201 protein-coding genes and 3 pseudogenes (1 of these 204 running past the window's edge) are annotated in these 224546 nt (G+C 66.4%); 104 read left to right on the plus strand and 100 right to left on the minus strand.

Annotated features, from left to right (window positions below; all coding sequences use genetic code 11):
- Both BRO63_RS14270 and BRO63_RS14275 read right to left on the minus strand, forming a co-directional pair.
- Nucleotides 1-1189 (minus strand): efflux RND transporter permease subunit (locus BRO63_RS14270; protein ID WP_179215098.1); only part of this gene is annotated, 1189 nt, incomplete at its 3' end.
- A gap of 6 nt (nucleotides 1190-1195) precedes the next feature.
- Nucleotides 1196-2305: an efflux RND transporter periplasmic adaptor subunit gene (locus tag BRO63_RS14275; RefSeq protein ID WP_179215099.1), complete on the minus strand. Its 1110-nt coding sequence runs from the start codon at nucleotides 2303-2305 to the stop codon at nucleotides 1196-1198.
- Nucleotides 2306-2496: 191 nt separating this feature from the next.
- Here BRO63_RS14275 and BRO63_RS14280 point away from each other — a divergent pair, with 191 nt between their 5' ends.
- The 3 genes from BRO63_RS14280 to BRO63_RS14290 all read left to right on the plus strand — a co-directional run bounded on the left by BRO63_RS14280 (nucleotide 2497) and on the right by BRO63_RS14290 (nucleotide 5723).
- On the plus strand, nucleotides 2497-3123 hold the full coding sequence (locus BRO63_RS14280; RefSeq protein ID WP_088140442.1) for an ABC transporter ATP-binding protein: 627 nt from the start codon (nucleotides 2497-2499) through the stop codon (nucleotides 3121-3123).
- Complete coding sequence (locus BRO63_RS14285) at nucleotides 3114-3911, plus strand: ABC transporter permease (RefSeq protein ID WP_088140443.1); 798 nt, start codon at nucleotides 3114-3116, stop codon at nucleotides 3909-3911. Before BRO63_RS14280 ends, BRO63_RS14285 begins: the two co-directional genes overlap by 10 nt.
- Before the next feature lie 189 nt (nucleotides 3912-4100).
- Nucleotides 4101-5723, plus strand: coding sequence for an ArnT family glycosyltransferase (locus tag BRO63_RS14290; RefSeq protein WP_088140444.1), 1623 nt, complete (start codon nucleotides 4101-4103; stop codon nucleotides 5721-5723).
- 71 nt (nucleotides 5724-5794) lie between these two features.
- On the opposite strand, the gene BRO63_RS14295 is transcribed toward BRO63_RS14290, so the two are convergent.
- Complete coding sequence (locus BRO63_RS14295) at nucleotides 5795-8023, minus strand: NADP-dependent isocitrate dehydrogenase (protein WP_088140445.1); 2229 nt, start codon at nucleotides 8021-8023, stop codon at nucleotides 5795-5797.
- A 769-nt stretch (nucleotides 8024-8792) separates the two neighbouring features.
- Between BRO63_RS14295 and BRO63_RS14300 the strand changes: the two genes are divergently transcribed.
- From BRO63_RS14300 to radC, 3 genes are all read left to right on the plus strand, one after another.
- Entirely contained in the window at nucleotides 8793-9992 is a 1200-nt protein-coding gene (locus BRO63_RS14300) for a tyrosine-type recombinase/integrase (RefSeq protein WP_001062689.1), read from the plus strand.
- Entirely contained in the window at nucleotides 9989-11053 is a 1065-nt protein-coding gene (locus BRO63_RS14305) for a PDDEXK nuclease domain-containing protein (RefSeq protein ID WP_003092331.1), read from the plus strand. The genes BRO63_RS14300 and BRO63_RS14305 overlap by 4 nt, the downstream gene beginning before the upstream one ends.
- A gap of 351 nt (nucleotides 11054-11404) precedes the next feature.
- Nucleotides 11405-11914: a RadC family protein gene (gene radC, locus BRO63_RS14310; protein WP_003092330.1), complete on the plus strand. Its 510-nt coding sequence runs from the start codon at nucleotides 11405-11407 to the stop codon at nucleotides 11912-11914.
- 66 nt (nucleotides 11915-11980) lie between these two features.
- On the opposite strand, the gene BRO63_RS14315 is transcribed toward radC, so the two are convergent.
- Entirely contained in the window at nucleotides 11981-14437 is a 2457-nt protein-coding gene (locus BRO63_RS14315) for an ATP-binding protein (protein ID WP_001223964.1), read from the minus strand.
- Nucleotides 14438-14829: 392 nt separating this feature from the next.
- On the opposite strand from BRO63_RS14315, the gene BRO63_RS14320 reads away from it, so the two are divergent.
- The 4 genes from BRO63_RS14320 (at nucleotide 14830) to BRO63_RS14345 (ending at nucleotide 19168) form a co-directional block, all read left to right on the plus strand.
- Nucleotides 14830-15657, plus strand: coding sequence for a DUF932 domain-containing protein (locus BRO63_RS14320; protein WP_003092327.1), 828 nt, complete (start codon nucleotides 14830-14832; stop codon nucleotides 15655-15657).
- 80 nt (nucleotides 15658-15737) lie between these two features.
- Nucleotides 15738-17807, plus strand: coding sequence for a ParB/RepB/Spo0J family partition protein (locus BRO63_RS14325; RefSeq protein WP_000994919.1), 2070 nt, complete (start codon nucleotides 15738-15740; stop codon nucleotides 17805-17807).
- A 61-nt stretch (nucleotides 17808-17868) separates the two neighbouring features.
- On the plus strand, nucleotides 17869-18078 hold the full coding sequence (locus BRO63_RS14330; protein WP_022580212.1) for a hypothetical protein: 210 nt from the start codon (nucleotides 17869-17871) through the stop codon (nucleotides 18076-18078).
- A 775-nt stretch (nucleotides 18079-18853) separates the two neighbouring features.
- Nucleotides 18854-19168: a DUF736 domain-containing protein gene (locus tag BRO63_RS14345; RefSeq protein ID WP_001273857.1), complete on the plus strand. Its 315-nt coding sequence runs from the start codon at nucleotides 18854-18856 to the stop codon at nucleotides 19166-19168.
- 312 nt (nucleotides 19169-19480) lie between these two features.
- On the opposite strand, the gene BRO63_RS14350 is transcribed toward BRO63_RS14345, so the two are convergent.
- Nucleotides 19481-19774 carry a helix-turn-helix domain-containing protein gene (locus tag BRO63_RS14350; protein WP_006379425.1) on the minus strand — a complete coding sequence of 98 codons (294 nt, stop codon included), beginning with the start codon at nucleotides 19772-19774 and terminating at the stop codon, nucleotides 19481-19483.
- Nucleotides 19775-20061: 287 nt separating this feature from the next.
- Here BRO63_RS14350 and BRO63_RS14355 point away from each other — a divergent pair, with 287 nt between their 5' ends.
- The 9 genes from BRO63_RS14355 to BRO63_RS14405 all read left to right on the plus strand — a co-directional run bounded on the left by BRO63_RS14355 (nucleotide 20062) and on the right by BRO63_RS14405 (nucleotide 27520).
- Nucleotides 20062-20409 carry a DUF2958 domain-containing protein gene (locus tag BRO63_RS14355; protein ID WP_016487838.1) on the plus strand — a complete coding sequence of 116 codons (348 nt, stop codon included), beginning with the start codon at nucleotides 20062-20064 and terminating at the stop codon, nucleotides 20407-20409.
- Nucleotides 20410-20751: 342 nt separating this feature from the next.
- Nucleotides 20752-21522 carry a DUF2285 domain-containing protein gene (locus BRO63_RS14360; RefSeq protein ID WP_088140446.1) on the plus strand — a complete coding sequence of 257 codons (771 nt, stop codon included), beginning with the start codon at nucleotides 20752-20754 and terminating at the stop codon, nucleotides 21520-21522.
- 111 nt (nucleotides 21523-21633) lie between these two features.
- Nucleotides 21634-21918, plus strand: a complete 285-nt coding sequence (locus tag BRO63_RS14365) for a helix-turn-helix transcriptional regulator (RefSeq protein ID WP_001247107.1) — start codon at nucleotides 21634-21636, stop codon at nucleotides 21916-21918.
- 26 nt (nucleotides 21919-21944) lie between these two features.
- Nucleotides 21945-22790, plus strand: coding sequence for a replication initiator protein A (locus BRO63_RS14370; protein ID WP_022652188.1), 846 nt, complete (start codon nucleotides 21945-21947; stop codon nucleotides 22788-22790).
- Nucleotides 22791-23031: 241 nt separating this feature from the next.
- Nucleotides 23032-23670, plus strand: coding sequence for a ParA family partition ATPase (parA, locus tag BRO63_RS14380; RefSeq protein WP_003092312.1), 639 nt, complete (start codon nucleotides 23032-23034; stop codon nucleotides 23668-23670).
- Nucleotides 23667-23930: a hypothetical protein gene (locus tag BRO63_RS14385; protein ID WP_000147048.1), complete on the plus strand. Its 264-nt coding sequence runs from the start codon at nucleotides 23667-23669 to the stop codon at nucleotides 23928-23930. Before parA ends, BRO63_RS14385 begins: the two co-directional genes overlap by 4 nt.
- Nucleotides 23927-24484, plus strand: a complete 558-nt coding sequence (locus BRO63_RS14390; protein WP_023093372.1) for a DUF2840 domain-containing protein — start codon at nucleotides 23927-23929, stop codon at nucleotides 24482-24484. Before BRO63_RS14385 ends, BRO63_RS14390 begins: the two co-directional genes overlap by 4 nt.
- A complete protein-coding gene (locus BRO63_RS14395; protein WP_003092304.1) occupies nucleotides 24481-25068 on the plus strand; it encodes a S26 family signal peptidase in 588 nt (195 codons plus the stop codon). The genes BRO63_RS14390 and BRO63_RS14395 overlap by 4 nt, the downstream gene beginning before the upstream one ends.
- A 448-nt stretch (nucleotides 25069-25516) precedes the next feature.
- The gene (locus tag BRO63_RS14405; RefSeq protein ID WP_000132148.1) at nucleotides 25517-27520 is read left to right on the plus strand and encodes a relaxase/mobilization nuclease domain-containing protein; all 2004 of its coding nucleotides are present in this window, start codon (nucleotides 25517-25519) and stop codon (nucleotides 27518-27520) included.
- Between the two features lie 66 nt (nucleotides 27521-27586).
- Here BRO63_RS14405 and BRO63_RS14410 read toward each other — a convergent pair whose 3' ends face one another.
- From BRO63_RS14410 to BRO63_RS14450, 9 genes are all read right to left on the minus strand, one after another.
- Nucleotides 27587-28186: an ABC-type transport auxiliary lipoprotein family protein gene (locus BRO63_RS14410; RefSeq protein WP_003124411.1), complete on the minus strand. Its 600-nt coding sequence runs from the start codon at nucleotides 28184-28186 to the stop codon at nucleotides 27587-27589.
- A 92-nt stretch (nucleotides 28187-28278) separates the two neighbouring features.
- Nucleotides 28279-29208 carry an MlaD family protein gene (locus BRO63_RS14415; protein WP_000433686.1) on the minus strand — a complete coding sequence of 310 codons (930 nt, stop codon included), beginning with the start codon at nucleotides 29206-29208 and terminating at the stop codon, nucleotides 28279-28281.
- Nucleotides 29209-29299: 91 nt separating this feature from the next.
- Complete coding sequence (locus BRO63_RS14420) at nucleotides 29300-30124, minus strand: ABC transporter ATP-binding protein (RefSeq protein WP_155936418.1); 825 nt, start codon at nucleotides 30122-30124, stop codon at nucleotides 29300-29302.
- Nucleotides 30118-31275 carry an MlaE family ABC transporter permease gene (locus BRO63_RS14425; protein WP_000063629.1) on the minus strand — a complete coding sequence of 386 codons (1158 nt, stop codon included), beginning with the start codon at nucleotides 31273-31275 and terminating at the stop codon, nucleotides 30118-30120. Before BRO63_RS14425 ends, BRO63_RS14420 begins: the two co-directional genes overlap by 7 nt.
- Nucleotides 31272-31892 carry a DUF3313 family protein gene (locus tag BRO63_RS14430; protein ID WP_000837791.1) on the minus strand — a complete coding sequence of 207 codons (621 nt, stop codon included), beginning with the start codon at nucleotides 31890-31892 and terminating at the stop codon, nucleotides 31272-31274. Before BRO63_RS14430 ends, BRO63_RS14425 begins: the two co-directional genes overlap by 4 nt.
- Before the next feature lie 15 nt (nucleotides 31893-31907).
- On the minus strand, nucleotides 31908-32255 hold the full coding sequence (locus BRO63_RS14435; protein ID WP_038421338.1) for a DMT family transporter: 348 nt from the start codon (nucleotides 32253-32255) through the stop codon (nucleotides 31908-31910).
- An 80-nt stretch (nucleotides 32256-32335) separates the two neighbouring features.
- Nucleotides 32336-35440, minus strand: a complete 3105-nt coding sequence (locus BRO63_RS14440; RefSeq protein WP_003092293.1) for an efflux RND transporter permease subunit — start codon at nucleotides 35438-35440, stop codon at nucleotides 32336-32338.
- Between the two features lie 24 nt (nucleotides 35441-35464).
- Nucleotides 35465-36496 (minus strand): efflux RND transporter periplasmic adaptor subunit, encoded by a 1032-nt coding sequence (locus tag BRO63_RS14445; protein ID WP_225984323.1) that lies wholly within the window; start codon nucleotides 36494-36496, stop codon nucleotides 35465-35467.
- A 131-nt stretch (nucleotides 36497-36627) separates the two neighbouring features.
- Complete coding sequence (locus BRO63_RS14450) at nucleotides 36628-37269, minus strand: TetR/AcrR family transcriptional regulator (RefSeq protein WP_023093369.1); 642 nt, start codon at nucleotides 37267-37269, stop codon at nucleotides 36628-36630.
- 100 nt (nucleotides 37270-37369) lie between these two features.
- On the opposite strand from BRO63_RS14450, the gene BRO63_RS14455 reads away from it, so the two are divergent.
- From BRO63_RS14455 to BRO63_RS14470, 4 genes are all read left to right on the plus strand, one after another.
- Entirely contained in the window at nucleotides 37370-38773 is a 1404-nt protein-coding gene (locus BRO63_RS14455; RefSeq protein WP_000078291.1) for an efflux transporter outer membrane subunit, read from the plus strand.
- Nucleotides 38774-38866: 93 nt separating this feature from the next.
- Nucleotides 38867-39772 carry a LysR family transcriptional regulator gene (locus BRO63_RS14460; RefSeq protein ID WP_000405670.1) on the plus strand — a complete coding sequence of 302 codons (906 nt, stop codon included), beginning with the start codon at nucleotides 38867-38869 and terminating at the stop codon, nucleotides 39770-39772.
- Between the two features lie 32 nt (nucleotides 39773-39804).
- A complete protein-coding gene (locus BRO63_RS14465) occupies nucleotides 39805-40068 on the plus strand; it encodes an EexN family lipoprotein (RefSeq protein ID WP_000717310.1) in 264 nt (87 codons plus the stop codon).
- A 58-nt stretch (nucleotides 40069-40126) separates the two neighbouring features.
- Nucleotides 40127-40444 carry a DMT family transporter gene (locus BRO63_RS14470; protein WP_000539741.1) on the plus strand — a complete coding sequence of 106 codons (318 nt, stop codon included), beginning with the start codon at nucleotides 40127-40129 and terminating at the stop codon, nucleotides 40442-40444.
- A gap of 228 nt (nucleotides 40445-40672) precedes the next feature.
- Here BRO63_RS14470 and BRO63_RS14475 read toward each other — a convergent pair.
- From BRO63_RS14475 to BRO63_RS14485, 3 genes and pseudogenes are all read right to left on the minus strand, one after another.
- A pseudogene (locus BRO63_RS14475) lies at nucleotides 40673-40852 on the minus strand (integrase core domain-containing protein); the annotation flags it as partial.
- 101 nt (nucleotides 40853-40953) lie between these two features.
- Nucleotides 40954-41484 carry a hypothetical protein gene (locus BRO63_RS14480; RefSeq protein WP_000043569.1) on the minus strand — a complete coding sequence of 177 codons (531 nt, stop codon included), beginning with the start codon at nucleotides 41482-41484 and terminating at the stop codon, nucleotides 40954-40956.
- A 281-nt stretch (nucleotides 41485-41765) separates the two neighbouring features.
- Nucleotides 41766-42671, minus strand: a complete 906-nt coding sequence (locus BRO63_RS14485; protein WP_023093368.1) for a LysR family transcriptional regulator — start codon at nucleotides 42669-42671, stop codon at nucleotides 41766-41768.
- A 305-nt stretch (nucleotides 42672-42976) separates the two neighbouring features.
- Between BRO63_RS14485 and BRO63_RS14490 the strand changes: the two genes are divergently transcribed.
- The 14 genes from BRO63_RS14490 to ilvA all read left to right on the plus strand — a co-directional run bounded on the left by BRO63_RS14490 (nucleotide 42977) and on the right by ilvA (nucleotide 57230).
- Complete coding sequence (locus tag BRO63_RS14490) at nucleotides 42977-44974, plus strand: conjugal transfer protein TraG (protein ID WP_001163195.1); 1998 nt, start codon at nucleotides 42977-42979, stop codon at nucleotides 44972-44974.
- On the plus strand, nucleotides 44971-45447 hold the full coding sequence (locus tag BRO63_RS14495) for a ribbon-helix-helix protein, CopG family (RefSeq protein ID WP_000085131.1): 477 nt from the start codon (nucleotides 44971-44973) through the stop codon (nucleotides 45445-45447). The genes BRO63_RS14490 and BRO63_RS14495 overlap by 4 nt, the downstream gene beginning before the upstream one ends.
- Nucleotides 45444-46514 carry a P-type conjugative transfer ATPase TrbB gene (gene trbB / locus BRO63_RS14500; protein ID WP_023093367.1) on the plus strand — a complete coding sequence of 357 codons (1071 nt, stop codon included), beginning with the start codon at nucleotides 45444-45446 and terminating at the stop codon, nucleotides 46512-46514. The genes BRO63_RS14495 and trbB overlap by 4 nt, the downstream gene beginning before the upstream one ends.
- Entirely contained in the window at nucleotides 46511-46897 is a 387-nt protein-coding gene (locus tag BRO63_RS14505) for a TrbC/VirB2 family protein (protein ID WP_000150010.1), read from the plus strand. The genes trbB and BRO63_RS14505 overlap by 4 nt, the downstream gene beginning before the upstream one ends.
- Nucleotides 46894-47163 (plus strand): VirB3 family type IV secretion system protein, encoded by a 270-nt coding sequence (locus tag BRO63_RS14510; RefSeq protein WP_003092280.1) that lies wholly within the window; start codon nucleotides 46894-46896, stop codon nucleotides 47161-47163. The genes BRO63_RS14505 and BRO63_RS14510 overlap by 4 nt, the downstream gene beginning before the upstream one ends.
- A gap of 12 nt (nucleotides 47164-47175) precedes the next feature.
- Nucleotides 47176-49626 carry a conjugal transfer protein TrbE gene (gene trbE / locus BRO63_RS14515; protein ID WP_000933135.1) on the plus strand — a complete coding sequence of 817 codons (2451 nt, stop codon included), beginning with the start codon at nucleotides 47176-47178 and terminating at the stop codon, nucleotides 49624-49626.
- On the plus strand, nucleotides 49623-50366 hold the full coding sequence (trbJ, locus tag BRO63_RS14520; protein WP_003092277.1) for a P-type conjugative transfer protein TrbJ: 744 nt from the start codon (nucleotides 49623-49625) through the stop codon (nucleotides 50364-50366). Before trbE ends, trbJ begins: the two co-directional genes overlap by 4 nt.
- A 12-nt stretch (nucleotides 50367-50378) precedes the next feature.
- Nucleotides 50379-50705: a hypothetical protein gene (locus tag BRO63_RS14525; protein ID WP_014603538.1), complete on the plus strand. Its 327-nt coding sequence runs from the start codon at nucleotides 50379-50381 to the stop codon at nucleotides 50703-50705.
- Complete coding sequence (gene trbL / locus BRO63_RS14530; RefSeq protein WP_023093366.1) at nucleotides 50702-52069, plus strand: P-type conjugative transfer protein TrbL; 1368 nt, start codon at nucleotides 50702-50704, stop codon at nucleotides 52067-52069. The genes BRO63_RS14525 and trbL overlap by 4 nt, the downstream gene beginning before the upstream one ends.
- 18 nt (nucleotides 52070-52087) lie before the next feature.
- A complete protein-coding gene (gene trbF / locus BRO63_RS14535; RefSeq protein WP_001211312.1) occupies nucleotides 52088-52792 on the plus strand; it encodes a conjugal transfer protein TrbF in 705 nt (234 codons plus the stop codon).
- The gene (trbG, locus tag BRO63_RS14540; protein ID WP_000776560.1) at nucleotides 52789-53781 is read left to right on the plus strand and encodes a P-type conjugative transfer protein TrbG; all 993 of its coding nucleotides are present in this window, start codon (nucleotides 52789-52791) and stop codon (nucleotides 53779-53781) included. The genes trbF and trbG overlap by 4 nt, the downstream gene beginning before the upstream one ends.
- A 2-nt stretch (nucleotides 53782-53783) precedes the next feature.
- Nucleotides 53784-55064 carry a TrbI/VirB10 family protein gene (locus tag BRO63_RS14545; protein WP_003092274.1) on the plus strand — a complete coding sequence of 427 codons (1281 nt, stop codon included), beginning with the start codon at nucleotides 53784-53786 and terminating at the stop codon, nucleotides 55062-55064.
- On the plus strand, nucleotides 55061-55306 hold the full coding sequence (locus BRO63_RS14550; protein WP_000108283.1) for a DUF2274 domain-containing protein: 246 nt from the start codon (nucleotides 55061-55063) through the stop codon (nucleotides 55304-55306). The genes BRO63_RS14545 and BRO63_RS14550 overlap by 4 nt, the downstream gene beginning before the upstream one ends.
- 337 nt (nucleotides 55307-55643) lie before the next feature.
- On the plus strand, nucleotides 55644-57230 hold the full coding sequence (gene ilvA, locus BRO63_RS14555; RefSeq protein WP_088140447.1) for a threonine ammonia-lyase, biosynthetic: 1587 nt from the start codon (nucleotides 55644-55646) through the stop codon (nucleotides 57228-57230).
- Nucleotides 57231-57240: 10 nt separating this feature from the next.
- Here ilvA and BRO63_RS14560 read toward each other — a convergent pair whose 3' ends face one another.
- A complete protein-coding gene (locus BRO63_RS14560) occupies nucleotides 57241-58176 on the minus strand; it encodes a hypothetical protein (protein ID WP_088140448.1) in 936 nt (311 codons plus the stop codon).
- A gap of 59 nt (nucleotides 58177-58235) precedes the next feature.
- On the minus strand, nucleotides 58236-59150 hold the full coding sequence (gene kdgD, locus BRO63_RS14565; RefSeq protein WP_088140449.1) for a 5-dehydro-4-deoxyglucarate dehydratase: 915 nt from the start codon (nucleotides 59148-59150) through the stop codon (nucleotides 58236-58238).
- A gap of 303 nt (nucleotides 59151-59453) precedes the next feature.
- On the opposite strand from kdgD, the gene BRO63_RS14570 reads away from it, so the two are divergent.
- Nucleotides 59454-60431, plus strand: a complete 978-nt coding sequence (locus BRO63_RS14570; RefSeq protein WP_088140450.1) for a Bug family tripartite tricarboxylate transporter substrate binding protein — start codon at nucleotides 59454-59456, stop codon at nucleotides 60429-60431.
- Nucleotides 60432-60574: 143 nt separating this feature from the next.
- Nucleotides 60575-60931, plus strand: a complete 357-nt coding sequence (locus BRO63_RS33955; RefSeq protein ID WP_143219476.1) for a hypothetical protein — start codon at nucleotides 60575-60577, stop codon at nucleotides 60929-60931.
- A gap of 28 nt (nucleotides 60932-60959) precedes the next feature.
- On the opposite strand, the gene BRO63_RS14575 is transcribed toward BRO63_RS33955, so the two are convergent.
- Nucleotides 60960-61919: a LysR family transcriptional regulator gene (locus tag BRO63_RS14575; protein ID WP_088140451.1), complete on the minus strand. Its 960-nt coding sequence runs from the start codon at nucleotides 61917-61919 to the stop codon at nucleotides 60960-60962.
- 161 nt (nucleotides 61920-62080) lie between these two features.
- Between BRO63_RS14575 and BRO63_RS14580 the strand changes: the two genes are divergently transcribed.
- On the plus strand, nucleotides 62081-63766 hold the full coding sequence (locus tag BRO63_RS14580; protein ID WP_088140452.1) for a thiamine pyrophosphate-dependent enzyme: 1686 nt from the start codon (nucleotides 62081-62083) through the stop codon (nucleotides 63764-63766).
- 8 nt (nucleotides 63767-63774) lie between these two features.
- Here BRO63_RS14580 and BRO63_RS14585 read toward each other — a convergent pair.
- From BRO63_RS14585 to BRO63_RS14665, 17 genes and pseudogenes are all read right to left on the minus strand, one after another.
- Nucleotides 63775-64521, minus strand: a pseudogene (locus BRO63_RS14585) (class II aldolase/adducin family protein); the annotation flags it as partial.
- Between the two features lie 13 nt (nucleotides 64522-64534).
- Entirely contained in the window at nucleotides 64535-65527 is a 993-nt protein-coding gene (locus BRO63_RS14590; RefSeq protein WP_088140454.1) for a Bug family tripartite tricarboxylate transporter substrate binding protein, read from the minus strand.
- Between the two features lie 187 nt (nucleotides 65528-65714).
- On the minus strand, nucleotides 65715-67211 hold the full coding sequence (locus BRO63_RS14595) for an aldehyde dehydrogenase (protein WP_088140455.1): 1497 nt from the start codon (nucleotides 67209-67211) through the stop codon (nucleotides 65715-65717).
- A complete protein-coding gene (locus BRO63_RS14600; protein ID WP_088140456.1) occupies nucleotides 67208-68458 on the minus strand; it encodes a Zn-dependent hydrolase in 1251 nt (416 codons plus the stop codon). The genes BRO63_RS14595 and BRO63_RS14600 overlap by 4 nt, the downstream gene beginning before the upstream one ends.
- Before the next feature lie 17 nt (nucleotides 68459-68475).
- Complete coding sequence (locus BRO63_RS14605) at nucleotides 68476-70188, minus strand: thiamine pyrophosphate-binding protein (protein ID WP_088140457.1); 1713 nt, start codon at nucleotides 70186-70188, stop codon at nucleotides 68476-68478.
- Nucleotides 70185-71114 (minus strand): HpcH/HpaI aldolase/citrate lyase family protein, encoded by a 930-nt coding sequence (locus BRO63_RS14610; protein WP_088140458.1) that lies wholly within the window; start codon nucleotides 71112-71114, stop codon nucleotides 70185-70187. The genes BRO63_RS14605 and BRO63_RS14610 overlap by 4 nt, the downstream gene beginning before the upstream one ends.
- A complete protein-coding gene (locus tag BRO63_RS14615; protein WP_088140459.1) occupies nucleotides 71111-72394 on the minus strand; it encodes a TRAP transporter large permease in 1284 nt (427 codons plus the stop codon). The genes BRO63_RS14610 and BRO63_RS14615 overlap by 4 nt, the downstream gene beginning before the upstream one ends.
- Before the next feature lie 4 nt (nucleotides 72395-72398).
- Nucleotides 72399-72878, minus strand: coding sequence for a TRAP transporter small permease (locus tag BRO63_RS14620; protein WP_088140460.1), 480 nt, complete (start codon nucleotides 72876-72878; stop codon nucleotides 72399-72401).
- On the minus strand, nucleotides 72878-73873 hold the full coding sequence (locus BRO63_RS14625) for a TRAP transporter substrate-binding protein (RefSeq protein WP_088140461.1): 996 nt from the start codon (nucleotides 73871-73873) through the stop codon (nucleotides 72878-72880). The genes BRO63_RS14620 and BRO63_RS14625 overlap by 1 nt, the downstream gene beginning before the upstream one ends.
- A gap of 35 nt (nucleotides 73874-73908) precedes the next feature.
- Nucleotides 73909-75045, minus strand: a complete 1137-nt coding sequence (locus BRO63_RS14630) for a YncE family protein (RefSeq protein WP_088140462.1) — start codon at nucleotides 75043-75045, stop codon at nucleotides 73909-73911.
- Nucleotides 75042-75854: an ATP-binding cassette domain-containing protein gene (locus BRO63_RS14635; RefSeq protein WP_088140463.1), complete on the minus strand. Its 813-nt coding sequence runs from the start codon at nucleotides 75852-75854 to the stop codon at nucleotides 75042-75044. The genes BRO63_RS14630 and BRO63_RS14635 overlap by 4 nt, the downstream gene beginning before the upstream one ends.
- Nucleotides 75851-76849, minus strand: coding sequence for an ABC transporter ATP-binding protein (locus BRO63_RS14640; protein ID WP_088140464.1), 999 nt, complete (start codon nucleotides 76847-76849; stop codon nucleotides 75851-75853). Before BRO63_RS14640 ends, BRO63_RS14635 begins: the two co-directional genes overlap by 4 nt.
- Before the next feature lie 4 nt (nucleotides 76850-76853).
- Entirely contained in the window at nucleotides 76854-77723 is an 870-nt protein-coding gene (locus BRO63_RS14645) for an ABC transporter permease (RefSeq protein ID WP_088140465.1), read from the minus strand.
- Nucleotides 77720-78637, minus strand: a complete 918-nt coding sequence (locus BRO63_RS14650) for an ABC transporter permease (protein ID WP_088140466.1) — start codon at nucleotides 78635-78637, stop codon at nucleotides 77720-77722. Before BRO63_RS14650 ends, BRO63_RS14645 begins: the two co-directional genes overlap by 4 nt.
- A gap of 86 nt (nucleotides 78638-78723) precedes the next feature.
- Entirely contained in the window at nucleotides 78724-80229 is a 1506-nt protein-coding gene (locus BRO63_RS14655) for an ABC transporter substrate-binding protein (RefSeq protein WP_088140467.1), read from the minus strand.
- 179 nt (nucleotides 80230-80408) lie between these two features.
- Nucleotides 80409-81143, minus strand: coding sequence for a FadR/GntR family transcriptional regulator (locus tag BRO63_RS14660; RefSeq protein WP_088140468.1), 735 nt, complete (start codon nucleotides 81141-81143; stop codon nucleotides 80409-80411).
- Between the two features lie 260 nt (nucleotides 81144-81403).
- Nucleotides 81404-82423 carry a histone deacetylase family protein gene (locus tag BRO63_RS14665; protein WP_088140469.1) on the minus strand — a complete coding sequence of 340 codons (1020 nt, stop codon included), beginning with the start codon at nucleotides 82421-82423 and terminating at the stop codon, nucleotides 81404-81406.
- Between the two features lie 295 nt (nucleotides 82424-82718).
- On the opposite strand from BRO63_RS14665, the gene BRO63_RS14670 reads away from it, so the two are divergent.
- Complete coding sequence (locus tag BRO63_RS14670) at nucleotides 82719-83957, plus strand: EAL domain-containing response regulator (RefSeq protein ID WP_088140470.1); 1239 nt, start codon at nucleotides 82719-82721, stop codon at nucleotides 83955-83957.
- Between the two features lie 31 nt (nucleotides 83958-83988).
- On the opposite strand, the gene BRO63_RS14675 is transcribed toward BRO63_RS14670, so the two are convergent.
- Both BRO63_RS14675 and BRO63_RS14680 read right to left on the minus strand, forming a co-directional pair.
- Complete coding sequence (locus tag BRO63_RS14675) at nucleotides 83989-85461, minus strand: hypothetical protein (protein WP_088140471.1); 1473 nt, start codon at nucleotides 85459-85461, stop codon at nucleotides 83989-83991.
- Nucleotides 85462-85649: 188 nt separating this feature from the next.
- A complete protein-coding gene (locus BRO63_RS14680; RefSeq protein ID WP_088140472.1) occupies nucleotides 85650-86576 on the minus strand; it encodes a LysR family transcriptional regulator in 927 nt (308 codons plus the stop codon).
- Nucleotides 86577-86737: 161 nt separating this feature from the next.
- On the opposite strand from BRO63_RS14680, the gene BRO63_RS14685 reads away from it, so the two are divergent.
- The 6 genes from BRO63_RS14685 to BRO63_RS14710 all read left to right on the plus strand — a co-directional run bounded on the left by BRO63_RS14685 (nucleotide 86738) and on the right by BRO63_RS14710 (nucleotide 92537).
- Entirely contained in the window at nucleotides 86738-87268 is a 531-nt protein-coding gene (locus tag BRO63_RS14685; protein ID WP_088140473.1) for a cupin, read from the plus strand.
- A 73-nt stretch (nucleotides 87269-87341) separates the two neighbouring features.
- Nucleotides 87342-88370, plus strand: coding sequence for a tripartite tricarboxylate transporter substrate-binding protein (locus tag BRO63_RS14690; RefSeq protein WP_088140474.1), 1029 nt, complete (start codon nucleotides 87342-87344; stop codon nucleotides 88368-88370).
- A 47-nt stretch (nucleotides 88371-88417) separates the two neighbouring features.
- Nucleotides 88418-89332: a dioxygenase family protein gene (locus BRO63_RS14695; RefSeq protein WP_088140475.1), complete on the plus strand. Its 915-nt coding sequence runs from the start codon at nucleotides 88418-88420 to the stop codon at nucleotides 89330-89332.
- Between the two features lie 90 nt (nucleotides 89333-89422).
- Nucleotides 89423-90412, plus strand: coding sequence for a quinone oxidoreductase family protein (locus BRO63_RS14700; RefSeq protein ID WP_088140476.1), 990 nt, complete (start codon nucleotides 89423-89425; stop codon nucleotides 90410-90412).
- An 89-nt stretch (nucleotides 90413-90501) separates the two neighbouring features.
- Entirely contained in the window at nucleotides 90502-91488 is a 987-nt protein-coding gene (locus BRO63_RS14705; protein WP_088140477.1) for a Bug family tripartite tricarboxylate transporter substrate binding protein, read from the plus strand.
- Nucleotides 91489-91514: 26 nt separating this feature from the next.
- Nucleotides 91515-92537, plus strand: a complete 1023-nt coding sequence (locus BRO63_RS14710) for a porin (protein ID WP_088140478.1) — start codon at nucleotides 91515-91517, stop codon at nucleotides 92535-92537.
- 56 nt (nucleotides 92538-92593) lie between these two features.
- On the opposite strand, the gene BRO63_RS14715 is transcribed toward BRO63_RS14710, so the two are convergent.
- Together BRO63_RS14715 and BRO63_RS14720 are read right to left on the minus strand one after the other, a co-directional pair.
- Nucleotides 92594-94282, minus strand: a complete 1689-nt coding sequence (locus BRO63_RS14715) for an amidohydrolase (protein ID WP_088140479.1) — start codon at nucleotides 94280-94282, stop codon at nucleotides 92594-92596.
- Between the two features lie 26 nt (nucleotides 94283-94308).
- Nucleotides 94309-95700: an alginate export family protein gene (locus BRO63_RS14720; RefSeq protein WP_179215100.1), complete on the minus strand. Its 1392-nt coding sequence runs from the start codon at nucleotides 95698-95700 to the stop codon at nucleotides 94309-94311.
- A gap of 279 nt (nucleotides 95701-95979) precedes the next feature.
- Between BRO63_RS14720 and BRO63_RS14725 the strand changes: the two genes are divergently transcribed.
- From BRO63_RS14725 to BRO63_RS14735, 3 genes are read left to right on the plus strand one after another with little or no spacing between them, the layout of a single operon-like run.
- A complete protein-coding gene (locus BRO63_RS14725; protein WP_088140755.1) occupies nucleotides 95980-97221 on the plus strand; it encodes a CaiB/BaiF CoA transferase family protein in 1242 nt (413 codons plus the stop codon).
- A 50-nt stretch (nucleotides 97222-97271) separates the two neighbouring features.
- The gene (locus BRO63_RS14730) at nucleotides 97272-98285 is read left to right on the plus strand and encodes an HpcH/HpaI aldolase/citrate lyase family protein (protein WP_088140481.1); all 1014 of its coding nucleotides are present in this window, start codon (nucleotides 97272-97274) and stop codon (nucleotides 98283-98285) included.
- Nucleotides 98282-99157, plus strand: coding sequence for an HpcH/HpaI aldolase/citrate lyase family protein (locus BRO63_RS14735; RefSeq protein WP_088140482.1), 876 nt, complete (start codon nucleotides 98282-98284; stop codon nucleotides 99155-99157). Before BRO63_RS14730 ends, BRO63_RS14735 begins: the two co-directional genes overlap by 4 nt.
- 4 nt (nucleotides 99158-99161) lie before the next feature.
- Here BRO63_RS14735 and BRO63_RS14740 read toward each other — a convergent pair whose 3' ends face one another.
- Entirely contained in the window at nucleotides 99162-100088 is a 927-nt protein-coding gene (locus tag BRO63_RS14740; protein ID WP_088140756.1) for a LysR family transcriptional regulator, read from the minus strand.
- A 20-nt stretch (nucleotides 100089-100108) separates the two neighbouring features.
- Nucleotides 100109-100786 carry a GntR family transcriptional regulator gene (locus BRO63_RS14745; protein ID WP_088140483.1) on the minus strand — a complete coding sequence of 226 codons (678 nt, stop codon included), beginning with the start codon at nucleotides 100784-100786 and terminating at the stop codon, nucleotides 100109-100111.
- A gap of 123 nt (nucleotides 100787-100909) precedes the next feature.
- Between BRO63_RS14745 and BRO63_RS14750 the strand changes: the two genes are divergently transcribed.
- Genes BRO63_RS14750 through BRO63_RS14760 form a run of 3 tightly spaced genes read left to right on the plus strand, consistent with a single transcriptional unit; the run spans nucleotide 100910 to nucleotide 104793 of the window.
- Nucleotides 100910-102946: an acetate--CoA ligase family protein gene (locus BRO63_RS14750; protein WP_088140484.1), complete on the plus strand. Its 2037-nt coding sequence runs from the start codon at nucleotides 100910-100912 to the stop codon at nucleotides 102944-102946.
- A gap of 24 nt (nucleotides 102947-102970) precedes the next feature.
- Nucleotides 102971-103948, plus strand: a complete 978-nt coding sequence (locus BRO63_RS14755; RefSeq protein WP_088140485.1) for a Bug family tripartite tricarboxylate transporter substrate binding protein — start codon at nucleotides 102971-102973, stop codon at nucleotides 103946-103948.
- 47 nt (nucleotides 103949-103995) lie between these two features.
- On the plus strand, nucleotides 103996-104793 hold the full coding sequence (locus tag BRO63_RS14760; RefSeq protein WP_088140486.1) for a citryl-CoA lyase: 798 nt from the start codon (nucleotides 103996-103998) through the stop codon (nucleotides 104791-104793).
- Between the two features lie 24 nt (nucleotides 104794-104817).
- Here BRO63_RS14760 and BRO63_RS14765 read toward each other — a convergent pair whose 3' ends face one another.
- The 3 genes from BRO63_RS14765 to leuC are packed head-to-tail and all read right to left on the minus strand — an operon-like array spanning nucleotide 104818 to nucleotide 107892.
- Nucleotides 104818-105858 carry a LacI family DNA-binding transcriptional regulator gene (locus BRO63_RS14765; protein WP_088140487.1) on the minus strand — a complete coding sequence of 347 codons (1041 nt, stop codon included), beginning with the start codon at nucleotides 105856-105858 and terminating at the stop codon, nucleotides 104818-104820.
- Entirely contained in the window at nucleotides 105846-106454 is a 609-nt protein-coding gene (gene leuD / locus BRO63_RS14770; protein WP_088140488.1) for a 3-isopropylmalate dehydratase small subunit, read from the minus strand. The genes BRO63_RS14765 and leuD overlap by 13 nt, the downstream gene beginning before the upstream one ends.
- 1 nt (nucleotide 106455) lies before the next feature.
- The gene (leuC, locus tag BRO63_RS14775) at nucleotides 106456-107892 is read right to left on the minus strand and encodes a 3-isopropylmalate dehydratase large subunit (protein WP_088140489.1); all 1437 of its coding nucleotides are present in this window, start codon (nucleotides 107890-107892) and stop codon (nucleotides 106456-106458) included.
- Nucleotides 107893-108060: 168 nt separating this feature from the next.
- On the opposite strand from leuC, the gene BRO63_RS14780 reads away from it, so the two are divergent.
- The 3 genes from BRO63_RS14780 to BRO63_RS14790 are packed head-to-tail and all read left to right on the plus strand — an operon-like array spanning nucleotide 108061 to nucleotide 111202.
- A complete protein-coding gene (locus BRO63_RS14780; protein ID WP_088140490.1) occupies nucleotides 108061-109053 on the plus strand; it encodes a Bug family tripartite tricarboxylate transporter substrate binding protein in 993 nt (330 codons plus the stop codon).
- Between the two features lie 21 nt (nucleotides 109054-109074).
- Nucleotides 109075-110253, plus strand: coding sequence for a mandelate racemase/muconate lactonizing enzyme family protein (locus tag BRO63_RS14785; protein WP_088140491.1), 1179 nt, complete (start codon nucleotides 109075-109077; stop codon nucleotides 110251-110253).
- A 13-nt stretch (nucleotides 110254-110266) separates the two neighbouring features.
- Complete coding sequence (locus BRO63_RS14790) at nucleotides 110267-111202, plus strand: ketopantoate reductase family protein (RefSeq protein WP_088140757.1); 936 nt, start codon at nucleotides 110267-110269, stop codon at nucleotides 111200-111202.
- A gap of 17 nt (nucleotides 111203-111219) precedes the next feature.
- Here the strand turns inward: BRO63_RS14790 and BRO63_RS14795 are convergent, their stop codons facing one another.
- Both BRO63_RS14795 and BRO63_RS14800 read right to left on the minus strand, forming a co-directional pair.
- Nucleotides 111220-111810: a YceI family protein gene (locus BRO63_RS14795; protein ID WP_088140492.1), complete on the minus strand. Its 591-nt coding sequence runs from the start codon at nucleotides 111808-111810 to the stop codon at nucleotides 111220-111222.
- Between the two features lie 174 nt (nucleotides 111811-111984).
- On the minus strand, nucleotides 111985-112890 hold the full coding sequence (locus BRO63_RS14800) for a LysR family transcriptional regulator (protein WP_088140493.1): 906 nt from the start codon (nucleotides 112888-112890) through the stop codon (nucleotides 111985-111987).
- Between the two features lie 142 nt (nucleotides 112891-113032).
- On the opposite strand from BRO63_RS14800, the gene BRO63_RS14805 reads away from it, so the two are divergent.
- Nucleotides 113033-113710, plus strand: coding sequence for a hydrolase (locus BRO63_RS14805; RefSeq protein WP_088140494.1), 678 nt, complete (start codon nucleotides 113033-113035; stop codon nucleotides 113708-113710).
- 42 nt (nucleotides 113711-113752) lie between these two features.
- On the opposite strand, the gene BRO63_RS14810 is transcribed toward BRO63_RS14805, so the two are convergent.
- A complete protein-coding gene (locus BRO63_RS14810; protein WP_088140495.1) occupies nucleotides 113753-114655 on the minus strand; it encodes a LysR family transcriptional regulator in 903 nt (300 codons plus the stop codon).
- Nucleotides 114656-114828: 173 nt separating this feature from the next.
- Here BRO63_RS14810 and BRO63_RS14815 point away from each other — a divergent pair, with 173 nt between their 5' ends.
- The 4 genes from BRO63_RS14815 to BRO63_RS14830 are packed head-to-tail and all read left to right on the plus strand — an operon-like array spanning nucleotide 114829 to nucleotide 118705.
- Entirely contained in the window at nucleotides 114829-115761 is a 933-nt protein-coding gene (locus tag BRO63_RS14815) for an alpha/beta hydrolase (RefSeq protein WP_179215115.1), read from the plus strand.
- 22 nt (nucleotides 115762-115783) lie between these two features.
- Nucleotides 115784-117115: an MFS transporter gene (locus BRO63_RS14820; RefSeq protein WP_179215116.1), complete on the plus strand. Its 1332-nt coding sequence runs from the start codon at nucleotides 115784-115786 to the stop codon at nucleotides 117113-117115.
- Between the two features lie 22 nt (nucleotides 117116-117137).
- A complete protein-coding gene (locus BRO63_RS14825; protein ID WP_256943312.1) occupies nucleotides 117138-117878 on the plus strand; it encodes an SDR family NAD(P)-dependent oxidoreductase in 741 nt (246 codons plus the stop codon).
- Nucleotides 117875-118705, plus strand: a complete 831-nt coding sequence (locus BRO63_RS14830; protein WP_088140498.1) for an SDR family NAD(P)-dependent oxidoreductase — start codon at nucleotides 117875-117877, stop codon at nucleotides 118703-118705. Before BRO63_RS14825 ends, BRO63_RS14830 begins: the two co-directional genes overlap by 4 nt.
- A 51-nt stretch (nucleotides 118706-118756) precedes the next feature.
- Here BRO63_RS14830 and BRO63_RS14835 read toward each other — a convergent pair whose 3' ends face one another.
- The 7 genes from BRO63_RS14835 to BRO63_RS14865 form a co-directional block, all read right to left on the minus strand.
- Entirely contained in the window at nucleotides 118757-118978 is a 222-nt protein-coding gene (locus BRO63_RS14835) for a YMGG-like glycine zipper-containing protein (RefSeq protein WP_013393765.1), read from the minus strand.
- 9 nt (nucleotides 118979-118987) lie between these two features.
- Nucleotides 118988-119395, minus strand: coding sequence for a hypothetical protein (locus tag BRO63_RS14840; protein ID WP_088140499.1), 408 nt, complete (start codon nucleotides 119393-119395; stop codon nucleotides 118988-118990).
- A 144-nt stretch (nucleotides 119396-119539) separates the two neighbouring features.
- Nucleotides 119540-120259, minus strand: coding sequence for an ABC transporter ATP-binding protein (locus BRO63_RS14845; RefSeq protein ID WP_088140500.1), 720 nt, complete (start codon nucleotides 120257-120259; stop codon nucleotides 119540-119542).
- Nucleotides 120256-120990: an ABC transporter ATP-binding protein gene (locus BRO63_RS14850; protein WP_088140501.1), complete on the minus strand. Its 735-nt coding sequence runs from the start codon at nucleotides 120988-120990 to the stop codon at nucleotides 120256-120258. Before BRO63_RS14850 ends, BRO63_RS14845 begins: the two co-directional genes overlap by 4 nt.
- On the minus strand, nucleotides 120987-121937 hold the full coding sequence (locus tag BRO63_RS14855) for a branched-chain amino acid ABC transporter permease (protein WP_088140502.1): 951 nt from the start codon (nucleotides 121935-121937) through the stop codon (nucleotides 120987-120989). Before BRO63_RS14855 ends, BRO63_RS14850 begins: the two co-directional genes overlap by 4 nt.
- Nucleotides 121934-122797, minus strand: a complete 864-nt coding sequence (locus BRO63_RS14860; RefSeq protein ID WP_088140503.1) for a branched-chain amino acid ABC transporter permease — start codon at nucleotides 122795-122797, stop codon at nucleotides 121934-121936. The genes BRO63_RS14855 and BRO63_RS14860 overlap by 4 nt, the downstream gene beginning before the upstream one ends.
- Nucleotides 122798-122815: 18 nt before the next feature.
- Nucleotides 122816-124024 carry an amino acid ABC transporter substrate-binding protein gene (locus tag BRO63_RS14865; protein WP_088140504.1) on the minus strand — a complete coding sequence of 403 codons (1209 nt, stop codon included), beginning with the start codon at nucleotides 124022-124024 and terminating at the stop codon, nucleotides 122816-122818.
- 251 nt (nucleotides 124025-124275) lie between these two features.
- Between BRO63_RS14865 and BRO63_RS14870 the strand changes: the two genes are divergently transcribed.
- From BRO63_RS14870 to sorU, 11 genes are all read left to right on the plus strand, one after another.
- On the plus strand, nucleotides 124276-126738 hold the full coding sequence (locus BRO63_RS14870; protein WP_088140505.1) for a penicillin acylase family protein: 2463 nt from the start codon (nucleotides 124276-124278) through the stop codon (nucleotides 126736-126738).
- Nucleotides 126739-126959: 221 nt separating this feature from the next.
- A complete protein-coding gene (locus BRO63_RS14875) occupies nucleotides 126960-128144 on the plus strand; it encodes an alpha/beta hydrolase (protein WP_088140759.1) in 1185 nt (394 codons plus the stop codon).
- Nucleotides 128145-128192: 48 nt separating this feature from the next.
- Nucleotides 128193-129896, plus strand: a complete 1704-nt coding sequence (locus tag BRO63_RS14880; protein WP_088140506.1) for an AMP-binding protein — start codon at nucleotides 128193-128195, stop codon at nucleotides 129894-129896.
- A complete protein-coding gene (locus BRO63_RS14885; protein WP_088140507.1) occupies nucleotides 129893-130747 on the plus strand; it encodes a VOC family protein in 855 nt (284 codons plus the stop codon). The genes BRO63_RS14880 and BRO63_RS14885 overlap by 4 nt, the downstream gene beginning before the upstream one ends.
- Nucleotides 130744-131901 carry an FAD-dependent monooxygenase gene (locus BRO63_RS14890; RefSeq protein WP_088140508.1) on the plus strand — a complete coding sequence of 386 codons (1158 nt, stop codon included), beginning with the start codon at nucleotides 130744-130746 and terminating at the stop codon, nucleotides 131899-131901. The genes BRO63_RS14885 and BRO63_RS14890 overlap by 4 nt, the downstream gene beginning before the upstream one ends.
- Nucleotides 131898-132347 (plus strand): thioesterase family protein, encoded by a 450-nt coding sequence (locus BRO63_RS14895; RefSeq protein WP_088140509.1) that lies wholly within the window; start codon nucleotides 131898-131900, stop codon nucleotides 132345-132347. Before BRO63_RS14890 ends, BRO63_RS14895 begins: the two co-directional genes overlap by 4 nt.
- Nucleotides 132348-132431: 84 nt before the next feature.
- On the plus strand, nucleotides 132432-133217 hold the full coding sequence (locus tag BRO63_RS14900) for a TetR/AcrR family transcriptional regulator (protein ID WP_088140510.1): 786 nt from the start codon (nucleotides 132432-132434) through the stop codon (nucleotides 133215-133217).
- Between the two features lie 149 nt (nucleotides 133218-133366).
- Nucleotides 133367-134341, plus strand: coding sequence for a Bug family tripartite tricarboxylate transporter substrate binding protein (locus BRO63_RS14905; protein WP_088140511.1), 975 nt, complete (start codon nucleotides 133367-133369; stop codon nucleotides 134339-134341).
- Nucleotides 134342-134531: 190 nt separating this feature from the next.
- Entirely contained in the window at nucleotides 134532-135164 is a 633-nt protein-coding gene (locus BRO63_RS14910; protein WP_088140512.1) for a class I SAM-dependent methyltransferase, read from the plus strand.
- Nucleotides 135165-135380: 216 nt separating this feature from the next.
- Nucleotides 135381-136628 carry a SorT family sulfite dehydrogenase catalytic subunit gene (gene sorT, locus BRO63_RS14915; protein WP_088140513.1) on the plus strand — a complete coding sequence of 416 codons (1248 nt, stop codon included), beginning with the start codon at nucleotides 135381-135383 and terminating at the stop codon, nucleotides 136626-136628.
- Nucleotides 136625-136969 (plus strand): SorU family sulfite dehydrogenase c-type cytochrome subunit, encoded by a 345-nt coding sequence (gene sorU, locus BRO63_RS14920; RefSeq protein ID WP_088140514.1) that lies wholly within the window; start codon nucleotides 136625-136627, stop codon nucleotides 136967-136969. Before sorT ends, sorU begins: the two co-directional genes overlap by 4 nt.
- Before the next feature lie 27 nt (nucleotides 136970-136996).
- Here the strand turns inward: sorU and BRO63_RS14925 are convergent, their stop codons facing one another.
- Nucleotides 136997-137287 (minus strand): helix-turn-helix transcriptional regulator, encoded by a 291-nt coding sequence (locus BRO63_RS14925; protein ID WP_179215101.1) that lies wholly within the window; start codon nucleotides 137285-137287, stop codon nucleotides 136997-136999.
- Between BRO63_RS14925 and BRO63_RS14930 the strand changes: the two genes are divergently transcribed.
- Nucleotides 137247-137987 carry an aldehyde dehydrogenase family protein gene (locus tag BRO63_RS14930; RefSeq protein ID WP_088140515.1) on the plus strand — a complete coding sequence of 247 codons (741 nt, stop codon included), beginning with the start codon at nucleotides 137247-137249 and terminating at the stop codon, nucleotides 137985-137987. The genes BRO63_RS14925 and BRO63_RS14930 overlap by 41 nt on opposite strands.
- 18 nt (nucleotides 137988-138005) lie before the next feature.
- On the opposite strand, the gene BRO63_RS14935 is transcribed toward BRO63_RS14930, so the two are convergent.
- Entirely contained in the window at nucleotides 138006-138881 is an 876-nt protein-coding gene (locus BRO63_RS14935) for a MurR/RpiR family transcriptional regulator (RefSeq protein WP_088140516.1), read from the minus strand.
- 461 nt (nucleotides 138882-139342) lie between these two features.
- Here BRO63_RS14935 and BRO63_RS14940 point away from each other — a divergent pair, with 461 nt between their 5' ends.
- The 3 genes and pseudogenes from BRO63_RS14940 to BRO63_RS34660 form a co-directional block, all read left to right on the plus strand.
- Nucleotides 139343-140812, plus strand: coding sequence for an MFS transporter (locus BRO63_RS14940; protein WP_179215102.1), 1470 nt, complete (start codon nucleotides 139343-139345; stop codon nucleotides 140810-140812).
- 71 nt (nucleotides 140813-140883) lie between these two features.
- On the plus strand, nucleotides 140884-141492 hold the full coding sequence (locus BRO63_RS14945) for a TetR family transcriptional regulator (protein WP_256943313.1): 609 nt from the start codon (nucleotides 140884-140886) through the stop codon (nucleotides 141490-141492).
- A gap of 127 nt (nucleotides 141493-141619) precedes the next feature.
- Nucleotides 141620-141667: pseudogene (locus BRO63_RS34660) on the plus strand (hypothetical protein); the annotation flags it as partial.
- 52 nt (nucleotides 141668-141719) lie between these two features.
- Here BRO63_RS34660 and BRO63_RS34490 read toward each other — a convergent pair.
- The 4 genes from BRO63_RS34490 to BRO63_RS14965 form a co-directional block, all read right to left on the minus strand.
- Nucleotides 141720-144155: a TonB-dependent receptor gene (locus BRO63_RS34490; RefSeq protein WP_088140518.1), complete on the minus strand. Its 2436-nt coding sequence runs from the start codon at nucleotides 144153-144155 to the stop codon at nucleotides 141720-141722.
- A 98-nt stretch (nucleotides 144156-144253) separates the two neighbouring features.
- The gene (locus BRO63_RS14955; protein WP_088140519.1) at nucleotides 144254-145273 is read right to left on the minus strand and encodes a FecR family protein; all 1020 of its coding nucleotides are present in this window, start codon (nucleotides 145271-145273) and stop codon (nucleotides 144254-144256) included.
- Between the two features lie 4 nt (nucleotides 145274-145277).
- The gene (locus BRO63_RS14960) at nucleotides 145278-145910 is read right to left on the minus strand and encodes an RNA polymerase sigma factor (RefSeq protein WP_088140520.1); all 633 of its coding nucleotides are present in this window, start codon (nucleotides 145908-145910) and stop codon (nucleotides 145278-145280) included.
- Nucleotides 145911-146119: 209 nt separating this feature from the next.
- Nucleotides 146120-146686 (minus strand): TetR/AcrR family transcriptional regulator, encoded by a 567-nt coding sequence (locus BRO63_RS14965; RefSeq protein ID WP_088140521.1) that lies wholly within the window; start codon nucleotides 146684-146686, stop codon nucleotides 146120-146122.
- A gap of 197 nt (nucleotides 146687-146883) precedes the next feature.
- On the opposite strand from BRO63_RS14965, the gene BRO63_RS14970 reads away from it, so the two are divergent.
- The 5 genes from BRO63_RS14970 to BRO63_RS14990 are packed head-to-tail and all read left to right on the plus strand — an operon-like array spanning nucleotide 146884 to nucleotide 154571.
- A complete protein-coding gene (locus tag BRO63_RS14970) occupies nucleotides 146884-148005 on the plus strand; it encodes an efflux RND transporter periplasmic adaptor subunit (RefSeq protein WP_088140762.1) in 1122 nt (373 codons plus the stop codon).
- Between the two features lie 18 nt (nucleotides 148006-148023).
- Nucleotides 148024-151167 carry an efflux RND transporter permease subunit gene (locus tag BRO63_RS14975; RefSeq protein ID WP_088140522.1) on the plus strand — a complete coding sequence of 1048 codons (3144 nt, stop codon included), beginning with the start codon at nucleotides 148024-148026 and terminating at the stop codon, nucleotides 151165-151167.
- A 5-nt stretch (nucleotides 151168-151172) separates the two neighbouring features.
- Complete coding sequence (locus BRO63_RS14980; protein ID WP_088140523.1) at nucleotides 151173-152606, plus strand: efflux transporter outer membrane subunit; 1434 nt, start codon at nucleotides 151173-151175, stop codon at nucleotides 152604-152606.
- Complete coding sequence (locus tag BRO63_RS14985; RefSeq protein WP_088140524.1) at nucleotides 152599-153909, plus strand: NAD(P)/FAD-dependent oxidoreductase; 1311 nt, start codon at nucleotides 152599-152601, stop codon at nucleotides 153907-153909. Before BRO63_RS14980 ends, BRO63_RS14985 begins: the two co-directional genes overlap by 8 nt.
- 44 nt (nucleotides 153910-153953) lie before the next feature.
- Nucleotides 153954-154571, plus strand: a complete 618-nt coding sequence (locus BRO63_RS14990; protein WP_088140525.1) for a hypothetical protein — start codon at nucleotides 153954-153956, stop codon at nucleotides 154569-154571.
- 10 nt (nucleotides 154572-154581) lie between these two features.
- Here the strand turns inward: BRO63_RS14990 and BRO63_RS14995 are convergent, their stop codons facing one another.
- The 7 genes from BRO63_RS14995 to BRO63_RS15025 form a co-directional block, all read right to left on the minus strand.
- On the minus strand, nucleotides 154582-156762 hold the full coding sequence (locus BRO63_RS14995) for a mechanosensitive ion channel family protein (protein ID WP_179215103.1): 2181 nt from the start codon (nucleotides 156760-156762) through the stop codon (nucleotides 154582-154584).
- A 186-nt stretch (nucleotides 156763-156948) separates the two neighbouring features.
- Nucleotides 156949-157389: a ribose 5-phosphate isomerase B gene (gene rpiB, locus BRO63_RS15000; protein WP_218824097.1), complete on the minus strand. Its 441-nt coding sequence runs from the start codon at nucleotides 157387-157389 to the stop codon at nucleotides 156949-156951.
- 100 nt (nucleotides 157390-157489) lie between these two features.
- Complete coding sequence (locus BRO63_RS15005; protein WP_088140528.1) at nucleotides 157490-157918, minus strand: TOBE domain-containing protein; 429 nt, start codon at nucleotides 157916-157918, stop codon at nucleotides 157490-157492.
- A gap of 124 nt (nucleotides 157919-158042) precedes the next feature.
- Nucleotides 158043-158972, minus strand: coding sequence for a Fe-Mn family superoxide dismutase (locus tag BRO63_RS15010; protein ID WP_088140529.1), 930 nt, complete (start codon nucleotides 158970-158972; stop codon nucleotides 158043-158045).
- Between the two features lie 33 nt (nucleotides 158973-159005).
- The gene (locus BRO63_RS15015) at nucleotides 159006-159476 is read right to left on the minus strand and encodes a chromate resistance protein ChrB domain-containing protein (RefSeq protein ID WP_088140530.1); all 471 of its coding nucleotides are present in this window, start codon (nucleotides 159474-159476) and stop codon (nucleotides 159006-159008) included.
- A 9-nt stretch (nucleotides 159477-159485) separates the two neighbouring features.
- Nucleotides 159486-160868: a chromate efflux transporter gene (gene chrA, locus BRO63_RS15020; RefSeq protein WP_088140531.1), complete on the minus strand. Its 1383-nt coding sequence runs from the start codon at nucleotides 160866-160868 to the stop codon at nucleotides 159486-159488.
- Nucleotides 160865-161806 (minus strand): chromate resistance protein ChrB domain-containing protein, encoded by a 942-nt coding sequence (locus BRO63_RS15025; protein ID WP_088140532.1) that lies wholly within the window; start codon nucleotides 161804-161806, stop codon nucleotides 160865-160867. The genes chrA (BRO63_RS15020) and BRO63_RS15025 overlap by 4 nt, the downstream gene beginning before the upstream one ends.
- 224 nt (nucleotides 161807-162030) lie before the next feature.
- On the opposite strand from BRO63_RS15025, the gene BRO63_RS15030 reads away from it, so the two are divergent.
- Entirely contained in the window at nucleotides 162031-162222 is a 192-nt protein-coding gene (locus tag BRO63_RS15030) for a metal-sensing transcriptional repressor (RefSeq protein ID WP_444978603.1), read from the plus strand.
- A gap of 13 nt (nucleotides 162223-162235) precedes the next feature.
- Nucleotides 162236-163381 carry a nickel/cobalt efflux transporter gene (locus tag BRO63_RS15035; protein ID WP_088140533.1) on the plus strand — a complete coding sequence of 382 codons (1146 nt, stop codon included), beginning with the start codon at nucleotides 162236-162238 and terminating at the stop codon, nucleotides 163379-163381.
- Between the two features lie 42 nt (nucleotides 163382-163423).
- On the opposite strand, the gene BRO63_RS15040 is transcribed toward BRO63_RS15035, so the two are convergent.
- From BRO63_RS15040 to BRO63_RS15090, 11 genes are all read right to left on the minus strand, one after another.
- Nucleotides 163424-164356, minus strand: a complete 933-nt coding sequence (locus BRO63_RS15040; RefSeq protein WP_088140534.1) for a CorA family divalent cation transporter — start codon at nucleotides 164354-164356, stop codon at nucleotides 163424-163426.
- Between the two features lie 114 nt (nucleotides 164357-164470).
- A complete protein-coding gene (locus BRO63_RS15045; RefSeq protein ID WP_088140535.1) occupies nucleotides 164471-165595 on the minus strand; it encodes a PepSY-associated TM helix domain-containing protein in 1125 nt (374 codons plus the stop codon).
- Nucleotides 165595-167964, minus strand: a complete 2370-nt coding sequence (locus BRO63_RS15050) for a TonB-dependent siderophore receptor (RefSeq protein WP_088140536.1) — start codon at nucleotides 167962-167964, stop codon at nucleotides 165595-165597. The genes BRO63_RS15045 and BRO63_RS15050 overlap by 1 nt, the downstream gene beginning before the upstream one ends.
- Before the next feature lie 116 nt (nucleotides 167965-168080).
- Entirely contained in the window at nucleotides 168081-169046 is a 966-nt protein-coding gene (locus BRO63_RS15055) for a FecR domain-containing protein (protein ID WP_088140537.1), read from the minus strand.
- A gap of 3 nt (nucleotides 169047-169049) precedes the next feature.
- On the minus strand, nucleotides 169050-169550 hold the full coding sequence (locus BRO63_RS15060) for a sigma-70 family RNA polymerase sigma factor (protein WP_088140538.1): 501 nt from the start codon (nucleotides 169548-169550) through the stop codon (nucleotides 169050-169052).
- A 141-nt stretch (nucleotides 169551-169691) separates the two neighbouring features.
- Nucleotides 169692-170159 (minus strand): papain-like cysteine protease family protein, encoded by a 468-nt coding sequence (locus tag BRO63_RS15065; protein ID WP_179215104.1) that lies wholly within the window; start codon nucleotides 170157-170159, stop codon nucleotides 169692-169694.
- A gap of 293 nt (nucleotides 170160-170452) precedes the next feature.
- A complete protein-coding gene (locus BRO63_RS15070; RefSeq protein ID WP_088140540.1) occupies nucleotides 170453-176995 on the minus strand; it encodes an autotransporter outer membrane beta-barrel domain-containing protein in 6543 nt (2180 codons plus the stop codon).
- 239 nt (nucleotides 176996-177234) lie between these two features.
- Entirely contained in the window at nucleotides 177235-177519 is a 285-nt protein-coding gene (locus BRO63_RS15075) for a hypothetical protein (RefSeq protein ID WP_088140764.1), read from the minus strand.
- A complete protein-coding gene (locus BRO63_RS15080; RefSeq protein WP_256943314.1) occupies nucleotides 177516-178640 on the minus strand; it encodes a BamA/TamA family outer membrane protein in 1125 nt (374 codons plus the stop codon). The genes BRO63_RS15075 and BRO63_RS15080 overlap by 4 nt, the downstream gene beginning before the upstream one ends.
- Before the next feature lie 198 nt (nucleotides 178641-178838).
- Complete coding sequence (locus BRO63_RS15085) at nucleotides 178839-180161, minus strand: MFS transporter (protein ID WP_088140542.1); 1323 nt, start codon at nucleotides 180159-180161, stop codon at nucleotides 178839-178841.
- Nucleotides 180162-180337: 176 nt separating this feature from the next.
- Entirely contained in the window at nucleotides 180338-180997 is a 660-nt protein-coding gene (locus BRO63_RS15090) for a GntR family transcriptional regulator (protein ID WP_088140543.1), read from the minus strand.
- A gap of 125 nt (nucleotides 180998-181122) precedes the next feature.
- On the opposite strand from BRO63_RS15090, the gene BRO63_RS34200 reads away from it, so the two are divergent.
- The 6 genes from BRO63_RS34200 to BRO63_RS15115 are packed head-to-tail and all read left to right on the plus strand — an operon-like array spanning nucleotide 181123 to nucleotide 186930.
- Nucleotides 181123-181287, plus strand: coding sequence for a hypothetical protein (locus tag BRO63_RS34200; RefSeq protein WP_179215105.1), 165 nt, complete (start codon nucleotides 181123-181125; stop codon nucleotides 181285-181287).
- A complete protein-coding gene (locus BRO63_RS15095) occupies nucleotides 181280-182635 on the plus strand; it encodes an amidase (RefSeq protein WP_088140544.1) in 1356 nt (451 codons plus the stop codon). Before BRO63_RS34200 ends, BRO63_RS15095 begins: the two co-directional genes overlap by 8 nt.
- 15 nt (nucleotides 182636-182650) lie before the next feature.
- On the plus strand, nucleotides 182651-183847 hold the full coding sequence (locus BRO63_RS15100; protein WP_088140545.1) for a CaiB/BaiF CoA transferase family protein: 1197 nt from the start codon (nucleotides 182651-182653) through the stop codon (nucleotides 183845-183847).
- Nucleotides 183844-184629, plus strand: coding sequence for an enoyl-CoA hydratase (locus BRO63_RS15105; RefSeq protein WP_088140546.1), 786 nt, complete (start codon nucleotides 183844-183846; stop codon nucleotides 184627-184629). Before BRO63_RS15100 ends, BRO63_RS15105 begins: the two co-directional genes overlap by 4 nt.
- Nucleotides 184630-184657: 28 nt before the next feature.
- The gene (locus tag BRO63_RS15110) at nucleotides 184658-185560 is read left to right on the plus strand and encodes a polysaccharide deacetylase family protein (RefSeq protein WP_088140547.1); all 903 of its coding nucleotides are present in this window, start codon (nucleotides 184658-184660) and stop codon (nucleotides 185558-185560) included.
- Nucleotides 185557-186930 carry an MmgE/PrpD family protein gene (locus BRO63_RS15115; RefSeq protein ID WP_088140548.1) on the plus strand — a complete coding sequence of 458 codons (1374 nt, stop codon included), beginning with the start codon at nucleotides 185557-185559 and terminating at the stop codon, nucleotides 186928-186930. Before BRO63_RS15110 ends, BRO63_RS15115 begins: the two co-directional genes overlap by 4 nt.
- Nucleotides 186931-186954: 24 nt before the next feature.
- On the opposite strand, the gene BRO63_RS15120 is transcribed toward BRO63_RS15115, so the two are convergent.
- Entirely contained in the window at nucleotides 186955-189018 is a 2064-nt protein-coding gene (locus tag BRO63_RS15120) for a TonB-dependent copper receptor (protein WP_088140549.1), read from the minus strand.
- Nucleotides 189019-189261: 243 nt separating this feature from the next.
- Complete coding sequence (locus BRO63_RS15125; RefSeq protein ID WP_088140550.1) at nucleotides 189262-189666, minus strand: DUF2946 family protein; 405 nt, start codon at nucleotides 189664-189666, stop codon at nucleotides 189262-189264.
- A 226-nt stretch (nucleotides 189667-189892) separates the two neighbouring features.
- Here BRO63_RS15125 and BRO63_RS15130 point away from each other — a divergent pair, with 226 nt between their 5' ends.
- Entirely contained in the window at nucleotides 189893-190519 is a 627-nt protein-coding gene (locus tag BRO63_RS15130; RefSeq protein WP_088140765.1) for a glutathione S-transferase family protein, read from the plus strand.
- An 89-nt stretch (nucleotides 190520-190608) separates the two neighbouring features.
- Here BRO63_RS15130 and BRO63_RS15135 read toward each other — a convergent pair whose 3' ends face one another.
- Together BRO63_RS15135 and BRO63_RS15140 are read right to left on the minus strand one after the other, a co-directional pair.
- Entirely contained in the window at nucleotides 190609-191094 is a 486-nt protein-coding gene (locus tag BRO63_RS15135; protein WP_088140551.1) for a DUF6644 family protein, read from the minus strand.
- A 15-nt stretch (nucleotides 191095-191109) separates the two neighbouring features.
- Entirely contained in the window at nucleotides 191110-191496 is a 387-nt protein-coding gene (locus BRO63_RS15140) for a DUF6152 family protein (RefSeq protein ID WP_088140552.1), read from the minus strand.
- Between the two features lie 439 nt (nucleotides 191497-191935).
- Here BRO63_RS15140 and BRO63_RS15145 point away from each other — a divergent pair, with 439 nt between their 5' ends.
- Together BRO63_RS15145 and BRO63_RS15150 are read left to right on the plus strand one after the other, a co-directional pair.
- Entirely contained in the window at nucleotides 191936-193234 is a 1299-nt protein-coding gene (locus tag BRO63_RS15145; protein WP_088140766.1) for an APC family permease, read from the plus strand.
- A gap of 71 nt (nucleotides 193235-193305) precedes the next feature.
- Nucleotides 193306-194172 carry an SAM-dependent methyltransferase gene (locus BRO63_RS15150; RefSeq protein ID WP_256943315.1) on the plus strand — a complete coding sequence of 289 codons (867 nt, stop codon included), beginning with the start codon at nucleotides 193306-193308 and terminating at the stop codon, nucleotides 194170-194172.
- A gap of 19 nt (nucleotides 194173-194191) precedes the next feature.
- Here the strand turns inward: BRO63_RS15150 and BRO63_RS15155 are convergent, their stop codons facing one another.
- The 7 genes from BRO63_RS15155 to BRO63_RS15185 form a co-directional block, all read right to left on the minus strand.
- On the minus strand, nucleotides 194192-195472 hold the full coding sequence (locus tag BRO63_RS15155; protein WP_256943316.1) for a type II toxin-antitoxin system HipA family toxin: 1281 nt from the start codon (nucleotides 195470-195472) through the stop codon (nucleotides 194192-194194).
- Between the two features lie 36 nt (nucleotides 195473-195508).
- Nucleotides 195509-195853 carry a helix-turn-helix transcriptional regulator gene (locus BRO63_RS15160; protein ID WP_088140555.1) on the minus strand — a complete coding sequence of 115 codons (345 nt, stop codon included), beginning with the start codon at nucleotides 195851-195853 and terminating at the stop codon, nucleotides 195509-195511.
- A 118-nt stretch (nucleotides 195854-195971) separates the two neighbouring features.
- Entirely contained in the window at nucleotides 195972-196913 is a 942-nt protein-coding gene (locus tag BRO63_RS15165; RefSeq protein ID WP_088140767.1) for a S66 peptidase family protein, read from the minus strand.
- Nucleotides 196914-197122: 209 nt separating this feature from the next.
- The gene (locus tag BRO63_RS15170) at nucleotides 197123-197848 is read right to left on the minus strand and encodes an RNA pseudouridine synthase (RefSeq protein ID WP_088140556.1); all 726 of its coding nucleotides are present in this window, start codon (nucleotides 197846-197848) and stop codon (nucleotides 197123-197125) included.
- Between the two features lie 210 nt (nucleotides 197849-198058).
- Nucleotides 198059-199189, minus strand: a complete 1131-nt coding sequence (gene ydiK, locus BRO63_RS15175) for an AI-2E family transporter YdiK (protein WP_088140557.1) — start codon at nucleotides 199187-199189, stop codon at nucleotides 198059-198061.
- Between the two features lie 156 nt (nucleotides 199190-199345).
- Complete coding sequence (locus tag BRO63_RS15180) at nucleotides 199346-200794, minus strand: transglycosylase SLT domain-containing protein (RefSeq protein WP_088140558.1); 1449 nt, start codon at nucleotides 200792-200794, stop codon at nucleotides 199346-199348.
- Nucleotides 200795-200942: 148 nt separating this feature from the next.
- Nucleotides 200943-201977, minus strand: a complete 1035-nt coding sequence (locus BRO63_RS15185; RefSeq protein WP_088140559.1) for a DNA-binding protein — start codon at nucleotides 201975-201977, stop codon at nucleotides 200943-200945.
- A gap of 147 nt (nucleotides 201978-202124) precedes the next feature.
- On the opposite strand from BRO63_RS15185, the gene BRO63_RS15190 reads away from it, so the two are divergent.
- Nucleotides 202125-203207: a site-specific integrase gene (locus BRO63_RS15190; RefSeq protein WP_088140560.1), complete on the plus strand. Its 1083-nt coding sequence runs from the start codon at nucleotides 202125-202127 to the stop codon at nucleotides 203205-203207.
- Nucleotides 203208-203254: 47 nt separating this feature from the next.
- Nucleotides 203255-204805, plus strand: a complete 1551-nt coding sequence (locus tag BRO63_RS15195) for a sensor domain-containing diguanylate cyclase (protein ID WP_088140561.1) — start codon at nucleotides 203255-203257, stop codon at nucleotides 204803-204805.
- A 48-nt stretch (nucleotides 204806-204853) separates the two neighbouring features.
- Here the strand turns inward: BRO63_RS15195 and BRO63_RS34205 are convergent, their stop codons facing one another.
- Nucleotides 204854-204991 (minus strand): hypothetical protein, encoded by a 138-nt coding sequence (locus BRO63_RS34205; RefSeq protein WP_179215106.1) that lies wholly within the window; start codon nucleotides 204989-204991, stop codon nucleotides 204854-204856.
- Between the two features lie 391 nt (nucleotides 204992-205382).
- Between BRO63_RS34205 and BRO63_RS15200 the strand changes: the two genes are divergently transcribed.
- The 3 genes from BRO63_RS15200 to BRO63_RS15210 all read left to right on the plus strand — a co-directional run bounded on the left by BRO63_RS15200 (nucleotide 205383) and on the right by BRO63_RS15210 (nucleotide 208146).
- Nucleotides 205383-205895, plus strand: coding sequence for a GFA family protein (locus tag BRO63_RS15200; protein ID WP_179215107.1), 513 nt, complete (start codon nucleotides 205383-205385; stop codon nucleotides 205893-205895).
- Nucleotides 205896-206145: 250 nt separating this feature from the next.
- Nucleotides 206146-206616 carry a tripartite tricarboxylate transporter TctB family protein gene (locus BRO63_RS15205; protein WP_088140563.1) on the plus strand — a complete coding sequence of 157 codons (471 nt, stop codon included), beginning with the start codon at nucleotides 206146-206148 and terminating at the stop codon, nucleotides 206614-206616.
- A gap of 3 nt (nucleotides 206617-206619) precedes the next feature.
- Nucleotides 206620-208146 (plus strand): tripartite tricarboxylate transporter permease, encoded by a 1527-nt coding sequence (locus tag BRO63_RS15210; protein WP_088140564.1) that lies wholly within the window; start codon nucleotides 206620-206622, stop codon nucleotides 208144-208146.
- A gap of 57 nt (nucleotides 208147-208203) precedes the next feature.
- Here the strand turns inward: BRO63_RS15210 and BRO63_RS15215 are convergent, their stop codons facing one another.
- Nucleotides 208204-208524 (minus strand): SelT/SelW/SelH family protein, encoded by a 321-nt coding sequence (locus tag BRO63_RS15215; RefSeq protein ID WP_088140565.1) that lies wholly within the window; start codon nucleotides 208522-208524, stop codon nucleotides 208204-208206.
- A 74-nt stretch (nucleotides 208525-208598) separates the two neighbouring features.
- On the opposite strand from BRO63_RS15215, the gene BRO63_RS15220 reads away from it, so the two are divergent.
- Together BRO63_RS15220 and BRO63_RS15225 are read left to right on the plus strand one after the other, a co-directional pair.
- On the plus strand, nucleotides 208599-209798 hold the full coding sequence (locus BRO63_RS15220; RefSeq protein ID WP_088140566.1) for a multidrug effflux MFS transporter: 1200 nt from the start codon (nucleotides 208599-208601) through the stop codon (nucleotides 209796-209798).
- 53 nt (nucleotides 209799-209851) lie between these two features.
- Nucleotides 209852-210646 (plus strand): enoyl-CoA hydratase, encoded by a 795-nt coding sequence (locus BRO63_RS15225; RefSeq protein WP_088140567.1) that lies wholly within the window; start codon nucleotides 209852-209854, stop codon nucleotides 210644-210646.
- A 26-nt stretch (nucleotides 210647-210672) separates the two neighbouring features.
- On the opposite strand, the gene chrA (BRO63_RS15230) is transcribed toward BRO63_RS15225, so the two are convergent.
- Nucleotides 210673-211923: a chromate efflux transporter gene (gene chrA, locus BRO63_RS15230; RefSeq protein WP_088140568.1), complete on the minus strand. Its 1251-nt coding sequence runs from the start codon at nucleotides 211921-211923 to the stop codon at nucleotides 210673-210675.
- Between the two features lie 231 nt (nucleotides 211924-212154).
- On the opposite strand from chrA (BRO63_RS15230), the gene BRO63_RS15235 reads away from it, so the two are divergent.
- Together BRO63_RS15235 and BRO63_RS15240 are read left to right on the plus strand one after the other, a co-directional pair.
- A complete protein-coding gene (locus BRO63_RS15235) occupies nucleotides 212155-213453 on the plus strand; it encodes an ATP-binding protein (protein ID WP_088140569.1) in 1299 nt (432 codons plus the stop codon).
- Between the two features lie 135 nt (nucleotides 213454-213588).
- Nucleotides 213589-214068, plus strand: coding sequence for a carboxymuconolactone decarboxylase family protein (locus BRO63_RS15240; protein ID WP_088140570.1), 480 nt, complete (start codon nucleotides 213589-213591; stop codon nucleotides 214066-214068).
- On the opposite strand, the gene pdxR is transcribed toward BRO63_RS15240, so the two are convergent.
- A complete protein-coding gene (gene pdxR, locus BRO63_RS15245; protein WP_088140571.1) occupies nucleotides 214065-215495 on the minus strand; it encodes a MocR-like pyridoxine biosynthesis transcription factor PdxR in 1431 nt (476 codons plus the stop codon). The two genes, BRO63_RS15240 and pdxR, sit on opposite strands and share 4 nt — an antisense overlap.
- A 93-nt stretch (nucleotides 215496-215588) precedes the next feature.
- On the opposite strand from pdxR, the gene BRO63_RS15250 reads away from it, so the two are divergent.
- The 3 genes from BRO63_RS15250 (at nucleotide 215589) to BRO63_RS15260 (ending at nucleotide 217323) form a co-directional block, all read left to right on the plus strand.
- Nucleotides 215589-216035, plus strand: coding sequence for a GNAT family N-acetyltransferase (locus tag BRO63_RS15250; RefSeq protein WP_088140572.1), 447 nt, complete (start codon nucleotides 215589-215591; stop codon nucleotides 216033-216035).
- Complete coding sequence (locus BRO63_RS15255) at nucleotides 216032-216670, plus strand: FMN-dependent NADH-azoreductase (protein WP_088140573.1); 639 nt, start codon at nucleotides 216032-216034, stop codon at nucleotides 216668-216670. Before BRO63_RS15250 ends, BRO63_RS15255 begins: the two co-directional genes overlap by 4 nt.
- Before the next feature lie 218 nt (nucleotides 216671-216888).
- Nucleotides 216889-217323: a hypothetical protein gene (locus tag BRO63_RS15260; protein WP_088140574.1), complete on the plus strand. Its 435-nt coding sequence runs from the start codon at nucleotides 216889-216891 to the stop codon at nucleotides 217321-217323.
- Between the two features lie 3 nt (nucleotides 217324-217326).
- Here the strand turns inward: BRO63_RS15260 and BRO63_RS15265 are convergent, their stop codons facing one another.
- From BRO63_RS15265 to BRO63_RS15285, 5 genes are all read right to left on the minus strand, one after another.
- Nucleotides 217327-219879: a fused MFS/spermidine synthase gene (locus BRO63_RS15265; protein ID WP_088140768.1), complete on the minus strand. Its 2553-nt coding sequence runs from the start codon at nucleotides 219877-219879 to the stop codon at nucleotides 217327-217329.
- Between the two features lie 75 nt (nucleotides 219880-219954).
- Complete coding sequence (locus BRO63_RS15270) at nucleotides 219955-221592, minus strand: arylsulfatase (protein ID WP_088140575.1); 1638 nt, start codon at nucleotides 221590-221592, stop codon at nucleotides 219955-219957.
- Between the two features lie 46 nt (nucleotides 221593-221638).
- Nucleotides 221639-222637: an HAD family hydrolase gene (locus BRO63_RS15275; RefSeq protein ID WP_088140576.1), complete on the minus strand. Its 999-nt coding sequence runs from the start codon at nucleotides 222635-222637 to the stop codon at nucleotides 221639-221641.
- Nucleotides 222634-224055, minus strand: coding sequence for a BatD family protein (locus BRO63_RS15280; protein ID WP_088140577.1), 1422 nt, complete (start codon nucleotides 224053-224055; stop codon nucleotides 222634-222636). Before BRO63_RS15280 ends, BRO63_RS15275 begins: the two co-directional genes overlap by 4 nt.
- Nucleotides 224052-224546, minus strand: partial view of a vWA domain-containing protein gene (locus BRO63_RS15285; RefSeq protein WP_088140578.1) — the final stretch only. The gene runs 1101 nt beyond the window's last position; the window shows 495 of its 1596 coding nt (coding positions 1102-1596); the start codon falls outside the window, past its right edge; it ends in the stop codon at nucleotides 224052-224054. The genes BRO63_RS15280 and BRO63_RS15285 overlap by 4 nt, the downstream gene beginning before the upstream one ends.

Below are 224546 nucleotides of genomic sequence, written 5' to 3' on the forward strand. Positions count from 1 at the left end.
CCACCAGGCCGATGGCCAGCACCATGGCCAGCAAGGTCAGCAGGTTCAGGCTGAAACCGAGCGCCAGCATGGCCGCCGCCGCGCCCAGCAGGGACAGCGGGATGCTCAGCACCGGCACGGCCACCGCGCGCAACGAGCCGAGGAACAGGAAGATCACGAGCACCACTTCCAGGCTGGCGATGCCGAACTTGCCGACCACGTTGCCGATCGCGGCATCGATGAAGACCGTGACGTCGTACGGAATCGCCATTCTTGTGCCGTCGGGGAGGTCCAATGCGGCAAGAATCCGGCGGACTTCGCGCGAGATGTCCAATGGGTTGCCGCCAGGTGTCGCCATCACTTCCAGGTACGCGGCGGGCTCGCCATTCATGCCCGCAACCTGGTTGCGGCTTTGTGCGCCGATCTCGACGGTGGCGATGTCTTCCATGCGCACCAGGCTGGGGCCGTGTTTGACGACCAGTTCGCGAAAGCCCTTGACGCTATCCAGGCTGGTGTCGGCGCGTACATTGGTCACGACGAGCGCGTCGCGCAATTGGCCGGGCGCGGCCTGGTAGTTGTTGTCCCGGATCGCGGCCTCGACGTCGGCTGCCGTGATGCCGTGCGCGCCCATGCGCAGCGGGTCGAGCCAGATGCGCATCGACAGCGCCTGTCCGCCCAGCACGTTCACGGCAGCCACGCCGTCCACGGTGCTCAGCATGGGCTTGGCCACGCGCATCAGGTAGTCCGTGATACCGGTTAGGGGCTGGCCCGCCGGCGCGGAGAATCCGGCGTAGACCACGCCGATGGCGCCGGGAGACTGCCGCACGACCACCGGGTCGTAGGCATCTTGCGGCAGCAAATAGCGCACTTCGTTGACCTTGGCCAGGACCTCGGTCAGGGCGGTGTCGGAGTTCGCGTTCAGCCGCAGGTAGGCGTTGATGGTGCTGCGTCCTTGCTCGGACGACGAGGTCAGGTACTCCACGCCTTGCGTGGTGGCGACGGCTTGCGCCAGCGTGGCGGTGACAAAGCCTTGCATCAGGTCCGGGGAAGCGCCGGGATACTCGGTGGTGACGGTGACCACGGCGCTCTCGATGCGCGGATACTGGCGCAGCGGCAGATCCAGCAGCGCGCGCAGGCCGACCAGGGCAATCAGCAGGGCGAACGCCGTGGTGAGGATCGGGCGGCGGATGAAGAAATCGGTGAATGACATGGCGTCTTACTCTCCCGCCAGGCGCGGACGGACGGCGGCGCCGTCGTGCAGGTTGATCTGGCCGGCGACGACCACCAGATCGCCGTCGCGCAGATCCGTGCCCGATAGCGCGACCTTGCCGTCCTGGCTTGCGCCGGTCTGCACGGAAACGAGGCGGACGCGGGCCGGGTCGTCATTGCGCATGGCGTATACCGTTGCGCCAGACAAGGTGCTCTGGACGGCCTCGGCCGGCACGGTGAGCGTGGCGGGGCCGGCGGGCAGCGACACGCTGACCTGGGCGTAGGCGCCGGGCCATACGCGGCCAGCCGCGTCCGGCGCAAGCGTGGCGCGCACCCTCAGCGCGCGGTTGCCGGCGTCGACCTGGGGATCGAGGGCGGACAGCTTGCCCTTCAGTTGCTCCTGTCCGCCGCCCGCGCTGGCGACGGATACGTCGAGTCCCGGCTGCAACACGCCGGCATGCCGGTCCGGCACGGTGAAATCCACATGCAGCAGGCGGGTGTCGGTCAGGGTGGCGATGGGCGTGCCTGCCTCGACGTACTGCCCCAGGTTGACCAGCCGCAACCCCAGCGTGCCCGCGAACGGCGCGCGCACCAGGCGCTGGGCCAGGTCTTCTTCTGCCTGCGCGACCAGGGCTTTGGTTTCGGCGTGCTGCGCCGCGTGCTGTTCGTACTCGGCACGCGACATGGTTTGTCCGAGCAGCCGTTTGGCGCGGTCCAGGTTGGCCTGGGCCAGCGCGGCCGATGCGCGGTGGCGATCGAGCTCGCGGCGCACGGGCCCGTCATTGATCTGCACCAGCGGCAGCCCGGCCGCTACCGATTGGCCGCTGGTGAAATGAATGGCGGTGACGCGCCCCGCGACCTCGGGTGCCACCAGCACTTGCTGTTCGGCCACGACGGTGCCGATGGCTTGCAGCGTGGCGGGCAGCGCTTCAGCCCGGACGGGCGCCACCACGACAGGGACGGGCGCAGCTGCGCCGGCCGGCGCGGCTTGGGCTGTGGCCTTGCGCTGCGTGTCGTAGAGGTAGAGGCCGCCGATGGCGGCAAGCACGAGCGTGGCGGTCAAGGCCAGCTTGCGGCCGGCTGTGCGCCGCGGCGCAGGATTCGGGTTCTGAGACATGAGGCCCATTCGAATGGTCAATGTAGCTGCGCTAAATGCGCAGATGGCGGGATTCGCAATGGTAGGGAGGGGTTTCCCCTTAGGGAAACGATAAGTTCTCTGTCGTGGAGTTAGTTTTTCTTATCTCTAAGAGAGTGCGTGCGCGGCGCTGCACGGCGCGCTCGCGCATTTGCGGTCTAAGATCCGTACCCATGCCGACCACCACCATCGACGCGCACCCGCTGTTCAGGCTGCGTGGCATCTATAGCGAACGTCTCTCTCCCCTCAGCCTGGATCTCGCCGCGGGCGAGTGCGCCGCCATCATGGGGCCTTCGGGCTCGGGCAAGTCGCTGCTGCTGCGCCAGGCGGCCGACCTGGATCCCGGGCATGGCGAGGCCCTGCTGGACGGCCGGCCGCGCTCGGGCATGCGGGGCTACGAATGGCGCCGGCAGGTCATGTATTGCCAGGCCGAGGCCGGCTGGTGGGATGACCTGGTCGCGCCGCATTTCGCGGACCGCGCCCGCGCCGAGCCCATCATGCAGCGCCTGGGGCTGCCCACCGACAAGCTGGACGCGCTGGTGCACGAGCTGTCCACGGGCGAACGCCAGCGCCTGGGCCTGGTGCGCGCCTTGGCGCTGGCGCCGCGCGTGTTGCTGCTGGACGAGCCGACCGCGGCGCTGGACCAGGCGGCCACGGACAAGGTCGAAGAGGAACTGCGGCGCTACCTGGATGGCGGGGCCGCGATCTTGATGGTGACCCACAGCCCGGCCCAGGCCGAACGGCTGGCGCGGCGGTCCTGGCGCATGGCAGAGGGCAGGCTGGAGCCGCTATGGACGTGATCAAGCTGCAGGCCACGGATCTGGCCATCGCTTCCTTGCTGGTGCTGCTCAGCGCCGGCATCTCCTTCGCCTTGCGCTTGAACCTGCAGCGCCAGGTGTTGTGGGCGGCGCTGCGCACGGTGGTGCAGCTGCTGCTGGTCGGGCACATCCTGCGCATCGTGTTCGCGCACGCGGCGCCCTGGCTGACGGCGCTGGTGGTGGCGGTGATGATGGCGCTGGCGGCCAGGGAGGTCGCGGCGCGGCCCAGGGCCAGGCTGACGCAACGCGGCAACGGCTGGGTCGGCGCGATGGCGGTGGCGGGGACCACGGTCATCACGGTGTTGTTCATCCTGAATACGGCGCTGCGCCCGGATCCCTGGTATGACCCGCGCTACACCATTGCGCTGATCGGCATCGTGCTGGGCAGTGTGCTCAACGCCGCCAGCCTGGCGCTGGACGGCGTATTGTCCGGCGCCAGGCGGGAGAAGCTGGCGATCGAGGCCCGGCTGGCGCTGGGCGCGACCGTGCACGAGGCGTTTTCCTCCCTGCTGCGCGAGTCCGTGCGGCGCGGCATCGTGCCCAGCGTCAACCAGATGTCGGCCGCCGGCATCATCACGCTGCCGGGCATCATGACCGGGCAGATCATTGCCGGCATGGATCCCATAGAGGCCGCCAAGTACCAGATCCTGCTGATGTTCCTGCTGTGCGGCGCCAGCGGCATGGCGGCGATGGCCGCGGCCTATGGCGCCATGCGCCGGTTGACGGACGAGCGCGGGCGGCTCAGGCTGGATCGGCTGCATCCGGCCTAGGAAGCGGCTTTTTTTCCGGAAATTTCATGAAAGCTTGACGCGCGCTTGGCGATACTGCGCGCAATCTTGCATTTTCCTGAACCTTTTCCGGATCCTCATGCCACTTGCGTCCCGTTCCGTAGTCCCCCCGCCGCAGCGTGCTTCCTGCGCGTGCCGCCTCCCGGCGCGCGTCTTGCGGGAGCGCCGGGCATGAGCGATACCGTGGCGACTTCCATGAGACTGCCGGCGAGCCGCACTGCCTGGCCCGGCTGGCTGGTGCTGGCCTGCCTGGCGCTATGGCTGGGCGCGCTGGCCTGGGCCCGCTGGCTGACCTTGCCCGACGAGGGCCGTTACGCCGGGGTGGCCTGGGAGATGCTGCGCAGCGGCTCGCCCATGGTGCCGCTGCTGGACGGCATGCCGTATTTCCACAAGCCGCCGCTCTACTACTGGCTGGCCCAGATCAGCTATGCGCTGTTCGGCGTGCATGAATTCAGCGCGCGCTTGCCGTCGGTGCTCGGCGCCTGGAGCGCGGGCGCGGGGCTTTACGCCTTCGTGTCGCGCTACCGCGATGTCGCGCAGGCGCGCTGGGCGGTGGCGATCCTGGGCATGATGCCGCTGTTCTTTGGCGCCGCGCAGTTCGCCAACATGGACATGCTGGTGGCCGGCATGATCACGCTGTGCGTGCTGGCCGCGGCCGATACCGCCTTGCGGCGCGCCGCCGGACGGCCGTTCCGGGCCATGTCGGTGGCCACGGGCGTGCTGGCGGCGCTGGCGGTGCTGGCCAAGGGGCTGATCGGGCTGGCGCTGCCCGGCGCCATCGTGCTGGCCTGGCTGCTGCTGCGGCGTGATTGGCCAGGCGTGCGCGCCTTGCTGTGGGTGCCGGCCTTGCTGGTCTTCGCGGCGGTGGCGGCGCCGTGGTTCTGGCTGATGGAGCTGCGGTACCCCGGTTTTTACCAATACTTCTTCGTCTATCAGCAGTTCGAGCGCTTTTCGCAGAGCGGTTTCAACAACGCGCAGCCGTTCTGGTTCTACCTGCCCATCGTGGCGGGCCTGGCGCTGCCATGGTCGATCTGGGCCGTGTCGATCTTCAAGCCGGCATACTGGCGCGAGACCGACCCGCAGGGCCTGCGGCGCCTGGCGGCGATCTGGATGGCGGTCGTGATCGTGTTCTTTTCGATTCCGCATTCCAAGCTGATCGGGTATGTGCTGCCGGTGTTTCCGCCGCTGGCGTTCCTGGTCAGCGAGCGTATCGCGCCCGCCTGGGCGGCGGGCAAGCGCCGCGGCGTCTGGATCGCCGCCGGGGTGTCGGCGGTGATCTGCCTGGCCGCGGTTGTCGTTGCGGCGTCGAATCCGCGCGGCAGCGCGGGGCCACTGGCGCGGGAACTGCGCCAGGAAATGCAGCCGCAAGACATACATGTGTCGCTGCATGCCTTGCCCTTCGACCTGGGTTTCTATACCCAGGCCCGGGAGCCCGCCTGGATCGTCGACGACTGGCAGAACCCCGATATCCCCAAGCGGGACAACTGGCGCAAGGAGCTGTATGACGCGGCGCAATTCGATCCGGCCACGGGCAAGCGCGTGCTGATAGGCGCCGAGGATCTGCGCCAGCGCATCTGCGAGGCTGCGGACGGAGCACGTTTCTGGATTTGGGGCGAGAAGGATGACGGTGGACGATACCCCGTACTCAATGGGGTGGCCGCGCGGCTTGCAAACGAGAAGCGGACCATTTGGCGCATCGACGTGGACGCGGCGTTCCGTCAGCGTGCGTGCGCCGGCATTCCGTTCACGAACCCCGCGCTGAATCCGCCCCCAGCGCCGCAGCCCAAGCCCTGAACCGCGGCGCATGAAAAAAGGCCGGCTGCCCGAGGGCAGCCGGCCTTTCCTTGCCGCCATGCGGCAGGCGCTTAGCCGATCGAGGCCAGGGCCTGGTTCAGCGTGGCGCTGGGGCGCATGGCCTGGCTGGCGCGCGCTTCGTTGGGCTGGTAGTAGCCGCCGATGTCGACGGGCTTGCCCTGGGCAGCCTTCAGTTCGGCCAGGATCTTGTCCTCGCCGTCAGCCAGCGCGCGGGCAGGCGCCGCGAACAGGGCAGCCAGTTCGCGGTCGTCGGTCTGCGCGGCCACGGCCTGGGCCCAGTACAGGGCCAGGTAGTAGTGGCTGCCGCGGTTGTCCAGGCCGCCGACCTTGCGCTCGGGCGACTTGTTCTCGTCCAGAAACTTGGCGGTCGCCAGGTCCAGCGTCTTGGCCAGGACCTGGGCGCGGGCGTTGCCGTAGCTGCGGCCCAGGTGTTCCAACGACGCGGCCAGGGCCATGAACTCGCCCAGCGAATCCCAGCGCAGGAAGCCTTCTTCCAGGAACTGCTGCACGTGCTTGGGGGCGGAACCGCCCGCGCCCGTTTCAAACAGGCCGCCGCCGGCGACCAGCGGCACGATCGACAGCATCTTGGCGCTGGTGCCCAGTTCCATGATGGGGAACAGGTCGGTCAGGTAGTCGCGCAGCACGTTGCCGGTCACCGAGATGGTGTCCAGGCCTTCGCGGATGCGCTTGAGCGAGAACTTGGTGGCTTCGACCGGGCTCAGGATGCGCAGATCCAGGCCGCTGGTGTCGTGGTCCTTCAGGTAGTGCTTGACCTTGGCGATGATCTGCGCGTCGTGGGCGCGGTTCTCGTCCAGCCAGAACACGGCGGGCGTCTTGGTGGCGCGGGCGCGAGCCACGGCCAGCTTGACCCAGTCCTGCACCGCGGCGTCCTTGGTCTGGCACATGCGCCAGAGGTCGCCGGCTTCGACGGCCTGTTCCAGCAGGACCTTGCCGGAGGCGTCGCTGACGCGCACGGTGCCAGCGGCGGGAATGACGAAGGTCTTGTTGTGCGAGCCGTATTCCTCGGCGGCCTGGGCCATCAGGCCGACGTTGGGCACGCTGCCCATCGTGACCGGATTGAAGGCGCCGTTGCGCTTGCAGTCTTCGATGACGGCCTGGTAGACGCCGGCGTAGCTGCGGTCGGGGATCACGGCCTTGGTGTCTTGCAGGGCGCCTTCGGCGTTCCACATCTTGCCCGAGTCGCGGATCATGGCGGGCATGGACGCGTCGACGATGACGTCGCTGGGCACGTGCAGGTTGGTGATGCCGCGGTCGGAATTGACCATGGCCAGCTGCGGCAGGGTCTTGTAGGCCGCGTCGATGTCGGCGGTGATCTCGGCCTGCTTGTCGGCGGGCAGGGACTGGATCTTGGCGTACAGGTCGCCGATGCCGTTGTTGGGATCGAAGCCCGCTTGCTTGAGCGCGTCGGCGTGCTTGGCCAGCACGTCCTTGTAGAACACGGACACGACATGGCCGAAGATGACCGGGTCGGAGACCTTCATCATCGTGGCCTTCAGGTGCACCGAGAACAGCACGCCGGTGGCGCGGGCGTCGTCGATCTGCGCTTGCAGGAAGGACTTCAGCTTGGCAGCCGACAGCACGGCTGCGTCGATGATCTCGCCGGCCTTGACCGGGGTCTTTTCCTTCAGGACGGTGGTGGAGCCGTCGGCGGCGGTCAGTTCGATCTTGACGTCGCCGGCATCCGAAATCAGCGCCGACTTCTCGGTGCCGTAGAAGTCGCCTTCGCCCATGTGGGCCACGTGCGACTTGGAGTCAGCCGACCAGGCGCCCATCTTGTGCGGGTGCTTGCGGGCGTAGTTCTTGACCGACAGCGGGGCGCGGCGGTCGGAGTTGCCTTCGCGCAGGACCGGGTTCACGGCGCTGCCCTTGACCTTGTCGTAGCGGGCCTTGACGTCGCGCTCGGTGTCGTTGGCGGGGGCGTCCGGGTAGTCGGGCAGCTTGTAGCCCTGGTCCTGGAGTTCCTTGATGGCGGCCTTCAGCTGCGGCATCGAGGCGCTGATGTTGGGCAGCTTGATGATGTTGGCTTCGGGCTGCACGGCGAGGGCGCCGAGTTCCGACAGGGCATCGCCCAGCTTCTGGCTGTCTTCGAGGTAGTCGGGGAAGACCGAGATGATGCGGCCGGCCAGCGAGATGTCGCGGGTCTCGACCGTGATGCCTGCGGGCTTGGCGAAAGCCTGGACGATGGGCAGCAGCGAACGGGTTGCAAGCGCCGGAGCTTCATCGGTGAGGGTATAGATAATCTTCGGAGTAAGAGACATGATCCTTGAATCTGTTCGGCAGGCGCTAGGCGCAAACCCGAACATGCTATGCGGCCGGAAGCCGGTAGATGTTGTCGGAGAGTGGGTTCGTATGGGCAGGCGCGCGACCGGCACTGGACGCGTTCGCTTTGCCGTCCAAGGTCTGAGCAAACGACAAGGTGGGCGGCTAAGCGGACGCGCCCGGAGGAATGGTCGGTAAGCGTCTGCCCAACATGGCTGGCGCCTGCCCCTTTTTATATGGCTGGCCTGGGTGTGCCTGCCAGCGTTGCCGGCAAGATCCTGGGCCGCCTGGGGAAGTGCGACTGCCACGAACCTTCCATTGTAATACCGCGCTACGCCTGCTGGGCAGCAAAAACCCGCGGATTCGGGCGGGATATGGCCATAATGGCGCCAAATTAAACAGGGACGCATTAAATCGGACGCCCCCGGAGCCGATTGCCCGTTTGACAAAGCGCCGCGCAAGGAGGAAGCTACGTCCCCATGAATTCCCGCGCCGTCCGCATTTCGCTGATTATTACCATCATTCCTGGAATGGTGGGTTAGCGCGCGACCGCAACAGTCACAGCCACCCGCCCCACGAGGCGGGTTTTTTGTTTCACGATGACTCCAGCCCGGTAGTTCGCTGGACTGCGACGTAGCCCGATACAGCAGGTTTATCAATAGCTTACGCGCTTCCATCATATGCCGGTGCTTTCTGAAACTTGACCCGGTTCTCCCTCGCGCCGCTCCTATCTGGCTCCTGGAATCCGGGTCGTTCCAAGGAGTCATCATGGCAAAGATCAAGCTCACCAAGACCGCCGTAGAGTCGGCGCAACCCCAGGCGAAGGACATCGAACTACGGGATACCGTCGTGCCCGGCTTCCTTTGCAAGATTACCTCGACGGGACGCCGGGTGTTCATGCTCCAGTACCGCACGAACTCTGGCCAGCCCCGCAAGCCCTCGCTGGGACTCTACGGGGAGCTAACCGTCGAACAGGCGCGGGTCAAAGCGCAGGACTGGCTGGCCGAGGTTCGCCGGGGTGGTGATCCCGGCGGTGCCAAGGCCGAGGCGCGCAAGGCGCCCACGATGGCCGAGTTGTGCAAAAAGTTCATGGAGGACTACTCCAAGAAGCGCAACAAGGTCAGCACGCAGGACGGCTACCAGGGCGTCATCGACCGCAACATCATCCCGCTGCTGGGCCGCAAGAAGGTGCATGACGTGAAGCGGCCCGACATTGCGGGGCTCATGGAAAAGCTGGCCTACAAGCCGACCGAGGCCAACAAGACCTTCGGCGTGCTGCGCAAGATGTTCAACTTGGCCGAAGTCTGGGGCTTCCGCCCGGACGGCACGAATCCGTGCCGCCACGTCCCGATGTACCCGCCGGGCAAGGAAACCCGGCTCATCGTGGACGAGGAAATGGTGCGGATCTTCCGCCAGTTGGAGAAACTGGAGGCGGAGGGGCTGGAGAACTACGTCATCCCGTTGGCGATCCGGCTGCAATTCGAGTTTGCGGCGCGGCGCTCCGAAATCTGCCCGCTCGAATGGAGCTGGCTGGACTTCGAGAACCGGCGCGTGGTGTGGCCCGACAGCAAGGTTGGCGGCATTTCCAAGCCCATGAGCGAGGAAGCCTATCGGCTGCTTTCGACGGCGCCGCGTCTGGAAGGCTGCCCTTACGTCCTGCCGTCGCCGAACGACCCGGCCAAGCACCTGACCTTTGGCGAGCACTATGGCGGCTGGTGCCGGACGCTCAAGGCCGCCAGCGTGCCGCACGTAGGCACGCACGGCATCCGTCATCGCTCGACCACCGACATTGCCAATTCCGGTGTGCCGACCAAAGTGGGAATGAAGCTGACGGGCCACAAGACCGTGGCGATGTTCATGCACTACGTCCACACCGAGGACAAGCCGGTGCGCGAGGCGGCCGAGCTGGTGGCCAGCCGCCGCCAAGCCATCACGGGCGCGCGGCAGCTTGCGGAGGCGGTGGCATGAACGGGCGCCGGCCATCAGCAGCATCGCTCGCAGCGCCCGCGGCGCTGCTGGGCGACATTCGGGCACTGATCGAGGCGGCGCGCTTGCGCGCCGCCTCGACGGTGAATAGCGAGCTTACGATGCTCTACTGGCGCATCGGCCAACGCATCCACACGCAGGTCTTGGACAGGCGCCGGGGCGCCTACGGCAAGGAAGTTCTGCCCACCTTGGCTGCGCAGTTGGTGGAGGAGTACGGCAGCAGCTTTGCAGAGCAGAACTTGCGCCGCATGGTGCAGTTCGCCGCCACCTTCCCCGACGAGCGAATTCTCGTATCACTGATACGAGAATTGAGCTGGACGCACTTCATCGCCCTGATGCCGCTGAAAGACCCGCTCCAGCGGGACTACTACGCACAGATGGCCAGCACCCAACGCTGGAGCGTGCGGACGCTGCGCGAGCGTATCGACTCGATGCTGTACGAGCGCACGGCGCTTTCCCAAAAGCCGGAAGAAACCATAGCGCAGGAGTTGGCGACCCTGCGCGATGCGCAGCGCATGTCGCCGGCCCTGGTCATGCGCGACCCGTACATCCTCGACTTCCTGGGCCTGCGGGACACTTGGCAGGAAGGCGACTTGGAAGCGGCGATCATCCGTGAAATGGAGTCCTTCCTGCTGGAGCTGGGCGCGGGCTTCTCATTCGTCGCCCGGCAGAAGCGCATTCCGATCGACGACGAGGATTTCCACCTTGACCTTCTGTTCTACAACCGCAAGCTGCGGCGGCTGGTTGCGGTGGAGTTGAAGGTAGGTGACTTCAAGGCGGCCTACAAAGGGCAGATGGAGCTTTACCTTCGGTGGCTAGACAAGCACGAACGGGAGCCGGAGGAAGCCTCGCCGCTCGGGATCATCCTTTGCACCGGCAAGAAGCGCGAGCAGATCGAATTGCTGGAGCTGGACAAGTCCGGCATCCACGTTGCCGAGTATCTGACCGCCTTGCCGCCGAGGGGCGTGCTGGTGGAGCGGCTGCAACAGGCAACGCAACGGGCGCAGTTGCAAATCGAGCAGCGCAAGACGGACAACGAGTAGTCCTGTCCCAAGCAGTCGGGCGTCCCGGCGTGCCGCCGTCGCGCTGTCGTGCTGCGCATCGAGCTTCGCTGCGCGAGTCTCGCCCCTGTCGGGCTTCCATCACTGACGCCTCCGTCCCGGCTCGTTGATCCGGGCCTGCGCGCTCCGCTTGCCAAAAATCGACTCTGTGCAGTGGGCGGGTGTGGGCGGTCTTGCTGTTCCCTTCACCGTATCACGGCGTTCTCGCCGTCAAGGGCGGCGCGCGCCATGCGCGCTTGCGTCCTGGCGGCCGTCTGCGACCCCTGACTGCTTGCGCTGCGCCGTGCTGCCGCCGGTTCCGGGCAATTCCGCCCGAGCAACCGGAGCACGATCATGTCGCAACTGTCCTTTCCCTCGTTCGATTCCTGTCTGCTGGTGCGCGACGCGCACGGGCGCTATCTACCGGCATCGGCCGACGACATTCTGGAAGCTGCGCGCCAGGTCATTGACCGGAAAATGCGGCGCGGAGCAGAGTTCACTTCGCCGGCGGCGGTCAAGGAATACTTGCGTACAAAGTTGGCCAGCTTCGAGCATGAGGTGTTCGTAGTGCTGTTCATGGATACGCGCCATCGTCTGATCGAATACAGGGAGATGTTCCACGGCACTATTGACGGTGCGTCGGTGTATCCGCGCGAAGTGGTCAAGGAGGCGCTGCGGCTCAATGCGGCGGCGGTCGTCGTTTCGCACAACCATCCGAGCGGAAACCCCGAGCCGAGCGCGGCTGACCGGGCGCTGACCCAGCGGCTCAAGGAAGCGTTGGGTCTGGTGGACGTGCGCGTGCTCGATCACATCATCGTTGCGGGCAACGAAACGGCATCGTTCGCCGAGCATGGGCTGATCTAGCCCAAGGGGCTTCGGCCCCTTTTTGCTGCGCCTGGTGGCATAGCTATGGCCCTCGCGGCCTGATGCTCAGGCCGTCGCAACCTGAATCATCTCGTCGTAATGTTTCTTGTCCACCTCTTCCAGCCACTGGAAGATGTTCCCGATGACGCTGTGGCTTTCGCCTGCCAAGTTTTCTGCGGATTCCTCTGTTATCTCAATAACGTCGCTATGTGAATACTTATTGATAAAGCGGTAGATTTTTTCTTTAAGCTCTGGTGTCGTGATGGTGCAATCTTTTAGGCCAGCCTCCATCAATTGACTAATGTCGCTTCGACGCCTTGGATATTTGAAGGTGAAAAACGATTCAACAAGCTTTCGGGCGAGGTTGGCGGTCAAGAACGCCTCATCTCGATTGAGTGTTGTGTGCGCCCTATATTCGTAGAGCTTCTTGAAGATATAGTGGTACTCGGAACCGTAGTTCTTGAGTGAGTCGTCGGCATCCACAAGTAGGGAGTGACGAGGGGAGCCAGGTGGCGCATCCAGGCGATAAAAGAAGCAATTCTCGGCGTTGCCTTTTTTGACTCGATTCCTATTGGTGCCAGTGAACCAGTCTCTCACTAGCTTAAAGTAAGTGAAGTTGTGAGTCAGCACAAAAAGTTGCTTGGCTTCAGTGCATTGCGTTCTCAAAAACGAGTAGGCGTGAAACAAGTGATTAGAATCAAAGCTTGAGACCGGATCGTCAACGACGACGATCGTATCCTTGATGTTATTTCCATTTTCTTTGAGCTTCGTGATGAAATAGACAAATGCAATCGCAGTTTTCTCACCTTCGCTCAAATTCCCATCGTGCTCACCAACCCCGTTTCTGATGATCTCATAGCCTTTCTTCTTCTGATTGAAGTTCAGGCAAAGCTCAGAGCGGCCAATGAAGCGATGCAGGATGTCATTGAACTCCTTTGCCCCGACCGTTTCATTCGAGAGCGCCGCTTCTATGGCTCCGACCTCTAGACTAATTTTTTCAATTTCCTTATGGTCGTTCTTTGCTTCTGACTCAAGGTCATTGCACTTCTTCTCACTTCCAGCATAGTCAAACTCTTGCACCTCAGCCGCAGCAAAGTGAAGCTCCAGTGCCACCTTGCTTTTTGAGGTCTCAGATTTGAAATTTGAAGTCTTATTGTTGTGCTTTCCAACGAGAGCAACAATCGATTTCAGGATGTCATTGAAATTGGTGACATCGTCTTCAACCACATCCGAGATCTGAATGTCTGTCTTCCCAGGGTCTGTGATCTTGGCCTTCAGGGCTTCCCGCCAGGCGTCGATTTGCTGGTCGATCTTTTCAGCAGCAGTTGCGTAGTCCTTTTGAAGCTTCTCTGCCTCGGCCGATAGTTCTTTATAAAACTCGGTCGATGCGGGAAACTGATTAGCTGGAGCGCCTTGAGATTCAATCCATGTCGCCGCGTTCTGAAGTCGGCTCTGAAACTCCGTGAACTCCTTGCTGAAGTGGGCAGCAAGCGCCTCGGCACGAAGCTGGGCGAACGGAGAGCCGCAGAACTCGCAGGATTGCGAGTCGTGGTTTTTATGGATTTCCAAGCCTGCTTGAACCCATTCGCGGATTTCCGGGTTATCGGTCAGCCGCTGGATTGCTTGATTGACCGCCGTAGTCCCAATCAAATCTCTGATGCGGCCCGCCGCTTTCTTAAAGTAGTCCGGCTCAATGGCCGTTGAGGCGAAAGCAATGCTTGGAAGCTGATCTGGCTTGGCGGCATTCGTAAGGTCGATAACCCTCTCATCTGGAAGAACCGACTCCGCCTTGATAATTGTCTCGCCGTTATTCTGTATGAAGTTGAAGAGCTTGCGGCGGTCGTAATTCAAGTAATAACTGTCGCTCGTATCAATCGCCTGAAGTCCAAGCTTCATTTTCTTGGCAGCATTGGTCAGGAACTTCTCTAATGCCTCACGCTGCTTCTTGATATCGCTTTGCTTGTCGTCGTGAGCCTTCTTTTTCGACTGAAGCTCGCTCTTCAGCTTCTCCAGCTTCTGCAAGTCATCAATCTTCTCTTTCGCAATAAGAAGGATGCTCTTTACGGATTTGTCCCAATCAATGTTCTCATGCACGAAGCGTTGATTGAAAACATGAATATTCAATTGGGATGAGTGGAGTGTGGATTCCGTGATCGTTGAGCCATCCTCCAGAACTACTGAAAATTGGCCCGTGCTGAAGCGGGGAACCATCGAGCGAAGCTCAAAGCAAGAGAATAGATTCGATAACGTTGACTTGCCTGTTCCATTCCAACCATAGACCAGGTTGTACCGGCCGAACTTTTGGATCTTCGTTCCATTGAAGTCGCTGAAGATTCCGAACTGTTTGAGGCGGTTGATGCAGACAATCATCTCTATATCTCCGTGTTCTTGCTTTCCCATCATTTGCTTGCGAAACAAATGGTAAACGAAGAGTCCTCTTGCGTCTCCGCTTCGCGGATCGCGCTGCTCCAGGTTCGCTAGTCGCTCATCCCTGGCGGGACTGGCTTCGCCAGCCTTCCGCATCGCTGACGCCTACGGCCCGGCTTCCAGCTTCGGGCCTGCGCGCTTCGCTTGCGTGCGGTCAGCACAAAGGGATGGCCGTTGCCTTGTCCAGCCGTCTCCCCTGACTTCATCACCTTACCCGCGACCGTAGCCCGCGACCGTGTGCCGTCAAGGCGCGCAGGGCCGTGTCCTCGGCTGCGCCTGCGGGCCGCACCAACCCTGCGCTTGGCTCCTTGACGGCCCCCGTCCGCGCGCTCCTTTGGGCGCGGGCGATGAACTCAGGAAAGACGGTGGCAACAGGGCCAACCGGGTTCCTCGTGCCGACCGCACCAAACAGCCGAAAGGCTGGGCTCCGAATCTAGAAATCCGGTGTGCGGTGTGAACAGCAAACCTCTTTTGTCAGGAGAAAGACCATGCAACTCGCATCCCGTTTCGCTTTCCGCTCCCCCTCGCTGCGCAGCGATTACCCGCTGTCCGACGACCAGATTCACCGCGTGGCCCCGTCCATCTTCGCGGATGCCCCGCACGAGAGCCGTTCGCAGCGGTACGCCTATATCCCCACCGCCGCCGTGCTGACCGAGCTTCGCAAAGAAGGCTTCCAGCCTTTCATGGTGACGCAAACCCGCGTGCGCGACGAAGGCAAGCGCGAGCACACCAAACACATGATTCGCTTGCGCCATGCCAGCCAGATCAACGGCGCGGAGGCCAACGAAATCGTGCTGCTGAACTCGCACGACGGCACCAGCAGCTATCAGATGCTGGCCGGAATGTTCCGGTTCGTGTGCAGCAATGGCCTTGTCTGCGGCAACACCGTGGCCGATGTGCGAGTGCCCCATAAAGGCGACGTGGCCGGTCTGGTCATTGAGGGGGCTTACGAAGTCTTGAGCGGTTTCGATCGGGTGAAGGAATCGCGCGATGCCATGCGCGGCATCACCTTGGACGATGGCGAATCCGAAGTGTTCGCCCGCGCCGCGCTCGCCCTCAAGTACGACGACCCCGACAAGCCCGCGCCCATCACGGAATCGCAAATCCTGATGCCGCGCCGCTTCGACGACCGCCGCCCCGACCTGTGGAGCGTGTTCAACCGCACCCAAGAAAACCTGACCCAAGGCGGGCTGCGTGGCCGCAGCGCCAACGGGCGCCGACAGCAAACCCGCCCGGTGCAGGGCATCGACCAAAACATCCGACTAAATCGCGCCCTCTGGCTGCTGGCCGATGGCATGCGCCAGTTGAAAGCCTGAATCCCCACGCGGCAGGGGCAGGCAGCAGCCCTTGTCGCTTTCTTCGCTGCTGCATCCCTGAACCGATAGGAGTTATCACCATGAACGCCGTTACCCAAACCGAAGCCCGCGCCATCAACACCGCCGCCGCTATCCCGCTGGAAGCCGCTGATCCGACCAAGAACCTGATTCTGGTTCCGCTGTCGCGGCTGGTGTCGCGTCCCACTGGCCGCAACGTGCGCAAGACCCCGCGCATGTCCATTCCCGAACTCGCCGCCAGCATCCAGCGTGTCGGCCTGCTGCAAAACCTCATCGTGATTGCCGCCGCCGATGGCGAGCATTACGAGGTCGTGGCCGGTGACCGTCGCCTCGCAGCGTTGAAGCTGCTGGCGAAAAAGCACCGCATTAGCAAGGAATGGGAGGTGCCTTGCCTGCTGGTGGCCGATGGCACCGCCCGCACGGCCAGCCTCACCGAGAACGTGCAGCGCGAAGCCATGCACCCCGCCGACCAGTTCGAGGCGTTCGCCGCGCTCGTGGCCGAAGGCCGCAGCATCGAGGACATTGCAGCGGATTTCAGCGTCACGCCGCTGGTGGTGCAGCGCCGTCTGAAACTCGCCAACGTGTCGCCGCGCCTGCTGGCCGACTACCGGGCCGAGGCCGTGAGCCTTGACCAGTTGATGGCCCTCGCCATCACCGACGACCATGCTGCGCAGGAAGCCGCGTTCTACGATGCGCCCACATGGCAGCGCGGCCCGCACAACCTGCGCGACCGCCTGACCGAACGCGAAATCGACGCCTACCGGCATCCGCTGGTGCGCTTTGTCGGGCTGGACGGCTACGAGCAGGAAGGCGGTGGCATCCGCCGCGACCTGTTCGCGGAGGGCGACAAAGGCGTGTATCTGACCGATGCCGCACTGCTGGAACGGCTGGCGCAGGACAAGCTGGCAGGTATCGCCGCCAAGGTGCAGGCCGAGGGCTGGGCGTGGGTGGATGCCACGCCGGGCATGACCCATGCCGATCTGCAAGCCTTCCAGCGTGCGCCAAGGGAACGCCGCAGTCCGAACAAGCGCGACGCGCAGCGCATCGAGAAGCTGCAAACCAAGCTGCACGAACTGGCCGAGGCGGTGGATGCCGCGCTGGACGACGAGGACGAGGAAAAGGCCGATGCCTTGCAGGAAGAAGGCGAACGCCTGGGCGAGCAGTTGCAGGCGCTGGAAGATGGCTTGCTGGACTATGCGGCCAACGTGAAGGCCGCAGCCGGTGCCATTGTCACCATCGACCGCGACGGGCAGGCCGCGATTCATCGCGGGCTGCTGCGCGAAGCGGAGGCCAAGGCACTGCGCACGCTGGAGCGGCTGCGGCAGGGTTTCGGCAGCGAAGGCGAAGCCGCGAACGAGGACGCAGGCGAGGACGACGAGCAGCCCAAGACCGCCGCCATGTCTGACCGACTGGCGCAGCGGTTGAGCGCGCACCGTACCGCTGCGCTGCAAATCGAAGTTGCACGGCATCCGCAAGCAGCGCTGGCCGCCGTGGTGCATGGCATGGTGCAGACCGTCTTGCAGGAAAGGCACTACGGGCACGACCTGCCGCTGGGTGTGCGCCTCACGGTGCAAGACCGGCTGGAAGGCATGGCCCCGGACTGGCCGGAATCACCCGCCGCCGTGGCGCTGCGCGAACTGCAACAGGTGGCAGGCGAAACCTTGCCGGAGGACAGCGCCGAACTGTTCGCCGCGCTGCTGGCGAAATCACAGGATGAACTGGTGCGGCTGTTGGCCGTGTGCTTAGCTTCCACGGTGGACGTGGTGACGCCTCGCGCCACGCCGCACCAGCCCGGCGCGGAACTGGCGCAGGCCGTGGGGCTGGATATGGCCGCGTGGTGGCAGCCCACCAATGAGGGTTACTTCCGGCATGTGCCGAAGGCCGCGATTCTGGAAGCCGTTGGCGGGTTCGCGCCCTCGCACGTCACCCGACTGGCGAAGTTGAAGAAGGGCGACATTGCCAGCGAAGCCGAACGGCTGGCCGCTGGCACCGGCTGGATGCCCGCCATCTTCCGCTCCGAAGGCCCGCAGCAGACCGGGCAGGACGCGCCGGCGGATGGCGAAGCCGAAGCACAGGAAGAAGTGGCCGCCGTGGCGGATGACCAGCCGCAGGCCGAGGCTTTGGCCGCGTGACTTCGCACCGTAGATAGCGCCCCGGTTCCGGCCGGGGCGCTTCATGTTGAGGATGCCTGCCATGACCCACCAACCCGCAAACCGCCCCCGCATAGCTGCGACCTATGCCTCCGGCACGGTGCGCGCCCGCCGCTGGCACGGCGACGGCGACGTGCGCGGCTACCGTCCGCCGCGTGGCTGGACGGCCCGCGCCGACCTGACCGATCTGCATCCCCTCACGGGCCGCGCCTTGCCGCGCGCCGTGTGGTGGATCATCGAAACCAAGGAATAACGAGCCGCACCGGCCCCAAGCCGTGCCGCCTTGGGGCCGGTGGTCGAAAACTCCGGGCGCGGCGGTGGCCGCGCCCGGTTTCACTGCTCAAAGCCAAAACGCCCCATCGCCGCCTTCGGACAGGCGGCGATGGGGCCACGCACAAGGGCGCTCGTGCGCGAAATCCACGAAGCCAGCAAGTGTGGCGGCGCATCGCGCCGCCAACGATTCGACCGAGCCCCGCCGCAATGGGCGGGGCTGGTGTGGCTACGCCCCGGCTTGCTGCGGCAGGTTGCACGAAAGCGTGCCGTCCCCGACGCTGGCGGTTCGTTGTCTGTACGTCACGAAAGACGGTTCACCGACACGCCGCCCAGCCTCGCTTCTATGGAGCTTCCACACCACGCCTCAGTATGTGGCCGTGAGCTGCGGCAGGGGCGCTCTGGCCTTGTCGTCGGGGCATTGACCTGGCCCGCGTCAGGGCGCAAGCCGGTGCAGCCGTCACGCGGGGATGTCGAGTTGGCCACGTCTCCATTCGGGAGCGGGCGGCCTGTGCGTCCTTGTCTTGTTGTGAATCCTGGCGGTGGCGCGGCTGCGCCTTGTGCTTGATGGCCGCAACCTTGCAGCGAAAACAATTTCCCCTGCGCTGCGCGCATTCCTCGCGGGACAAATTCTTTTCGCTTCCAGGTTCTCCACGTTGTTGCGACCGCTGTGCGGTGCGACCAGCCCATCCCCCGCCGGCCGGATCACAACAAGGACGCACTGGCGCGACCTTGTTCAACCCGAAAGGAGAAACATCATGGCTAACATCGGCACCTTCACCGCAGAGAAAGACGGCTTCACCGGCACGCTTCGCACCCTGACGCTCAACGTCAAGGTCAAGCTGGTTCCCAACGACAAGGGCGACACCGAGAACGCCCCCGACTTCCACCTGCAAGCGGCTGGCCACGAAGTCGGCGCAGCGTGGAAGAAGACCAGCGAGGCCGGGCGGGAATACCTGTCCGTATCCATCGACGACCCTTCGTTCCCGGCGACGGTCTATGCCCGCCTGATCGAGAACGAGGACGGCACGCACGACCTGATCTGGTCGCGCAACAAGCCGAAGGCGGCCTGACAGCCGCTTACCGCGTCCCGCCCACTGCGGCGGGGCGCGATGCTGCTGATCGCAGCACCGCACGCGCAGGATTTCTGCTGCTGCCGCGTGCTGGATACGCCCGTCACGGCGGGCCTGCATGCGTGCCTTGTGGCTCGCAATCCGTGTCAACGAGCGGTGTGTGGCGTGTCGGCGCTGTAAGCGCCGCCGGGCTTTCGGGCTTCGCCCCGTGCCGGCAAGCCGTCACGGCCATCCGGCTTCAATCCCTCACGCCTTCGCGCCTGCGGCGCTGCGCGCTCCGCTTGCTGCAATTCAGTACCACACGCCAACGCGCTAAGGCGTGTCGGGCTCTTCCAATATCGCCCTGAGTTCCTGGCGCACCTGTGCCAGCAATTCATCAGCTTCGCGGGTGCTGTCACCGGCATAAGCCAATGTGAGCAGCGTGAGCGGATGCACTTCCATGACCTCGCACAGATCGGCCAGCTTCTGGATGGTTGGGCTTTTCAGGTCGCGCTCCAGCGTGCTCATGTAGGTGCGACTGGACACGTTGGAGAACGCTTCCTGGCTCAAACCACGCGCCTTCCTTACCGTCCGAATCGCCGCTGCCAATGAGTTCTTCGCTGCCACCTATGGTTTCCCCAAAAAACCAAGATGACAGCCCATTGCGCCCTATAGGACTACAATCTATAGTGTTCATTTGGTGGTGATGTTTTCCTTTTCCGTGCTTTTACGGAGATCCGCATCTGCGGATTTCCTCAGACCCAGGGAACCGCATCCGTGTCTTTCCTGACTTCCACCAATACGCCTTCGTGCCTCTCCGCTTTTGCGGCTTCGTGCGCTTGCGCATACGTGCATCCGTCCGCAGGCACAGATGCGCCTCGGCGATTGCGTGTGTTCGTGGAAGGGGCGCGGCCTTGACCACGCTTGTCACCGAGGAAGACCGGGTGCACCTACTGGCCCACGGCCTCACCCGCGCCGCAGGCCAGGAATGTGACCCGCTGCCCGTGGTGCGCCTGTTCACACCGGACGCACATGCGACCTGGCTATTGGCCGCGCTCGATCCGACCGATGGCGATACGGCCTACGGCCTGATCGACCTCGGGATCGGGATGCCTGCCCTGGCGACGGTGAAGCTGTCCGATCTGGCGTCCATCGTCGGGCCGCTCAAGCAGCCCGTGATACGAGATCGGTATTTCCAGCCGACGCGGCCGCTGTCGGAATACGTTCGACTGGCTCAGGAAAACGGTTCGATCACCGATTGACGCATTCCAGCGCGACCAGGCAAAAAGTATCGCATTGTGACTATTTCGGTCTTAGCCAAGACCTGGCAAGTCTTGATCCGCATGCTTGCACCAGGGTGGTGCGCTCCTGACCAAAACAGTCATGATGCCAGGCGCGAGATTCGGCACGGTGTTCAATGCTGCACCCCATTTCCGGGCGGTGCAGTCGTCGCATTTAGACGATTTCGGCAATGCACTGGAGCGAATCTGTCTTGACACCAGCAGTTAAAGCGTAACCCGAGTTTGATGACCACTTGATGGCGATTCGATAGCTCCCGCACAGCGGAATTGTGGCGACGTTCCCAGAAACAGGGAGGTTTCGCCATGACTGACCGCAGCAGCCAACACTGGTATCCCACGGCCGCGTATCTCTACACGCTGCACCTCGATGGCCCAGCGCTGGCTTGGGAGTATTTGCGCAGGAATCCAAGCTACCGGCGCGACTGGCTACGCCGGCGTCGCAAGCCTGATGCGGCGCAGGCCTGGGGCCTGCGCCTGCTGGAAGATCCCGGCCTGGATGCGCGCGACGCACATCCTGCTTGGTTCCCCGATCACGATGCCGTGGTGCAGCTATACCCCGACGCCGACCCACCACCCGATGCGCATACCTTCGAGTTCTGGCGCATTCCTGGGCGCAAGCAACTGACCCACGACGGCAAGCGCATGGTGCTCGTATCGCATTGGCCAGGCTGCTGCGTTCGGCTGGCACTCGCACCCGACCTGGAAGATGGTTCGGCCTATCTCTACGCCACACGCGCCTGCGCCACGCCCTGTGCGCGCTACCGCACGCTCGCTGCGAAGCTGGATGCGCTATCTGCCGCAACCGTGGCCACGCCTGTGGCAACAGCCCGCTCCCGCCCCACGCCCGCCGCGCTGCTGGAACTGCATACCTTGCAAGCGCTCGACGCGACCCTCGCGGGAGCCTCCTTGCGCGAGGTGGGCGAAGGTCTGTTCGGCGCGGATGCCGTCGCGGCCGACTGGCACAAAGACAGTGCATTGCGTGCCCGCGTACGGCGGCTGGTACGCCGCGGCGATGAGCTGATGCACGGCGGCTACCGCCGACTAGCGCAGCTTCCAATGTTCCCGTCGCATTAGGGGGGACGTTTCTCGACCCGTGCGAATCGTCCCTTAGCAAGAAGCCTTGCTTTCTTGAGAGTGCCTCTATCCGGCCGCGTGGTGTGGCCGGGCTTGATGGAGGTACATCCCATGCGACCTGCTCCCTCGCGGCCTGCCGCCGCTGCCGTCACTGCGACCTCGCAGCCTCAACGCTACCTGACAAACGACGAAGCCGCCGACTACCTGCGGCTGTCGCCGCGCACGCTGGAGAAGCAGCGGGTGATCGGCGGCGGCCCCAAGTTCCGCAAGTTCGGCCGCCGCGTCATGTACGCGGTGTCCGACCTCGATGCCTGGGCCGACCAGCGCAGCTACGAGGCCACGTCCGATCCCGAATACGCCGAGCGCCACGCGGGCGACTACCGTGATGGCCGCTGATCGTCGGCGCGTGGGTGGCCTTCGCCATGTCCAGCCCGCCAGGGCAAGCCTTGCCGCAGCGCGAACAGCTCGATCTGTTCCGCGCGCTGCCGGGCGACATGGCGCCACGCGATTCCCAGGACTTGATGGCCTTTCCGTTCTTCTCGCTTGCCAAGTCGCGGCGCACGGCGCCGATCGACTTCCGCAGCGGGAACGTCACCATTCGCGTGGAAGGCACGCAGGAGCACGGCATCGCAACGATATGGGATGCCGACGTGCTGATATGGGCCGCCTCGCAGATCGTGGAGGCGCGCGACGCGGGCCTGCGCCCGTCGCGCTGGATACGCGCCACGCCTTACGAGATTTTGCGCTTCATCGGGCGCGGCACGTCCCTCAACGACTACCAGCGCCTGAAGGCCGCCCTCGACCGGCTGCAATCGACCACGGTGGCCACGTCCATCCGCGAAACCACGGGAAGGCGCTTGCATCGCTTCTCGTGGATCAACGAGTGGAAGGAACTCGCCGACGCCAGCGGCACCCCGCTGGGCATCGAGCTGATCTTGCCGGACTGGTTCTATGCCGGCGTGCTCGACGCCGCCCTGGTGCTGACCATCGACCCGGCCTATTTCCGCTTGAAGGGCGGTATCGAACGCTGGCTGTACCGCCTGGTGCGCAAGCATGGCGGGCGGCAGGAGCACGGCTGGCAATTCGACTTCCGACACCTGTACCGCAAATCCGGCAGCGCGGCCCGCTTCTCGGACTTCGCCTACGACGTGCGCGCCCTGGTGGCGCGGCAGTCGTTGCCCGGCTACGTCCTCGGCATCGAGCGGATGCCGGACGACAACACCGAGCTGCTGACCTTCCGGCCCGTGCCGCACGCGGCACGGGGATAACTGCGGGAGAACCTGTGGACGGCCTCGTGCTATCAGGAGTACCGGGTATCGTGCTATCAGGAGTACGACCCTCGTGCTATCAGGAGTACGAAAACGCCGGAAAGCCAACAACGGCGCGGGTTTGCGTTCCCTCTAACTTACCTAACAAGAAATACATAACTTTTAGTAGAAGCGCGCCGTTTCGGTGGACAACCACGAAACGGCACGGCCAGGCCGGCTTTCCAGCTCGGAGGGCCGCGCCATGATCTTCGCGTTTCTCAACCAGAAAGGCGGCGTCGGCAAGACCACGCTCGCCACGCACATCGCCGGCGAACTGGCGATGCGCGGCCTGCATGTCATCCTGCTGGATGCCGACCCGCAGGGGTCATCGCTCGACTGGACGCAGCGGCGTAGCCAGCAGGGCCTGCCCCGTCTGTTCAGCGCCGTGGGCCTTGCCCGCGAAACGCTGCATCAGGAAGCGCCAGAACTCGCCAGGCGGGCCGATCACATCATCATCGACGGCCCGCCGCGCATCGCCGCCCTCGCGCGTTCCGCGCTGCTGGCGGCCGAGCGCGTGCTGATCCCCGTGCAGCCCAGCCCCTACGACGTATGGGCTTCTGCCGAGATGGTCGCACTGATCCGCGAAGCACAGGTGTTCCGGCCAGCGCTGCGCGCGGCCTTCGTCATCAACCGGCGCGTCAGCACCACCATCATCGGCAGGGAGGCACGGCAATCGCTGGCCGAACAGCCGCTGCCCGCGCTGCGCTCGGAGATCCACCAGCGCATCGTCTTTGCCGACAGCGTAGCCGCTGGCCGGCTCGCCCGCGAAACCGCGCCCGACAGCGCCGCTGCCCGCGAGATCGCCGCGCTCACCGACGAACTGCTGCGGTGGCCGACATGACTGGGAAGCCACCACCACGCAGCAAGCGCGTCGGCATCGGTGCGCGTCCCCCAGCGAATCCGCACGCCGAAGCGTGGATTCGCCAGGGCGACGCAGATGCCGTGCAGAAAGGCGACCTCTACACCGCTCGACTGACGCTCGACATCACGCCCGCCATGCGGGCGCGCATCAAGGTGTCGGCCTTCACGCGAGGCGTGACCGTAGCCGAACTGCTGCGCGACCTGCTGGAGCGGGAGTTTCCCCCGGAGGGCACGCCGTGAACGCATCCGCTTCGACCGCCCACACCCCCAAAGCAAGTGCGCCCACGGCTGCGCCGCCGCCGGCGCCTTCGACACTCGCCGGCCAGGCCGGCAACGTGCCGCTGACGCGCGTGGCGCTGGCCTACATCGAACCGCGCTTCAAGCTCTACCTGCGCTTCGGCGAACCGGCGCGCACGCTCCAGCTCGACCGCTGGCGGCGCTGCGCCGTGTTCCTGCCGAACGCGGTTCTGTGCCGCATCCGTTGGCAGGCCAACGACTACGGCACGATCCGCTGGCAGCTCATGGTGATGCAGACCGCCACGCCGCTGGACGCCGTGCAGCGCATCCCCGGCGTGCAGCCGGGCGCGCGTCTGCTGCTGCACGCCGAAGGCGATGCCAACGTGCGCGCCGTGCTGGAACGCATCGACGGCATCGAGGCGCTGGGCATCGCAGCCGCAGACACATCGCCCGCGTACTGGCGCACGCTCGCGAACCGGCTCGCAGCGCGCTCGGCGCTACCCACATACACCGCAGAACGGCACGCCGCCTGGCTGGCCGGGAGGGCATTGCCATGACCACGATTTCCACGACCGGCCCCGTGCCGCATCCTCGCTCGCGCCTGCGCGCTCGCCTCGTGCTGGCAGGCTTCGCCACCGTCGGCCTCGCTGCGCTGGCCTGGGCGGCGTTCGTGCAGCCCCTGCCGCGAATGGCCTACAACCCGTCCGACAGCGTGGCGGTCGGTTGGTATCGCATCGAACCGTTCGACCCGCGCACCGCCTCGCGGCCACGTCCGCTGTCCGTGGACAGCATCGTGCTGATGCCGCTGCCCGACAGGGCCGCCATGCTGGCTGCGCAGCGCGGCTACCTGCCGACCCGCGTTCCGCTGCTCAAACGTGTGGGCGCAGTCGCGCCACAACACGTTTGCATCGTCGCCGGCCAGGTTCGCATCGACGGCGTGCCGGTGGCCGCCGCCCTGCCTGCCGACCGGCTGGGCCGGCCGCTGCCATCCTTGCAGCTTTGCCGCCGTCTCCAACCGGGCGAACTGTTCCTGTTGAGCGCGACCAACCCGGCGTCGTTCGACAGCCGCTATTTCGGGCCGGTCAGCGCGTTCGCCGTGATCGGCGTTGCGCATCCGATCTGGCTGGAGACACGTCCATGATGGCCGCCGATTCGCTGCACTTTGCCGCGCCTCTCATCGTGCCATCGGGCATGTCGTTCTACTGTTCGTCGCCGTGTCGTCGCGCGTGCAGTGCGGGTGCATTCGCACCGCACTTCGCGCTGCCTTCGGCGCAGCCGCCCAACGTGCAGGCGTCTTGCCTCGAACGCGCCTGGCCTGCGGCCATTGGCGTGTTCGCCGGCGGGCTGGCTGCTCGTGCAGCAGCGCCGCCGGGCCGCCGATGCCCGGAGCGGGAGCGAGGGGCAAAGGCGGAAGGCAAGACAAAAGGGTTCGGCACTCTGCCGCCCGCAAAGCCAGTCTGCACGTGGGGGTGGCGCGGCACGGCGCGGCTTCGCCGCCGTGCCGCGTGGGGCGCGAGGCACGCGCCGATGCAGGCATGTCCGCGTGCTTCGCACGCTCGGACACGCCGGAGCTTGCAGGGAGCACAGCCATGACCGACCGCGGCGACCATGATTTCTGGGTGCGCCCTGGCGCGCCGAAGAACCGAGGCAAAGGCCAGGGCCAGAGCTTCGTTTCCAAGGTGCTCAAGCAGGCTGGCAAGGCCAGCGGCGGCAAGTCGGCGGTGCGCCGTCCTACCGCTGGCGGGAGCGGCCAGCACGCCGGCCAGCGGCCCGGCTCACGGCTTGGACGCGGCCATACGGCGGCGCGCTTCGCAGGCGCAAAGCTGACCCCTATGTCACGGCGCGTGACCATCAAGACGCTGCTGGTCAACCAGCGCAACGCCAGTCCGCAGTCGCTCGCCAAGCACCTGCGCTACATCGAGCGCGACGGTGCCGGCCGGAACGGCGAGCCGGGCCGTGCCTACGGGCCGCAGACCGACGAAGCCGACCTCGATGCCTTCAAGGAACGCTGCCAGGACGACCGACATCATTTCCGCTTCATCGTCTCACCTGAAGACAGTGCGGAGCTGGACGACCTGCGCACCTACACCCGGCACCTGATGAACCGGATGGAGGCCGACCTGGGGACGCGGCTGGATTGGGTGGCGGTCGATCACTGGAACACCGACAACCCGCACACGCACCTGATCGTGCGCGGACGCGACGATACCGGCAAAGACCTCATCATCGCGGGCGACTACATCGCCCACGGCTTCCGCCATCGCGCCGCCGAGCTGGCGACGGAATGGCTGGGGCCGCGCACCGAACTGGAGATCCAGCAGACCTTGCAGCGCGAGGTGGAGCAAGAGCGGTGGACGAGCCTCGACCGCACGTTGCAGCGCGAGGCCGGCGAGGATGGCCGGGTGCAGATCGAACGCTTCAACGAACCCCGGCTGCAACGCCAGCGCCTGCTGCTGATCGGCCGCCTGCAACACTTGCAGCGCCTGGGCCTGGCCGACGAGGTGCAGCCCGGCACCTGGGCCGTCCATGCGGACGCGGAGAAGACCTTGCGTGCCCTGGGCGAGCGTGGCGACATCATCCGAACGATGCAGCGGGCCATGAGCGGCAAGCCTCGCGAGCTGGCGGTGTTCGAGCCGGGCGACGACGGCCGCACTATCGTCGGTCGCGTGGCTGCTAAGGGTCTGGCCGACGAGCTGCACGACCGCGGCTATCTGGTCATCGACGGGTTGGACGGCAAAGCCCACTACGTCGCGTTGGACGCCCGCGACGAGCTGGCGAACTATCCCATCGGCGCGGTGGTGGAGGTACGCGGTTCCGCCGAGGTGCGGGCGGCCGACAAGAACATCGCCACGCTGGCGAGCAATGGCCTGTACCGCACCGATCACCACCTGGCGATCGAGCAAGGCCGAGCCAAGCCCGGCCGCGACCCGCAAGAGGCTGTGGCGGCCCATATCCGCCGGCTGGAAGCCCTACGGCGGGCCGGCATCGTGGAGCGCGTGGCCGAGGGGTTATGGAAGGTGCCGGACGACTTGGCCGAGCGTGGCCGCCAGTACGACGCGCAGCGGCTGGGCGGCGTGGCGGTCGAACTGAAATCGCATCTGCCGATTGAACGGCAGGCCCGCGTCATCGGCGCGACCTGGCTGGATCAGCAGTTGATCGGCGGCGGCAAGGGACTGGGCGACCTGGGCTTTGGCGGCGATGCTAGGCAAGCCTTGCAGCAGCGCGCCGACTTCCTCGAAGAACAGGGGCTGGCCCAGCGGCGCGGGCAGCGGCTGATTCTCTCCCGGAATCTGCTGGAAACGCTGCGCAATCGGGAGCTGGCGCAGGCCGCCCAGCACATTGCCGCCGATAGCGGATTGGAGCATCGGCACGTCACAGACGGGCAGCGCGTAGCCGGCATCTACCGGCGCTCGGTCATGCTCGCCAGCGGTCGCTATGCGCTGCTCGATGACGGCATGGGATTCAGTCTGGTGCCTTGGCGGCCGATAATCGAGCCACGACTGGGGCAGCAGATCGCCGCGACTGTACGCGGCGGCGGTGTGTCATGGGAGGTTGGACGGCAAAGAGGTCCTGGGATTGGATCGGGGCCGTAGGCTGTCGTACCGAGTTAAGGTGTCGAGCAGCGTTTTGGCCCTAGCTTCTGTGCTCCGTTAAGACGACTAGTCTGTGCTTATCGACGACGCTGTGGGTGCATGGTTGCTTGCCAATTCCGGTGCAACTCGCAAACGCGCTGCCCCGACCTGAACTGCCCATTCAACGATCTGCCCGGCCAATATATCCGTGGCGACACCGAACGCGCTCACCACATCGGCCTCTCGCTTGCTGCCTGTGGCTTGGATTGCTTCGAAGCGTCTACTGGCAATAGCAGTCCGTTTGGCCGGATCGACCAGTTGCACATCGAGCCGAACCGCGGCGATCGCTTCAGTGCCGCGGTATTCGAGCTGGAACGCCCGCAGCGTACTGCGCAACTCCATATCGGCGCTCATTGGGGTGCTATCGGTAATCACGGAAGTCGACCGCCCATCGCGCATGAAGGCTTCGACGATTCGGTCACGCAGCAGCACCGGTGCGGGGTCGGCCCAACGCACTCCTTGCCAAGCCGACAAGCGACCATCGGGCTGCGCAATGAACAGCCGCTCCGAATCCAGGACGCGACTACTCTCAGGGGCGTAGACGCGCAGCGCCCCGGGTCCCGGAACGGCGCGCGGCGTACTCTCCGCCTGGGCGATGTGATAGTCGGGCAATTTGTAGGTGACCATTGGAGCTGCTTTGGGAAGCACACTGCACGCGGACAAGCCGAGTACTAGCGTCATAGTCACGGCAGCGACGGGAATCATCCTGGCGGAAGTGTTCACGGCTTGGTTTCCTCAATGTTCTCTCCACCGAGCAGGTATTGCGCCGGATTGCGATCCAGTCGGCGCAGCACGGTGTTTAGATTGGCCAGCGCCTGCTGGAGTTCGTGCATGGCAGGACCTGTGGCGGCCAAGCCCTGGTTCAGCGATTCCTGATTGTTTTGCAGTAGCGTCTCAACCCTGAAAGCGGCGCGTTCGAGGGATGCCGTTGCATCACGCGTGTTCACCATGATTTGCTTACCATCGTTATTTAGTAGCAGGTTGGCATCGCGAAGAGTGCTATTTGCTTGGCGCACGGCAGCTGTCGATTCTCTGCTTGCTTCGGTCAGATTGCTGATTAACGTCGCGATCTCGGCCCTCTGGTCAGCGACCGCGCCCGTGGTCTGTTCAAGATTCACCAGACTGCGGTGCACAAGAGCCAAATTCTCCTTCGACAGTAACTCCTGCGTGCGCAGCAAGATGCCGTTGAGTGTCGTCATGCTGTTCCCCTCACCGGAGACCAGGGATGCCATCGCCGAACGTGGTGCGAGGATCAACGGTTCCTCGTCCTCTCTCCGATCCAGCAATGGCACGTTTGGCCCACCGTCGCTCAACTCGATCACCGCGTTGCCGGTAATTCCCGTGATGACCAATTCAGCGCGGGTATCCTGCCGGACCGGGATGGTGGCATTGATGCGTACGCGCGCTATCGCCCGCCTTGGGTCTCGCGGTGAAAGAGAAAGTGCAACGACTTCGCCAATCGTGATTCCGCTGTACTGAACCTGGCTGCCGGGCGTAAGCCCGGTCACTGGCTCATCGAACATAATCCGGTAATACTGGTAATCGTGGTCGGAACGTGTGTCGCTGAGCCAAAGCGCGAAGCCAATACCAATCGCACCGAGCAGCACGACGAACAGACCAATGAATACATGATGGGCACGTGGTTCCATGATCAGACCACCTCGTTCTCAGAGTTTAAATATTGCGTGCGCCCAGCCCAATGCGTGCGCGACGGAAGAATGATGCAGATGCGGAGGGGTTTCATGGCTGCGTCTCTTGGCTGGAAGCACCAGTGGCCTGTGCGGCCGCACGGCCACGGGGGCCGTGAAAGTATTCCTGTATCCACGGGTGCTTGAAGCGCTCGACTGCCTCGATGCCGTCGTTGATGAGTACCTTCTGGTTCGCCAGGACCGCGACACGGTCGCATATGGTGTACAGCGTATCGAGGTCGTGGGTTACCAGAAACACCGTGAGGCCCAGTGCATTGCGCAGGGTCAGAATCAATTGGTCGAAAGATGCAGCCCCGATTGGATCCAGTCCTGCGGTGGGTTCGTCAAGAAACAGGATGTTCGCATCAAGCGCCAAGGCTCTCGCCAGTGCTGCTCGTTTCACCATGCCTCCGGACAACGAGGCCGGATACTTGTCTCCCGCTCCGGCAGGCAACCCCACCAAGCCCAGCTTGCTTCTTGCCAAACGCTCGGCAAGAGGCCGCGCCAGACCGACATGCTCGATCAAAGGAAGAGCGACGTTCTCCAAGACGGTCAGCGATGAATACAACGCGCCCTTCTGGAACAGAATGCCGAACCTTCGCTCCATACGCGCGCGCGCAAGCCATTGGGCTCGCAGTAGGTCGCGCCCCCCGATACGGACCACGCCCGAATGCGGCTTCTGCAGCCCGACGACGCTACGCAAGAGCACGGATTTCCCGGTGCCTGACCCTCCCACCACGCCAAGGATTTCCCCGCGCCGCACGTCCAGGTCTAGGTCCTGATGGACCTGCTGGGTTCCAAACCTGTTGTCCAGGCCGCGCACTTCAATAGCGTGTCGCACACCGTTGTCGGTGTCTTGCTTCACCGCGCTCACCAGCCCATCTCCATGAAGAACAGTGCAGCGATGGCGTCTATCAGGATCACCATGAAGATTGATTGCACGACACTAGACGTCGTGTGGTCGCCTACCGACTCAGCGCTACCGGCGACCTTGAACCCTTCATGGCAGCCGATAGCGGCGATCATCACCGCGAAGAGCGGGGACTTGCTCATTCCGACAAGAAAATGGCGCACCTCGATTTTTTCCTGCACGATGGCAAGGAACTGTGCGGGAGGAATTTCCAAGCTCAGTGCGCATACGGTGGCGCCGCCCGCAATGCCAGCCAAGATGCCTACTAAGGTGAGCAGTGGCAAGGACACAAGAAGCGCCAGCACGCGTGGCAGCACCAGTAACTCGATGGGGTCGAGCGCGTTGGAGCGAAGCGCATCGATCTCTTCATTTGCCTTCATCGAACCGATTTGGGCGGTGTACGCGCTTGCGGTACGGCCTGCAATCAATATGGCCGGGAGCAGCACTCCGAACTCGCGCATGAACGAGAAGGCGACCAGATGCACCGAGAAGATGCTCGCACCGAAGTTGGCCAGCACCGTTGCTCCCAGGAACGCCACCACCATTCCTACCATGAAGCTCAGTAGCGCCACGATGGGAATGGCGTCCACCGCTGATCGCTGGATTTGAGCGATCACCGAGGTCGCGCGCCAGCGACGCGGGTGACGAACGGTACGGCTCCATGTTTCGATGATCTGGCCCACGAACCCGGCCAGACCAAGACACGCACGACAGCCCTGTTCCAAGGTCAGGCCTATGCGTCCCAGACCGCGGAGCAGAGGATTCCCGCTCACCGCTGCTTTCTCCGTCTTCTGCTGATCGGTAGCAGCGGCGGCCAGCGCTCTCATTAGGGCGAGGCGATCCGAGGACAGATTTGGAGCTGCCTCCGGCCGGTCGAGTATCGAGTCTGGCCCGAGAATTTCCACCAGCAGAGCCGCGCCGGCGGTGTCCAGTCTCTGGACTTGCGTCCAGTCGAGTAAGGGAGTGGCGTACCCCTCGGCATGACTGATGCGGGCGGCGGACACGGATTTTGCCAGACTGGCGTAGTGCTCTATCGTCCAGTCGCCACCCGCCAGCCATTTGTGATCACCGCCGACCATGGCATCCTGCCGGAGCCAAGCCTGTGAAGCGTTGCTCATGGCTGCGTGTCCCGCCAAGCGCTGTCGATGCGCTCGATGCAGTTCGTGATCGCCGCTTTGGCATGACCCAGCAATGTGTACGAACCGGCGAACTCTTTAATGACGTTGCCGCGCTCGAAGCAACTGGCGGCAGCAACCCGGCGTCCCGTCCTTAAATCGACTGCTTCGAACTCTAGGCTGGCACCACCCGTCGTCACGGGTCCAACCAGCAGGGTCGTCATTGCATTGACTGCCCGATTCGGTGTCTGCAGTTCGGTGACCGCTACACGCACCCGAACCTGTCCCGCGCCACCTGGGGGGGCGGGACTTTTGCCTTCCTGGCGTTTCAGTTCGCTCGTCACATGGTCTAGCACTTCGCGCTGCTGCGCGTCATCGAGCCCATCGATGCGACCCGAGGCGGTCTTGATCTGCGCTTCTTCCACCACGACAGCGGCATAACGCTTGGGCTCGAATCCCGCTGCGCGGTACATCAGTACGTTCTCGTATCGTGTCGGCGATAACTTCTCGTAGTCGCCGAGAAATCCGGAGCGCGTCATGCTGTTGGTCGCGCATCCAGAGAGCGCGCCTGCTACGCAAAAAAAGATGCCGCCGCGGATCAATGCAGTTTTGCTCTTCATAATGGGTCTCCTTGATCAAACGAAACTAAGACAGGCAATGCCTGCTGCGATGAGGGCGGTGCCAGACCAGCGCGTTACCGATGCGACATCGCCTAGTAGGAGGGCGCCGACGCCCAAGTTTCCAAGTAGCCCGATTCCTGCCCAGGCTGCAGAGGCCGCGCTGATCGGAATCCGCTTGAGCGCGAACCACAAAAGTGCGCCGCTGGCCGCCATGCACGTCACTGCCACACAGAGGCCGACCCAGCGCATCGGACCGCCCGCCGTGATGGCCCGCAGGCCCAGTGGATAGCCCGCTCCTAGAACCCCTGCGGCAATGACAATCGACCAGGATTTCCAGATCAGCGGATGGGTGCTGAATCGCATAAGCCTAGCGAGACATACGCATGAAGCGTGGGTGCATACGAATTCTGAGAATGCGCAGCACGCGGCGGCTCGCAAGAGACTCATGAGCGATCTCCATGCGCGGTGGCGACACTCAGGTTCCACGGCCCAATTCGCTTGATTCCAAACAGGACTTCGTAAAGCAGCGGAATCAAGCCCAACGTCACCAGCGTTCCGAGTGCCAGCCCACCGATCATCGCGATCGCCATCCCTTTCCATAATGGTCCGGAGAAGAGCATGAGTGGCACCAGTCCCGAAATGCAGGTGACCTTGGTCATCACGATTGGACGAAGCCGTTGTATCGCGGCCCCAACCAAGGCTTCATGGCGTGGCAGGCCTTCCGCTAGCCCCTGGTCGATGCGTTCCAGCAAGAGCACGGCGTTGTTGACAATGATCCCGAACAGGGCCAGTACGCCGAAGGTCGCCATGAAGCTGAAAGGTGTGCCGGTCAGCTTCAGAGCCAATACCACGCCGATAAGCGTGAAAGGGATCGTCGCGAGGATCACACCGAGCTTGCGGAAAGAATTGAACTGCCATACGAACAGCATCAGCATCGCCAGAAATGCGAGGGGCATGTAGGTCGACAGCGCGGCGTTCGATTCGGCGGCTTCCTCGATCTCGCCGCCAAGTTCAACCGAGTAGCCCGCGGGCAGGTCCAGGGCAGCGACGCTAGGCGCCAGGCGGTTGATGATCTCCTGGGCGGTGTAAGAGGTGTTCTGTCCTTGCACGGTGATCGTGCGGATGAGATTGCGCCGTTGGATGACCGAGGGCTCGCTCGCGAGCGATACGTCTGCGACCTGAGCCAGCGTCACCGCTGGACCGCCGTTGGTGGGATAGATGAGCGTCGCGCCTACGTCTGCCGTGCTGCGACGCTCGCTTACGATACTGCGCAGGACGATCGGGACGGAGGTGTCACCGTCGCGAATAACCGAGATCGATCTGCCGCTGTAGCGGACATCCAGCCCGCCAGCGATGTCTTCAGTCGTCACGCCCGCCCGACGCGCGCGGTCCTGGTCGACCCGTACGTCGATGCGGCCAACGCGCGTATCCCAATCGTTCTTGACGTTGATGGTGCCGGGCAGCTTGCGCAGCGCTGCTTCGATTTTGGACGCGGCCCCCAACAATACCTCCTCATCCGGACCGCTGACGCGATAAATGGCAGTCCCTGACTCGGTCGCACCGAGCGAGAAACGCTTGGGCTCGGCGCGCACGTCGCCATGTGCTTGCGCAAAGTAGCTGCGGGTGCGGGCGAGGACGGCGTCGATGTCGCTCTTCGGCTTCAATGTGACAACGAAGTACGCGATGTTCGATGCCGGCAGTGGTGGATTCAGGCTAAGGATGAAGCGCGGGCCACCATCGGCGACGTAGCCGATGTGATCGGAGACTTCTGGATTGATGTTCGTGTCGCCCAGCCAACCACTGATCTGCTTCACGCGGGCGAGCGTTTCGCGCGAGTCGGTACCGGGGGCGAGCTGCACCGGAATCTGGAACTGAAGCCGGTCGGACTTGGGCATGAAATCGTACGGCAGGGTGGTGAAGCCATACAGCGCAATGGCAAGCGCCGCGATCATCGACGCTACATAGACCGCCTTATGGTGGAGCACCCACTCCAGTACGCGCCGGTAGCCACGGTAGAAGCGGGTGTCATAGGCGTCGCCCTGCTCCTGCTTGTGATGGGGTTTGGCGAAGTGGTAGCACAATAGGGGCGTGACAGTCAGGCACAGCAGCCACGAAGCGAACAACGTCAGTGCCAGCACGACCACGAGATTGTGCAGATACTCGCTCGTGGCGTTCTGGCCAAAAAAGAACGGCGAGAACACGATCACGATCACGAGCGAGGACGTGAGCAGCGGAATGGCGAGCGTGCGGCCCGCCTCGAGGCAGGCATGCTTACGATCTTCGCCACCGGCCAGGCGGCGTTCGATGTCTTCGGCAATCACAATGCCGTTGTCCACCAACAAGCCGAGCGCAATGATGATGGCGCCCATCGAGACGTTCTGAAGCTCGATGTTCATCGCGCGCATGACGATGAGTGCACTGAGGATCGTCAACGGCACGATCATGCCCACGATGATCCCGGTGCGCCAACCGAGAAATAGCACGACGACACCGAGGACGACGATGATCGTCTCCATCATGACGTGGTTCATTTTGCCCATCTCGTGCTTGACGACATCGGCCTGGAAAGTGACGTATGACAGATCGAAACCCGCCGGCAGCAGCTTCTCCTGGTCTGCAACCCGTGCTTTGAGCGCTTTTCCGAACTGCTCCACGTTCTGACCGGAGGCCATCGAAACCGCCATGACGACAGCGGGCTGGCCTTTGTAGATGGCAGCAGATTCCGGCGGATCGGCTGGCCGCACACTCACCTGCGCCAGTTCACCCAATGCGATCGTCGGCACGGGCGCCGTACTACTTTGCGGTCGTGGCAGCGCGATCGGCATTGCTCGCAGGGAGGGAGCGTCACGCACTTCGCCACTGACCGCCAAGGTTGCATTGATGCCGCCGACAACAATTTGTCCACCCGAAGCGACGACGTTCTGTTTGACGAGTTGGTCGATCACCCCCTGTGGTGTCAGCTCCAATCGCGCGAGCCTAGGCCGATCGAATTCGAGATAGACGCGCTCTTCCTGCAGGCCGTAGAAAGTGATGCGCTCAATACCAGGCACGGTGTACAGGCGGTCGCGCATCTGCTTGAGCGCGACGCGCATCTCGCTCATGGAGTAACCTGGTGCAGTGACCGCAATCGAGGCAACCGCGACGCGGCCGAAGTCTTCGTCGACGAAAGGCCCCATCGTGCTCTGTGGTAAGGCATCCTTCGAATCGGCGACCTTGGCCCGGACGCGCTGCCAGATCGGTGCCAAGTCGGTGTAGCGGTCCCAGATCGTGACCTGGATCATGGCGCTGCCTGCGCGCACGGTGCTCGTCACGCGCTTGACCTCTGCCAGTTCGCGCAAGCGCTCCTCGATCGGCCGGGCAATGAGTTGCTCAACGCGTTCGGCGGGCAGCCCCGGGTTCAACGCCGTGACCATCGCATCGCGGACCGTGACAGTCGGCTCCTCCTGAGAAGGAAAATTCAGGAAGGTCGCGATGCCGGCGACGAAAATGATGAGCGCTACAAAGTAGGTAAGTCGACTGGCGCGCAGCGCCATCTCGGTGATCTTCATGATGAAGTAACCTGGTGGATCGCGTTAGCGCTTGGTCAATTGAGTGGTGGCTTCCAGTGGTGTCACTGGCTGTCCATCGGTGAGCCATCCTCCTCCGGCGGCAACCACCGTCTCGCCGGGCTTGAGTCCAGCGAGGACGCGCGCGCTGTCTCCTTCCTGTACCGGCGTGAAGCGCACCGCGCGACGGTGCACCTTCTTATCTTCAGGGGTGTAGACGAAGACGGAAGCCTCGCCCGGCTTCGTGCCGAGCACCAGCGAGGCATAAGGTATGGATACAGTCTCGGGCCGAGAGGTCTTGGAGGTTGCCGCAGGTGCGTCGAGCACGACCTGTACGGGAATACCTGGCCGAAGTGCGCGCGCTTGCGCGTTATCTTCAGGCACTAGCACCACGGGTAGGAGCGAGCCATTTTCGGCGCGCAGACCGACACGACGTACCACCGCTCGGATTGGTTGTTCGGCTCCGCTCCAGCTCAGTTCTGCGCGTTGGCCGACATCTATGTGAGGTGCCTGTGTAGTAGACGCGTTCGCGATGATCTCAGTGCCACTGCGCACGCCGTCGACCTGAAATACCGGCGCACCAGCAGCAATGTCGGTGAACGCCAAAGCCAGCTTTTCCGCCACGACACCATCGAAAGGAGCGACGATCATCGTGCCACGTTGTGCTCGTTCGGCCAGGCCAAGCGCCGCCTTGGCAGTGCGCGCTTGACCCTCTGCGACCGCTAGCTGCGCCTTCGCGCTCTCGAACGCAGCAGGGGAGATGACTTCGCTTTCGAGCAACCGGCGCTGTTGATCTGTCTGTACACGTCGATCCATCAGGCCGGCTTCGGCGGCCGCCAGGGATGCTTGCGCTTGTGTCACGCGAAGCCGGTCAGGTTGCGCATCAAGTTCTGCCAGGACTTGGCCGCGGGAGAACCGTTCACCCACGTCGACGTTCAACTTGGCGATCCGTCCTCCTGTTTCAAATCCTAGGATGCTGCGCTCGGTTGCTCGCGCCGAGCCAGTCAATTCGATGCGAGAGCTATGCGGGAGATCCGACTGCGCGGCGGCGAGCTTCACTGCGCGCGGAGGCTCGGATACGGTGGATTGCGAGTTTCCGCACCCTGAGAGCAGAGTCGAAATGGATAGTGTGCAAGCAACCGCCAAGGAGCGCGGTGCGCACGCGGTCATGACACCGCTACGGACGCGACTCATGTGCGTCCTTTTGCCGGGACAAGTTCGAGATGGCCCGAGGCGAGATCCTGGAGCGCCCGAAAGAAATGCCGCCGCTCTGCGGGTGCGAGTATTGGCAAACCCAGAAGATCGGCGAACAGGGCGCCATCCAATGCCAGCATGATGAGTGCCGCGGTCTCGGTGCCACGCGGGGATCGACGCACGCGTTCGTACTGCACGCGGTACCACTCGCGCAGTGGGTCGAGAAGTGTTGGATCTTCCGCAGCTGCCGCGAGCAGCGCTGCGCCCATCTTCTGCATCTCGTCGTCGGGCATCGCTTCCACCTGGCTCGACAGCCAGGGGTCCGGATCTCCGGCAAACCTGCGCTCGTGATTGGCTTGTACCGCGTCGAACGCCCGGATCATCTCGTCGATCAGTGTCACGAACAAATCGCGTTTGGTCTTGAAGTGATAGAGAAACGCCCCTTTGCTCAACCCGGCCCGCACAACGACGGCGTCCAGTGTCAAGCGACTGGCACCTTCCTCCAGCACCAGTTCGCGGGCGGCCTGCAGGATGCGGTCGCGAGTTCGCTGGGCTCCTTGCTGGAGGCCGGGCTGCGCATCGGCGCTGCTATGGGCAGTGGACGGGGGGGGCAACTTTGTTTTCGCGCGGGGCGGCATGGTCGTGCTCCAAAAAAGCTTGAGTCATATACAGTCCAGACGGTATAGTAGAAGCCATACAACAGTCCGTCAAGACTTTTTCGGAGCGCAAGGAGCTGCCATGTCTCAAATTCTTGAACGCTATCGCCTCATTGCCATGATTTCTCCGCTACTGCTTCTTGCGGCCTGCAGCCATGCCCCGCACTCTGCCGATCCACCTCGCCTGGATGTACCGGCCCATTTCTCAAATGAAGAGGGAGGTGAAGGCATCTTGGACAAATCGTCCCGCCGTACTCTTCCCGTCGATTGGTGGACGGCCTACGGCGATCCGCACCTCAATGCCTTGGTCCGGGCGGCGCTGGAGCGCAATACCGAACTGACGATTGCGCGAGCGCGCGTGGACGAGGCATCGGCCGCCACGCGGCGAGCACGGGCCTCCCTGCTCCCCTCGTTGTCCGCGGGCACGCAGGCAACTCGAGGACGCGACTATTCAGAGAACGTTGCAATCGGCAATGATGGCCGCGCCACGTTGTCCGCATCGTGGGAGGCAGACCTGTCGGGACGGCTTTCGCAGGCAGCAGAAGGTGCGCGCCTGGATGCGGTGGCAGCCGAACAAGCGTGGGTTGCCACGCGGTGGCAGGTCGCGTTTGAAACAGTGTCGGCGGCTGTGCAGCAGCGCCAAGCCAGTGAGCTCGAAGCGCTAGCCGCGGCGCGGCTGGCATCCGCAGAACGACTCGTCTTGCTGATGCAACGGAAGTTCGAGGCCGGACAAGCTACCGGCTTCGACATCGAGCGTACCCGCGCCGGCGTCGTCGCACTGCGCGTGGAGCAAGAGCAACTGCGGCGTGCGCGCGGCGAGGCGACGCATGCACTCGATGTACTAGTGGGACAAACGCCCGGAGCGCCTGCAGCTTCCCCAACTCTTGCGTCGCTCGCCGTCCCGGACTGGACACCGACACGCATACCTGCGGACCTGCTGAGTGAGCGGCCCGACGTGCGCGCCGCCGAAGCGAAGTTCGCCGCCGAAACCGCGCGCTGGAACGCAGCCGAAGGCGAACGCTTCCCCAGGCTGGTGTTGGACCTGAGCGGCGGACGGCAGCGCGTAGAGAGTGTGGGAACCCGCATCACTGGAAACATTTTTTCACTTGGGGCCGGGGTGTCGTTGCCGATCTTCGATGGTGGCGCGATCCGTGCCGGCATCGAGACCGGAGAGGCGCGCAGCCGAGCTGCCCGTGCGGAGTTCGAGCGCACTTTGTTGAGTGCTTTGCAGGACGTAGAGAACGCATATCTCGGTTGGCATACGCAGCACGCAGCACTGGAGCATCAGGCCGAGGGTGTCGCAGTCGCGGAGCGTCAGCTCGATCGCAGCCGACGTCTGTTCGAGGCGGGACAAGTGGACGCCACGGTGGTGGCCGAGGCTGAGGCCGGGGTGCTGTCAGCGCAGGCTTCGCTGATCCGCACGCGGGCCGAGACAGCCATGCAATGGGGCGTCCTGGCAAAAGCATTATCCGGCTCTCCTGTTTGATCGCAGAAACATGCTGGAGCAGCTTGCGAAGGCTAGCTAAATAGCGTGACGCAAGGCGAAGGTGGTGAGGCCTGAGTGATGAGGAATGCGAACATGGAAATTCGACACCTGCGCTACTTTCTGGCGGTGGCAGAGGAGCTGCACTTTGCCCGAGCCGCAGAGCGCCTCCACATAGAGACATCGCCGCTGTCGCGCGCCATCAAGGAACTTGAGGAAGAGTTGGGCGTAGCGCTATTTGCGAGAACCACTCGGAGCACCCGCTTGACTCGTGCGGGCAGGCTCTTCTTTGAGAGCGTGCCGCGTGTCTTCGCAGCTTTGCAGCAGGCGCGCGACAGTGTGAACGCCGCAGCCAATGGCTTTCATTGCCAGCTCCGTATTGCATTGTCTGATGGAATCACGCCATCGCGCCTGCCTGCGTTGTTGGCGCTCTGCCGGCAGGAAGAGCCGGAAGTGGAAGTTCGCTTCTTCGAGGTGCCTTTGGCACAGCAAATCAAGGGATTGTGTGGCGAACTGTACGATCTCGGCTTCGCTCAATCGGATGAAGTCGGCGAAGGCATCATCGCCGTGCCGGTGTGGAGTGACCCTCTGATGGTAGCTGTGCCCGCACGGCACCCCTTGCTATCCCACAAACAGATTCCCCTAGAAGAGCTGTTGCGGTATCCGCTGGTGCTCTGCGACGCGGTGGCGTGTGAGGGCCATGCTCGGCAAGTTGAACGGGTGCTACGTCGCGTGGACATAGAGCCACTGATTGCCGAACGCGTGACTTCCAGCGATCTAATGATGGTCCTGGTTTCGGCGGGACTTGCACTAGGCCTCACAGGAGGCGCGCATATCACAGCCAGCAGGGAACAGGGGGTGGTCGCACGGCCGCTGACTGGACGTTCGCCAATGCTCACGACCTATCTACTACGGCCGGCCAGCGAGCCGTCAGAAATGCTGACTCGCTTCATGGAACGCGTTCATTCGATCAAATCTCCAGATGCCAAAGGTCGGCGGTAAACCATCACACAATCTCCCAAAGAAAATTAACCATGAAGAAGATTGCTCTCATATTGCTTTCCTCGACATTGGCAGCCTGCAGCCCATCTGGGAAACCAGATAAAGCCAACCTTCCGACAGTCGATGAATTAGCGCTCAATCCTGAGCGTCTGAAAGAGTTGCGCAAGCAATGCAAGTTGGATCGACCAATGCTGGGCGACCAACTATGTAACCGGGTTGCCGAGGCTACGCGAAAGCGCTTTTACGAAGATGGCGATGTGCCCCACACCACGCCTAAAGAGCCGCCGAAGTTCTAAGCTGGTGGTCATGCCGGAGTATGTATGCCGGATATGAAAAATTTGAAGGAGAATCGCAATGGGTTGGATCTATCTTGTTTTGGCTGGATTGTTTGAAATCGGATGGCCGGTCGGGCTGAAAATGGCGCAAGAGCCAACATCGCGTTGGAGTGGGGTCGCAGTAGCCGTCTCTTTCATGACAATTAGCGGCGCCTTCCTATGGCTTGCTCAGCGTCAGATACCGATTGGGACTGCTTATGCGGTGTGGACGGGTATCGGAGCGGCGGGAACTTTCTTAGTCGGAATTCATTTCTATGGCGACCCAACCTCCCTGATGCGATACCTTGGCGTGGCGTTGATCATCCTGGGCGTTATCACGCTCAAGTTATCGAGTTGATCGCTAGCTCCATTGGTAGCGTAGTCGCTAGGCGACCCAGCTCCCAGAGTGGATCGGGCGCTGGGAACTCGTACGGTCACCTCCTCTCTCTAGTCGCTATGTGACGAGCTTGCCGGCGCCTCGGGAGAGTTCGAGCCAGTGCGCGTAAGGCGGTGGGAGCACCCATTCCGGGTGGCTCCACCTTCAGTGCCTGCGCCAAGGTGACCTGAGTACGAACTTTGTAGCCAGTCAGGCAGTGAGTTCGGAGGGGATGCTATCGGATTGGATCCAGTTGCGCCGGATCGTCGCCGGCGGTTTGTAAGCATGCGCGCTATGCGGCCGCTGCTCGTTGTAGAACTGTCGCCAACGTTCGATCAGCACCTTCGCTTCGGTCCGACTGCGGAACCATTCGCGGTTGAGCAGTTCGTCGCCCATCGTTGCCTGCGAAGTCAGGACCAGCAGAATCCTGAGGGGAGTTCTCATCATGGTTTTCTCCGTTCAGACGCTTGGGATCAAGCGGCCGGAGACCACTACGCCTGCTTGGCTTTGCGCGCTGCCTCGACCAAGCTGTCGAGCCAGTCCTGATGGCCGTTGATCATCGGGTTGGGTTTGGCGTTGTGCAGCTCCTCGGCCGGTTTGCCCTTCTGAGTTTCCTGCGTGAGGATGCGCACGCGCCTGCCGTCCAGGTTCTCAACCAGCCAGGCGTGATGCACATCCAGGCGCGTATCTGTGCCTTCCTCGCCGGACCAGCCGTGCCAGGCCACGCGGCCGGGTTGCCCATCCGCAGGTGGCACGTATTCGTTGCACTGCCCCTCTACCGGGAAGCCGAAGGTCTCGAAGTAAAACCGATCGCCGTCGGCCAGTACCGGGCCTTTGCCGTCATGAAAGCACACGTTAGCCGAGTTGGCGTAGTAGCTTGGCCACAGCGATGGTGTGACGAGTAGAGGCCATACGTCGGCCGCGCTCAAGCCGGCGGCGATGATCTCATTGGAGGCGAAATTCTCAGTAAAGCCCGGCGTGTAGCCTTCGGGCCAGAGGATGGCGTTCTGTTGCTTGCTCATATCGAAGCTCCTTCACAAAATGTCGATGACGCAACAGGGGTGGCTGCGTCATTCAAGTGGTCATGGAGCAAATCATGAGCCTCCATCTGCAATAAGTGAAATCCTAAGTTTCTATTTTTGATATCATAAAATATGATATCAAGGCCTAGGTTCTGCCATCCACCGACTAGGCTATCTCGCAGCGGCGCTACGAAAGGGCGCGTCTCCAATTGAGCCGACTGATTGCTTATTTGTAGTGCGAGGTAGAGTTGTGCTGAGCATGACGATAGGAGCGATCTTGCCTACTTGTTGTTAGCACAGGAAGTGAACAGCAGTGCTCGTATCCAGCGATGTGCTGGATCGTGATGGGTGCGTTCGTGCCAAGCAGCCGTCTTGGTGAACCCCGGTATCTTCACCGGCGGCAGGGAGATAGCCAGCTTGTCCATACCGGCGACCAAGCGGCTCGGCAAGATCGCAACCATGTCACTGGCACGCAGGATGTCTGGCAAGATCAGAAAGCTCTTGACCGACAGTGTGACGCTGCGTCGTTTGCCCAACTGTTCTAGCGCATCGTCGGTGACGCCGCGGAAACCTCCACCATCGTAGGAAACAAGCGCATGGTCGAGAGCACAGAACTGTTTAACGGTCAGCTTGCGCCCCATAGCCGCAGGATGGTCTTCCCGCAGGACACACACATAGTGTTCCTTGAACAGCTCTCGGGCATGCAGATTTGGCGGAGTGATCTCTGGCGTCAGGAGGGCTAAATCGATCTGACCGCGCTCAAGCTGGTTCTGTAGCTGCCCGCTCTCGACTGGCACTAATGAGACTCGTACACGCGGTGCGTGCCGTTTAAGTGCCGATAGAAATGGGACAGCAACGGCACGCAGCGCATAGTCCGTCGCGGCGATGGAGAAGGTCAGTTGTGCGGTGGCCGGATTGAAGGAAGGTGGCTGGAGCAGCGCGTCGATTTCGGCGAGCACCTGCTTGACAGGCATCCCTAGATCCAGCGCCCGCTGCGTTGGAACGATACCCCGCTGCGAGCGCGCGAAAAGCGGGTCACCGAAGCTCTCGCGCAACCGCGTCAGCATGCCACTCAAGGCCGGCTGGGTTAGTCCCAGACGGGCCGCCGCCCGTGTCACATTGCGTTCGTCTAACAATGCGTCCAGCGCCTTGAGCAAGTTGAGATCCATACTCTTGATATTTTTCATTTTTATTCCAATCTTAAATATCATCGTTTTTCATGATATCTAAATATTGCCTATGAGTGGAAGCAAGGCCCATTGACGGCTTTTTTTGGGTAACTTGCTTGGAACTCTGTATGCGCCGCAGTGCGCTTTCGCTTGCGGCGCTTTTCTTTGACTCGCCACCGCGCTCATTCTTTCTTTTCCCTCGACCATTGTGCTGCGAACGGTCTTTGACCGGCACTAGCCCAGAACCGATCCTGACGCCTGCGACACCCCCTGTGCAACGCTTTCAATGAGACACCAGCGCAGGAGAAATCGGAGGACAGGTCATGCAAGGGACGAACGTTCTGTTCGGCCAGATCGCTGTGGTAATCGGCATCGTGATCGCCGGCGTCTGGGGCGCCACACAATGGACAGCAGCGACCCTTGGCTATCAAGTACGCCTCGGATCGCCCTGGTTCGATCTTCTAGGTGTACCGGTTTATCACCCGTGGCGCTTGTTCGAATGGTGGTTCTTCTTTGATGCCTACGCGCCGCACGTCTTCGACACAGGCGGTGCGATTGCGGGTGGTAGCGGTTTGTTCGCTTTACTCGTCGCCATCGCCATGTCGGTATGGCGTTCTCGGCAGTCGCGGCTGGTTACGACTTATGGTTCGGCACGCTGGGCCGATGCCGTCGACATCCGCAAAGCTGGACTGACCCTCCCGGCGGGCGTCTTCCTCGGCCAACACGACGACCAATACCTCCGACATGAGGGGCCGGAACATGTCCTGAGCTTCGCACCCACGCGCTCGGGCAAGGGCGTGGGCTTGGTGGTGCCTACGTTGCTTTCGTGGCCGGCGTCCGCCGTCATTCACGACATTAAGGGAGAGAACTGGAAGATCACGGCGGGCTGGCGTTCGCGCTTTTCGCACTGCCTGCTTTTCAACCCCACCGATAGGCAGTCGGCCGCCTACAACCCGCTGCTTGAAGTCCGGCGCGGCGCACATGAAGTGCGCGACGTGCAGAACATCGCCGACATTCTGGTTGACCCTGAAGGTGCGTTAGAGAAGCGCAATCATTGGGAGAAGACCAGCCACGCGCTACTGGTCGGTGCAATCTTGCATGTTCTGTACGCAGGCGAGGACAAGACGCTGCGCGGCGTCGCCAACTTCCTCAGCGACCCGGCGTGTCCGTTCGAGCTGACGCTGCACCGGATGATGACGACGAAGCACCTGGGCGATGCGCCTCACCCGGTTGTCGCATCCGCTGCCCGCGAAGTGCTCAACAAGTCGGACAACGAGCGATCGGGCGTGCTCTCCACCGCCATGTCGTTTCTCGGCCTGTACCGCGACCCGACCGTGGCCGAAGTCACATCGCGCTGCGATTGGCGCATCGCCGACCTGATTTCCGCCGAGCACCCGGTATCGCTCTATCTGGTGGTGCCGCCCTCCGACATAAGCCGCACCAAGCCGCTGATCCGGCTCATCTTGAACCAGATCGGGCGGCGGCTGACCGAATCGCTCGACGGCAGCGATGGCATCGCGCGCCGGCACAAGCTGCTGCTGATGCTGGACGAGTTTCCGGCGCTGGGTCGCCTCGATTTTTTCGAGTCCGCGCTTGCCTTCATGGCCGGCTACGGCATCCGCAGCTTTCTCATCGCTCAAAGCCTGAACCAGATCGACAAGGCGTATGGGCAGAACCATTCCATCCTCGACAACTGCCATGTCCGGGTGACTTTCGCCACCAACGACGAAAGGACGGCGAAAAGGATTTCCGAAACCCTCGGCACCGCCACCGAGCTTCGCGCGCAGCGCAACTACGCGGGCCACCGCCTCGCTCCGTGGCTGGGGCACCTGATGGTGTCGCGTCAGGAAACTGCACGTCCGCTGCTGACGCCCGGCGAGGTGATGCAGCTTCCACCTGAGGACGCCGTAGTCATGGTGTCCAGCGTTGCCCCGATCCGCGCGAAGAAGCTGCGTTACTACGTCGACGCCAATTTCAAGGATCGCGTCCTGCCACCGCCCGTGCTCGCAGTCGGGAGGTACGCCGACGCGCCGCCAGCCCGCCCCGACGACTGGAGCGGCTTGGCGATCCCGGCCGTACCTACGGCGCCGACCTCGGTATCCGCCGATGGTCCGGGCGGCACCGATGACGGCGGCCCGCGCCGCCAGCTCGAACTCTCCGAAACCGTCGCCTACGAGCCCGAGTTGGACGCGTGTGCGAACGACCTGGAGCTGCTCGATGACGACGACCTGGCGCTCCCGCTTCCCGGCCAGCTCGACCCGGCCATGCAGCGCACGGCCCGGCTGGCTTCTCTCGACCCCAACGACGGAATCGACCTATGAGCCAATACCGCCTCAATCTTTTCATCCAGCCCGAGCACGCCAAGCGCCTGGATGAACTTGCCGCCAAGAAAGGCGTGTCCAAGTCCTCCATCGTCGCAGCGGCCTTGGCGTCCTGGCTGTCACCCGATGCGGGCGACCAGCGTGAGGCCGCCATTGCCAAGCGGCTGGATCGACTGTCGCGGCAGACCGAACGCATGGAGCGCGACCAGAACATCCAGATCGAAACGCTGGCGCTGTTCATCCGCTATTTCTTGACCATCAGCACGCCGGTGCCAGAAGCCCACAAGGACGCGGCCCGCGCCCAGGGCAAAGCGCGCTTCGAGCAGTTCGTCGAGCAGTTGGGTCGCCACCTGCTGCGTGGCCGCAGTCTGGTGCGCGACGTGGTGGAGGAACTGCACCCCGATCCGATGCGGATGGATGACGCAGCAGCGATGGCGTCCGCCGATGAGCGAGCTGCAGAGCGTGCGTCATGAGTGCCGTTCCGCAGATTCCGCCTGAATCTCGCTCATCCGCCGCGGCGTCCCAGGATCGCCGCATCCAGATGCTGCGCACGGCGATGGGGCCGCTGATCGCCGCTGCGCTCGAAGATCCGGATGTTGTGGAAATCATGCTCAACCCCGATCGCACCCTGTGGGTGGATCGGCTGTCGTCGGGTCGCTCGCCGCTGGGCGTGGAGATGCCCGAGGCCGATGGTGAACGCATCATCCGCCTGGTCGCCGCGCATGTCGGCGCGGAGGTGCATCGCGGCCAGCCGCTCTTGACCGCCGAGTTGCCGGAAACCGGCGAGCGTTTCGAGGGCATCCTGCCTCCGGCCGCCCCGGGGCCAGCCTTCGCGCTACGCAAGCGGGCCGTGAGCATCATCGGCCTGGATCGCTACGTGGCCGACGGCATCCTGACCGCCGGGCAGGCCGAGTTCCTGCGCCGCGCCGTGCGCGAGCGGCAGAACATCCTGATCGCCGGCGGCACCAGCACCGGCAAGACCACGCTGGCGAACGCGCTGCTGGCCGAGATCGCCGCCACAGGCGACCGCGTGCTGGTGCTCGAAGACACCATCGAGCTGCAATGCGCGGCCCGCGACCATGTGCCGCTGCGCACCCGCGCCGGCGTCGTCACAATGACCGAGCTGGTGCGGGCCACGATGCGCCTGCGGCCTGACCGCGTGATCGTCGGCGAAGTGCGTGGCGGCGAAGCCCTGGACTTGGTGAAGGTCTGGGGCACCGGCCACCCCGGCGGCATTGCCACCATCCATGCCGGCTCCGCCTTGGGCGCACTGCTGCGTCTGGAGCAACTGATCCTCGAAGTGGCAGTGAATCCGCCCCGCGCCCTGATCGCCGAGGCGGTCAACGTGGTGATTCACATCGCAGGCCGTGGCCGCAAACGTCACGTCGAAACCATCTCCCGTGTCGTCGGCTTCGACGGTGCGGGCTATCGCCTGACAGATGCGCTGGAAACGCCGTTTCCCGAGCTGCCGCCGGTTCCTCTTGCAGCCGCTGCCGCTGCGCCTTCCTCGACCCCTGACCAACCTGGAGAACTGCCATGACGCACGTTGATGCTTTCCGTCTTTCCGTAAATCCTATTTCTCGCCTGTCCAGCATGGCGCGGCTGCGCCACCTGGCCCGTCCCGCAGGGCAAGGGCTGCTGCTGGCCGCGCTGATGCTGTTGCTGGCGGGCACGGCGCAGGCCGCCGGTTCCTCGATGCCGTGGGAAGGGCCGCTGACCTCCATCCTCGAATCCATCCAAGGGCCAGTCGCCCGGATCGTGGCGGTGATCATCATCATCTCGACGGGGCTTGCGCTGGCGTTCGGTGATACCAGCGGCGGCTTTCGCAAGCTGATCCAGATCGTGTTCGGCCTGTCCATCGCGTTCGCCGCGTCCTCGTTCTTCCTGTCGTTCTTCAGCTTCTCCGGAGGGGCCGTCGTATGAGTAAGGCCACCGATCTTCCGGGCTTTGAAGTGCCGCTGCATCGCTCGCTGACCGAGCCGATCCTGCTGGGCGGTGCGCCGCGCACCGTGGCGATTGCCAACGGCACGCTAGCCGCCGCCGTCGGGCTGGGCCTGCAACTGTGGATTCCCGGCGTGGTGCTCTGGATCGTCGGCCACTCGCTGGCCGTATGGGGTGCGCGCGTCGATCCGCAGTTCATGCAGGTCTTCGCGCGGCATATCAAACACCGCCCGCTTCTGGACGTGTGAGGGGAGGACGCCATGCTGAACCTTGCCGAATATCGTCAGCGCCCGGCCTTGCTTGCCGACTGGCTGCCCTGGGCCGGGCTGGTCGCGCCGGGCGTTGTGCTGAACAAAGATGGTTCGTTTCAACGCACGTTCCAGTTTCGCGGCCCCGACTTGGACAGTGCGACACAGGGCGAGCTGATTGCCACGTCGGCGCGGCAGAACAACGCGCTTCGCCGTACCGGGTCTGGCTGGGCCTTCTATATCGAGGCCGAGCGGATGCGGGCATCGAGCTATCCGCAATCCTCCTTTCCCGAACCACTGTCCTGGCTGGTGGATGAGGAGCGACGCGCGGCGTTCGAGGAGTCGGATGGCCATTTCGAGAGCGTCTATCACTTCACGTTGCAACACCTACCGCCGCAAGAGTCTCGCGCCCGTGCGGCTGGGATGCTGTACGAGAACCGGCCCACTGAGGGTGTGGACTGGCGTGGTCGGCTTGATTCCTTCGTGGCAGAGACCGATCGCGTGTTCGACCTGCTCGATGGTGTGATGCCGGAGATTGCCTGGCTGGACGATAGCCAGACGCTGACCTACCTGCATGCCACAGTCTCCACGCGGCGCTATCGCGTCGGCGTGCCCGACGTGCCGTTCCATATCGACGCACTGCTGGCCGATGCCGCGCTGGTCGGCGGCCTGGCGCCCATGCTGGGCGATCAGCACCTGCGCGTGGTGTCGGTACGAGGCTTCCCGACCTCGACCTGGCCGGGGATCTTGGACGACCTCAACCGCCTGGGCTTTGCGTATCGCTGGAGTACGCGCTTCCTGTGCCTGGACAAAGCCGAGGCGGAACGGGAATTGGGGCGCTTGCGGCGCCAATGGTTCGCCAAGCGCAAGAACGTCATCGCGCTGCTGCGCGAAACGATCTTTCAGCAGGAAAGCCCGCTGGTCGATACCGATGCCAGCAACAAGGCCGCCGACGCCGATGCCGCCTTGCAGGAGCTGGGCAGCGATCAAGTCGCCTTCGGCTACCTCACCGCCACGGTGACGGTGCTCGACGCCGACCCGGCCGTGGCCGACGAGAAGCTGCGCATGGTGGAGCGCGTCATCCAGGGCCGGGGTTTCGTGACCATCCCCGAAACCCTCAACGCAGTCGATGCCTGGCTGTCGTCCGTCCCCGGCAACGCATACGCGAACGTGCGTCAGCCCATCGTTTCGACGCTGAACCTGGCGCACATGATGCCGATGTCAGCGGTATGGGCTGGGCCGGAGAAGAACGAACACCTCGATGGCCCGCCGCTGATCGTCACCCGCACCGATGGCGCGACGCCGTTCCGGCTGGTGACGCACATCGGCGACGTGGGGCACACCCTTGTCGCCGGGCCGACCGGCATGGGCAAGTCGGTGCTGCTCGCCATATTGGCCATGCAGTTCCGGCGCTACTTCGGCTCGCGGATCTTCGCCTTCGACATGGGGCGCTCGATGCGCGCCACCATCCTCGGCCTTGGCGGTGAGCACTACGACCTCGGTGCCGATGGCGGCATCGCCTTCCAGCCACTCGCGCGAATAGCCCACGAGGGCTACCGCACCTGGGCCGCCGAATGGGTGGAGGGCCGGCTGCTGCACGAAGGCGTGACGGTCGGCCCGGACGAGAAGGCTGCCATTTGGTCGGCGCTGCGAAGCCTTGCCGGTGCGCCAGTGGAGCAGCGCACCATGACCGGCTTGTCGGTGTTATTGCAGTCCAACGCGCTGCGCCAAGCGCTCGCGCCCTATGTGTTGGGCGGCGCCCACGGCAAGCTGCTGGACGCTGACCACGACCGGCTGGGCATGGCCGACGTGCAGGGCTTTGAGATGGAAGAACTGATGCACAGCCCCGCCGCCGTGCAAGCAGTGCTGCGCTACCTGTTCGCCCGCTTCGACGAACGTTTTGACGGCGCGCCCACGCTGCTGATCCTCGATGAAGCGTGGCTGTTCCTCGATGAGCCGTCCTTCGCGGCCCGCATCCGGCAATGGCTCAAGACGCTCAGAAAAAAGAACGTCAGCGTCATCTTTGCCACGCAGTCGCTGGCCGACATCAAGGACTCGACCATCGCGCCAGCCATCATCGAAAGCTGCGCGAGCAGGATCTTCTTACCTAACCCGCAGGCCACCGAGCCGCAGATTCGCACGATCTACGAAGGCTTCGGCTTGAACAGCCGCCAGATTGAGATCGTGGCGACCGCACAGCCCAAGCGCGATTACTACTACCAGTCGCGCCTCGGCAATCGCCTGTTCGACCTCGACCTGGGGCCTGTCGCGCTCGCATTCGCGGGCGCATCCACCCCTCAAGACCAACGCGATATTGACCGCGTGCTGACGCAGGCCGGCGCTCCCGGCTTCGCCGGCGCGTGGCTGCGCCATCGCGGCCTCGGCTGGGCCGCCGACCTGCTGCCGTCCGCTCCGGCGGCAGCTTCCTTTCTCGCTTCTCAACCGCTGGAGGTTTCACCATGAAGACCAAGCCCCGTTTGCTCTCTGTCTCACTCGCTGCCGTGCTGTCGGTATCGCTGCTGGCCGTGCAGCCCGCATCCGCGCTGACGGTGTTCGACCCGTCCAACTTCGTGCAGAACACGCTGACCGCCGTGCGCACGCTGGAACAGATCAACAACCAGATCAACCAGCTTCAGAACGAGGCGCAGATGTTGATGAACCAGGCCAGGAACCTGGCAAATCTCGACTTCAACATCGTCAACCGCCTGCGCTCGACGCTCGCCACCACCGAGCGCCTGATCGCCGAGGCGCGCGGCTTGGCCTACGACGTGCAGAGCATGGATGCCACGTTCGCCCGCCTGTACCCGGAACAGTACGCCGCCACCATCAGCGGCGACCGCATGGCACAGGACGCCCGCGAACGCTGGCAGAACACCTTGAACGGCTTGCACACCGCGATGCGGATGCAGGCGCAGGTGTCGCAGAACCTCGCCCAAGACGAAAGCGCGCTGGCCGATCTCGTGAGCCAGAGCCAGTCGGCCACCGGCGCGCTGCAAGCGATGCAGGCGACGAACCAGCTCCTGGCTTTGCAGGCCAAGCAGTCGATCCAGGCGCAGCAGCTCCAGATCACGCAAGACCGGGCCGCTTCACTGGAACTGGCGCGGCAAGCGGCGGCTATGGAGCGCGCCCGCGAAGTGCGGCGGCGCTTTCTGGGCACCGGCACGCCGTACACGCCGCAGTCCGTCAACTTCTATAACAACTGACCGGAGGCGGCCATGCGATGCGCTTCCGTCCTGATGGCCGTGCTGCTGACCGCGTGCGGCCAGCAGCCGGCCGAGAACCTGGCCGACGCCCTGGCCGCAGATCCGGTGCGGCTCAAGGCGTTGCGCGGGCAATGCGCGGCCGACCGGCAGGCCGTGGGCGAGGATGCCTGCCGCGCCGCCGCTGAAGCCTTCCGGCGGCGCTTCTTCGCCGGCCATACCGGGCCGGATGAATACAACTCGCTGGCTGAACTCCCGCCGATTCCGCCGAGCTTCGATACGCCCGCAGATGAATTGCCAGAGGGCGCCGTTCCGCTCACTCCGCCCGAGGATTCGCCATGAACGACGTGACCATCATCGACCGTTTCCTCGATACGTTCTCGCGCTACATCGACTCGGGCTTCGGCTTATTGCAGGGCGAAGTGGCATTTCTCACCGCCACGCTCATCGTCATCGACATGACGATCGCTGGCCTGTATTGGGCCATGAGCCACGCCACCGGCCAGGGCGACGACGTGATCGCCAAGCTGCTGCGCAAGGTGCTCTGTGTCGGCGCGTTCGCCTACATCATCGGCAACTTCAACTGGCTGGCGAGCATCGTGTTCCGCTCGTTCGCCGGCTTGGGAATTACCGCTACCGGCTCGGCCATCACGATGGAGAACTTCCTTCAGCCGGGCCGGCTGGCGAAGACCGGCATCGACGCAGCCGCGCCGATTCTGGAACAGATCGGGGACATGGCTGGGTTCCCCGAGGTGTTCGTGAACATCGACCCTATCGTGGTTCTGTTCATCGCCTGGCTGGTGGTGATCCTCTGCTTCTTCGTGCTGGCCGTACAGCTTTTCATCACGCTGATCGAGTTCAAACTGACTACGCTCGCCGGCTTCGTCTTGATCCCGTTTGCACTCTGGAACAAGACCTCGTTCCTCGCGGAAAAGGTGCTAGGCAACGTGGTGTCGTCAGGCATCAAGGTCTTGGTGCTGGCCGTCATCGTCGGCATCGGTTCAGGCCTGTTCGCCGAGTTCCAGGTGCATCCCGACGAACCATCCATCGACCACGCGCTGGTCGTGATGCTGGCCTCGCTCGCGCTGCTGGCGCTGGGCATTTTCGGCCCCGGTATCGCCACCGGCCTGGTGTCCGGTGCGCCACAGCTTGGTGCGGGCGCGATGGCTGGTGCTGCGGTCGGGGCTGTCGGCACCGGCGTTGCCATCGGCGCCGCCGTAACGGGCGTGGGCGGCGCCGTCATGGCCGGGGCACGAATGGCCCCGGCGGCCGCAAAGCTGGCCGGTGCCGGTGCGCGTGCCGCGACTTCGGCGGCCGGCAGTGCCCGATCGGCGTTCCAGGCCGGTTCCGCTGCGGCCGGCGGCGGTGCCAAGGGCGCGGCGGCTGGCCTCGGCAATGTCGCCAAGACTGGCGCACAAGCCGCAGGCCGCAGCGTCACCTCTGGTGCTTCCGCTGTTGGGCAGAAGGTGGCCGACTCCTTCCGCGCTGGCTGGAACGGCACAGAAGCCGGCAGCGACGGTGCTGGCCCCGGCCAGACCGCAGACGGCACCGCAGGCTCGCAGAAGCAACAGCAACCGGCCTGGGCCAAGCGGATGCACCGCCGCCAGCAGGCTACCCATGCCGCGACCACTGCCGCCCACACGCTGCGCGGCGGCGACGGCGGCGGCTCCGGGCAAGGCCCGAGCCTGCGGGATTCCGATACCTAACCTTCAAGGAGAACACCCATGCGATTCAAACGACCGCAGGTGCGCTACGCCGATACGCCGCAGCCTGCCACCCCGTATCAAGCCGCCGCCCAGGTGTGGGACGACCGTATCGGCTCCGCCCGCGTGCAGGCGAAGAATTGGCGCCTGATGGCCTTCGGCTGCCTAGTGCTCGCGCTGTTGATGGCCGGCGGCCTGGTGTGGCGCTCGGCGCAGTCCATCGTGACGCCCTATGTCATCGAGGTCGATCAAGCCGGGCAGGTGCGCGCCGTGGGAGAGGCCGCCACGCCGTACCGGCCCGGCGACGCGCAGATCGCGCACCACCTGGCGCGCTTCGTGACGCTGGTTCGCTCGCTGTCCATCGACCCCATCGTGGTGCGGCAGAACTGGCTCGATGCCTACGACTACACCACCGACAAGGGCGCGGCGGTGCTCAACGACTACGCCCGCACCAATGACCCATTCGCCCGCATCGGCAAGGAATCGGTAACGGTGCAAATCACCAGCGTGGTTCGCGCGAGCGACACGTCTTTCAACGTGCGCTGGACAGAGCAGCGCTATGTCAACGGTGCGCCCGCCGGCACCGAACGCTGGAACGCCGTGCTTTCGACCGTCCTGCAAACCCCGCGTACTGAACAGCGCCTGCTCAAGAACCCATTGGGTATCTACGTCAACGGCCTGTCATGGAGCCGCGAACTGGATTCTTCCGAAGGAGCCAAACCATGAAACTTCGTTTCCGCCTTTACGTTGTTCCTTTGACGCTGCTGGCCCTCGCGGGCTGCGCCTCGCAGGGGAAGCCGCCGCCATCCATCTCGCTCGACGAGACGGTGCTGGCCCAGCCGTTGCCCGAACCGCCCAAGCCCGTCGAAGTCGTCGCCGTCCCTGAACCGCTGGCGCTGCCGGCGCAGTTGAAGCCCCTGCCGGAACTCGATGAGGCCCCCGTTGCGCCGGAGCCGGCCGACGAAAAGGTGCGCGTTTCCCGTGCCAATGCAGAAGCGCGTATCGCGCCTACCCGTGAGGGCTACGTCAACGCGATTCAGGTGTGGCCGTTCACCGATGGCGCGCTTTATCAGGTCTATGCGTCGCCGGGGCGCGTGACGGTGGTTTCGCTTCAACCGGGCGAGGAACTGGTAACGGTCGCCGCCGGCGATACCGTGCGCTGGATCGTGGGCGACACGTCCAGCGGCGGCGGGGCCGATCTGCGCGTCAATGTGCTGGTCAAGCCTATCCGCTCCGGTCTGAAAACCAATCTCGTCATCACCACCAGTCGGCGCACCTACCTGCTGGAGCTGACCTCGACCGAGAGGGCATGGATGGCGTCGGTGTCCTGGGACTATCCGAAAGACCGAATGCTCGCGTTGCAGCGCCAGGCGCAGGCAGCGCAGGCAACAACGCCTGTCGATACGGGCCTGTCGCTGGACAAGATCCGCTTCCGCTACGCGGTATCGGGCAGCAACCCGCCGTGGAAGCCTCTGCGCGCCTTCGATGATGGAGAGAAGGTCTATATCCAGTTCCCGCCGGGCATCGCCCAGGGCGAGCTGCCGCCGCTGTTTGTCATCGGCGCGCAGGGCGACGGGCAACTGGTGAACTACCGTTTTCGCTCGCCGTACTACGTCGTGGATCGCCTGTTCGGCGCGGCCGAACTGCGGCTGGGCGGCGATGGCGGCGACGTGGTGCGGATCGAGCGCACCGATGGTGTTGCACGGAGGAACTGACCATGAGCCAGGATGACACTCCCGACCTTGCCGCGCCGCAGGCGGACAAGGTGGCGCCGGAGGCAGTGGCGCTGCGCGCCCAGCCGCGTCCAGTCACACGCCTGAACCGGCGCTCGCTGGCCATCCTTGCCGGCGTCCTAGCGGTCGCCGTGCTCGGCGCGCTGATGTGGTCGCTGCAACCTCATCGACGCAGCACAGGCGAGCAGACCGAGCTTTACAACGTCGATCGCGTGTCAAAGTCGGAAGGACTGGATGCGCTGCCGACGGACTATTCCAAGCTGCCGCCGGCGTTGCTGCCTGCCGTTCCCGAACTAGGGCCACCGCTGCCGGGCGATCTTGGCCCGGCTATCGTGAAGTCGCAGCAACCGGCGACGGCTGCCTACGCGGCCCCCGGTCACGACCCGAACGATGCCCTGCGAAAAGAAGCCGAGGCGGCCGCGGCCTCGTCCGTGTTCTTCCGCTCGGGTGGGCAGAATGCGGCGCCGGTAGCGCAGACACAGGTGGCCGCTGCGCCGGGCTTCGCCGCCAATGCGGCGTTTGACCCGCTGGCGGCCGGGCCGGCCTCCACGGCGGCCCAACCTGCTGACCCGACAGCGGTGCAAAACCGGCAAGACCAGAAAGAGGCTTTCATGAAAGCTGGCCCCACTGAAACCCGTAATTCCGGCAATCTGACTCTGCCAATTTCGCCGTATCAGGTTATGGCCGGAACAGTGGTCGCAGGTGCCTTGGTGACGGGCATCAAGTCGGACTTGCCCGGCGACGTGATCGCCACGGTGACGGAGCCGGTCTATGACACAGCCACCGGGCGCTTCCTGCTGATTCCGCAGGGTTCGCGCATCCTGGGCAAATACAACAGCCAGGTCAGCTACGGGCAGAGCCGCGTTCAAGTCGTCTGGAACCGGATCATCCTGCCGGACACGTCTTCGCTCACGCTCGACAACCTGGCCGGCACCGACCCAGCCGGCTATGCCGGGCTGGAGGACGATGTGGACTACCACTGGGGCCGCATCTTTGCCGGTGCGGCACTCACCACGCTGCTGGGCGTCGGTGCCGAGCTGGCCGCGCCGGAGAACCGGCAGGATGGTGATCGCGTCATCATCGCTGGGCGCGACAGCGCGCAGGACAGCATCAATCAGGTCGGCCAGGAGATGACCCGGCGCAACCTCAACATCCAGCCGACCTTAACGCAACGGCCGGGCCTGCCGGTTCGCATCATCGTCAACCGGGATCTGGTGCTGCGGCCGTACCAGCCGCTGTTCTTCAACCGGGGGACTTCACGATGAGCACGACCAAGAAGCTGCGGCTCGGCCCGCTGCCGAAGACCGAGAGCACCAAGCTGACTTTCGTTTGCCCGACCAGCTTGAAAGTCGACCTCGACCGCTACGCCGCGCTACACGCGCAGGCGTATGGCGAGGCCGTTGATGCGGCGACGCTGATCCCGCATATGCTGGAAGCGTTCATGGCGGGGGATCGAGGATTCAGGAAGGGCACGGCGACCCGCAGCACACCACCGAAGCCGCCATGATTGCACCGCATGCTATTCAACGGCATCCATCGAACGCGCAGCCCAGGCTGCGCGTTCTTCATTCTGGATGCCGCCGAGCCTGTTGGGCTATGATGATGCGACAGGCCCGCCGTTCCTCGGCAATCCAGCACTACACAGTGCGATGCGGCTTTCTCTCCCAACGCTCCTATGTCGCTCCTAGCCGACAACGCCGCTCTTCTTCTAAGCGGCCCCGAAAGGAGCTAACCTACTGTCCCATATACGGTTTCAAGTCCTTCTTGATTTGCGCGAAAGAATTGACACCGGCACTTTTTTGTGGCCGCCTCTGCCGGGCAAGCACACCGAAGCAGAGAGCCAGATGCACCACACCCCCCAAGCCAGCCAGCAAACCGCCACGCCGACCGCGTTCCAGGACGGCCGGGCCTCGCCGATGGAATACCTGAGGCAGATCCTGACCGCCCGCATCTACGATATCGCCCGCGAAACCGAGCTGGACCGCGCCCGCGGCCTGTCCGCGCGGCTGGGCAACCCGGTCTATTTCAAGCGCGAGGACAATCAGGCGGTCTTCTCCTTCAAGGTGCGCGGCGCCTACAACAAGATGCGCAACACGCCGCAGGCGGCGCTGGAGCGGGGCGTGATCACGGCGTCCGCCGGCAACCACGCGCAAGGCGTGGCGATTTCGGCCGCCAGGATGGGCGTGCGCGCCATCATCGTGGTGCCGCAGACCACGCCGCAGGTGAAGGTGGATGCGGTCAAGGCGCACGGCGGCCCCACCGTGACGGTGGTGCAGGCGGGCGATTCCTATAGCGATGCCTACGGCCATGCGCAGAAGCTGGCGAGCGCGCAGGACCTGACCTTCATCCCGGCCTTCGACGACCCCTACGTGATCGCCGGCCAGGGCACGGTGGGCATGGAGATCCTGCGCCAGCATGCGGGCCCCTTGCATGCCGTCTTCGTGCCGATCGGCGGCGGCGGGCTGGCCGCGGGGGTGGCGACCTACATCAAGGCGGTGGATCCCAGCGTCAAGGTCATCGGCGTGCAGACCGAGGATTCCTGCGCCATGTCGCTGTCCATGCAGGTGGGCGAGCGGGTCAACCTGCCCGAGGTGGGCCTGTTCTCGGATGGCACGGCGGTCAAGCTGGTGGGCGAGGAGACCTTCCGCCTGTGCCGCGCATACCTGGACGAGATCATCCTGGTGGATACGGACGCGGTCTGCGCGGCGATCAAGGACGTGTTCCTGGATACCCGCAGCGTGCTGGAACCGGCCGGTGCGCTGGCGGTGGCCGGGCTGAAGAAGTACGTGGAACGCGAGGGCGTGCAAGGCCTGCCCATGGTGGCGGTGACCTCGGGCGCCAACATGAACTTCGACCGCTTGCGCTTCGTCGCGGACCGCGCCGAGGTCGGCGAGGCGCGCGAGGCGGTCTTCGCCGTCACGGTGCCCGAGGAACGCGGCAGCTTCCGCCGCTTCTGCGGCGTGATCGGCCAGCGCAGCGTGACGGAATTCAACTACCGCATCGCCGACGCCCGCACCGCCCACATCTTCGTCAGCATGCAGATTTCGCGGCGCGGCGATGCGGCCGAAATCATGGCGGCGCTGCAGGAGCAGGGTTTCTCCGTCGGCGACCTGAGCAACAACGAAGTGTCGAAACAGCACATCCGCTACATGGTGGGCGGCCGTTCGCCGCTGGCTGCCGGCGAGCGCCTGTTCCGCTTCGAGTTTCCGGAGCGTCCCGGCGCGCTGATGAAGTTCCTGTCCGAGATGGCGCCCAACTGGAACATCAGCCTGTTCCACTACCGCAACCAGGGCACGGAATTCAGCTCGGCGCTGGTCGGCATCCAGGCTCCCTTGGCGGACAGCGCGGCGCTGGACGCGTTCCTGCGCCAGCTGGGCTACGCCCATACCGAGGAAACCGCCAACGAGGCCTACCGCCAGTTCCTGATCTGAGCGGGCGAGATCAACCCGGCGCGCAGCCGGGCTTGCGCGGCAGGGCCACGCCCGGCTGCAGGCGCAGCGCGGCGCGTCCCTGCGCCGCCTGCGTCAGCTGCAAGGTGGCGGCGCGCCAGGCCGGCACCTCGTCGAAGGCCACGTCGGGCGCGGCCGAGGACTTGGACTGCGCGTCCGGCCTGTCGAACTGGATCGCGGGCAGGCGCAGGCAGAGGTCCTTGAAATCCAGGCGGGCCAGTTCGCGCCCGTCGCTCATGCGCACCGCGCGGAAGGCCATCGGCGTGTCCACGAACTTGGTGATGGCCGGCACGATCTGCAGATAGCCGTCGGCGTCCTTGACCCGCTTGGTGGGCTCGATCTCGATTGCGTCCCTGCCTGGAGGCACGGCCAGGTAGGCCACGCCGTCGGCCACGTCCAGCAGTTTGCCCGGCCCCAGGTTCAGGGCGGCGAGCGGCGCGTGGCGGATCATCACGGTTTCGTTCCAGGAGGTCTGGACGCGCGTCCAGCCGGGCAGGCGCGCATCCTCGAAACGGGTGGTGGAGATGCGGTCACGCTCGGGCTGGGCGGACAAGGCCAGGCGTTCGACCCGCAGCGCGCCGTTGGCGACGCGCAATTGCGCCAGCACGGTGTCGGCGCTGGAACTGGTGAAGTAGGCCAGCACGGCGTCCGTTTCCAAGGCCTTGGCGGTGGACGCGCAGAAGAAGGCGCGGGCCTCGATGCGCTGGCCATCTGGATAGAGCAGGGCGCCGACGTCCTTGCCGCACAGCGGCTTGCCCTGGTAGGTAATGGTGGTGGCGCGGGTGGCCTGCCGCTGGCCGGTGTTCCAGTCGTTGCGGCTGCCGGTGGCGGCTTCGACCACCAGGCCGTGGTTGTCGTAGACGACGGCCGCGCCCGCGGGCGCGGCCAGCAGGCAAAGCAGAAACGCGAGGCTGCGTCGACGCGCCATGGTCGGACTCCCTGGTGTGGCTGGACGGGTCCATATATACCACTGCCGGGGAAAGTACCTTACTGCGGGCCGAGCTTGCGGATCAGGGCGTCCAGCATTTCCAGTTCGTCGGCCCGCAGATCCGTCAAGGGCGCGCGCACTGGACCCGCGTCGTGGCCCACCAGTTTGGCGCCGGCCTTGACGATGCTGACGGCATATCCGGGCACGCGGTTGCGGATATCGAGATAGGGCAGGAAGAAATCGTCGAGCAGGCGGTTGCTGGTTTCGTGGTCGCCCGCGGCGATGGCGCGGTAGAACTCCATGGCGGTACGCGGCACGAAATTGAACACCGCCGACGAATAGACCGGCACGCCCAGCGCGCGGTAGGCGGCGGCATAGACCTCGGCCGTGGGCAGGCCGCCCAGATAGGAAAAGCGGTCGCCCAGCTTGCGGCGGATGCGCACCATGGCCTCGATGTCGCCCACGCCGTCCTTGAAGCCGACCAGGTTGGGGCAGCGCTCGGCCAATTGCGCCAGGCTGTCGGCCGACAGGCGCGACTGCGCGCGGTTGTAGACGATGACGCCGATATCCACGGCCTTGCAGACCTGTTCGACGTGCGCGGCGATGCCTTGTTGCGAGGCTTCGGTCAGGTAGTGGGGCAGCAGCAGTATGCCCTTGGCGCCCAGGCGCTCGGCCTCTTGCGCGTAGGCGATGGCCGTGCGGGTCGGACCGCCCGCGCCAGCCAGGATGGGGACCTTGCCCGCGCAGGTCTGCACCGCGGTGCGGATGACGTCGGCGTATTCCTCTGGCGCCAGCGAAAAGAATTCACCAGTGCCGCCGGCGGCGAACAGGGCGGTCGCGCCGTAGGGCGCCAGCCACTCGAGGCGCCGGGCGTAGCTCCTGGCGTTGAAGTCGCCGTTCTGGTCGAAATCGGTGACGGGAAAAGACAGCAAGCCGTCCGAAACGATGTGCTTGAGTTCCTGCGGGGTGGTCATGTTGCGGTGATCCGTATGGGGTGCCATCGAAGGCGGAAGTGGGCCGATATGTCGGTTGATGGTCAAGTCATCGTACAACATGGAATGGCGGACTTCAACACCGATTTAGCGGAAATATAAGGTGAAATACGGACATACCCGATACCAGAACATTCTGCTTTCCAAGAATATTTATGAAGTTGTACGATGACATCCGCAAAGCCAGAGCGGGTTGGAGGCGACAGGGTCCAGCAGGCGGTCCCAAGAGGCTGCCGCAGCGCCGCCGGCCGCAACTGTCCGCAAGACAATTCCAGAGGAGACTTCATGAACCCGAGCAAGAGACAGTTCCTGGGCGGCGCCGCGGCGCTTTGCCTGTCGCCGTGGCTGCCGGCATGGGCGCAGTCGGGCGACTGGCCTACGCGCGCGGTCCGCATCATCGTGCCTTACCCGCCCGGCGGCTCGTCGGACATCATCGCGCGCATTGTGGCGCCGCGCCTGGCCGAGGCCCTGAAGCAGACCGTGGTGGTCGAGAACAAGCCCGGGGCCAATGGCAACCTGGGCGCCGGCCTGGTGGTGCAGGCGGCGCAGGAAGGCCATACCGTGCTGCTGTGCGACGTGGGGGCGCTGGCGATCAGCCCGTCGGTGTACACCAAGCTGTCCTTCGATCCCTCCACGGACCTGCGGGCGGTCGGCATGCTGGCCTATTCGCCGCACGTGCTGGCCGTGCATCCCGACGTGCCGGCCAAGACGGTGCCCGAGCTGGTGGCCTTGTCGAAGAAGCAGCGCCTGAATTTCGCCGTGACCGCGATCGGCAGCGCGCCGCACCTGGCCGCGGTCGCCGTGCAGCAGGCCACGGGCGCGCAATGGGAATACGTGCCCTACAAGGGTGGTTCGCAGGCGGTGACCGACACCATAGGCGGGCAGACCCAGGTCATCATGAACGGGTTGCTGGCCACGCTGCCTCACATCAAGGCCGGCAAGCTGCGCCCGATCGCGATCTCCAAGCGCGAACGGATGCAGCTCGTGCCGGACATTCCCACCATCTCCGAACAGGGCGTGGCCGGCTTCGAGTCCGGCACCTGGCAGGGGGTGATGGCGCCGGTGACCACGACCGATCCCGTCGCCATCCGCTTGTCGGAGCTGATGGCGCGGATCGTCAACCAGCCGGACGTGAAGGCGCAGCTGAACGAACAAGGCGCCGAAATCGTCACCCGCAATCCCGCCGAGCTGGCGCAGTTCTTCAACAGCGAACGCGCGCGCTGGGCCTCGGTGGTGAAAAGCGCGGATATCCGGCTGGATTGAGGCCGGGCCTGCCTGGACAGGCCGTCAGGCGCGGGAGCACACTGGAATCATCCCGCGCCCGTCCAGGCCCCGGCGCGACGCGGGTCTGGGCTGCGCACGCAACACCGCGCATGGCCGCGGACCAGGGGCAGGGGCATGCAGCCATGAAAATCCTCTACGCCGCCGCGCTGCTGGCGGCGGCTTGCGGGCAAGCCGTCGCGCAAGGCGCCGGGCCCGCCGTTCCCCCGGCCCCGCCTTCGGCCCGCGTCATACCCGATGCCTGCGTCGGCGCTTCATGCCCCAGACTGGTCAATCCGGGCGCAGCCCAGGAACCCTGCCTGGGCACCGGTTGCGCCACCGCCGGCAGGCCGCCCGGCCCGCCCGCGCCGCCCTCCAGCGGGCCGAGCCGGCAGCCCGGCTGGATGAGCCCGGCGCCATCTCGCCTGCCGCCGATGCCGGCGCAGCGCGGCGTGCCGACGGGGCCGCTGACGCCTGCGCCGCCGTTGCCGGTGCCGAGGTGATGCGGGGGGGATGGAAGGCGGCAAAACCTCATGGCGGTGCCGACCGCGCATCCGCCATCCGCATGTACGACCGGTAAGGCTCCGCCTCAACCATCTCCCGCAGCAACTCCCGCAGGATGTCCTGCACGATCCTCACCGCCTGCGTCAGCGGGCGGTTCGATGCGGTGGCCAGCATTAGGCGCGTGGACAAGGCGGGGTTGACGATCCGGCGGGCGACCAGTTGGCCGTTGTTCAATTCACCCACCACCGCGGGCAGGGCCAGCACCGTGTGGGCCAGTCCGTTCAATACGATTTCCTTCATCAGTTCCAGCGCGTCCATTTCGAACACGACGTTCAGGGGCGTATCCGCCTGCGCCGCCGCCTGTTCCAGCGTGCGGCGCAGGCCGTGGCTGCGGGTGGGCAGCGCCAGGGGCAGATCCGCCAGCTGAGCGAAGTCGATGGAGGGCAAGGCCCGCGCGGCGGGTGACAGGTTCTGCGCGGGCGATACCAGCGCCAGGTCCAGCTCGGCCAGGGGATCGACCGCCACGTGCTGGGAACGGCGCGCGTCATGCAGCACCGCGATGTCGACGCGGGCGTTGGCCAGCCATTCATGCACGTAGCCGCTGTAGCCGGTGATGACGTTGAGCTGGATGCGCGGATGGCGCTTCCAGACTGCCGCCACCAGCGGCATGCCGACCATGTGGGAGAGCGTGGGCGTCAGGCCCAGCGTGACCTGGCCGGAGGGCGATTTCTGCTCGTCGTGGAATTCGGTCACGACCCGCGCCATTTGGGCCAGCAGGGGACGCAGGCTATCCAGCAGCTTCTCGCCTTCCGGGGTCAAGGACACGCCGCGGCCGTTGCGGTAAAGCAGGGCGCAGCCGCATTCGTCTTCCAGCTTCCTGACCTGGCGGCCCAGCGCCGATTGCGCGATGCCCAGCACCGAGGCGGCCTTGGAGAAGCTGCCCGAGTCGGCCACGTGGATCAGGTTTTCGATCTTGCGCAGGTCCATCGCGATGTCTCGCCGCCGGCGCTTGCGGGCGGCTCCTCCTTGTGTGCGTTTTCTGTATATCTGATAGGCACAGTATGCCTACATGGCTTGCCGCCAGCCACCCTAGAATTCCTGCGTATCAGACCCGCGCCCGCGCGCTTGCCCTTGGTTTCTTGCCATCCATGACACCTGCTTCCGAACTGAACACCTCTGCCCACGCCTTGCTCGGGGTCTTCGCCCGCAACGGCGTCGACCGCGTCTTCCTGGTTCCCGGCGAAAGCTATCTGGGCGTGCTCGACGCCCTGCATGATTTCCCGGGCATCGATGTGGTGACCTGCAGGCACGAAGGGGGCGCGAGCTTCATGGCGTGCGCCGACGGCCGGCTGACGGGCCGCCCGGGGGTGGTCATGGTGTCGAGGGGCCCGGGGGCGGCGAACGCGGCCATCGGCGTGCATGCCGCGCAGCAGGACGGCGTGCCGCTGGTCCTGCTGATCGGACAGGTGCCGCGCAAGGACCTGCGCAAGGAGGCTTTCCAGGAGATCGACTACCAGAAGATGTTCGGTTCCGTCGCCAAATGGGTGCACGAGGTGGCGGCGCCCGAGGACGTGGCCTGGGCCGCTTTCAAGGCCCTGCGCGTCGCCACTTCGGGTACGCCAGGGCCGGTGGTGCTGGTGGTGCCGGAAGACGTGCAGCAGGCGTGCGTGCCGCAGCCGGACTGGGTGGCCGAGCCGGCCAGCGCCGCGCAGCCGGCGCCCGCCGCGCTGGCGCGGCTGCAAGCCTTGCTGGACGCCGCCCGCAAGCCGCTGATCATTGCCGGGGGCGCCTTCAACGCGCCGGGCGGCCGCGAGGCGCTGCGGCAGCTGGCGGAACGGCACGGCATACCGGTGGCAGTATCGTTCCGCCAGCATGACCTGTTCCCCAACACGCATCCGCTGTACGCCGGCGACCTGGACCTGGCGACGCAGCCCGCGCAGGTGGCGGCCTTCGATTCCAGCGACCTGATCCTGGCGCTGGGTACGCGCCTGGGCGACATCACCACGCAGGGCTACACGTTTCCGGCCTATCCCAGACCGTCGCAGACGCTGGTGCATTGCCATGCCGACGCGCATTTCGTGAACCAGCACTTTGCGGCGGACGCGGGCATCATCGCGGACCCGGTGGCCACGGCGCAGGCGCTGGCCGCGCTGCCGGCGGCGGACCGTGGCGGGCGCGAGGACTGGGCGGCATCCCTGCGCGCGATCCGTGAGCGCACCGCCGCCTGGCCCGCTCCAGAAGCCGACGACGGCGTGCCCTTCGTGTCGGTGGTGCGAGCGCTGGCCGAACTGGCGCCACCGGACCTCATGGTGTGCCTGGACGCGGGCACCTTCGCCGCGCCGGTGTACCGCCATTTTCCCTTTGTTTATCCGCAACGGCTGATGGCCTCGCAGTCCGGCGCCATGGGCTATGGCACGCCGGCGGCAATCGCCTCGCAGTTGCGCCAGCCTGGCAGCAAGGTCGTGTGCCTGGTTGGCGACGGCGGCTTCATGATGACCGGCAATGAAATGATGGCCGCGGCCGAACGCGGGCTGCCGGTGTTCTTCATCGTCTCCAATAACCACTGCTACGGTTCCATCCGCCTGCATCAGGCGCGCACCTATCCCGGCCGCCACGCGGGCACCAACCTGGCGAGCCCCGATTTCACGATGATGGCGCGCGCCTTCGGCATGCAGGCCGAGTACGTCACCCATCCAGACCAGGTGGCCGCGGCCATCGCGCGCGGACTGGCCTCGGCCGCGCCGTACTTCCTGGAGGTCAAGACCAGCCTCGCCGCGATCCTGCCGGACGGCGCGGACAGCGCGGCCGGCATCGACCTGCTGGGGCGGGGCTAGCCTGGGACTCAGTCGCGGTAGCCGGGATCCTTCCTGTCCATCAGGCGCAGCATCGCCGGCCATTCCAGCTCGCCGAAGGGGCGCCGCGTGGTCGGCTGGTACAGGTGCCAGGTTTTCTCGATGACCTCTGGCGGCGGGACGCAGAGTTCGCGGTTGGCGGCCAGGGCGTCGACCTGCGCCTTGCAGGCCATCTCCAGCCAGTACAGCGTGTTGAATGCCTGCGCGATGCTCGGACCCGCGGCGAGCAAGCCGTGGTTGCGTAGGATCATCGCCTCGGACTGGCCCAGGTCCGCCACCAGCCGTGCGCGCTCGTCCAGGTCGATGGCCACGCTCTCATAGTCGTGGTACGGGATCTTGGCGAAGCGCATGGCGGTCTGGGTCAGCGGCAGCAAGCCGCATTGCAGCGCCGACACCGCCATGCCGGCTCGCGTGTGCGTATGGATGACGCATTGCACGTCGTGGCGGGCGCCGTGCACGGCGCTATGGATGACGTAGCCGGCGGCGTTGATGCCATACTCGCCGGGGTTGTCCAGCACGTTTCCGTCCAGGTCTATCTTGACCAGGCTGGACGCGGTGATTTCGTCGTACATCATGCCGTAGGGATTGATCAGCAAATGGCCCTCCGGGCCAGGTATGCGCGCGGTGATGTGGTTGTAGATGAGATCGCTCATGCCGAAGTGGGACACCAGCCGGTAGCAGGCGGCCAGTTGTATGCGGGTATCGCGTTCCGCGGGGCTCATGGCGCTATGCATGGTTCGGGTCTCCGGTTCAGTCGCTGGCTTTGACGTTGAAGTCGCGCACCACCTGGCCCCACGACTCGTATTCGGATTTCATCAGCGCGCCGAACTCGGCGGGCGTGGCGGTGGTGCGGACCTGGGCGCCCAGGTCCGCCAGCTTGTCGCGCACGGCTGGATCGGCCAGCACGGCATTGACCTCGGCGGCCAGCTTCTGCTGGATGTCGGGCGGGATGCCGGCGGGCGCGATCAGGCCCAGCCAGGCGCCCATGTCGAAGCCGGGGTAGCCCTGTTCGGCGACGGTGGGCACGTCGGGCAGGCTGGCGACCCGCTCAGGGGTGCTGACGGCGATCGCCTTCAGGCGCCCGGCTTTCACCAGCGCCAGCGAGGACACCATGGTGTCGAAGGTGGCGTAGGTCCGCCCGCCGACGATATCGGTCTGCGCCTGGCTGCTGCCTTTGTAGGGCACGTGGATCATGCTGGCGCCGGCCTTGGCCAGCAGCACCGAGGTCACCAGATGGCTGGTGGTGCCCACGCCGGTGGTGGCGTAGGTGTACTGGTTCGGTTTGGCCTTCACGGCCGCGAGGAAGTCCTGCAGGTTGTTGGCCGGATTGTCGGGGCTGACGACGAACAGGTAGGGCAGCCAGGTCAGCAGGCCGATGGGCGCGAAGTCCTTGCGCGCGTCGTAGTTCAGGTTCGGATAGACGTGCGGGTTGATGGCCTGCGGCGCCGATGCGCCGATCATGAGCGTATAGCCGTCGGGCTTGGCCCGCGCACCCAGGCCGGCGGCGATGGAGCCGCCCGCGCCGGGCTTGTTCTCGACGATGAACTGCTGGCCCAGACGCTGCGCCAGGCGGTCGCCGACCATGCGGGCGACGGTGTCGGTCGCCGTGCCGGGCGGGAATCCGACCAGGATGGTGACGGGTTTGGAGGGATAGGGGGCTTGCGCCCAAGCCGGCCCGGCCGCGGCCCAGGCTGTGGCGGCCAGCATGGCGGCCAGCGCGGCTCGCCTTGTCGCATTGCGCATCGTAGTCTCCAGTCATTGTTCTGATGGCGGGAGAGCGCCTGCGCCTGCCCGCAACGGAACCGCGATGGGCAGCCCGTCGCCGTTCAAGGTCGCACAAGGGCCCACCGTCTTCAATGGCGCTGGCGGCCAAGCAGATAACGCGAAATGGCAAGGATGGCGGACGCCGCGAGGGCGTCCGCCCGGGGGATCAGGCCGTCAGGCTGATCCAGGTGGTCTTCAGGTCGCTGTACTTATCCAGCGCGTGCAGCGACTTGTCGCGGCCGAAGCCCGATTGCTTGACGCCGCCGAAAGGCACGGTGATGTCGCCGTCGGCGTAGCAGTTGACCCACACCAGGCCCGAGCGCAGGCGGCGCGAGAGACGATGAGCGCGCGACAGGTTGGCGGTCCAGAGCCCGGCGCCCAGGCCGTAGATCGAGTCGTTGGCCAGCCGCACCGCGTCGTCCTCGGTGGCGAAGCGCTGCGCGGCCAGCACCGGGCCGAAGATTTCCTCGCGCACCAGGCTGTTGTCCTGGCCTGCGCAATCGAAGATGGTCGGTTCGATGTAGTAGCCGCCGGTGGCGCCTAGGGCCTGGCGGCCGCCCATGCGCAGCTGTGCGCCTTCGGCGGCGCCCGCTTCGATGCGGGCCAGCACGCCGCGCATCTGGCGTTCATCGACCATGGCGCCCATGGCGGTGGCCGGATCCAGCGGATCGCCTGGCTGCAGCGCGGCGGCATGGTCCGCGACCTTGGCCATGAAGGCGTCGTAGATGCCATCCTGCACGTACAGGCGCGAGCCCGCGATGCAGACTTCGCCCTGGTTGGAGAAGATGGCGAGCGCCGCGGCCTGGGCGGCGCGGTCCAGGTCGGGGCAGTCCTCGAACACGATGTGGGGCGACTTGCCGCCGCACTCCAGCCACACGCGCTTCAGGTTCGATTGTCCCGAATACTCCATGAAGCGCTTGCCGGTGGCGGTCGACCCGGTGAAGGCGATGCAGTCCACGTCGGGATGCAGGCCCAACGCCTGGCCGGCCTTTGCGCCCAGGCCAGGCACCACGCTGAAGACGCCGGCGGGGATGCCGGCTTCCTCGGCCAGCGCCGCCAGCCGGATGGCCGACAGCGAGGCCTGCTCGGCCGGCTTGAGGATGACGCTGTTGCCGGCGGCCAGGGCCGGCGCGACCTTCCAGGCGGCCATCATCAGCGGGTAATTCCACGGCACCACCGCCGCGACCACGCCCAGCGCTTCGCGCGTGATGGTCGCGAGCGCGTCCGGGCCGGTGGGGGCGATCTCGTCGTAGATCTTGTCGATGGCTTCGGCGTACCAGGCGTAGCAGCGCGCCGTCTCCGGCACGTCGAAGGCGAGCGCGTCGCGGATCGGCTTGCCCATGTCCAGCGTTTCCAGCAGCGCGAGTTCCTCGCGGTGCGTCTCGATCAGCGCGGCCAGGCGCAGCAGATGCTGCTTGCGCTGGCGCGGCGCCAGGCTGCTCCAGACGCCGGCCTCGAAGGCGCGGCGGGCGGCCAGCACGGCGCGGTCCACGTCGGCCTGGCCGCAAGACGCCACGTCGGCCAGTTTGCGCCCGTCTATCGGGCTGGTGGCGGGGAAGGTGGCGCCATCGGCCGCGTCGCAATAGGCGCCGTCGATGTAGGCCTGGCCGTTGAAAGTGAGCGCGGCGGCGCGGGCGCGCCAGTAGGCGGCGTCCTGGGTCATGACCGGGCTCCCTGGCTGTTGGCGCGCGCCACCATGGCGTCGAGCAGCACGTTGCAGCCCGCTTCCAGATCAGCGGGCTTGGCGTCCTCGATCTCGTTGTGGCTGACGCCGTCCTTGCAGGGCACGAAGATCATGGCGGTGGGGGTGACGGCGGCCATGTAGACCGCGTCGTGGCCGGCGCCGGTGACGATGTCCATGGCGGCCAGGCCGCGGCGGGCAGCGCCGTCGCGCACCTTGCCGACCAGGTCCGGGTCGAATGGCGTGGGCGGGAAGTACTGCACGTGCTTCACGTCCACCGCCACGTTGTGGCGCTGGGCGATTTCGGCGCAGACTTCGTGCCAGCGCTGGTCCATGCGAGTGAGCGTGGCTTCGTCCTCGTGGCGCAGGTCCGCCGTGAAGCGCACCTGGCCCGGAATGACGTTGCGCGAACCGGGATGCGCGTGGATCTCGCCCACGGTGCCGCGGCCATGCGGCTGGTTATCGTTGGCGATGTCCACCACCGCCTGCAGCAGGAAGCTGGCGGCGTACAGCGCGTCGCGCCGGATCGGCATGGGGGTGGGGCCGGCATGCATTTCCATGCCGGTCACGGTCACGTCGTACCAGCGCAGGCCGAGCGATCCGGTCACCACGCCGACCACTTTTTCTTCATGCTCCAGGATCGGGCCTTGCTCGATATGGGCCTCGAAGTAAGCGCCCACCGGGCGGCCGCCCACGGGGTCCGCGCCGGCATAGCCGATGGCGGCCAGCTCGTCGGCCACCGACTTGCCGTCGCGGTCGGTCGCGGTCAGCGCCACTTCCAGCGGGAACTTGCCGGCGAACACGCCCGAACCCATCATCACGGGCACGAAGCGCGAGCCTTCCTCATTGGTCCATATGGCCACTTCCAGCGGCGCTTCCGTGACCACGCCGTGGTCGTTCAGGCTGCGCATGACCTCCAGGCCCGCCAGCACGCCGTAGCAGCCGTCGAACTTGCCGCCGGTGGGCTGGGTGTCGATATGGCTGCCGGTCATGACCGGCGGCAGGTCATTGTTGCGGCCGGCGCGGCGGGCGAAGATGTTGCCCACCTGGTCCACGCGCAGCGTCATGCCGGCATCGCGCATCCAGCCGGTGACCAGGTCGCGGCCCTGGCCGTCCAGCGCGGTCAGCGCCAGGCGGCAGTTGCCGCCCTTGGGCGTGGCGCCGATCTGCGCCAGGTCCATCAGCGACTGCCACAGCCGCTGTCCGTTGATCGAGATAGTCGTCGTCATGTTGGAGTCCCTCTGTGTCAGTGGCTGGCGGCGGCATTGCGGGCCAGCGCGGCCTCGCGGATGCCCATCAGGGTTTCGCCCGGCGAAATGCCGTTGGCGTCGTAGCGGATTTCCAGCAGGGCCGGCAGGTTCTCGCGTTCGGCAAACGCCAGCGCGCGCTCGAAGGCGGGGCCGAAGCTGGCGGTGTCTTCCACGGCTTCGCCATAGCCGCCGTAGCCGCGGATGATCTGCGTGAAGTCCGGATTCTCGAAGGACAGGGCGATGGTGCGGGCCGGGAACTCGCGTTCCTGGTGCGCGCGGATGGTGCCCCAGATGCCGTTGTTGAACACCAGCACGACCACGCCCAGGCGGTATTGCAGCGCCACGCCCAGTTCCTGCATGTTCATCTGGAAGCAGCCGTCGCCGGCATAGCAGACCACCGTGCGCTTGCGGTCTTCCAGCTTGGCCGAAATCGCCGCCGGCAGGCCGTAGCCCATGGAGCCGACCGTGGGAGTCAGGCTGGTGCCCGGCCCGGCGTAACGGCGATAGCGGTGGGGGTATAGCGCGTAGTTGCCCGCGCCCACGGTGATGCAGGCGTCGGCGGGCACATGCGCGTCGACATAGGCGGCGGCCTGGTCCAGGCTCATCGGCCCGGGCGAGGGCAGCGGCTGCAGGCTGTCGACCAGTTCCTGGTGCGCGGCGCGCACCGCCTCGCCGCGCGCCGTCTTGTGGCCGGGGACCAGGTCCGCCACGCTGGCGGCGAAGCTGGCCACGTCCGCCACGATGGCCTGGGTGGGCGAGAACACCCGGCCCAGTTCGGCGGCGTCCGGATACACATGGATCAGCCGCTGGCGCGGCAACGGGCTTTCGATGACGGTATAGCCTTCGGTGGTGGCCTCGCCCATGCGCGTGCCCACGGCCAGCACCAGATCGGCGTCGCGCAGGCGTTGGCGCAGCTCAGGCGTCATGGCCCAGCCGACGTGGCCGGCGGCGTTGGGGTGGCGCTGGTCGAAGCACTCCAGGCGGCGCCAGGCGGTGCCTACCGGCAGCTCGAAACGCTCGGCGAAGCCAGCGATCTGGTCGATGGCGGTCTGGTGCCAGCCATTGCCGCCCAGCAGCAGGAAGGGACGTTCGGCGGCGTCCAGCAATTGGGTCATGCGGGCCAGGTCGGCGGCGCCGGGGTGGCTGTGCACGCGCGGGTAGCGCGGCAGGTCGGCCACGCGGGCGCGGCCCCACAGCGTGTCCTCGGGCAGCGCCAGCACCACGGGGCCGGGACGGCCGCTGGTCGCGATCGCGAAGGCGCGCGAGATGTACTCGGGAATGCGGTCGGTGCGGTCGATCTGCGCCACCCATTTGGCCATCTGGCCGAACATGCGGCGGTAGTCGATCTCCTGGAAGGCTTCGCGCTCCATGAAGTCGTTGCCCACTTGGCCCACGAACAGGATCATCGGGGTGGAGTCCTGGAAGGCGGTATGCACGCCGATGCTGGCGTTGGTGGCGCCCGGGCCGCGCGTGACGAAGCAGATGCCGGGCTCGCCGGTCAGCTTGCCATAGGCCTCGGCCATGTAGGCCGCGCCGCTTTCCTGGCGGCAGACGATGGCCTCGATGGCATCGGTGTGGTCATTCAGCGCGTCGATGCAGGGCAGATAGCTTTCGCCGGGGATCATGAACACGCGGCGCGCGCCATGGATGCGCAGCTGCTGCATCAGGATCTGACCGCCATTGCGTTCGGGAATTGCTGCTGACGTCATGCGGAGTCTCCTTGTTGCGGGACGGCCTGCGCGCGGCGCTCGGCGGCCCATCGTTCGAATTGGTGATGGCGCGCCAACAGGCGGCGCGCGGTGTTGTAGACAGGCGGATCGATGCGTTCGGCGTCGTGGCGGCCGGCGCGCTGGGCTTCATAGCGGGCGACGCAATCATGGGCCGCCATGACTTCGTCCGGGGCGGGCGTGAACACCGTGTGGATCAGCTTGACCTGGTCGGCCACGGTGGCGCACTTGGACTTCAGGCCCATGCGGCGGGCCCAGCGCACATCGGCTTCCAGCGCGGGCATGTCGCGATAGTTGAACGGGCAGTCGATGGGCAGGCAGCCTGCGGCGGTGCAATCCAGCAGGAAGCGGGCGCGCAGGTGATGCAGTTCGATGCCGTCCTTGCCGCGCTCGGCGCCCAGGCTGGCGGTCAGGTCCTCGGCGGCCAGCAGGCAGGCGGACACGCGCGGGCTGGCGGTCAGGATGTCATAGGCGCGGTGCACGCCCAGCGCGGACTCCAGCGTGGGCACGATCTCGGTGCTGCCGGCGGGCAGGCCGAGTTCGGCTTCCAGCGCGCTGATGGCCTGGTCCAGCGCGGCGATCTGCGCCGCGCTTTCGGCATGGGGCAGGAACACCGCGTCCGGCGCGCCCGGCATCACGCCGCGCAGGTCCGCCAGGCCGTCGTCTTCAAGCTTGTTGATGCGCACCGCGGCCACCACGCCCAGGGCGCGGCAGCGGCCGAACAGTTCGGCGATGATGGGGCGCGCGGCCGGCCGGTCCGCCGGGGCGGTGAACTCTTCCAGGTCCGCGACCAGCGCATCGGCGCCGCTGGCCAGGCCGTCGGCCTGGGCGTTGGCGTCGAATCCGGGCACGAACATCCAGCTGCGGCGCAGGAAGGGGGGACGGCGGGAGGGGGTGATAGGGGTCATTGCACGTGCCTCGGCAGGAACAGCACCAATTCAGGTACGAAAGTCAGCAGCAGCATGACCGCGGTCATGGCCAGCATCATCCAGGACAGCGGGCGCAGGGTCTGCATCATGTTGATGCCGCCGATCTTGCACGCGGCCATCAGGTCGACGCCGACCGGCGGCGTGTTGGCGCCGATGGCCATGTTGATCGACAGCAGGATGCCGAAGTGCACCGGGTCGATGTTGTAGTGCGCCAGCACCGGCATCACCACGGGAGCGACGATGATGATGACCGGAATGGCTTCCATGAAAGTGCCCAGGAGCAGCAGCACCACCGTCAGCACCAGCAGCACGGCAGTCTTGCTGTCGGTCCATTCGACCAGCAGCGTGGACAGCGCCTGCGGCACCTGTTCGGCCACCAGCACCCAGGCGAACAGGCCCGACGCGCCGATGATGAGCAGGATGGAGGCGCTGCTTTCGCCGGTGGACTTGAGGTTGTCCCACAGCGACTTCAGGCTCAGCGTGCGGTACCAGAAGAAGCCGATCAGCAGGGCGTAGATGATGGCGCTGGAGGCGGCCTCGGTGGCGGTGAATATGCCGAAGCGGATGCCGCCGATGATCAGCACCGGCACCATCAGGGCGGGCAGCGCGTCGACGGCGGCGGCGCGCAGCTCGGACCAGCTGAACGGCTGGCCGCCGGCCCAGTTGTGCTTGCGCGATTGCCAGATGGCCACGCCGATCAGCGACAGCCCCAGCAGGATCCCAGGGATGATGCCGGCCACGAACAGCTTGCCCACCGAGGTGTCGGTGATGGTGCCGTAGACGATCAGCACGATGCTGGGCGGAATGATGGTGGACGTCGCGCCGGCGCTGCCGACCAGGGCGCAGGAAAAGCCCTTGTCGTAGCCGCTGCGGGCCATGGCGGGCAGCAGCAGGCTGCCGATGGCGACCACGTCGGCCACGCCGGAACCGGACAGCGCGCCGAACATCAGGCAGGCAAGCACGGCCACCACCGCCAGGCCGCCCTTGATGTCGCCGACGATCGCGGCGCACAGGCGCACGATGCGCTGGGTCAGACCCGCGCCGTTCATCAGCTGCGCGGCCAGGATGAAGAGCGGAATCGCCAGCAGCGTGAAGCTGTCCAGCCCCACCACGTACTGCTGCGCCGCCACCATCATGGGCGCGGAGTCGAAGACCGCCAGATAGGCCAGGCAGGACAGCACCAGGCCGAAAGCGATGGGCATGTCGATCAGCACCGTGATCGTGAACACGCCCATCAGGAAGAGAGCACCCGTAGACATCTTGTTAATCCTTTGCAGCGGCGGGAGCGGGCGAGAACAGCTGCGCCAGGTGCACCACGATGGTGATGGCGCAGGCGAAGGGCAGCGCCAGGTAGACGGTGCCGGCGGACACGTCCAGCGCGGGCAGGGTCTGGTCCATGGTCAGCTCGGCCAGCTGCCAGCCGGCGTAGCCCAGCGCCGCCAGGCCGACGATGATGAGCGCCTGGTTGATGCGTTCGAAGGCGTTGAGGATCCGGGGATTGCGCACCACGAACGGCAGCAGCCCGGCCATCAGGTGCGAACGCTCATAGCTGCAGACGACGCCGCCGATGAAGGCCGACCACACCAGCACCAGGCGCGGCAGTTCCTCGGCCCAGTGCGGCGTGGTGTGGGTGACGAAGCGGGCGAACACCACGTAGGAGATCAGGATCGCCAGCAAGGCCACCGCCAGGGCGGCGAAGGCCTTGCTGATGCCCGACAGGATCGCGGACAGTCGGTTGAGCATTACTTGGCCTCGCGGTACTTCTGCACCAGTGCCATCAGCTCGGGGCCATAGGTGACCGAGTAGGTCTTCCAGACGGGTTCCACGGCGGCGGCGAAGGCGGCCTTGTCGACCTCGTTGACCTGCATGCCCTTGTCCTTCAGCTGGGCGATGTACTGCTGGTCGCCGTCGGTAATCATCTGGCGTTGGGTGTCACGCCACTTGTCGGCGGCCGCCTGCACGATCTTCTTGTCCTCGGCCGAGAGGCGGTTCCAGACCGGCTTGGAGATGATCAGGTTGGCGGGACCCCAGACGTGGCCGGTCAGCGACAGGTACTTCTGCACTTCGAAGAAGGACGAGGTGTAGATGATGGACAGCGGATTTTCCTGGGCGTCGAACACCTTCTGCTGCAGGGCCGAATACAGTTCGCCGAAGGCCAGCGGCGCGGGGTTCGCGCCCAGCGCGGTAAAGGTGTCCAGGCGCATTTTGTCGGGCGTGACGCGGGTCTTCAGGCCGGCCAGGTCGGCGGGCTTGGCCACCGCGCCGCGGTTGTTGGTGACGTGGCGAAAGCCGTTTTCCCACCACGAGATGATGGTCAGGTTCTTCTTGTCGGCCAGCTTGGCCAGGGCCTCGCCCAGTTCGCCGTCGAACGCCTTGTAGGCCTGCTGCGAGGTGGACCAGGTGTAAGGCAGCTCGACCACGCCGAACTTGGGTTCGATGGGTTGCAGCGAACCCGAGCCGATGATGGCCGCGCCCTGGCTGCCGATCTGCAGGCCTTCCAGCATGGTCTTTTCATTGCCCAGCTGGCCGCTGGGGAACAGCACGAAATTGACGCGGCCGGCGGTCTTTTCCTTGACCTCTGCGGCGAAGCCTTCGGCGGCCTTGTTCCAGCTGTGGCTGGGCGCCAGCACGTGGCCGAGCTTGATGTCCAGGGCGTGGGCCGACAGCGGCGCCAGGCCGGCGAGGGCGAGCAGGGCGGCGGCCAGCAGGGCCGGTTTCTTTTGAGGAGCGGTGGTCATGGCGGAACTCCAGGAGCAGGGTGGGATGGTTGGGGTCAGTAGGATTGGGCGCGCATCGAGGCGGGCCGTCCGGGCAGGGCGATGCGGGTGCCGGTGTCGCTCAGGCCGTGGTCGCCCACGGCGAGGACCTGCATTTCGGCATCCAGGAAATTGCCGACGTAGAGGTAGCGGCTGTCGGGGCTGAAGGCCACGCCCTCGGGCAGCGCGCCGACCTCGATGGTGCCGGCGCGGGTCACGCACTGGCCGTCGATGCGCAGCAGCACGATCTGGCCGCGCGGGTGGTGGAACCAGGCGCTGGAGGGGTTGTTCGAACCTTGCACGATGGCGACCGCGGCATGGCGGCCGTCGGGGCTGATGGCGATGCCTTCGGGGCCGTCCTCGACCATGAGGCGGTCGATCACGCGCGGCGGATCGGCGCGCAGGTCCACCACGCTGACCGAATCCGCATGGCCGTCCGACGCGGTCGGGCTGCCCATGTCCACCACCAGCGCCAACGCGCCGTCTGGCGACACCACCAGGTTGAACGGCACGAGACCCGTGGTCAGGTCTTCGGCGGGATCGTGGGTCACCACGGGCTGCGCGCCGCTTTCGTCGATACGCAGCACACCCAGGCGGTGCGTGTCGGTCTTGACCACGAAGGCGCGGCGGCCGTCGGCGGCAAAGGACACGGCCACGACAGGGGTGCCTACGTCCACTTCGCCGCAGACCTCGGCGCGCTTGCCTGCGATGCGCAGCACCGACACCGAGCGGCCGGTTTTGTTTGCCACCAGCGCCAGCGTGCCGGCGCGGTTGATGGACAGGCCAGAAGGTTGCAGGCCCAGCTCCAGCCGCTGCACGATGGCGGGCGGATTGGCTTCCAGGTCGATCACGTACAGGCCGCGCCCGGGCTCGGGCTGCCAGCCGGCGCCGTCGGCGCGCGCGCGCCAGTCCATGGAATCCGCGATCAGGCCCAGGCGCTGGTCCGGCGTGACCGCCAGGTTGACCGGCGGGCCGAACAGCGAGTTGGGCAGGGACAAGGTGGCGACCAGTTCCGGCGCGGCGGGATTCGCGCCGGCGTCGTAGACGCACAGGCTGTCGTTGCCGGGGGCCAGGAAGCGGATCTGGCCGTCGTCCCAGGTGACCTTCTGGTCGTTGCCGACCAGCAGCAGGTGGCGGGTGGCGGGCGCGGTCATGCCGCGAGCTCCTGCGCCTGCGGCACCGCCAGGGTGGCGCCGATGAGCTGCCGCGTGTACGGGTGGACCGGCTCGAAATACACCTGGCTGGCGGGGCCGCGCTCGACCACGCGGCCGCCTTGCAGCACCACGATCTCGTCGGCGATGTGCTGCACCACGGCCAGGTTGTGGCTGATGAACAGATAGCCCAGGCCGCGTTCGCGCTGCAGCTCCATCAAGAGGTTCAGGATTTGCGCCTGCACCGACACGTCCAGCGCGGAAGTGGGTTCGTCGCAGATCAGCAGCTGCGGCTCCAGCATCAGGGCGCGCGCGATGGCCACGCGCTGGCGCTGGCCGCCGGACAGCTCGCGCGGATAGCGCGCGGCGAAGGCCGGCACCAGGCCCACGGCATCCATCATGCGGCGCACCGACGCTGCCTGCGAGGCCGCGTTGCCGATGCCATGCGTGCGCAGCGGCGCGGTCAGGATCTCGCTGATGCTGCGGCGCGGGTTGAGCGAGGAATACGGATCCTGGAACACCATCTGGATGCGGCGGGCGCGGGCGCGCGCCGGCATGGCCGCCAGCGGCTTGCCGTCCAGCAACGCCTGGCCTTGCGTGGGCGCCAGCAGGCCCAGCATCAGCTTGGCGATGGTGGACTTGCCGCTGCCCGACTCGCCAACGAGGCCGATGGTCTGGCCGGCGGGCACGTGCAGGTCGATGTCATGCAGGATGCGCGGCGCCGGCCGGCGCGAGAACAGGCCGGCGCGGCCGTACTGGAAGCACAGCGCGTTCAGGCTGATGCTGGCGGAAGTGGCGGACGGGCTGCTCATGCCGTGGCTCCTAGGCGCAGGGCGCCGGGTTTGATGCACAGGCAGCGGTGTCCGCCCTGCACGCGCGCGGGAAAGGGCTGGGCGCAGCGGGCTTCCGCGGCCGGGCAGCGCTCGCGGAAGGCGCAGCCACGGATGGCGGTGTCCAGCGAGGGCACGGCGCCCGCAATGGTCGGCAGGTCGGCGCGCGGCGCGGTTCGTCCGGGCTGGGGAATGCAGTTCAGCAGCATGGCGGTGTAGGGGTGGCTGGGTTGCTCCAGCACCTCGCGCACGCTGCCGCCTTCGACGATGTCGCCCGCGTACATGACGATGACATGGTCGGCGATGCGCGCCACCAGGCCCATGTCATGGGAGATGAACACCATCCCCAGGCCGAACTCGGCCTGGATGTCGCGCAACAGGTCCAGCAGCTCGGCCTGCACGGTGACGTCCAGCGCGGTGGTGGGTTCGTCGGCGATCAGCAGCTCGGGACCGCACATGAGCGCCATCGCGATCATGACGCGCTGGCGCAGTCCGCCCGAGAGTTCAAAGGGATACTGCCGCATGCGGTCGCGGGGATTGGCGATGCCGACGCGCCGCAGCAGGTATTCGGCGCGCTCCTCGGCCGCGCGGCGGCTGACGCGCTTGTGCCGGCGCAGCACGTCGACCAGCTGGGTGCCGATGGGGAACACCGGGTTCAGCGAGGTCATCGGGTCCTGGAAGATCATGGCGATGCGGGCGCCGCGCAGTTGCGCCAGGGCGGCCGGTGTCAGCGTGGCCAAATCCTGGCCGGCAAACTCCAGCTTGGCCACGCGGCGGCGCGCGGCCGCCGGCAGCAGGTCCAGCAGCGCCAGCGCGGTCAGCGACTTGCCGCAGCCCGATTCGCCGACGATGCACAGCGTCTTGCCGCGCTCCAGGCTGAAGTCCACCGCGCGCACCACGTGCTTGACGTGGGTGGGCGTCTGGATGTCGATGTGCAGGTCCTGGACCCGCAGCAGGGGATGGCTGGTGTCGGTCATGGGATCAGCCTTTCTTCATTTGCACGGCGCGCAGCGATTCGCCGGCACGGTTCACGCACAGCACCAGCACGAACAGCACCACGCTGGGGATCACCACCAGCGAGGGCTGGAACAGCATGTTTTCCTTGCCCTCGGCGATCATCAGGCCCAGCGACGGCATCGGCGCCGGCACGCCCAGGCCCAGGAACGACAGCGAGGCCTCCAGCGTGATCGCCATGGCGGCGTCCACGGTGCCGATGATGAGCAGGTTGCCCACCAGATTGGGCAGGATGTCGCGCCAGATGATCTGCAGGTGGGTGCAGCCCTGCAAGCGCGAGGCCGTGACGAACTCGGCGTTGCGCAGGCCGGCCGCCATGGTGCGGGCCACCAGCGCATAGCGTTCCCACAGCAGCAGGCCCAGCACCAGCACCACCACGGTGAGCGAGGCGCCCACCACCGACACCACCGCCAGCGCCACCAGGATGATGGGCAGCGCCAGGCGCGCGGTGATCAGGAAGGACACGGCGCGGTCCACCGCGCCGCCGAAGTAGCCGGCGGCCACGCCCAGCGTGGTGCCGATCAGTCCGCCCATCAGCGCGACCGACAGGCCGATCAGCGCCGACACCCGCACGCCGTACAGCGCGCGCGCCAGCACGTCGCGGCCCAGCTGGTCGGTGCCGAGTATGTGGTTCCAGCTGCCGTCTTCGCCCCAGACGGGCTCCTGCAGCCGTGCCAGCAGGTCCTGCGTGTACGGGTCGTGCGGCACCAGGTAGGGGCCCAGCAGGCCGGCCAGCACCAGCAGCGCCAGCATGGCCAGGCCCAGGTTGCGGCCCAGGCGGGCCGCTCGTGCGCCGCGCGAGCGGACGGGAAAGGAGGAGGCGATGACGCTGCTCATGAGGAAACTCGCACGCGGGGGTCGAGCCAACCGTTGATCAGGTCGGCGACCAGGGTCAGGACGATGTAGATCAGGGCGAAGATCAGGATCAGCGCCTGCATCGTGGGAAAGTCGCCGCGCAGGATCGAGGTCCAGGCCAGCAGGCCCGCGCCGTTGATGGCGAACACGGTCTCGATGACGACGGAGCCTGCCAGCAGCGTGCCCATCTGGGCCGCGGCCAGCGACACCAGCGGCCGCAGGGCGTTGCGCAGCGCGTACTTGAGCACCACGCTTGCGCCGCCCAGGCCCATGGCGCGCGCGGTGCGGATGTAGTCGGTGGCCAGCACGGTTTCCATCTCGGACTTCATCAGCCGCAGCATCGCCGGCATGGCGAACAACCCCAGCGCGGTGACCGGCATCACGTAGTGCTTCCAGCTGTCGAAGCCCGAGGCCGGCAGCCATTGGTTGCGCACGCTGAAGAGGATGATGAGCAGGAAGGCCAGGCAGAAGGGCGGCATGGCCTGGGCGCAGGCCGACAGCAGCATGGTGGCGCGGTCGATCAGCGAGCCGCGGCGCAATCCGGCCAGCACGCCCAGCGGAATCGCCAGCAGCAGCGCGAACAGCATGGCGGCCAGGCCCAGCTTGGCGGTGGCGGGGAAATGCTGGGTCAGCAGTTCGGCCACCGGGCGGCTGAAGTACAGGCTGTCGCCGAAGTCGCCGCGGGCGACGCCGCCCAGCCAGCGGCCGTACTGGACCAGGATCGGGTCGTTGAAGCCGTGCAGCTGGGCCAGGCGGGCCGCGTCGGCGGCGCTGCCTTCACCGGCCAGGCGCGCCGCCGGGTTGCCGGAGGCGAACACCAGCGAGAAGCTGATCAGCGAGACGAACACCACCAGCAGCGCGGACACCACCAGGCGGCGAAACAGGAATGCAATCATGGGACTTACCTATGACGGAGTGCGCCGCAGCGGCCGGCGTTCCCGCCCGCATGGGCAGGGACGCGCGGCCATGCCGGCGGGGCCGGTCAGTTCCAGCGGGCCTTGTAGAAACGCGGGAACTCGTCGCCGTCGACCGAGAAATTCAGGTCCTTGGACTGCACGGCGTTGAGCGAGTGGTTCCACAGCGGCACCCAGTAGGCCTGGTCGGCCACGATCTTCTGGGCGGCGGCGTAGTTCTTGGCGCGCAGCTCGCGGTCCACGGAGGTGTCGGCGGTTTCCAGGTACTTGATGACTTCCGGATTGCGCGCCTGATCGTCCGGGCCGCCGCGGAAGAAGTTGCTGGTCGACAGCGCCGCGTCGGCGATGCCGTAGGAGCCCCAGTTGGACGACAGCATGGCGATCTTGCCTTCGCGCCAGTTGGTCATGGCGGTGCCGTACTGCTGTTCGACCAGGTTGAGCTTGATGCCGGCCTGCGCCATCTGCGCGGCGGCGGCGTCCAGAATGGCGCGCGGCGGGGCCGAGATCACCAGGTCCAGCGTCACGCCGTTGGGGTAGCCGGCCTGGGCCAGCAGCTGCTTGGCGCGGGCCGGGTCGAACTTGTAGGACTGCACGTCGGCGGCGCAGCCGAACTGGGCCGGGTTGCAGGCCGCGTTGATCACCTTGGAGGCGCCGCCCACCAGGGCTTTGCGGATGGCTTCGCGGTCGATGGCGTAGTTGATGGCCTGGCGCACTTCCTGCTTGGCCAGCGGCGACTTGCCGTCGTCCGCGCGGGGGTTCAGCGAGATATAGCTGATACGCATGATGCTGCTGCTCTTGACCGTGACGGCCGGCTGCTTTTCCATGCGCTTGGCTACGTCGGGCGGCACGCGCCAGATCCAGTCCAGGCCGCCGGACAGCATCTCGGCGTACTGGGTGTTGGCGTCCGGCAGCACGCGCACCACCAGCTTCTGCACGGCCGGCTTGGGGCCGAAGTAGTCCTCGAAGCGTTCGTACACGTAGCGGCTGCCGGGCTGGCTTTCGACCAGGCGGTAGGGGCCGGTGCCGATGGGCTTGGCGCCCATGTCGGACTGGTTGGCCTCGTAGTACTTGCGCGGATAGATCGGCAGGTTTTCCGACAGCATCTCCAGCGCCAGCGGGTACGGCGTCTTCATCTTGATGCGCACCGTGTCGTCGGAAGCCTTTTCAGCCTTGGCGATCCAGGCTACCTGGTTCTGGAAGCGCGCCTTGTAGCCTTCCGAGGACACCAGGTTCAAGGTGTACAGCACGTCGTCCATGGTCAGGAGCGACCCGTCGTGGAACTTCACATCCTTGCGGATCGGCAGTTCGATGGTGGTGTCGTCCACGAACTTGTAGCCGGTGGCGATGGCCGGGCCGAACTCTCCCGTGTCCTGGTTCTTCTGCAGCAGCCCCGAGAACACCATGCGCGCCAGCGCCAGGCCCGGACGGTCCGATTCCTTGTACGCGTCCAGCGTGGCGGGCGCCGCGTCGAAGGCGATGTTGAGGGAGTTGTCAGCCTTGTTGGCCTGGGCGGCATGGGCGCCAAGCGCCAATAGCGCCGCGCTCAAAAGCTTCACGGTACGGGTCAGCTGCATGTTTTCACCTTGATGTGTTTTAGGTATGGGACTTACGGGCACTGCGGAACTGCTGTTTGCGTATCGGCGGGCAAGCCGCTCCCCTTGCCGCAGGCGGCGCGTTTTGCGCCGGCGGTGCTTGCACGGGTCGGTAGGGAAAGGGGCCTGGGCGTCAGGCCAGGATTCAGGCGTTCATCAAATCATCGGATCCCAGCGCTGCCGAAGTCTTCCCGCAGGCGGGCCAGGATGCCGACCAGGTGGTCGTGCATGGCATGGCGCGCGCGGATGGGATCGCGGTCGGAAATGGCCGCGAGGATGCGTTCGTGTTCCTGCTGGGCTTCGCTCCACACCTTGGTGGTCACGAAGTGCTCTTCAAGACGGTTGAATACCGGGCTGAGCGTGCTCAGGTGCCAGATATGGGAAATCGCCGCCGCCAACGCCGCGTTGCCGCAGGCCGCGCCGATCGCGCTGTGGAAGGCGCGGTCGTGCACGCTGGGCGATTCGGTCAGGGACATGCCTTCGTGCGCCGCGCGGATCGCCGCGATCTGGGCGGGCGATGCCTTCTGCGCCGCCAGGGCCGCGCACTCGGGTTCCAGCAGCAAGCGGGTTTCCAGCAGGTCGAAGGGGCCGATGTCGGTGGCTTCGACGCCGTTGGCGGCAAGCGGCGCCTGTTGCGGCGACTGGTACTGGCCGTCTTCGCGCGCCTGGTTCACGAACACGCCCGTGCCCACGCGGACCTCGACATAGCCTTCGATTTCCAGCGCGATCAGCGCTTCGCGCACCGAGGCGCGGCTGACCTGCAACTGCTCGGCCAGCTCGCGCTCGGCCGGCAGCCGCCCGCCCGCGGGGAAGTCGCCCGCCTTGATGCGCGCGGCGATCTGGTCGGCAATCATGCGGTAGAGGCGGGTGGAGGCGACGGCCTGGAGAGAGGTCATTGTTGCGGTCGGGTGGATGATCGGGATGTAGAGGGTAATGGGTCTGTCGGGGCTTGTCTTGCCAGATTCCCTGGGAGGGTCCCAAGGAGTGTCTGGATATCTGGTGGCCCAGTGGTCAGGCCACTGGACGAAATGTACCGGAGGCAATCCGGCTTGTGAACCGGGCTTTTCCATTTTTAGGGAAAACCACTAGCGCCGCGTTTGCCTGCGGCGCTGGCTTGCGGCCGGCGTCCGCGGCGGGACGCCGGCCGCGCGTGGGGTCAGGCCGAAGCCAGTCCGCCGAAGAAGCGCGAGGCGTTCGATTCCAGGCCTTCGATGTAGTAGCCGCCTTCCTGCACGATCAGGGTCGGCAGTTTCAGGCCGCCGACTTCCTGGCCCAGGCGTTCGAAGCCGTTTTCGCTGACGGCGACCATGGCCTGCGGATCCTTTTCGAAGATGTCGAAGCCCAGCGACAGCACCAGGGCGTCGGGCTGGAACAGCTCGATGGCGCGGCGCGCCTCTCCCAGCTTGTCGAAGAACACCGATTCCGGCGAACCATGCGGCATGGGCAGGTTGATGTTGTAGCCGTAGCCGGCGCCCGCGCCGCGTTCGTCTTCATAGCCGGCGACCACGGGGTAGAAGTTCTCGGGGTCGCCATGGATGGACACGTACAGCACATCGCTGCGCTCGTAGAAGATCTCCTGGATGCCCTGGCCGTGATGCATGTCGGTGTCCAGGATTGCCACGCGCGGAAAGCGCGAGGTCAGGCGCTGGGCGGCGATGGCGGCATTGTTCAGGTAGCAGAAGCCGCCGGCCGCGTCGCGTCGCGCATGGTGGCCGGGCGGGCGGCAGATGGCGTAGGCGTGGCGTTCGCCCGCCAGCAGCGCGTCGGCCCCGGCAATGGCGCATTGCGCCGACCAGTAGGCCGAGTGCCAGGTATGCTGGCCGACCGGGCAACTGCCGTCGGCCAGGTAGCGCGCGGCCTGGGCCAGCACGCCGCGCAGGGCGTTGGGTTCGCGCACGAAGACATTGGAGACGACTTCGTCGCCCCAATCGTCGGGCAGCTGCTTCCAGGCGGCGTGCGCCCCTTGCAGGAAACGCAGGTAGTCGAGCGTGTGGACCGCCGAAATCGCGCCGGCGCCCTGGTCGGACGGCGGCTGCACGTCAAAGCCCAGCTTGCGCGCGGCCTCTGCCAACGCGTCCAGGCGCGAGGGCACTTCCTGCGGGGTGCGCATCTTGCCGCGCGAGAAATAGGTCTGCGGATGGTGCAGTTTCTGGTCGTCGTGGAAGTATGCCTTCATGCGGAATGACACCTGGTTGTGGGTTGACGCAGGGCCTGCCAGCCGGGTGGTCCTGGGCAGGCGGCCAAGACGACGTTATACGTCGGCCGCAGCGGAAACGAAAGCAGTATGGCGTTGCCTGCAACGGAATGGCCGGCCGCGTCGCCTGCGCTTGTGTTCAGCAAAATAGGACTGGGCTGATTTCGGTTCATGGCGGCCGGTGGAACAATGAATTCGTCGGCAGTCAGCCGTCCTTGTCGCCAGCTTTCAGCGTTGGACGGCAGAGCCCCAGGCCCCTACGCTCATCGGGAGCACCATGCTCAAATCCGCCCTGATTGTCGATCAAGACGTACTCCAACGCTGCGCGCTGGTGAGAATACTGGCGCAGATCGGCGTGGCCGAGGTGGACGCGGCGCACGACGGCGCGTCGGCGGTGGCGGCGATCCGGCAACGACAGTGGGATCTGGTCATCGTCGACCTCGACATGGCGGACCGCACCGGACTGCAGATGATAGACGCGCTGGCCGACGCCGGCGGCTGCGGCGGCATCGCGATCGCCAGCAGCCATCCTTCGCGCATCCTGCAGGCTGCGGCGACCTACGCCCGCAACCGCGGCGTGCCCATCATCGCCGCGCTGGGCAAACCCCTGGAAGCCGATTGTGTGGTTTCGATGATCGAATCGCTGGCGCGGTCGGCGCTGGCGGACGGGGCGGCCACGCTGCGCGCGGCAGCAGCGAGCAGCGGCGCGGTGCTGGCCGGCCTGGACCGCGAACGCCTGCTGCGCGCCCTGGCGCTGCGCGAGATCACCGCGCATTTCCAGCCGCAGCACTGCGCCGTGACCGGTGAACTGCGCGGCGCCGAAACGCTGGCCCGCTGGGCCGGGGAAGATGGAGCGATGGTGCCTCCGGCGGCGTTCCTGCCGGCCTTCGAGGCCGCCGGCCTGCTCGAGCCCCTGACCGACTACATGCTGGCGCGCGCCTTCGAGGCGCAACGCGAACTGGGCGGCCGCCCGGATTGCGTCATCGGCATCAACGTGCCGGCGGTGGTCGCCAGCTCCATCAGCTGGGCCCAGGACGTCGCCGACCGCGCCGAGCGCGCGGGCGTGGATCCAGGCCGCATCGTCATCGAGATCACCGAGGACGGCGGCGCGCGCTCCAACGGCGCGCTGGCCGGCGCCATCACCCAATTGCGCCTGCGCGGCTTCAGCTGCGCGATCGATGACTTCGGCACCGGCGACTCGTCGCTGGACCGTCTGCTGTGCGCGCCCTTCGACGAACTGAAGATCGACCGAGACCTGGTCGCCCGCGCCGGCCGGCAGGGCCACGCCCAGCGGATCCTGGCCTGCACCATCGAGATGGCAAGGTCGCTGGACATGACGGTGGTGGCCGAGGGTATCGAAACCCACGAAGAGCACGAGATGGTGCGCGTCTTGGGCGTGCAGGTGACCCAGGGCTACTTCCATGGCCGGCCGACGCCGCTGGACGCGTTTCACCAATACGCGCTGAGCCAGGGCGTGATCGGGCACGGCATCCTGCGGATGTACGCGAACGCCTGAGGCCCAGAGGCCGGCAGCACACCGGCGCGGCTCAGGATCCCGACAGCACCACCAGCACCGCCAGGCACAGCAGCACGCCGAACGCGGCCAGGGCATAGGGCATTAGCTGCGCATACACGCCGCGTTCTTCGCCGCGGCCATGGGCCAGCCCGGCCGCGATCGACATCCGCACCGGCGAGAATATCCCCATCGACGTGCCCGACACATGCAGCAGCGCCGCCGCGGCCGGGACGCTCAGGCCGGCATTCAGCGCGAGCGACAGCTGCGCGGGCATGAACAGGCTGTTGGGCGCGTTGCCGCTATTGGCCAGGATGCCGAAGATTCCGGCCAGCACCGGCGTGATCAGGATGGTCCAGTCCTGCAGGCTTGCGAACAGGCCGTCGGCGTAGGCTTGCGAGATACCGGCGCCCGCCAGGACTTCGGCCATCATGGCGAACAGGAATACCGAGTACACGGCGTGGCGTCCCGTGGTCCAGGCTGCGCGCGCCTGCGCCGCGAGCAAGCCGCGCTGGCGGCGCAGGGCAGCCATCAGCACGGCGCCGATGAGGAGCCAGCTGCCGGCATGCAGCAAGGGCATCCAGCCGGGCAGGTCCGGAAATGGCCTGAATGCCGCCAATCCGGCCAAGCCGCTGCTCAGCCCCGGCAGCAAGCGTGTGGCCACCAGCCAGGCGATCATCAGGATGTAGGGCAGGGCCTTGCGCGCCGCCGCCTTCATCGTGGACCGGTCAGGCCGGCGGTCCAGTAGAAAGCGCAGGACGATGAGCGGGCCGTAGGCCGACAGCAGCGCGGTTTCCGGCCCCAGCAGCGCCGTCGCGGCGCTCAGCGCGGCCAGGCTCGCGATCATCCAGATGGCTTCGCGCACATGTTCGGCCGGCTCGGTCCGCAGGCCCGCGCGCCTTGCCGTGCGCCAGTACAGCAGCATCCACAGCACCGTCAGCAAGGCCACCGGCGCCATGCCGTACAGCGCCAGCTCCGTTGCCGGGACCCGCGCGTAGGCCGATGCCAGCAGGGTGCCGCTGCCCATCGCGCCCCAGGGTATCAGGGTCTGGCTCAGCAGCGCGAACACCATGGTGTCGCGCGGCTTCAGGTGCAGCGGCCGGATCAGCAGCACCGTTCCCAGCATGCCCACGCCAAAGCCCGTGGCGGACTCGGCGAACGGGCCTACCAGGAAACAGGCAAAGAACAGCAGCCGGCGGCGCGCCAGGGGGGTGGACAACGCCGTCTTGCCGCCGTCCGCCGCCTGGTGGGGCGCGCGGCCTTGCGCCGCCATGTTCCAGAACAGCAAGCCGCCCAGGATGTATGGCGTGATGATCCCGCCTATCCAGAGACCCCGTTCCAAAGCCAACCCGAGCTGGCCGGCGCTGAAAGATGCGGGCGCCGTGTACAGGGCGATGGGCACGGCGGCCAGCAGGCCCAGCACGGCGGCGGCCGTGGTGTTCAGGCGCCCGCTGGCGATGGCGCCGATGACGGCCAGGGCGGGTAACGACCACAGGAGGTACATCATGGATTGAACGTCTGCATGGCGGGGTCCGGGACGGGCGTAGCGCGTAGCAGTGTATGCCGAGAGCCGCGCCGCGGCGGTTCATGCCTGCCCGATCGCGGGGTCTTTTGGAAGGCGCGGCAACCGTACGCTGCGTCCTGCGTCTGGAACGCGGGACGATGATAAAAATGCCGCAACCTGCGGGGGCGGGTTCAGAAGTCCAGCGTGGCGTGCGGCCAGCGCTTCGTCGCCACCAGCTCGTGCGCCACCTGGCGCAGGATCTCGACCGCCGCCTTGGTGGCGCGCGAGGCCGGCCGATCCGAAGGGTGGGCCAGGATGCGGCGCAGGCTGAGACCCTCGATCGGCTGGGCGGACAGGCGGCCTGCCTCGATGTCTTCCAGCACGGTTGCGGCGAAGTGCACGGTCACGCCGACCTTTTCCTTTATGAGGCGCTTGGCGACTTCCATGGTTTCGACTTCCACCACCGGATTCAGATGCACCCCGGCGTGCGCCGCCTGGGCCTCGAGCTCGAGCCGCACGCCGGACTTGGCCAGGCCGGTCATCACCAGCGGCAGTTCGGCCAGGTCGCGCACGCCGATCCGCGCGGGCCGGGGCTTGCGGTGCGCGGGCGGTCCGATGAGGCACATGCCTTCGGTCAGGAAGGGATAGGTGAGCAGGTTGGCGACGGGTACCGGACCATTGAGCACGGCCAGGTCGACCTGGCCCTTGAGCAGCATTTCGTGCAGCGTGGGAGAGAAGGCTTGAACGAAGCGCAGCCGGACTTCAGGGAGCTGTTCCCGCACGGCGCGCGTCAGGGGCACGGCCAGCGTCATGGCGAGTCCCGGAGACAGGCCGATGACGACGGGGCCGCTGGGATGGCGTTGCAGGGCCGACATGTCCTGCTTGAGTTGTTCGGCGTAGCGCAGCAGGAAGGAGGCGCGCTCCAGCAGGAAGGCGGCTTCTTCGGTGGGCGACGCGCCGCGCGAGTGGCGCACGAAGAGCTGGACGCCGAGCTCCTCTTCCAGCAACTGGATCTGGCGCGTGAGCGCGGGCTGCGCCACATGCAGGACGCTCGCGGCGCGGCCGAAGTGCCCTTGGTTGGCCAGGACAACAAAGTAGCGGAGTTGCCGCAGATCCATTTCGGTAGCTGCCCTATGTGGCGGATTGATTCATAACAAAATTATATGAGAGCGGTAAGAAAATGGTAGTGGACGCTGTGTGGCGGCGAGCTTTAACTTGCATCAGCCGCGAGAAATACGCAGCAATTCTCCGTTTAAAGCTCATCAAAAAAAGGAATGACATGGATATCAATCCCCAGGAAATGGAAGCCACCCGCATCGCGCGCTGGGGCAAGGTCGAACCCTACCGCGAGACCTTCATCGAGAGCCGCCTGCCGGGCATGAAGAAGAACATCTACAAGATCATGAACCGCGGCGTGCTGGAGAACAAAGGCGTGGAGCCGGCCATCCCCGGCAACCACCGCTTTGGCGTGACCTTCATTGAAATTCCCGTGGGACAGGGCGCCAGCCTGCATGCCCACAAGACCGAGGAAGTCTTCTGCCCGCTGAACGGCCAGATGGAGGTGATCTGGGGCGAGAAGGGCGAGCACTCGGTGATGCTGAACCAGTGGGACGTGATTTCCTGCCCCATCGGCGTGATGCGCGGATTCCGCAATCCCAACCCGCATGCCCTGGTCGTCTATTCCGTGGTCGGCGGCACCGACGAGGAATGCGGCCGCATCGCCTGGCATCCGGACGTGGTGCGCGCCGCCGAGAACACCGGCCTGGTCTATGGCACGGACGGCTTCCTGAAGGAAAAAGCGGACAGCTGATGCCGCATGGTGGCCTGCGCTGGTCACGGCGCGGCGCCATCGATAACGAAGAAATCGATAGAGGAGACATGGAATGAGCGATGCCAAGGGCGTATCCCGGCTGATTGCAAGAAGACGCGTGCTGCGGGCCGTCGCCTGTACGGGCGCGCTTTGCGCGGTTCCTGCGATGGGCCAGGCCAAGCAGCTCGTTCCGTTCTTCGGCAGGAGTTCGCGCACGCCGGTGCGTCTGGTGGTGCCGTTCGCCCCCGGGGGCTCCACGGACATCGTCGCGCGCCTGTTGGCCGCGCAGCTGCCCGCCTATCTGGGGCAGAGCGTGATCGTGGAGAACCGCCCGGGCGCAGGCGGCAATATCGGCGTGGCCTCGGTCGCGAAGGCGCAGGCGGACGGCGGCACGCTGCTGCTGGTGTCGTCCTCGTTCGTCACGAATCCCGCCATCGCCGCGGAACGGCCCGCCTACGATCCGGTGCGCGACTTCGCGCCGGTGAGCCTGGTGGTCAGTTCTCCGGACGTCATCGTGGTCCGCGCCGAAAGCCGCCTGGCCACGCTCAAGGATCTGCAGGACGCCGCCGCCCGGGATCCCGGCACGCTCACATACGCGACGCCGGGCAATGGCAACAGCGTGCATCTGGCGGCCGAACTGCTATGGCGGCGCGCGGGTGTCAAGGCTTTGCACGTCCCGTATTCGGGCGCCGCGCCCGCGGTGCTGGCGGCGCTGGGCGGCCAGGTCGACTGCGCTTTTGCCGCGCTGCCCGCGGCGCAGGCGTTTCTCGCCGACGGCCGGCTCAGGGCCTTGGCCGTGGGCGGGGAAGAACGCTGGCCAGCGCTTTCGGGCGTGCCGACGATCGCGCAAGCCGGCTTCGCCGATTTCCGCTCGGAAACCATCCAGGCGCTGTTCGCGCCGGCGGGCACGCCCGCGGCCATGGTCGAGCGCGTCAACCAGGCAGTGGCTGAAGCGCTGGGCAAGGAGCCGGTGCGCAAGCAGCTCGACGGGCTCGGTTTCCGCGCCATCGCCAGTTCTTCAGCGGCGCTGAAGGCCAGGGTGGCGCAGGAGGTCCCGCAATGGGCCGCGGTCGCGGCCGAGGCGGGAATAACGGCCGACTGAAGCGCGGCACGCAAATTTCATTAGTCAGACTACAGGGTTGAATGTTTATGAGTCATGCCAATTCCTGCGCGGATACGCGCGCCGCCGGCGTACAGCGCGCCATACCCGCCACGCCGCAAGCGTTGCTGGAAGCGGTTCTTGCGGTCAATCAGGCTGCGGATCCGCGCGCTCGCGAAGTTCTTGATTCCCTGATCCGGCACCTGCACGCGTTCGCTGCGGACGTAAAGCTGAGCTACGAGGAGCTGCACCAGGGCCTGGACTTCATGGCGCGGGTGGGCCAGGCCACCAATCCGCTGCGCCACGAAGGCATCCTGCTGGCCGACATCCTGGGCGTGGCCACGCTGGTGCTGCTGATGGACGCCGAGGGCGTGCTGCAGGCGGGCGGCACGGAGCCCGCGCTGATCGGGCCGTTCTGGCGCGCCAACCAGCCCGTGCTCGAAAACGGCGCCAGGATCGCCTCCGAGGATACGACGGGCGATCGGCTGCTGGTGACGGGCCGCATCTGCACGCTGGACGGCCAGCCGCTGGCGGGCGCGCGCCTGGAAACCTGGCAGGCCGCGCCCAGCGGCCTGTACGAGAACCAGGATCCGGAACAGGAAGACATGAACCTGCGGGCCGTCTTCATGACCGACGCGGACGGCCGCTTCTGGTTCGACAGCGTCAAGCCCGCCGGCTACGGCGTGCCTATCGATGGTCCTTGCGGCGACTTGCTGGCGCTGCAGCAGCGCGATCACATGCGGCCCGCGCACCTGCACTTCATCGCCTCGGCGCCCGGGCACAAGGTCCTGACCACCCAGATCTTCGACGCCAACGACGCCTACGCCTACAGCGACGCGGCATTCGGCGCGGTGGGGTCGTTGCTCAGGAAGTTCGAGCCGGCGGGCGACGGCACCTACCGCCTGGACGTGGAACTCAAGCTCGAGCCGGGTGAAACGCGCATGCCCAAGCCGCCGCTTTCCTGAGTCCGCCTTTCCACATTCGCCCTCTATCCGGCGCGGCCTGCCGCGCCCCGGGCAGCCTTTGCCCGCAACAACCAGAATCCAGAGACAGACATGAGCAAGAAAACCCAAGCCCTGCGCGTGACCGAACGCGTTTCCGCCGTCGCCGACCTGCAGCCGGCCCTGGTCGATATCTCCGTGCCGCAGCCGCCAGAAGGCCATGCCGTGGTCGAAGTCAGCGCCGCCGGCATCAATCCCAGCGACGTCAAGGCGGCCATGGGCATGATGCCTTACGCAATCTGGCCGCGTACCCCAGGGCGCGACTACGCCGGCAAGGTGATTGCCGGGCCGGGCGAATGGATAGGGCAGGAAGTCTGGGGCACCGGCGGCGACCTGGGCATCACGCGCGACGGCACCCATGCGCGCTACTTGCTGCTGCCCGTCGCAGCGCTGGTGCGCAGGCCCGCGCACATCGCGGCCGCCAGCGCGGCCATGGCGGGCGTGCCTTTCGTCACAGCATATGAAGGCTTGCGCCGCGCCGGCCTGGCGGGCGCTGGCCAGACCGTGGTGGTGTTCGGCTCGAACGGCAAGGTCGGCCAGGCCGCCATCCAGCTGGCCAGCCGCGCCGGCGCCCGGGTGATCGGCGTGGAGCGCGGCGGTGAGGGCTATGTGGGCCATGCGGTTTCGGGCGTATCGGTCATCGATGGCAGCCGCGACGGGATCGCCCAGCGTGTCATGGAGCTGACCAGCCAGGCGGGCGCCGACATTGCCTACAACACGGTGGGCTCGCCGTACTTCGCCGCGGCGCTGGAATCGCTCAAGGTGGGCGGGCGGCAGATCGTCATTTCCACGCCCGACCGCAATGTGCCCTTCGACATCCAGGCCTTCTACCGCCGTGACCTCCAACTGATCGGCGTGGACAGCCTGAAGCTGGACTCGACCCGCTGCGCCGCGGTGTTCCGCGAGTTGCTGCCCGGCTTCGAGGACGGCAGCCTGCAGTCCTTCCCGGTAAGTCCCGGCGCCGTGGTGCCGCTGGCGCAAGCCCGCGAAGCCTACATCAAGGTGCTGGAAGGCGCGCAGGACCGGCCCGTCCTCGCGCCCTGATCCGCAACACGCTTTATGCGGCCGATCGCCTGTCCGTCATGGGCGATCGGCTTTTTTTCGCGCAGCAGAAGCATAAAAGGAGACAAACCATGACACTGCACCGCAGACATTTCCTTCAATACGCGACGGCCCTGGCTGGCGTCGTGGGGCTTTCCTCCACCTTGCAGGCCCAGCCGGATTATCCGGCGCGCCCCATCAGGATGGTGGTGCCGTTCACGGCGGGATCGACCACCGACGTCATCGGCCGGACGGTGGCCGAACAGCTGGAGAAGAAACTCGGCCAGCCGGTGGTGGTCGAGAACCGGCCGGGCGCCGGCGGCGTGCTGGGCGCAACCATGGTGGCAGGCGCGGCGGCCGATGGCTACACCTTGCTGGTGCACTCCGCCGCCCATGTGGCCAACCAGTCGCTCTACGCCAACCTCAAGTACGACACCCTCAAGGACTTCACGCCCGTGACCATGCTGGCGTCGATGCCGAACGTGATCGTGGCGTCGAACTCGCGCAACTTCAAGTCGCTGAAGGATCTGGTGGAGCGCGCCCGCGCTGAACCCGACCAGTACACCTACGGCTCGTCCGGCAGCGGCAGCGGCGCGCACATCGCGGGCGAAAAGTTCAGGGCGGCGACCGGCATCCAGGCAATCCACGTGCCATACCGCGGCACGCCGGAGGCGGTCAACGACGTGATCGCCGGCCGGGTCGACTGGTTCTTCCTGCCGCTGCCCCTGGCCTTGCCCATGGTCAAGGCCGGCAAGCTGACCGCGCTGGCGATCAGCGCCGACCACCGCTCGCCCGCGCTGCCGGACGTGCCCACGACGGAAGAGGCCGGTTACCGCGGCGTGGACCAGCAGTTCTGGGTGGCCATGTTCGTGCCTGCCGCGACGCCGCCGGCGGTCCTGGCCAAGCTGCATGCCGGCACCGAACAGGCGCTGCGCTCGGACGCCACGCGCGAGCGCTTCGAGAACCTGGGGGCCGAGCCCGCGCCCATGCCGCAGCAGCAATTCGCCGAGCTGATCGGCCGGGAAATGGAAAGCACCGGCAGCCTGATCCGCGGCGCCGGCATACGTGTCGGCAACTGAGCTGCGAGTTTTTTTTGGGGGGGAATATGTCCATAGTCAGAAGAATCGGCCTGTTGGGAGCCTGTGCGCTGGCGGGTCCGGCGCTGGCGCAATCGTCGTCGCTGACCTTGTTCGGCCACATCGACTTGAACGTGACCAGCGCCACGGCGGGCAGCACGTCCAAGATCGGCATGGACCAGGGCGGCTACATGCTGCCCAGCCGCATCGGCATGCGCGGCACCGAGAACCTGGGCAACGGCAATTCGGTGGGGTTCTGGCTGGAGGCGCCGATCCTGCCGAACACCGGCGGGCCGCAGGGACTGAACTGGACCCGGCGCTCGACCATCAGCCTGAGCAACGAGCGCTATGGTGAACTGCGGCTGGGCCGGGATTACACGGCGGCCTTCTGGAACGTGTCTTCGTTCTCGCCCTTCGGCACCGTGGGCGTGGGCGGCAGCAGCAACATCATCAAGGGCTGGCCCTTGGGGATGGAAGGCGCCACCACGCTCTCGCGCGCCAGCAACATGGTGGCGTACTTCCTGCCCAAGAACCTGGGCGGGGTATACGGCCATCTGAACTATGCGCGCGAGGAAGACCTGCGCGGCGCCGACTACGCCGGCGGGCGGCTGGGCTACCAGTCCGGTCCGCTCAACGTTGCGGCCGCCTATGGCAGGACCTCGATGGGCGGCGGCGATCACTACGAGACGGCGACCGTGGGCGCGAGCTACGACTTCCGCGTGGTGAAGCTGTTTGCCAACTACCTGCAGCAGAAGATCGGTTCGGACAAGCAGCACGTGGCCCTGGCGGGCGCGTCGGTGCCCGTGGGCGGCGGCCATGTGAAGCTGTCGTACTCCCGTTCCACCCAGAGCGGGCAGTACGAAGGCGACGACGCCCAGCAGTTCGCGTTGGGCTATACCTATGCGCTCAGCAAGCGCACGGTGCTGTACACGGCCGCATCGTTCATCAAGAACGAGGGCAATGCCGCCTTCGTGACCGGGGACGTCGCGCCGGAAGGCGTGCCGGGCGCGAACTCGAAGGGCTTCCAGGTCGGGATCAGCCATTCGTTCTGAGCGCGGCGCCGCGCTTGCGGGCCAGCGGCCCCGCTCTCGGGGCGGGGCCGCTACTTTTATCGGACCGCCTTGGCAGGCGCGGCCGGCAGCACGCCCGCGTCATGGACCGGCTTGCCGCCCAGCAGCGTGAGTACCGAATTGATGGCGTGGATCTGGTCGGCCGGCATCGTCAGGTAGGGCTGGTCCAGCACTGCCAGGTCGGCCAGCTTGCCGGCGTTTAGTTGGCCGCGGTCGTCTTCGTCGAACGCCAGCCATGCGGCCTGGCGCGTATAGAGCGCCAACGCTTCTTCCCGCGTGAGCAAGGCCTCGGGTTGGCGCTGCGCCGTGGCGCCGATGGCTTGTCCCAGGACGTGATACTCGACCGCCTGCCAGACCCCGGCCACGCCGATGCGGGTGGAATCCGTGCCGCCCGCGACCGGCAGGCCCAGGTCCAGCGCCGTGCGCAGCGGCGGCGAATCCAGCTCCGCCGCCTTGGGATTGGCCTCGCGTATCGCCTCGCCCTCGAAGTACGGACCCATCTGCACCGTGTAGGCCAGCCCCAGGCGCGCCATGCGCTCCAGCGTTCGGCGCGAGCCGGTGTTCAGGTGCGCGATCGACCAGCGCAGCGGACGCAGGTCGTGGTCGCGGCCGACTTCCTCGAACACGTCGAGGATGGCGCTGGCCGCGTCGTCGGTGTAGGCGTGGATCTCCAGCGGGATGCGGCGTTCGGCCGCGTACCTGGCGATGCGGGCGAGTTCCTGGCGCGCTTCCGCCGGCGGGTTGAAGCCCGGTCCCATGCGCACGCCGTCGTTCATGGCGGACACCAGGTTTTCGCCCAAGCCCAGGAAGGCGAGCTTGCCATCGTCATGGCGCGGCGGGCGGAATGCCATGATGTCGCGGAACCATTGCGCCTCGCCGCCCGCGCGCATGGCCGAGATCCGGTAGCCCGCGCGCACGGTGAGTTCGCCGCGGTCGCGCAGCGCGTAGAGCGGCTCGTAGGCTTCGGCGGCGCCGGCCGAGGGATCGATGAAGCCGGTCAGGCCGCGCGCGTTCATGGCGCGCAGAAAGGCTTGCAGTCCGGCGGCGCGGTCGGCGGTATGGCTCAGGCGCGCGAACAGCGCGTTGAACGGGCCGATGCCGCCCAGCAGCCTGCCGGTGGCGCGGCCCTGCGCGTCGCGCTCGACCGTGATGCCGTGCAGTTGCGGCGGTTGCGGGTTGTCCAGGCCCAGCGCTTCGATGCCGCGGCTGTTGAGCAGGGCGTAGTCGTACAGGTATTGCACGTAGGCCGGATGCGCGGGCGCTGCCCGGTCCAGGTCGGCGCGCGTGGGCGCGCGGCGCTCGCGGAATTGGCGCGGATGCCACGATCCGACCACCGCGACCCAATGATCCTGCGGACGTTGTGCGGCGTCCCGCGTCAGCCGGTCCAGCGCGTCCGCCAGGCTGGGCGCGTCGTACCAGTAGGTTTCGAACGTATAGGTCTGGCCGCCGCGGATGGCGTGGATGTGCGTGTCGATGAGGCCAGGTATCACCGTGCGGCCCTGCAGGTCCAGCTGGCGCGTGGCCGGACCGACGTGCGGCGCCATTTCGCCGTCCCCGCCCACCGCCACGATGCGCTCGCCCTGGATCGCCAGCGCCGTGGCGCGCGGCGCCGCGGGATCCATGGTGATGATCTGGCCGTTGCGCAGCACCAGGTCGGCGTCGCGGCTGTGGGCGGCGCAGGGCAACGCCGCTGCCAACGCGAGGACGAGCGTTGTGGCTATTTTCATGTGTAGTCTCCGGTCATCGAGGGGGTTCAGTAGCGCCATAGCGCTTCCAGGCCAAAAAAATGGACGGTCTCGGCGCGGCCCGTATCGCGGATGAAGCCGCCGGGCCGGAACACCGAGTAGGCGGCTTCGAAACTCAGGTGGCGCGACACTTCCCAGCCCAGCACCACGTCGGCCTGCGTGCCGATATAGCGCGAACGGCTGGCGCCGGCCGGCCGCAGCAGATTGCCGGCCACGCCGTAGACCCCGTCCTGCAGGCTCTGGCGCCAATAGAAGACCGCCGCGGTTCCCAGCGTCCAGCCGGAACCCAGGTCCAGCGTGAGCGAGGGATGCAGGTTGATCAGGTTGGAGGGGCCGATCAGGCCCGCTTCGCCGAAGTACTTGCCCTTGGGGAAGAAGACGGCGAAGGTCTGGAGCTTGGGATCGTCCGGATTGCGGTCGCCGCTGATGATGTTGGCCTTCAGGCCCACGCGTGGCTGCAGCGGCGCGCCGCGAAACGTGTAGCTCACGTCGCTGGCGAGCGACCAGGCCCGCGCTGGCGCGCCGGCGAAGCTGCCGTACTGATAGACCGCCTCCAGGTCCCAGCGCCAGCCCGCGCGCTTGCCGAAGTAGCGCGTGCCCAGCGCGTTGCGGGTTTCGGGGCCGCTGCCCTGGTTGTAGCGGGCCGAGTCGCTGGACAACGACAGCAGGTAGGCATCCAGGCCGGTGTCGGCCAGGCCGCCGGGCGCCGACCAGGTGCCATAGAGGCCGCCGAGCCTGCGCTGCGGGTCGGCGCGGTCGCTGAAATCGTCCGGGTCGTTGCGCACCGGTCGCACCAGGAAGCCGTCCACGCGCAGATCGCCGCCCAGCCAGCCCAGGGCGCCGCCATCGAACGAGCGCAGCACGTTGGGACCATAGCGCGCCGAGATCAGCCGTTCGCTGCCGTAGGCCATGACCTGGCGGCCGGCGCGCGCGGTCCAGGTGCCCGCATCGCCCGGAAAGGAGACGTCGACGAAAGCCTGCAGCACGTCGCGGCCGGTGTCGTCGGGAGGTCCGATGGTGCCGGCGTCGCGCTCGGCATGGGTCAGGTTCAACTGGCCGAAGGCGCGCACCTGCCGGCCCAGCCGCAGGTCGGCATAGGGCAGGAAACGGTAGAGCTGGTAGCCCTCGTCGGGCACGGCCGCGTCGCCGAATTCGTTGTTGCGGTAGCGCTCATAGCGCGCGCGCAGCTCGGCGCCCAGGGTCAGCGTCGCGGACTCGCCCAGCCGGATCCACTTACCGGCCTCGCCCCAGGCGCCGGTGCGCCTGGCGGGGTCGTCGAGGTAGCTGTAGTCCTCGGAATAGCGCCAGGGGTCGATGGGCGGCAGCGCGGGTTCGGCGGCCTGCGCCGCCGAGAGCGCCAGCGCGGCCAGGGGGAGGATTGCGATACGGATGAGGTTCAAGTTGCCTGGGCTGCGCCGGAAGTATCCGGACGCGGAGCGTAATGACGGGGCCAGGCGGGGAAGATAGGGTAAGCGCGGGGGTGGCGGTAGTCGCCGTCAACCGCCTGATGCGTCCTATAAAAAGAACGCTGATCCAGATGTCGCAGGATGGCTGCGCTGAAGAAAATACGATCAATCGACGCGAAAATCGCGCTCGCCGCGGCTATGGCGGCCCGATAGAGTGGCCTGGTGGCGAGATCCTTCGCCGCGTGCTTTCAACCCTTGCATAAGGCCGCCACCGTGTCTCAAGCGCAGCAATCCACCTCTTCATCCACCGACCGCGCCGGGGCGCGCCCAGGGCCCTTGGCAGGCGTGCGCGTGCTCGATATCGCGACATTCATCGCCGCGCCGTTCTGCGGCACCATCCTGGCGGATTTTGGCGCCGAGGTCATCAAGATAGAGCAGCCAGGCGAAGGCGATTCGCTGCGCCAGTTCGGCACCGTGACGGAATGCGGCGACAGCCTGATTTGGCTGAGCGAAGCCCGCAACAAACAGACCGCGACGCTGGACCTGCGCCAGCCGGAAGGTGCGGAATTGTTCCGGCAGCTGGTCGCGGAATCCGACGTGGTGCTGGAAAACTTCCGTCCCGGCACACTCGAGAAGTGGGGAATCGGATACGAAGACCTGCGCAGGATCAATCCGCGGCTGGTGATGCTGCGGATTTCCGCCTATGGGCAGACCGGTCCCAAGAGCCAGGAACCCGGGTTTGCGCGGATCGCGCATGCGTTTTCGGGTCTGGCCAACCTTGCGGGCGAAGCGGGCGGCCCGCCGGTGGTGCCCGGATCCACTTCGATGGCGGATTACACCTCGGGCATGTGGGGCGCCATAGGCGTGCTGCTGGCCCTGCGCGTGGTGGAGTCGGGCGGAGCAGGGCAGTTCATCGATATCGGGCTGTACGAATCCGTGTTCCGGCTGCTGGACGAAATGGCGCCCGCCTATGCGCGCTATGGCGTGGTGCGCGAGCGGCTGGGCGCCGATGTCGTGAACGTGGTCCCGCACAGCCACTATCGCTGCGCGGGCGGCGAATGGGTCGCGCTGGCGTGTTCCAACCACCGCATGTTCGAGCGGCTGGCGGGAGCGATGGGCCAGCCTGACCTGGCGCTGGCCTATCCGAACGGCACGGTGCGCGTGGCCAACCGCGAAGCGATCAACCAGCGCGTGGCCGATTGGATCGCAGGGCTGTCGCTTGCGGACGTGCTGCGCCAGACGCAGGAGGCGGGAGTGCCTTGCGCCCAGATCTACACCATCGAAGACATATTCAAGGATCCGCAATACGCCGCGCGCGCCAACATGCTGACCGTGCAGGATGCGCGTGCCGGCGAGCTGGTGCTGCCCGCGGCCGTGCCGCGCCTGTCGGCCACGCCGGCCAGCTTCCGCCACAGCGGACGAGGCTTGGCGGCCGACAACGAGGCCGTCTACCAGGGCCTGCTGGGCCTGACGGCCGAGCGCATGCAGGCGCTGCGGCAAGCGCGCGTCATCTAGAGCCCGCCCATACCAAAACTAGAGCCCGCCCATACCAAAAGGAGACATCCATGAGTGCAACCCTGATTGCGCCGGCCACGGCGCGCCTGCAACGGTCGCAGCTGGCCGTGCCGGCCTCCAACACCGCCTTGTTCGAGAAGGCGGCGCGTTCGCAAGCGGACGTGATCTTCCTGGACTGCGAGGACGCGGTCGCGCCCGGCGAAAAAGCGGCCGCGCGCCGCAACGTCATCGCCGCCCTCAACGAGATCGACTGGGGCGCCAAGACGATGCAGGTGCGCATCAATGGCCTGGATACCGAATACATGTACCGCGACGTGGTCGATATCGTGGAGGCCTGCCCGCGCCTGGACATGCTGCTGATTCCCAAGGCGGGCGTGGCCGCTGACGTGTATGCGCTGGATATGCTGGTCAGCCAGATCGAGCTGGCGCACCCGCGGGCCAGGCGCATCGGCTTCGATGTGCTGATAGAGACCGCGCTGGGGCTGGCGAATGTGGACCAGATCGCGCAGAGTTCGCGCCGCATCGAGGCCCTGTCGTTCGGCGTGGGCGACTACGCCGCCTCGGTGCGGGCCCGGTCCACGGTCATCGGCGGCGGCCATCCGGACTACGGCGTCCTGTCGGAGGGCGCGGCGCAGACGCGCGCTTTCCATCCGGCAGACCTCTGGCATTACGCGCAATCCCGCGTGCTGGTGGCGTGCCGCGCGTATGGCTTGCGGCCGATAGATGGGCCCTTCGGCGACTACTCCGACGCGCAGGGCTATGCCGCGGCGGCGCGCCGGGCGGCCGCGCTGGGCTACGAGGGCAAGTGGGCCATCCATCCGTCGCAGATCGCGCTGGCCAACGACGCGTTCACGCCAGCCGAGGCCGAGCTGGCCCAGGCGCGCAGGATCCTGGCCGCCATGGAGCAGGCGCAAGCGGACGGCCGCGGCGCCGCCAGCCTGGACGGCCGCCTCATAGACATCGCCAGCATCAAGATGGCGGAGAACCTGCTGCGGCTGGCGCCCAAGCCCGCCAGCCCGCAGGCCGCGGGGGGCGACGCGCCGGCGCAGCGGAGCCGCAAATGAGCGCGGCGCGCGAACAGGCCGGGCGGCCTTTCCGGTCGGTGCTGTACATGCCGGGCGCCAATCCGCGCGCGTTGGCGCGCGCCAGGGAACTGGACGCGGACGCGCTGATCCTGGATCTGGAGGATGCCGTTGCGGTCTCCGCCAAGGATGAGGCGCGTGAATTGGTGGCGCAAGCGCTGCGGCAAGGCGGCTTCGGGCGCCGCAGCGTGGTGGTGCGGATCAATGCGCTGGACTCGCCCTGGGGCCTGGCCGACGTGCAGGCGCTGGCGCCGCTGCGGCCTGACGCCTTGCTGGTGCCCAAGGTGGAACGTGTGGAACAATTGGCCGAGGTGTCGGGGCTGGCCGGCCAGTGCGGCGCCCGGGATCTGCCGCTTTGGGCCATGGTGGAGACGCCGCCCGCGATCCTGAACCTGGCCGCCATCGCCGCGGCCGGGCCGGCCTTGCGTGCGCTGGTGGCGGGCACCTCGGATCTGGTCAAGGACTTGCACGCCCGGCATACGGCGGCGCGCACGGAAGTGCTGGCGGCTTTGTCCTTGACGGTGCTGGCGGCGCGGGCGCATGGGCTGCTGGCGCTGGACGGCGTGCATCTGGACCTGGATGATGCGGCGGGCTTGCAGGCGGCGTGTCTCCAGGGCCGCGATCTGGGATTCGACGGCAAGACGCTGATCCATCCGCGGCAGATCGAGGCGGCCAATGCCGCCTTCGGCATGTCGGATGCCGAGATTGAACGGGCGCAGGCGGTGATCGCGGCTTGGGGCGAGGCCCAGGCGCGTGGCAGCGGCGTAGCCGTGGTCGACGGCAGGCTGGTCGAGGCCCTGCACGTGGACGAAGCGCACCGTGTGCTGGCGCTGGCCCGCGCGATCGAGGCCTAGGGCGTCAGGCCGCCCCGGCGATCATGCGTTGGGCCAGGTCGGCCAGCCGGGCGGCCGCTGGCGACAGTTCGCTGCCGCGCAGGGTGCAGATGGCCAGTTGCCGGGTCAGCGATGGGCGCGCGATGCGCAGCGCCGTCAGGCCCGCGCCGCGCGTATCCGGCAGCGCGATCTTCGGCAGGATGGCGCAGCCCAGGCCGGCGCGCGCCATTTCTATCAGGGTCTGGACCTGGGTGAACTGGTAGCGGCATTGCCACTGCAGCCCGGCCGTGCGCAGCGCGTCCTCGATGATGGCGCGCAGGCCGGTGGCGTGGTCCAGCAGCAGCAAGGGCATGCGCGCCACCGCTTGCAGCGAGATGGTGGCCGCGGACGTGGGCAGGCTGAACTGCTTGGGTGTGACCGCGTACAGCGGGTCGTCGCAAATATGTCGGAAGTCGAAATCCGCGCTGTCGGCCGCCGGGCCGACGGCGAAGTCGACCAATTCGCCGCGCACGCTGTCGAACATGGCTTGCGCCGATTGCTCGAATACCTGGACATGCACGCCGGGATAGTCGCGCTCGAAGACGGCAAGTATGCCGGCCAGTTGCGAACCGGCCACGGTAGGCGCGCATGCCAGCGCGACGCGGCCGCGCCTGACCTCGACGGACTCGCGCAGGCCGCGCAGCCCCTCGTCGATCTCCTGGACGGCGCGGCGCGCATGCGCCAGCAGCTGTTCGCCCTCCTGGGTCAGCCGCACGTTGCGGGTGGTGCGGCGGAACAGTTCCACGCCCAGCTGGGTTTCCAGCTGGCGCACCTGGGCGCTGACGGCGGATTGGGAACGGTTGGCGCGGCGGGCCGCTTCGCGGAAACTGCCCACTTCGCCGACCAGCGCGAAGATCTGCAGCAGCTTCAGATTGATGTTCGGCGTCGAGGGCACGGAGCGATCGGTAGGCATGGCGCTGGCCGGGTCCGGCATCAGGAACGGAAGATCGAGGCAGGCATGCTCTCGACCATTTCACAGGCGCGCTTGAGGTGAGCCTTGACCTCGGCTGCCGCCTTGCGGCCATCGCCGTCGATGATGGCTTGCGCGATCCGGCGATGCTCATTGATGGACGCCTGGATGGACTGGGGGCTGATGGCGCCGCCCAGCTGGAACATGATCAGCGGCAATTGCAGCTTCTTGATCAGGTCGGCCAGCTGGGTGTTGCCGGACAGGTCGGCGATCGCCTGGTGGAAGCGCCGGTTCTCGTCGAAGTAGGGGGTGGCGGCCAGGGGATGGCTTTCCCAGATGGGGCCGATGGCCGCCAGAAAGCTGGCTTTGGCTGCGGCATCCTGCATGCACTGTGCCGCTCGCCTGGCCGCAAGCGCTTCAAGTTCGGCGCGTATCTCGAAGAGTTCCAGCATTTCCGCCTTGGAATAGCGGCGCACCATGGTGGTCTGGTTGGGGATGCTCTCGACCAATCCTTCGGCCGACAGGCGGCGGAAGGACTCGCGTACCGGGCCGCGGCTGACGCCCAGTTGGCGGGTGAGGTCGGCTTCGACCAGGCGCTGGCCTGGCACCAGCCGGCCGCTGAGTATGCCTTGGCGCAGCGTGTCGACGACGTATTCGAGCGTGCTTCCAGCGGTGGCGGTGGGCTTGTTGGTTTCTGTCATGAGGTCCGGTCTGCTACGCGATTACCCTGATTGTACGGCACATGGCCGTACATTATTGTCCTACAAAAACGTAGTTCAATAATGGCAAGCCAGCAGGCAAAGCCTCCTAGGAGACACAGTGACATGAACGCCGTAGAACGCATCGACAAGCTGTTGAACCCCCGCAGCATCGCCATCGTTGGCGCCTCCCAGGCGCCCAACAAGTTGGCGGGGCAGTTGATTCCCGCCCTGCGCGAAGGGGGCTACCAGGGCGCCATCTATCCGGTCAATCCGCGCTACCAGGAGGTCGCGGGACTCGCGTGCTACGGCTCGGTCGCGCAGATACCGGGCGAGGTCGATCATTGCGTGATCGTGGTCGGCAAGGAGCGCGTGCCGCAGGTGTTGGAAGAGTGCCGGGCCAAGCGCGTGCCTGGGGCCAGCATCTATACCTCCGGCTATGCCGAGGCCAGCGCGGGCGGGCAGGAGGCCCAGCAAACGCTGGAGGACCTGGCGCGGGGCATGACCTTTATCGGCCCCAACTGCATGGGGTTCTCGAACCTGGCGGCGCGGGTGATGGCGGCGCCGTCGGCGGTGCTCAAGCGCGCGCAGGGAGCGGGCGACGTGGCCCTGGTGTCGCAAAGCGGGGGCCTGGCCTACGCCACCATCGCCTATTTCGCGCAACGCGCCGGGATGGGGTTCAGTCACATCGTCAATACCGGGAACTCGGCCGGCGTTTCATACGGCGACCTGCTGGAATACATGTTCCAGGATCCCGCCACGCGCGTCGTGCTCGCGATCACCGAAGCCGAACGGGCCGCCTGCGAGGTGATCGACGCGGTGCGCAGGCTGGGCCTGCGCAAACCGGTGGTTTTGCTGAAGCTGGGGCGCGGCCAGACCGGCACGCGCATGGCGCTGTCGCATACAGGATCGCTGGCGGGCGATTACCGGCTGGTGCGGGACGTGGCGGAGCAGCATGGCATCGTGTGCGCCAGCGACGCGGACGACGCGCTGGGCCTGTGCGAACTGCTGCGTCATGGCTTTGACGCCGGGCATGCGCAGGGCATCGCTTCTCTGTGCATCTCGGGCGGCAATATCACCTTGTTCGCGGATCAGGCCGACGCGCATGGCTTGCGTTTCGCCGAGTTGGCGCCAGCCACCGAAGCCCGGCTGGCCGAGGTGCTGCCCGATTACATTTCCGTGCACAACCCGATCGACATCACCGCCCTGGGCTACGAAAACCCGGGTTTGCACGCCGATGTGCTGAACGTCCTGCTGACGGATCCCGCGGTGCGCACGGTGGTGCCGATCCTGACCACGCTGGACGACTACACGGAAGTCTGCGAGATCCTGGCAGGTGTGCGTAAGCAAACCGGGTGCGGCATGGCCGTGCTGTGGAGCGGCGGTTCCTACGAAACGCAGTCGCGCGAAGTATTGCGCGAGGCTGGCATTCCCGTATTCCATTCGGCCACGCTGCTGGCGGGCTGCCTGGACCGCCTGCGCCGCGCCGCCGGCCGCCGGCCTGCCGGCGATGCGCCCGCGGCAGGCCGGCCCGGCGCCGCCGCGCAAGCGATGAGCGAAGGCGCTGCCCTGCAATGGCTGGGCCAGCGTGGCGTGGCGGTGCCCGCCATGCGCGCCTGCACGCGCGACGGCCTGGCCAGTGCTGCGCGGGAACTGGGCTACCCGCTGGTGATCAAGGCGGACTCGACCGAGACCCATATCTCCGACCAGGACAGCGTCATCCTCAACATCCGCAACGACGAAGAACTGGCCCAGGCGCTGGCGCGCGTGGCGCAGTGGCCGAGCGATCAGGTGCTGGCGCTGCGCTACCTGCCGGGCCACGAGCTGGTCGCGGGCACGTTTGCGCATCCGCAGCTGGGCCTGGTGCTGATGGTGGGATCGGGCGGACAGTGGGTGGAACTGTTGAAAGACGTGCGCTTCGTGGCCTTGCCGGCCAGCGCCGGCGAACTGGCTGCCGCGCTGGGATCGACGCTGGTGGGGCGCGCCTTGCAGGAAGGGCACCGTGGCGCCAGCGGCTTCGAGCCGGCGGTTCAACTGCTTGCCGCCTTGGCCGACGCGGCGTTGCAGGCGGCGCCCGCGGTGGCGCAGATCGAACTGAACCCGGTCACGGTAGGAAAGCATGGCGCCGCCGCAGTGGATGCGGCGATCTATCTGCAGGCGTAGGCCAACAGGCACAAGGAGATTGTGATGAGCAAATTCGCTGCAATATTGACTGCCCTGGCGCTGGCCGGTTCCACCGCGCCGCTCTGGGCGCAGGCGGCCGGGTACCCGGAGAAGCCCGTGAAAGTCGTGGTGCCGTATTCCGCCGGCGGGCCTGCCGACGCGCTGATGCGCGCGGTCGGCCAGAAGCTGAGTGAAAAGTGGGGCCAGCCGGTCATCGTGGAGAACCGGCCCGGCGCCAATGAAATCATCGGCGCAGATCTGGTGGCCAAGTCCGCGCCCGACGGCTACACCTTGCTGCTTGGATCGGAAGCCGCGTTCTCCCTGAACCCGCAGCTGTACGCGAAACTGCCTTACAAGGCCGAAACCGATCTGGCGCCGGTATGCCGCGTCGTCACCGCGCAGCTGATGCTGGTGACGCGGCCAGACTTTCCCGCCAACGATGTGGCAGGGACCATCGCCTATCTGAAGGCGAGCCCAGGCAAGCATACCTTCGCCATTACCGGCATAGGAGGGGTGCTGCATCTGGCGGCGGCGTGGTTCAACAAGCTCTACGGCGTGCAGACCAGCGAGGTGCCTTACAAGGGGCTGCCGCTGGCGCTGCAGGACGTCATGGCGGGACGCGTCGACATGTTGTTCGCCATCAGCGGCGGCCCCATGCCCTATGTCGCCACGGGAAAACTCAAGGCCATCGCACTGGCCGGCCCCCATCGCGTGGCGATCGCGCCCGACGTGCCGACCTTCGCCCAGGCGGGCTATCCGGAATTCGATGCGTCGGTGTACTTCGCGCTGGCCGCGCCAGCGGGCACGCCTCAGGCCATACGCGGCAAGATCGCCGCCGACGTGGCCGAGATCGTGGGGGCGGCCGATTTCGTCGACAAGAACCTGAAGGCGATCGGCTTTGAGCCTGTCAGCGAAACGCCTGAAGCGTTTGCCGGTTTCTTGACCAAGGATCGCGCCGTCGCGGCGCAACGCGTGCAGACGGCCGGCGTGAAGCTGGACTAGGCCGGACACAGACTACAGAGACTACACAGACGACACGGAGCACAACCATGACTACCCTGACTTCCGACATGGGATGGAGCAATGCCACGAAGATCGTGGTGCGAGGCCACGACCTCAATCGCGACATCATCGGCCACTTGAATCTTGGCGATTTCGCCTTTCTGGAAATTACCGGCCGTACCCCCGACCCGCAGGAGTCGACTCTGTTCAATGCGCTGCTGGCGGTGCTGGTGGAGCACGGCATGACGCCGACGGCGATGGTGGCGCGCCTGACGTATCTCGGCGCCCCCGAATCGATGCAGGCCGCCATCGCCGCCGGTTTGTGCGGCATGGGGACCAAGTTCGTCGGCACGGCGGAGGGCGCGGCGCGGCTGCTGCAGCAGGCATTGCCGCTGGGCAGCGCGGAAGCGCTGGACATCGACGCGGCCGCGCGCGCCATCGTCGCCGAGCATCGCGCCTCGAAGCAACTGGTGCCGGGCCTGGGGCATCCGGTACATAAACCCGTGGACCCGCGCGCGACGGCGCTGTTCGCCGTCGCCGAGCGCACAGGGTTCAAGGGCCGTTACGTGGCGTTGATGCAGGCCTTGTCGGCGCAGGCGGAGCTGGCCTTGAACAAGCCGGGCGTGCTGCCGGTGAACGCGACCGGGGCGCTGGCGGCCCTGGCGAGCGAACTGGGCATACCCTGGCAACTGTGCCGCGGCATCGCCGTGATCGGGCGCGCGGTGGGGTTGGTCGGCCATATTGCGGAGGAATTGCGCAATCCCATCGCCGAACGTCTGTGGGTGCGCACGGATGCGGAAGTGTCGGCGCATCTGCACGCGGCGGCGCGGGAGGCGGGCGCATGAAACTGCCCGGGCATGTCCGCGGCCTCAGGCGGTGTACGGCCGTGTCGAACTGCGGATGGTGAGCGTGGCCGGAAATCGCGAGGGCAGGGGATGGCCGGGGTCTGCCGGAACGGGTTCGGTCTCGCCGTGGATGCGCGCCAACAGCAGATTGATGGCGTAGGCGCCCATGGGGTAGACGGGCGGCGCCACCGTGGTCAGCCCGTCGCCGACCAGCTCGAACCAATCGGGATCGCCGTAGCCCACGACCGACACGTCGGCCGGGCAAGCCAGGCCCAGGCCGCGCAAGGCTTTGAGCGCGCCGACGGTCAGCCGCGAACTGCCCACGATCAGGGCGGTCGGGGGCTGGGCGCCGCCCATCATGCCGTGCACGGCGCGATGGGCGAACTCGACCCGGGGCGGTCCGACCGCGGTCATGCTGGCGTCCAGTCCGGCATGCCGCATCGCGCCGTAGAAGCCGGCCAGCCTGTCCTCGCCGCAACTCAGGTCGGTGGTGGTGCCGACATAGGCGATGCGCCGGTGGCCGTAGTGGATCAGGTGTTCGGCGGCAGCGCGGGTCGCGGCCTGTTCGTCGATCACCACTGCTTCGGCCGCCATCGAGGCATGTTGGCGGATCAGCTGGATGGCGTGCACGCCCTTGAGCAAGGCGATGGTCTCGGGTTTGGGCGTGACGGTGGGCGTGATGATCACGCCGGCAGCGCGCGACACGACGAAAGCGCGCAGGTCGTTGAGTTCGCGCTCCGGATTGTCCTCGGTGATGCTCAGGGCCAGCTGGAAGCCGCGGGCCACGGCGGCATCCGCCACGATCTTGGCGACCGAGGCGTAGAAGTCGTTCTGGATGTCCGGCACGATCAGGCCGATCACCGGGCTGCGCGCGGAACGCATGTTCTGGGCGGTGCCGTTGGGCACGTAGCCCATCTTGCTGGCGGCCTCGCGCACGTTGGCCTTGGTGGCGACGCTGATCTTGGGGTGGTCGGCCAAGGCGCGCGACACGGTCGCGTGCGACAGGTCCAGCGCGGTCGCGATGTCCTTGATCGTGACGTTGGTGCGGGCGGCTATGTCAGCCATGGCTGGGTCCGTTGCTGGCGCTGCTGGAAGGCGTCGATCTCGGCCGCGCGCTGCAGCGCCAGGTCGATGTCGTCCGTGCCGTCGAGCAGCAATTGACGCCGTCCGGCATCGATCTCGAAGGCATGGGCCTGGCCGTCCGGCCCGATGACGCGCTGGCTTGCCAGATCGACGGTGCAGCTGCTGCCGGGACGGTCCAAGGCCTGCGCCATCAGCGCGTCGATGACAGCGACGGGCAGCGTGACGGGCAGCAGGCCGTTCTTGAGGCAGTTTTCGTGGAAGATCGGCCCGTAGCTGGCGGCCACGATGGCGCGGATGCCATATTCCTGATGCGCCCACACGGCATGTTCGCGCGACGAGCCGCAGCCGTAGTTTTCGCGCGCCAGCACGATGGCGGCGCCTTGATAGCCAGCCTGGTTCAGGACGCAGTCCGGGCGCGGCTGGCCGTGCTCGTCATAGCGCAAGCCTCCCATGAAGCCATCTGCCAGGCCGTTGCGCTCGACAGTGACCAGCCAGCGCTGGGGCACGATCGCGTCGGTGTCCAGGTGGTCTTGATTCATGGGCAGGATGATGCCGTGGGCTTGAATAAAGGGCTTCATATTAGACCAGATCCCTATGATCGATGATGGCGCCGGCAATGGCCGCGGCAGCCGCGCTGGCGGGGCTGGCGAGATGGGTGCGGGCGCCGGGTCCCTGGCGTCCTTCGAAGTTGCGATTCGAGGTCGACACGCAGCGCTCGCCTGGCGGCACCTTGTCCGCATTCATGCCGACGCACATGGAGCAGCCCGGTTCGCGCCATTCGAATCCTGCCGCCAGGAAAATGCGGTCCAGGCCCAGTTGTTCGGCCGCCCGCTTGACCCGCTGCGACCCCGGGACCACCAGCGCGCGCACGCCCGCGGCGACCCGGCGGCCTTGCACGACGCGCGCCGCCGCCAGCAGGTCGGACAGCCGCCCGTTGGTGCAGGATCCGATGAACACCCATTGCACCGGCACGCCCGCCAGGACTCCGCCCGGCGTCAGGCCCATGTAGCGATAAGCCTGGCGCAGTGCGGTGCGTTCGCCGGCCTCGGCCGCGTCATCGGGGTCGGGCAGGACTTCATGCACTCCCGCGACCTGCGACGGAATGGTGCCCCAGGTCAGCTGCGGGGCGTCCAGCGCCAGAGTCAGGTCCAGCTCGGTGTCGTAGCGGGCCCCGGCATCGCTGCGCAGGGCGCGGAAGGCCTGTTGCGCGGCGTCGTCCAGGCGCGCGGCGGGCGCATGGCGCCGCAGATAGTCGATGGTGACCGCGTCGGGTGCGATCACGGCGGCGCGCGCGCCGGCTTCGATCGCCATATTGCAAAGCGTGAGGCGCTCTTCCATCGACAACGCCGCCACCGGCGCGCCGGCCAGTTCCAGGAAACCGGCGGCCGCGCCGCGCACGCCTATGCGGCGCAGTACGTGCAGGGTCAGGTCCTTGGCGCTCAAGCCGGCGGGCAGGGCGCCGGCCAGTGTCAGGCGCATCGCGCGCGGGCGCCGCATCGCGAGTGTCTGGGTGGCCAGCACATGCTCGGCTTCCGAGGTGCCGATGCCCCAGGCCCAGGCGCCGAGCGCTCCCAGGGTGGAGGTATGGCTGTCGCCGCAGGCCACGGTCATGCCCGGCAGCACCAGGCCCAATTCGGGCGCGATGACATGCACGATGCCCTGGTCGGGGTCGTCGACGCCATAGTGGCGTATGCCCGTGCGGGCGGCGTTGCTTTCCAGCGCGGCGATCATGGCCTCGCTGCCCGGCACATGTTCGGTGCGGCGGCCCGGCGCGGTGGACACGATGTGGTCGGCGATCGCCACATTCCGGCGCGGGCTATGCACGCGGCGGCCTTGGGCCTGCAGCGACGCGAAGGCCTGCGGGCTGGAGAGGTCATGCAGCAGATGACGGTCGATGTGGATCAGGCTGCGCCCGTCGGCCAGGTCGGCGACGTAATGGGCATCCCACAGTTTGTCGAACAGGGTTTGCGGCGCGCCGCCAGCGGGCTGGGGCGGTGCGGCGTTGGGGCTCTGCATGGCGACTCCCTAGTGCACACGTATGAATTTCGTGAATCAGGATGAAACCCGGGTAAACGAGCATCAGAAAGAATATTGACGCGGAAATTTCGGCTCATTATATTGCGATCAGTGCAAACGTGTGCATTATCAGAAGTCGCTTCCCAAAAAAATAACGAGGAGACATCCATGAAGTGCGTAAAGCAGGTTCGCAACAGGGCGGCCGCGATGCTGGCCGCGTTGGGCATGTGCGCGGCGCTGGCGCCCGCCGCCGCCACGGCGGCCTATCCGGAGAAACCCATCAGGCTGATCGTGCCGTTCGGCGCGGGCGGCACCACCGACATCCTGGGCAGGGTGTTGGGGCAAAAGCTGGGCGATGCGTTGGGGCAGAGCGTGATCGTTGAAAACCGGCCTGGCGCCAACGGCAACATCGGCAGCGACGCGGTGGCCAAGGCTGCGGCGGATGGCTACACGCTGTTGTTCGCCGCCGACGCCACCCTGGTCATCAACCCCTCGCTGTATCGCCAGTTGCCGTTTCAGCCTGAACGCGATTTCGCGCCGATCTCACGCATTGCGGTGGTGCCGCTGGTGCTGGTCGCCAATCCCGGCGTCAAGGCCGACACGTTGCCCGAACTGGTCAAGCTGGGGCGCAATGGCGACTCGCGGCTGGATTTCGGCAGCGCCGGCGCAGGCAGCATGGGCCATCTGGTCGGCGAACGCCTGAACCGCGCGACCAGCATGAAGATGACCCATATTCCATACAAGAGCGGAGCGCAGGCGATTGCGGACGTGGTGTCAGGCCAGATTCCGCTGCTGATCACAGGACTGGCGGTGGCGGATCCGTTCCTCAAGAATGGCAAGCTCAAGGCGATTGCCGTCACTTCCGGCCAGCGCTTCCCAGGCGCGCCGACAGTGCCCACGATTGCCGAAGGCGGGGTGAAGGACTTCGACTCCCCCAGCTGGTACGGCCTGCTGGCGCCAGCAGGCACGCCTGCCCCGGTACTGGAGAAAATCCATGGCGCCTTGGCGACCGCTTTGCAGACCGAGGAGATGAAGGCACGCATGGTCGAACTGGGCGCGTGGCCGGTGGTCGACAGCCAGGCGGCGTTCGCGGAACTCATCAAGCAAGACACCGTCCGCTGGTCGCAGATCATCCAGGCCGCCGGCATCACCGTCCAATAACCTCACATTGACGACCCATCCATGCGCATTACCGCCATACGAGAAATCGCCGTCCCCCTGCAAGGCAACATATCGAACTCGCTGGTCAACTTCGCCGAACATACGGTGTCGCTGGTGGCGCTGGTCAGCGACGCGGTGCGCGATGGCCGTCCGGTCATCGGCTACGCCTTCGATTCCATCGGCCGCTATGCCCAGCCTGGGCTGCTGCGCGAACGCTTCATTCCGCGCCTGCTGGCGGCGCGACCCGAAGCGCTGCTCAATGAGGAAGGCACGGGGTTCGACCCCGCGCGCGCCAGCGCCGTCATGATGCGCAATGAGAAACCCGGCGGCCACGGCGACCGGGCCGCTGCGGTCGGCGCGCTGGAACTGGCGTTTTGGGACTTGAACGCCAAGCTGGCGGACGAGCCGGCCTATCGCGGCATCGCGCGGCACGCGGGGCGCGCGGCCGGCAGCGGCTCGGCGCAGGTGTACGCGGCTGGCGGCTATTACTACGACAGCGGCGATCCGGTGCGGCGCCTGAAGGATGAGTTCCAGGCCTATCGCGACCAGGGATTCGTCAAGTTCAAGATGAAGATCGGCGGCGCCTCGCTGCACGAAGACCTGGCCCGCATCGAGGCCGCGCTGGCGGTGGCGGGCGAGGGCGCCAATCTGGCGGTGGACGCCAACGGCCGCTTCGACCTGCCTACCGCCCTGGCCTATGCGCGCGCCATGGAGCCCTACGGCTTGCGCTGGTACGAGGAAATCGGCGATCCGCTGGACTATGCGCTCAATAGCCAGGTGGCTCAGGCATATGGCGGGCCGATCGCCACCGGCGAGAACCTGTTCTCGCTGCCGGACGTCAACAATCTGCTGCGCTTTGGCGGCATGCGCCCGGCAAGCGATATCCTGCAGATGGACGCGGGCCTGGCCTATGGCCTGACCGAGTACCTGCGCATGATTGCGGCCGCGGAAAGGGCTGGCTTTTCGCGCCGCTGCCTGCACCCGCATGGGGGGCACTTGATCAATCTGCACATCGCCGCCGGTCTGGAACTGGGCGGGTGCGAAGCCTATCCGGGCGTATTCCAGCCGTTTGGCGGCTATCCCGCGCAGTGCGCTCTCGGGGCCGGGCAAGTCCGGCCGACCGACGCGCCAGGATTCGGGCTGGAACAGAAACAGGAATTGGCGCCGTATATTGCGGCCCTGGCTACAGGCAGTGCTTGAGGAAGCTGACATCATGAAGATAGCGATTATGGGGTGTGGGGCCATGGGCTCCGTGTATGCCGGCCTGCTGGCCGCTGGCGGGCACGATGTGCTGGCCATCGACCATTGGGCAGAGCACGTGGAGGCCATGGCCGCCCGCGGCCTGCGCGTGGAAGGCGCCAGCGGCGACCGCGTGGCGCGGGTACGCGCATTCCGCCAGGCGCCGGCCGAACCGGTCGATCTGATCATCATTGCGGTCAAGGCCGCGCAAGCCGGCAGCGCGGCACAGCAGGCGCGAGCGATGCTCGGACCGCGCACGCGGGTGCTGACGATACAGAACGGCCTGGGCAGCGCGGACAGCGTGGCCGAAGCCATAGGCGCGGACAGGTTGGCGGTCGGCATCGCAGCCGCGTTTGGCGCGTCGCTGCCCGCGCCAGGGCATGTCCACCACAACGGCATGTCGGCGGTGCGCATGGGCGCCTATGCAGGGATGCCGCAGGATGAGCTCGAGGGCATCGCCGCCGTGTGGAGCAATGCCGGCTTCAACGCCCAGGCGGTGGACAACCTGGCTGCGATGCAATGGGAGAAGCTGATCTGCAATGTGGCCTATAGCGCGCCTTGCGCGCTCACCGGCCTGACCATAGGCGCGGTCATGGATGATCCCCATATAGGCGCGGTCAGCCAGGCGGCGGCTACCGAGGCATGGGCAGTGGCCCGCGCCCTGGGGGTGCCGATCCAGGTCGCCGACCCGGTCGCGCACGTCCGCGCGTTCGGTGAGCGCATCCGCGGCGCCAAGCCCTCGGTGCTGTTGGACCACGAACGCAAGCGCACGAGCGAGATCGACTACATCAATGGCGCGATTCCCGTCCAGGCCAGGAAGGCCGGTCTATCCGCGCCAGTGAATGAAACCCTTACCAGGCTGGTCAAGCAGCGCGAGGATGGCTTCAGCAGCGGGCGTGCCAAGCATTGAGCAGTTTTGCCTGGATTTCAACGGGTGGCGCTGGCGACTGCCTCCACCGTGATGCGCAACTGCACCTCGTCGCTCACGCCGGGGGCAAACGCGTCCACGCCGAAGTCGCTGCGCTTGAGTACCGTCGTGGCGTCAAAGCCGATGGCCGGCCGTTGCGCCATCGGATGGACGCCTTCCTGGTTCTTGCGGGCTTGCAGCACCACGGGCTTTTCGATGCCCTTGATACGCAGGATGCCGCTGACGCTCAGTTTGCCGTCGCCCTGGTCAGCGACCGAGGTGCTCCTGAACTGGATGTCGGGATACTTGGCCGCCTGGAAGAACTCGGCGCCTTGCAGCATTTCATCCAGCTTGGGCACGTGCGACGTCAGGCGCGGCACGGGCACGCTAAGGTCCACGGACGATTTCGAAGGCTGCGCCGCGTCGTAGCGGATCACGCCCGTCACGGCTCCGGCATGGGCGGTGGGCTTGGAATAGCCCAGGTGGTCCCAGGTGACCACGATTTCCGTATGTTCTGGGTCGATCTGGTAGTCCACGGGGGCGGCCTGCGCTGGCAGGCTGCCCAGGGCCAGGACGGCGGTTGCCAGGAATGCGGCGTAGGTGTGCTTCATGGGGTTTTCTCTCTTGGTACGGCGCCGCCGGATCGGGCGGCCTGGATCACAGGGTTCAATGACGTCCGATAAGCTTAGAGATCGGGGTATTGCAGCGCTAGTGGTTGATAATTGATCTGACTGTCCTGATTTTGTTTGCAATTGGCAGCACTTCCTGATTGACCCGGGCGCCGACTAGTCCTCCTGCAGCTTGCTGAAGCGCTCCGCCAGGTAATCCACCAGCGCCCGCACCGACGACAGCAGGCCGCGCCGGGACGGGAACACCGCATGTATCAGTTCGCGGCGCGGCGCCCAGTCCGGCAGCAGGCGGACCAGCTGTCCCGCCTGCAGTTGTTCCCGCACCATCATGGTGGGCAGCTGCACCACGCCCACGCCGGCCACGGCCGCATTGCGCAGCGCGATCATGTCGGTGGTGATCATCCTGGGGGCGAGCGATACCGTGGCCAGCTGGCCGTCCTGGTTGTACAGCTCCAGGCGATAGGCCTGATTGGGCGTGCCCAGCGCCAGGCTGGGCCAGGCGCCCAGGTCGTCCGGCGTTGTTGGCTGCCCGCATTCGGCCGCCAGGGCGGGGCTGGCCACCAGGCTCTGGCCGCGATCCGACAGCACGCGCATGACCAGCTCGCTGTCTTCCAGCGGAGGCGGGCGCACGCGGATCGCCACGTCCACGGCTTCTCCCAGCACGTCGACCCGGCGGTTGGTGGCTTCGAGCTGGATGACGACGCGCGGGTACTTCAGCATGAAGTCCGCGAGCATGCCGCCGACATGGGTGTGCAGCAGGGCGATGGGGCAGGTCAGCTTGACCACGCCGCGCGGTTCGACCTGGGCCGCGTCGATCACTTCCTGGGCGGCCTCGGCTTCGGCCAGCATGGCCTTGCAGCGCTCGTAATAGGTCTGGCCGATGTCGGTCACCATGAAGTGCCGGGTAGAACGCTGGATGAGCCGCACGCCCAGGCGTTCTTCCAGCAGGGCCAGCCGACGGCTGAGGCGGGACTTGGGCATGCCCAGCGCGCGTCCGGCGGGCGCAAAGCCCTGGTGCTCGACGGTCTGCACGAAATAGAAAAGGTCGTTGAGATCCTGCATGGCATCCCTTTGGTTCTAAAAATAGAACGCTGATAGCAAAAAATCGGTCTTCCGCTAATTTTGTTCTATTTTTAATATTTGTGCAGCCATAAGGCTTCTGATTCGGCCACAAGCCGTCGACCTTTCAAATTAGGAGTACACCATGTCCGCACCCGCCAACTTCAACGGCCAACGTCCTGTCATCGACGCCAACGACGCCGTCATGCTGCTGATCGACCACCAGAGCGGCCTGTTCCAGACCGTGGGCGACATGCCCATGCCGGAACTGCGCGCCCGCGCTGGCGCCCTGGCGTCGATGGCCACGCTGGCCAAGATGCCCGTCATCACTACGGCTTCCGTGCCGCAAGGCCCGAACGGTCCGCTGATTCCCGAGATTCACGCCAACGCCCCGCATGCGCAATACATTGCGCGCAAGGGCGAGATCAACGCCTGGGACAATCCCGAGTTCGTCGCCGCCGTAAAGGCCACCGGCCGCAAGACGCTCATCATCGCCGGCACCATCACCAGCGTGTGCATGGCGTTCCCGGCCATCAGCGCGGTCGCCGACGGCTACAAGGTGTTCGCGGTGATCGACGCGTCGGGCACGTACACCAAGATGGCGCAGGAAATCACGCTGGCGCGCGTGGTGCAGGCCGGAGTGGTGCCGATGGACACCGCCGCCGTGGCCTCGGAATTGCAGAAGACCTGGAACCGCGAAGACGCCATGCAGTGGGCCGAGGTCTACACCAAGGTGTTCCCGGCCTACCAGTTGCTGATCGAAAGCTACGCCAAGGCGCAGGAAGTGGTGAAGAACAACGAAGTGCTGGATTCGCAGCGCTGATCCGCTTCGATGCAAGTGGCGGTCCGGGCCTTGCGGCCCGGATCAGGCCGCCACGCCATGCCGCTCGGCAATGCGCAGCAGCAAGGCTTCCAGTTCCTGGAGGATGGGCCGGTGGTCGTCCACCCGCCTGACCAGGGCCGAAGGCATGGCGGGCAGGTCTATTTCCACGAATGCGATCTCGGGCGTCGCGTAATAGCTGGCGGCGCGCTTGGTCAGCATCAGCAGGCCCTCGCGCGTGTTCACGGCCGCGATGCCCTCGCGGATCGTGCGCACCACCGGGCCGTCGCCGATGGGCTTGCCCTTGGGCGTGTGGCGCGGAAAGTGGTAGTCCTGCCATTCCTGGTTGACCGATCCCGGCACCATGCGCACCAGCCGTTCCTCGGCCAGCAGCTCGGGGTCCAGCAGGGTCGCCCCGGCAAACGGGTGATCCAGCGGGACGCACAGCATGCGCTGGTCCCGCAATACGATGGGCCCATGGCACAGGCCGTCCGCGCCCAGCGGCAAACGGCAGAACGCGATGTCGACCGAGCCGTCGGCCACCGCCGCGTAGTGGGTGACGTAGGTCAGTTCCACGAACCCCAGTTCCACGTTGGGATGCGCCGCCTTGAATTCCGAGACCAGCGGGCGGTATAGCTCGTAGAAACCGCCGCCCAGGAAGCCGATGCGCAGATGGCGCGGCTTGCCCGCGGCCTGGCGCTTGCAGTCGTCCAGCGCGGCTTTCAGCATGACCACGGCCGGCCCCGCGCCCAGCTTCAGGGTTACGCCCAGCGGCGTCAGCGCGACGCGGCGGCTGCTGCGCTCGAACAAGGGGGCGCCCAGCGTCTTTTCCAGCGCCTTGACCGCTTCCGATACGGAGGATTGGCTCATGTGCAGCGCTTCCGCCGCGCGGCCGAAATGCAGCTTGTCCGCAACGGCCAGAAAACAATCGAATTGGCGTAGATCCATGGCTCCGGGGCACGTTCCGTGCGCGTAGTCGTCATTCTTATATCAATCGGGATTAACGATTGATGGCGTGAATAATAGCGCTTGTTCGCGTCAGGCCCGATGGGCAGAATTCGACCTGTTCACACAAGCTTAGCTCATTGATGAGCGATAAGGAGACAGGCATGAGTTCATCTATGCCAGAACGATCAGGCCTAAAAGGATCGGCAGAGCCGATTGAATTCCTGGTCGAAGGGGATCTGGTGCGCGGTACCTTCTACCGGCCCGAGCAGGCTAGCGGCCCGGTGGGCGCGGTCGCGCTCGCACATGGCTGGTCCATGGTCGCCGGCGGCGACCTGGAAGAGTACGCCGCCGCGGTGGTGGCACGGGGCTTGGCCGCGCTGACCTTCGACTTCCGCAATCTCGGCCGCAGCGAGGGCATGCCGCGCCAGGAGATCGATCCGCAGCGGCAGATCCAGGATTTCCGCTCGGCCATTTCCTATCTGCGCCGGCGTCCGGAAGTGGACCGCGAGCGCATCGGCATCTGGGGCAGCAGCTATAGCGGCGGTCATGCGCTGACGGTTGCGGCCATCGACCGGCGCGTCAAGTGCGTGGTCAGCCAGGTGCCGACCACCAGCGGTTTCTCGGCGGCGCAACGGCGCGTGCGCTACGACAAGGCGCAGGCGCTGCAGGCCGCATTCGAAGCCGACCGCGAGGCGCGCGACGCGGGCCAGCCTGCGGCGACATTGCGCATGGTCGACGCCGATCCCGATGCGGCGGTCGCGTATCCGGGCCCGGATTCCTACCACTACATGACGGGCGAAGCGCGCCGCTGCCCGAGCTGGGTCAATGAAGTCACGTTGCGGTCACTGGAACTGGCCCGCGCCTACGAGCCCGGCATGTACGTGCGCCGCATCGCGCCCACGCCGCTCCTGATGATCGTCGCCACGGGCGACGGCCTGACGCCTGCCGACCTGCAGCAGGACGCATTCAACGCGGCGCACCAGCCCAAGGAATTGCTGCTGCTGCCCGGTGGCCATTACTCGGTCTACACGGAACATTTCGAACGCACCAGCAGCGCCGCGGCCAATTGGTTCGCGCGGCACCTCGGCCAAGACCAGCACGGATAAAAAAATGACGACGACAATAATGATGGAGACACAGGACCGCCAACGCCGTCACGCTTCGCTGCGCGCGGCGGCCGTGGGCAATGCCCTGGAATGGTTCGACTGGACCTTGTACGGCACGTTCTCGGCCTACCTGGCCATGAACCTGTTCGACCCGTCCGACCGCGGTTCGGCGCTGCTGGCCACGCTGGCGGTGTTCGCGGGCGGATTCCTGGCTCGGCCGATCGGCGGCTGGCTGTTCGGGCGCATCGGCGACCGCTACGGCCGCAAGTTCACGCTGGTCCTGACCATGTGCCTGCTGGCCCTGACCAGCCTGGCGATCGCGCTGCTGCCCACCTATGAGCAGGCCGGTGTGCTGGCCTCGGTGCTGCTGTTCGTCTGCCGTCTGATGCAGGGGCTGGCGCATGGCGGCGAGTCTGGCGTGGCCTATACCTATGTTGCCGAAATCGCGCCGCCGGCCAAACGCGGACTGTGGTCCAGCTCGGTGTTCGTCAGCGTCACCATCGGCGTCATGGCCGCGACCGCGCTGGCGGCCTTGCTGACGTCCTGGCTGGGCAAGCCGGCGATGGAGGCCTGGGGCTGGCGCGTGGGTTTCGGCGTGGGGGCGCTGCTGGGCGTCTACGCGCTGTTCCTGCGCCGCAGCGCAAGCGAAAGCGAGGTCTTCGAGCACAGCGCGGAGCAGGGCGGCGCGCAGAAGGTGTCGGCGCGCCAGGCCTTGAAGATCGCCCGCAACATCGTGATGATCGCAGCGGCGTCCAACGCCACCTACTACACCTGGGTCACCTTCGCGCCAGCCACGGCCATCGCGACCAAGGGCATGGATCCGGCGGGCGCCTACACGGCCAGCCTGATCGCGCAGCTGCTGTGCCTGTTGTGGCTGCCGGTCTGCGGCTGGCTGGCGGACCGCTATGGCCGCAAGCCCATGGTGATGGCCTTCGGCCTGGGCGTGGCGCTGGCGGTGTTCCCGGTATCGCACATCGTCACCGACCAGCCCTGGACACTATTCGTGGGTCAACTGATCGGGCTGCTGGTCTGGGCGCTGCTGGCGGCGATCTTCCCGGCCGTGGTGGCCGAACAGGTGCCGACCGGCGCGCGCGCCATGGGCGTGGGCTTCATCTCATCGCTGTCGGTCGCGATCTTCGGCGGCACCGCGCCCTACATCAATGCCTGGCTGGGCGCCCAAGGGCTGGACTGGGTCTACACGGCCTATGTGGGGGCGCTGGGGCTGATGGCCTTTGCCGGCGCCTTCCTCATCAAGGAAACGGCGGGCATGGACCTGAACGACATCCGCCTGCCGGGCGAGGAAGCCGGCAACGCCGTAGCCAACAAGGCCGCCAAGCGCGCGGCATTCAACTGAACTCCAATCTTTCCATCATCACATGAGCAAAATGAACTATCCGGATCTGGCAGGGAAAATCGCGGTCGTCACGGGCGCCGGGGGCGGTATCGGACGCGCCATGGCGGCGGCGTTCCGCCAGCAGGGCGCGACCGTGGTCGCCACCGACCTGGACCTCGAGGCGCTGTCCGGCGTGGACGCGGATTGCCGCCAACTGGACGTCACGCAAGCGCAGGCGGTGCGCGAACTGGCCGACGCGGTGGCCGCGCAGTACGGCGCGCTGGACGTGTGGGTCAACAATGCCGGCTTCATGGCCCGCATGCCCGCCCTGGACCTGGACGAAGCCGCATGGCAACGCACCATGGACATCAACCTGAAGGGCACGTTCTTCGGCGCCCAGGCGGCCGCGCGCCACATGATTGCGCAAGGCAGCGGCGCCATCATCAACCTGTCCAGCTATGCCGGCGTCAAACCGCGCCCGAACTGCGCCGACTACGCGGCCGCCAAGGCCGGCGTGGCCCATCTGACCCAGTGCCTGGCGCTGGAATGGAGCCCCAAGGGGCTGCGCGTCAACGCCATCGCGCCGGGATTCATCGAAACGCCGATGAGCAGCTGGATGCACGCCGACGCCGCCACCTATGCCGAGTACGTCGAACGCCTGCCGGCGCGGCGCGTCGGCCAGCCGTCCGAGATCGCCGACGCGGCGCTGTACCTGGCCTCGCAGGCATCCGCCTATGTCACCGGCCACGTCTTGATGGTCGACGGCGGAGTGTCCAAGACATGAGCGGCGGCAAGGACGCGGCATCCTGGTGGAACGGCAAGGCGGCCGTCGTGACGGGCGCGGCCAGGGGGCAGGGCGCGGCCGAGGCGCTGCGTTTGCTGCAGGCGGGCGCAACCGTCTACGCGCTGGACGTCCTGCCTGAAGGCGACGCCGCCTGGGCGGACCTGGGCAACGCGGCGGGCGCCCATGCCGAACGCTTGCGCGTCCGCGTGGCGGACGTGGCCCGCGAATCCGATTGGGTGGCGTTGGCCGACGAGATTACGCAGGCGGGCGTGCCGCTCTACGGCCTGGTCAATAACGCGGGCGTGACGCTGCGCAAGACCGTGACCGAGACCACGCACGCGGAATGGCGGCGTTTGCTGGACATCAATCTGGACGGGCCGTTCCTCGCCATCCGCCACCTCGCCGCACTGATGCCGCAGGGCGCGGCCATCGTCAATACGTCCTCGACGGCGGGCCTTACCGGGTACTTCAGCGCGGCCTACACCGCCAGCAAATGGGCCTTGCGCGGCCTGACGCGGGCGGCTGCGCTGGAACTGGCCGGCCGCGGCATACGTGTCAACACGGTATGTCCGGGCCTGGTCGAAACGCCCATGATCATGCAACCGAATGCGGTGCATGATGCCGGACGGGCGCGCCTGTTCTATGAAGGCAACCGCGATGCGACGCCCTTGTCGCGCGGCGCGGACGCCGACGAGATCGCGGCGGCAGTGATGTTCCTGCTGGGGCCGGATGCGTCATTCATTACCGGCGCGGACCTGCCGGTAGACGGCGGCATGACGGGCGGGGGCGTTTATTGGCGGATCGGCAAGTCCACCGGCAATCTGTAGCCGCAGTCCCGGGCCTGGGCCCGGGACTGGTCTCTGCGCGCAGGCAGAGGCTTAGTGCTTGTCGCCGTAGATATTGCCGGCAATGCCGCCTGCGGCGGCGCCGATGGCGGCCCCGGTCCAGCCGCTGCCGCCCGCGATGGCGGCAATGCCCGCGCCGGCCGCGGCGCCGATGGCCGCGCCCGACAGCGTGCCTTGCTGCTTGGAACTCATGTTGGTGCAGGCAACCAGGGACCCCATCATGAGGCCTATGGCGATCGATCGGATGACTTTCATGGTTGACTCCTAGCGGGCGCGCTTGGCGGGAGCGGCCGGCGTGGCCGGCGCCGCGGGCGCGACGATTTCGAACCAGAGCGTTTCGACCACGGGCCGGTCCATTCGGGTCGGATTGGCCGCGTACCAGCTATCCAGCCGTTCGCGCACGGAATCGAGCGTATGGCTTTGCAAGCCCTTGGCGAAACGCGGAATCAGCGTCTGGTTGTCCGCCGGCGCGCGGCGCTGCTGATAGGCTTGCTCCACCTGGATGAGGTTCGCCATGCCCAGCAGGTAGGCCTTCTTCAGATTCGCGTCGGAATCCGTCCATTGCTTCCCGGTGATGATGGGCGCCGGATCGGTAGGCGCCGCCACCACCGGCGCGGCGACCAGCAGTGACAGCGCGAGGGCTGCCGGGCCTAACAGGTGTTTCACTTTCATCGCATCGCTCCTTGGAGGAACAAAAGACAGAAAAACAACCCAGTGACGCCATGCGCGCCGCGCGCTTGCAAGGGCCTGGCGGCGGGCGACAACAACCAATGTAGGCTCGAAAGCAGGCCGGCGCAAGAGCGGCCGCCGGCGTATTCAGATTCCCAGATAGGCCTGGCGCACCTTGGTGTCGGACAGCAGCGATTGCGCCGGACCGGAAAGCGCAATGCGGCCGGTTTCCATCACATAGCCGCGGTCGGCGCCCGTCAGCGCCAGGTGGATGTCCTGCTCCACCAGCAGCACCGTGACGCCTTCCTGGCGGATACCGGCCAGCACCTCCATCAACTGCTCGACCACCACCGGCGCCAGGCCCAGGCTCATCTCGTCGATCATCATGAGTACGGGCGCCGCCATCAGCGCGCGCGCCATGGCGCACATCTGCTGTTCGCCGCCGGACATGCTGCCGGCGAGCTGGCGGCGGCGTTCCGACAGCCGCGGGAAGTAGGCGTAGACGCGGTCCAGGTCGCGCGCGACGGCCGCCTTGTCCCGCCGGCGGTAGGCGCCCATGAGCAGGTTGTCCTGCACCGTCATGCGGTCGAACAGCTGGCGTCCTTCGGGCACCTGCACCAGGCCGCTGGCGAAGGCCTGGTCCGGCGTGGCGCGCGACAACTGGCGGCCGTCCATCACGATGCTGCCGGTGCAGGGCAGCACCCGCGACAGCGCCCGCAGCAGGGTGGTCTTGCCCGCGCCATTGCTGCCCACCAGCGCCACGATCTCGGCGCGGCGGACCTCGAGCGCAATGTCCTGTAGCACCGGCAGTTCGCCATAGCCGGCGCTCAGCCCTTCCACCTTCAGCAGCGGGGCGGCGTCGTTCATGCGCGTCTCTTGCCCAGGTAGGCCTGCACCACCTCGGGATCGGCCAGCACCGCGTCGGGCGCGCCGTCCGCGATCTTTTCGCCGTGATGCAGCACCAGCAGCCGGTCCGACAGGCTCTTGATCGCCTTGATGACGTGTTCGATCACCAGCACGCTGATGCCGCTGGCGCGGACCTTGCGGATGACCTCGATGACCTCGTCGATCTCCACCAGGTTGAGCCCGGCCATGACCTCGTCGCACAGCAGCACCTTGGGCTGCATGGCCAGCGCCTTGGCCAGTTCCAGCCGCTTGCGGCCCGGGCCGCCCAGTTCGTCGGCGCGCTGACCGGCCGCGTGGCCCAGTCCGACGAAATCCAGGCAGGCGCGGGCCTGCTCGCGCGCCAGCGCCAGCTTGGGCTGGCCGCCGCCGTGGCCGAACAGGGCGCCCACCGCCACATTGTCCAGCACCGACAGGCCGGGGAAGGGCCGCATGATCTGGAAGGTGCGCCCTATGCCCAGGCGCGCGCGGCGGTAGGCCGGCAATCCGCCTATCGGCTTGTCCTGGAACAGGATCTCGCCCGCGGTCGGCGCAAGTGTGCCGCTGATCAGGCTGACCAGCGTGGTCTTGCCGGCGCCGTTGGGGCCGATCAGGCCAAGGATTTCGCCTTCGGCCAGCGTGAAGCTGACCTGGTTCACGGCCACCAGCCCGGCAAAGCGCCGGGTCACGTTGCGCACGTCCAGGATCGCGCTCATAGCCTGTGCGCCCGTATGTTGTCGACGAAATAGCGCCAGCCCGACTTGCGCGCGCGCCGCAGCAGGTCGGCCAGCCCGCGCGGCATCAGCACCACCGCCGCGACGATCACCGCGCCGTAGAACAGCCCCGCCACGCTGGTGACTTCGCTGGACAGCAGCTCCGAAATGGCCGACAGCGAGAACGCGCCCACCACCGGGCCGAGCACGGTGCCCGCGCCGCCGAACACGGCCATGATGATCATCTTGACGTTCAGGCTGATGTCGAAGGCGCTCTCCGGATCAAGGAAGGTGATCCAGTAGGCGTGTATGCCACCGGCCAGGGCGCTGAACACGCCCGAGATCGTGAATGCCGCCACCTTGTACAGCGTGGTGTTCACGCCCATGACGGCCGCGCCTTCTTCGTTCTCGCGGATCGCGATCAACCCGAAGCCGAAGCGGCTGCGCGTGAGCCAGGCGACCGTAAGCGTGGCCAGCGCCAGCAGGCCCAGGGCCAGTTCGTAGAACAGCGTATCGTTGTTCAGCGGCGGCAGCACCAGGCCGATGTTCTGCCCGGCCAGCCCGATATTGGAGACGATCGCCGTCATGACCTGCGCCAGCGCCAGGGTGGCGATGGCGAAGTAGTGGCCGCGCAGCCGCAACACGGGTAGCCCCAGCACCACGGCGAAAATCGCGGCCAGCGCGGCGCCCAGCGCCAGCCCGGCGGCGAAGGGCAGTTCCCATTGCGCCATGGCGATGGCCACGCCGTAGCTGCCCAGGCCGTAGAAGACCGAATTGCCGAAGGACGCGTAGCCGGCGTATCCGCCGATGATGTTCCAGCCCTGGGCCAGCACCGCCAGCAACAGCGTGTTGATGCCGAACTGCACCAGCACGTCCGAGCCATACCAGGGCACGCCCGCCAGCACGGCCAGCGCCAGCAATGCCAGCAGCGCGGCGCGCGGCATCTTCATGCCGCTCTGCCCAACAGGCCGCTGGGTTTGACCAGCAGCACCAGCACCAGGATGCCGAAGCTGGCCACGTCGGCGTAGGTCGGCCCCACGTACAGCGTGGTCAGCGATTCCACGATGCCCAGGAACAGGCCGCCCACCATCACGCCCAGCGGATTGTCCAGCCCACCGATGATGGAGATGGCGAAGCATTTCGCGGTCAGCGTGGCGCCGATGTAGGGATTGATCTGCGAGACCGTGCCGTACAGGCCGCCCGCGGCGCCCGCCAACGCCAGGCCCAGGCCGAACGTCACCGCGTACAGGTGGCGCGGCTCCACGCCATAGAGCCTGGCGGCCACCAGATTCTGCGCGGTGGCGCGGATCGCGCGCCCCAGGCGGCTATGCAGCAGGAACAGCCACATGCCCAGCGTGATGGCCAGCGCCACGCCAAAGGCGGCCAGCCGCGCCATGGGCAGCGTGACGGGACCTAGCGCATAACTGTCGCCGGCATACGGCGGATTGATGGTGCGGAAATCGGCCGAGAACGCCAGCTGCGCCAGATAGGTCAGCACGACCTCCAGGCCGAAAGTGATGAGCAGCGTATTGAACATGGGCGCGCGCACCACCAGGTTGAGCAGCCCGCGCTGCACGGCGTAGCCCAGCAGGAACATGGCGGCGGCGGTCAAGGGCAAGCCCAGGAATGGATCGATGCCGGCGTCGTTGTACAGATACCAGGACGCGTATGCCCCCAGCATGATGAACGCGCCGTGCGCCAGGTTGACGATGTTCAGCACCCCCCAGACCAGCGCCAGGCCTTGCGCCATCACGGCATACAGCCCGCCCAGCAGGATGCCGTTGACGAGGATTTGCGCGAGCAGATCCATCGTGCGCTCCCCAAGCCCCTAGCGCGCGTTCCAGGCCGGCATGGGGTACTTGGGCTGCGTGATGTAGCCCTTGGCGCCGTAGATCTCGGCCAGGCCGCCATCCTGCACCTGGATCACCACTTGAGGCAGGTCGATCTGCCCTTGGGCATTGAAGGCGACGGGACCGTACAGGTTGTCGAACTTGATCTTGGCCAGGGCATCGCGCACCTTCTGCGGGTTGGCGCTGCCGGCGCTTTCCATGGCGTAGACCAGCGCTTCGACGTCGGCCACGCCGGATGCGGCGTGGTAGTCCGGGTCATAGCCGAACTTGGCCTTGTAGGCGCGGGCGAACTGTTCCGCGTCGCCGAACCAGCGGTCCTTCAACGCCGCCGATGGCAGCCAGGCGGTCATGCCAAAGGCGTAATCCGCGTCGCGGCCCAACGCTTTGCGGAAGTCCTCCGACGGCACGCCAACGGTGAAGGAATACATCTTGGGCGCGACGGCCAGGCTCTTGGCCTGGCGCACGAAATTGAGGATCTCGGTTTCGTGTCCCGCCACCAGCACCGCATCCACGCTCTTGCTCTTGATCTGCGACAGCAGCGAGTTGAAGTCGGTGGCGTTGGTGCTGTAGCGCTCGTCCATCGCGATGGGCAGGCCCGCGGATTTCAGCAGCGGACGGGTGCCCTGGGCCACCGATACATCGAAGGCGTCATCCGCGTAAAGCAAGGCCACGCTGGCCGGCGCGGGCTTGAGCGTCTTCAGCATTTCCACGGTGCTGCCGAAGTAGTTGCTGGCGGGCGCCAGCGTGCCGAAGATGTACTTGAATTTGCGCGAGAAGATCTGATCCGAGGCGCCGCCGCCCTGGACCATGGGCACCTTGTACTTTTCCGATACCGCCGAGTCGGCCAGCGCGAAATTGCTGGCGAAGGGACCCAGCAGCAGGTTGGCCTTGTCCTGCGTCACAAGCTGCGTGTACTGCCGCACGCTCAGATTGACGTCAGACTGGTTGTCGTAGATCTTGAGCGCCAGCTTGCGCGTTTCGGCGCCGATCTTCACGCCGCCGGCGGCGTTGATCTGGTCCACCGCCATCTGGTAGGCATCGCGGTAATAGCGCCCGGTATTGGCGACGGGGCCGGTGAGTTGCACGGACGCGCCCAGCAGGATGTCGGGCGGCGGCGCGGCCGCCGCGGCGGCGCTGTACAAGGCCAGCGCCAGGACGGGCAGGGCAAGCAATAGTCTGCGAGACATGATGTTGTCTCCTGCAAGTTCTTATGCAGTCCATTTTCTGCCCATGCGTTTACGTCTACCTGAACCTCGGCATGGTCCGTCGCTGGTTACATATTCTGACTAAGCTGATCAAATGAAACAGCGTTCCACGGCGAGCCGATTTGGTTGTACATATGGCAAGGGCCTGGAGCGGCCCTGACTGTCGCATTGGGCGGCATGACCCTCGATGTCCGGCAGGCAGCTAGAAGACAAATAAACCCGAGGAGGAGTCAATGCGTACGTTCAATCGCAGGGCCGCGGCATTCCTGGCGAGCGGGCTGATTGCAGTGCTGGCAGGCTGCGCGTCGCCCGGTGGCAAGAAAGAAACCGTCGATATGAAGGGGCTGTCCCAGCCCGTGGAGATCGTGCGCGACCGCCACGGGGTGTCCCACATCTACGCGCAGAACCAGGACGACCTGTTCTTCGCCCAAGGCTTCAACGCGGCGCGCGACCGCCTCTGGCAGCTCGACCTCTGGCGCCGCCAGGGCGAGGGCAAGATGGCCGAACAGTTCGGTCCGCGCTTCGTCGAACAGGACCGCGCCGCGCGCCTGTTCCTGTACCGCGGCGATATGCAGGCAGAGTTCGCCAGCTACCATCCGCAGGGCAAGGCGATCCTCACGTCCTTCGCGGCGGGCATCAATGCCTACATCGATTGGGTCAAGGCGAATCCTGAACAGATGCCGCCGGAATTCAAGCTGACCGGCACCGAGCCCGGCTATTGGAGTCCCGAGACCTCGCTCATCCGCATCTACGGCCTGACCCGCAACCTCAGCGAAGAGGTCCGCATGGCGCAACGGGTCGCGGCGCTGGGCCTGAACACCGTGCAAGGACTCAGTACCTTCGAGCCGCCCCTGGCGCTGCAGGTGCCTGCCGGACTGGACGTGCGCGACGTCGACAGCAAGGTCCTGGGCGACTACAACCTGGCGCGCAACGGCCAGAAATTCGTCGCCGCCGACTTCCCGCGTAGTCCGCTCGCGGCCGCCGAGCGCGAAAAACTCGCGCAGGAGTTGTCCGCGAATCTGCTGGCGTCGCTGGATCCGGCGTTCGACCCCATGGCGACCCGCTACGAGAGCAACAACTGGACCATAGCCGGCCAGCACACGGCCAGCGGCAAGCCCATTCTCGCCGGCGATCCGCACCGGTCCATCACCATGCCGTCGCTGCGCTACATGGTGCATCTGAACGCGCCGGGCTGGAACGTGATCGGCGCGGGCGAGCCGGCGCTGCCCGGCGTGTCCATGGGGCACAACGACCGCATCGCCTTCGGGCTGACGATTTTCGCCTTCGGCGACGAGGAAGACCTGTACGTCTACGATACCAACCCGGCCAAGCCCGACGAGTACCGCTACAACGGCCGCTGGGAGAAGATGCGGCAGGTGGATGAATCGATTCCGGTGCGCGGGCAGGCCGCGGCGGTGCGGCAGCTGAAGTTCACCCGGCATGGCCCGGTGATCCACGTGGACCCGGTGAAGCGCAAGGCCTACGCCTTGCGCGCGGCCTACCTGGAATTCCCGGGAACCGCCGCCTATCTGGCCAGCCTGCGGCTGAACCAGGCGCAGGACTGGAACGAGTTCGTCGCCGGCATGGAAAAACACTATACGCCCAGCGAGAACATGGTGTACGCCGACGTGGACGGCAACATCGGCTGGTTCGGCGGCAGCATCGCGCCGATACGTCCGCGCGCCGACTGGTCCGGCATGCTGCCCGTGCCGGGCAATGGCGAGTTCGAATGGCGCGGCGTGCTGCCGGGCAGCGCGCTGCCCCGCGCCTACAACCCGCCCGAAGGTTATTTCGCCACCGCCAACGAGTACAACCTGCCCGCCGACTATCGCTACAAGGACATGTCCGCCCGCACCTGGGCCGAGCCCTATCGCGTGCAGCGCATACGCGAGGTGTTGGCCGACAGCAAAGGCCAGACGGTGCAGAACTCGCAGGCGCTGCAGTACGACAACCTGTCGATTCCGGCGCGCACGCTGGCGGGCTACGCCAAGTCGCTGAACTCGGCCGATCCCGCGACGTCGCAGGCCCTGAGCATGCTCAAGGACTGGGACGCCCGCGTGGAAACGGAGTCGCGCACCGCCACCGTTTACGAGTTCTGGCTGCCCGAGGTGGTCAAGCGCGTGACCGAACTCTATGTCCCGGCCAACGGCCGCGCCGCCTTCGGCAATCTGTCCACGGCGAAGACGCTGGAGAAGCTGGCCTCCCCGGACAGCGCTTTCGGTCCGCAACCGCAGCAGGGCCGCGACGCACTGCTGTTGCAGGCGCTGAACGACGGCTTGCAGAAGCTGCGCGCCAAGCTCGGGCCGGATTCCTCGCAATGGCAGTGGGGCAAGCTGCACCACATCCAGTTCGAGCACAGCCTGGCCGGCCTGTTGCCCGAAGCCACCGCCAATGCTTACGGCACGCCCCGCTATCCGGTCAGCGGCGACAACGACACCGTCCACCGCGCCACCTTCCGCGCCAGCGACTTCCGCCAGACCAGCGGCGCCTCATACCGCCAGGTGATAGACGTGGCCAACTGGGACAACTCGCGCATGCAGAACGTGCCGGGACAGTCCGCCGACCCGCGCAGCCCGTACTACCAGAACCTGCTCAAGGGCTGGGCAACGGGCGAGTACTTCCCCATGGCGTTCAGCCGCGCCAAGGTGGATAGCGAGAAGGCGGGTACCTTGAATCTGCGTCCGGCGCCGCGCTGACGGGGAGAGCAGGGAAGACCACGCCGGCAAGCGCCAGGGATTGGCGTCCGCCGGCGTTTTTCAATGCGCCGCGCTGGCTTCGCCTAGAATTAATTGACACCCAGATAAATACCTCATAAATTAATTGCCTAGGTGTTAATTAATTGGAGAGGCTCGTGGCGGAGAAAGAGATTGCCGCAGTGACGGCAGGCATGCGGGGTGCGTCCTGGGATGCCGAGTTGATGCAACGGCCCTATAAGGTTGTGCCCTACGCCTTGGGCACGGCCGATGGCCAGCGGACCCTGGGCTTCCTGTTCACGGCGACGGGCAAGGAGCGCACGGTCGTATCCCTGATGCATCCGCGCGAGATGTCCGTTACGCACTATATGGTGCCGGCGGTGCTGGATGCGGGCTGCGCCTGCTGGGTGCAGGGGCCGCGCTCGATCGGCAACGACCTCAGGCTGGAGCATGAGATTGCCTTGTTCGATGTGGCGGCGGGCATGCAGCACTTACGGGATCTTGGCTACGAGCGCATCGTCCTTCTGGGCAATTCGGGCGGGGCCGGGCTGTATGCGCTGTACAACCAGCAATCCCTTTTGGCGCCGGATTCCCGTATCGCCAAAACGCCAGCCGGCCGGCCCACCAGGCTGAACGAACTCACCATGCCGGTGGTGGACGGCCTGGTGTTGCTGTCGCCGCATCCGGGGCAAGGCAGGCTGCTCATGTCGGGCCTGGATCCCTCGGTCGTTGACGAAGCCGATCCGATGCGCACCGATCCCGCGCTGGATCCGTTCAGCACCGCGAACGGCTATGACGCGCAGGCAGGGCAGGCGCGGTACGACCCGGCGTTTCTCGATAAGTATCGTGCCGCGCAGGTCGAGCGCGTGCGGCGCATCGACCAGCACGCGCGCGCCTTGCTCGCCGGCAAGCAGGATGCCCGCGCCAAGGTCAAGGCCGGTTCGTGGCAGCCGCTGGACCGCCAGCAGGCGGCATTCGCGCCGATCTTTCACGTCTGGCGCACGGACGCGGACCCCAGGGCTTGGGATATCACGCTGGATCCTTCGGACCGCAAGACCGGCTCGCTTTGGGGCAAGGATCCCTTCGTGTCCAACTGGGGCAGCGTGGGCTTTGCCCGGATCGTTACGCCGGAGTCCTGGCTGTCGACCTGGTCGGGGCTCTCGTCCAACGCCGCGCTTGAGCAGACCCTGCCGGCCGTGCGCCAGCCGACGCTGTTGATCGAGTACACCGGAGACCAATGCACGTTCCCGGCCGACATCGCTGCCATCCACGGCCAGATCGGCACGCAGGCCAAGACCCATGTGCGGGTGCGCGGCAACCACCATGGCATGGCGCTGGCCAAGGACGAGCCCGCGGGCAGGACGGTAGCGGCCCAGCACCTGGAAGCGTGGCTGCGCGCGCATTTCTGAGCGGGCAAGCAGGAGACTCGCCCATTAGGGGCGCAAGAGGAAAGTTCAATGACGAGTTTGGAAAGCATCTTGCCGGCCGAGCGCCTGCAAGGCGTGCGCTACCCGGATGAAGCGCGGCTGCGCGCGTATGTGCGCCAGGGCGTGCTCGGCCGGGAAACGCTGGCGGGCGGCCTGCGCGACGCCTTTGCCGCCCATGCCGACAGGCTGGCGCTGGTGGGGCCGGACGGCCACTACACCTATCGTGAACTGGACCAGCGCAGCGACCGGCTGGGCGCCGCGCTGCTGGAACTGGGCCTGCGGCCGCTGGACCGCGCAATCTTCCAGTGCGGCAACAGCCATGAACTGCTGGTGGCGTTCTGCGCCTGCCTGAAGGCGGGGATCATCCCCATCTGCTCCTTGCAGGCCTTCCGCAAGCTGGAGATCGAATATCTGGGAAACCTGGCGCAAGCGCGGCTGCACCTGGTCCAGGGCGACGATCCGAAGTTCGACGACGTGGCTTTCGCAGAAGAGATGCAGCAGCATGTGCCGACGTTGACGCATGTCGTACAGGCGCGCGGGTCCGCCCGAGGATGTGCCGTCACGATAGCCGGCCTGATCGCGGCCACGCCGCTGGCAGCCGCCCGCGCGCGCCTGGCGCAAGTGCGGACGCATCCGTTCCAGGTGGCGGTATTCCAACTGTCGGGCGGTACCACGGGGGTGCCCAAGATCATCCCGCGCTTTCATTCCGAGTACCTCTACAACATGCGGGCGGTGGCGGCCTGGAACCGCTACGCCAGCGATGACGTGCTGTTCTTTCCCACGCCCTACATGCACAACCTGAATATGGGCTGCTTCTTCGGTCCATTCCTGTTGAGCGGCGCTCAGATCACCGTGTGCCGCAGCCTGGACGAAGCCACCTTGCAGGGCTTGGTGCGGACGTACCGCCCCACCTGGTTCGGCGTGGCGGGCCCGATCCTGACCCGCATCCTGCCCGAGCTGGACCGCGCCGCCGCCAGCGAAAAGGCGCGCCGCCGCTTCGTCACGCCGCGCAACGCCGCGGGCCTGGCCAGAACCACCGGATCTCCCGCTTTCCATATCTTCGGCATGACCGAGGGCGTCATCATGTTCGCCAAGGAGGGCGACAGCGCGGACGTGCTCGAGAGTTCCGTCGGCCGGCCGGTTTCGGACCACGACGAGGTCCGGATCGTGACGCCCGGCACCGACGCCGAGGTGCCTGCAGGAGAAACCGGCGAAGCGCTCTTCAGGGGGCCCTACACCATACGCGGGTACTACAAGTCGGAGGCGGAGGACGTCGGCCGTTTCACGGCCGACGGCTTCTACCGCTCGGGCGACCTGATGCGCTGCGAGGTGCACGACGGCCGGCGCTATTACTACTTCTGCGGGCGGATCAAGGACGTGGTGGACCGCGGGGGCGAGAAGATCAACGCCGAGGAAGTCGAGAACGTGCTCAACGCGCATCCGGCCATCCTGACCTCGGCCGTGGTGGCCATGCCGGATCCGGTCTACGGCGAGCGCGTCTGTGCCTTCGTGATAGCCCGCCACCCTGGCGCGGCGCTCACGCTGCCCATGGTCTGCGGTTATCTGCAAGAGATCGGGCTGGCCAAGTTCAAGTGGCCCGAACGCCTGGAAGTCGTGGACGAATTTCCCCTTTCCGCATCCGGAAAATTGAGCAAAAAGGCGTTGCGCGGCCAGATCGCCGCCACGCTCGAGGCCGAACGCGGCCAGCAAACGAATGGAGAACACGCCAAATGAGCCCGTCCTTGCTTGAACTTTCTTCCATCCCTGCGGTGCGGCTGCACGGCGTGCACCACACGGCCAGGCCGACCTGGAAGCTGGCGCAAACCGTGCGCTTCTATCGCGACTTGCTGGGCTTGCCGCTGGTGCATGCCATTTCCGCCAAGGGATGGGGCCCGCAGAACCATCCGGATTTCCTGCACTTCTTCTTCGACAGCGGCAACGGCAGCACGATCGCCTTCTTCTACTACATCGGCACGCAGCGTCCCGAGCGCCTGGCGCCCACGGATCACTACCAGGACCGAGCCACCCACACCGCCTGGCGGGTCGAAAGCGAGGCCGAGCTGCTGCAATGGCGCGCCCGCGTGGAGGCGGTCGGGATTCCCTTGCGCTACCAGATCCGCCACGAGGTGATCGAATCCATCTACTTCAACGATCCCAACGGCTATCCCATAGAAATCACCTGGCAGGTGCGGCCCTTCAGCGCGGAAGACGCGCAGGACGCCCAGAACACGCTCGAAGCCGCGATGGCGCTGGAGGAGGGCGGCTTCGACTCCATCGAGCCGGTATGGCAGGCCAAGGGCGCCGCGCTGGGCGGGTACGCGCAGGACAAGGCGGCCATCTACGTCCTGGATGTGCCCGAATTCAAGGCCTTGCTGGACGCCGCCCGCGACAGCGCGGGCTACGCCACGCAGCCCGCTGGCAACGGCTATGTACGCATCTCGGGCAATCCAGGACTGCGGTTCGAGCGCAAGGAACTGGGCTTCAAGCCGGCCGTCTGGTATGGCGCCCTGACCGGCGGGTTGAGCGGCCGGATCGAGCAGTTCGACATGGACGTCCTGTCCATTGCACCTCTGGAGCTTGCATGAAAGCCGCCATCATCGGGGGCGGGCCCGCGGGCCTGTTTCTCGCCATCCTGTTGAAACAGCGACAGCCGGCCGCGGCCGTCACCGTGTATGAACAGAACCCGGCCGATGCCACCTTCGGCTTCGGCGTCGTCATGGCCGACAAGGGGCTGGACCGATTGCGGGACGCTTCCCCCGGGGTATTCGACGCGCTCGCCGGCGCCATGCGCTTCAGTGACCGGCAGGTCATCGTGTCGAACGAGACGCCGATCACGGTGCAGCGTCCCGGCAGCGGCGGCGCCATTGCGCGCATCGAACTGCTGCGCATCCTGGGTGTACACGCCAGGCGGTTGGGAGTGGATGTGCGCTACCAGGACAGGATCGAGGACTTCCAGGCGCTGGATGCCGATGTGGTGGTCGGCGCCGACGGCATCAACTCGCGGGTGCGTGACAGCGACGAACGGGGGTTCGACGTGCACCGCTACGGCCTCACAAACCATTTTGCCTGGTACGGCGTCGCAAAGGCCTTCCCATCTCCAAGCCTGGTGTTCCGCAAGCACGGCGCGGGCTACTTCGTGGCGCACTACTACCCCTATTCGGCATCCATGAGTACCTTCGTCGCGGAATGCGATCACCGCACTTGGCAGGAACTGGGCATGGAGGCGATGAGCGCCGAGGCGCGGCAGGACCTGTTCGAACAGGTGTTCGCGCCTGAACTGGACGGGCACGCATTGGTCTCGAACCATTCCAGCTGGCGCCAGTTCCCAGTCATACGCGCGCGCAATTGGTGCGTGGGCAACCGGGTGCTGATAGGTGATGCGCTCAGCAGCGCACATTTCTCGATCGGGTCGGGCACGCGTATCGCCATGGAGGACGCCATTGCGCTGGCCGATGCCTTGAACGGGTCGCCCGGCGATATTCCTCGTGCGCTGGCCTCCTATTGCGAGACGCGCCAGCCGCAGAAGCAGAAGCTGATAGGCGCGTCGGAAGCCTCCTTCAACTGGTACGAGCGCATGCGGGACTGGATGGACCAGTATGGACCGCAGGAGTTCGTATTGCGTTTCATGACGCGCACCGGGCGCGTCGATGTGGGCCGGCTGCGCGAGCAATATCCGGCCCTGGTGCGGGAATTCGAAGCCGCCGGACTGATTCCTGCCGAATTCGAGGGACATCCATGAAAGCCACCGAGATGGTCCTGAGCCTTGACCCCTTTGTGGTTCGGCGCGAGGTGCGATGGGGGGATTGCGATCCGGCGGGCGTGGTCTATACGGGTCGCTTCACCGATTACCTGCTGGGCGCGGTCGCGCTCTATACAGAGCACCTGGGGGAAGGGCGGCGCTTGGGCGAGGCGCATGAGGTCGGTACGCCGTGCCGGGGCATGTCCTTCGACTTTACCGGCACGCTCTGGCCGGGCGACGTAGTCCATATCGCATGCAGCCTGGGAGCGTTGCGCACACGCTCATTCGATATCCAGGCGCGGGCCGCCCGGCCCGACGGCAGCCCGGTGTTTTCGGCGGTGTTTTCGCCCATCTGCGTGCGGCAGGATGCGCGGGTCGGCACGCCGATTCCCGCCTCCTTGCGCGTGGTGCTGTTGCGGCACGGCGCCAAGGCGCATCAAGGCTGAAGCGGCTACGAGTGGGGTATTTGCCAGGGGGGCAATAAAACCTTAGGATGCCCCGGTCATCCGGATTTTCCAGAGTGTGCCGATATGCCCGCCACAAAAAAGCCCGCCAGCGATGCCGCACCGCGCAAGCGGGGCCGTCCGCCCCGGGTCGAATCGCCGATCAATGGCGAAGCCACGCTCAGCCGGGCGACCATCATCGAGCGCGCGATCGCGCTGGCGCGCGAAACCTCGCTGGAGCAGATATCCATGGTGCAGCTGGCGCGCGACTTCGGCGTCGCGCCCGGCCTGATCCATTACTACCTGGGCGGGCGCGACAAATTGATATCGGGCGTGCTCAACAACTACTACCGGGAGCGGTTGGCGCGGATGCCGGCGCTGACCGGCGATTGGCGCGCCGACATCGAAACCATCGCGCGGCTCAGCCTGGCCTTTGCGGTGGAGAATCCCGGCGTCAGCACCTATGTCGCGTCCCACAACCGCTTCCGCCTGTTCCAGGACGTGGATTCAGGCGAAACCGATTTTGGCGCGGTGTTCTTCAACCACGTGACCACGGCCTTCATGCAGGGCGGCTTTTCGGCTGAGCAGGTGGCCCTGGCCTACCACCTGCTGGCGCAATTCCTGGTCGCAAGCAGCCGCGCCGAAGCCTCCAAGCAGTTGCCTGTCTACCATCGCGATTTCATCCGCGGACGGCTGGATGCCATGCCGGCGGACCGCTACCCCGGAGCCCGCTACGTCGCAGAGGCGTTCTCGGGGCTGAATACCGAATTGGCATTTGAAGCCGGCCTGCGGATCCTGCTTGACGGCATCGCGCAATGGGCCCGGGAGCCTGGCGCGCCAGCCAAGCCCAAGCGCAAGACGACCATCCGATAGTCCTCCCATAGCCTGGCGTACAAGTGCTTGAACGCGTGGTGTAAACCCTTATTTAACACTATATCAATTAAATCTATATTTAATTGATATAGTGGCAATTAATAAGCGGCCGCGTCCCTTTCTCCGGCGCGCGCCCATAAGGAGACATCATGAAGGCACCACGCTGGCTGACGGGATTGGCCATGGTTCTGGGTTGCGCGGCTTACGGCGCCGCAGGCGCGCAGCAGTACCCCGACAAGCCAGTGAGGATCATCGCGCCTACGGCCGCCGGCAGCGCGCCGGACATCATCACGCGGCTGGTCGCCGACAGGCTGGGCCGCCAATGGGGACATCAGGTCATCGTCGAAAACCGCCCTGGGGGCAACGGCATCATCGGCATGAACGCGCTGACCCGCGCCGATCCGGACGGCTACACGCTGGCCATGTTCCACGCAGCCGCGGCCGTCACCACGCCGTTCCTGTACCAGGCCGCCAAGTTCGACATCGAACGCGATACCGAAGTCGTGGCGACGCTGGCCTATACGCCGATGATGCTGGTTACGACTCCTGGCACGCCTTACCGTTCGGTTGCCGATCTGATCGCCGCCGCCACAGGGGGAGAGGCTTCGGACTTGGTGATAGGCAGTCCGACCCGCGGTTCGATACCCAACCTGTCGGTCTATCTGATCGGCCAACTGGGCGGCCGCGAATTCCGGCAGGTCAGCTTCAGCGGCACCTCGCAAGCCCTGCAAGCCCTGATCAAGGGCGACATACCCGTCTACATAGACGGCGTCGCGCCGCTTGTGCCCCTGGTGCGCGCGGGCAAGCTGGTGCCGGTTGCGATGAGCGCGGATCGGACGTTGCCGGGCTTCGAAGGCATTCCCTTGGTCAAGGACACCTTGCCCGGCATGGTGACCTTGGGCTGGTTCGCGGTCTTCGCGCCGAAGGGGACGCCGGCGCCGGTTCTGGACACCCTGAACGCGGCCATCAACAAGGCCCTGCAGGAACCGGAGGTGCAGAGCCGTCTGGCGGACCTGGGAACCTTCGTCATGCCACAAGGCCGAACCCAGGCCAGCGCGTTCGTGCATGACGAAAAGGCGAAATGGGGCGGCGTCATCGCCACCGCGCAGGTCAAGGCGGAGTAGGGGGAAGCCGGCGGGAGACGCAAGGGCGGGGAGCGTTATGCAACTTAAGCTGTCGGCAGCACGCAGGGGATGTGTGGCCTTGCATAGCCGAATTGACAAGGGTGCTTACCGACAGTTGCGAGCGCGAACGGCCAGGCGCAGTTAAGGTTTCGGAGTCGCACGGAATTTCCGATCAGGAGACTGAAGCCCCATGCATTCCACGCAACCCTACAAGACCGCCATTCCACGCCATCCCGCGAACCGCTCGCCCATGGGCTGGCTGCAGGAGCGCGCGCAGTTCGTCCGGGCGCTGCTGTCCAACCCCACGGCCATAGGCGCGGTGGCGCCGTCCGGCGCGGCGTTGGCGGCGGCCATTACCGCCAGCATTCCGCCCGGCGCGGGAAAAGTCCTGGAGCTGGGCTGCGGCACGGGTGTTTTTACCCGCGAAATGCTGCGCCGGGGCGTGGATCCGGCCGGCTTGGTGCTGGTCGAACAGGATTCGGCCATGAGTTCCAGCCTGCGCACGCAGTTTCCCGAAGCCACAGTGTTGCAGGTGCCGGCGCAGGAACTTTGCCGCAAGCGCCATCCGGAAATGAATGGGATAGGCGCCGCCATTTGCGGCTTGCCGCTGCGCAACATGAGCCCGGCGCATCATCAGCAGCTGCTGGCCGCCGTGTTCGACGCGCTGCCCGCGGAGGGATCGATGGCGCTTTTCACCTATGGGGTGCGGTGCCCCATCTCCACAAGCGTGCTCGAGGCCTGCGGCCTGCGGGCGCGCAAGGTCGGGTTCGTGCCGCTGAACCTGCCACCGGCCTCGGTGTACAGCCTGGTCCGGCAGGCCTAGGCCGATCCGGCGGGCATGGACAGACTCGGCATATCCAAATGGGCTAGGGCAGGGTATTGCAAATAACTAATTGACACCAAAAGATCGCTCAACCAACATCGCAGTCATAACTATTGGCGGCCTGGGACGCGTGCGTGCGGGGTAGACAGCCACGTCGTAGCAGGCCGGCAGGGTTCAGGAACACCCACGATTCCGGACCCCAACGAGGAGACTGCAATGCGTTCATCCCTGATCGAGAGCGCGGCGCGACGGCGCCTGTTGGCTGGCGGCGCCAGCGCCTTGGCCGCAGCCGGCCTGGGACGCGCGGCCTTGGCCGCGGAGCAGAAAGCGGCGCCAGCCGCGGCTGCGCCAGCGGCCCCAGCCTCCGCCGCCAAGCCGCTGCCGGCCTATGCGGCCTGGAAGCAGCCCGACGCGATGATCGTGCACAGCGCCAACACCATAGAAACGCGGCGCGAGGCATTCGGCAGCGGGGTGGTCACGCCGCTGCGCCAACTCTATGTGCGCAACAACCTGCCGCCGCCCGACGAGTCCATCGTGGCCGACCGGGACGCGTGGGTCATCGAAATCGGCGGGGTGGCCAAGCCCATGACGCTGAGCGTGGGGCAGCTCAAGAGCATGGGCCTGCAGACGCTGGCGATGGTGTTGCAGTGCTCGGGCAACGGCCGCGGTTACTTCCCGAACAAGCCCAGCGGCACGCCCTGGCAGGTCGGCGCGGCTGGCTGCGTGATCTGGAGCGGCTTGCCGGTCAGCGTCCTGGTCGAACACTGCGGCGGATTGAGCGCCGGCGCCGTCTACATGACCGGCACCGGCGGCGAGAAGCTGCCCGACGGCCTGGATCCCAACATGGTCATGGTCGAGCGCTCGGTGCCCAAGGAAGCGTTGCGGGATGCGCTTTTGGCGTGGGAGCTGAACGGCGAGCCGATCCCGCTGGCCCATGGCGGTCCCTTGCGCCTGATCGTGCCGGGCTACACGGGCGTGAACAGCGTCAAGTACGTCAAGCGGCTGGCGTTCACCGAAAAGGAAAGCCCGGCCGCGATCCAGCAGACCGGCTACCGCCTGGCGCCGCCAGGGCAGAAGGGCGATCCGACCCAGCCCTCGGTGTGGGCCATGGGCGTGAAGTCGTGGATCAATACGCCCAATCCGGCCGCGTCCACCTTTAAGGCGGGGCGCGTGGTGGTGCAGGGGGTGGCGTTTGGCGGCACCAACGGCATCAAGCAGGTCGAGGTTTCGACCGACGGCGGCAAGAACTGGCGGAAAGCGGAACTGGTCGGCCCGGACCTCGGGCGCTATGCTTGGCGCCAGTTCGCCTTGCCGGTGGAGCTGGCAGCGGGCGAACACGTGCTGGTCAGCCGGGCCACGGATACCGAGGGCCGGGTGCAGGACGAAGAGCGGCCGCAGAATTCCGGCGGCTACATCAACAGCAGTTGGCGTGACCATGCCGTGGCGGTGGTGGTCCAGGCATGAGGGAAGCCGCGTCGGCATTGCCTAGGAAGCGCGCCATTTTTGCCGGATTGCTGGTAGCCGGCCTGCACGCCGGCGCGCTGGCGGCTGAACCCGACATGGAGGCGGGCCGCGCCTTGTTCGTCGGCGCGACGCCAGCCTGCGCGCTTTGCCACACCCTGAACGACGCGCAGTCCAGCGGCGCCATCGGCCCCAAGCTCGATGAAATCAAGCCCGATGCGGCGCGCGTGGAGACGGCCATCCGCAATGGCATTGGCCAGATGCCGGCCTACACGACGTTGTCGGACAAGGAAATCGAGACGCTGGCGGCCTATGTGGCCAAGGCCACCGGGGCGCAGCCTTGAGCGGACGCCGGTGCCGCGCGCCAAACCCTAAGCGCGGCGGCGAGCGTCAAGCGCGCGTCTGGCGCGGGCCAGGGTAGCCGCCGGCAATTCGCCGAACGCGGCCTTGTACTGCGCACTGAAGCGCCCCAGGTGCAAGAATCCAAATTGAAGCGCGACATCGGTGACGGTGCCGCCCGTGCGCAGCCGCTGGTCCCGCGCCTGTTCCAGCCGGATCTGACGCAGCCGCTTCATCGGCGATTCGGCCCCAGCCTCGCGAAAGCCGGCTTGGAGGCTTCGAATGCTGATGTCGATTGCCGAGGCAATGTCGGCGACTGACATCGTGTTTCCAGACATAGACGATATCGACGCGGTCGTGGACAACGCGCTGTTTGCCGCGCTTTATTGCAACGGGCAGTCATGCCTGGCCGGGACACGCTTGTTCCTGCACGCCGATATCTACGGCGCATTCATGGAAAAACTGGTGCAGGCAGCCCAGCGCCTGCGTATCGGCGACCCTCTGGACGAAAACGTGCATTTGAGTTGTCTGATCAACAAGCAGCAGGGCGAGAGGGTGCTTGATTACATACGGATCGGCAAAGACGAGGGCTCCAAGCTGCTGGCTGGCGGGTCGCGGATCAAGGTCGGCGGGCATGAGCACGGCTACTTCATTGAACCCACCATCCTGGAAGCGCGCAATGCAATGCGGGTCGCGCAGGAAGAGATTTTCGGGCCAGTGCTTTCCGTGATCCGCTGGAGCGACGTCGATACGATGATCGCCGAAGCCAACGATGTCCCGTACGGCCTGGCTTCAGGCATCTGCACGTCGAATCTCAAGCATGCGCTGGAAACGGCGGACCGGCTGCAAGCCGGGAACGTTTGGATCAACCGGTACTTCAACCTCAGCAGCGGTTCGCCGTTCGGAGGCATGAAGGAAAGCGGGATAGGTCGCGAGCACTGCCGCGAAACGCTGCATATGTACTCGCAGCTGAAGGCGATCACGCTGCAGAACGCGGTGCCGGCGGCGTGGTTCGCGAGGTAATTTTGGAATATGCCGGGATCATCGTTTACCTGCTCCATGGATGAGCCCCGGCATCACGGGCTGGGTCAGCTCGGCGGCGGCCGCAGGGGAATCCTTGGCCCGATAAGCCACCGCTGCCGACAAGGCCTCGATCAGGCCCAGCGCGGCGGTTTCGGAACTGGGGATCAACTGGCGCGTGGATACCGCGTACAGCACTACCGACGCCGTCGGCGCAAGCGGCGAGGTGGGTTTGTCGGTCAGCGCCAGCACAGGCACGCCGGCTCGCTGGGCGGAGCTCGCCAGGGTCACGGTGTCGGCCAGGTACCGTGGAAAGCCGATGGCGATCACTAAGTCCGTGCTGGTCATGCGCGACAACTGGCGGGCGGCGTGCGACACGCCGCCGGGGCCGGCCAGCGACTCGACCGAATGCAGGTGCATGCACAGGCAGCGCTGCAGCATGCCCGCCAGGAAACCGCTGGCGCCGAAACCAATGATGAAGACACGGTCGGCGGCCAGGATAGCCTCGACCGCCCGCTCGCAGGCGGCGGCATCCAGGCTTTGCTGGTTGCGCTGGGCGTTGCGGATGTCTTCGTCGAGCGTGGCGGCAAAGATCTGCACGGCGCTGGCCGAGTGCGCCAGCTCGGTGCGTAGCTTTTCGACCGGCTCCAGCGCGGCTTCGAAGCCGCGCGCCAGTTCGGCTCGGAACTGTGGATAGCCCGGCAGGTCCAGGGCTCGCGCAAAGCGGTTGGCGGTTGCCACCGACACATTCACCGCCGCCGCGAATTCATCGATGGTCATGGTGGCGACGCGGAACTGGTGCGCCAGGACGTACTCGGCCATCTTGTGCTGCTTGGGGCTCAGCGCGGGTTGGATCCGGGCGATCCGATCAGCGATCGTGAATACGGCCTTTGTCATCGAATTCGTCGATTTTCTTGGTTCAAGAGGGTAGGCGGACCAGGGCACCTGTGAACCGCATCTGCCCGTGACCGCGAAATTTACGGGAGTACGGAGGAGGCGACAATTCGCGTTGTTGTTCGCGTTTGCCCGAAGCGAGGCCTATCGAACAGATGCATGCGTATGGGAGCTTTCAGCACATTTTCACGTGCATGTAATTTTCCCAAGGCTCCGAACTATTCATGTTTAGCGTCAAGAGCGGCAGTAGTGTAGCCATGAGAGTCTGGCTCGGAAACTATCGAAAATGCTGCTGCCACGTGCTAAGGTGTCTCTTCTCGCGCGGGCGTTCAGCCCTACGCGCCGTAAGCGTTCACGTCATCCAACGCGCCTAGAACCGCCTTCGTTGCGGTCAGGCGTGGCTGCGTGTACGCATGGGCCAAGTCGGATCGTGGCGTAGGCGTTTCCCATCGGAACCGCTATTCATGGCTCAAGATTCCACTCAAACCATTCCTGTGCCCGCGCCTGTGGCCAGCTATGCAGGCAGACGCCGCAATACGCTTACCGCCTTGCTGGTGGCCACAGCGTTCTTCATGGAGAACCTGGACGGCACAGTGATAACGACGGCCATGCCTGCAATGGCCAGGGACTTTGGTGTCATCCCCACCGACCTTGGCCTCGGAATAAGCGCCTACCTTTTGACCCTGGCTGTGTTCATTCCCATCAGCGGATGGATGGGCGAGCGCTTTGGTAGCCGTAGGGTGTTTTGCTCTGCGCTGATTCTCTTTACCTTGGCGTCCCTGGCCTGCGGTCTGGTGAACAACCTATGGGCGTTCCTCGCTTTGCGCGTGGTGCAAGGCATCGGCGGCGCCATGATGGTACCCGTTGGGCGACTGGTCCTGCTGCGCAGCACACCCAAGCACGATCTGATGCGAGTCATGTCCATCCTGATCTGGCCGGGGCTGTTCGCGCCGGTTCTGGGGCCTGCGTTGGGAGGATTCATTACCGAGTACACATCTTGGCGATGGATCTTCTATCTCAATATTCCAGTCGGTGTTATTGCGCTGGTCGCGGCTTGGCTGTTGATCCCTACCGAACTCGGCGACACCAAGCGTCCTTTCGATTGGAAGGGTTTCTTCTGGATCGGCATTGGACTGGCCAGTGTGTTGTGGGCAGTGGAACTGTGCGGACGCACGGTGCCGCCATGGGAAGAGATGATGTTTTGCCTGGGCGTGGGTACTGCACTTCTCTACACTGGGATTAGGCATTTGAACCGTCATCCTCATCCCATGCTATCGCTTGCACCGATCAAGCGACATAGCTATGCGGTAAACATCCGGGGTGGTTCGCTGTTCCGCATGTCGGTGGGCGCCGTGCCATTCCTGCTGCCGCTGATGTTCCAAGTTGGTTACGGCATGGACGCTTTTCATGCCGGCCAGCTGGTGCTGGCCGTATTCGCGGGCAATCTTGCGATGAAGATGTTCACGACGCCCGTGATGAAGCGATTCGGCTTTCGGCGGATTTTGTTGTGCAATGGGGTGTTCAACACGCTGGCCCTGGCGGCTTGCGCTCTGATCGGACCGGAGATGAGCTTCCTGACGACCGCCGTGATTTTGTTCATTGGCGGGTTGTCGCGTTCCATGCAGTTCACCGCGCTGAACACCTTGGCATTTGCGGAAATGCCGCAGGAGGACCTTGGCGCGGCCAGTTCGCTTTTTTCCACGATGTCGCAGTTGGCCTTGGGGATGGGCATTGCGCTCGGTGCGATCGCCATTCGGATTGGCGAGTGGGCGGCGCCCGTGGTGGGGTTGGACCACGCGCCGGGCGCCGCGTACCGTCTGGCATTCCTGGTGGTTGCCGCGGTCTCCTTCGCTGGCATGTTGGATCTGCTCGGTTTGAAGCGTGAGGCCGGCAGCGCCGTCACCGGCGTACACGCCGAGGGAAAGGCGAAGTGACCATGGCAAGCCGACGAGCACCCCAGCTAACCAGTCGCAGGCAGCCGCAACAGGTCCGATCCGCGGATTTGGTGGCCGCAATCCTGCAAGCCGCGAGCCAGGTGCTGGCCAGTGCCGATGCGCCACGATTCACCACGGCCCGCGTTGCCGAGCGGGCGGGAGTCAGCGTCGGCTCCGTCTACCAGTACTTTCCGAACAAGGCCGCAATTCTCTTTCGGCTGCAAAGCGATGAGTGGGCGCGGACGGCCGAAACGCTGAGCGCCATCCTCACCGATTCAGCGCAATCGTCCGACGCGCGCCTGCAGGCTTGGGTGCATGCCTTCATTGCTTCGGAGTGCGACGAAGCGGCGGTTCGGGCAGCGCTGAGCGCTGCGGCGCCCCGTTATCGCGAGACACCGGGGTCCGGGCAGTCGCGGGAATCCATAGGTCACGCCCTGGAAACGTTCATGGCCGACGTTCTGCCGCAGGCCGCCGCCGATACGCGTACTCGTACCGGCGAGCTGTTACGGTCAACCCTCAATGCTGCCGGCAAGCAGTTTTCGATGACCCCGCGCACACCCGCCCAGATTCGCGACTATGCCGACTCCCTGTCCGAGATGTTCTGCGCCTATCTGCACGCCATGAGGGCGCGGGACGCCGGGGCGCGGATGCAAGGGACGCTTGGCTGGGCGGCGCGGTAGGACGGAACGGCGAGGGCGTCTAGCCCTTCCTCGTGCTTCAATCGGCTCGACATCGGTGGCCTGCTGCCGCGCCAACATCAGGATTTGCCGTGGCGGAACGCCCTTTGCAGCCGGTTGGCAGACGGTGATGACCTTCGACACGGAAGACGAGGCGGTGCGGATCGCCAGCGATTCGCCGTTTGGGCTGGCCGCCGCCGTCTTCACGCGCGACGCGGCCCGTTCATGGCCTAGAAATCGATGGATGCCGACAGCAGCACCGACCTGGGCGAACCCAGGCGCAGATAGCCTTCGGAAGCCGATGACCAGTAATCCTTGCCGAACACGTTGTTGACCGTTGCGCGCAGCGTGACGGGGTGGTCGAAGGCGCGGGTGGCGTAGCGCATGCCCAGGTCCCAGCGCGTCCAGCCCGGGATGCGGCGGCTGTTTTCCAGGTTCTGGTACTGCCAACTGGTCGACAGGGCGCGTGCGCTCAAGGTGAGCCCGGGCGCAAACGACGGATCCCACTCCATGCCGATGTTGGCCATCCAGCGCGGCACGCCCACGGCGCTGTTGCCATCGGTTTCGGGCTTGGTGGTGCGGATCATCGTCGGCTGGATGTAGGTGACGCCGCCCAACAGGCGCACGCCGCGCGCCAGTTCGCCATAGGCGTTGAATTCCACGCCGCGGTTGCGCTGTTCGCCGCTCATGTCGTAGCGGGTGACGCCGTTATCGACAGTCGTCAGGCCGGAAGGTTGCTTGATCTGAAACAGGCCGAGGGTGGTCGTAACCGAGCCGAAATCGACCTTGACTCCAGCCTCTATCTGCTTGGTCTTGATGGGCGCGAAGATCTCGCCGGCGTTTGAGGTGCCCGCCGGCGCAATGGGGCCCGCGGTCAAGCCTTCTATGTAGTTGGCGTACAGCGAGACATCGGTCCATGGCTTGACCACCAGGCCGAAGGCCGGCGTGAGAGCCGATTTGTCGTAGCTGGACGTCTCCCGGCCGGTGGTGTAGCTGTAGTTGGTCGCCTTCACCGTCTGGTAGCGCACGCCAGCCGTGAACTGGATGCGGTCGTCGGCGAAGGAAAGCGTGTCCGCCAACGCGATGGTCGGCAGTTTCAGGAGCGAAGTGCGCGGCGGCGAGCTGGACAGTCCATCGATCGAGGGTTCGGGGATCTGCGCGGGATCGTAGAGGTTGGACGGCGACATGCCGAAGATGTAGTAGTCGTAATAGCCGGCGCGCTGCTCGAAGGTGGAATAGCTCAGGCTGACTTTGTGCCTGACGGAACCCGTGTTGAAGTCGCCGCGCGCGCCCCATGCCGTGGAAACGTTCTGTTCATAGCTGGGCCAGTAGTACGGGCGCATCAGCAGTTCGCCGTTCTGGCCGACCACGATGGGGTCTGCGTACAGGTAGCGGTTGTTGCTGCGGCGATAGCCCACGCCGCCGAACACGGTCAGGTGCGGGGTGATATCGTATTCGGCGCGCAGCACGCCGTAGTTGTCGCGCGACTTGGCATAGCCCCAGTCCGGGGAATAACCCTGGGACGCATCCGGCGCGCGCGGCACGGGCAGGCTGTCGCCGAAGATCAGCACGCCGGAATCGCCTGGCGCATCGATGTTATTGGTCTGGTGGCCGGCGTCCAGTGAAACCCGCAGCCGTTCGCCGCGGTAATCCAGCCCGACCACCGCCACACCCAGCTGGTTCGACTGATTCTGGACCGCGGTATCGCCGTCCCGGTACGAACCATTGAAGCGGACGCCGAATTCCTTGTTGTCGCCAAAACGCCGTCCGATGTCCACCATGCCGCCAAAACGGGAGTCGGATTGGTAGGTCGCGGTCAGGCGCGTGAGCGGATCGTCGCCCGCGCGCTTGGCGACGACATTGATGCCGCCGCCCACGCTGCCCCGCGGGCTCATGCCGTTGAGGAGCGCGGTCGGACCCTTGAGCACTTCCACGCGCTCGACGCCATCCAGCGCGATGGTGCGCAGCGGCAGCATGCCGTACAAGCCGTTGAAGGACACGTCCTGGTTGCGCACCGGGAAGCCGCGGATCTGGAATTCGTCGCCGGTGCCGGCGACCGAACCCTGGCCGTCGTTGACCGTGCGCACCGACGCGTCGTTCGCCAGTACATCGGCGATGGAGATGGCCTGTTGATTCTGGATCAGTTCAGAGGTGTAGCTGGCGATATTGAACGGCGTGTCCATCACATCGCGTTCGCCCAGCAGGCCGACACGGCCGCCGCGGGCGACTTGGCCGCCGGCGTAGGGTTCGGGCAGCTGCGCACTTCCCATCACCTGCACCGGCGCCAATGTGGTCACCGCCGGAGTTTGCGCGGCGCCGGTCACCGCGTACCCGCCGCCGGGCGTGGACGCGGCGGACAAGCCGGATCCCAGCAACAGCCGGGACAACGCTTCCCGGACCGTCATGCGGCCAGATACTGCCGGCGCCTGGTGCGCGGCAATCCGTGCGCCACCGGCCATGATGGGCGTGCCGGTCTGGCGAGACAGCATGGTGAGCGCCGTGTTCAGCGGCTGCGCAGGCAGGTCGATGGCATGGACCTGGTCGGACGGCGCCTGGGCCTGGGCCAAGGCGGGTATGGCAGCCAGCGGCAGACCCATGACGCCCGACAGCGCCAGGCCCAGCGCCCAACGGCCCAGGAATGGCCGGCAAATTCCGGATTGGTGCATTTCAACTCCGTCTATCGAGAAACTCGCCGCCCGGTGGCGGCCCTATCGATACAGAAGACGGATGAGGCGCGAAAACGGAGACACCCCGCCGCAAAAAATCAGCGCAACCGCAATACGACATCGCCGTCCGAGTGCGATTCGGCGCGCACCGGCAGTATCGCTTCAAGCAGACTCGCCGCATTGTCGGCGTCGGCGCTGCGAAAGCGCCCAGTCAGGCGCAGCGCGTTGACCTTCGGATCGGAAGTCTTGAGCGGGCGCTGGCGGAAGGCGTTAATGGCAGGCAGGGCCTCGTCCAGGCGTTGGTTATCGAACCATAGCCAGCCATTGCGCCAGGCGGCGATGCTGTCAGGATCGATGCGTCGGACCGCATCCACTTCGCCATTGCGCCAACTGACGGCGGTGTCGGCGTGCAGATCCAGGGGAGGGCCGCTGCGCGCCAGGCTGTACCACCGGACATCGGGCACAGCAGGGCGGAAGCGCACATGGCCTTCTTCCACGGCCACGGAGACGGCGCCGCCGCGGTCGCTGACGCTGAACACCGTGCCGACGACCTCTACCTCGCCGCCGCGGGTGCGGACGCGGAACGGGCGGCTGGCGTCGGCGGCGACCGTGAAGAGCGCCTCGCCCTGGGTCAGTTCCACCAGGCGTTCGTGCCGGTAGAGACTGACCGCCAGACGCGTGCCCGGACTCAGGTCGATGCGGGTGGCCGGACCGACATCATCGCGTTGATCGGGCACCTGCGCCTGCGATAGTTGGCGGGATCCTGTTTCGTGGGATGCCTGGTACAGCGGCTGCCGCCAGTACCAGCCCGCGCCGAACAAGGCGGTACAGGCGCCTGCGGCGGTCCAGCCCAGCAGCGCACGGCGAGACAACCGGCGATTCGAGGCGACGATGAGGTCTTCCTGGTCGAACTGCGTGCGCATTTCCGGCGCCATGGCGGCAAGCAATTGCCAGCGCCGGAAGGCTTCGAGGTACGCGGCTTCGTGCTGCGGTGTACGTGCGCGCCAAGTGGTCAGCCGGGAAGCTGCCTGGCGCGCGGCGCGCTCGGTTGCGACTTCCGCAGTGGCGATCAGGCTCAGGGCCTGGTCGATGAGCGCCTCGTCGAGGATCTGCGGCATGATGTCAGTCGTTCGGGCCCGTGACGCGAGTGCTCCCGCGTTCCCGGCCGCCGCCGCGGGCTTCGGATTCCAGGTACAGATTGCGCAAAGCGTGCGAACAATCCAGGGTTGCGCGCACCAGATGCTTGGCAACCGCCGCTTCCGTGATACCCAGCTTTTCCGAAATTTCGGCGCGGCTGTAGCCGTAGGCGCGGAACAACAGAAAGACCTGCATCCGCCGGGCGGGCAGGGACGCCAGCACAGCGGCGACGCGCTCGACCATCTGGCGCTGCGACACGACTTGTTCGGCGGAAGGCGCCATCGCTTCGGCTTCCAGCGGTCCATGCAGGGCCAGCCAGTTCTGCGAGACCTTGCGGCGGCGCGCCTCATCGATGCAGAGATTGTGGGCGACGCGAAACAGCAGGCCGCGCAAGGATTCGATCCCAGGGCCATTCTTGCGGGCGTTGCTCAGGCCGTTGGCGTAAACGCGCTCGAAGCTCGCCTGGGCGATATCGGCGGCGTCGTCCGGGTTGCGCAATTGGTAGCTGAGATGCCGCTGCAGGTCGCGGTAATGGGCAAGCAACTCGTCGACGAATCCGCGTACCGTCGAGGGGGCTGCGGGCTGCTTGGGGGAGCGAGTTGGAGAGGATGCGGACATCGGAACGGGAGAAAAAGCGGCTTCGGCCCGGTACGCACAGCCGTGGCCATTCTCAATAATGATTCCTATTATTGTTAATAAGGTCCTGGGCCGCAAGCAATCGTTTACCCGGCGGGTCATACGCATGCTTGGCGCCTTGAGCGAGAAGGCGCACACGATGTGCCAAGACCGGGTTCGGACATTGACGTCGCATGCGCGTTTTGCGTGGTTCAGGAGGCCGGGTTGGCCGCCCCTTCCAGAAAGAGCTTCTGCACCATCGACGCCATCCCGAGCGGCGCAATTTCCCCGCGCTGGGCGGCATCCATCGCCGCATACAGCAAGTAGTCGTACGCCCTGACCAGCCACAGGGATGGCACGTCTATGCGGAACACGCCTGCCTTCTGGCCATTCAGGAAGAAGGTCTCCAGCGCTTCTCCGTAAAACGAGGGTATCGGTACGTTGGCGTCCTCGGTCCTCGCATCGATCACGCGGATCCACTCGGCGTGGTTCCAGAACAGGTAGTACTCCCGGCCCTGGACCACCGCCTCGGTCAGGCGCTGCAGCGCCGCCGCATGGGGCGGCGTCTCCAGGTCCGCCCGGGCCAGCGCATCCTGCAAGTGTTGGGTGGCCCGCTCCATGAGCAGGTCGATGACCCCCTCGCGGGTAGGCGATATCCGGTACAGCGTGGCCTTGCTGATCCCGGCGGCGCGCGCCAACTGTTGCAGGTTCGCCCTGGGCTGTTGCGACACGGACAGGGCCAATGCGCGAGCGAGTTTGTCGTCGAGGCCTTCAGACATGGGGTTCTCCTGGCGACCGATGTTGATGAGTCTTTTTGAATTCAGGTGTGGTGAAAAACACACGCATAAAGTCTACTACGAATCTTAAGAATCTAATAAATATCTAATGAATCAATATTGACTCATTTAAATCCAATAAGTACTATCGGGTCCTCGATCGCCTCAGCCTGAGGCGGCAATGGATGTCAGAGGACTACATGACCCGATTCAGAGCCAGCGCCATGGCGCTATGCCTACTCGCCGTTCTCGCCGGGTGCGGCAAGCAAGACCCGCAAGCGGCGCAGGTGCCGCCCGTCGAAGTGCAGCCGCTGGTCATTGCCCCCCGGGCCCAGGCGATCATGGTCGACTTGCCCGGGCGCATTTCACCTGTGCGCGTGGCCGAAGTGCGCGCCCGGGTGGCGGGCATCGTGCAGAAGCGCCATTTCGAGGAAGGGGCCACGGTCAAGGAGGGCGATCTGCTGTTCACGATCGAGCCGGCGCCATTGGACGCCGCGCTGGGACGCGCACGAGGTGCGCTGGCGCGCGCTCAGGCTCAGGTCAAGCAGGCCCAGGCGCTGGTCGGCCGCTACCAGCCGCTGGTGAAGATCGAGGCCGTCAGCAAGCAGGAATTTGACGACGCCGTGGCCGCGCTGCAGACCGCGCGGGCCAATCAGCAATCCGCCGAGGCGGACGTCAAGACCGCGCAGCTGGACCTGGGCTACGCCAGCGTGCGCGCGCCCATCTCGGGCCGCATCGGCCGCGGCCTGGTGACCGAAGGCAGCCTGGTCGGCCAGGGCGAATCGACGCCCATGGCGCTGATCCAGCAGATCGATCCCATCTATGCGGACTTCCGGCAGCCCGTCAATGCGGTGCTCAAGCTGCGCGAGGCGGCCGCGGGCGGCCAGATGCAGGCGGGCGGCCAGGCCGAATCGGCGGTGAGCGTGCGTGTCGACGGCACGAACTACACGGCCCAGGGCAAGCTGCTGTTCGCCGACGTCTCGGTGGATCCGGGCACGGGCCAGGTGTTGCTGCGCGGCGAGTTCAGCAATCCCGACGGATTGCTGCTGCCGGGCATGTACGTGCGCGTCAGCTCGGAGCAGGGCAGGGACCAGAACGCGATCTTCGTGCCCCAGCGCGCCGTGATGCGCGGCGCCGACGGGCAGGCCAAGCTGTTGTTGGTGTCGGCCGAGGGCCAGGCAGAGGAGCGCGCGGTGCAGACCGGCGCGATGCAGGGTACGGAGTGGCAGATCACGCAGGGCCTGGCGGCGGGCGACAAGGTCATCGTCGACGGCGCCGCCAAGATCCCCGCCGGCACGCCCGTGACCGTCAAACAACCTTGAGTCCGGACGGATCACATCATGCCGAACTTCTTCATCCAGCGGCCCAACTTCGCGTTGGTCATCGCGATCTTCATTTCCCTGGCGGGCCTGCTCGCCATCTTCGCGCTGCCCGTGGCGCAGTACCCCAGCGTTGCGCCGCCGCAGGTCATCATCAAGGCGACCTATCCGGGCGCATCCGCCGAAGTCATCAACAACACCGTCATCAGCCTGATCGAGGAAGAACTCAACGGCGCCAAGGGCCTGCTGTACTACGAGTCGCAGAGCAACAGCTCGGGCGTGGCGGAAACCACGGTGACGTTCGAGCCGGGCACCAATCCGGACCTGGCGCAGGTGGACGTGCAGAACCGCATCAAGCGCGTGGAATCGCGCCTGCCCCAGGCGGTCATCCAGCAGGGCCTGCAGCTCGAGCAAGCCAGTTCCAGCTTCTTGCTGATCTACGCGCTGACATACAAGGATGCGGGCAAGGACCAGGTCGGCCTCGCGGACTACGCAGCCCGCAACATCAACAACGAAATCCGGCGCGTGCCGGGCGTGGGCCGGGTGCAGATGTTCGCGGCCGAACGGGCGCTGCGCATCTGGATCGATCCGGCCAAGCTGGTCGGCTACGGCTTGTCGGTAGACGAGGTCAACAAGGCCATCGCCGCGCAGAACGTCCAGGTCTCGGGCGGCTCCACGGGTGAACAGCCCAGTCCGGCGACGCAGGAAATCACCGCCAGCATCATGGTCCAGGGCCAGCTCACGAGCATCCCGGAGTTCGAAGGCATCGTGCTGCGCGCCAATCCGGACGGTTCCACGGTGCGCCTGGGCGACGTCGCCCGCATCGAGCTGGGACGCCAGGACTACCGCCTGTCCAGCCGCCTGAACGGCCAGCCGGCGGCGGCCATGGGCGTGCAGCTTGCGCCAGGCGCCAACGCGCTGGAAACCGCCAAGGGCATCAAGGCGCGCCTGGCCGAACTGTCCAAGAACTTCCCCGGCGACATCGAGTACAGCGTGCCGTTCGACACCTCGATCTTCGTCGAGGTGGCCATCTCCAAGGTGTTGATGACGCTGGCCGAGGCCGTCGTGCTGGTGTTCCTGGTGATGCTGCTGTTCCTGCAGAATTTCCGCTACACCCTGATCCCGACCATCGTCGTGCCCATCTGCCTGCTGGGTACGCTGGCGGTGATGCTGCCGCTGGGGTTCTCCGTCAACATGATGACCATGTTCGGCATGGTGCTGGCGATCGGCATCCTGGTGGACGACGCGATCGTGGTGGTCGAGAACGTGGAACGTTTGATGGCCGACGAGGGCTTGTCGCCCAAGGAAGCGACCATCAAGGCCATGGGGCAGATCAGCGGCGCGATCGTGGGCATCACGCTGGTGCTGGCGGCGGTGTTCCTGCCGCTGGCCTTCATGACGGGCTCCGTTGGCGTGATCTACCGCCAATTCTCGGTGTCGCTGGCCGTGTCCATCCTGTTCTCGGGCTTCCTGGCGCTGACCCTGACGCCGGCGCTCAGCATCCTGTTGCTCAAGCCGATCGAGAAAGGGCACCACGAGAAGAAGGGCTTCTTCGGCTGGTTCAACCGGGTATTCGCGCGCATGACCGAGCGCTATTCGGCCACCAATGCCCGCCTGCTTGCCCGCACCGGCCGCATGATGGTGCTGTACGCCGCCCTGGTAGGCGCGTTGGGCTACGTCTATGCGAGCCTGCCGTCGGCCTTCCTGCCGACCGAGGACCAGGGCTATATGAATACGGACGTGCAGTTGCCGCCAGGCGCGACGCTGTCGCGCACGCTGGAAACGACCCAGCAGCTGGAAGACTACCTGGGCACGCGCCCGGCGGTCTCGGACGTGCTGACGCTGCAAGGCTTCAGCTTTTCCGGGCAGGGCCAGAACGCGGGCCTGGGCTTCGTGATGTTCAAGGATTGGGCCCAGCGCGCCAAGGGCGAGTCGGCCATGGCCGAGGCGGACCAGGCCAATCAGGCCCTCGCGGGAGTTCCCGACGGCGTGCTGTTCTCGGTGGTGCCGCCTTCGGTCGAAGGCATGGGCAATTCCTCGGGCTTCGCGCTGCGCTTGCAGGACCGCGCGGGCCTGGGCCGGGACGCCTTGCTGTCGGCCACCGAAACCCTGATGAAGAAGGTGTACGAGAATCCCCAGGTCTTCTCCTACATCCTGATCGAGGGGCTATCCGATGCGCCCGAGCTGGACCTGCGCATCGACCGCAACAAGGCCGAGGCCCTGGGCGTATCGTTCGACGCCATCAATTCGGCGCTATCCACCGCGTTCGGCTCGGCGCTGGTCAACGAGTTTCCGAACCAGGGCCGCATGCAGCGCGTCATCGTGCAGGCCCAGCCCGAAAGCCGCGATACGCCGGAATCGCTGGCCAAGCTCAACGTCCTCAATCGAGCAGGCGAGCTGGTGCCGCTGGAGTCCTTCAGCGAAATCGGCTGGAAGCATGGTCCAGTCCAGTTGATCCGCTACAACGGCTATCCCAGCATCAAGCTGATCGGCGATGCCGCGGCCGGAGGCAGCACGGGCGACGCGATGAAGGAAATCGAACGCCTGATCTCGGGATTGCCTGCCGGCATCGGCTTCGAGTGGACCGGCTTGTCGTTCCAGGAAAAGGCCACGGGTTCGCAAGCCCCCATGCTGCTGGCGTTGGCGCTGCTGGTGGTGTTCCTGGTGCTGGTCGCGCTGTACGAAAGCTGGAAGATCCCCGCGTCGGTGCTGTTGATCGTGCCGGTGGGCGCGCTGGGCGCGGTGGCCGCGGTGATCGTGGCCGGCTTGCCCAACGACGTGTATTTCAAGGTGGGGCTGGTAACCATCATCGGCCTGGCGGCCAAGAACGCGATCCTGATCATCGAGTTCGCCAAGGACCTGCATGAGCAAGGCCGCTCGTTGAAGGAGGCCGCGATCGAAGCCGCGCGGCTGCGGTTCCGTCCCATCGTGATGACCTCGGTGGCCTTCATCCTGGGCGTGGTGCCGCTGGTGATCGCAACGGGCGCGGGCGCCACCAGCCAGCGCGCCATCGGCACGGGCGTGCTGGGCGGCATGCTCAGCGCCACCATCCTGGGCGTGCTGTTCGTGCCCGTGTTCTTCGTCTGGACGCTATCCGTGTTCAAGCGCCGCAAGGCGCAGCCCGCGCCCAGCCAATTGGCGACCCATCAAGCAGGTGAAAAGTGAAAGCGATGAACCTTACCCTCATGCGGCTCAAGCCGCTGGCCGCGGCCGCCGCTGTCGTGGCAATGCTGACGGGTTGCGCGCTGGCGCCGACCTATGAGCGCCCCGCGTCCCCCGTCGCCCAGCAGTGGGGCGCCGAAGGCCAGGCGGACTTCGCGTCCGAACCGGGCTCGGCCGCGGCCACGCTGGACTGGCGCGGCTTCGTGACCGACCCGTCGCTGCGCGGGCTGATCGAAACCGCGCTGGCCAATAACCGGGACTTGCGCCGCGCCTTGCTCAACGTCGAGGCGGCGCGCGCGATGTACCGCGTGCAGCGGTCCGAACAGCTGCCGTCCATAGGCGCCCAGGCCAGCGGCTCGCGCCAGCATAATCCGGCGGATCTGAATGCCAACGGCACCTCCGGCGTGCAGAGCGAGTGGCGCGCCGGCGTGGGCGTCACGGCTTTCGAGCTGGACCTGTTCGGCCGCGTGCGCAGCCTGTCGGAGGCGGCGCTGCAAGAGTATCTGGCCACCGAGAACGGCGCGCGCAGCGTCCGCATCAGCCTGGTCGCGGAAGTAATAGACGCCTACCTCACACGCGAAGGCGCGCGCCAACGCGGCCTGCATACCGAGCGCACGCTGGCATCGCGCGAGCAGTCGTTGCAACTGATCGCGCGGCGCCGCGCAGAAGGCATCGGGAGCGCCTTGGACTACGAGCAGGCGAAGGGCCTGGCGGACCATGCGCGCGCCGATCTGGCGCGCATGGAGCGACAGTACCGGCAGTCGACCAATGCGCTGACGCTGCTGGCTGGGGTCAGCGACATGAGTCCGTACCTGGCGCCCAATGACGGCGCCGCGCCCATGCTGGTGCAGCAACTGCGTGCAGGCACGCCGTCCGAGCTGCTGAGCAACCGGCCGGACATCCTGGCCGCCGAGCATCGCTTGCGGGCGCGCAACGCCGACATAGGCGCTGCGCGCGCGGCATTTTTCCCGCGGATTTCGTTGACCGGCATGTTCGGCAGCGCCAGCGCGGACCTGTCGGACCTGTTCTCGGGCGGCCAACGCGCCTGGTCCTTCGCGCCGCAGATCACGCTGCCCATCTTCGACGGCGGCCGCAACCAGGCCAACCTGGATCTGGCCCGGGTCCGCAAGGACGCGGCGGTGGCCGAGTACGAACAGTCCATCCAGACCGCGTTCCGCGAGGTCATGGACGGGCTGGCCGCAGCCGACACCTTGCGCAGGCAGGAGGACGCGCTGCGCGCGCAGACCGACAGCAGCCAGATCGCGCTGCGCCTGTCCGAGGCGCGCTATCGCGGCGGTGTGGACAACTATCTGCGCTACCTGGATGCGCAGCGCAGCGACTTCGCCAACCAGATCGCGTTGATCGAAGTGCGTACCGAGCGCCAGATCGCCTTGGCCTCGTTGTATCGCGCCTTGGGCGGAGGGTGGCGCGGCGATGAGTAGGAACACGCATCGAATCGTCATCGTCGGCGGCGGGGTGGCCGGCCTGGATCTGGCGTCTACGCTGGGCCGGCATTGGAAGTCCCCGAGCCATGAGCCGCCTGCCGTGACGGTGACGCTGGTGGATCGTGGCTACAGCCACATATGGAAGCCGATGCTGCACACCATTGCGGCGGGAACGCGCGATGTTTCGCAGCAGCAGACATCATTCATCGCTCATGCGGCAAGCGCTGGCTTCATGTTCCAGCCTGGCGAAATGCAGGGATTGGACCGGGGCGCACGCGAAGTGTTGCTGGGCCCTGTCTCAGGTCACGATGGCCGTGTACTGGTTCCAGCGCTCGCCGTCCCGTACGACACGCTGGTACTTGCTGTGGGCAGTCAGGCGCGGGATTTTGGCACGCCTGGGGTTGCGGAGCACTGCTGGAAGATCGACTCCCTGGATCAAGCGAACGCGTTCAATCGTGAATTGGGCTGCTGCATGCTGGAGTGCCTGGCGCAGGATAAGAGGCTCGATATCGCCATCGTGGGCGGCGGCGCGACGGGAGTGGAGCTGGCGGCGGAACTGGTGCAGCTTGCACGGATCGCGGAAAGTTACGGCGCGCGGGGAATGGTCAAGCGCATTTCGATCACGCTGGTCGATAGCGGCCCGCGTTTGCTGCCCGCCTTTCCGCAGGATATTTCAGCGATGGCCGCCGAACGGCTGGCGTCGTTGGGCGTAACCGTGTTGCAGAACGCGCGGGTGAGGGCGGCGCACGCCGGCGGCTTCAGCCTGGACGATGGCAGGGAAGTCCCGGCCTCCCTGAAAGTATGGGCTGCCGGCGTGAAGGCGGCAGACTTTCTGCAGGGAATCGCCGGGCTTGAAACCGATATGGCCAACCGCTTGCGGGTGATATCCACGCTGCAGACCACGCTGGATGAACGCATCTACGCCATGGGAGATTGCGCCAGCCATACGTCCGGCGAGTCGGGCCTCCCGTTGCCCCCCACCGCGCAGGTAGCGAGCCAGCAGGCGCGATACCTGGCCCGGCATTTGCCGCGCGCGCTGTCCAAGCGCGGGGAGGCCAGGCCATTCGAGTATCAGAACTTCGGGGCCCTGGTCTCGCTGGCCGACTACGACGCCTACGGGTCGTTGGGAAAATTCGGGTTCTTCAAAGGCGCTACGTTCCGCGGCAGGCTGGCGCAAATCAGCCATGCGATGCTCTACCGGCAGCATCAGGCGCGCGTGCACGGCTTCTGGCGGGGCGGCTTGCTTTGGATGGTCGATGCGCTGAATCGAGGGCTGCGGTCTCGCATGCACATGGACTAGGGCCGCGATGATGAAAGAGGGTTGCGTGATTTTCTGTGACGACGATGCTGTTTCTGGCCGCTAGCTACTTGCTGATCTACGCGAACCTTGCCACGGCCCTGCGTTGGGCGACCGAACCGCTTGATCGCCGCTCGGCGCTTTTGGGAAGCGGCCACGCGGCGGCGGGTTGCGCGGCTATGCTTGGCCTGCTGCTCGGCACCGAGGTGGTCGGCCCGGTTGCTTGGACCGAGCCGTATACGGAGACGCAGAACTGGTCGCCTGCGGCATACTTCGCGTCCGGGCTGTTGAGCATGATGCTCCTGATCGCTTCGAATCCCTTGCGGAAACTGCCCGACCGATCGCGCGGCGCCACCGCTTTCAGGACCGGGGCGTTGTGGGTGACGGCGATTGCCGGCCTGTATGTTTGCCTGGCTGTTTTGGACCACGCGTATTTTTTCCGTGATTCCGCGATGGCGCGCAATGTCCGGCCCGAATTGGCCGACGAAGGACTGGAGTGCGTGGGCGATACCTTGCTGGTCCGGCTGGAAGAGGGCGCGGCAGAATACAGGTGTCCGACCTCGGTGCTATTCGGCCAGCATTATCGCGAGGCTTTCGCCCCGTGGCCGGGCTATGAAACCGGAGCTAGCGTCCGGCTCAAGCAGCGCCTGGACGCAGGAGGGTAAGGGAAGGGCGTCATGCGCTCTGGTCCGAAGCCGCGGCCGGGCCCTTGGGCGGACGCGCCCTGGACAGTTGCACGTTCATGCGCGGCATGGAAGGTTCCAGTCCGGCCTGGTCCAGCCGGCGCCGCAGGCGCAGGTTGAAGGCGCGCTGGACTTCCCATTGCCGCAGCGGCGCGGTCTTGAAGCGGAAACGCAGGATGGCCTGGCCGTTGTCGAAGCTTTCGACTCCTTGCTGTTCGATGGGGGACCACAGGAAGGGATAGATCGCCGGATCGGTGCGCAGCTCCATGGCTACCTCGCGGACCAGCGCCACGGCGTCGTCGATCGGCATGGTGGCCGGCACCGGCCAGCGGAACATGGCGTAGCCGAACTCGCGCGAGTAATTCTTGATGGTCTTGATCTCGCTGAACGGAATCGTGTGCACCACGCCATCCAGGTCCCGCAGGCGCACGGTGCGTATGGTCAGGCCCTCGACAAACCCAAGGTGATTGCCCACGTCCACATAGTCGTCGATGGAAAGGGAGTTCTCGATGATGATGAACAAGCCCGTGATCAGGTCGGCCACCAGAGATTGCGCGCCGAAGCCGATGGCCAGGCCGATGACGCCGGCGCCGGCCAGCAGCGGGGTGACGTTCATGCCCATGTTGGCCAGCGCGACGATCACGGCAATCACGAAAATAGTGGCGAGCAGGACGTTGCGGATCAGCGGCAGCATGGTCAGCGCGCGGACGTTGGCCCGGTTCTTGCCGCTGGTGCCCAGGGCGTGCTGCAGCGCGGTGTCCGTGAGTATCCATATCAGCCAGGCCACCAGCAGGGTGCCGACGAAGCTCGCCACCTTGGGACCGATCGCCGATCCGCTGCTTTCCATGAGCTCGATCAGGGACATGCCCAGCACGCGCAGGCCGATTTCCAGGAACACCAGCAGGTTGGCAACCCAGAGCAAGGTGTAGCCGAAGTATCTGAGCTGTCCCAGGTAGGCCGTGCGCCGATTGGCGGCACGGCTGGAACTCAGGTAGGCGCGGCGGATGATGCCGCTGACGGTCATGCCCGCGATTGCCACCAGCGCGCAGAGCAGGGCGCGGCGTATCACCTGATCGCTGTCGTCGGCGGTGAAGAGGGTGGTGAACAGCGAGATCCCCACCAGGATGAGGAATGGGATGAACCACAGCGGCCCGATCAGCCGCAACAGCTTGTGCAGTCCTTGGCGCTTGGCGCGGCGCTCTCTGGGCTGGTTGCGGATCAGGTGCGTGACGGGGCGGCGGAACCGCAGGATGAACAGCGCGCTCAGCGTCGCGGCGGCCACGTTGGCGAGCAGGCCGGCGAATTGCGCGATGCCGAGTCCGAACACGCTGGTTATCTCGGGATCGTGCAAGGCGTCGCCCAGGGCGGCCAGGCTGCCTATCAGCCAGAGCGGCAAGGCCGCGCGCCGCTGCAGGATGTCCAGCGCCCGGCCGCGGTGCGGGCCGTCCAGCAGGGTCAGGGCGATCAGACAGAGCGAAGAGAACAAGGCGCCTGCAAGCAACACGTAGGCCAGCACCAGGGCCCCGAGCCGGCCCACGGAGTCCGGCGTCAGGACGGAAAGGGAGAGCATGATCACGAAGGCGATGGCCCAGGGCGCCAACTGCCGCGCCGCCAGCCAGAGCAGCTGGCGGGTCTTCGGACGGCCGGGCGCCGTGTCCGCCGGCGCCCGACGGCGCTCGAGGCGCCGGCCTATCCAGCGCAGCGCCAGGGCCAGGCCGGCCCAGATCGCCAGAACGACCAGGAAATCGGCTATCAGCGTGGGCCACTCGCGCCATGCGGGCAAGCCGGTGGCGAGTTCGGCGCGCGCCTGCCGGTACAGCATGCTCCAGCGGGTCAAGGCGCCTTCGGGGCCGTCCAGGCGTCTTTCCAGGCTTTCAGCGGTGTCGCGGATGAGGGCGAGGATGCCGTCCTTTTCGTTCTCCGCGCCTGGCTTGGTGGCATCGCGCAGTTGCTTCAACTGGCCCAGGAGGTCGGCGCGTTGCTTGTCGTTTTCCAGCGTCTGGATGACCTGATCCAGCGACTGGTTCAGCTGTGCGCGGTCGACGGGTTTGGCGGCAGTCGATCCGGTCAGGCTGGGTAGCGCCGCGGATGAGGCCGGAGGGAAACCCAGCATCAATACGAGGAGTATCAGCGGCAGGTACAGGCGGATATGGCGCAGGGTTGAAACTCGCAAGATCGTTTCCCTGATGATGATACGGCTACGTTTTAGAGGAGTCCCGGGCGGGACGCAAGGTTTAGTCTCTCGGTCGGCAGCGGCGTGATCAGCGTCTATGGGGTGACCTGGCTTGGCCTACTTAATATACGCATAATGTGTATTATGTAAAGTGAAAGATTGGCCCCTAAAGAGGAAACCGTCCCCTCATGCGGATAGCACTTTCAGCTTGCCGAGGCAGTCAACCCGTCGTTGATGACGCCCGCCTTCAAACTGCGTGTTCAGGAATGCCCTGACGCAGTCGCATGCCACCTCGAATCCCACGATTCTGCTGCCGAGCGCCAGCACATTCGCGTCGTTGTGCTGGCGTCCGAGACGCGCCATGGTGGCGTTGGCGCAGAGCGCGGCTCTGACGGCTGGGAATCTATTGGCGGCCATTGAGATGCCTATGCCCGACCCGCAAATCACGATTCCTTGCCGCGCTGCTCCTGTCGTGATCACCTCGCCCATCGCAAAGCCGAAATCGGGATAGTCCACTGAGTCTTCGCTATTCGTACCCAGATCGAGCCAATCCACAGCGTCAAACGCCTTCTTCAACTTTTCCTTCAGTTCGTATCCCGCGTGGTCGGATGCAATGGCAATTTGCATTGTTCTATCTCGCATGCGTGCTGATTCTTATCGGGTGAAGCAGTAATCGTATGGCGGAGAGTCCGGTCCAGGCGCCCCGGACGGGATGGCTCGTCTGGCTTCAGGCGCCTACCGCGATGATGACGCTAGATGCCTTGAATACCGCGCTGGCTGGCTTGCCGACGGTCAAATTGAGTCGTTCCACGCTGGCGTTGGTGATGATGGACGCGATCTCGGCGCCGCCGCCGGCCTGCACGATGACTTCGCTGTTGACCGCGCCTTTCTCAATGGCCTTGACCACGCCTGTGATGCAATTGCGGGCGGATACTTGCGTCGCCGAGACATCGACCATGAGAAGGACCGACGATGCCTTGACCAGCGCCGTGGCTGTCTTGCCCTTGGAGAGCTCCAGGGAGAGCGAGCTGTTATGGGTGATGATCGCTACGATCTCCAGGCCGCCGGTGGTGCGCAGCACGACTTCGTCGTTGACCGAGCCTCGCGTGACGGTTGTGACTTCGCCAGAAAACTGATTGCGGGCGCTGGTTTTCATGAGGGACTTCCTTCAATTGGTTGCCTTGTATTGGCGGTCGGTTTGGCTAACGCAGGGGCGACGGCCAACGGTTCGGACATGGTACCTATTCAAGCGATTGTGTCCAATGGGCCATAGCCATGCTTCATGGGAACGCACCTTGCGCCTTGCCTGCCAGCGGCAGGCCTGCTTCCCGCCAGGCCTCGATTCCGCCGATGAGAAACTGCGCGCCCACCCCGTTGGCCCTCAGGGTCAGCGCCAGCCCCTGACTGACTTCATGTCCTTTGGCGCAGTAAACAACTACTGGCCGGGCTTCTTCGAGCTCATGTTGCCAAGTGGAGGCCAGGGCGGGATCCCGCCAGTCCGATCCGGGGATCTGTTCATGCGCTAGCTCGAAGACTGGACGGCGGCGAACGTCCAGCATCACCGCCCTGCTCTCGCTGGCCGCTTCGCGGGGGTGGATTCCCAATCCCGCGCTGGCCGCGCCTATTGCGCAGGCATAGGCCGAAGCGACGACTTCCCAGTGGATTTGAGTCATGAAGGCGTCGACGTAGGCGGATGCCTTCGCGCCGAAGTCCATGTGATAGGCGTGCTCATACATATCAAGCGCGAGCAGCATGGAGGCCCCTGCAAGCAATTGGGTGTGATCACCCGCCCAGTGATTGAGCAATCTGGCTTCCCGCGCGGACCACGCCAGAATTGCCCAGCCCGAGCCGCCGCCCATGGCCTTCGCCAGCGAAGTGAACTCGGCAAGCCAGTTTTCGAATGAACCGAAGTCGCGTTCAATCGCTACCGACAGTCCTCCGGCCGGGAGCGATCCATCGCCGCCCAGCGCGTCAAAATAGGCTTCATGGAGGAACACCGAATTCGCCGCGAGCAACTCTTCTCGCTTTGCGCCGACCAGCGCAAATCCTGGCGTATTCGCGCGATCCCCGTTCTCCAGGGCCCGTCTGATGGTGTTCAGGCGCGATAGAGCGCCGAGATAGTTGTTTTGGTAGTGGCTGCGTATGAGATTGCTGCTGAGCCCGGCAATCTGGCCGGGATCCACGGGTAGCGGTTTTGGCGTCAATTCCATGGCGGGGCTCCCTTTCGACGTACGAGGCGACCGCTAGGCGATCAGCCTGCCTGGCGATGCATAGTTCCACGCGTGCGTTTCGCCGCGAACGTGACGGCACCAGGCATAGAGCGCGTCATAGATCACCAAGCCATGCTTGAGCATTTCCTGGTCGTCGGGAAAGTTCCGCGACAGGCCCAGCGATACGGCCAGGAGTCCGGCGCATTGCGGCGCAAGATCCAGCCTGTTGGTGTCGGCGCCGCGCACAATCACGGCCAAACTCCTCAGACTGGGATCCTGCAGCGCATATTGGTCAAGGAAAGCATCGAAGCTGCATCTCTCCCCGACATGTGTCAGCGCGACGCCCGGCACGTCGTAAGGAATGGCTCCCGTCGCGCCGGCTTCGCTCAGCACGCGGTCGGCCTCGACAAACAGGAACTCGGGGTCTTTATCGATGTGCCGGCTGATCAGCCACGGACACGCGATACGGTCGATCTTTGGGTGTTCCCTCGTGATCCACTTCATGGCGCCACCTCATAGGGTGAGTTTCACGATAAGGCCAATGACGGCGCAGGCCGCAATGACCTCGATGACACCGCGCTTGAATCTGAACAATGCGATGGCAGCTCCCAGCGCGATCAGCGCCGAGCCCAGGTCGAACCGCCCTGCCAGGCCTGCCGGCCACAGGACGTGATAGCCAAAAAATACCGCCAGGTTGAGGATGACGCCGACCACCGCCGCGGTGATGGCGGTGAGCGGCGCGGTGAATTTCAGGTCTTCCTTGGTGGCTTCAACCAGCGGGCCGCCTGCCAGGATGAACAGAAACGACGGCAGGAAGGTGAACCAGGTGACGACGGCGGCCGCCAGCGCTCCTGCCACGAACAGGTGCTCCGGGCCAAGCAGGCCATGCGCATATCCGCCTACGAATCCGACGAAAGCCACCACCATGATCAAGGGGCCCGGCGTGGTCTCACCGAGAGCCAGGCCATCGATCATCTGTATGGGCGTCAACCATCCGTAATGATCGACGGCACCTTGGTAGATGTATGGCAGCACCGCATATGCGCCGCCGAATGTCAGGTAGGCGGCCTTGGTGAAGAACCACCCCATCTGGGTGTACGCGCCCTGCCATCCATAAACTGCCGAGAGTATTGCCATTGGCGCGGCCCAGAGCGCCACGCCGGCAGCAACGATCCAGATCAAGCGGCTCCAGCGAAAGCGGGCGTGGGTTGGCGAGGGGGTGTCGTCGTCAATCAATGCCGGGCCGTAGCCTTGCGAATTCGACCCGTGGCGCGAGCCAACCTGGAAGCACTCGGGCCATCTCTTGCCTCCAAGGAAGCCGATCAATGCCGCGCTTGCGACAATCAGAGGGAACGGCAATTCCATCGCGAAGATTGCAACGAACGCCGCGGCTGCAATGCTCCAGAGAACAGGGTTCTTCAGCGCGCGCGACCCTATGCGATGGGCGGCGTGCAGGACGATGGCGGTCACTGCCGGTTTGATGCCATAGAACAGGCCGGCGATTACGGGCACATCGCCCCAGGCGACGTAGACCCAAGACAGGCCGATCAGGATGAACAGCGACGGCAGGACAAACAGCCCGCCGGCGACTACCCCGCCCCACGTCCGATGCAGCAGCCATCCGATGTAGGTTGCGAGTTGCTGCGCCTCTGGCCCGGGCAGCAGCATGCAGTAGTTGAGGGCATGCAGGAAGCGTCGTTCACTGATCCACCGTCGGCGCTCCACCAGTTCAGTGTGCATGATGGCAATTTGCCCTGCCGGGCCACCGAAACTGATGAACCCCAGTTTGAACCAGAACCAAAACGCCTGCCGGAAGGTGACCAGTTGAGGTCGCCCGAGCGGCTTGTCATCGGGCTCGCCGGTCGGGATGGCAGTGTCCCGGATTTGCGTGCTCATGACTTGCCCTCCTTCTCGAAGCTGGCCAGGAGCCCATCGAAGACGCCGCTGGCGAGCGCCAGGAGCTGGTCGTCGTCGGCAATCGTTGCCCGCAGGCCAGCCAGGACCTGTTCCACCCCCGCGGCCTCTGGAGGCTGCACGCCGCCGACGTCCAGGAAGTGAACGATGGCACCGAGCCGGTCCATGCCTCTGCTTTGCAGACCGAAGGCGGTGGCCAGGTTTTCGAACGTTACCTTTGCCCCAACATGGGAAAACCTCGCGCCATCGAAGTCGAACCCCAGAGCGTTGTCCGGGCATTCTCCAGGCGAAGCGAGCCACAGGATGCGAGCATTCTCGTCGATGCGGCGCCGAATCAGCCAGGCGCTCGCTAGCCGGTCCACCCAAGGACGTGCGCGTGTCGCCCAGGTTCGACCCTGGTAGTCGTCGACAAGGAGTTGGACGATGGCTCCATCGACGGCATGGGGTTCGTCCGGGGAGAGCGCGCGATTAGCGCCCTCCTCGAGTTCAAGCAACGCCGCATCGGCCTGGCGCTGCGCTTCTCCTGGAAAGAAGTCGATGTCGACCAGTTGCGCGTAGGTCTTTCGGAGCTTGCGCAACTGCTTCAACGTATCCATGACGGTATCAGGGGACAGAGCTGCCTGAACTGGCTCGATGCTTTTCATCAGTTCGCCGTAGTCTGCCGAGCGGTCGAAAAGCTCTTTGAGCCGTATGGAGTCGTCACCCGCAAACTCGGTGTCGGCCAGGTAGGCCGTGCCCCCGCTCTCTTGCACATCGTGCGCGATCGCACTCAGGGTTTCCCGGGTGCGGTCCAGTGACGGCAAGAGATAGACGCCATCGCGCAACACGGCGGCGCCACTTGATTTCAGCGCGCGCCAGGCACGCATGCGTGCCGTCGCGTTCTCGGTGGGCATTGAAAGAATCAGGGCCAACCAGCTCATCTGTAGATCCAGTAATAAAAATGTAGAGATATCTACTTTTATGTAGCGTACTCTTCAATTTTCAGAAACTCAATAGATCCCGGGCTGCTCGCGTGGCATTCACCTCCATATCCTCCCAGGGGGGATATGATGTGCGCATGATGAAACCTGATCCGCACCACCATCACGATGCCGTCGCCAAGCGTCTCAAACGAGCGGAAGGCCACCTGCGCAGCATTCTTCAAATGATGGAGGAGCACCGCTCCTGCCTTGAACTGGCCCAGCAGCTGCATGCCGTCGAGAAGGCGATATCGCAGGCCAAGAAGGTCCTTATCCAGGACCACATCGATCATTGCCTGCAAGACGCTGTAGGCGATCTGGACGCGGACAAGCAGCGCACCATCGACGAATTCAAAGAAATCACCAAGTACCTGTAAGGGCTTTTCTTCCATGCTGTCGTTTTCCGAGCTGATAGCTCAGGGCGCTTCGCACGCCTGGCTGTTCATTCCCAGCGCCATCCTGCTGGGCGCCCTGCACGGCCTCGAGCCAGGTCACTCCAAAACAATGATGGCGGCCTTTATCGTCGCGATCCGAGGGACGGTATGGCAGGCGGTCCTGTTGGGGGTTACCGCGACCATTTCGCACACATTGATCGTGTGGGGCATCGGTCTGGGCGGCATGTACCTATGGCGAGGCGTGGCGGCCGAGGAGTTGGAACCCTACTTCCAGCTGGCTTCCGGCGCGATCATCGTGCTGATCGCGGCCTGGATGTTCTGGAGAACCTGGCGCGAACAGCATGGCGAGGCGCACGGCCATTCCCATCACCATCATGAACATGAGGGGCACAGCCATGGCCTGGAGCGGCACGAGATCGACACCGGGCATGGCCGCGTCGCACTCGAAGTGTTCGAGGACGGCGTACCTCCTCGGTGGCGTCTGACCAACCTGCGAGGGAGCCACTGGCGGGCAGAGGATGCCACGCTGACAACCGAACGAACCGATGGCCGTCAGCAAGTGTTCCAGTTCGCGCAGAAGGATGGCTACCTGGAGTCGCTGGAACAGATACCGGAACCTCATGAGTTCATGGCGCGCCTGGCGTTGACTCACGGTGGCCACGTCCATAGCTATGACGTCGCGTTCCTGGAGCCAGATAGCCGCCAGCACGATCACATTCACGAAGAACTGCGCGGATTGGACGTCGCCGGCGAGGGTTATCAGGACGCCCACCAGTTGGCGCACGCCAACGACATCCGGCGGCGATTCGCGAACCGGAACGTGACCAACTGGCAGATCGCCCTGTTCGGGCTTACGGGAGGCCTTATCCCCTGCCCGGCGGCCATCACCGTGCTGCTCCTGTGTTTGCAGTTGAAGGAGTTCACCCTGGGGGCTGTGCTGGTGTTGTGCTTCTCGATCGGGCTGGCCCTTACCCTGGTTACGGTTGGGGCGGTTGCGGCGCTGAGCGTGCGGCACGTTACTCGGCGCGCTCCCTGGTTCAGCGCAGTCGCCCGGCGGGCTCCCTACCTATCGAGTCTGCTGATCATTGCCGTCGGCATTTACGTGGGAATCCATGGATGGTCTGGATTGCCCGTCAACTAGGCTGCTGAACCGCCGATTTCCTCGCGATACATGATGCGCGGCTCAGAGCATTTTTTTCCAGCGCAAGAATGCCATGAGCAGTCCGGCCAGGATTGCGCAGACTGCCGCCAGCACCCAAAAGCCGAGCGTATCCGTGGCCATGGGGATTCCTGCGAGATTGACCCCGAACAGTCCGGTCAGGAAGCCGAGCGGCAGGAATATCGTCGCCACGGCGACCAGGGTGTGGGACGATTTGCTCAATCGCCGGTCCTGGATGCGGGTGACCTGGGTGTTCAGTATGTCGATCCGTTCGCGCAGACTCTGTAGCGTCTCGAGGAAGCGCAGAAGCCGGTCGAGCGAGTCGTCCAAACGCATGCGGTCGCGGTCATCCAGAACGGTATCTCCTTGTGCGCACAGCGTTTCGAGTACCGCTCGCTGCGGCCCGAGATGGCGCAGAAAGCCGCTGATCCGCATGGTGGTTTCGGCCATGGGGTTGCAGACGGCTTCCAGCTTGTGTGCGGCGGCCAATGCTGCGATCCGGTCGGTATCGTCTTCCAACCGCTCGATCTGCTGCTCGATCTGGTTCAAATGAACGTCAACCAGGTCGGCCAGGAATGTGCCGGGCGTAGCCGGTCCTGAGCCGGCATCCAGGCGCGCGGCGATCTCCATGATCGGATCGACGTCGGCCTCGCGTGTACTGACGATGGTATTGGCGGTAATCCACAGGCGTATCGAAACCATGTCTTCGGGTCTCGCGGCGCCGTCGCCTTGGGGCCGCATGACCTTCAGGAGCACCATGATCCCGCCGTCCCGCGCCCTCATGCGCGAACGCGTATCTTCTTTGACCAGCGCCTCCACGACCAGGTCTTCCAGCGCGACCTCGTCCATCAGATAGCTGGCCGTCTCGCGGTGCCTGATGCACATGTGCAGCCATGCGCTACCGCTTTTCAGACGCTTGAGAAAAAGGAATCCGGGAGAATTTTGTGCTGTTTCCATCTTGCCAACCTTCAAGCGGGGCACGTGGAAGGTGCCGCCGCTAGGATAAGCCTGGGTATGCGCAGTGGCAATTGGAGAAATGGCTATCGGCCCGCCGCCCGAATGGGGCCGAGGCTATGGCTTGGGTGCGGCCGGTAACGCTTGTTTGACGGCTTGCCGTCGTCTCAATGAGCGCCGGCTCCACCAGAGCCAGATGCCGCTGATGCCCAAGGCGCCCAAGCCCAGGCCCAGCAGCGCCACCACGATTTCTCCCGCAGCGCCGCCCAGCTCTCCTGTGTGCAGCGGATACAGCACGGAGTTGATCCGCGCGCCGGGATCGAGTTCGTTCCAGCGCTGCGCCGCCAGCACTTTGCCGTCGCGCGGGTCCAGCCAGACGGTGGATCTGCCGTTGGGGTGGGGATCGTCGGGCACGCGCATGCGGATGGCCAAGGGGCGATCCGTGCGCGGCGTGTATAGCAGGTAGCCGATCGCGCCGTCCGGAAATGCAGCCAGTGCGGTTGCGGCCAGGTCGTCCAGGGAACGTGGCGGGATGGCGCCCGCGGGCCGCGCCGGCAGCTTGGGCGCCACGACCGGGGTCTGGCCGCTGGCCAGCGTGATCCAGCCGCCTATCGGACGCCATGCCAGATAGGCGCCGCTGGCCATGCACACCGCCAGCAGCAGCGCCAGGATGGCGCCGCCGTTGCGGTGCACGTCGAACAAGGCGCGCAACGCGCCCTTGTTGAACACCATGCGCAAGGACGGCGGCCATCTGCGCGGCCACCATGCGATCAGTCCTGACACCGTCAGGACCAGATAGGCCAACGCGGCCCAGGCCAGCACGGCCTTGCCCGTGCGATCCAGCATCAGGGCGCTGTGCAGCTTGTAGACCAGGGCGACGATGCCATCGTCCTCCCCTCTTCTGCCCTGCTCCCGGCCGCTGGCCGGATCGAGATAGATCGTGCCGTCCCAGGCGCCCGGCGCCCTCACCCTGACCTGCATGGTTTCGCCGGATTCGCGCGGCGGGCGGAAGGTGTACGAGGCTTGCGGGCCGAACTCGGCGGCCAGATTGTGGCGCATGGATTCGAACGATGCGGGCGGGCCGACGCCTGCGCTGTCGGCCAGGAAGAACTCCGGATGCAGCAGCTTGTCCAGGGGCCGCGCGGCCACAAGGAACGCGCCTGTCAGCCCGGACAGGATCAGGATCCCGCCCAGGCCCAGCGCCACCCAGCGGTGGCACAGCAGCCAGATGCGCCTGGGCATCAGTAGGCCAGGCGCGCCTGCACGTAGACCATGCGCGGCGCGCCGACCATGCGGCCGCCGTTGGTGTCGACGTTGCGGGTGTAGTAGCGGCGGTCAAACAGGTTGTTCACGCCCACGGCCAATTCGCTGCCCTTCCATTGCGGCAGCTTGTAGCTGAGCTGCGTGTTCCAGACGCTGAAGCCGGGCACGCGGCCGTTGCTGGCGGCGGCGTTTTCCTCTTCGGTGTTGGCCGTGTCCGAGTACTGGCCGCTCTGCGCCGTGGTGTACAGGTTGAAGGTCCAGTTGTTGCGGATGTAGCGTCCGCCCAGCGTGCCGGTCTGGCGAGAATAGAACGGCACGTCCTTGCCTTCGAATTCGCCGGATTTCTGGATGGCGCGCACGTAGGTGTAGTTGGCGTAGAGGTTCAGTCCGGCGAGCGGCCCGGATTTGTCGAAGTCGTAGTCGATGGCGAATTCAACGCCGTTGTGGGTGGTGGCGCCCAGGTTGCGGAAGACGGCCGGGTTGGTGCCGGGTATCGACAGGATCTGGTTGTCGAACTTCAGGTTGAAGACGGTGAATTCGGTATGGGTCTGCTCGCCCGAGTAGCGCAGGCCGGCTTCGATGGTCTTGGCGACTTCGGGGCTGAGGGGGTTGGACGCCGACATCGAGTTCAGCTGCGTGTACTGCACCGCGCCGAACGAGGTGTTGTAGTTGGTATAGAGCGTCAAGGCGTCGTCGACCAGATAGGCGACGTTCAGCGACGGCAGGCCGCGGCTGTTGCGCAGGTCGAACGGCGTGTCGTTGGCGGTGCCGCTGGGCTGGCGATTGGTGCGGATGTGTTCATAGCGCACGCCGGGCGTCACGCGCCATTTGCCGTAGGCGATGCGGTCGTCCAGGTAGATGGAGTGCGCCTCGGTTTCGTTGTCGAAGACCTGGGCCGCGCCGATGCGTTGGCCCGTGGCCAGGGATTCGGAATAGCGCCGGTCCTGGCCGGTTTCGTGGATGTAGCGGTAGCCGATGGTCACGTCGTGCGTGGTCGGGCCCCATTCCAGGCGCTGCGTGTAGCGCGGCTCTATGCCCAGCACCTGGTTGTTGCGCGGCTGATAGTCGTTGCGGCCGGTTGCGGTATTGATGAGCGAACTCTGGCGCGAGCTGTCGTAGTGATAGACCCGGGCCTCGAACTCCTGGGTGTCCGAGATCGAGTTCAGGTACCCGATGTCGACCTGATCGCGCTGCCCTTTCCAGTAATCGGTGGGATGGGTGTTCTGGAACGGGTCGTCGCGGTACTGCGCCACCGTCAGGCCTCCGGGCGTCATCGATTTGACGTCGTAGTGGGCGAACTTGCCGTAGATCTCCGAAGTCGGGGTCAGCTCGAAGCGCCACTTCAGCGCCACGTCGTTATAGCGGTCATGGCTGGCGTCGCGCCATTGCTCGCCGTCCATGCCGGAATACATCAGCGCCACGCCCAGTCCGTTTTCGAACTGCGTGCCCATGAAACCGGTGTACTGGGTGTTGGTGCCGCCCTGGCTGAAAATGTTGTAGCGGGCGGAGGCCTCGGCGGTGAGTCCGCTGGTGGTGGGAATCGAGCGGGTCTTGAAGTTGATCACGCCGCCCACGTTTTGCGGGCCGTAGCGCACCGCGCCGCCGCCGCGCACCACGTCGATGGCCTCGATGTTGCCCAGGCTGGTCGGCGACATCACCAGGTTCGGCTGGCCGTAAGGGGCCATGGCCATGGGGATGCCGTCCAGCAGCATGGTGGTGCGGAACGAGTTGCGCGGATTCAGGCCGCGGATGCCGACGTGCAGGCCGACCGAGCTGCCGCTGGCGCTGGTGCTGCCGCTGATCTGCACGCCCGGCACGCGGCGCAGCACGTCGGCCACGCTGGTGGCGCCGCTGTTCTGGATTTCGTCGCGCTTGACCAGCGTGCGTGCGCCGCCGAAGGTCTGCACGCTGTTTTCCAGACCAGTGCCCAGCCAGTCGCCGCTGACCTGAATTGATTCCAGCGTGTTGGCGTTGCCGGCCGGCGCGGCCTTGGCCGCGGGAGCGGGCGCGCGCACCACATAACCCTGACCGCCCTGCTCCACCGCCACCAGGCCGGTGCCGGACAGCAGTTGGGCCAGGCCGGACGCCACGCCGTAGCTGCCATCCAGGCCCTGGGTTCGCAGCCCGCCCGTGTCCTCGGGCCGGAACGAAACCGTGATGCCGCCCGCCCTGGCGAAGGCGGAGAGCGCCTGGTCCAGCGGTCCCGCCGGAATGTGATAGTCATGCACGGCAGCGGGCGCCGCGCTTTGGGCTGCCGCAGGCGGCGCGGCGGCAAACACAGCCGCCAGGCTCAGCGTCAATCCAGCCAATCGCAGGACACGGGGTTGGGTATAGTCTTCGGCTGCCACTTGGTCACATCCCTACAGGTCGTCAATTCGCGGTATGCCGAATGAGCGCTGGCAAAAGGGACAGGCGTGGGATGGCAGAGTTGTAAGCAGGTGAAACTTCATGGCCTGGCGCGGTTTCAGCGCGTCAGCGTGACCCAGTACGAGGTGCGCGCCACGACACGCAGATCCAGCGTCCGGGCGACGATGGCAAGCAACGCGTCGGTGTCTTGCAGGCGGAACACGCCGGATACGCGCAGGCCGCCCACCGCGGGATCGCAGCGCACCACGCCGCGCCGGTAACGCGAGACCTCGGCCAGCAGCGAGTCCAGGCGCATGTTGTCGGCTTCGATCACGCCGCGCGTCCATCCGGGCGTGTCCGACTTCGCGGGCGCACCGGGCAGGAAGGCGCGGGACGTGAAGCGCACGGATTCTCCGGCGCTGAAGATCCGCTCCGGCTCCCCGGCCCCCAATCTGACCGCCACGCGGTGTTCCAGCACGACGAGTTCGGTCAAGGCATCGCCGTCATCCCATTGCCGGACCACGAAACGGGTGCCCAGCGCGCGCATGCGGCCCTGGGGAGTTTCGACGATGAAGGGCCGCGCCGTGCCTGCCCGGTCGGCGGCCGTGCGCACATAGATTTCGCCGCCGCGCAGTTGCAGCAGACGCGCCGCGTCGGAGTAGCGCACATCCATCGCGGTATCGGTGTTCAGGTGGACCTGGCTGCCATCGGCCAGGCGCAGGTCCTGGTTTTCGCCCACCGCCGTGTGATAGGCGCCCGCCGGCTGGCCATACATGCGATAGGCCAGCAAGGCGGCGGGCGCGGCAAGTCCCAGCGCCGCCAGCGTGCGCAGCACCGTGCGCCGGCTGACCTGCGGCGGGCGCGTCAGGAGCGGCACGCCCAGCGAGGCCGGGACCGTGTCGAATTGCTGCATCAGGCGCTGGGCGCGCTGCCAGGCGAGTTCGCGCTCGGGATGGCCGTGGCGCCAGCGTTCGAAGGCGGCATGGTCCGCCGGTCCGGCCTCGCCGGAGTGCAGGCGCACAAGCCAGCGCGCGGCCTCCCGGATGACCGAGGCGTCCAGCGGCGTGGAGTCGGCGGCGGCCATGGATCAGGACTCCAGCATGGTCAGGCAGATTTCGAAGCCTTGGGCCATGTAGCGCTTTACCGTGCGGTCGCTCAAGCCGGTACGGGCGGCGATCTCGACGTAGGTGAGCCCTTCCAGTTGCGACAGGACGAATACCTCGCGCGCCTGCGGCGCCAGATTGCCGAGCATGCGGTCCAGCTGTTGCAGCGCCTGCTGTACGCCCAGCAGCATTTCGGGCGAGGCTGCCAATTCAGGCGGCAGCGCGGCCATGGCCTCCAGCCAGGCGCGTTCCAGCGAGCGGCGGCGCCAGTGATCATTGAGCAGCCCGCGGGCGATGGTCGTCAGATAGGCCCTGGGCTGGCGCAGCGTGCTGGCTTCCTCGGGATGGCGCAGCACGCGCAGAAAGGTGTCGTGCGCGAAGTCCGCTGCCTCATCGCCATGGCCGAGGCGATGCCGCCACCATTGGCAGAGCCAGTCGTAATGGGTTTCGCAGAGTAGCTGGAGCGGCTGTAGGGGGTTGGGCATGCTCGAACGCCCCGATAGGCAGCGCGATGACACGAAATAGCGGTCCGCCCAGACCAAGCAATGGCGGCCAATTGGGCTAAATGATACCAAGAACCGTTCGCAGTATCGAGCTGGCGGCGCCGCCGCTGCGACGCTTGGGCCTCAGGCGTACATCAACTGCGGAATGCCAGCCAAAGCCGCTCCTTCGTAGAAGGCCACGAGATTCTTGAAGGACGTGGTGTAGGCCTTGCCGCCATTCGGGTCGACAACCCGCGCGCTCAGGCCCTGGAAGTCCGCCGTGTCACCCTTGAGTCCCGACAGGACGATGGCATGGCCCATCTGGGCGTTGCTTGAATAGCCCAAAAGCAAGATCGGCCCCGGACTGAGCAAACTGCTCCATGCATCGGCCGTCATGGACTTCAGGCCATCCGTGCGGACCTTCAAGGCGGCGGCGAAAGGAACCACGCGATCGGCGGTGATGGCGGATTTCGTGTCGTACATGGGCTTCCACATGCCGCCGAGTTCGCCGGCGAGTTGCGCCATCGTGACGGGCACTCCCCGCGTTGCCGACATCAGCATGGCCGCGGACGCGAGCCAGCACAGATTCGACAGGCCCTGGTCTACTGGCACGATTCTGCTCGTATGGTCTATATCGACAGACGCGGCAAGCGCCGGGCGGGATATGCATGCCGCGGTGGCCGCGATGATGAGCTGACGCCTTTGCACCATTGCCTGCTCCCTTCGAAGTACGTGCGATCCGCAAGGCGGGTTCCGCCCGCAGGGCGCGCCTTGGACGCGCCCGACGGAACAGGGTCCGATTTCAGCGGCTGCGCGCCCTGCCGTCCATACTCAAAACGGAGTATTGGAAATCCCGGCGGGGAACCGGGATTGCGCGCCACCCCGAGCCAAGGCGCCTGCGGCGCTCAGAACGGCACCATCACCTTCAAGGTGCCGCGATGGCTTTGTATGTGGGACGAAAAGTCCCCGTCGTACTGTAGCCGGAAGTCCAGGCCGCCCGCGTTCGATACCTGCAGGCCCGCGCCGACGCGGCCGATGACATCGTCCATGGGCACCGAGGTCTCGAAGGCGCCGGAGCCTGCCGGCGCGCCCTGCAAGCGCGCCTTGACCGTGTATTCGTCCTTGGACAGGAACGACACGCCGCCATACATGTAGGGGCGCAGGGTCGCGCCGTTCTTCAGCGCCACCTTGCCGCCCAGCTCCAGCGTCGGCGACAGGGCCATGACGAACTGGTTGCTGCTTTCCACGTCCAGATGCAGGGCGTTGCGGGATTCGCCGTAGCCAGGCATGTGGGTGTAGGACGCGTCCAGGTCCACATAGGGTTTCAGATAGACGCGTTCCGCGGCGTAGGTGCGGGCGATGCGCAGGCGCAAGGCCGCGCCATAGACGTCCAGGTCCGAGTCGGCCGTGCTCTGCATCCCGGGGATGCGGATGCTGCGGTTGATGTCGTACTGGCCGTAGCCGCCGCCCAGGGCCGCTGACAGGGTCCAGGGTCCGGTTTCGCGCTTCACCACCACGCCGGCATAGCCGCTGTCGCCCTTGCCGCTGACCCGTCCGTCGTCGCCGCTCAGGTGGCTGTTCTGGTAGGCGACGGATCCGCCCAGGAACCAGCCCGGGCTGACCTGGCGCTGGCCGCCGAACTGGTACGTGACGCCATCGAACGAAAAACCGGAGACCCCGCCCTCGCCATCCTGGTTGGTATTGATGCCGGACACCTGGCCCCAGAGGCAATCCTGCTCGCCGGTCAGCGCGTCGCCGCCCTGGAACGCCGGGCATGACATCATGGCGCCGGTAAAGCGCGCCATGCTGGCCTGCATCTGCGCGGCGGGCGCCACGCTGACGCCAGCCGACAGGTCGGAAAGCCGGTTCGAATAGGTAGCCGCGCTATCCCTGGAGGCCATGTCCAGCGCCGCGAACAAGGACGCCATGTCGGCATTGCCGCCCAGGTTCCAGGCGCCTTGCAGATGCCTTGCGACCGAGCGCTGGTTGGCGGCCAATTGCATGGAAGGCGCGGCGAAGTCGGCCTGCGCGGCGCGCACGCGCACGTTCTTGCCGTCCAGTCTGGCTTCGTAGTCGATCACCGGGCTGTCCTTGGCGGCGGGGGCGCCCTGCATATCGCCTTGCAGCGTCGCCACGGTGACTTCGTGGTCGGGCAGCAAGGTGATGGGCTGGACATACACCTGGCCGTTCAGGCGGGTATCGCCCTGCACCACCATGCTCGGCGATTTGAGGTTGGCGAAGTCCACGTCCGCCTGCAGCAGGCCGCCTGCCCGCAGGTTGAAGTTCCCCGCGACCGTGAGCGTGTCGAAGGCGCCGGACCTGCCTATGGCGACCACGCCCGCGTTGTCGACGTTCGCCTGGTAGAGCGTGGCGTCGCCCAGGGTGCCGCTGGCGGCGTTCCAGACATTGCAGGCGATGCCGCCCGCGCCGCCGCCGCATTCGATGTTGCCCAGCACAGTCCCCGCATTGTGGATGGACAGGCTGGCGCCGGGCGCGCTGGCCAGTAAGCTCACGGTCTTGGCTTGCTGCAGGGCGGCGCCGTCGTAGCGCACCGCGCTGCCGCCCGCGCCGGCCGTGATCGTGCCCGCCGTACCCACGGTCAGCGTGTTCTGCTGGTCGCCCGCGATCCAGACGCCATAGGCGCCCGCGCCGGTGCCGCCGCCGACCGAACCGTCGACGGTGACCGCGACCTGGCCAGACCCCTGGGGACCGGCGCTTTGCGCAAAGATGCCGGTGGCGCCGGCGCCGGTGGCGGCGATGGTGCCGCTCTGCGCCACCGTGACGTTCCCGCCGGATCCCGTGCTGCCCGCGCCTGCCGTGCTGCCGGCGTAGCCCCCTGCCGCGCTGCCGCCCAGCCCGCCCCCGCCGCCGATCGATTGGGCGATCACACCGAAGGCGTAGGCGCCCTGGGTCGTGATGTTGCTGGCGACATTGAGGTTGACCGCGCCGCCGTTGCCGTTGCCGCCCGTCTGGCCGCTGCCTGGGGTCCAGCCGCCCGAGCCCAGCTGCAAGCCCTTGCTGGTGTCGCCCGCGATGCCGCCGCCGCCGCCGATGGACTGGGCGATCAGGCCATGCGAGCCGGCGCCGCTGGTGCTGATGTGGCCGCCCGCATTCAAGGTCAGGGTCACGGTTCCGCCGTCGCCGGCGGCGCCGCCGCGCCCGCCCAGCGACACGCCGGCCAGGTTGCTGGCATCGCCCGCGCCGCCCAGGCCGCCGCCTCCGCCTATCGATTGCGCCAGCACGCCGTAGGCGCGCGCGCCTTGCGTGGTGGCGGCGATGCCGGTGGCGACGTCGATGGCGCCGCCCGAGCCGGACAAGCCGCCGCTGCCGCCCACCGCGACGCTCATGGAATGGCTGTCCTGCTGCAGCTTGGAGCTGCTGTTGCCCGCGCCGGCCGTGCCGCCGCCGCCGCCGATCGACTGCATCGCCAGCGCTGGAGAGTCGTCGCCCGTGGTCTGGACGTTTAGCCAGCTTCCGCCGCCAGAGGTCAGGATGTTGCCGCCGTTGCCGGCCACGCCGCCCGTGCCGCCAAACGAGGCGCCGACGGTGATGGTGCCCTGGGCCTGGTCGGAACCGTCGCCGCCCTGCCCGCCGCCGCCGCCGATCGATTGCAGCAGCACGCCATAGGCGTTGTAGCCGGCCGTGGCGATGCTGTTGCCATGGTCGTCGTCGAAGAAGAAGCTGAGGACGCCGCCGTTGCCGCCCGCGCCGCCGCTGCCGCCCACGCCGATGGTGGCGTTGGCCTTGATCTTGCTGCCCGAGGCGCTGGACGATCCGCCCACGCCGCCGCCTCCGCCTATCGACTGGGCGACCAGGCCGTCGGCCCAGTCGCCAGCGGTGGCGATCTTGCCAGCGTAGTTCACGGTGACGTTGCCGCCATGGCCGCCCGTGCCGCCGGTGCCGCCCACGTCCACGCCGAACTGGTAGGTGCTGTTTTCGTCGTCGAGCCGTTCCTTGTTGTCGCTGTGGTTGCCGATGCGGTCCAGGATGGGATAGGACGAGGCGTCGGCGCCCAGCGATCCGCCCAGCCCGCCGCCGCCGCCGATCGATTGCAGCAGCACGCCGTCGGCATCGCCGCCTTCGGTGCGGATGGCGCCTTGCAATGTCGCATTGATGTTGCCGCCAGTGGCGCCGGAACCACCAGTCGCGCCCAGGCCCACCTGCAGGCGGGCGGATGGTCGCTCCTCGGCGCTGCCGGCCACGTTCAGCGTGCCACCTTGCGAGGCCCCGCCGCCGCCGCCGATGGATTGCGCCACGATGCCGCGCGAACCGGAACCCAGCGTGCGGATGGCGAAGTTGGGGTTGAGCGTCACGTCCACGTTGCCGCCGGTGCCGCCCGTGCCGCCGGTGCCGCCCAAGGCCAGGGTCAGCTTGACGTTGGTGGGTCCGCCGTGGGTATAGGCATTGCTGCTGCCGACCCCGCCGTTGCCGCCGCCTCCGCCTATGGATTGGGCCAGCACGCCGTTGGCGTAATCGCCATAGGTCACGATGGTGGACGCCGGCGGCACGCGCACGCCGGGCGGGGTCAGTAACGACGGCGGCATGCCGACATAGGCGCCGTTGGCGTCGCCCAGGCTTACGCCCACCGCGCCGCCGTTGCCGCCCGCCGAGCCGGAACCGCCCAGGGTCATGCCGGCCGACAGCGAGATCGTGGTCGCATCGCCCAGCACGGTGGACAGCACGGACGAATCGCCGCCATTGCCGCCGCCGCCGCCGATGGACTGGGCCATCACGGCATGGGAACCGTCGCCCAAGGTGGCGACCGTGGAGCCGTTGCTGAGGTTGACCTGGGTGACGCACGCGGCGTCTCCCGGCGGGCAGGCGCTACCGCCCGCCCCGCCGCTGCCGCCCACGGCGGCTTCGAAATTGAACGCCAGGGACGCGCCCTCGCCGGTGGGCACCGCCACCACCAGGTCGCTGGCGCTAGAGCTGCCGCCATTGCCGCCGCCCCCGCCTATGGTCTGCGCCAGGATGCCGAAGGAATCGTTGGGCGCATAGGTGGCGGGATCGATGTTCGGACTGGCGTAGTCCATGCCCGTGGCGATGTGGGAACCGCTCAGGTTCACGATCGAGGAATAGCCGTCGCCGCCCGAGCCGCCGCTGCCGCCCAGTTGCAAGGCCGCGAAGGACGCCACGCTGGCGTTCTTGACGCTGCCGCCCGTGCCGCCGCCGCCGCCGATGCTCTGCGCGATGATGCCGGGCGCGTAGTTGCCGTGGGTGGCGAGGTTGGACGTGGAGTACGTCAGCGTGCCGTCGCAGCCGCCCTGGTTGCTCATGCAGACCGAACCGCCGTTGCCGCCGCCGCTGGCGCTGCCGCCGATCGCCACCGACACGCCTACCGATGCGGTGAAGGTATCGCCGCCGTTGCCGCCGCCGCCGCCCACGGATTGGGCCAGCACGCCCGCGCCGAACTGGCCGGCGGTCTGGATCGAGCCCAGGTCCTGGATGATGACATTGCCGCCCGCGCCACCCCCGGCGCCGCCCCCGCCCACGCCCAGCACGCCGATGCTGTCGCCGCCGCTGCCGCCGCCGCCGCCGATGGACTGGGCCACCATGCCGATGGCGGCGTTGCCGGCCGTCGTGATGGAGCCGGTGTTGCCGATGACTACCGTGCTGCCCGAGGATCCGGTGGCCCCGGCCGAGCTGCCGCCCACGCTGAGCAGGCCGGTGGCGCTGCCGGAAGCCCCGCCGCCGCCGCCGATCGATTGGCCGATCATGCCGTGCGAGTTGTAGCCCGAGGTGGCGATGGACCCCGTGTTGCTCAGGGTGACCTGGCCGGCCGCGCCGCCGCCCGCGCCGTCCCCGCCCAGGGACACCAGTTCGGCTGTGTCCGCGCCGCCCGCGCCGCCGCTGCCGGCAATGGACTGGGCCAGCACGCCGTAGGCGTGGTCGCCGCTGGTCGTGACCGTGCCGGCGGTCGCCACAGTGACCGCCCCGGCGTTGCCGCCATTGCCGCCGTTGCCGCCCTGGCCCCCCAGCACCGACACGAAGTCGCTGCCCGTGCCGCCGCCGCCGCCGACCGACTGCGCCACGATGCCGGTGGAAAATTTGCCCGTCGTGCCAATGGCGCTGCCGCTGGCCGTGGAAACGTTGACGGCGCTGGCGTTGCCGCCGAACCCGCCGCCGCCGCCCTGCCCGGCCAGCTTGGTGCTGTCGGTGCCGTCGCCGCCCTGCCCGCCCAGGCTTTGCGCCGCCAGGCCGGGCAGGTTGTCGCCGCGCGTCGCGACGCTGCCGCCCTGGTATAGATTGATCGCCACGGCGCCGCCCGCGCCGCCATTGCCGCCGGCATGGTCCTTGTCCGGGCCCTTGCCGCCCTTGCCGCCGATGGCGCGGGCGGCGACGCCGGCGCCCTGCACCGTGGCGCCCGCGGCCGAACCGGCCACGTCCAGCAGCACCGAGCCATTCACGTCGACCGTGACCTTCTGGGTCCAGCTGTCCGACGTGCCGCCGCCATTGCCGCCGTTGTCGCTGTTGTCGGTCGAGGCCGTGCCGTCGCCGCCAATGCTTTGCGCGTAGATGCCAAAGACCGTGGCGCTGTCGAAAACCTGCCAGTAGCTGTTGGCCTGGCCCTGGTGCGTCACTTGCACGGTGCCGCCCGTGCCGGCATTGCCGTTGTTGTAGCCGCCCATGCCGCCCACGGAATTCGCGTAGATGGCGGCTCCGTTGCCATAGGTGCGCAGGCGCGCCGCGCTGCTGCCCAGGTTGATGGCGCCGGTGTTGCCGACCGTGACCGTGCTGGCATTGCCGCCATTGCCGCCCACCTGGTCGCCGTATTCCAGCGTGGGATCGTTCTGGTCGCCGCCCGCTCCGCCCAGGGCCCGCGCATTGATGCCGTACAGCCCTTGGCGCGGGGTGGGCAAGGAGCCGGACATCGTCAGGTTGCCGGAGTTGGTCACGGTCACGGTCTGGCCCAGACCGCCGTGTCCGCCGTTCGAGTCGTTGTTGTCGTTGGCGGGGTCGCCGATGCCGCCGGACGAAACCGCCATGATGAGGCTGTTGAAGTTGCTGAGCGCCGTGCCGTTGAGCGCGACGTCGCCGCTGCTGGTCACGGTGATGTTGCCGCCGTCGCCCGCCGTGCCTTCGTCCACGCCGTCGCCGCCGCGCGAGATCGCCGTGACCACGCCCAACGGGTTCAGCCGGGTCTGGTTGGCGTTGGCGTTGTAGTTGCCGGTGGACGTGACGGACACGTCAGGCCCGTTCTGTCCGTCTTTCTCGTCGTTATGGTCCACCCCGCTATCGCCTTCGCAGATGGCCTGGGCGCTCGGGTAGCTGCCCGACGGGACATTCAGGGAGGGGCCGCCGGCGCACGCATAGCCCGCCTGCGCATTGCCCGCCGCGCCCCAGGCGCAGGCGCCCAGCGCCGACACGACGGCGAGCCGCAAGGTGTTCTGCCGCAGCAGGGGAAAAGGCCGGCCGGGGTGGCGCGCGGGAAGAGAAATGGGCTTCATGGATTCGCGGATTCTGGTGGCGCGAGCGCCAAGACCGCCCGGCGGCCCGGGCATGCGCTCGGTAGTAACTGGCAATGTTTCGCCACTAGAATCCGCAGGCTGCGCGGAGGGTGCAACTTTTTTTCGATGAATCAGTGGATTTTTTCGACGAAATCCGCAAAAAAAACCACATGGTTACATCGAGCCCGGGATGGGTGTAAGCAAAGATTGACGCGGCCGGAGGCGGCCGGCCCTTGGACTCAAGGGCGCGCAGGCTCGCCGGCCGACGCCAGCAGCGCGCGCCCCTTTTGCGTCAGGACGACGACCGGGCCAGCCTGCGCATCGTCGTGCTCCCGGGCCATGTCCACCAGCCCGTTGGCGGTCGCGTCCTCCCAGGCGGACAGACGCGGGCACGAACTGCGCCAGGCGTCCATGGTCTGCGCATAGGTGCGCGGCCGCTCGGCGATCCAGGCCAGGAATTGCAGCAGGTTGCCGAGCTGGGACGTGCCGGCCTGCAGTACGGAACTGTCGTCATCTGTCTTCATCGCCATGCGCTCCCGACTTGAATGTAGAAGGCGTTCTGGTCCTTGCTGTGGGCGATGTCGATGCCCACGGCCAACCCCAGTTTGGCCGCGATCAGGTACCGGAAGCCGGTCCCCACGCTGACGACGGTGGAGGCCTCGGAGAACGACCTCCAGTTGCCATATGCCTTGCCCACGCCGCTGAACCCCAGTATGGACCAGCGCGGCGTGGCGTCCCAGCGCAATTCGGCTTCGAACGCCAGCGCGTCGCGGTCCTGGTAACGGCCCCGCGCCACGCCGCGCAGATCGACGTAGGGCTGGGCGTAGAACGGCACCGTGCCGCGCGTGAACTGGCCGTCGCCGCGCAGGCCCAAGGTCCAGCGCGGCGCCAGCGGCTGCCAGGTGTAGCCGCGCGTGCGGTAACTTTCGAATGACTGGTCGCTGCCGAGCCAGCTGCGCGAGAACTGGGCTTCCAGCTCGGCATAGCTGCCCCGGTTGGGATAGAAGATATTGTCGCGCGTGTCGTAGTCCACGACCAGGCCGGCCTTGCCGATGTGGCCGGCCATTTCGGCCTTGGACAGCTCGCCGGCCGTCTCGCCGGTGAATCGCGTATTCGAGCGGAAATAGGTGTAGCGCGGGCCGACATACCAGGGCGTGTCCCCTACCCTGGCGAGGATCTGCTGCATCAGGAACGTGCCCTTCACCTCATAGCTGCGACCGTGGCTGGAAGCGCCGTAGTACTCGAGGTTCGCCCGTCCCTGGGCCAGCGCGCCCAGGTAGCGGTAGCGGTCCGCGTCCCAGCTGCGGAAGTGGAATAGCGCACCGCCGCGGGTGCCGTTTTCGGTGGCCATGGCGCCCACGCCGGTGACGTTGGGCGGCGCCTTGTGTGTGTTGTCAGCCTGGCCATCCGGCCCGGGCTGCGCCGCGGGTTCCGAAAAATAAAGCAGCATCAATCCGCCCCCGTACCCGACGGCGGGTTCTGTGATGATGACGGGCACCGGAAGCGCGCCGTTCTGGCGCAGCAGGAAGTTGCCCATGTCCGGGCCGTCGCTGTCGCTGTCGCCGTTCGTCTCGGCCCGTGCCGCGCCCGCAAGAGCCTGGCCGGCGCACAGCAGGATCAGGAGCCGCAAGGTCAGCGCGGCCAAAGCCCTTCGGGTAAATCTGCAATCCTGGCGCACGGAATCATTCCCACGCTGTCGGTGCCGCAGTCCGGCGATAACGGACGCGGCTCGCAGCCATGAGACTGGAGCCGCGCGTTCAGTCATGCACCGCCGATGATGACACGGCGCGGGATCTTGCGCACGACTTTGCGCCATGCCGCGCGGGCATGCGCAAGCCGGCGCCTACGCCGCCAGCTTGCGCATCGTGAGCGCGACGACCGCCGTGGCGACGAGCTGCATGCCGGCCACCACGTACAAGCCGGCGGCGACGCCGCCCGTCCATTCCTTCAGCCAGCCCATCATGAAGGGCGTGGCGAAGCCAGCCAGGTTGCCGACCGAATTGATGAAGGCGATGCCGCCCGCGGCCGCGGTGCCAGTCAGGAAGGCCGCCGGAATCGCCCAGAAGACCGGGAAGGCGCCCAGCACGCCGATGGCGGCAATGCTGAGGGCAGCCATCGCCAGCACGGGACTGCCGATGTAGGCGCCGGTCAAGGACAGGCCGACCGCGCCGACCAGGGTGGCGCCGGCGCAATGCAGGCGGCGTTCACGGGTGGAATCGGAATGCGCGCCGTTGATCACCATCGCGGCCGTGCCCAGGATGAACGGGATGGCCGACAGCAGGCCGATGTTCAAGGTCCCCTGCACGCCCAGTTCGCGCACGATGGAAGGCATCCAGAAAGCCAGCGTCGCGTTGCCCCCGACGATGCAGAAATAGGCCGCGGTACACAGCCACAAGGCGGGCAGGCGCAAGGCCTGGGCGAAGCTGGCGTGCTTGGCCGGGTCCAGCCGTTCGCTGTCCAGCTCAGCCGTCAGCGCGGCCTTTTCCGCCGCGCTCAGCCAGCGCGCCTGCTGGGGCCGGTCCGGCAGATACGCCAGCACCACCAGTCCGGCGATCACGGAAGGAATGCCTTCCAGCACGAACAGCCATTGCCAGTTGCGCAGCGGGGCCACGCCATCCATGCCGCTCATGATGAGGCCGGCTATCGGCCCGCCCACGATGCCGGCGATGCCGAACGACGTCATGAACCAGCCGTTGATGCGCCCTCGCCTGCTCGCGGGTATCCAGTAGGTCAGATAGAGCATGACGCCAGGGAAAAAGCCTGCTTCGAAGGCGCCGAGCAGAAAGCGCAGGACGTAGAACGAAGTCGGCGTGGTGACGAATGCCATCGCCATTGACGTCAGGCCCCACAGGATGGTGATGCGGGCCAGCGTCTTGCGCGCGCCGATGCGTTGCAGCAGCAGGTTGCTGGGCACTTCGAAGATGAAGTAGCCAATGAAGAAAATCCCCGCCCCCAGGCCGTACACGGCTTCGCTGAAACGCAGGTCCTGCAGCATCTGCAGCTTGGCGAAGCCGACGTTGACGCGGTCGATCCACGCCAGCAGGAACAGGAAAATCAGGAAAGGAATGAGGCGCCAGGCGACCTTGCGGTGCATCAGGCCTGGATCGGCCGTGGGCGCGGCGCCATGTGCCGGCGCGGAAAGGGGTTGAGGTGAAACGGCATCCATAGCGGGTTCCTCGGTGGAGCGGATCAGGGGGAGCGCCCTAGCCCGCCGATACCGGGGCAAGGTCACGCGAGCAGATGTTTTTGGCTGCTATAAATATATTTTGCCATTTTAAAAAAATACAATAATAGGGAGTTACCCGCGGTGACCACCGCGGGCAGCGCATTTTTGGCGCCTCTTCAGGCCAGCAGGTTCTTGGGCAGCGCGGCGACAAACGAAGCGAAGCTGGTGGCTCCCTGCCCGGGGCTCATGTGCTGCGTCATGACCGCGGCGGCGCGCGCCGGATCCTGCGCCTGGATGGCTTCGAGCAGCTGGCCGTGCTGTTCCCACGACGCGGCCAGGCGGCCGAAGGCCGAAAAGGCGTGCAGCCGGTAGGCACCGGTGCGCGACCGCATGCGCAGGATCTCCTGGCGCAGATAGGGATTGCGGGCGCCCTGGTACAGGGCATCGTGGAAGCGCCGGTTGTGTTCCTGCCAGGCATCGGTGTCTTCGCGCCGCACCACGGCTGCCGCGCGTTCGTGGATGGCCGCCAGCTCGTCGCGCTCGGGCGGCGTCATGCGTTCGCAGGCCAGGCGCGCGCCTATGCCCTCCAGTTCCGCCAGCAGCTCCCACATGGCCAGCAGCTGGGCCACGTCCATCTTGGCCACCACCATGCCGCCGCGCGGCAGGCTGGCCACCAAGCCCTGCGCCTGCAACTGCAGCAGCGCCTCGCGCACCGGCGTGCGCGAGACGTCGTAGGTCTGCATCAGCATCTGTTCGTCGACGGGATCTCCCGGCAACAGGCTGCCATCGCGGATGGACTCTTCGACGGACAGGCGGATGCGCTCAGCGGCTTTCATGGCGGACTCCGGTCAAGGGGTGAAGAAAATTCACGCAGGGCATAGTATTTTCTTGACTTATATAAATATATTTATGAGACTAGACTTTTATTTTACCGAGCAAAGCGCGGCAGGAGGTAGTGAGCATGGAAGACTCGCCCAAACAGGAATGGCAGGCCTGGGTCGCCCTGGTCTGCAAGACGCATGGCCTGGCCGTGCCCGCCGAGACGCAATCGGCGGTCGCGCGCACGCTGCTGCGCCTTGCCGCCGTGGAGACCGAGATCGCAGCCTGCGGGGATGCCGATGTCTGAGCCCCTGTTGCATCTGGGCGTGGCCGACATGCGCCGCAACTACGTCCGGGCCACGCCTGGCGAACGCGCCACGCTGGTCGCGGCCCAGGCCGCGGCGTTCCAGCGCCGCGCGGCCGAGCTGCACTGCGCCACGCGCACCTATCTGCCCTCTTGCGCCTTCGTGCGGCACGGCGGCCTGCTTGAAGGCGTGGCGCTGGCGCACAAGGATGCCTTCCAGACCGGCAAGCACGCACCTGGCCGCGGGCGGCCTTTGCGCGACGCTGCTCCGGGTCCGATGGCCACGGCGCTGCGCCGCTTGCAGGACCATGGAGCGCTCAACCTGGGCGCCCTGGCGATGGCCGAACACGCTTGCGGCGCGACGGCCGAGAATCCGCATGGCCCGGCGCTGGCCAATCCGCTGGATGCCGCGGCTGCGGTGGGCGGATCGTCCAGCGGCTGCGCGGTCGCGGTGGCGGCGGGCCTGGTTCCCGCAACGCTGGGCACCGATACGGCCGGCTCGGTGCGCATGCCGGCCGCGACCTGCGGCCTGGTGGGACTCAAGCCGACGCCGGGGCTGGTGCCGGCGGACGGCGTCGCAGCCCTGGCGCCGACCTTGGACACGGTGGGCGTGATAGGCCGCAGCGCGCTGGATGCCGCCTGTGTCTATGCCGCGTTGCTGCCTGCGCAGGCCGCCGCGCCCGCCCTGCCTGCGGACGCGGCGGCGATCGAACAGGAACTTTCCCGGCCGCGCCGCTGGCGGCTGGCTTCGACGCTGGCGACCGCCGGGGCGCGCGCCGACGTGGCGGCCGTGATGTCGGGATTCGAACGGGGCCTGCCCGATCCGCAGCGCATCGATTCCCGCCCCGCGCCCGACCTGGACCGCCTGAACCGCCTGGCCCAGATCGTGTTGCACGCCGAAGCCGCCGCCACGCTGGCGGGCAGCGTACGCCATGAGCTGGCGTCGCTGGCGCCGGCCACCCAGTCCATCGCGCTGCCGGGCTGGGCCATGCCGGCGATCTGGTATCGCCACGCCCTGTCGCAGATCGCGCCATTGCGCGCCGCCTTCCTCGCCACCTATCTGGCCGACGCGGACCTGCTGCTCATGCCCTGCCTGCCGCAAGGCGTGCCGGACCGCGCCGCGGTCACCACCAGCAGCCCGGCTTTCGATCCGCGCGCGCTCGCGGCGCTGCACCGGCACCACGCCTACCTGAACCATCTGGGCCTGCCGGCGCTGGTCTTGCCCATCGGCATCGATGCGCAGGGCCGTCCCGTCAGTGTGCAAGCGGTCGGCGCGCCGGGCAGCGAAGCCCTGCTGCTGGCCTTTGCGCATCAGTTCGCCCTGCCCTTTTCCGCCATTCTGCAACGCTAACCCCACGGACTCATCATGGCCAGAATCAACGCCTCCCCCACCCTCGCGCGCTTTCGCGTGCTGGACCTTTCGCGCGTGCGCGCCGGCCCGACCTGCGTACGCATCCTGGCGGACTTCGGCGCGGACGTGATCCGCATCGAACCGCCGGCCGGGATCGATCCCAACGAAGCCATGTTCGCCGCCGACCGCACTGGCGGCGATTTCCAGAACCTGAACCGCAACAAGCGGTCGATGACGCTGAACCTGAAGAAGCCCGAAGGCCTGGCCGTGTTCAAGCAACTGGTCGCCACCGCCGACGTGGTGGTGGAAAACTGGCGCCCCGACGTCAAGGCGCGGCTGGGGGTGGATTATGAAGCCCTGCGCGCCATCAATCCCCGCATCATCCTGGCCAGCATCTCCGGCTTTGGCCAGGACGGCCCCTATGCGGACCGGCCAGGCTTCGACCAGATCATCCAGGGCATGGGCGGCCTCATGTCGGTGACAGGCTTTGCCGGCGGCGGTCCGCTACGCGCGGGGCTCGCGGTCGCCGATTGCGGCACGGGCATCTACGCCGCGGTCGGCGTCCTGCTGGCCTTGCTGGAGCGCGAACGGTCCGGCGTGGGCCAATGGGTCCACAGTTCCCTGCTGCACACGCAGATCGCGCTGATGGACTTCCAGGCGGCGCGCTACCTGAACGACGGCGACACGCCGGTGCAGGCGGGCAACGATCATCCGACCAGCAGTCCGATGGGGCTGTTCGAGGCCAGCGACGGCGCCTTCAACCTGGGCGCGTCCGGCGAAGGCAATTGGCGCCGCCTGTGCGAGTGCCTGGACGCGCCGCAATGGCTGGAGGACCCGCGCTATGCCACCGAGAAGCTGCGCGTGGCGAACCGGGCCGCGCTCAATGAATCGCTGGCGCAGCGCTTCCGTCAGCAAAGCGTCGCGCATTGGGTCGGGCTGCTGAACCGCGCCGGCGTGCCGGCAGGCCCGGTCTACAGCATTCCGCAGGTGTTCGAGGATGAGCAGGTGCGTCACCTGGGCGTGGCGCAGCAGGTTGCGGACGAGACCGGACACGAATACCGCTTGATCTCACAGCCCGTGACCTTGACGCGCACGCCCGCCCATATTGCGCGGCCCGCGCCCGGCTGGGGTGAACACACCCGCGAGATGCTGGCCGAGATGGGCTATGCCGCGGGCGACGTCGAGCGCCTGTATGACGCGGGGGTGGTATGAGCGGCGGCCGGATCCAGGTGGATTTCCAGGACGGCATCGCGGCCCTGACGGTCTGCCATCCGGAAAAGCGCAATGCGATGACGCTGTCCATGTGGCAGCAACTGGCTGCGGCGCTGCTTGAACTGGCAGGCGCTGGGGTCCGGGTGCTGACGCTGGCCGGCGCCGGCGCCCGGGCCTTCGTGTCCGGGGCCGACATCAGCGAGTTCGACCAGGCCCGTGACGGCGCGGCGGCGGTCGCCCGGTACAACCAGGCGGTGGCGGATGCGCAGCGGCTGCTGGCGGAGTTCGAGGCGCCTACCATCGCGCTGATACAAGGCGCGTGCATGGGCGGCGGCATCGGCCTGGCCTTGGCCTGCGACCTGCGCTATGCCAGCGCCAGCGCCCGCTTCCGCATGCCGGCCGCAAGGCTGGGGCTGGGCTATTCCCATGCCGACATGCGCAGGCTGGCGGGCGTGGTGGGCGCGGCGTCCGCCTTCGATCTGTTCTATACCGCCCGCACCCTGGACGCCGAGCAGGCCGAGCGCCGCGGCCTGATCCATGAACGTTACGCCGACGACGACTTCGCCCGCCAGACCCAGGCGCGGGTGCGGACCATTGCCGCCAATGCCCCCCTCTCCCTGCGCGCGGCAAAGGCGGCCATACTGGCGACCATGAATCCGCCGACAGCCGCCGAACTTGACGCGATCGATGCCCAGGTGGCCCAGTGCTACGCCAGCGAGGACTACGCCGAAGGCCGGCGTGCTTTCGCCGAAAAGCGCGATCCGGTCTTTCTCGGCCGCTGAGCCGTCCTTGAACCATGAGCAAGATGCCATGAACAATCCACGCATTCCCTTCATGCTTTCCAGCCAGCGCCCGCCCCTGGCGGCGCTGGACGGCCGGCCCATCCTGGTGCACCTGGTCGTCAATGTGGAGCACTGGCCCTTCGACCAGCCCATGCCCCGCACCCTGCTGACCGCGCCGCACGGGCGCGAGACGGTGCCGGATGTTCCCAACTACAGCTGGGCCGAGTACGGCCTGCGCTGCGGGCTGCCCCGGATCATCGACGCCATCCGCGGCCGCGGCCTGCCGGCCTCGGCCAGCCTGAACGCCTCCGTCATCGATGCCTATCCCGCTGCCGCGCAGGCGCTGCTGGAGGCCGGCTGGGAATTCATCGGCCACGGCATCCACCAGCGGGCGCTTTCGCAAGAGGACGGCGACGGCCAGGCCCGCACCATCGCGGCGGCGCTGGACCGGATCGAACGCTTCAGCGGCCGCCGGCCGCGCGGCTGGCTCTCGCCGGGACTGCGCGAAACGCAGGACACGCCGGACCTTCTGGCCCTGGCCGGCATCGACTACCTGTTCGACTGGTGCCTGGACGATCTGCCCAACTGGATGCAGACCGCCGGGAAGCCCCTGCTGGCGCTGCCGTATGCGCTGGAGCTGAACGATTCGGTGATCCATGCCGTGGAAAAGCACGCCACCGGGGAGTTCAGCCGGCGCCTGGAACGGACGCTGGACCTGTATGCCGAAGAAGCCCGGACCGCCGGCCGTCCGCGCGTCCTGACGCTGGGATTGCATCCGCATCTGATGGGCGTGCCGCATCGCTACGCCGACCTGCTGGCCATGCTGGACCTGCTGCAAGGGCATCCCATGACCACCTTCGTCACCGGCGCCGCGATGCATGACTGGTACGCCGGCCAAGTGCCCGCCAAGTCCGCTGGAGCCGCCGCATGAATGCAATCGATACCCTGGTCGCGCATGTATTGCGCACCCGTTACGAGGATCTGCCGGCAGCGGCGGTCGACGCGGCCAAGACCTTCGTGCTCGATGCGGTCGGCGTCGGGCTGTCCGGTTCGCGCCATCCGCGCATGGCGCCGCTGCGCCAGGCCGCGTCGGCGCTGGGAAGCGGCGCAGAGGCCACCGTCTGGGGCAGCGGCGAACGGCTGCCGCTGGCCAGCGCCGTCATGCTCAATGCCTACCAGGTCTTCAACCAGGAGTTCGACGCCATCCACGACCGGGCCGTGGTGCATGCGTTTGCCTGCATCGTGCCGGCGGCGCTGGGCTACGCGGAGCGCGAAGGCGGCGTGGACGGCCGCCGGCTGATCACCGCGATTGCGACCGGGCTGGACTTCGCCATCTACGTTGCGCTGGCCCAGCGCGCGCCCATGCGCTTTTTCCGGCCGGCCATGTGCGGCGGCCTGGGCGCCACGGCCACGCTGTGCAAGCTCGCGGGTTTGGATGAAACCGCCACGCGCGATGCCCTGGGACTGGCGTACAGCCACCTTTCCGGCACCATGCAGGCGCATATCGAAGGCTCGCCCGCCGTCGGCCTGCAGGTCGGCCTGAACGCCAGGGCCGCCGTCACGGCTTTTGAACTGGCGCGCGCGGGCTTCCCCGGCCCGCGCGACATCCTGGAAGGCCCTTACGGCTACTTCGCGCTTTATGACGCCGGCCAGGCCGACTGGGAGGCGGTGCGCGTGGACGTGGGCCGGGTGTTCCAGATCACCCGCATGAGCCACAAGCCCTACCCGACCGGCCGCGCCACGCACAGCGGCATCGGCGCCGTGCTGGACCTGATGCGCCAGCATGCGCTGCAGCCCCAGGACGTGGACAGCATCACGGTCCGGGCGTCCTCGTTGATCGTGCGCCTGGTTGGGCGGCGGGCCCATCCGGGCATGGATTCCGCGACCGCCAGGCTCTGCATGGGCTACGCCATGGCCACGGCCATGCTGCGCGGCCGGGTCGGCATACCCGATTTCGACCCGGACGCGCTGGCGCAGGCAAGCACCTTTGAACTGGCCGCCCGCATCCAGGTGATGGATGACGGCAATCCAGATCCCAACGCCATGAGCCCTCAGCGCGTCGAATTGCGGTTGAAGGACGGCCGGGAGTTCGCGGTCGATATGCCGGCCTTTCCCGGCAGCCCCGAACGCCCCCTGGGCGTGGCGGAACAGGACGCCAAGTTCGACGCCTGCTGCGCGTCCGCGCAGCCGCCCCTGTCTGCGAACCAGACAAGGGAGCTGGCGTGCAGGCTGCGCGGGCTGGAGGCCGAACAGGACGTGCGCGGAATCGTCCGCCTGCTGGCGGCCGCGCGCGGCGCCTGACCGCGTACCCCCGGACTGGGCGCGTCAGTACTTGAAGCTCAAGCGCGCCCAGACCGTGCGGCCCGGCTCGTTGACCGCGGTGTTGGCGGCATAGCCGAAGCCGGCGTTGCCCGCCAGGTTCAGATGCTCGCTGTAGGTCTTGTTGAACAGATTGTCCACGCCCAGCGACAGGCGGACCTGCTTGTTGAGCGCATAGCCGCCATTGACGGAGAACACCCCGAAGCCCGCGCTTGGGCCGAAGTCCTTGCCCACGACATTGCCTTCGTTCAGGGCATAGCGTTTCTGCGCGGCCACGATGCGCCACAGGGCTCCGGCCGACCAGGTGCCGTCGTCGTAGGCAGCGCTGAGCTTGGCCTCCAACGGCGGCATCTGCGGCAGCGCCTTGCCATCGCTGCGGTTCTCGCCCCAGGCATATGCGAGCGTGGCGCCCAGCTTCCATGAGGGCGCGGGCTTGTATGAGAGGCCGAGTTCGCCGCCCGCGATGTGCGCGTTGACATTGGTGGCCTGCGACGTCGGACCCATCATGCCGCCCGAGGCGTAGCTGAACAGGATGAAGTCGTCGACGTACCCCGCGTAGCCCGAGAACCAGGCGTCTAGCGCTTCCGTCTTGTACTGCGCGCCGAAGTCCAGCTGGGTGGTCTTTTCGGGCTTCACGCCCTGGAAGGCGTTGACGGAGCCGGCAGGCCCCCGGTCCGGAGAGAACAGCTCCCAGTAGTCCGGGAAGCGCTCGACGTGGCCCAGCCCCACATAGACCGTGGCCGGCAGCGAGGCCAGATCCTGCTCGTAGCGCAGGAAGCCGCTGGGCAGCGTGTCCTTGCGGCGCTCATCCGCGGTGGGATTGGGCATGGGCATCATCATCGAGCCCGTGTCCTGGCGGAAATCCTTGGCCGCAGCCCAGTCGATCCGCGCGCCGCCGATGACGCGGCTGTCCTGCGCGGCGCGCCAGGTCAGCTCGCCGAACAGGCCGGTGTTGGAAAAGTCCGCGTCCTTGACCCAGCTCTGGTTGCTGTAGGGCACCGTGTCGGTACCGTTGCGGGAACGATGGCGGCTCTGCTGGAAATCCAGTCCGGTGACCAGGCTGACATCCGGCGACAGTTCCCAGGTGCCGGCGTAACGGCCGCCCCAGGTCGCGCGGTCCACGTCGGCCGCCATGGCCATGGGCATGGCGCTCATGGGGTCCGGCGCGCGCAGCGTGTAGTTGTCCATCACATGGTCGGCATAGTTGTAGTACAGCTGCGCTTCGACCTTGCTCAGCACGGGACCCAGGTTGCGCTTCTCGAAACGCAGGCCGAAGCTCTCGCGCTTGAACTGGGAGCCGTCCATGCCGCGGCCGGCGTAGCGCGCTTCGCCATCGCCGGTGCCCGCCGTCAGTTCGTAGAGCGTGTCGGCGTCGGGCGTGAAGCCCAGGGTCAGGTCGGCGTTCCACTTGTCCCAGCGCGAAGGCACGGTGTTGCCGTCGCCGTCCTTGTAGTCCTGGGAGTGGGAATGGTTGGCGGTGATGCGCGTGTAGACGCGGTCGTTGCCCACGGCCAGATCGGCGGCCTGATCGTTGCGGCCGAACGAGCCGCCCGTCAGGCTGCCGTCGAATCGCACGCCGGCTGCCTCGAAACGGGGCGTGTCGCGGTCGAACTTGACCGTGCCGGCGGACGCGCCGGGTCCCCACAGCACGGTCTGCGGGCCCTTGATGACCGTGAGCTGGTCGAAGTTCTCGGGCGAAATATAGGAGCTGGGCGCGTCCATGCGCGCCGGGCACGCGCCGGGCATGGAGGTGCCGTTGGTCAGCAGATTCAGGCGCGAACCGAACATGCCCCGCAGCACGGGATCGCCGTTGGTGCCGCCGTTGCGGATGGCCGAGAAGCCGGGAATCGTCTTCAGATAGTCGGTCCCGTCGCTGGCCGGCAGCGGCTGGCGCGGGATCTTGGGGTCCGTGGTGAAGGTCAACGGCGCGCTGGGTTCCACGCCCGTGATGATCACGGGTTCGGTGGTGTAGACGGTGTTCGTCTCGGCGGCGTGGGCCCAGGCGGGGAACGAGGCGGCCAGGGCGGCGGCCAGGCAACTCATCCGCAGCAGTTCTTGTCTAGTGGTCATATCTGGTGTCTGTCGATCGGGAACGTGCGATGGCAGGCGCCGACAGGCAGTGATCCTGCCTCCCCCTGATGGGAGGCACGGCAGGACCGCGCTGTCCGCGCGCATGGACGGGACGTGGACGCGCCCTCCCCGCGGCGCGCAAGGCCCATGGCCCGCTGCGCGCCGATGACGCTGGCGCAGCCGCTCAGGTCCGCGGATTGGCGGGCTGCGCGGATGGCATGTCGATGAAGTCTGGAGAGGGGGTCAGGCCGACAGGGGCGGCGCGCGCGACCGCTGCGGCAGCCGGGCCAAGGCGCTCGCGAATTGCGGTACGGCGGCCGGGGGATGGACGGCGGGCGCAGCCGCCGGCAGGAACCAGGCAAGCAGGACGATTTCGGGCGGCAGCGTGTCGCTCAGCATGGCGCAGCCCGCGCTGCAGCAGTGCGGCAAGGCGCCGCTGTGCTGCTGCGCGCCCTGCTCTTGCCCATCGGCATCCAGCGTGACCACGCGCGGGCCGCTGGCCGTGCAGATGATGGTGGTGACGCCGGCCTTGCCCGCTCCCATGCCCGGGCCCGCCAGCGCGGAGGATGCGATCAGCGCCTGAAAGACGAACAGGGCCATCGCGACCAGCGCGACCCAACGTCCACGAGCATGGGCAGATGCGTGCATTCAGGGGTTCCTTATCGGCGCAGATGCTATCACGCGATGCGCAGCAGATGCCGTGGATGCAGGGTGCAGCGCAGGCAATTCGGGTTGCCGTCTGATGTAGATCAGATATTGCCGCGGCTTCGCGCGCGTCGCGGCCAAGCTTGGCTGCGGCAGGTGATCGGGCTACCCTGTAGCGCAGCCCGTTGCGGCGACTTGGCTTTTCAACCATTGAATGAAGAGGATGCAGATGTCCCGTTGGACTTTTTATTCCGCCCCCGGCACTTGTGCGCTGGCGACGCATATCGCGTTGCGCGAAGCGGGCGCCGATTTCGATCTGGTCAAACTCGACATGGGCGCCGCGCAGCAGCAGAGCCCCGAATACCTGCGCGTCAATCCCAAGGGGCGCGTGCCGGCGCTGGCGACCGAACACGGCGTGCTGACCGAGACGCCCGCCCTGCTCGCCTTCGTGGCGCAGAGTTTTCCTGCCGCGCAACTGGCGCCGCTGGACGATCCGTTTGCGTTCGCGCGCATGCAGGAATTGGCGAGCTATCTGGCTTCCACCGCCCACGTGGCGCACGCGCACAAGCGCCGCGGCGCGCGCTGGGCGGACGACCCCGCCGCGCATGCCGCCATGCAGGCCAAGGTGCCGCAGACCATGACGGCCTGCGCCGCGTATCTGGACTCGCAGATCGCCGGCCCCTGGGCGGCGGGCGAACGCTATAGCGTGGTCGACGGCTACCTCTACACCATCGGCAGCTGGCTGGAGGGCGACGGCGTCGACCTGACGCAGTTTCCCAAGCTGGCAGCCTACCTGGCCCGGGTGGCTGCCCGGCCGGCCGTGCAGCGCGCGCTGGCCGAAGCGCAGCCGGCTTGACGTATTGCTGCCCCAGCGCATGAAGGGTTGGCCGACGCGCGAGCGTGCTTGAGCGCCGGCCTGATGCGCCAAAGCCTGGGCGCCGGCCCCTAAAGAAACCCGATCCAGCGCCCTGCCACCAGCACGCCCAGCCATAGAAAGAGCGACGCGCCCGCCCGCAAGCGCATGGAGCCCGAAGCCCTGCCCTGATCCAGCACCGTGGCCCAGGCCTTGCTGTACCGCGCGAGCACCGCGTTGAGTGCGCCCGCGGCCAAGAGGCCCATCTTGATCCCGAAGGCGGGATTGGCCAGATACTCCAGCGGCTTGACGCTGAACAGCAGGGCTCCGGTCAGGACCGCCAGCGCCAGGCCCGCGGCCGCGGTGCGCGCCAGTACCGGCGCCAGCAGGGCCAGCGGCCCCGGTTTCAGGAGCCCCAGCAGGCGCAGGTCGAGCGGGACGATGGAGCCGATCAGCAGGCCGATCGCGCCGATATGGGCGGCGTTCACCAACAGATATAGCGTGTCCGACCGCCGCAGCCAGATCGACGGCGGCAGGGATTCAAGCTGTTCCAGCGCGACGCGCAGCAACTCAGGCATGGGCCAGGCCCCGGTTCAAGGTTGCTTGATGCGGCTGGGATAAATGTCGTAGGTTTTGCCGCCGACCTTGATCTGGACGGCCTTCATGCGTTTGGCGCTGGCGTCGCGGTCGCGGTTGCCGATGGCCACGATAGCGTCGCCGGGCTTGGCCGAGCCTTCGATGAATCCCGCATCCTTGGTCTGGCTGGGATTGCCCAGTTCCACGCGCCACAGGCCATCTTCGGCGCGTACATCCAGCCAGGGATGCGGGGGCGCGATCTGCACCTGTTGGACCGTGCCTTGCAGCGTCATCTGTTCGGATTCGGCCCACGACCAGCCGTGATGCGCCATCGCGGTGGGCGCCAAGCCCATCGATCCGGAAAGCGCCAGCGCTGCCGTGGCCACGCGTATGGATAGCTTCATGTCGCTGCTCCTGAATAGCGGTTGGCTCCCTGCCCCTCGCGGCGGCGGCTCGTGCGGCGCGCGTCCTGCGCAATCAGCATAGCGCGGGATCCTGGCCATATCGAGCGCGTCTTCACCTTAAGAAATTACTTTAACTAAAGTACTTTAATTGAACTGGTAAATCTTTAAAAATCAATGTCTTAAAGAAAAAATGAAAGAACTCACATGATGCTGAATTCCCGCTGAATTCAATAAATTGACGTTTTTCTCGGGAAAACCCGGAGAAACTTTCGGGTCCAAAAACGGGTCGCAAATTGTTCAGGTAATTGTCAGGCACCGTCCCCCAATGGCGCCCCTTCCCGCGCCCAACCGAGAGCCTCCGATGACACAGCCCACCCTGCGTTCGTCCGCGAATCCGGCCCTGCTGCTCCAGCCGCGCGCGCCGGCCGGTTTATCGGTGATGGACGCCACCATGGTGCTGGTCGGCGTGGTGATCGGGATCGGCATATTCGGCTTCCCGCCGCTGGTCGCGCAGCACGCGGGTTCCGAGGCGGCCTATATCGGGCTCTGGTGCGCCGGCGGCCTGGTGATGCTGGTCGGCGCGCTTTGCTATGCCGAACTGGGTTCGGCCTATCCCGGCGCCGGCGGCGAATATCTTTACCTGACGCGCGCCTGGGGGCGGCAGGTGGGACTGATGTTCGCCTGGGCGCGCTGCTCCGTCATCCAGACCGGCGCCATCGCGGTCGTGGCCTACATCTATGGCGACTACGCGCAACGTCTCGCGCCGCTGGGCACGTATGGCCCCGCCCTGCATGCAGCGATAGCGGTGGCGGCGCTGACGGCCTTGAACGTGGCGGGCACGCGCTATTCGAAACGCCTGCAATGGCTGTTCACCGCGCTGACAGTGGCGGCCCTGGCGGCGGTGCTGATCGCCAGCCTGGCCGCTGCGGAAGACAGCCCGCTGCGCTCGGCCGCCGAGCCGGCGCCGCTGACGGGCAACGCCGCGGGCCTGCTGGGCATGGGCATGGTGTTCGTGCTGCTGACCTATGGCGGCTGGAACGAGGCCGCCTACCTCAGCGGCGAATTGCGCAACCCGGGGCGCAACATGAGCCGGGTGCTGCTGATCGGCACGCTGCTGGTGACCGGCGCCTACGTGCTGACCAATCTGGCGCTGCTGGAGATCTTCGGCCTGCAGGGGCTGCGCGACACGCCGGCGCTGGGCGCGGACGTGATGCAGCTGGCGGCCGGGCCCTATGCCGCGGCCCTGCTCAGCTTGACCATCTGCGCCACGGCGCTCAGCACCATCAACGGCACCATCATCACCGGCGCGCGGGTGTATTGCGCGTTGGGCCGCGACGTGCCGCGCCTGCGCGCGCTGGCGGCCTGGAACGCGCAGGGCGAGACGCCCGCGCCTGCCTTGCTGGCGCAGGGCGCGATCACGCTGGCGCTGATTGCGCTGGGCGCGTTCAGCCAAAACAGCGTGCAGACGCTGGTCGCCTATACCGCGCCGGTGTTCTGGATCTTCATGCTGCTGGTCGCGGCCTCGGTGTGGCGCCTGCGGCGCATCGATCCCGATCGTCCGCGCCCGTTCCGCGTGCCGCTCTATCCCCTGCCCCCGCTGCTGCTGGCGCTGACCTGCGCCGGGCTGGTGTATTCCAGCGCCATGTATGCCGGCGCCGGCGCGCTGATCGGCCTGGCGGTGCTGGCCGCGGGCCTGCCGCTGCTGCGCCTGCTGGGTCCACAGCCGCCGCAGGCCTAGCCTGCTTTCCCGGGGCGGCGGCCAAGCCAGGCCAGCCCGTCCGCATGCCTTACCTGCAAGGAGTCCCCATCATGCCTATCGCGATTCCGTCCTTCAGGCCCGCCCGGGCAAACCCGCCGCGGCTGCGCGGCGCCCTGCTCGCCTCGGCGGCGGCGGCGCTGGCCCTGGCCTGCACCCCGCTGCCGGTGTTGAGCGCTACCGCGGCGCAGCCCTCGGAACAGAAGGAATACGTCCCAGACGTCGGCCAGGAAGGCAAGGACGTCATCTGGGTGCCCACGCCGCAGACCCTGGTCGACACCATGCTGGACATGGCCAAGGTCACGCCCAAGGACCGGCTGATGGACCTGGGTTCGGGCGACGGCCGCACCGTGATCACGGCGGCGCAGCGCGGCCTCACGGCCCAGGGCATCGAATACAACCCGGACCTGGTCGAACTGTCGCGCCGCAACGCGGAGCGCGCCGGCGTGGCCGACCGCGCCACCTTCGTGACGGCCGATCTGTTCGCCACCGATCTGTCGCAGGCGGACGTCATCACCATGTTCCTGCTGTCGACCATCAACGAAAAGCTGCGGCCCAAGCTCCTGGAACTGGCGCCCGGCACCCGCATCGTGTCGAACTCCTTCCGCATGGGCGATTGGGAGCCGGACGCGGAAGAGACGATCAAGCAGGACTGCAGCACCTACTGCACGGCGCTCCTGTGGATCGTGCCCGCCAAGGTGGCGGGCAACTGGGAGGTGGACGGCCAGCCCCTGCAGCTGGAGCAGCGCTACCAGCGGCTGTCCGGCAAGCTGGGCGGCGCGCCGATCTCTGAAGCCCGCCTGAACGGCAGCGAGATCTCCTTTGTGGCCAACGGCGTGCGCTATACCGGAACGGTCAATGGCAAGCAGATGAGCGGCAGCGCCGCGGGCCGCGGGAACTGGTCGGCCAAGCGGGTGTAGCGGCCGGCGCAGGCGCGGGCTACAAGGGGCGGCGCCAGGCCGTCAACGACGCTTCCACGTGCCCGATTTCGTCCGCCGTCATCCCGGCTGCGTCGTAGTAGCGCCGGCGCTCTGCCGCCACTTCCAACACCCGGTCCAGGATGCCGCGCGCGACGGCTTCGGAACGCAGGCCGAAGCGCCGGTATTCGCTCAGGCAGTTCTGGAAAGAGCTTTCCCGGCCGGCCGCGCCGATGTGCAGGTAGTGCCTGGCGGAGCCTTCCTGCGTGACCACGTCGAACAAGGGCGACAGGCGGTACGTCTGCGCGCCCTCGTCCTTGAGAAAGCCGACGTTCTTCAGGTGGTCGTCGGTGTTGTGCACGGCCACGTTGAGGATCATGCGCGCGTACAGCTCCTTCAGGTCCTGCACCGGATTGGACGAGATGCGGCGGACGACGTCGGCCAGCCGGGCGTAGGAATACGTGGCCTTGCCGCGCGCTCCATCCAGTTCGCGCTTGCCGATCTGCGCCGACGGGCTGATGAGCGAGGCGCCGCTGAGGAAGTGGCGGCGGGCGACGGCCGCGGCCATGCCCGGCCCGGCCGGCAGCTGTTCGCGATCGAAGCGGTGCGTGAGCAGCACGGCGCCCAGGTGCGTTTCGACCAGGCGGATCTCGGGCACCCTTAGGCCGATGTCCCGCGCCATCTGCAGGTTGGCGTACTCGACCCGCTGGCGGTCGTAGGAATCCCCCTTGCGCGGAAACTTGGCGATCCACATTTCGCCCCGCTCGTCGCGCACGATGGTCTTGGGGCGCGCCCCGCCGATGTCCCAGGAACTGCCCAGGATGTCGCGGTACAAGCCCTTGGGCTTGACGCCCTGGTCGATGTCGGTAAGCAGGTCGGCAAGCGATTCCAGCTGGCCGAGTTCGGGCAGGCGGTAGGTCTTGCGCATGTTCGGGGTGAGCTGGCGGGCGCTGAAGAACAGCGCGCCCACGCCCATGCCGCGGCCCTTGAGCAGCACTTCGTCCTCGGTCACGCGCGCGCCGGCGTTGTCCACGCGCATGACGTTGCGGCCCCAGGCGTCGGGTGCGGCGTCGAAGATCGCGCCCAGCGTTTCGTAGCGGCTTTCGGTGCGGAAGGTGGTGCGCGCATCGACCAGCGGCAGATTCAGCGGATCCAGCGCAAAGGCGCGCGGGTCGTTCACATAGGACTGCACATAGGTGAACTCGGCGTAGAAATGGTTTTCGTCCGAGTCGTCCAGCGTCAACAGTCCGGCCAGCACCGCCTCGCCGCGTATGTCTACGTAGACATACAGCTCGCTTTCCACTGATTTGTGTTTTCTGGTTGGCACGATAGACCGACGCTACAGCTGGGTGGGATCGGCGCGATGCGCGGCCGGCGTCTTGCGGGTGCCGCGGCTGGGCCGGCGCACCGCGTCCAGGCGCTTGCCCACGCCGTCCAGGTCGGGGTCGCCCAAGGCGTAGACCTGATCCGCATAGCCGTACTGCAGCAAGGCTTCGATGGCCAGCGCCAGGGACACGCCGCCGTCGCCGCGCTCCAGGCGCGTGACGGTGGCGCGTGACACGCCCATGCGGGCGGCGAGCGTCGATTCCGTTTCGGCGCGGCGCAGCCTGGCCGTGCGGATGTTGGCGCCGATCCGGGCGAGCGCCGCAGCCGCATCGAAGCTGGGTTCGATTTTCTTTTTCATGACTTGATAATAGTGCTTTAGTTGCTGTTTTGCACTATTAGTGAGTCATTTTTACCCGTCTAGGTTCAGAGTATTAATGGAGCATAAATAATAGATATGCATCATTAATGAGGCATATCTATACCACCACCGCTTGCTCCAGGCGCAGTCCGCCGCGCGCGGTGTCCAGCGTCACCTGCGCGCCCAGAGGCAAGGTCAGGTTGGGATCGCCATGGCCGCTGGGCCATGCGGCCAGCACCGGAATGCCGCGCGAGCGGAACTGGTCGAGTATCAGCGGGTACAGCAGCCCCTGCGCCTGGGCATCGTCGCCGGGCACCCCCAGGATGCGGGTGAAGTTGCCGACCAGCACGCCCTTGAGACCGTCGAACTTGCCGGCCGCGGCCAACTGGCTCAACAGCCGGTCGATGCGGGGCAAGGCCTCGTTGACGTCCTCGATGAAGAGAATCGCGCCGCTCGTGTCGATTTCGTGATCGGACCCGATCAGCGCGCCGATCAGGGCCAGGTTGCCGCCGATCAGCCGTCCGGTGGCGGTGCCAGGAATGAGCTCCGTGGCGCTTGCATATGCAGGCGGCATGATCCAAGCCCCCTGCCCGACCTGGCCGCTGACCATGGACAGCAAATGCGACTCGGTGGGCTCGCGCTTGCCGGCCAGCAGGTCCTGCGCCAGCATCGGCCCATGAAACGTGACGAAGCCGGCGCGGCGCTGCATGGCCAGGTGCAGCGCGGTGATGTCGCTATAGCCGATAAAGGGCTTGGGGTGGCGGCGCAGAAGATCGAAGTCCAGCTGGTCCAGCAGGCGCCAGGAGCCGAAACCGCCTTGCAGGCACCACACGGCGCCGATATCGGGCGCCGCGAATGCCGCGTGCAGGTCGGCCAGGCGGTCGGCGTCGGCCCCCGCCAGATAGTCATAGGGGGCGTCCAGCCGCGAGCGCGAAGCAGGCATGACTTGCGGCACATAGCCGCGCGCCAGCAGCCATTCGGCCGCCTCGTCCGCGGCATCCAGCGCGGCGGACGCTGGCGCCACGATGGCGATGCGCGCGCCGGGCTTGAGCGCGGGCACGGGCACGGCCGCGCCGCTGGCAAGCGGGGGCGCGGCGGGTCCGGGCTTGGCCGATTGCGGCGCGCGGCGCGGCGGCTTGGGAGCCGCGCAGCCGGCCAGCGCGGCGGACAGGCCCAGGCCTGCCGCAGTGATCAGAAAACGTCTGCGTGCGGAGCCGGGCTCCGGCCGCGGGCCTTGCGGCGCATGTTCCATGGTCATCCCTGCTGGCATCAGAAGCGTTCGTAATCCAGGCGGTAGCGCCACTGCCCGAGGGCCAGCCCCGCCATGGGCAGGCGGCCGATGCGGATGCGGCGCAGGGCCTGCAGGCGCAATCCAAACGCATCGCAGGCGTATTCGATGAAGCCGGGCGCGGCCGTCTTCAGGGCGAAGCGCAGGTGGGTCTCGTTCTGCCAGCTGACCTTCATGGGTGTGGCGGCGCGGCCGCCGTAGGCCATGCCGCGCTGCAGGCGCGCCAGGTCGGCGGCGCTGAGCTGGCCGGACACCTGGGCCACGTACTCCTGCTCCACGTAGCGCCCCTCTTCCACCAGCTTGCGCGCCACCGGGTATTCCTGCGTGTAGACGATCAGGCCGCTGGCGGCTCGTTCCAGCGGCGTGACGAGCTTCAGGCCGTTGAACATGCGCTGCAGATAGCGCTGGCCCGACCGGTCGCCAGGCATCAGGTTCTCGGGCAGGATCAGGTCGCGCGCGGAGCCGGGCTCGTCATTGGCGTAAAGGCCGGCGGGCTTGTGCAGCAGGATGGTCACGGGCCGCGCGTCTTCCAGGCGCGCGCCGGGCAGCAGGCCGACGGACTGGCCGGGCGAGACCCGGAATCCGGGCTCTTCGACCCGCTTGCCGTCCACGGCGGCCCAGCCGCCTTCTATATAGCGTTCCGCATCGCCGCGCGAGCAGGACAGTTCGGCGGCCAAGCGCTTGGCCAGGCGTACGCTTTCGCTCATCGCGCCACCGCCTTGCGCGAGGAAGCCATGGGATCGGGGTGAACGGAAAAGCCGCCTTGGAGCGGCGCCAGAGGGTGCATCGTCATGAGGTATTGCCGGGTGTTGCCAGGAAAGCGGGCCAGGAGCCCGCGACGTGAGGCAGATGTTACGCCCTTCCCTGGCATGCTGCCCGGCACACGCCGGGTCGGGGCCGTTCAAGGCGCCGGCCGTTCAGACCGGCGGAAATCCGGCACGTTCGGCGGGCGTCTCGATGGGATCGGCCTCGGCGCCCAGCGCGGCGGGCGGCGGCACTTCGTCGATCCAGGCCTTGAGCAGCGTATGGGTCACCGCCAGGATCACCGGACCGATGAACAGCCCCACGATGCCGAAGGCGAACAATCCGCCCAGCACGCCCACCAGGATCAGCAGCAAGGACAGGTTGACCCCGCGCTTGATGAGCAGCGGCCGCAGCAGGTTGTCCAGCATCGCCACCAGCACCGCCCAGACCAGCAGCACCGCGGCCGCCAGCTTCATGTCGTTCTGGAACAGCCAGACCACGCCGGCCAGCATGGGCAGGAAAGGCCCCAGCTGGGCCAGGCACAGCATCACCATCAGCGCGGTGAGGATGCCGGCGGCGGGCACGCCCGCGATCCACAGGCCCAGGCCGCCCAGGCCGGACTGCACCACGGCGGTGACGACGATGCCCAGCGCCACGGCGCGTATCGCCTGCCCGGCAAGCTTGACCGCCGCCAGGCCGCGCTGGCCCGCCAGCCGGTTGAAGAAGCGGCGCACGAAATCGACCGCCACTTCGCCCTTGGTATAGAGAATGCTGGCCACGACCACCGTGATCAGCATGTGCATCATGAAGGCGCCGACGATGGCGGCATGTCCCAGCAGCCAGGCCGCCGCGCTGGTCAGATAGGGTTCCAGCCTGGCCAGCAGGCCGCCGGCGCCGGCGTCGGACAGGGTCTGCCATTCCTGCGCGATCTTGGGACCGACCAGCGGAATGCCATGGACCCAGGCGGGCGGCGCCAGCAGCGCATAGTCGGGCAGGCTCTTGACCGCGGCCATGATCGCGCTGCTGTGCAGCGCCAGGGTCGAGATCACCTCATACAGGGGCAGCACGATGACGAACAGCAGGATGACCAGCATCGTCAGGGTGCCCAGCCAGCGCCGCCCGCCGCAATAGCGCTGGATCGCCAGCATGACCGGCCAGGTTGCCACGACGATGGTGGTCGCCCAGACCAGGCCGGGCAGGAACGGGCGCAGGATGTAGACGCTGCCTGCCATCAGGCCGGCCAGGATGACGATGACAAGAATGATGCGGGCGAGATCGACCGTCTGGCGTGGAAGAGGATTCAACCGCTGCTCCTGATAGGGCCGGCAGCCCTGATGTGTGGCGCATCGATGCCGGCGGGGCTTCTGCCGGATGGGTGCATGCGGATGCGCCTGTGGCGAATTTATCCGAAAATCCCGCGGACATATACCGTGGCGGCCCGCAAGCGGCGCCGCCTCCGGCTAGCGCGGGGCGCCCGCGCCGTCGCCTGCGCCTTGGGCGCGGATCAGCGTATAGGCGATGTAGTACTTGTAGATGTTGCTCACGTACTGCACCGTTTCCCGCCCGATGCGTTCGGCCGCCACGCGCTCGACATTGTCGAACCAGACATTCGGGTCCAGCCCCTTGGCGGCGGCTTCCTTGCGCAGCTGATTGATCCGGCCCGGCCCCGCGTTGTACGCCGCAAAGGCGAACAACCCCCGGTTCAGGTCCGTCATGGGCTCCTTGGCGTAGTACTGGTCGATCATGAAGCGGATGTATTTGACGCCTCCATGGATGTTGTATTCCTCGCGCCGGATATCACCCACCTGCAGCTCCTTGCCGGTGGCCGGCATGATCTGCATGACGCCGATCGCGCCGACCGAGCTCTTGGCGCCCTGGTCCAGCCGGGACTCCTGGTAGCCCTGGGCCATCATCAGCAGCCAGTCGATGTTGTATTGATCGCCGTACTTGCGGAAGAACTCCGCCAGGCGGTGGAATTTTTCGATTTCCTCGGGGTCGGTGGCCGCCTTTACCCACTTCACGGATTTCAGGTACTTGGTCAGCTGCTGGTTGCCAAACGAGGTGCCGACGCGGTTCTTTTCCATGAAGGCGTTGAGCGCCGCCGCGAGCTTGGGCGAATCCTTGCGGAAGGCGAAGGCGATGTCGTTGCCGTTGTCGACTTCCAGGTTTTCATAGACCCGGATCTGCGGGAAGATCTGCTTCCAGAAATTGGCCAGGTAGCGGTCGGCGACGGTGTACTTGACCAGGTCGGCGCTGGCCATTTCCAGGATGTCGTCGGTCTCGAAGGTGCCGGGCGCGTCGCGGATGATGGCGGGCTTCAGTCCCCGGGCCTGCAGGTCCGCGTTCAATTTCTTGACGCTGCCGTGATAGCTGCTGACCGGGTTGATGAAGATCTCCTGCCCGGCCAGGTCGTCCAGCGATTTCAGTTCCGGCGCGCCGGGCGAGGCCACGACGAGCTCGCGCACGCCAGTCGCCAACGGCGTGGAAAAATCCACCAGTTTCTGGCGCTCTTCGGTGACAGTCAGGTTGGCCGCGATGATGTCGCCCTTGCCCGCCAGCAGGTCTGGAATCAGGCGCTCGCGCGAGGTCGGCAGAAACACCACGTACACGCGGATGTTCTTGTTCTTGAGCTGCCGGTTCAGGTCGTTCTCGAACTCGGTCATCATGTCCGCGATGATGCCGCGCTGGGTGCCGCCCTTGTCCAGGAAGTACAGCGTCTTGTTGTAGGGCACCAGCACCCGGACCTGGCGGCGCTTGACCATGCCGTCGAAGTCCCCGGTCCAGGGCTTCATGTTGTAGGCCAGCGCCAGCGGGTCGGCTTTGCCCTTTGCCGGCTGGGCGTGCCCAGCCAAGGGAGGCAACCACAGCAACAGCGCGCAAAGCATCGAGGCAATCACGCGAAATGACATAGTTCCTCCGGCAGGCCCGGTTACTGCGGCACCTGATATATGCCGCGCGGCGAGGCGCGTTGCGCGCCCTGCCGTGTCTACAACAATATCGGGCGGCCAGGGTTCATGCAATGCATTCCTTCAATGCGAACGCCGGTCCGAAAGGCCTCTAGGGCTGGGCAGGCTCCGGCGGCACATGCCCCGGGTCCTGCCGCTGGATTTGCGCCATCAGGTGCCGGGTCAGTTCGCCCAATTGTTCGTCCTTCCCCTTCAATTGCGCCAGGTAGTCGGACGCCCGTTGTTCAGCGGTTGCGAGCCGCGATTCCAGCGCCCCCTGGCGTTCATGCGCAGCCTCCCGGGCAGTGTCGGCCGCGGCCTGCTCCGCTTGCTGGCGCGCTTGCAGGGCCAGGGCTTCGGCGCGCAGGGCCTGCGCGTCCTGTTCCGCCTGGCGGCGCTGATCCTGTTCCTGTTCCAGCGCCTTGCGCGCCTGCGCGGCCTGCTGCTGGCTGGCGGCCTGCGCGTCATCCAGCCGCGCCTGCAGGCGCTTGACCGCGCTGCGTTCGCTGTCCAGCTCGTTCAACCAGCGGCGTTCGTGGGCGGTGTGGCGGGTCTCCAGCGCGTCGATTGCCTGGGCATGCTGGGCGCGGATCTTGTCGCCTTCCGCCAGGGCGGCCTGGGTGGCGTTGCGCGCGTCTTCCAGTTGCAGCTGGACGCGCTTGAGCTGTTCGTCGCGCTGCCGCAGTTGCTGTTCGGCCGCTTGCAGCCGGTCTTCGGCGGCGGCCAATTGGGACGTGGCCACCCTGAGCGTTTCCTGCAGATCCTGTTCGCGATGCGCGAGCTGGGCTTCGCGCTGTTGCAGCTGTTCCGCATCTGACGCCAATTGCTCCCCTTCCCGCGCCAGCTCTTCCCAGCGGCCGCGGTAGGTTTGCTCCTGTTGGGCGCGCGCTTCGGACAAGGCGGCTTCCCAGAAATGGGCAGCCGCCTGGGCCACCGGGTCGGGCACGGCCGCGGGCGCGGCAAAGGCGCCAGGATCCTTGATGCGCGCGCCCAGCGACCTGAACCAGGTTTCCAGATACGGGCTGACCGTATTGGGCGAACCCCGCCCGATCTTTTGCCGCACGCGTTCGATGGTGGGCCGCGCGCCCTCCAGCAGCAAGGCGTCGGCGGCGGTCCAGACGTCGGTTTCGGTAATTCCGGTGGCCATGCGCTTGCTCCGTGCCCGATTTGGCATCTGTAGGATAATTACCCGCGATAATGGAACCTTATCGTGAGTATTTCGATATTTATGTTAGATATCATACAGCATACATAATAATATGTATGGAATAAGATTTTAGACCCTAGCCCGACCATGAATCCGCTGAAATTGCAGGCGCCGCTGCCCGCGCTGAACCCGCTCACCCTGGACGCCCAGGCCGACGCCGCGGCCAGCGCCCTGATGCGTGAAGGCAGCTCGGCCAACACGGTCGCCAGCTACCGCGCCGCCATCCGCTACTGGACCGCCTGGTTCGAGCTGCGTTACTCCCGCCCCTTTGCCCTGCCCTTGCCGGAAGCCGCCGTCATCCAGTTCGTGGTCGACCATGCCCAGCGTTCGACCGAACAGGGCCTGAAATGGGAATTGCCGCTGGCGCTGGACCAGGAGCTGGTGCGGCTGAAGGCCAAAGGCAGGCTGGGCGCGCCCAGCCTCAACACGTTGTTGCAGCGGATCTCGGTGCTGTCCAAGGCGCACGAGCTGCACGGCCACGCCAACCCCTGCCGCGCGGCCGCGGTGCGCGAATTGCTTGCCCGGACGCGCCGCGCCTATGCCCGGCGCGGCGTGGCGCCCGCCAAGAAGGTGGCGCTGACGCGCGAGCCGCTGGAGGCCATGCTTGCGACCTGCGACGACTCTCTGCGCGGACTGCGCGACCGCGCCCTGCTGCTGTTCGCCTGGGCCAGCGGCGGGCGCAGGCGCTCCGAGGTCGTGCGCGCCACGATGGAAAACACGCGCCGGACAGCCGATGGTTTTCTATTTGCGCTGGCCCATTCCAAGACCAACCAGGCGGGCGCCGCCCGCGCCAACGACCAGAAGCCCATCGTCGGCGTGGCCGCGCGGGCGCTCGACGCCTGGCTGCGCGCTAGCGGCATCACCCAGGGTCCGCTGTTCCGGCGTGTGCGGCGCGGCAATGTGCTGGGCGAGCCGCTAGCCGCCGCGGCGCTGCGGGACATCGTGCAGGAACGCTGCCGACTGGCCGGCCTGGAGGGCGAGTTTTCAGCGCACAGCCTGCGTTCCGGCTTCGTGACCGAGGCCGGACGGCGCAACGTGCCGCTGGGCGACACCATGGCCATGACCGGGCACGCCAGCGTGGCCACCGTCATGGGCTACTTCCGCGCGGGCGCCGCCGCCGAATCGCCGGCGGCCCGCCTGCTGGATGAGCCGGATGCCCCGCGCGGGTAAAATCCCGCGCACTCGCCGCAACCCGAACCCTGCCCGACACGATCTTCATGCGAATCAACCTACGCGGGCTGGTGCTTGCGCTCACCGTATTCAGCGCGCTTGCCGCGACCGCCAACGCGCTGTACGCCAGTTATCGCGTGCAGCGCGAACAGCTCATCGCCAATACGCTGGAAGCCAATCGGGTCTACGCCGCCAAGCTGGCCGAGAGCGCCGACACGTTCCTGGATTCGGCGCTGCAGCAGCTGGAGTACAGCGCCCGCCACGTCGCCTGGCGCTTCGATGAGCCGGAACTCCTGAACGCCGAGGTCGCGCGCCTGCGCGATCAGACGGACAGCTTCAACTCGGTCGCCATCATCCGCGCCGACGGCGTCATGGTGGCCGCCAGCCAGGCCATCCGCAGTTTCCAGGGAACACGGGTCGACAACGCCGGCAGCCGCATGGCGCTGCAGACGCGCAAACCCTTGATCAGCAAGCCCTATGTGTCGGTCGCCGGCAACCTGCTGATCAACGTTTCGTACCCCATCCATACGCAGGCAGACGTCTACCTGGGCTACGTGTCGGGCACCATCTATCTGCGCAACGAAGGCGCCCTGCATAATCTGCTGGGCAAGCATCCCTACCAGGACGGTTCCTATCTGTATGTGGTGGATGGCGAGGGGCGGCTGATCTATCACGCCGAGAATGCGCGCGTCGGCGAGGACGTCAGCAGCAATCCGGTGGTGGCCGCCGTGATGCGCGGCGAAGACGGCGCGCAGCGCCTGGTCAATACGCGCGGGGTGGACATGCTGGCCGGCTATGCCCACGTCTCGCGCAGCGGCTGGGGCGTGATCGCCCAGCGTCCCGCGCTGGCCACGCTGGAACCCTTGCACGATCTCCTTTGGGCGCTGATCCGCTACGCGGCGCCCTTCGCCCTGCTGTTCCTGCTGGCCATCTGGTGGTGCGCGCGCAAGATTTCGCAGCCGCTGTCGCAACTGGCGACCAATGTCGAACACCGCGACATGGCCGTGGCGATGCAGCGGGTGCGCTCGGTGAAGGCCTGGTACTTCGAGGCTCAGCGCCTCAAGCTGGCCGTGATTCGCAGCTACAGCAATCTGCAGGACAAGATCGGCAAGCTCAGCCAGGCCAGCATCACCGATCCCCTGACCGGGTTGCGCAACCGGCGCGGCACGCGGCAGGCGGTGGACGATCTGCAGGCGGCCGAAACGCCCTTCGCCGTGATCGCGCTGGATATCGACCACTTCAAGCGGGTCAACGATACCTACGGCCACACGGCGGGCGACGCCGTGATCCAGGGCGTGGCGCAGTTGATGCGGGACTGTTCGCGCCCGACCGACATACTCTGCCGCAACGGCGGCGAGGAATTCCTGATCCTGCTGCCCGGCGTGGGCGTGAAAGAGGCGGCGGGCATGGCCGAACGCCTGCGCAAGAAGACGGAGGCGCACCGCCTGAGCGGTGCGCTGGAGATCACGGTATCAGCTGGCGTGGCGCATTGGCCGGCGGGCGGCGCGGATGTGGAGATGGTCTTCCAGGCCGCCGATGCCGCGCTGTACACGGCCAAGCAGCAGGGGCGCAACCAGGTGGTGACGCACGCGGCCTAGCGCCTCTGCCCCGCAGGGCCGGACATTCAAGCCCTGCGGGGGACTGCCTCAGACATCCTGGTCTTCGGCCGGGTCGGCGTCCGCGGCAGCGGCCTTGATGTCCGCTTCCTTATTGGTCTCGGGCGCCTTCCAGTCCAGGGGCGGAATCTCGAATTGCCACTTCTTGCCTGCGAGTTGATGGGACATGAACGTTCTCCTGTTCAGGGCGCATGGCTTTCCCCCGCCCAAAGCGCAATGCCGGGATTTCGTGCGTGCCATGGATGCGGATCCAATGGGAACCACCGGGCGCGGGGGGCATGCGCGCAGGCAACGCAAACGAAAATGGCGGCCGCAGCCGCCAGCGACTTACAAAATTCCGGCATTTGGTTTTATTGTGGTTTTGCCGAAAGATGTTGTATTTTAGCACTAAATTGCCTGAAATAGCAAGCGGTGTGCGTGCGGCCGCCATCGCCGGCGATGGCGCCCCGGCGCGACGGCGTAAACAATGGCGCAAACGCCCCGGATTGTGACGCGATCGCCACTGCCGCTTCTGGATGGGTCTCCCTACACTGGATACGCCAATTGCCAGGAGACACCCGTGACCCACCCTTCCATCGAAGGCGGCTGCGATTGCGGCGCCGTCCGCTACCGCCTCGCCAGCCCGCCCATGTTCGTGCACTGCTGCCATTGCACCGTATGCCAACGGCACTCCGGCACCGCCTTTGCGATGAACGCGGTGATCGAATCCGACCGCGTGCATAAGCGGCATGGCGCAGTACGCCGCCACCCGGCGGAAAAGGACGCCAACGATGGCAAGACCGTCGTGGTTGTACGCTGCGCGGCCTGCCTCGGCCTGTTGTGGAGCCATCACCCGGGCTATGGCGAAACGGTGGCGCTGATCTACGCAGGCACGCTGGACCGAGCCGCCGATTTCCCGCCGGGCGCGCATTGCTTCGTGCGTTCCAAGCACCCGTGGGTGGGCATCCCGGACGACATGCCGGCGGCCGAGGAGTTCTACGACATGGATGCCTGCTGGCCCGAGGCCGCCAAGCAGCGCCTGGACGCAGCCCTGGCCGGCAGCCCGCGCAAGCCCTGGACGCCCAAGGGTTGACAACACCAGCGCGCAGACGCCCTTCGCGTCGATGCAAAGCGCGGCCGCGCGCCGCGCAACACCCCTGCCCGCAATGCTCGCGCGCCTAGGGATTTCCCCCGTTTTTGCCGAAAAAACACCTGTTTCGCGTATTGCCCTTGCGCCTGAAAGGTGAACGGAAGTTTGAATTCCTAGACTTCCGCGTTCATTCAAAAGTCAGCTTTTGTTCAGAACGTAGTCAGGCAAAGGCACAACAACGGGAGGACTACAGATGCAATCCAAACGCAGCGCCGCGCGGCGCGAGGCCTGGGCGGCCGGCACGATGATCGTGCTGGGCCTGGGCGCCATCGCGCAGGCATCCACCTACAACATCGGCAGCCTGGCGCGCATGGGGCCGGGGATGTTCCCCGCCATCCTGGGCGTGCTGCTGGTCCTGCTGGGCCTGATGATCGCGCGCATGGCCGCGGCGCCCGCGCCCGTGGAGGAAGACAGCGAAGACGAGGCGCCGCCCGACTGGCGCGGCTGGGGTTGCATCATCGGCGGACTCTTGACCTTCATCCTGGTGGGCAAATACGGCGGCCTGGTGCCCGCGACCTTTGCGCTGGTCTTCATTTCGGCCATGGGCGACCGCCAGCACACGCCGCGCAGCGCGGCGCTGCTGGCCGCCGGCGTCACGGTGCTGGGCGTTGCGGTTTTCTCCTGGGCGCTGCAGCTGCAGTTCCCGCTGTTCCGCTGGGGTTGAACAATGGAAATCTTCAACAACCTGATGCACGGGTTCTCCGTCGCCTTCGCGCTGGACAACCTGATGTGGGCCGTGTTCGGCGTGTTCATGGGCAACCTGATCGGCGTGCTGCCGGGCATGGGCGTGCTGGCCGCGATCTCCATCCTGCTGCCGCTGACCTACACCATGACGCCCACGGCGGCGTTGGTGATGCTGTCCGGCATCTACTACGGCTCGCAGTATGGCGGCGGCATCACCTCCATCATGCTGAACCTGCCCGGCACCGCCTCGCACGCGGTGGCCTGCCTGGACGGCAATCCGCTGGCGCGCAACGGCAAGGCTGGCTCGGCGCTGTTCATGTTGATGTTCTCGTCGTTCTGCGGCGCGTCGGTTGGCATCCTGGCGATGATCCTGTTCTCGCCCATGCTGGTGGACGTGGCCTTCAAGTTCGGCCCCGCCGAATACTTTTCCATGATGATGCTGGGCCTGCTGGCCGGCGCCACCCTGGCCAAGGGCTCGGCAATCAAGGGCGTGGCGATGGTGGTGGTGGGCCTGCTGCTGGGCGTGGTGGGCACCGACGTCAACACCGGCACGATGCGCTTTCACTTCGGCATCCTGGAACTCTCCGACGGCCTGCAGATCGTGGCGCTGGCCATGGGCCTCTTCGGCGTGGCGGACTTCCTGAAGAACATCAACCGCATCGGCGGCGACGCCAAGGTGACCACCGCCAAGATCAGCATGAAGTCGATGCGGCCCGAAGCCGGCGACATCAAGCAATCGCGCGGCGCGCTGGTGCGCGGCACGGCCATCGGCGCGGCCTTCGGCATCCTGCCCGGCACCGGCCCCACCATTGCGTCGTTCATTTCCTATGCGACGGAGAAGAAGGTGGCGCGCGAGCCGCGCCGCTTCGGCCGCGGCGCCATCGAGGGCATCGCGGGGCCGGAAGCGGCCACCAGCGCCTCGACGCAGACCAGCTTCATTCCCACCATGAGCCTGGGCATCCCGGGCGACCCGGTGATGGCGCTGATGCTGGGCGCGTTGATCATCCACGGCATCCAGCCGGGTCCGCAGATGATGGTGGAGCACGCCGACATGTTCTGGGGGCTGATCGCCAGCTTCTGGGTGGGCAATGTGTTGTTGCTGCTGTTGAACCTGCCGCTGATCGGCATGTGGGTGCGGCTGTTGACGGTGCCGTTCCGCTACCTGTTCCCAGCGGCGCTGTTCTTCGTCTGCGTGGGCGTCTACAGCACCAACAACAATCTGTTCGACGTAGCCATGGTGACGCTGTTCGGCGCGGCGGGCTATGCGCTGATCCGTCTGCGCTTCGAGCCCGCGCCGCTATTGCTGGGCTTCGTGCTCGGCCCCATGGTGGAAGAGAACTTCCGCCGCGCCCTGCTGCTGTCGCGCGGCGACCTGGCGATCTTCGTCTCGCGGCCCATCAGCCTGGGCTTCGTGGTGGCGTGCGTGGGGTTGATTGCGCTGCTGGTGGTGTCGGCCATGCGCCAGCGCAAGCACCGCGCGGGCTTGGCGCAAGTGGAATCTTCCGCCTGATCGCAGGGCCGGTCGCGTGGCAGCGGACCGGCCCTGCGGGCCCGGTCCGTGCGCGCATCAGGCATCCGGCGCGGAGAGCGGGCCGGCGCTGTGGCCATCGATATGGCCCAGCGTGCGGCCGGGATCGAGGCGGTCGCGTACGCGCTGCTTCAGTTCCTTGGCCGAGGGGAAGCCGCCATCGCTCTTGCGGTCCCAGATCAGGTCGCCGTTGTAGGTGACCTGGAAGATCCCGCCGGTGCCGGGCTGCAGCACGACCTCGCCCAGATCGGTGGAGAAGGTCGACAGGAGTTCCTGGGCCATCCAGCCGGCGCGCAGCAGCCACTGGCACTGCGTGCAGTAATGGATGACGATGCGGGGACGCAGGGCGGAAGTGTTCATGGTTGGAAGATTCTACGCCGGTTCATGGATAATATCGGGTTTTCCCGGGTCCGCAATGGACCCCGAGTCCTGCCATGAAGTCTGCATTATCCCCTCGCGGCCAACGCTGGCTGATCGGTCTCCTGATGGGGCTGGTCACGCTTACGCCCATGGGCATCGATATCTACCTGCCCTCCCTGCCCGTCATGGCGCAGGACTACGGCCAGCCCGTCACCGCGCTGCAAGCCAGCATCACTTTATTCATCTTCGCCGTGGGCGTGGGGCAGGTGCTGATCGGCCCGCTGGCCGACCGCTATGGCCGCCGGCCCGTGGCGCTGGGCGGCGCGCTGGCCTATCTGCTGGGATCGGCGCTGGGCGCCGCCGCCACCTCGCTGGACGTGTTCTACGCGGCGCGCGTGATCCAGGGGCTGGGTGCGTGCTCGGCGTCGCTGGTGGCCTTTGCCGCGGTGCGCGATTGCTTCAGCCCCGCGGTGGGCGCGCGCGTCTACAGCTATTTGAACGGCGCGCTGTGCACCGTGCCCGCCCTGGCGCCCATGGTGGGCGGCGCGCTGGCCGTGCATGCGGGCTGGCGCAGCACCTTCGTCTTCATGGTGCTGTTCGCCTTGACGCTGGCGGGCTTTCTGGCGGTGCGCTTCGAGGAAACGCGGGCCGCGCCCGCCAAGCCTCAAGGCGCGCTTTACAGCCTGCGCCGTTATGCGCCCATCGTGGCCAGCGGACGCTTTCTCTACTTCGCGGCGTTCGGCATGGCCGGCATGGCGATGATCCTGGTGTTCGTGTCCGCCGCGCCCGTGGTGCTGGTGCAGCAGCTGGGCTATTCCGAGCTGGGTTTCTCCGCCTGGTTCGGCGGCAACGCCGCGATCAACATCGGCGCGTTTTTCCTGGCCCCGGCCTTCATCGCGCGCCATGGCCGCCACACCATGGTGCGCGTGGGCATGGCCGCCCTGCTCGCGGCCGCCGCCATGCATCTGGCCGCGTGGCTGTGGCTGCCCTTGTCGGCCTGGATCTTCATGCTGCCGGTGGCGGTGCTGACCGTGGGCTTTTCGCTGGCGTTGGGCTCCGGACTGAGCCTGGCGCTGGAGCCGTTCGCCGAGCGCGCCGGTACCGCGGCCGCGGTGTATGGCCTGTTCCAGATGAGCGGATCGGCCGTCATCGCCACCGTGCTGCTGGACAGCGGCATGGGGCCGCAAGCGGCGATGGCGCTGATCGGCGCCGCCATCGTCGGGCCGCTGCTGTGCCTGTCGCCCGGCATGGCGCGGCGTCTGGCGGCGGGCTGACGCCGGGCGGCGTATGCCTCTACTATCCAGGGATAGCCCACCCTGGAGACGACATGAATATCGAAGACGCGGCGCAAGAACCGATCCTGGCGCGCCATGCCGAAGGCGGCGTGGTGACGCTGCGCCTGAACCGGCCCGGCCAGTTCAACGCGCTGTCCGAAGGGCTGCTGGCCGCGCTGCAAGCCGAGATCGACGCGCTGTCGCGCGATGCCGGCGTGCGCTGCGTGGTGCTGGAATCCAGCGGCCGGGCATTCTGCGCCGGCCACGACCTGCGTGAAATGCGCAGCCAACCCTCGCTGGACTACTACCGCGACCTGTTCCGGAAATGCGGCGCCGTGATGCAGGGCCTGCAGGCCCTGCCCGTGCCGGTGATTGCCAAGGTGCACGGCATCGCCACCGCGGCGGGCTGCCAGCTGGTGGCCAGCTGCGACCTGGCCGTGGCGGCGGACACGGCGAAGTTTGCGGTCTCCGGCATCAACGTCGGCCTGTTCTGCTCCACGCCCGCCGTCGCCCTGAGCCGCAACGTATCCGCCAAGCGCGCCTTCGAAATGCTGGTGACGGCGCGCTTCATCGATGCCAATGAAGCCAGGGACTGGGGCCTGATCAACGATGCCGTGCCCGAGGCGCAGCTGGACCAGCGCGTGCGCGCAATGGTCGACGACATCCTGGCCAAGAGCCCGACGGCCATCCGCTACGGCAAGCGCATGTTCTACAAGCAGCGGCAGATGGCGTTGGCGGACGCCTACGACTACGCCGGGGACGTGATGGCGCGCAACATGATGGAAGCCGACGCCTGCGAAGGCATAGACGCCTTCCTGCAAAAGCGCCAGCCACGCTGGCAGTCTTAGGCGCGTTGCCCGCAAGGGCGGTTCTGCTATGCCAGCGCCCAGCCGCCGGCCGCGGCCAGCAGCACCACCCAGACGGGCGACCAGCGCGCATAGACCAGCAGGCCGAACAGCAGCAAGGCCAATCCGAAGTCCGCGCGGTCGCGGATGGCGCTGATCCAGACCGGGTCGTACAGGGCCGACAACAGGATGCCCACGACGCTGGCGTTCACGCCCGCGACCAGATTGCGCACGCCCGGACGCCGCCGCAGGCTTTCCCAGAACGGCAGCGCCGCCGCCACCAGCAAGGCGCCAGGCAGGAAGATGGCGACCAGCAGCGCCAGTCCGCCAGCCCAGCCCGACAAGGGGCCGGACGACATCGCGCCCAGGAAGGCGGCAAAGGCGAACAGCGGTCCCGGCATGGCCTGGGCCGCGCCGTAGCCCGCGAGGAAATCCGCATTGGAGACCATGCCACCGGCCACCGAGGCCGATTCCAGCAACGGCAGCACCACGTGGCCGCCGCCGAACACCAGCGCGCCCGCGCGATAGAAGCCGGAGAGCTGCTGCGCCAGCGGCATGCCGCTGATGGCGGCCCAGGCCGGCAAGCCCGCCAGCAACAGCACGAAGAGCGCCAAGGCCGTGTACCCGGCGCGGCGCGACACCTTCAGCGGCTGCACCGCCAAGGCGGGGCGCGGCGGCACCTGCAGCGCTGCCATGCCGGCGATGGCGCCCAGCAGGATCGCGCTCAACTGCCCCAGCGTCGTCGGCATCAGGATGGTGATGAGCGCCGCCGCCACCGCCAGCCCCGCCCGCTCGCGGTCGGGACAGAGCGAACGCCCCATGCCCCAGACCGCCTGCGCGATGATGGCCACCGCCGCGATCTTCAAGCCATGGATGGCGCCCGAGGCGGACAGCCAGCCGAACTGCGCCAGCCCCAGCGCGAAGAGAATCAGGGCGATAGCGGTGGGCAGAGTGAACGCCACCCAGGCCGCCAGCATGCCGGCCCAGCCGGCGCGCTTCAGGCCTATCGCCATGCCGACCTGGCTGCTGGCCGGCCCCGGCAGGAACTGGCACAGCGCCACCAGGTCGGAGTAGGCGTAATCGTCCAGCCAGCGCCGGCGCTCGACGAATTCCGTGCGGAAGTACGCCAGATGCGCCACCGGCCCGCCGAAGGACGTCAGCCCCAGGCGCAGGAAAACCAGGAAGACTTCCAGACAGGAGCCCCGGCCGGGCTGCTCGCGGGTGGAAGTGGCGGGCTTGCTGGCGACGTGTTCGTCTTGATGGGGAGGCAGCGGCGGCATGGGATTCGGGCTTCTTCGGCAGGCGGGGCATGAGGGTCCGGCCCCCGCCCCATGCTTATAGCCGGGCGGCGTGGCGGATTCAACCGCCTGAACGGGCCGGGCCATATGGCCGGTTTACCTCGACGCCCCGCCGCGCTTCAAACAACTTTACAAATACCGTACAAATATCGGCGACTGTGCCTGTTGCGGCCCGATAGCATCCCAGGTCCCCAGTTCAGGTCCAGATCCCCAATGCTCAAGTTTGCGATTCGCATCTTCGTGGTCGCCGCTATCGGTTACATCGCGGGATCGCAGCTGGTGCAGCGCAGCCTCGAGTATCTGCTGGACCCGCTGAGCGCGGACCTGTCGTACCAATCTGTCCGGGGGCAGATCCACGCATTGCGCAAGGAACTGGACGACCTCGAACCCGGCGCGCGGGCGGATTACCTGCGCGACGAGATACAGCCGCACTACGGCCTGGGACTGAACCTGCTCACGGACGCGCAAGCCCAGCCCACGGCAGCGGAACGGCAGCAGCTGGCCACCGCCGGCTTCATCATGCGCGACGACTACAACGTCTACGTCGCTCCCCTGCCCGGCGAACCCAGCCAGTGGCTGGAGTTGAGCCTGCCGCGCGCGCCGCGGGCCGTTGAAAGATGGATCACGATAGCCGCCTGGGCCGCGCTCAGCCTGATCGTGGGCATCATCCTGCTAGTGCTCTGGGCCCTGCCCTTGTGGCGCGACCTGGACCGGCTGCGCAACGCCACGCTGCGCATGGGCCAGGGCGAACTCGGCGCGCGGGTGCGGCTGTCGCGCCTGGCCGGCATGCGGCACGTGGGCGAAAGTTTCAACCAGATGGCCGAACGCATCTCGGCGCTGGTCGAAAACCAGCGCAGCCTGACCAATGCCGTCTCGCACGAGTTGCGCACGCCGCTGGCGCGCCTGTCCTTCGAGGTCGCCCTGTTGGGCCAGGACCAGCACCTGCCCAGGCGGCTCCAGATTCTGCGCGACATGCAGGCCGACATCTGCGAACTGGAAACGCTGGTGGCCGAACTGCTGGTCTACGCGCGGCTCGAGCGCCCCGCCGACGACACCGTCAGGCTGGAAACCGTGGACACATGCGATTGGCTGGGCGAAGCCCTGGCCCAAGTGGCGCACCAGGCCGAGGCCCGCGGCATCCAGTGCCATGTGCACCGCGACTATCCGCCGCGCGTGCGGCTGCATCCGCGCTACATGAGCCGGGCCTTGCTGAACCTGGTGCAGAACGCGGTGCGTTACGCCAGCCGCCACGTGGAGGTCAGGCTCAGCCAGTGCCCTGCGGGCGGCTTCGAGCTGATCGTGGACGACGACGGCGGCGGCATCGCCCCGGCCGACCGCGCCCGCGTGTTCGAACCCTTCATCCGGCTGGACGAAAGCCGCGACCGCGGCACCGCCGGCGCGGGCCTGGGCCTGGCCATCGTCTGGCGCGTGGCCGCGAACCACGGCGGCGGCATCGAGATCCACGATAGCCCGCTGGGCGGCGCCCGTTTCGTGCTGCGCTGGCCGGCCTGAGTCTGGCAGGGGCCGCAGCGCTCCCGCCATGGCCCAGGTCGAAACACCATTTATGGCACTACCGTGCTGGGCCAAGTTGCCTCATGCTGTCGTCACGAGATTCCCCTCGGCAATACGTATCGAATAGGTAGCAACATGAGCCAGCGTTTGAATTATTTCCAGGTGTCCGAGGAACAGTCCAGGAAGTACCTGGAATTCAGCATGTCGCTGAAGAAAACCCCTATCGTGCAGGAGGTCGGCGAACTGGTGGATATCCGCGCCTCGCAGATCAACGGCTGCGGCTTCTGCCTGGACATGCACGTCAAGCAGGCCAGGATCGCCGGCGAGCGCGAATTGCGCCTGCATCACATCGCCATCTGGCGCGAGTCCACGCTGTTCTCGCCGCGCGAGCGCGCGGCGCTGGCCTGGACCGAAGCCGTCACCACCCTGTCGGCGCAGGGCGTTTCGGATGCGGCCTATGAAGAGGCGCGCGAGCACTTGTCCGAAAAGGAAATCTCGGACCTGACCCTGCTGGTGGTCGGCATCAACGGCTGGAACCGGCTGAACGTGGCGTTCCGCACCGTGCCGGGCTCGGCCGATGCGGCTTACGGCCTGGACAAGGCCGGTTTGAACTAGGCCTGCATCAGCCGCAGTATCCGCAGGCCCAATTCACGGGCCTGCGCCTGCGTAGCGATATTGGTAAAGCTGAGCAGCAGCGCAGATTGCTGCCGCGGCGTGGCGCACCAGCGCGACAATGCGCCCGCATACATGCCCTGCTCTTCCATCCGCCCGGCCAGGACCACGTCGATTTGGCCATCGTCCAGACGCGCCACCAGATGCATGCCGCCCGGCTGCGGCTCGATCCGCAGGCGCTGCCCCAGCGCCGCGTCCAGGCCCTCCACCGTCGCGGCGCGCCGTTCCGCGTACAGCTTGCGCATGCGCTGGATATGGCGGCCGAAATGGCCTTCGGCCATGAAGGCGCTCAATATCGCCTGCGTCAGGCCCGGCGCCCCGCCCGCCTGCAGCCGCGCGGACTGCGCGAAGCGTCCTGCCTGCGCCTCGGGCACCACCAGGTAGGCCAGCCGCAAGCCGGGAAACAGGACCTTGCTGAAGGTGCCCGCATATAGCACCCGGCCTTGCGTATCCAGGCTCTTCAAGGCTGGCAGCGGGCGGCCGACGTAGCGGTACTCGCCGTCGTAGTCGTCCTCCACGATCCAGGCGCCACGGCGTTCGGCCCAGTCCAGCAGCGCCTGTCGGCGCGGCAAGGACAGCGACATGCTCAAGGGGCTTTGATGGGCCGGCGTCACCACCGCGCCGCGCGCCCGTCCCGCCCGCTCGATGCCGGCGCTGACCATGATGCCGTCCTGGTCCACCGGCACGGGCACCGGTTCCAGGCGCGCCTGCTCCAGCAGCGCGCGCGTCGGCGGATATCCCGGATCTTCCATCCAGACCTGGTCGCCCGCCTCGAACAGCGTCTGCAGGACCAGCCCCATCGTGCTGTTGTAGCCAGAAGTGATGAACACCTGCGACGGCTGGCAGTGGATGCCGCGCGCCACTTGCAGATAGGCGGCCGTCGCGCTGCGCAGGGCTGGCAGGCCCCCGCTGGGCGGATAAGCCAGGTCCGCGGATTGCAGGCTGCGCAGCTGCCGGGCGCCCAGGCGGGCCCATAGCTTGCGCGGAAACTCGTCCAATGCCGGCAAGCCCATCTGGAACGGCCGCAGGCCCGAAGGCTCGCGCCAGCCCGGGCCATCGCCGGGCGCCTCGGCAGGAAGGGCCGCGGCGGGTGGCGGCGCGTGGGCAGGCTGTACATCGGGCGCCACCACCGTGCCGGCCTGGCCGCGCGCCTGGATGTAGCCCTCCGATGCCAGCAGCGAATACGCCACTTCCACCGTGCCGCGCGCCACGCCCATTTCCTTGGCCAGCGCCCGCGCCGAGGGAATACGGTCGCCCGGCTTGAGCGTGCCCTGGGCGATGGCGCCGCGAAAGCGTTCGTAGACCTGGCGGTACAGCGGCTCCGCGCCGCTGGAGAGCGCGGGCGGGTCCTGCGGCTGAGGCTGCATCATGGCATAGTCAACAATTCATTTTATGGCCCTTCTAATTATGGCATGCGGCTCCTAACATGGCTGTACTCCCTTCTTGATAACGCCTTTGCATCCATGACAGAAGCCACTTTGCACCACATCGAAAGCCCGCAGGACCTGCGCGCATGCCTGCCGCTGATGCGCGAGCTACGGCCCCATCTGAACCAAGAAGCCGACTTCATCGAACGCGTCGGCCGCATGCGCGCCGACGGCTACCGGCTGCTGGCCGCCATGGACGCGGGCCGGGCCGTCGCGCTGGCGGGCTACCGCCTGCAGGAAAACCTGATCTACGGCCGCTTTCTGTATGTCGACGACCTGGTGGTGGCGGACGGACGGCGCGGCGAGCGCTGGGGCGCCCGCCTGCTGCACGCGCTGGACACCGCCGCGCGCGACAGCGGCTGCGCCCGCCTGGTGCTCGACACCGGCCTGGGCAACGCCCTGGCCCAACGCTTCTATTTCCGCGCCGGTCTGTTGACCAGCGCCATCCGATTCAGCAAGTCACTGGAAACTCCCGCCTCATGAACATCCTGCGCATCATCTGCAGCCCGCGCGGCCGCGCCTCCGAAAGCTATCGCCTGTCGCAAGCCATCGTCGACCAGCTCACCGCCGCCGCGCCCGACGCGGCCGTGGTCGACGTCGACGCGACCGCCCTGCCCCTGGTCGACTCCGACTACGCCGCCACGCTGAGCGCGCGCCAGGATCCCACCGACGGCCGCCAGCACCGCGGCGCGCTGGGCCGTTCGTCCGGATTGATCCAGTCCTTGCGGGACGCCAGCCATGTCGTCATCGCGACGCCGATGCACAATTTCACCGTATCGGCCTCGCTGAAGACCTGGATCGATCACGTGGTGCGGGTGCGCAGCACGTTCCAGATCACGGAGCGCGGCAAGGAAGGCAGCCTGGAGGACCGGCCGGTATACGTGGCGATCTCGTCCGGCGGCGAGTTCGGCTGCGGCGAGCACAGCCAGCCGGACTTTCTTACGCCGTACCTGAGGCACGTGCTGGGCACGATAGGCCTGAAGAGCGTGACGTTCTTTTCGGTGCAAGGCACGGCGCGCGGGACGGATGCGCTGGACGAGGCGCGGGCGCGGGTCCAGGGCGAGATCGCCGCCCATCCGTTTGCGGCCGGCCTGCGCGCCGAGTTCGCCGCCGCTTGATTCATCTAGGCCTGGTGCCGCCGCATCATGGCGCGCGCACCAAGCCGGATCATGCTTAGGGATAGCGCTTGAGTCCGGTACAAGTCCGCAATAAGCACTAGGCAATCGGGCTGCGTTGACACCCCCAAATAGGCGGCACTACGCTCTTTGCCAAACCCTCTCGCCTGACCAGACTACGCCGTATCTCCTCATTCGGGCATGGGTGCAGGAGGCGTGCAATGACATACACCCGACCAGGCATTCTCCTTGCCGCCGCGCTTGCGTTGTGGGTCCTTGCCGCGCCGCGCGCCGAGGCGGCCTGCAACGACAAGAAGATCCTGTCCATGGCCAACGACGGCCGCACGGTCAATGCGATCGCCAAGGCCTGCAACATGCCGGCGGCCAAGGTCCGGGGCGTGATCGAGCGCGCCGATGCGGACGACGAAGCGCCGCCGCCCGCGCCCAAGGCCAAGGCCGAGCGCGCCGCCGTGCCGGAGCTGCCCAAGAAACTGCCGTCCGGCGCCGGCCTTGCCTCATGCGATTGCCAGGGCATGGTGCCCTATGGCGAACGGGCGCCTGACCTGCGCTGCCAGAGCGGCATGTCGATGGCGACGCCCTGCGCGGGCTACTGCTCGCCACATGGCGTTGCGCCCTGGCGGCGCATATGCAGCTAGGCCCTATTGCCTGGCGCTAGGCATGAACCAGCGGTAGTAGGCATTGTCGCCGTCATCGCGGGCCAGCTTGTTCATTTCCCGGCCCCAGGTTTCGCGGTCGCCCACGTAGGCCGCCAGTGACGCCCGGTAGAACGTGTCCAGCCGCGCCCGTTCCAGCTGCATGTCGGCGCGCAGCGCCTCGGACGCGCCTGCCAGCGGCGGCTCGCTGCGCAGGGCCAGCAGCGCGGGCAGCGTCCGCACCACCTCGCGCGGCCGCACCCAGGTCGCATACTCGATGCCGGGCCGGTCGTCGGTGACGGGCGGCGTATCGCCGGCAAAACGCGCCAGTCCGTCGCGGTCGGTCACCCAGGTGGCGAGCAAGGCCGCGGCCGAAGGCACGCCCACGGCTTTCAGGGCGGCGGCGGTATCGGGCTGGCCGTAGCGCGCCTGGATGCGGGCCGCGTCCAGCGGCAGCGGCTGCAGCGAGCCCAGCAGCAGCATTTCGTGCAGCTCGCTGGTCCAGAGCTGGGCATGCGGAAACACCTGAATGAAGCTCGCGATCAGGGCGCGGGTGTCGTCCTCGTTCTGCGTCGGCAGCGGCAGCCATTGCGCCACGATGCCTTGCGGCGCCAGCCGGCTGGCGGCCAGTTGGTAGAAGTCGCGCGAATACAGATTGACCACGCCTGCGGCCGAAGGCGGCGGCGGTTCCAGCGTGATCAGGTCCCAGCGTTCCGCGCTGGCCTGCAGTTCGCGGCGGCCGTCGCGCAGGCGCTTGTCCAGGCCCGGATCGGTGGCGGCCTGGAAGGTGCCCTGGAAATGGGGCGCGGCGCGCAGCACGGCGGGCAGCAGCTCGGCCACCGCGCGCTTTTCCAGGCCGCGGTATTGCGACAGAGCCCCTGCCGTGATGCCGGTGCCATAGCCCACGACCAGCGCGGACCTGGGTTCGCCCGCGTGCACGATCAAGGGCAGCAGCGCCTGCAGCCGCATATAGCGCAGCGAAGGCATGGCGTCGCCCGAATTCGACACGCCCTGGATGTAGAGTCGGTGGAAACGGTTGCCGTTGCCGGCGCGCTCGACCACGGCCACCGTGCCGCCATGGCTTTCTTCATAGAAGACCAGGCCCGCGCCGCTGGCGCCCGGCAGCAGCCGCGCAAACTGGTCCGCCGGCAGCATGGCGACCACGGCCAGCGTGGCCAGACCCGCGATGCCGGTGGCCCAGCCAGTGGCGGCGCGGCCATCGGAGCGTCCGCGCCAGGCCGCCACGGCGCCCACCGCGGCGGCAATGGCCGCCAGCACGCCCAGGGTGCGCACCAGGCCCAGCGCGGGCAGCAGCAGGAACCCGGTCAGCAAGGTGCCCGCGATGCCGCCCAGCGTGTTGCAGGCGAGCACGGCGCCGGCTTCGCGGCCCACGCGCTGCTCTCCCACCACGATGCGCAGCACCGCGGGAAACGCCGCGCCCAGCAGCAGCGTGGGCGCCAGCACCAGGCTGGCCGCCGCCACCGCGAAACGCGCACACATGCCGGCAAAGCCGCTGCCCGTCCATTGGTAGACCGCCGCTTCCGCCCGGGTCTGCGCCACGACCAGCCACTGGCCCAGCAACGCCACTTCCAGCACCGCGATCAGGCCCGCGCCCGCGATCAGGAAGCCGAACACCGTCCAGGGATTGCGCACGCGGCGCGCCCAGCGCGCGTACAGCGCCGCACCGATGGCAAGGCCTGCCAGATAGGTGGCCAGTACGATGGCGAAGGCGAAAGCGCGCGTGCTCATGAAGGGCACGATCATCTGCGACCAGATCACTTCGTAGCCCAGCGCCACGGCGCCGGCCACCGCGTACAGTGCCACGGCCAGGCGCGCCTCGCCCGACAGGGGCGTGCCCGCGGCTTGCGGGCTGGCGGCGGGCGCGGCGCTGTCGCCCGCCCTGCGGTCCAGCATCCAGGCGCCGGCCGCCGCCAGCAGATTCAGCGAGGCCGCGGCAAGCGCCGCGCCCTGCACGCCGAAGCGCGGAATCAGGAAAAAAGCAGGCAGTAACGCGCCCAGGATCGCGCCGCAGGTATTGGCGGCGTACATCGCCCCGCCCGCGCGGCTCATGTCCGCGCCCTGCCGGCTCACGGCGCGCAGCAGCACCGGCAAGGTGCCGCCCATCAAGAATGCGGGAATGGCCAGCAGCAGCCCTACCGCCAGCCAGGCCGCCACGCTGCTATGCGCCTCGACCGCGACGAAGACGGCGGCGCTGCGCGCCAGCAGCCAGGTCACCGCGACGCAGGACAGCGCCACGGCCGCTTCCAGCGCGGCGTAGAAACGTACCGGGCGCCGCAAGCGGTCCGCCCGACGGCCCAACAGCCACCCGCCCAGCGCCAGGCCCAGAAAGAATGCGCTGACGGCGCCGGCGATGGCGCTGACCTCCACGCCCACCACCAGCGACAACTGCTTGATCCACAGCACCTGGAACACCAGCGCAGCCATGCCGGAAAGGAACAACAGCGCAGCCGGCCGAGCCGCCGTCAGGGTCCGTTCCTGCACGGATTGTTTTTCCAGATCGCGTCCCTGCATCGCCGCCTCGCTTGCCCCCATGCCCATCATGCTGCTCCCTCTGCGTTGCCGGGCGGCGCGACGCGCGCCGCCCGGTCCTGCCCCGGCTTGCGCCGCGGGCGGTTACTTCGCCTTCTGCTTGTCAAGCTGCTGGAAGTGTTCTTCCATGGCCTTGTTGACCTTCTCCTGAACCTGATCCACGCTGAACGTAGCGGGGCGCTGGCTCGGCGGATACTTGAGGAACGTGTCCAGGAACGCGGTGGCCTTCATGGTGGCGATGGCGGTCAGATAGGCGTTCTTGGCCAGCCAATCGTTGTACTGGTCCGACGTAATGTCGGCGCGCTCGTACGGGTCCATGCGCAGGTTGAAGATCTTCGGCAAGCGCAGGCAGACGAACGGGTCCTGCCAGATGTTGAGATTGCCGGGAGCCCGCTGCTCGCAGAACACCGCCTTCCAGTCCCCAAACCTCGCTCCGACCAGCACGCCGTCGTCGTTGAAGTAGAAGAACTCGTCGCGCGCGCTCTTGTCCTGCTTGCCGGTCAGGTAGCCCAACTGGTCGTAGCCGTCCAGGTGCACCTTGAACTTGGTGCCGCCGGCCTGCGGCGCCCAGCCGTCCAGCAGCCGTTCCTTGATGGTGGTGTCGCCCGTGGCCGCCATCAGGGTCGGGAACCAGTCCATGCCGGACACGATGCCGCGCTTGATTTCCCCCGCGGGAATCTTGCCCGGCCAACGCACCATGGCCGGCACGCGGAACGCGCCTTCCCAGTTGGAGTCCTTTTCGCTGCGGAACGGCGTGGTGGCGGCGTCCGGCCAGGTGAAGGCATTGGGGCCGTTGTCGGTGGTGTAGACGACGATGGTGTTGTCGGCGATGCCCATGTCGTCCAGCTTCTTCAACAGCTTGCCCACGTCCTGGTCATGCTCCCACATGCCATCGGCATAGTCGTTGCCGGGCATGCCGCTCTTGCCCTTGTGCTCGGGCCGGATGTGCGTGTAGATGTGCATGCGCGTGGTGTTCATCCACACGAAGAACGGCTTGTCGTCCTTGCCGTGCTTGTCGATGTAGTCGATCGCCGCGCCCACGGTTTCGTCGTCGATGGTCTCCATGCGCTTGGTGGTCAAGGCGCCGGTGTCCTGCACCTTGCCGTCGGCCGTGGCCTTGATCACCCCGCGTGGCGAGAAGTTCTTGACGTAGGGATCGTTGGGGTCCTTGGGCCAGTACGGGCGCTCGGGTTCCTCTTCGGCGTTCAGGTGGTAGAGGTTGCCGAAGAACTCGTCGAAGCCGTGGCGCGTGGGCAGGTACTCGTCCCGGTCGCCCAGGTGGTTCTTGCCGAATTGCGCCGTGGTGTAGCCCTGCGCCTTCAAGGCCTCGGCGAGGGTGATGTCGCCCTTTTGCAGCCCCACGGTCGCACCGGGCATGCCGACCTTGGACAGGCCGGTGCGCAGCGGCGACTGCCCGGTGATGAAGGACGAGCGGCCCGCCGTGCAGCTGTTCTCGGCGTAGTAGTCCGTGAACAGGACGCCTTCCTTGGCGATCCGGTCGATGTTCGGCGTGGTGTATCCGACCACGCCATGCGCGTAGGCGCTGATATTCGCCTGCCCGATGTCGTCGCCGAAGATCACCAGGATGTTCGGCTTCTTGCCCGATGCCGCCGCCTGGCCCTGATTGGCCGCCGGCGCCTGGGTCTGCGCCTGCGCGCCTGCCAGTGCCATGAGGCCGGTTGCGGCGAAGAGCGCCGCGCTCAACAGTTTTCTTGCGTTCATCGCTTTCTCCTGACCCTTGCGGGCGGTTCCCAGTCACGTAAACGAATCACTGTGTTTCAAATGCGTATACCCTTCTCCACTCCTTTGCCATGTCTACGATTACCCAACCCTTTTGCCGTGCTTCATCCAGCGCGCGGTCCAGCCGGCCGATCTTGGAATCCCGGTCATAGGCCCACTCGCGCCTGGCGTCGGTGTGATGCACCAGGCCCGCGAAGCGCTTGCCGCTGCCGGCCGCCGTCCACTGCAGCATCTGCAGGTCGCCGTCCGAATTGCCGAAGGCGAAAATGGGCTGGCGGCCGATGAACTTGTTGATGGCGACGGGCTTGCCCGGCCCGTCGTCGTTGAAGTCGAGCTTGGGCGTGCGCATCAGCACGGGCTTGCCGTCCTGCATCTGGAACTCGGTGACGAAGGTGGTGCCTATCACCTGCTCCGGCGGGATGCCGTAGACGTTCTGCGCCCAGGCGCGCATGAACTCCACTTCGCCGCCGGACACGATGTAGGTCTTGAAGCCGTTGCCGCGCAGATAGTCCAGCAGTTCCAGCATGGGCGCATAGATCATGCTGGTGTACGGCTGCTTGAAGCGCGGATGGCGGGCGGTCTTGATCCATTGCCTGACCTCCGCGCCGAAAGCCTCGGTGGTCATATTGGTGTGGGTCGCGCCCACGATCTTCAGCAGCCCTTCGGTGCCCGAGGCCGCCAGCGCCTGGCGGTCGCCCTCGATCGCGGCCTTGTAGGGCTGCTCCTGCGCCCATTCGGGATGCCGGGGCGCCATGGTCTTGACCTGGTCCAGCGCGAAGATCAGCTGGAAGTACAGGGGCTGCTCGCTCCATAGCGTGCCGTCGTTGTCGAACACGGCGATCCGGTCGGCCGGCGCCACATAGTCCGGTCCGCCCTCCGTCGTGACGGCTTGCACGAAGCCCAGGATGGCCTGGCGCGAAGGCCCCTCGTTCCAGGACGGCAGCGGCGTCTGCGCGCGGGCCACGCCGGCCAGGAGCAGCAGGAACAGCAGCGCAAGCCAGCGCCGGGCGAGCAAAGGCATCGTCATGGGAGATCTCCTTGAAGGTCGGCGGAAGCGGCGGCCACCCGTCCGCGTGACGTTGCGGCCGTACCGGGATTCAGCGCTGGCAGGTCTTGCGCGCCGCCCGATCGCACCGGCGCGCGCAAGGCGCGGCGCCAAGGCGGGAACATCTCGCGCAATCCGCGCCAGCCGTGCGCCGCGTCCGGCGCCCTGCCATAGCAGGCTCGCAGCGCATCGTCGGCGGATTGGCGCAGCGCCGGCTCCAGGCCGGCCGTCCCCCGCGCAATCGTGGCCGCGCCGCAAGCTCGGCGCAGCCATGCGTACAGCGCGTCCATGCGCGGCTGGGGCCGCGCCAGCAAGCGCCGCAAGTTCATCGCCGCATAGGGTTCGGAGGCGCGCCATTGTTCGCGCCGCGCCCGCAGTCCGGTCCGCAGGCGGGCCAACGTCCGCCGCAGCCAGGGTGCGCCCAACCACCACGCCAGGACTGCCAGCGCCACGCCCGCAGCCAGCGCCAGCGATCCCCCCGGAATGCGCACCTGCACCTGCCGGCCCATGTCGCGCAGGTCCTGCTCGACCGAGAATGGCGCCTGGTAGGCGGCGCCGGCCTGCGCCTCGAAGCGCTGCGCGGGCAGCACCACGCGCTCTTCCTTGTTGGTCGCGATGTTCCACCAGCGGATCTCCACCGCGGGCAACTCAAGGGCGCCGCCACGTTCGATCACGTAGTCCAGCCGGTCCACGCGCTGTCCGCCCAGGAAGCCGCCGCGATCGTCGGAGATCTGCGTCAGCTCGGGCTCGGACGGGTACAGTTTGAGACCCGGAACAGAGGCCGCGGCGGGCGGCGGGATCAGCATGGCCTGCGCGCCCTGGGCCTGCACGGTGATGACGCGGCTGACGTGGTCGCCCACGGCGGGAGGCTGGGCCGAATAGCGGATCTGCTGGCTGGCCTGGACCGCGCTGGCCGCCAGCGCGTGTCCTGCCACACCGCCGGGCGGCCCCGCGGCGCGCACTTCCAGCGGCCGCGTCTGCGCGGCAAGCGGCGCCGTCGCCTGCCCTACCTGCGCGCTGACGTGGATGGCGGGCACGCGCAAGGCGCCCGCTGCCTGCGGGCTGACCAGGTAGGAGTAGCGCAGTCCGCTGTAGGCGATGCCGCCTATCGTGGCGTGGATGATGGTGGCTTGCCCCGATGGCCCGGACACCAGCGCTCCCGGAATATCCAGGGCCGGCAGCTGCGGCGGCTGGGTGAACCAGGTCGAGGTCAGCACGTCCACCTGCAGGATGGCGGTGGCGCCCGCCATCAGCTCGCCCGACGCCGCCATGCGGGCCTCGGCGCGCAGTTGCGGCCCGGCATCGGCGGACTCGGCCCGCGCCATCGCGGCGCACAGGCTCAGCGGCAGCAAGAGCAGCCACAGGCCCAGGCGGCGCAATGCGGCCAGGCGGCGGGTCATGGCTGCTTCCCCTGCGCCGGCGCGGACTTGCGCGCATCCTCGATGGCGAACTTCTGCTTCAGAAAGCCCGCCGGCGACAGGCTCAGGTTACGCAGCCAGACCTCGTCAGAAGCGGCCTGGGGGGCCGCTACCCGCATCATCTTGCCCGCGCCCTTGTCGCTGTCCATGCGGGTCTCGTCGGGCTTCTCGGAGTCGTCGTCCTGTTGCTCGCTTTCGGCGGCGGCGATCAATCTGGCGACCAGCTCGCGGTTGTCGCGCGCTTCGGGAAACTCCGGCCGCAGGCGCAGTGCCTGGTCATAGGCCGCCAGCGCCACGTCGTAGCTGCGCAGCCGGACCTGGGTATTGCCCAGGTAGAAATAGCCTTCCGGCGTATCCAGCTTAGCGAAGGCGGCCAGCGCGGCCTGATAGTCGCCCGCGTCGTAGGCGGCGCGGCCCTTCCAGTAAGGATCCGCATACAAGGCCGCGGCCTCTGCATAGCGCTTGTGCTCGTA

The sequence above is a fragment of the Achromobacter xylosoxidans genome (assembly GCF_002192695.1).
Classification (GTDB): Bacteria; Pseudomonadota; Gammaproteobacteria; order Burkholderiales; family Burkholderiaceae_B; genus Achromobacter; species Achromobacter xylosoxidans_C.

Excerpts from the sequence above, each read along its gene's own strand:
- BRO63_RS15160 (WP_088140555.1), bottom strand. The coding sequence starts at position 195,853 with ATGAAAAAGAAAATCGAACCCAGCTTCGATGCGGCTGCGGCGCTCGCC.
- BRO63_RS14570 (WP_088140450.1), top strand. The coding sequence starts at position 59,454 with ATGAACCCGAGCAAGAGACAGTTCCTGGGCGGCGCCGCGGCGCTTTGC.
- BRO63_RS14765 (WP_088140487.1), bottom strand. The coding sequence starts at position 105,858 with ATGGCTGACATAGCCGCCCGCACCAACGTCACGATCAAGGACATCGCG.
- BRO63_RS14955 (WP_088140519.1), bottom strand. The coding sequence starts at position 145,273 with ATGCCGCAGATCCTCGACGAGGCGCTCATCGACCAGGCCCTGAGCCTG.
- BRO63_RS14525 (WP_014603538.1), top strand. The coding sequence starts at position 50,379 with ATGCGATGCGCTTCCGTCCTGATGGCCGTGCTGCTGACCGCGTGCGGC.
- chrA (WP_088140568.1), bottom strand. The coding sequence starts at position 211,923 with ATGCCGCCGCTGCCTCCCCATCAAGACGAACACGTCGCCAGCAAGCCC.
- BRO63_RS14640 (WP_088140464.1), bottom strand. The coding sequence starts at position 76,849 with ATGACCGACACCAGCCATCCCCTGCTGCGGGTCCAGGACCTGCACATC.
- BRO63_RS15105 (WP_088140546.1), top strand. The coding sequence starts at position 183,844 with ATGAGCGGCGGCCGGATCCAGGTGGATTTCCAGGACGGCATCGCGGCC.
- BRO63_RS14385 (WP_000147048.1), top strand. The coding sequence starts at position 23,667 with ATGACTGGGAAGCCACCACCACGCAGCAAGCGCGTCGGCATCGGTGCG.
- BRO63_RS15220 (WP_088140566.1), top strand. The coding sequence starts at position 208,599 with ATGAAGTCTGCATTATCCCCTCGCGGCCAACGCTGGCTGATCGGTCTC.
- BRO63_RS14835 (WP_013393765.1), bottom strand. The coding sequence starts at position 118,978 with ATGAAAGTCATCCGATCGATCGCCATAGGCCTCATGATGGGGTCCCTG.
- BRO63_RS15270 (WP_088140575.1), bottom strand. The coding sequence starts at position 221,592 with ATGAACGCAAGAAAACTGTTGAGCGCGGCGCTCTTCGCCGCAACCGGC.
- BRO63_RS14305 (WP_003092331.1), top strand. The coding sequence starts at position 9,989 with ATGAACGGGCGCCGGCCATCAGCAGCATCGCTCGCAGCGCCCGCGGCG.
- trbF (WP_001211312.1), top strand. The coding sequence starts at position 52,088 with ATGCGATTCAAACGACCGCAGGTGCGCTACGCCGATACGCCGCAGCCT.
- BRO63_RS33955 (WP_143219476.1), top strand. The coding sequence starts at position 60,575 with ATGAAAATCCTCTACGCCGCCGCGCTGCTGGCGGCGGCTTGCGGGCAA.
- BRO63_RS15275 (WP_088140576.1), bottom strand. The coding sequence starts at position 222,637 with ATGACGATGCCTTTGCTCGCCCGGCGCTGGCTTGCGCTGCTGTTCCTG.
- sorT (WP_088140513.1), top strand. The coding sequence starts at position 135,381 with ATGCGTTCATCCCTGATCGAGAGCGCGGCGCGACGGCGCCTGTTGGCT.
- BRO63_RS14280 (WP_088140442.1), top strand. The coding sequence starts at position 2,497 with ATGCCGACCACCACCATCGACGCGCACCCGCTGTTCAGGCTGCGTGGC.
- BRO63_RS14410 (WP_003124411.1), bottom strand. The coding sequence starts at position 28,186 with ATGGTCACCTACAAATTGCCCGACTATCACATCGCCCAGGCGGAGAGT.
- BRO63_RS14730 (WP_088140481.1), top strand. The coding sequence starts at position 97,272 with ATGAGTGCAACCCTGATTGCGCCGGCCACGGCGCGCCTGCAACGGTCG.
- BRO63_RS15010 (WP_088140529.1), bottom strand. The coding sequence starts at position 158,972 with ATGGAATTGACGCCAAAACCGCTACCCGTGGATCCCGGCCAGATTGCC.
- BRO63_RS15235 (WP_088140569.1), top strand. The coding sequence starts at position 212,155 with ATGCTCAAGTTTGCGATTCGCATCTTCGTGGTCGCCGCTATCGGTTAC.
- BRO63_RS15225 (WP_088140567.1), top strand. The coding sequence starts at position 209,852 with ATGAATATCGAAGACGCGGCGCAAGAACCGATCCTGGCGCGCCATGCC.
- BRO63_RS14740 (WP_088140756.1), bottom strand. The coding sequence starts at position 100,088 with ATGCCTACCGATCGCTCCGTGCCCTCGACGCCGAACATCAATCTGAAG.
- BRO63_RS15140 (WP_088140552.1), bottom strand. The coding sequence starts at position 191,496 with ATGAAGCTATCCATACGCGTGGCCACGGCAGCGCTGGCGCTTTCCGGA.
- BRO63_RS15255 (WP_088140573.1), top strand. The coding sequence starts at position 216,032 with ATGAACATCCTGCGCATCATCTGCAGCCCGCGCGGCCGCGCCTCCGAA.
- BRO63_RS14970 (WP_088140762.1), top strand. The coding sequence starts at position 146,884 with ATGACCCGATTCAGAGCCAGCGCCATGGCGCTATGCCTACTCGCCGTT.
- BRO63_RS14755 (WP_088140485.1), top strand. The coding sequence starts at position 102,971 with ATGAGCAAATTCGCTGCAATATTGACTGCCCTGGCGCTGGCCGGTTCC.
- BRO63_RS14810 (WP_088140495.1), bottom strand. The coding sequence starts at position 114,655 with ATGGATCTACGCCAATTCGATTGTTTTCTGGCCGTTGCGGACAAGCTG.
- BRO63_RS14510 (WP_003092280.1), top strand. The coding sequence starts at position 46,894 with ATGAGTAAGGCCACCGATCTTCCGGGCTTTGAAGTGCCGCTGCATCGC.
- BRO63_RS14430 (WP_000837791.1), bottom strand. The coding sequence starts at position 31,892 with ATGAAGAGCAAAACTGCATTGATCCGCGGCGGCATCTTTTTTTGCGTA.
- BRO63_RS14885 (WP_088140507.1), top strand. The coding sequence starts at position 129,893 with ATGAGCCCGTCCTTGCTTGAACTTTCTTCCATCCCTGCGGTGCGGCTG.
- BRO63_RS15240 (WP_088140570.1), top strand. The coding sequence starts at position 213,589 with ATGAGCCAGCGTTTGAATTATTTCCAGGTGTCCGAGGAACAGTCCAGG.
- BRO63_RS14815 (WP_179215115.1), top strand. The coding sequence starts at position 114,829 with ATGCCAGAACGATCAGGCCTAAAAGGATCGGCAGAGCCGATTGAATTC.
- BRO63_RS14785 (WP_088140491.1), top strand. The coding sequence starts at position 109,075 with ATGCGCATTACCGCCATACGAGAAATCGCCGTCCCCCTGCAAGGCAAC.
- BRO63_RS14870 (WP_088140505.1), top strand. The coding sequence starts at position 124,276 with ATGCGTACGTTCAATCGCAGGGCCGCGGCATTCCTGGCGAGCGGGCTG.
- BRO63_RS14395 (WP_003092304.1), top strand. The coding sequence starts at position 24,481 with ATGACCACGATTTCCACGACCGGCCCCGTGCCGCATCCTCGCTCGCGC.
- BRO63_RS14610 (WP_088140458.1), bottom strand. The coding sequence starts at position 71,114 with ATGACCCCTATCACCCCCTCCCGCCGTCCCCCCTTCCTGCGCCGCAGC.
- BRO63_RS14405 (WP_000132148.1), top strand. The coding sequence starts at position 25,517 with ATGACCGACCGCGGCGACCATGATTTCTGGGTGCGCCCTGGCGCGCCG.
- BRO63_RS14965 (WP_088140521.1), bottom strand. The coding sequence starts at position 146,686 with ATGTCTGAAGGCCTCGACGACAAACTCGCTCGCGCATTGGCCCTGTCC.
- BRO63_RS14975 (WP_088140522.1), top strand. The coding sequence starts at position 148,024 with ATGCCGAACTTCTTCATCCAGCGGCCCAACTTCGCGTTGGTCATCGCG.
- BRO63_RS14625 (WP_088140461.1), bottom strand. The coding sequence starts at position 73,873 with ATGACCACCGCTCCTCAAAAGAAACCGGCCCTGCTGGCCGCCGCCCTG.
- BRO63_RS14695 (WP_088140475.1), top strand. The coding sequence starts at position 88,418 with ATGAGTCATGCCAATTCCTGCGCGGATACGCGCGCCGCCGGCGTACAG.
- BRO63_RS14700 (WP_088140476.1), top strand. The coding sequence starts at position 89,423 with ATGAGCAAGAAAACCCAAGCCCTGCGCGTGACCGAACGCGTTTCCGCC.
- BRO63_RS15260 (WP_088140574.1), top strand. The coding sequence starts at position 216,889 with ATGACATACACCCGACCAGGCATTCTCCTTGCCGCCGCGCTTGCGTTG.
- BRO63_RS14675 (WP_088140471.1), bottom strand. The coding sequence starts at position 85,461 with ATGATGTACCTCCTGTGGTCGTTACCCGCCCTGGCCGTCATCGGCGCC.
- leuC (WP_088140489.1), bottom strand. The coding sequence starts at position 107,892 with ATGCAGAGCCCCAACGCCGCACCGCCCCAGCCCGCTGGCGGCGCGCCG.
- BRO63_RS14605 (WP_088140457.1), bottom strand. The coding sequence starts at position 70,188 with ATGACGTCAGCAGCAATTCCCGAACGCAATGGCGGTCAGATCCTGATG.
- BRO63_RS14600 (WP_088140456.1), bottom strand. The coding sequence starts at position 68,458 with ATGACGACGACTATCTCGATCAACGGACAGCGGCTGTGGCAGTCGCTG.
- BRO63_RS15015 (WP_088140530.1), bottom strand. The coding sequence starts at position 159,476 with ATGAAGTGGATCACGAGGGAACACCCAAAGATCGACCGTATCGCGTGT.
- BRO63_RS14735 (WP_088140482.1), top strand. The coding sequence starts at position 98,282 with ATGAGCGCGGCGCGCGAACAGGCCGGGCGGCCTTTCCGGTCGGTGCTG.
- BRO63_RS14450 (WP_023093369.1), bottom strand. The coding sequence starts at position 37,269 with ATGCCGCCCCGCGCGAAAACAAAGTTGCCCCCCCCGTCCACTGCCCAT.
- BRO63_RS14560 (WP_088140448.1), bottom strand. The coding sequence starts at position 58,176 with ATGGCGCGTCGACGCAGCCTCGCGTTTCTGCTTTGCCTGCTGGCCGCG.
- trbL (WP_023093366.1), top strand. The coding sequence starts at position 50,702 with ATGAACGACGTGACCATCATCGACCGTTTCCTCGATACGTTCTCGCGC.
- chrA (WP_088140531.1), bottom strand. The coding sequence starts at position 160,868 with ATGAGCACGCAAATCCGGGACACTGCCATCCCGACCGGCGAGCCCGAT.
- BRO63_RS14680 (WP_088140472.1), bottom strand. The coding sequence starts at position 86,576 with ATGGATCTGCGGCAACTCCGCTACTTTGTTGTCCTGGCCAACCAAGGG.
- BRO63_RS14900 (WP_088140510.1), top strand. The coding sequence starts at position 132,432 with ATGCCCGCCACAAAAAAGCCCGCCAGCGATGCCGCACCGCGCAAGCGG.
- ilvA (WP_088140447.1), top strand. The coding sequence starts at position 55,644 with ATGCACCACACCCCCCAAGCCAGCCAGCAAACCGCCACGCCGACCGCG.
- BRO63_RS14290 (WP_088140444.1), top strand. The coding sequence starts at position 4,101 with ATGAGCGATACCGTGGCGACTTCCATGAGACTGCCGGCGAGCCGCACT.
- BRO63_RS15280 (WP_088140577.1), bottom strand. The coding sequence starts at position 224,055 with ATGACCCGCCGCCTGGCCGCATTGCGCCGCCTGGGCCTGTGGCTGCTC.
- BRO63_RS14295 (WP_088140445.1), bottom strand. The coding sequence starts at position 8,023 with ATGTCTCTTACTCCGAAGATTATCTATACCCTCACCGATGAAGCTCCG.
- BRO63_RS15265 (WP_088140768.1), bottom strand. The coding sequence starts at position 219,879 with ATGGGCATGGGGGCAAGCGAGGCGGCGATGCAGGGACGCGATCTGGAA.
- BRO63_RS14845 (WP_088140500.1), bottom strand. The coding sequence starts at position 120,259 with ATGAACGACGCCGCCCCGCTGCTGAAGGTGGAAGGGCTGAGCGCCGGC.
- BRO63_RS14330 (WP_022580212.1), top strand. The coding sequence starts at position 17,869 with ATGACCCACCAACCCGCAAACCGCCCCCGCATAGCTGCGACCTATGCC.
- BRO63_RS14615 (WP_088140459.1), bottom strand. The coding sequence starts at position 72,394 with ATGTCTACGGGTGCTCTCTTCCTGATGGGCGTGTTCACGATCACGGTG.
- BRO63_RS15185 (WP_088140559.1), bottom strand. The coding sequence starts at position 201,977 with ATGGCCACCGGAATTACCGAAACCGACGTCTGGACCGCCGCCGACGCC.
- BRO63_RS15250 (WP_088140572.1), top strand. The coding sequence starts at position 215,589 with ATGACAGAAGCCACTTTGCACCACATCGAAAGCCCGCAGGACCTGCGC.
- BRO63_RS15095 (WP_088140544.1), top strand. The coding sequence starts at position 181,280 with ATGTCTGAGCCCCTGTTGCATCTGGGCGTGGCCGACATGCGCCGCAAC.
- BRO63_RS15170 (WP_088140556.1), bottom strand. The coding sequence starts at position 197,848 with ATGAGCGAAAGCGTACGCCTGGCCAAGCGCTTGGCCGCCGAACTGTCC.
- BRO63_RS14690 (WP_088140474.1), top strand. The coding sequence starts at position 87,342 with ATGAGCGATGCCAAGGGCGTATCCCGGCTGATTGCAAGAAGACGCGTG.
- BRO63_RS14925 (WP_179215101.1), bottom strand. The coding sequence starts at position 137,287 with ATGTCAGTCGCCGACATTGCCTCGGCAATCGACATCAGCATTCGAAGC.
- BRO63_RS15110 (WP_088140547.1), top strand. The coding sequence starts at position 184,658 with ATGAACAATCCACGCATTCCCTTCATGCTTTCCAGCCAGCGCCCGCCC.
- BRO63_RS14895 (WP_088140509.1), top strand. The coding sequence starts at position 131,898 with ATGAAAGCCACCGAGATGGTCCTGAGCCTTGACCCCTTTGTGGTTCGG.
- BRO63_RS14315 (WP_001223964.1), bottom strand. The coding sequence starts at position 14,437 with ATGCGGAAGGCTGGCGAAGCCAGTCCCGCCAGGGATGAGCGACTAGCG.
- BRO63_RS14910 (WP_088140512.1), top strand. The coding sequence starts at position 134,532 with ATGCATTCCACGCAACCCTACAAGACCGCCATTCCACGCCATCCCGCG.
- BRO63_RS14575 (WP_088140451.1), bottom strand. The coding sequence starts at position 61,919 with ATGGACCTGCGCAAGATCGAAAACCTGATCCACGTGGCCGACTCGGGC.
- BRO63_RS15025 (WP_088140532.1), bottom strand. The coding sequence starts at position 161,806 with ATGAGCTGGTTGGCCCTGATTCTTTCAATGCCCACCGAGAACGCGACG.
- BRO63_RS14465 (WP_000717310.1), top strand. The coding sequence starts at position 39,805 with ATGAAGAAGATTGCTCTCATATTGCTTTCCTCGACATTGGCAGCCTGC.
- BRO63_RS15040 (WP_088140534.1), bottom strand. The coding sequence starts at position 164,356 with ATGGAAACAGCACAAAATTCTCCCGGATTCCTTTTTCTCAAGCGTCTG.
- BRO63_RS14470 (WP_000539741.1), top strand. The coding sequence starts at position 40,127 with ATGGGTTGGATCTATCTTGTTTTGGCTGGATTGTTTGAAATCGGATGG.
- BRO63_RS14985 (WP_088140524.1), top strand. The coding sequence starts at position 152,599 with ATGAGTAGGAACACGCATCGAATCGTCATCGTCGGCGGCGGGGTGGCC.
- BRO63_RS14365 (WP_001247107.1), top strand. The coding sequence starts at position 21,634 with ATGCGACCTGCTCCCTCGCGGCCTGCCGCCGCTGCCGTCACTGCGACC.
- BRO63_RS15135 (WP_088140551.1), bottom strand. The coding sequence starts at position 191,094 with ATGCCTGAGTTGCTGCGCGTCGCGCTGGAACAGCTTGAATCCCTGCCG.
- pdxR (WP_088140571.1), bottom strand. The coding sequence starts at position 215,495 with ATGATGCAGCCTCAGCCGCAGGACCCGCCCGCGCTCTCCAGCGGCGCG.
- BRO63_RS15190 (WP_088140560.1), top strand. The coding sequence starts at position 202,125 with ATGAATCCGCTGAAATTGCAGGCGCCGCTGCCCGCGCTGAACCCGCTC.
- BRO63_RS15130 (WP_088140765.1), top strand. The coding sequence starts at position 189,893 with ATGTCCCGTTGGACTTTTTATTCCGCCCCCGGCACTTGTGCGCTGGCG.
- BRO63_RS14825 (WP_256943312.1), top strand. The coding sequence starts at position 117,138 with ATGAGCAAAATGAACTATCCGGATCTGGCAGGGAAAATCGCGGTCGTC.
- BRO63_RS14790 (WP_088140757.1), top strand. The coding sequence starts at position 110,267 with ATGAAGATAGCGATTATGGGGTGTGGGGCCATGGGCTCCGTGTATGCC.
- BRO63_RS14480 (WP_000043569.1), bottom strand. The coding sequence starts at position 41,484 with ATGAGCAAGCAACAGAACGCCATCCTCTGGCCCGAAGGCTACACGCCG.
- BRO63_RS14875 (WP_088140759.1), top strand. The coding sequence starts at position 126,960 with ATGCAACGGCCCTATAAGGTTGTGCCCTACGCCTTGGGCACGGCCGAT.
- BRO63_RS15085 (WP_088140542.1), bottom strand. The coding sequence starts at position 180,161 with ATGGATGCCGTTTCACCTCAACCCCTTTCCGCGCCGGCACATGGCGCC.
- BRO63_RS14490 (WP_001163195.1), top strand. The coding sequence starts at position 42,977 with ATGCAAGGGACGAACGTTCTGTTCGGCCAGATCGCTGTGGTAATCGGC.
- BRO63_RS14370 (WP_022652188.1), top strand. The coding sequence starts at position 21,945 with ATGTCCAGCCCGCCAGGGCAAGCCTTGCCGCAGCGCGAACAGCTCGAT.
- BRO63_RS14545 (WP_003092274.1), top strand. The coding sequence starts at position 53,784 with ATGAGCCAGGATGACACTCCCGACCTTGCCGCGCCGCAGGCGGACAAG.
- BRO63_RS14595 (WP_088140455.1), bottom strand. The coding sequence starts at position 67,211 with ATGACCCAGGACGCCGCCTACTGGCGCGCCCGCGCCGCCGCGCTCACT.
- BRO63_RS15070 (WP_088140540.1), bottom strand. The coding sequence starts at position 176,995 with ATGAAGCCCATTTCTCTTCCCGCGCGCCACCCCGGCCGGCCTTTTCCC.
- BRO63_RS14650 (WP_088140466.1), bottom strand. The coding sequence starts at position 78,637 with ATGATTGCATTCCTGTTTCGCCGCCTGGTGGTGTCCGCGCTGCTGGTG.
- BRO63_RS15205 (WP_088140563.1), top strand. The coding sequence starts at position 206,146 with ATGCAATCCAAACGCAGCGCCGCGCGGCGCGAGGCCTGGGCGGCCGGC.
- kdgD (WP_088140449.1), bottom strand. The coding sequence starts at position 59,150 with ATGACCACCCCGCAGGAACTCAAGCACATCGTTTCGGACGGCTTGCTG.
- BRO63_RS15030 (WP_444978603.1), top strand. The coding sequence starts at position 162,031 with ATGATGGAGGAGCACCGCTCCTGCCTTGAACTGGCCCAGCAGCTGCAT.
- BRO63_RS14550 (WP_000108283.1), top strand. The coding sequence starts at position 55,061 with ATGAGCACGACCAAGAAGCTGCGGCTCGGCCCGCTGCCGAAGACCGAG.
- BRO63_RS14850 (WP_088140501.1), bottom strand. The coding sequence starts at position 120,990 with ATGAGCGCGATCCTGGACGTGCGCAACGTGACCCGGCGCTTTGCCGGG.
- BRO63_RS14435 (WP_038421338.1), bottom strand. The coding sequence starts at position 32,255 with ATGCGATTCAGCACCCATCCGCTGATCTGGAAATCCTGGTCGATTGTC.
- BRO63_RS14880 (WP_088140506.1), top strand. The coding sequence starts at position 128,193 with ATGACGAGTTTGGAAAGCATCTTGCCGGCCGAGCGCCTGCAAGGCGTG.
- BRO63_RS14840 (WP_088140499.1), bottom strand. The coding sequence starts at position 119,395 with ATGAAAGTGAAACACCTGTTAGGCCCGGCAGCCCTCGCGCTGTCACTG.
- BRO63_RS14705 (WP_088140477.1), top strand. The coding sequence starts at position 90,502 with ATGACACTGCACCGCAGACATTTCCTTCAATACGCGACGGCCCTGGCT.
- BRO63_RS14780 (WP_088140490.1), top strand. The coding sequence starts at position 108,061 with ATGAAGTGCGTAAAGCAGGTTCGCAACAGGGCGGCCGCGATGCTGGCC.
- BRO63_RS14360 (WP_088140446.1), top strand. The coding sequence starts at position 20,752 with ATGACTGACCGCAGCAGCCAACACTGGTATCCCACGGCCGCGTATCTC.
- BRO63_RS14325 (WP_000994919.1), top strand. The coding sequence starts at position 15,738 with ATGAACGCCGTTACCCAAACCGAAGCCCGCGCCATCAACACCGCCGCC.
- BRO63_RS14805 (WP_088140494.1), top strand. The coding sequence starts at position 113,033 with ATGTCCGCACCCGCCAACTTCAACGGCCAACGTCCTGTCATCGACGCC.
- radC (WP_003092330.1), top strand. The coding sequence starts at position 11,405 with ATGTCGCAACTGTCCTTTCCCTCGTTCGATTCCTGTCTGCTGGTGCGC.
- BRO63_RS15090 (WP_088140543.1), bottom strand. The coding sequence starts at position 180,997 with ATGAAAGCCGCTGAGCGCATCCGCCTGTCCGTCGAAGAGTCCATCCGC.
- BRO63_RS14980 (WP_088140523.1), top strand. The coding sequence starts at position 151,173 with ATGAACCTTACCCTCATGCGGCTCAAGCCGCTGGCCGCGGCCGCCGCT.
- BRO63_RS15100 (WP_088140545.1), top strand. The coding sequence starts at position 182,651 with ATGGCCAGAATCAACGCCTCCCCCACCCTCGCGCGCTTTCGCGTGCTG.
- BRO63_RS14665 (WP_088140469.1), bottom strand. The coding sequence starts at position 82,423 with ATGAAGGCATACTTCCACGACGACCAGAAACTGCACCATCCGCAGACC.
- BRO63_RS14990 (WP_088140525.1), top strand. The coding sequence starts at position 153,954 with ATGCTGTTTCTGGCCGCTAGCTACTTGCTGATCTACGCGAACCTTGCC.
- BRO63_RS14685 (WP_088140473.1), top strand. The coding sequence starts at position 86,738 with ATGGATATCAATCCCCAGGAAATGGAAGCCACCCGCATCGCGCGCTGG.
- BRO63_RS14760 (WP_088140486.1), top strand. The coding sequence starts at position 103,996 with ATGACTACCCTGACTTCCGACATGGGATGGAGCAATGCCACGAAGATC.
- BRO63_RS14460 (WP_000405670.1), top strand. The coding sequence starts at position 38,867 with ATGGAAATTCGACACCTGCGCTACTTTCTGGCGGTGGCAGAGGAGCTG.
- BRO63_RS14860 (WP_088140503.1), bottom strand. The coding sequence starts at position 122,797 with ATGGATCTGCTCGCGCAAATCCTCGTCAACGGCATCCTGCTGGGCGGG.
- BRO63_RS14795 (WP_088140492.1), bottom strand. The coding sequence starts at position 111,810 with ATGAAGCACACCTACGCCGCATTCCTGGCAACCGCCGTCCTGGCCCTG.
- BRO63_RS14495 (WP_000085131.1), top strand. The coding sequence starts at position 44,971 with ATGAGCCAATACCGCCTCAATCTTTTCATCCAGCCCGAGCACGCCAAG.
- BRO63_RS15075 (WP_088140764.1), bottom strand. The coding sequence starts at position 177,519 with ATGAAGACAGATGACGACAGTTCCGTACTGCAGGCCGGCACGTCCCAG.
- BRO63_RS14890 (WP_088140508.1), top strand. The coding sequence starts at position 130,744 with ATGAAAGCCGCCATCATCGGGGGCGGGCCCGCGGGCCTGTTTCTCGCC.
- BRO63_RS14830 (WP_088140498.1), top strand. The coding sequence starts at position 117,875 with ATGAGCGGCGGCAAGGACGCGGCATCCTGGTGGAACGGCAAGGCGGCC.
- BRO63_RS15195 (WP_088140561.1), top strand. The coding sequence starts at position 203,255 with ATGCGAATCAACCTACGCGGGCTGGTGCTTGCGCTCACCGTATTCAGC.
- BRO63_RS14930 (WP_088140515.1), top strand. The coding sequence starts at position 137,247 with ATGCTGATGTCGATTGCCGAGGCAATGTCGGCGACTGACATCGTGTTT.
- BRO63_RS14630 (WP_088140462.1), bottom strand. The coding sequence starts at position 75,045 with ATGACCGCGCCCGCCACCCGCCACCTGCTGCTGGTCGGCAACGACCAG.
- BRO63_RS14345 (WP_001273857.1), top strand. The coding sequence starts at position 18,854 with ATGGCTAACATCGGCACCTTCACCGCAGAGAAAGACGGCTTCACCGGC.
- BRO63_RS14440 (WP_003092293.1), bottom strand. The coding sequence starts at position 35,440 with ATGAAGATCACCGAGATGGCGCTGCGCGCCAGTCGACTTACCTACTTT.
- BRO63_RS14715 (WP_088140479.1), bottom strand. The coding sequence starts at position 94,282 with ATGAAAATAGCCACAACGCTCGTCCTCGCGTTGGCAGCGGCGTTGCCC.
- BRO63_RS15150 (WP_256943315.1), top strand. The coding sequence starts at position 193,306 with ATGCCTATCGCGATTCCGTCCTTCAGGCCCGCCCGGGCAAACCCGCCG.
- BRO63_RS14485 (WP_023093368.1), bottom strand. The coding sequence starts at position 42,671 with ATGAAAAATATCAAGAGTATGGATCTCAACTTGCTCAAGGCGCTGGAC.
- BRO63_RS14820 (WP_179215116.1), top strand. The coding sequence starts at position 115,784 with ATGGAGACACAGGACCGCCAACGCCGTCACGCTTCGCTGCGCGCGGCG.
- BRO63_RS14590 (WP_088140454.1), bottom strand. The coding sequence starts at position 65,527 with ATGCGCAATGCGACAAGGCGAGCCGCGCTGGCCGCCATGCTGGCCGCC.
- BRO63_RS14655 (WP_088140467.1), bottom strand. The coding sequence starts at position 80,229 with ATGCAGCTGACCCGTACCGTGAAGCTTTTGAGCGCGGCGCTATTGGCG.
- trbG (WP_000776560.1), top strand. The coding sequence starts at position 52,789 with ATGAAACTTCGTTTCCGCCTTTACGTTGTTCCTTTGACGCTGCTGGCC.
- BRO63_RS14275 (WP_179215099.1), bottom strand. The coding sequence starts at position 2,305 with ATGTCTCAGAACCCGAATCCTGCGCCGCGGCGCACAGCCGGCCGCAAG.
- BRO63_RS34200 (WP_179215105.1), top strand. The coding sequence starts at position 181,123 with ATGGAAGACTCGCCCAAACAGGAATGGCAGGCCTGGGTCGCCCTGGTC.
- BRO63_RS14300 (WP_001062689.1), top strand. The coding sequence starts at position 8,793 with ATGGCAAAGATCAAGCTCACCAAGACCGCCGTAGAGTCGGCGCAACCC.
- BRO63_RS15045 (WP_088140535.1), bottom strand. The coding sequence starts at position 165,595 with ATGCCCAGGCGCATCTGGCTGCTGTGCCACCGCTGGGTGGCGCTGGGC.
- BRO63_RS14940 (WP_179215102.1), top strand. The coding sequence starts at position 139,343 with ATGGCTCAAGATTCCACTCAAACCATTCCTGTGCCCGCGCCTGTGGCC.
- BRO63_RS15055 (WP_088140537.1), bottom strand. The coding sequence starts at position 169,046 with ATGGCCGCCGCCGACTCCACGCCGCTGGACGCCTCGGTCATCCGGGAG.
- rpiB (WP_218824097.1), bottom strand. The coding sequence starts at position 157,389 with ATGCAAATTGCCATTGCATCCGACCACGCGGGATACGAACTGAAGGAA.
- trbJ (WP_003092277.1), top strand. The coding sequence starts at position 49,623 with ATGAAGACCAAGCCCCGTTTGCTCTCTGTCTCACTCGCTGCCGTGCTG.
- BRO63_RS15060 (WP_088140538.1), bottom strand. The coding sequence starts at position 169,550 with ATGCCCAACCCCCTACAGCCGCTCCAGCTACTCTGCGAAACCCATTAC.
- BRO63_RS14800 (WP_088140493.1), bottom strand. The coding sequence starts at position 112,890 with ATGCAGGATCTCAACGACCTTTTCTATTTCGTGCAGACCGTCGAGCAC.
- BRO63_RS14620 (WP_088140460.1), bottom strand. The coding sequence starts at position 72,878 with ATGCTCAACCGACTGTCCGCGATCCTGTCGGGCATCAGCAAGGCCTTC.
- BRO63_RS14905 (WP_088140511.1), top strand. The coding sequence starts at position 133,367 with ATGAAGGCACCACGCTGGCTGACGGGATTGGCCATGGTTCTGGGTTGC.
- BRO63_RS14645 (WP_088140465.1), bottom strand. The coding sequence starts at position 77,723 with ATGAGCAGCGTCATCGCCTCCTCCTTTCCCGTCCGCTCGCGCGGCGCA.
- sorU (WP_088140514.1), top strand. The coding sequence starts at position 136,625 with ATGAGGGAAGCCGCGTCGGCATTGCCTAGGAAGCGCGCCATTTTTGCC.
- BRO63_RS34490 (WP_088140518.1), bottom strand. The coding sequence starts at position 144,155 with ATGCACCAATCCGGAATTTGCCGGCCATTCCTGGGCCGTTGGGCGCTG.
- BRO63_RS15145 (WP_088140766.1), top strand. The coding sequence starts at position 191,936 with ATGGACGCCACCATGGTGCTGGTCGGCGTGGTGATCGGGATCGGCATA.
- BRO63_RS14745 (WP_088140483.1), bottom strand. The coding sequence starts at position 100,786 with ATGACAGAAACCAACAAGCCCACCGCCACCGCTGGAAGCACGCTCGAA.
- BRO63_RS15125 (WP_088140550.1), bottom strand. The coding sequence starts at position 189,666 with ATGCACGCATCTGCCCATGCTCGTGGACGTTGGGTCGCGCTGGTCGCG.
- BRO63_RS15120 (WP_088140549.1), bottom strand. The coding sequence starts at position 189,018 with ATGACCACTAGACAAGAACTGCTGCGGATGAGTTGCCTGGCCGCCGCC.
- BRO63_RS15005 (WP_088140528.1), bottom strand. The coding sequence starts at position 157,918 with ATGAAAACCAGCGCCCGCAATCAGTTTTCTGGCGAAGTCACAACCGTC.
- BRO63_RS34205 (WP_179215106.1), bottom strand. The coding sequence starts at position 204,991 with ATGTCCCATCAACTCGCAGGCAAGAAGTGGCAATTCGAGATTCCGCCC.
- trbE (WP_000933135.1), top strand. The coding sequence starts at position 47,176 with ATGCTGAACCTTGCCGAATATCGTCAGCGCCCGGCCTTGCTTGCCGAC.
- parA (WP_003092312.1), top strand. The coding sequence starts at position 23,032 with ATGATCTTCGCGTTTCTCAACCAGAAAGGCGGCGTCGGCAAGACCACG.
- BRO63_RS14455 (WP_000078291.1), top strand. The coding sequence starts at position 37,370 with ATGTCTCAAATTCTTGAACGCTATCGCCTCATTGCCATGATTTCTCCG.
- BRO63_RS14670 (WP_088140470.1), top strand. The coding sequence starts at position 82,719 with ATGCTCAAATCCGCCCTGATTGTCGATCAAGACGTACTCCAACGCTGC.
- BRO63_RS14425 (WP_000063629.1), bottom strand. The coding sequence starts at position 31,275 with ATGAGCAACGCTTCACAGGCTTGGCTCCGGCAGGATGCCATGGTCGGC.
- BRO63_RS14505 (WP_000150010.1), top strand. The coding sequence starts at position 46,511 with ATGACGCACGTTGATGCTTTCCGTCTTTCCGTAAATCCTATTTCTCGC.
- BRO63_RS14710 (WP_088140478.1), top strand. The coding sequence starts at position 91,515 with ATGTCCATAGTCAGAAGAATCGGCCTGTTGGGAGCCTGTGCGCTGGCG.
- BRO63_RS14935 (WP_088140516.1), bottom strand. The coding sequence starts at position 138,881 with ATGACAAAGGCCGTATTCACGATCGCTGATCGGATCGCCCGGATCCAA.
- BRO63_RS15035 (WP_088140533.1), top strand. The coding sequence starts at position 162,236 with ATGCTGTCGTTTTCCGAGCTGATAGCTCAGGGCGCTTCGCACGCCTGG.
- BRO63_RS15210 (WP_088140564.1), top strand. The coding sequence starts at position 206,620 with ATGGAAATCTTCAACAACCTGATGCACGGGTTCTCCGTCGCCTTCGCG.
- BRO63_RS14320 (WP_003092327.1), top strand. The coding sequence starts at position 14,830 with ATGCAACTCGCATCCCGTTTCGCTTTCCGCTCCCCCTCGCTGCGCAGC.
- leuD (WP_088140488.1), bottom strand. The coding sequence starts at position 106,454 with ATGAAGCCCTTTATTCAAGCCCACGGCATCATCCTGCCCATGAATCAA.
- BRO63_RS14285 (WP_088140443.1), top strand. The coding sequence starts at position 3,114 with ATGGACGTGATCAAGCTGCAGGCCACGGATCTGGCCATCGCTTCCTTG.
- BRO63_RS14635 (WP_088140463.1), bottom strand. The coding sequence starts at position 75,854 with ATGAGCAGCCCGTCCGCCACTTCCGCCAGCATCAGCCTGAACGCGCTG.
- BRO63_RS14855 (WP_088140502.1), bottom strand. The coding sequence starts at position 121,937 with ATGAAGATGCCGCGCGCCGCGCTGCTGGCATTGCTGGCGCTGGCCGTG.
- trbB (WP_023093367.1), top strand. The coding sequence starts at position 45,444 with ATGAGTGCCGTTCCGCAGATTCCGCCTGAATCTCGCTCATCCGCCGCG.
- BRO63_RS14750 (WP_088140484.1), top strand. The coding sequence starts at position 100,910 with ATGAACGCCGTAGAACGCATCGACAAGCTGTTGAACCCCCGCAGCATC.
- BRO63_RS15180 (WP_088140558.1), bottom strand. The coding sequence starts at position 200,794 with ATGTCATTTCGCGTGATTGCCTCGATGCTTTGCGCGCTGTTGCTGTGG.
- BRO63_RS14580 (WP_088140452.1), top strand. The coding sequence starts at position 62,081 with ATGACACCTGCTTCCGAACTGAACACCTCTGCCCACGCCTTGCTCGGG.
- BRO63_RS15215 (WP_088140565.1), bottom strand. The coding sequence starts at position 208,524 with ATGAACACTTCCGCCCTGCGTCCCCGCATCGTCATCCATTACTGCACG.
- BRO63_RS14960 (WP_088140520.1), bottom strand. The coding sequence starts at position 145,910 with ATGTCCGCATCCTCTCCAACTCGCTCCCCCAAGCAGCCCGCAGCCCCC.
- BRO63_RS14660 (WP_088140468.1), bottom strand. The coding sequence starts at position 81,143 with ATGACCTCTCTCCAGGCCGTCGCCTCCACCCGCCTCTACCGCATGATT.
- BRO63_RS14865 (WP_088140504.1), bottom strand. The coding sequence starts at position 124,024 with ATGTCTCGCAGACTATTGCTTGCCCTGCCCGTCCTGGCGCTGGCCTTG.
- BRO63_RS15115 (WP_088140548.1), top strand. The coding sequence starts at position 185,557 with ATGAATGCAATCGATACCCTGGTCGCGCATGTATTGCGCACCCGTTAC.
- BRO63_RS14415 (WP_000433686.1), bottom strand. The coding sequence starts at position 29,208 with ATGGAACCACGTGCCCATCATGTATTCATTGGTCTGTTCGTCGTGCTG.